The following is a 230686-nucleotide window of genomic DNA, read 5'->3' on the forward strand; positions in this document are numbered from 1 at the left end:
ATCAAGTGCGAGCTTTGCTTTCAGGCCCGCCACTGTATGGGCTCGCGCGACGGTGAGTCGTCAGTTTAGAAAAGTGAGCCAGGGAAATTCGCTAAAGCTCAAACGACGAGCTTGAACACACCTCTTAGGGGCAGATAGCACCGCTTCCGCTTACGGCCAGAAGCGGCCTATCGTTACCAGCTGAAATCGACCCTAAGCTGCCGCGTGTGTTCTGGCACCACACATTACGGAATTCCCCCACACTCACAGAAACCGTCGTCTATTGGGGCAATGTGGAACCAAGCAGCTGTAGCTTGCCTGGTGGCATAATCGCAGTTGGTTCATAACAGGTGTGCATTAATGGCCACTGAAAGCTACGACCAGCTCGCGATCTTTGCAGCCGTGGCGCAGGAGCGTAGTTTCACGCGCGCCGCTGCCAAGCTAGGTATGTCGCAGCCGGCCTTGAGTCGCGCCATGCGCCAGCTGGAAGAGCGCCTCGGCGTTAGGCTACTCGCGCGCACCACTCGCAGCGTTGCCCCCACGGAGGCAGGAGAACATCTGCTGCGGGTGGTCGCGCCCAGATTCGAAGAAATCGACAGCGAGCTGGGATTGCTCAGCGAGTTTCGTGACAAGCCGGCGGGCAAGCTGCGCCTCACCGCTGGCGAGCATGCGGCGATCACTATCCTGCAACCCGTACTGGCAACGCTGCTACCGGATAATCCGGATCTGAGCATCGAGGTCATCGTCGACTACGGTCTGACCGATATCGTGGCGGAAGGCTACGACGCCGGCGTACGGCTAGGTCAACAAGTGGCCAAGGACATGATTGCGATGCGCATCGGCCCAGATATGCGCATGGCTGTCGTCGGCTCCCCGGCGTATTTCGCTAGGCATCCGCAACCAGTAATTCCGCGTGACCTGATGCAGCACAATTGCATCAACATCCGCATGCCCACCTACGGCGGCATCTTCCCTTGGGAATTCGAGAAGAACGGAGAGGAACTCAAGGTACGAGTTGAGGGCCAACTGGTGTTCAACAACATCGCCATGCGCCTGGGGGCAGCCCTCCAGGGGTTAGGTTTGGCCTACATGGCCGAAGACCTAGTGCAGGCGCATGTAGCTGAAGGCCGGCTGATTCGCGTGCTTGAAGACTGGTGCGAGCCCTTCTCGGGCTACCACCTCTATTACCCGAGCCGGCGACAGAGTTCACCGGCTTTTACCTTGCTGCGCGATGCCCTGCGTTATCCGGGCTAAACCGAAAACATCACTGCGCTGGGGCTTCGACCCCGCTATAGGCGAGCACAGCCGGTGGTAGCCGTTCACCTTGGATGCTGATTTCAGCCAAGGCCGCATTGAGTTCCGCAAGCTCCTGATTGTTGAAGGTCACTTGTGCCGCTGCGTTGTTTTCGAGCATATGCGCCATCTGTGTCGTACCTGGAATGGGCACAATCCAGTTCTTTTGCACCATCAGCCAGGCCAATGCGAGCTGGGAGGGTGTCACGCTCTTGCGTTCGGCCCAGGCTTTCACCAGGCGCACAAGCTTCAGGTTATTAGTCCGACTCTCCGGCGCAAATCGGGCTTCGATCCCGCGAATATCACCCTCGGCAAAGCGCGTCTTTTCGTCGATTGCCCCGCTGAGAAAGCCGACCCCGAGCGGGCTCCAGGGGACGAAGCCGATACCCAGTTCCTCACATAGCGGAATCAGCTCCTGCTCGGGGCCTCGCCATAGCAGCGAATATTCGTTCTGCACCGCGCTAACGGGCAGCTCGGCATGCGCTCGGCGCAATGTCTTCAGCCCCATTTCGGACAAGCCCCAATGCAGCACCTTGCCTTCGGCCATCAAGTCTTTGACCGCCCCCGCCACGTCCTCAATTGGTATCTGCGGGTCGACGCGGTGCTGGTAAAGAAGATCGATGCGATCCGTACGCAGGCGTTTGAGCATGCCCTCAACGACTAACTTGATGTGCTCCGGGCGGCTATTGAGCCCTGGGCGGCGCTCACCGGTTTGCTGATCGATGTTCCAGCCGAACTTGGTAGCGATCACCACCTCATTGCGGAACGGGGCCACGCCTTCACCGAGAATTCGCTCCACCTCATGGGGGCCATACGCCTCGGCCGCATCATAGAAGGTGACGCCGTGCTCGAACGCGGTGCGAATGATGTTGTGCATCTCCACCCGATTAGGGATTGTCGTCTGGTAGGTGCGACTCATGATCTGCACGCCCAGGCCTACACTCGATACTTCCAGAGCGCCGAGTTTGCGCCGGCCGACCAGGGTAGTGGTTTTCGTTGGCTTTGCAGAGACTACTGAGTCACTGGCGTTCGCCGTCATTCCCGGGATCAGAGGGGCTTGGTATCACCTTACGTTCCCTACATTGACACTGCCAAATCGCCCGTCACCCCTACCTCTTGCGGCTATTTCGGTAATTGGCAATTGACCGTCAAACTCAAGTCCATTGATTGACACAAACTCGCGCCAATCAAGAGCAGGTTTGACGGGGGTATCAGAGCAAGCCAGCTCTAACAACGCCAATGTTTGACACCCACATTCGACGCATTAAGCCCGGAAGCAGCGTTAACGTGCGGTTTGTGAATCATTACGCAGGCGTACCAAAGCAGAAATCCTCTCGACATCGGGCTCACCTTGGACCGGTCAGAGCTTAGATCTTGGCATGTGAAAGGTGCCTGAAAATTAAATCGGATTCCTTGCTCGAAGGTCGTTGCTGGATCGATGGACACTCTGAGGGCAACAACAACCCACACTAACCCCGAGGTAAATCCATGATTGGATGCCCAGAATATAGTTTGACATAGAGGGCCGCAAAATCCGCAAGCTTCAGCGCTATGGCATGCCGCAACAACGGAAATATAGTTCGACACAGCCTAACGCGTCCGCCGGAAAAGCCCCACCGCAGCCAGGAATAAAGTCTGACACCGCCGCCCTGGCTCGGCTTATTTTGCCTACTCCGCCAACTTCCTGAGCGACACCGAGCATGGCGTGATCATGTAAGTGGAAACGACTCCGGTGCATCGTACTGCCGCAGTCGACTCGACCAGAACGATGGTCGAGTGTTTCGAAGCGCAGTTCGATCTAACGCCGGAACGCCTCATTGGCTATGCCGCCTATGCGGTGCAATCCGCCTAAAGAGGTGCGTTCACGGGCCGCGGTTTGAGCTTTAGGGAAAATCCCTCCTCGCTTTTCTCCACTATCAGCTCATCTCCCAGCGTCCAACCGAGTTTCGCAAGTAACTCAGATGGAAGCTCAACGATTACGTCTCCGCTGCCGTCTCCCGGATCTTGGCAGACAACTCGCCAGCTGTTAGGTGTGTCCATGACGCCACCCTCCTTACAGAAGCTAAAGTCAGAAGCATGGCGGAGACGCCTTACCATAGCGCACACCCATGTCGTAGATTCCCCCTATTTGGAGGCTAAACCATGACAGAGCCCAGCGACCACGAAATTGGCCATCCCGAGGGATTGATTCCTGCGCTCGCAGCCAGCGCCACGCATGCTGCTTACCTGCGTGCAGTTCAGGCAGGCCGTACGCTGATAATGGCGAGGGATGGATGGCTCGTTCGAATTGATCCGGACGGCTCAGAGACGCGGCTTCGCGCCTTACCCATGAAGCATAAGGTAACGGCGGGGAGCGTCTTTCATTTTAGCGCGCAATTGCGGAGCTAGGGCTGCCCAACGCGGATACGACTGCCTCACGAAAGTGGCGGGCGCAGGCAGTACCGCCAAGATCTTGAGGCGGTGAGTGCGGCAAGCTTAATCCGTACAATGCCGCTTCGTTTGCTCTGTGTAGCCCGATGAAGCACCCGATGGTGGCAATCACCGAGGCCACGCCAGGTCGCCTGGATCGAAGTAGCTGCTACAGGTAGCAGACGTGATCGACACGAAGCCTGATTTGCGTGGCTGTCCATTCGCATCGCTTGGCCTGCCGTCCGAGAATGGATTCCCGCGGCAGTTATTTGGAATCTGCGGTGCTGCTCGACCTGGCTTGTTAGCTGGCGTAAACCAAGATCCATCACGGCGACCAGATGAAGACCGGTGGAATTAGGAGGCGATGCGAATGCCGCACGCCGAGTACTTCTGGTTAAGCGCCAGATCGATTTCGGCAACGTACTTCACGTGCGCCATGCTGCACGGCACATCTATCAGGCGATGCAACGTCTTCTCTATTTTAGCCTGGGGCCTTTTGGTTGTTGACGATACCGTCGATGGGAATCGCGCCTGCACAGTCAGCAGCGACACCGTTTCGCCTCCAAGATCTATGGCTCCATTAGCGTCGCGAATGACTGATGGAGGATGCGAATCGGTGTCGGAGTCGATGCGATTACCCACCGGCCGGACGATCAGGGCGGATTCGAACAAATCGATGCTCGAATCCGCATCATTTAGCAAGCCGAACGGGCCAGGCCACGCTGTTTCACGAGCGTATAGATCGCCGGAATAACAACCAGCGTAAGAATCGTCGAAGAAACCATGCCGCCCACCATCGGCGCGGCGATGCGCCTCATCACCTCCGATCCGGTACCGGTGCCCCACATGATTGGCAACAGACCGGCCATGATGGCAACCACAGTCATTATCTTCGGCCGCACTCGATCCACCGCGCCAATTATCACTGCCTGGTAAAGGTCATCCACCGTCAGCTTTTCACCGGCAGCCTCCCGCTCTGCTCGACGCTCATCGAGCGCGTGGTCAAGGTAGATCAGCATGATCACGCCTGTCTCCGCGGCAACGCCAGCCAGAGCAATGAAACCCACCGCTACTGCAACGGAGAAGTTGTAGCCCAACGCCCACATCAGCCAAACGCCACCTACCAGCGAGAATGGCACTGAGAGCATGACGATCAGCGTCTCGGTAAGCCGCCGGAAGTTCAGATACAGCAGGAGGAAGATCACCACCAGCGTCAACGGCACTACGATTTTCAGCCGCTCGGCCGCTCTCTCCATGTACTCAAACTGGCCGCTCCAGGTGACATAATACCCAGGCGGGAAACTCACTTGCTCCTGTACAGCTTGCTGCGCCTCGCGCACGTAGCTACCGATATCCCTATCACGAATATCCACGTAGATATAGGCCGATAGCAATGCGTTCTCAGTGCGGATGCTCGGCGCGCCCTTAGTGATGCTGATGTCCGTAAGCTGGCCGAGTGGTATCTGTGCACCGCTCGGCGTCGGCACTAGCACTTCAGTGCCGATCCGTTGGGGATCGGAACGCAGCTCTCGCGGATAGCGCACATTGACGCCGAATCGCTCCCGCCCTTCGACAGTGGTGGTCACAAGCTCGCCGCCAAGGGCGGTGCTAATCACCGTTTGCACTTCCCCTACCGTCAAGCCGTAGCGGGCCAAGGCGTCATAGTCGGGCGAAATGTCGAGGTAGAAGCCGCCTGTAATACGTTCGGCAAACGCGCTGGTGGTGCCGGGCACTGCCTGCACAACCGCTTCAATCTGAGTTGCTAGCCGCTCGATCCCGGCGAGGTCCATGCCAAATACCTTGATGCCAATGGGCGTTCGAATGCCGGTGGAGAGCATGTCCAAGCGCCCTTGGATGGGCATAGTCCAGCTATTTGCCACGCCCGGAAATTTCAGCGCGTCGTTCATCTCGGCGATGAGCTTGTCCACCGTCATTCCTGGCCGCCACTCTTTCTCCGGTTTGAGGTTAACCACCGTCTCGAACATTTCCACCGGCGCCGGGTCGGTGGCCGTGGCCGCGCGGCCCGCCTTGCCAAACACCGAGGCCACCTCTGGGAAGCTCTTGATGATCCGGTCCTGCGTTTGCATGAGCTCAGCGGCCTTGGTAATAGACATACCAGGAAGCGAGGCTGGCATATACAGCAGCGTGCCCTCGTTGAGTCGCGGCATGAACTCGCTACCGAGCTGCCGCGCCGGCAAAATGCTAACGACCAAAACCACCAGCGCTACAACGATTGTCATCACCTTCCAACGCAGCACACCTTGGATGATCGGGCGGTAGACCCATATCAGAAAGCGGTTCACCGGGTTCTTGTGCTCGGGGATTATCCGCCCTCGCACGAACAGCAGCATCAGCACCGGCACCAGGGTCACTGATAGCAGCGCCGCAGCGCCCATAGCGAAGGTCTTGGTGAGCGCCAGCGGCGAGAACATCCTCCCCTCCTGCGACTCCAGCGTGAACACCGGTAGGAAGGAGACTGTGATGATCAGCAGCGAGAAGAACAGCGCAGGGCCTACCTCCCGACAGGCCTCGATTATAATATGTACACGCGGCTTCTCCGGCGGCGCTCGCTCCAGGTGCTTGTGGGCGTTCTCGATCATCACAATAGCTGCGTCCACCATCGCACCGATGGCGATCGCGATGCCGCCCAAACTCATGATGTTGGAGTTGAGCCCTAGCCAGCGCATGGCGATGAAGGACATTAGGATGCCAATCGGCAGCATGAGGATGGCCACCAGCGCACTGCGCACGTGCAGAAGAAACACAACGCACACCAGCGCAACGATGATCGACTCTTCAAGAAGCGTGAACTTGAGATTGTCGACAGCGCGCTGGATAAGATCCGAGCGGTCGTACACCGTCTCGATATTCACTCCTTCCGGCAGGCCGGGACGGATCTCCTCTATTTTGGCCTCAAGATTGTCGATCACGGACATAGCATTCTCGCCGTAGCGGGCAACGGCGATGCCGCCGACCACCTCACCCTCTCCATCGAGCTCAACGACGCCGCGACGCTCGTCCGGGCCGAGTTCGACGCGAGCTACATCACGCAGCAGAACCGGAATTCCGCGTGAAGCTTTCAGTACCAGTTTCTCGATGTCCTCTGCACCGCGCAGGTAGCCACGACCGCGCACCATGTACTCGGTCTCGCTCATCTCTACGATGCGGCCACCGACGTCGGCATTGCTGGTACGGATGACTTCAGATATCCGGCTCAACGGGATGTCATAGGCCTGAAGCTTCTGCGGGTCAACGGTGACCTGGTACTGCTGGACAAAGCCTCCGATGCTCGCAATCTCGGATATGCCTTCGGCCTTGGTGAGCTGATAGCGCACGAACCAGTCTTGCAGGGTGCGTAGCTCAGCAAGGGTATGACGTGTGCTGGTCAAGGCGTATTGGTAGACCCAGCCCACACCTGTGGCATCTGGCCCTAACGCGGGTGTCACCCCCGCTGGCAGGTTCTTCGAAGCGAAGTTGAGGTACTCCAGCACCCGCGAGCGGGCCCAATAGATGTCGGTACCGTCCTCGAAGATGACATAGACGAAGGAGGCACCGAAAAACGAGAAGCCTCGCACCACCTTGGAGTTGGGCACCGATAGCAGCGCCGTGGTAAGCGGATAGGTGACCTGATCCTCTACCACCTGCGGGGCCTGCCCAGGATATTCGGTGTACACAATCACCTGCACGTCGGATAGGTCCGGCAGTGCGTCCAGTGGGGTTTTCATTACCGCGTAGATGCCGGCGCCGATGATAATCAGCGTGGCGAGCAACACAAGGAAGACGTTGCGCACCGACCATTCAATGATTTTGGCAAGCATGCTTAATGCCCTCCATGGGAATGGCCGCCGTCCGGCATCACATGATCTGGGTGACTCCCAGACTCAGCGTCGCTACCGTGGCCCGCATCCACCTCACCCGCCGGCTTATGAAGCTCGTTGCTCTCGTAACTGCCGCTATCACTGTGATCGTCGTGTCCAGCATGACGATGAAGTGCATCGGCATTGCCTGGCGCGGCGGGACCGTCAGGCCCGACGGCGGCTCCATGGGCATGGGGATCCGCTTCTGCAGTCGAAGCCGACTTCCCACTCATGCCGCTTAGCGCTGCCTTTAGGTTGCTCTCGGCGTCTATCAGGAAGTTGGCGCGCGTGACTACTGACTCGCCCTCCCCCAGCCCTTCCAACACCTCAATGTAGCCGTCGGCACGCCTGCCTGTGCGCAGTTCGCGCGGCTCAAAGCGACCTTCGCCCAGGGCAACCAGCGCAATCCGGCGAGTACCGCTGTCGATTACCGCCGAGTCAGGCACTGCGAGCACCGGCGCCTGCTCACCTGCTGCGAGCTGAGCGGTGCCGAACATAGCCGGCTTAAGCAGGCCGTCGGGATTGGTTAGCTCGATGCGAACCCTGGCGGTGCGAGTCTCCGGCGACAGATCGGGATAAACGAAGGTTACCTCGCCCCTAAAGCGCCGGTCGGGATAGGCGCTTACCGTAAGCTGCGCCTTCTGCCCAAGCTGAACTAACGCCAGATCCTGCTCGAAAACCTCAGCGATAAGCCAGACGGTATCGAGATCCGCGATTCGGTAGAGGGCATCCCCTGGCTGAAAGCGCATACCTTCAACCGATGGCTTATCCAATACCACGCCATCCACGGGCGCGGCGATCGTCAAAGTGCGAGTTACCTTGCCAGTACGACGCAACCGTTCAAGCTGTGCTTCCCCGATATCCCAATTGCGTAGCCGCTCAAGGGCAGAATAGGAGAGGGAGGCGAGCCCCTTTTGCGCGGCCGCGCTGCCGCCGGCAAGACTTTGCTGCCCGGCATTGGCGATCAGGAACTCCTGCTGCGCCGACACCAGCTCGGGGCTGTAGACCTCCATAAGTGGCTGGCCTTTGCGAACCGGCTCACCGGTCGTGTTGACGTAGAGCTTTTCGATCCAACCCTCAAACTTGGGCGCCAAGGTGTATTGGCCGCGCTCGTCGACCTGCACCGTACCGACTGCACGCACTGTACGGGTGAGCACGCGGCGCTCAACTGGCGAAGACAGTACACCCAGCAACTGCACCTTCTCAGGGCTGATTACAACGGTGTTTCCCGATTCATCACCCTCATAAACGGGGATGTACTCCATACCCATGGAGTCCTTCTTCGGCACCGGGGAGGTGTCCGGCAGTCCCATGGGATTGCGGTAGTACAGGATCTTGCGCTCGCCCTGCGCGGCAGCAGGCCCCTTGTCGGCGTAGACCGGGATGTAGTCCATCCCCATCGGATCCTTCTTGGGCACTGGCGACGTGTCGGGCAGCCCCATGGGGTTGCGGTAGTACAGAACCTTGCGCTCTTGTGGGGCGGTGCTTCCAGCTACCTCCGAGGAGCCTGTCCTTTGCGCCACCATGTAGCCACCACCGAAGCCGGCGATTGCCGTCGCAAGGGCGAGCGCACCTGCGCCGAAAATCATGCTGCGATTCATAGTTCTGCTCCGACAAGACGTTCCAATTCCACCACTTGGACTCGTTGCTCCAGCGCCAGCGAGAGCAGCGACAGCCTCAGCTGGCGAATCTGTCGCTGGGCATCAAGCAAGGTCGCGAAATCGACGTTGCCGGTCTGATAGCTGGCGAGCGCCGATTGATAGGTGAGCTCCGCCTGCGGCAGGAGCGTTCTGTCAATCAGTTCGTGCTGTCGAAAGGCTGTCTCCAACGCCGACCACGCTTCACCTACGCTGCCCGCGAGACGGCTGTTGACCGCCTCGCGACGAGCCTCGGCGGCGTAGCGCAAGGAAACGGCCTCGCGCTGCTCTGCGCTGCGGCGTTTGCCCCACAGCGGGATATTCATCTCCAGCATCAACTCGAACTCTTCGGCCCGGTTACCCATCTGGACGACGGCAGTGCCGACGGTGATATCCGGAATCCAGTTTCGGCTGGCAAGCGCCTCAGCACGCTGGGCCTCTTGAATTCGTGCATTGAGCTCAGCCAGTTGAGGATTGCCACCGAAGATACGAGCCTGCAGCTCAGCCAAGGTCGGCACTGATGCAGGCAGAGCAGGCCAACCGGCGGGCTCCGCCAGCGGCGAGTTCGCAGGGCGCGCCAAGATGCCGTTCAACCGCGCCGCCGTGCCGCGTCGGTCGCGTTCCAGCGTCAGCAGCTCGCTCTGCAGACTGGTGTGCTCGGTCTGAGCCTTGATCACGTCCTGTTGCGGCGCAAGCCCCACTCTGTAGCGAGCTTGGGCAATACTCTCAAGCTCATCCACCAGCGCCCGCAGCTCCTCGGTGACCTGGATGGCTGCGTGGGCATACTGGTATTCGTTGAAGGCAAGCTTGACGAGACTCCTGAGCTCGACTCGGCTCAGGCGCTCGCGGGCCGCTGCCTGCTCGGCGCCCGCCTCTGCGATCTCGCGAGCAAGCCCCCGCTTGCCGCCAATAGGAAAAGTCTGACGGAACGCGTAACGTGTGCTGCCAACGCCGCTGGGCGATAGGCTCGGGTCGTCGCGGGCGATGCCCATTTCCTCAAAAGTGAGCATCGGGTCCGGGAGCGCACCGGCTACATCGGGACGCTCCCAGGCGGCCTGCCTCTCATGCCCGACAGCCCGGAGCTCTGGGCTCTGCCGTTCAAGCAGGTCTAGCAGCGGAGGCAACGTGGCGCCAAGCTCGGCTGACCCTGGCGAAGCCTGCGCGCCGCTGCTCAGAGCAAGGCCTAGGATGACGGGTGCTAGCAGCCCCCAACTGCGGACGGGCAGCGGCTGAACGATCCAGTTCATAGAATCTCCTTACTGCAGTGCCGGTCCCGTTGATTGCAGCAACGACAACTAGAATATTCGAGGACTTCGGCTTGCGCACCACGCCAGTCATGAGCGGAGAGCGGAAACGGGTGTGCCGACCAGGCGCGATATTTGATCAAGTCATTCATCATGTTTAACTCCGAAGCACGCAAATTTCGGCACAAGGGAAAGCTTGGACCCGTTTATGAGCGAGCTATTGTTTGGCTTTATTGCAGATCAGACCTGTCGTTCATATAACTTAAACTTTACATTTATGTCAGTTACCTAAACTAACATATTTTCAGCGTACTACTCGCAAAACACCTGCTATCTCCGCCGCCGCAAACCACAAATAACCTGCTACCTCCTCTTCAAAATCAATACAACTATTTCACCAACAAACGTGAAAATGTAATGCACAAGTAAGGTTTACGACAGCTTCTTCTCTGTAGGCTATTAGTAATAGCCTGATCTGTAAGGTAGTTTTTCCTACGCCCACAGCCAAAGTCAGAAAAAAAACCATTAGGAGGTTGTCATGAGACCGCACCGACGCACACCCCTCGCTCCAATTTGCTTCGTGGGAATACTCCTCGCTGGGACGACGCTCGCTGATGACGACATGCACAACAAGAACGCCATGCCTAGCCCAATTGGACAGCAGCCCACCAGCACGCCATCGGCGCACGCTACCGATCCGAAGTCCTCTGCTCCTCAGAATACGCTTGCAACGCCCGATGCCATGGCCACGCACATGGAGGAGATGGCAGCCATGATGCGCCAAAAGGGGCAAGCCATGGAGGCCATGGGCCGACAGATGCAGGAAGGCAGCATGCAGATGCATCAACAGGCCATGGCGATGAAGACTGGCGACGCCTCTGCGCATCAGGGCATGGACATGTCTGCCACGATGCAGCACATGCAGCAGATGAATGAGGACATGAAGCACTGCGAGATGCAGATGCAGAGGGTTGACGCCACCATGCAGAAGATGGATTCGAGCATGGGTGGCGGTATGGCTAAGAAGAAGATGGGCCACATGTAGCGGAGGCCGGCGCGGTGCTAACGGAAGACTTCGTACGGTGGAAGCGAGTCGCCGCTGCAGCCACGCTGGCGATGCTGCTAGCTCCCGGAACTGCTGGCGCTCAGTCGGCTGCTGATCTACACGCAGCTTATTTGCAAGGCAAGGTCGGCTACACCACGGCTGCGCAGCTGGTCGCTGCCGGCACGGCATCTGCCCAGGGCGGCGGCTCGATGGGTGGTGTGCCGATGGGCACCACGCCGGCGGCTGGCGTGCCGATGGGCGACGACGATCACGCCGCGCATCATCCGGACAAGGCCGGAAGCATGGCGGTACCGCAGCCGGCGCCAGCCGATGGCATGCCGGCGCAAAGCAGCAGCTCGATGAACGGCATGCCGATGAGCGCCACACCGCCGGCTGACGCATCGGCGGGCGATGACGATCACGCCGCGCATCACCCGGACGCGACTGCCAGCATGCCGGCTTCGAGTGGTGCATCGATGGCCGGTTCCATGGGCGGCATGATGGCCGGTTCCATGGGCGGCATGATGGACGACATGATGCGCGGCTGCCGCGGAGACGAGTGCGGTCGGGATCGGCGCCTCAACAAGCTGCTGTATCCGCAGCTGATGGCGCTACCGGATCTACCGCCGGAGCGGCGCGCGAGCGTTGAGCAGCTCGCCCACCACCGGATGCACGAAGGGATCCAGCTATTGGCGTCCCTGTCGTCGGAGGCGTCGCACGCGGTCCAGCGCAACGACTACGGCGGCCTGCAGGAAGCATCCGACCGCATGCGCGTGGCCTGGGGCGAATTCGACAGCGGCTTGTCGGCCTACCGCGCACTGGCCGAAGGACAGGCGCCGCGGGGGATCGCGCTGGCGTGGTTCCGGCGCGAGATGAACCTGACCGATCCCCTGACCACGGCCCCGGCGCACGGCGTCTTCGGCCTGTCGGGCTTCCACTACTTCACGATGGCGTTGCTGCTGGCCTTTGCGCTGCTGGCCGCCTGGATGTACGTGGCGCGAACCCGACGCACGAATGCGGTCCTCGCCACGTTGCGCACCGGGGCACCGGTGCCTCCGGCCCCCGCCGCTGCGCCTCGTTCCGGTGTGGCGCCGGTCCCCGCGGCGTCCGTGTCTCCGGGCGTGCCGGCCGAGGGCGAGCCGCAGGCACGCGCACCCGTGTCCACCATGGGCGGCTGGGTGGGCAAGTTGCGGGTCGCACGCGTCTTCCAGGAGACGCCCAAGGTCAAGACGTTTCGGCTGGCGCCAGTGGAGGGCGTGGGTGCGCTGCCGTTCGAGTTCGAGCCCGGCCAGTTCCTCACGCTTTCGGTGCATTCAGGCGGGAACCAGGTCAAGCGCTCGTATTCGATCGCTTCATCGCCATGCTGCCACGGCTGGTGCGACCTGACGGTCAAGCACGAAAGCGGCGGCATCGTCTCGGGTTACCTGCACGAGCAGGTGAAGGAAGGCGATCTCCTAGATGCGTCCGGCCCCTACGGCCGCTTCACCTTCCGCGGCGTCGAGTCCGACAGTGTCGTGTTCCTGGGCGGCGGCGTCGGCATCACGCCGCTGATGAGTTCCATCCGCTACCTGACCGACCAGAGCTGGAACGGCCGGATCGACCTGGTCTACGCCTGCAAGGACCTGGAAAGCGTGATCTTCCGCGACGAGCTGAACCAACTCGCCCGCCGGCATCCGAACCTGCATGTGTCCATCGTGCTGAGCGACGAGTCATCGGCGGCATGGACCGGCCCGCGTGGGTTCATCACCGCCGAACTGCTGGGGCAGATTCCGCAGATCCGTTCGCGCCGCATCCACTTGTGCGGTCCGTCGGTGATGATGGACGCGGTCCGCAACGAACTGGGCAAGCTGGGCATCGACCTGGCGTCGGTTCATTCCGAGCTGTTCCTGAGCCCCTCCAGGACAGTGCCTCCCGGCCTGGAGGTGTCGGCGGGCGACACGGCGACGGCCGTCACCTGCAGCTTCGAGCGGTCCGGAAAAAAGGCGCCGCTGGCGGCCGGCCAGACCGTTCTCGAGGCCGCCGAAGAGGTCGGCGTTCCGATCGAATATGCCTGCCGGCAGGGTTACTGCGGCCTCTGCAAGATCAAGCTGCTGTCGGGCGAGGTCACCATGGACGTGGACGACGGTCTGACGCCACTCGATCGTTCCTCGGGCGTGATCCTGGCCTGCCAGGCGAAAGCGTCGGCCGATATCTCGGTGGATGCGTAGATGCGCAACCAGGATCGCATCATCGCGACGATCATCTTCTTGATGCTGGTGGTCCTGTGGCTGGGTTTCCTGGTGCACCGCTCTTCCTTCTTCGCCGGAAGCCTCCTGGGTGGCGTGTTCGGCGTCGTAGGCGCGGCGTTCATGCTCGTCCCGCTCACCTACACCGTAATCAAGCGCAGCGCTACGCTGCGCCGCGCATTCACCAGGAAGCATGGCTTCGGCGCATTGCTGCAGGCGCACGTCTATTTCGGCTTGGTAGGCGCGCTGTTGGCCATCCTCCATAGCGGGCACAAGTTCCAGAGTGCGCTCGGCGTCGCGCTGACGGCATCGATGCTGCTGAGCGTGCTCACTGGGTTCATCGGCCAGCATTACCTGCGCTACGTCGCGGAGAACATCCGCGAGAAGAAGGCGCAGATCGACGGGCTGTGGCGCCTTCTGGATGGGCAGTACTGGGCCTACGCGCAAGGACCAACAGCGGGCGTTGCCGGTACGCCCAAGGCCAGCGCCGAACTGCTGCCACTGGCATCCGCCGCCGCCGATCTGCAGTACTCGATCCAGTTCCAGGAGCGGGTGCGCAGGCTGTTCAACGCCTGGCTGTCGGCACACATCGCGTTCTCGATCATCTTCTATCTTCTGCTGGCGTTGCATATCTGGGCTGGCATCTACTTCGGGTTGCGGTGGTTCAGATGAGTCGAAAGGGAAAGATCCTCGCCGCGCTGCTCGCGGTCCTGGCGCCGGTGTCGGCAGTCGCACTGTGGACATACCTTCCGCAAATGCAGCGCGCCGCGACGTGGCAGAACATGGCCTCTCCGGGCCCCCTGTCCAGCGCACATGCGTTTCTCAAAGAGGACTGTGCGGCGTGCCACACGCCGGTGAAGGGCGTGGAGGACGCGACTTGCGTGGCCTGCCATGCAAACGAGACCGTCCTGGTCCAGCGACAACCGACGGCATTCCATGCCGACATCGCCGGCTCGAACAACTGCGTGGCCTGCCACAAGGAACACGACGCCGGCCGCAGCCTGCGTGGTATGGACCATGCGGCTTTGACCGACATCATCGTGCGATGGCTCGATCGGGCCCCGGAGGGTCATGAGGGGGCGGTGCTGCTCGCGCACCTCAAGGCACACCGGCCCGAGGCGCTGCCGGGCAACCTCTCGCTTGCCAACGGCATGACTTACAAGGAGACGCTGCTGGACTGTGCGAGCTGCCACAAGACCACCGACCCGCACGTCCAGGTCTTCGGAAACGACTGCGCGACATGCCACGGCACGACCACATGGTCGATTGCCGAGTACCGGCATCCACCGCCGAGTTCCACCGAGTGCGGCCAGTGCCACCTCGCGCCGCTCAGCCACTACAAGGAGCACTTCGGAATGATGTCCAAGCCGATAGCGGGTGTCAGGAATGCGGAACCTGAGCAGTGCTATCTCTGCCACCAGACCACCTCATGGAACGATATTCGGGGAATAGGCATCTATGACCACCATTGACGGGTGTTTCTATGAACCTTGAGGCACCTCATGCAGCGATTGAGATCGCGGTGATCGGGTTCGAGATTGCAGGGGTGCTCGCTATAACTTTCGGAAGTTTCATAGCGCTCTATCGCTTTTTTTTCAATTACAAAGGGGCCGCATTGACGGATCGCTCCCGGTCATTACGGCAAGATATTGGCGGCGCGATTGTGCTAGGACTAGAATTCCTCGTTGCTGCCGATGTCATACGAACGGTTGTAATTGAGCCCTCGCTACGAAACGTTGCAGTACTTGGTTTGATAGTACTTGTCCGAACATTTCTCAGCTACACGCTCCATATGGAAAATAAAAGCCGCGAGTCGTAGGCACCCCTCGCGGCTATGTATGTACTACTAAGCACATCGCTCAGCTGGGCAGTTTCCCCAGACGGCCCCATGCCAGTACCCGCACCGATTCGCCATAAAAACGGCAAGGCTAGTAACGATTGTATTGCTGAAATGCTTATGACCACCGCCGCACCAGGAGCATGTCTCGGGCTGCGACTACCGCCTCGGACTCTTACGTTTATGCAGGCTTCGATGGGTCGATAGGTGGTGTCTTATCTCCGACAGTTCGTTCCGGCGACCCGATACTCAACAATCGCCAAATCACCCTTAGAGTCCTCATAGGTAATTTGGGCCGGCATCACATCGTTGCAGGTCATATCGGTTCGCGTGGTACGAATTACCTTGGCGATGTCCAACTTCATCCCATAACGATAATGGACAACTTCGGGAGGCTTCTTTCCGACAGAAGTAGCGTACTCCCGCATAGTATTTTCGTTCGCACGTATCATTTCGCCATACTCGCGATCTGAGCTACCCTCTGCCAAGGATAATGAGCTCACGCTCATAAAAAACACTGCTGCCGTAATCTTGAAAGCTTTCATAACCAGCTCCTAACTTAACGTGTGTGATGAAATTATAAGAGCGGCAAGCTGTTACTCATATGACGCGGTAATTACACTGGTGTTATGAATCAAATTACCCAAGGATTAAGTGGGGCCGGTAGCATTCGAGCAAGCATAGCCATCCCGATTAATTGGCTCAGTTACCTAGCGGCCACACCATATGAAAATCATTCAGCCGTTGAGCTGGGGGTCGCAGGCGCTCAAGTTTTAAATTTGAGAGGCCCATCCACGCAGCGCTTCTGGCTAGGACGGGCCGACGGGTGACAGGCGCCCCTCGGCTCTTGATGAAGGGGCATAGAACTGGCACTGCCGGAGCAGAGAACAGCATCGGCATCGACCAGGGGCGTATTCTCGATATGCGCCGCATCAGACTTTCCCGGCTCAAAGCTGGGATACTGACCGCTGCGATCTCAGACCAAAAGATGGGTCTCGTCGATCACATGCATCGCTTTGCGTGACGTCCGCGTTTGCAAGCTACCCGCGGCAATTATCGGTGCCTTTTGGAAGACATCACGAGGAAGACCACATACTGCTCGACAATGACAGACTCAACTTGGTAATAGCCTATGTAGGAGGCGATAGCGGCGCGGCCATAAGGGGCGGCATTCAGAATGGCAATGGAGCTTCAAAACGCTGCGTATCGTCACACTTTTGGTCAGGGCCTCATATTCGCGGCAGAGAACGCGATCGCGATCGGCGGCATATCAGAGCGGACTGGTGGTTTTCCACAGCGACTGTAGTGATTTCGTAGCAGCACCACTGGGTCCCCCACAGACATTCGCTCAACTGGTGAAGTAGACGCCAACTGAATGTAAAAATTGTATGTGCTGTGGAAAAATTAAATCACTCGCTCATGTTGCTTTGAGCTGAGCCGAGAAGGCCGACTCAGCCCATTGTTGCATGACACGCTGTCAGGATCCTCCTCCCGTGTAAGGAGACGTTATGATCCGGCTTACCCCTGTGGCAGCTACTCAGAAATAACTTTCTTGTCATTTATTACCATGTGAGCGGTTGTTTATTTTGGCTGGCATTCCGCGGAACTCTACCGCGTGAAGTCGCCCGTCTGGAGTACGAATTTTTATTTCATATGGCCTAACATTTCCCTTAAGTGTGTTATTTATAGCTTTATTATCCGAACGCTCTTTATTCATAGGGGCCACACTCACCACCTCGCCGCGCTTCAGCAGATCCAGCATTACTTGGTGACCATCCCCAACAGTGTGATCGTGCCGCATAGCACTTTCTTGTTCCGTGCCGGCGACGGCTGCGAAAGCTGCCGAAATTAGCGAAATCGTCACCAGTGCTTTACTAATTTGGTTCATCATTTATCCCTCTTCCCCGATTTGCGTTTAAAAAACTATTGCTCGCTTTCTGTCTCAAACATCCCAAGTATAAACTGCACGTCTAGGGTTCCCTTAGCAAAGGGAAGCCTAAGCATCGATGATTGTTGCAGGGTAAGTGCTGATACCTGCAACAACCATAATCGTATTAATATCGCGGAGGTGTCCGTTAAAGTGGTATCAGCCGTTTTTAACGCCTACTGGGGCACCGAGAAATTCGACCGAATGGACGACTCCGTCAGGGGTTTTAATTTTAATCTCATACGTTCTTACATCACTTCCGGACACTGGTGAATTACCCATTGGGGTCACGCTTAGCACTTGCCCGGTTTTTAGCAGATTGACCATCACTTCATGACCATCGCCAACAGTATGGTCGTGTCTCATGGGTTGATCGCCTTTATTTGCAGCGATGAGAAAAGGAGATGTAGCGGTTAGAACAAGGGCGATAACGAGCTTTTGCATGCTTTTCATTGTGCTTTCCTCAGTGTTGGGGCCTGATTTGAGTGTGGCGGGTGAATACTTACGGGATGCTGTCCCTAAAATTACATTGGCGTAACCTCAGTGACAGCCAACAAACGTTCAGCTCCTGCGCTTTGGAAACTGGAAACAGGTCTGAACGACCTGATCTTCCACAAATCGCAATTACTGGTTACCGCAAGGATCTCGATGTCGCTCCTTACCCCTTAAAGGCTTACCTCTTCTACATTCGACAGCGAATATCGAGGAGACATCCACAGTTCGACAGGTCGTACAGCGTCACCAGGCGCGCCGTGTTCCTCACCAAATCACGGAAGCGCGTCACGCAGCCAGACTGGCGCATGGTCACTTCTACTTGGAGCAGCGCTGCGCAAACCCGAGAGCGAGTAAACTCGGTGCAGATTACATTTTTGTAAGCTTTTTAAAAAAATCGAAACCTCACAGCCTCCCGGCTTGTCCGTTCTTAGGTAACACCGAGGGCTGATTATCAAATCTGAGCTCTCACAGTATTAGTAACGCAACTGCCCGGCATGATCGAAAAATACGCAGACTTTAGTCAATGCAATACTGTGGCAGCACATCACCATGAGGAGTTGATATGAAAATGTCTTATTGGCGTTTCGCTGCGATGGTGGCCACATCAACCGTCATCATGTACGGCGTTATGTATTTGAATACTTACGCTTTTGAGCATGTTCTATGGAGTGAGACCCGTGCTTGGATGGCGTTAGTAATGGGAGCTGTCATGGCGATAGTCATGCTCGCCTTCATGCTCAATATGTACAAGAAAAAGCCCATGAACATAGCGATATTCGCCGGCGGAGCAGCTTCCTTTGCTATTGCCCTGTGGCTTGTTCGTAGCCAGGCAACTGTCGACGATACGGACTATATGAAGGCCATGATTCCTCACCATTCCATAGCCATCATGACAAGTGAGCGCGCTCAGATTTCAGACCCGCGCGTTCGCAAGCTGGCAGATCAAATCATTGAGGCTCAGCGCCGAGAGATCTCTGAGATGAAGTTCCTGATCAATGATCTAGAGAGGGCTAACTGAAAAAACGTATCGAGCAACTTTCTCGCCCCGGCCCGTTTTTCCTTCAAGCGTCACGCGATCCCGACGAGGTCATTGCGCTTATTGAGTTCGCTGACCTGAGCGGCCAGCACACGAACTAACCCGCGATGACGGCGGTGTAGCAAGACGCTCGTCGCGGTAAAAGCTCAACTACTGCTTGACCACCAAACGTGCCCCGTTGCTTTTAGCTGTCATGTACGTGCTCTTTGCCATCCGCATGAGTGTGAGCGTTGGACGCCGGCTCGCCATGATGGTCGCTGGCGCTACTGCCTTTCGTGCTGGAGTTACTTCCACCATGGTGATCATCGCCGTTACTGCTCGAAGAATGGTGATCGGCCTCTGGAGCTGAGCCGCCGTGGTGGTCTGCAGCCGCTATACCGCGACGTCCAGACTCTCCTCCAGCGGCAGCATTGCCATGATGGTCAGAATTGCTGCCATCCAAGCTTTCATGATTGTGCGTCTGGCTCTCACCGCCACCATGCTGGTGACCGCCACTCGCAGCGACGAGCGCTTGGTATTGCGTAGCGTCGATCTTGGGCAACTGGCTGATGAAGGCAACCATGCCCCAGATATATTCGTCGCCCATACTCTTACCCCAGGCCGGCATGCCTGTTGCTTTGATTCCATGCTTAATGACCCAGAAGGCGGATGCAGGGCCTGCGTCAATGCCGATCTTGGCCAGGTTAGGCGGGGCTGGATACAGCGCCTGACTCAGCTCTGTTTGTTCGACACCGGGCGCCAGATGGCACCCAACGCACATGGCGTTGTAGTTCCCGGCCCCGCCACGAATGAGAGCCTCGTCATCTAGATTGGGAATCTCAATGTCCTTGGACCGCGCTTCGATAGAGCGATCACGCGCCATTGAAAGGAACGCATGCACGGCTGGGTAATGAGGATCGTCAGCACCAACGTTGATCAAGCCGGAATAGGCTCCGGCTAATATTGCTGCACTACCGACAGCGCCTGCTACCACCAGGGTTGTAATTGTTTTTTTCATATCAGGCTCTAAAACCACATTCGAATGCCGGCGACAAAGCGCGCCTCTTCAACATCTTCTCCTTCGTCGCGCAGCATGTCTGCGGTATTACCGTATGAGCGACTCCAAGAAATCCCGATGTAGGGCGCAAACTCGCGAACGATTTCGTAGCGCAGGCGCAAACCCAGTTCGGTATTCGCCAGGCCCGAGCCCACTCCTCTTTCAGAATCATTCTTACCGTAGAAATTGGCTTCCGCAGTTGGCTGGAGGATCAGCCGATTGGTAAGCAAGATGTCATAGTCGCCCTCAAGACGCGCCGCAGTCTGGCCGTTTTCGCCGACGAAGGCTGTGGCCTCGGCTTCAAAAGCGTAAAGCGCCATGCCTTGCACACCAAAGGCAGCCCAGGTCTGTGGAGACTCGGGTTTGAAGTCTTGGCGAACGCCAGCAACGACGTCCCACCAGGGGCCGACCGAGCGCCCATACAACAGCTGCAGCTCGGCATCCTCGGTTACGCCGTTAGTACGCTCTCCCTCGGAACGAAACCAGACCCGATTGATATCGCCTCCCACCCAGCCTGAGGCATCCCAGGCCAGGGTGCTGCCCTCATCAGCGTCCTGATATTCAAGCTGATCGAGCAGAAAGAAGCTGTTGATGCCGCTATCGTGCACTGTGTGTCCAGGCAGAGGCGCGAAGGCCGCTTGGCGATCAGCATCCGTGAGGACGGGGATCGGTGTACGACTGGTGGTTCTCGGGGTATCAGCGGAGCTATGGTTCATTTGGGAGTGATCCATGTTGCTGTGATCCATCCCTTTCATTTGCTCTTGCATGGCGCCGTGGCCCATCTTGCTATGGTCCATAGCCGCAGCTTTACTCTGATTTTGGCCATGGTTCATCTGGGAGTGATCCATACTGCCCATCTGGCCTTGCATGGCCTCATGATTCATCTTGCTGTGGTCCATAGCAGGAGTCCCATCCTGCGAATTCTGGCCCTCGGGCATCTGGCTATGATCCATGCCCCCCATCTGCACCTGAGCAGCCCCGTGGTTCATCTTGCTATGGTCCATCGGCATGGAGCCGTGGTCCATAGTCGAGTGATCCATCTCTTCTGCGGCAAAGGTAAAGCCGCTACTCAGTGCGCTCATTGACACCGCCAGCGCAATGAGCGATGGACGTGAAAGCTTAATGGTCATGGTTCGAATCTGCCTCGGCATGGTCGCTGCCATGCTCACCGGTCATTTTTTGGTGGTCCATGCCGTCATGGTCCATCGAGCCGTGATTCATCGAGCCGTGATCCATTTGCTGATTGGCGGGGCCCTGGCCTCGCACCTGAGGAGGCTGCTTCTCACTTGCAGCTTTGGAAGAGTCAACGGCGTGCCGTCCGTGATCGCTGTGATTTTCTTCGGCCAGCGACACTGGGATATACAGGGCAGCCAAAAGGCTCAACATTGCGGCACTGCAGAACAGGTGGTTTCGTTTCGGGGAATTGCTCATTAGATATCTCCTTTACTCATCCACACGAACTTCACGGAACATGCCCATTTCCATGTGGAGCAGCAGGTGGCAGTGATAGGCCCAGCGCCCTAGCGCATCTGCGGTTACGCGATAGCTGCGCTTCGAGCCTGGTGGTACATCAATGGTGTGTTTGCGAACTAGGAAGTTGCCGTTCTCATCCTCCAGATCGCTCCACATGCCATGAAGGTGGATGGGGTGGGTCATCATGGTGTCGTTGACTAAGGTGATACGAACACGCTCGCCATACTTCAATCGCAACGGTTCCGCATCAGAGAACTCAATGCCATCGAATGACCAAGAGAATTTCTCCATGTGACCTGTGAGGTGCAACTCGATGGTACGGCTCGGCTCGCGCCCATCCGGATCGAGGAAGGTGCTGTGCAGATCTGAGTAAGTCAGCACACGGCGACCGTTGTTGCGAAGCCCGATTCCCGGGTCATTCAGCTTGGGAGTTGGCGTCATGGTCTGCATGTCGACCAGAGGGTTATTGGTTTCGGAGGCCGGATGGGGCTGCATCGCTCCACCCATGCCTGCCATCGCTGAATGATCCATGCCAGCCATGCTGTCGTGGTCCATACCTGCCATCTTGCTATGATCCATGCCTGCCATGCCGCCCTGCATGGAGCCATGATCCATTCCCTCCATGCTGCCGTGATCCATTCCCATATCGCTCATGGAGATCAACGGGCGAGGATCAACTTCAGGAACAGGCGCGCTCAGCCCTTCGCGAACGGCCAGGGTGCCGCGTGAATAGCCAGTGCGGTCCATGGACTGCGCGAAGATGGTGTAGGCCTGCTCGCTATCGGGCTCGACTATTACATCGAAGGTTTCAGCCGCAGTAATACGGAACTCATCGACGCTAACAGGTTTGACGTACTGCCCATCGGCCGCCACCACCGTCATCTTTAGACCGGGGATGCGGACATCGAAATAGGTCATGGCCGATGCATTGATGAAGCGCAGACGGATTTTCTCACCCGGCTTGAAAATACCAGTCCAGTTGTTATCCGGCGCCTGGCCATTCATCAAGTAGGTGTAGGTATAGCCACTGACATCGGCAAGATCAGTCGGGCTCATTTTCATCTCGGCCCACATCTTCCGATCAGCGATCGCTGCGGACCACCCCATCTCGCTCACGTCATCGACGAAGTCGCCGACAGTACGTTTGTGGAAGTTGTAGTAATCCGATTGCTTTTTGAGCTTGGCCAGAACCCGTTCCGGATCTTCGTCAGTCCAGTCACTTAGTAGCACGACGTAGTCACGGTCGTAGCTGAACGGCTCCGGCTCTTTGGCATCGATCACCAGAGCACCATAGACGCCAGCCTGCTCCTGCAGTCCCGAGTGACTGTGGTACCAATAGGTGCCGTTCTGGTTAACCTTGAATTTGTACTCATACATGCCATCGGGGGCGATGCCGTGGAAACTCAGGCCAGGTACGCCATCCATGTTCGCCGGCAGGATGATGCCGTGCCAGTGAATCGAGGTATCTTCCTGCAGACGATTACGAACGCGCAGAGTCACGGTATCGCCTTCCCGCCACCGCAGGGTCGGCCCCGGAAGTGAGCCATTGATGGTCATCGCGGTACGAGCCGCGCCAGTAATATTTACCGGGGTTTCACCGATGAACAGATCAAAATCGGTACCGGCCAGCACGTTGGCCTGACCGGGACTGGTCACGGCCCAGACCGGCATACGCCACATGCCTAAGCCGCCGAGAATACTGGTGGCGGCTAGCCCCTTGATGAAAGTGCGCCTTGTGGTTTTGCTTTGCATCCCGTTATGTCCATTAATCAGATGAGCCGGTGGTGAGCAATCCGGTCTCGGGTTCGTTGACTGCCCCACTATCGAGATTCCACCTTCAACCTTTCCCACTGTTGTGTGAACTCGTTCCAGCGAGCAGCGCCTCTTCAGCAGTTGGTAAGCTCAGCTTATTTGGCGTCGCAATTTGCAACAGGCGCCTCGGCTTATGCTGCTTGGAGGCGACAGATTCTCAAACCGCCACTCAGGTGCCCCATATGCCAACTGACACATTCGCCCCTGCCAAGTCGGAGTACTCGGCAACGCATGAAAACAGGGGCATTGTTCGATCCCCCTCGAAATACCCGTTAATTCGGTTTCCGTTTGAACGGAGTGCTTTGTTCTTCAGGCACGACGCCAACTTAACCGCGGCATCCTGTCACAGGCCTTAGCGAAACATTACAGTTCTGTCAGGTTCTAGTTTTTCTGACTGTTAAGTTCCGGTGTGGCTGTTCAACAAATGGCTGACTTCAGCCGTCACGGATTTTGAAAGTGGAGCATCGGTAAAAACGATCAAGTCATCTGCCCACGTCTTAGCTTTCAGCCGCCGCAAGTACATGCTGCGGCGGGCTGCGATCTGCCAGCTGACGTCGACTTCCGGGAGCGACCAGGTTGCATGCTTTACATTCGGTCGTCGGCTTGACGCAGTCGTTCCAGAAAACTCTCGGCGTCGGTTTCACCAACCGTGCGAAGGTCCTGCCACTCATCACCACTGGGGGCAAACAATTGCAGTGCCGGCGGGCCAAACAGCTGGTAGCGATCAAGCAGCGCGCGTTGCTCGGCATCGCTACGCGTCATATCGAAGCGCACCAGCCGGTAATCAGCCAGCTGTTCGCGCACAGAGGACACTTCGAGTACTTCTCGTTCGATTACTTTGCAACTGATGCACCAGTCGGCGTACCAGTCCAGCAGCAAAGGTTGGCCGGCAGTTTTCGCTGACAACAGTGCCGCATCCAGGGCTGCTGGGGTGTCCAGGGTCTGCCAGCCGACGGTTGCGCCGATTTGAGGCAAGCCTTGGGCGTCCAGGCGACCCAGTGGGCGCAGCGGGTCGGTTTGACCTTGCAAAGCGCCCACCCAACTGCTGATGCCGTAAACCAGCAAGGCCACACCAAGCAACTGGGCAAGCTTCTGCTTGCCGGGCTTAGGAATAAATTCCAGGGCGCCCAGCCACAACGCAGTGCCAACCGCCAACAGGCCCCACAAGGCCAGCGTCACGGGAGCTGGTAACACACGCTCCAGCAGCCATACAGAGACACCCAGCAACATCAGACCGAAAACCTTGCGTACGCCGACCATCCAGGTCCCGGACTTGGGCAACAAGGCGGCGCCACCAGTGGCGAACAACACCAACGGCGCCCCCATGCCCAGACCCAGCGAAAACAGCTTCAGCCCGCCGCCCAGGGCATCGCCGGTGGCGCTGATGTACAGCAGCGCACCGACCAGTGGTGCTGTCACGCAGGGTGATACAAGCAGGCTTGACAGCACGCCTAGCGTTGCGGCCCCTATCATTGAACCCCCGCGGGTTCGGCTGGCCAGGCGATCCATTCGTTCGGTAATAAAGCGCGGCATACGCAACTCGAACACCCCGAACATGGCCAGGGCAAATACCGAAAAGAACAGCGCAAAGGGCACCAGTAGCCACGGTGACTGCAGGCGCGCCTGCAGGTTGAGGCCAGCTCCGAACATGCCCATCAGCGCTCCGAGCAGTGCGAAGCAGGCAGCCATGGGAAGTACGTAGGCAAGCGACAGGCGAAAACCTCGTAGCCCACCGAGTTGTCCACGCAGCACTACGCCGGAAAGGATGGGCAGCATCGGCAGCACGCAGGGAGTGAAAGTCAGCCCCAAACCGGCCAGAAAGAACAGTGCCAGACTTCCCCAGTCCAAGGTCGTTTCCGGTTGCGCAGGCGATACCGGGGGCGAGTTACCGATCTGAAAAGTGCGCATTTCAGGTGGGTAGCACAGTCCCAGATCGGCGCAGCCCTGGTAGCTCACCTGCAGGGTGAACGGCCTGTTCTGAGGGTTATCAATCGGTAGTTCTAAGTCCGTAATGCCGTAGAACACCTCGACATCGCCGAAATACTCATCGGTTTTCGGTTCGGCTGCAGGCCATTGCGGGGTGCCGATTGTTACTTGCGGATGGTCGCTGTTGAAGGCGAAACGATGTTTGTAGAGGTAATAGCCATCGGCATTTATGAACCGCAGGCGAATACTGTCGGTGTCGGCTTCTATCAGATCAAGGCCAAAGGCCAGATCCACCGGCAGGAAGTCCTGGCTGTTATTCTGGGGGGCGTTGAACAGGGCCGGCTGTGAGCGAGGCAGATCAAAAATCCCAGCACTGACCGGCAGTGGGATCAGTAAAAGCAGGCACAGCAAAAGGCGGAACATGGGTATCTCGCGGAACAAGAGTTAACGAAAGGCTCCGGACATAATTCCGCCTCGCAAGTCAGGAAACTGTCCTGAGCAAGCGAGCCGGACGGGGTGATCGCTGCGATCATCCAGTGATCACCCCCGCGTTCTCTTTGCTGCCACCCGCCTGGGAAAGCCGGTCAGCGGCACGGAGCCTGAATTTACGGGTACTTGGCGAGGACCTCATCCTGCCCTGAACGGGTAAGCCCGATTACCTCGTAGGCATGTTTGGCATCACCGTGCTCCATACCGGGCGATCCAGCCGGCATGCCGGGCACGGCAATACCTAGCAGGTCGGAACGCTTGCGCAATTCGAGTATCTGCGCCACCGGCACGTGGCCTTCAACGAACTTGCCGTTGATCACACCGGTGTGACAGGACGCCAGACGCGGCTCCACTCCTAGGTCTTGCTTCACCGAACGCATGTTGCGTTCAACATGGTCGCGGACCGCAAAGCCGTTGTCCTCCAGATAGGAGATCCAGTCCTTGCAGCAACCACAGTTGGCGTCTCGGTGTACATCGATGATCAAGGGTTCAGCGGCATGGATCGCCCCACTTACCAGCAGCGCCGCAAGGGCTGATATACGCAGTTTTCTAGACATATAAGAACCTTGTTTGCCTCTCGTTTTCAGTTGCAGCCGCAGCCACCGCTGCCACCGCAACCCGTCTTTTTCATGTTGTTCGTCCCGGCTGCCGGACTGGCCAGCTGCGCGGGATATCCCGCATCAGTCAGGGAAGCAATCAGCACTTGGCTGTCGCTCTGGCCGCTAACCCGCACCCTGGCGGCTTGCAAATCGACATCCACCTTGGTGACGCCCTCGACAGTGTTGAGCGCCTCGGTGACATGCTTGACGCACGAGCCGCAGCTCATGCCTTCGACGTTCAGTTCAATGGTGCTCATGAGAATCTCCTGGGAAGTCACCGTAATGGTTGAGCAGATGTTCAACCTTGCCAGAGCGGCAAGGTCAAGCGTTTCAATCGATCGATACCTTGCGCAGCCTCAACGCGTTAAACACCACTGAGGCCGAACTCAGGCTCATCGCCAGCGCGGCGATAATCGGCGACAGCAGCAGGCCGGTCAGCGGGTAGAGCAGGCCTGCGGCCAGCGGGATGCCCAGAGCGTTATAGAGAAAAGCAAAGGTCAGGTTCTGGTGCATATTGCGCACGGTGGCCACTGACAGGCTCCTTGCGCGCAAGATGCCCAGCAGGTCGCCCTTGACCAGCGTGACTTGAGCGCTGTTCATCGCCACGTCGGTGCCGGTGCCCATGGCAATGCCGATATCGGCGCGCGCCAGGGCTGGGGCGTCGTTGATGCCGTCGCCGGCCATGGCCACGCGGTGCCCTTCTTGTTGCAGGGCGGCGGCCAAGCGTTCCTTGTCCTGTGGTTTGACCTCGCCGTGCACCTCTTCGATGCCTAGCTCGCGGGCCACTGCGCGAGCAGTAGTCAGGCCATCACCGGTGGCCATGATCACCCGCACGCCGTCTGCCTGCAGGCGCTCTACCGCCAGTTTCGACGTCGGTTTGATCGGATCAGCCACTGCCAGCAGACCAGCCAGGACGCCGTCCACCGCCAGGAACATGATGCTCACGCCTTCGCCGCGCAACTGTTCGGCCCGCGCACTGAGGGAGCTGGCATCCACGCCGGCATCATTCATCAGCGCGGTGTTGCCCAGTTGCAGGTGGTGGTCATCAACCTGGCCACGTACGCCGATGCCGGAGGCTGATTCGAATGTCTCGGCCGTGCTCAGTGCCAGGCCGTGCGCGCGGGCATGGTCGACGATGGCGTGGGCCAGGGGATGTTCGCTGCCCTGATCGAGGCTCGCTGCCAGGCGCAGCACCTCATCCGGAGTGAAACCAGGCGCCGCCTCTACACTGTGAAAGGCCGGGCGACCTTCAGTCAGGGTGCCCGTCTTGTCGACGATCAGCGTGTCAATCTTGCGCAAATTTTCGATGGCGCCCGCATCGCGGAACAGTACGCCGCTGCCGGCCGCCTTGCCGGTTGCGACCATTACCGACATTGGCGTGGCCAGGCCCAGGGCGCACGGGCAGGCAATGATCAGCACCGCCACCGCGTTGATCAAACCGAAGACCCAGCTCGGCTCCGGACCCCAAAGCCCCCAGACAAGGAAGGTTAGTATGGCGATAGCGATCACCACCATCACAAAGTAACCAGCAATAACATCAGCCAGTCGCTGCATCGGTGCTTTGGAGCGCTGCGCCTGGGCAACCATCTGCACGATCTGCGCAAGCATGGTCGAGCTGCCGACCTTCTGCGCCTGCATCACCAGACTGCCGTGGGCGTTAAGGGTGGCACCGATGAGACTGTCACCGACGTGCTTCATGATCGGCACCGGCTCGCCTGTCAGCATTGACTCGTCCACCGCGCTTTCGCCTTCCAGCACCAGACCGTCGACTGGCACCTTCTCTCCAGGGCGTACGCGTAGCCTATCGCCCGCATGAACATGGGTGAGCGGAATGTCGTCCTCTGTACCGTCGGGATTGATGCGTCGCGCGGTCTTCGGCGCCAGGCCGAGTAGTGACTTGATCGCCGCCGAGGTCTGCGAGCGTGCCTTCAGCTCGAGGAGCTGGCCGAGCAGAGTCAGTGAGATGATCACCGCCGCCGCCTCGAAGTACACGCCGATGCGCCCGTCTTGTACAAAGTCGGCAGGAAACACGCCTGGCGCCAGAGTGGCAACGACGCTGTACAGGTAGGCGGCGGCGGTGCCGAGGCCGATCAGCGTCCACATGTTCGGACTGCGCAGCACGAACGAGCGTACGCAGCGCTCGAAGAATGGCCAGCCAGCCCAAAGCACTACCGGAGTGGTCAGTACGAGCTCGACCCAGTTCTGCGTGGTGCCGTGGAACAGGTTCAGGGAATGCCCACCCATGGCCAGCACGGTGACGATCACCGTCAACGGCAGGGTCCACCAGAAGCGCCGAGAGAAGTCCTTAAGCTCCGGGTTCTCTTCTTCGTCTAGTTCCGGAATGACAGGCTCCAATGCCATACCGCAGATTGGGCAGCTTCCTGGTCCTGCCTGGCGAATCTCCGGATGCATCGGACAGATGTATTCGGTGCTAGGTCCGGACGGCGCTTGAGCTACATCTTGATGCTGCTCATGCGGCCGGCCGCTTGCGAACCGCTGAGGGGCAGCCTGGAATTTCTCCTGACACCTTGCGCTGCAAAAGCGATAAGTCTTTCCTTCGAAGGTCTCGTGATGAGGACTATCTGGCTTGACCGCCATTCCACACACCGGGTCGTACTGTTTACCGTTTTGATCGTGCGAATGGTTAGCCTGATGCCGGTCGTGGTTGCTGGAAGAATTGTGCATGCCATTTACTTCCTATCTTTGTCCTTGGAGACACGGGTGGGATTGGAATGGCCACCATGGTTGTGACCAAACAAATGGAGCAACGGGCAAAGCAGCAAGATTATGTATGGCAGTCCCTGCAAGAGATGACCGTAATGCTCGCGTGCCAAGTAGAAAAAACCGATTATTGCCAGCATTAAGAGCGCTACGCCGGGTCTAGTCTTCCAAAAAGATATTTCATTATTCCGATGAAGATGGCGGTGATACACGGCAGTGACCTCCAGTGCTGGTATTTTTAGTACGTTGCGTCAGCATGAGCCGCTCGTCCCGATAGATATAGCATGCCAACTAAGGAGATTAACGGATCCTCACCTTGCCGACCCTCCTTGCTTGATAGCCGACTGATGGATGTCGCGCCCAATCTAAGCATTGAAAGAAACTCCGTGCAGAGGAATGAATTAATTCACTTAAAGTTCAGAGGTGCGCACACTTAAATTACTATCTGTAAGGCTCGCCCGCCTGATCAGATCACCAAAAAAAAGGCGCCGTTGAGGCGCCATTAGGCCAAGGGAGCAATGTGGAAGGCCTGGAAAAACCAGCTGCTAGCATTCTTAGAGTCACTGCTCATATTTTGCTCGAACATAGATTCCGACTTATGTGAAACACTATCACCTCCGCCTGTCAGCGAGCTGATTTGTACGTTACATTTTTGTAAGCTTCTAGATGGCGGCCTCGTTAACCTGCACACTGAGTCGAAACAAACTTTCGGAATCTGCCTGCATGAAATTACTGGTCGCTGAAGACGAACCCAAAACTGGTTCTTACCTGCAACAAGGACTTACCGAAGCTGGATTTACCGTCGACCGGGTCACGACTGGCACAGATGCGCTCCAATATGCGCTGAGTGAGGTTTATGACCTTTTAATCCTTGACGTGATGATGCCAGGGTTAGATGGATGGGAGGTGCTACGCATGGTCAGATCAGCAGGGCACGAAATACCCGTACTGTTCTTGACCGCACGTGATGGCGTGGAAGACCGCGTCAAAGGCCTGGAGCTGGGCGCGGACGACTACCTGATTAAGCCGTTCGCGTTCTCCGAACTTCTGGCAAGGGTCCGGACATTGCTTCGCAGGGGCAGCGGCTCCCCCACCCAAACCACCGTGAAAATTTCAGATCTCGAAGTGGACCTGCTAAAGCGCCGCGCCGTTCGTGCTGGGAAGCGAATTGATCTGACGGCGAAGGAATTTTCACTGCTGGAATTGTTGATGCGCCGACGCGGCGAGGTGCTTCCGAAGTCTCTGATTGCATCTCAGGTATGGGATATGAACTTCGACAGCGACACCAACGTTATCGAGGTCGCGGTACGCCGTCTGCGCGCAAAAGTCGACGACGACTTCGAGCACAAACTGATCCATACCGTGCGTGGCATGGGCTATATGATGGATGCACCGGAGTGAGACTGCGTCACCTTTCGCTGACCGCCCGAATGAGTGTCATGTTCATGTCTGTGGTGGTTGTAGTTCTCACCATAGCTGGGCTGAGCTTCAATTTGCTTAGCCAGCATCACTTCGAAGTGTTGGATCGGCAGGCCTTGGTGGAGAAGCTCGAATCGACCAAGAAAATTTTCAATAACGTACGCAGCAGCGCAAACCTTGCTGAGGAGCTACCGCAGTTGCGAGCTCTGCTAGGTGCCCATCATGATTTAGCGGCGACCATCTTGAGCGAAGATGGCAGAGTGCTCTTTTCTGATCCCAAGACAGTCGACGTCCCGGAAAGCTATAGGGACGCAGAACAGCAGAATATGTGGGAATGGAAATATGCCGGCCGCCTGTATAGAGGATTGACTGCCCGAATCTCGGTAGCAGACCAGCCCGAACCACTTACAGCACTGTTGATTCTTGATGTCACTAACCACGCGCATTTCTTTCAGACTTTGCAGCGTTGGTTCGGCGTTGGATTAAGCGTCAGCGCTCTAATTAGTGCTGCGCTTGGCTGGATGGTAGTTAGAAGCGGTCTCAGGCCTCTGAGGCAAGTTACCCATCTCGCCGCATCGATGTCAGCAAGGTCGTTGCAGGAACGAATGCCGCTTGAACCGATACCGCTTGAGTTACAGCAATTGGTTCTGTCCTTCAATGCGATGTTAGATCGCTTGGAAGATGCCTTTGTTCGGCTTTCCAATTTCTCGGCGGACATTGCTCATGAACTGCGAACCCCTGTTAGCAACCTCATGACCCACACCGAGGTGGTGCTGACCAAAAAGCGGAATATTGATGCTTATGAGGAGAATCTTTACTCCAATCTAGAGGAGTTGAAGCGTATGTCACGCATTATTGACGACATGCTCTTTTTGGCCAAATCCGACAACGGCTTGATTATTCCCGAACAAGCGTCTATCGAACTAGCTGATGTCGTTGCTAAACTGCTTGCGTATTACCACTTAGTGGCTGACGAACGCGATATCCGTCTCTCAGTCTCAGGCGCAGGAAATGTGCTGGGAGATAAATTAATGATTGATAGAGCGGTCTCCAATTTGTTATCCAACGCGCTGCGTTACACCCCGGTAGGGGAAACTATTTCTGTAACGATTCACGAGGCGGAAAGAACGGTAACCCTCAGCGTCGAGAATCCCGGAGGGACGATCGAGCCCGAGCACCTGGACAAGCTCTTTTATCGCTTCTATCGGGTCGATCCTGCCCGGCGCGAGGGTAGTCCAAGCAACGCTGGCCTCGGCTTGGCTATTACCAGATCTATTGTTGAGGCCCATAAAGGCAGAATCTGGTGCACCTCATTAGACGGCGTGACGGGCTTTCACATGGAATTTCCCCGCCAATAATAAAATATCGAATAAAGGTAAATATTTTAAAATCAGCCGCATAGCGATCATAAGGGACCTTACACGATTGTAATGTTAACCATTGGAACGGACGAACTCTGAATATGTCGGATTTATGAGCTGCTAGAGGATCACCTCAGGCCAGCTCAAGACTATACGCTAAAATACGAACTTTGGAGGAAGTCATGACTGAAACAATGTTCAATAGCTGCATTCAAGCTTGTTCTAACTGCGCTCTAGTTTGCGAAGCATGCGCATCTGCCTGTTTACTTGAAGACGACGTACAAACGATGGCCCGTTGCATTGAGCTCGACAGAGATTGTGCTGACATATGTGCTCTGGCAGCCAGACTCATGAGTCGCCAGAGCGAGTTGGCTAAAGAGTTCTGTGCATTGTGTGCAAAAATTTGCCGAGCCTGCGGTGAAGAGTGTGCCAAGCATCAGATGGATCACTGCCAAGAGTGCGCGAAAGCCTGTATGAAGTGCGCTGAGGAATGTGAACGTATGGCTGTATAACCAGCAAGCCGCTTTCCTGCCAAGATGGTATCTTATGGACTTGGTAGGAAAGCGCTTTTATTCAGTGGCAAGACACCTACGCTCTACCCACTGAAATGACGCCTTGGCTTCTATTGTTACTCTTGTGCAAAAAAAAGAATGCCATTTGAAAAATCAGTCATAAGCCAATCGTAACGATCATACAATTGGCTTATATCGTATTAATTCCCTTATAAATAATTAACCGTTATTGATGCCAACTGGCGCGCTACGGAACTCCACTGAGTGGACAACTCCATCAGGAGTACGAATTTTGATTTCGTATGGCTGCGCACGATAGCTTGGCCAGCCTAGAATACTATCTTCGCCCATTGGCGTCACACTTAGTACATCACCGCTTTCAAGAAGAACCTTTAAAGCCTGTCTACCCTCGACTGCAGCATAGTCATGCTGCATCGTTGAGTTTCTATCAACCTCAGCCATTGCGAAGGAGGAACTTACGGCTATGCCAACAGCAAGAACTGCCGCAAATTTTTTCATCGTTAACACCTCTTGGTCATTGATGTTGGATAGTTTAAAGGTGTCAACCTTACACAAAGCTGAGTCTTATATTACATTAATGCTAAGCGGAGCTTACGTGTGATGTGCTCTTAACCTCATCACTTGCACTGAAAAACAGCAGAAATTTTTGTTCGATGGCTGCTGCTCGTGGTCTTCAAATTCCGGCAGCAAGAAGCGGATACTCGAACAAGGCGTAGTTCCCCCAAGCGCAACAGAATCTCAAGACAACACTAGCATTTATGCCGTGAGCCAATTTATTCTAGGGATGGTCTGAAGTAGCCCTGTGTTTCCGGCCGACTTCTGCCCTTGCCAATTTTAGAAGCGGCGATTCGACCAAAATCGATCAAGTCATCCGCTCATTTCTGAGTTTTTAGCCGCCGCGAACACCTCTCAGCGGCCATTTCCCACATTACAGGCGCACCTCTCCTGCATTCGTCAGCAAATGCCGGCGCGCCATCCACAGGTTCGACAGGGCAAACAATGTCACCAGCTGCGCCGTGTTCTTCGCCAGGCCACGGAAGCGTGTCTTCACATAACCGAACTGGCGCTTGATCACCCGGAACGGGTGCTCGACCTTGGCGCGCACCTGGGCCTTGGCCTTCTCGATCTTGCGCTTGGCTTTGTACAGCGCGCTGCGCTTACTCAGCTTCTTGTACGTACTGCGGCGGGCCGCGATCTGCCAGATCACCTCCCGGCCTTCATGTTCCGGGCGCTTCTCGACGCCGGTGTAACCCGCGTCGGCACCCACCATGTTTTCCTCACCGTGCAGCAGCTTGTCGACCTGGGTAACGTCTGCAACGTTCGCTGCCGTCCCTACCACGCTGTGCACCAGGCCGGACTCGGCATGCGCCGATGTGGGCCTTCATGCCGAAGTAATACTGGTTTCCTTTCTTCGTCTGGTGCATTTCCGGGTCGCGCTTACCGTCCTGATTCTTGGTCGAACTCGGCGCATGGATCAGCGTGGCATCGACGATAGTGCCTTGGCGTAACGACAAACCGCGGTCGCCCAGATAACCATTGATCACCGCCAGAATCCCAGCCGCCAATTCGTGTTTCTCCAGCAAGCGACGGAAGTTGAGGATGGTGGTTTCGTCGGGAATGCGTTCCAGGCTCAGCCCGGCAAACTGGCGCAGGATCGTGGTCTCGTACAACGCTTCCTCCATCGCCGGATCGCTGTAGCCGAACCAGTTCTGCATCAGGTGTACGCGTAGCATCGCCATCAGCGGATACGCCGGACGGCCGCCTTCACCCTTGGGGTAGTGCGGCTCGATCAGGGCAACCAAACCCGTCCACGGCACCACCTGATCCATCTCGATCAGGAACAACTCCTTACGGGTCTGCTTGCGCTTACCGGCGTACTCGGCGTCGGCAAAGGTCATCTGCTTCATCGGGAAACTCCGGCAACGGGATCGGCGTATTTCACCAGAAACGGGAAGTCTTCTTCAGGATTTCCCTAAGCACCTGGCGAGCGCCGATCTCGGTATCGCAAAGGAATATCGGCATTTTCCCACCCAAGGCATCGTTAACTGTGGTCATCCATGAGATTGCAACGGCTTTGTCTTCGAAAATTTCTTCGGCTATGACTGCTACTTGGGAAAGACGGTCTTGCTTCGTCGCGCCAAGGGGATTCATCGAGTCGACAGATATCGGGTTTTCGGGCTTTTTGATCAGTCCTTTGAGTGCTGTGACGCTTTGATCCTCGGCCGGCTTATCCACAGATGCTATCTCCTTGGGCAGAAGGAAAAACTCACCACGAATAACCCACCCTCGCATACACGACCTACAGCACATAACCACTGCCTTTCAGCGAATGCCATGGCCGGCCAAGCAGTTCTGAGCACGCTGCCTGCGCGCCACCGAAGCAGAAATTCAAACTTCGAGTGAATGCTTGTGGTGATGCGTATCGCACCGACTCACCTTTCTCATTCCAGATATCGCCATTGACCGCCCGCAACAAAGCATGACCCGCAACCAGGTCATGGGGCGAAACGCTGTAGAGCGATACGGCAGCAACACCATCGCCTGCGGCAACACGCGCAAGGCGGTAAGCAATGCTTGGCATCGGGTGGAAAATAGCCGGGTGGCAAAGCAAAGCATTCTGCTTGGCTTTTTGGGTGCCCCCATAACTGACCATTACCGCTGTCCCCGGTGCCAAGATCGCAGATTGCAGGTCATTATTCACGGGACGACCATTACGCAGTAAAGCCGGTGCACCCTCAGCCCATGCTATGCAGTCAGGACCACTAGGCGTGACGGGGGCGTAAACCACGCCCAGCACTGGCGTTGCGTTATGCAGCAATCCGATAGAAATGGCAGAGCCCGGCCGACGATTGAGGAAGTCGCCTGTTCCATCATTGAATCGCCCCTGGTTTCGTAGACACCTCCAAGCCTCATAATGAGGCCCATCAGGAGGTGCCATGAGCAACCAGCGTTACCCCGAAGAATTCAAGATCGAAGCGGTCAAGCAAGTCACCGAGCGCGGTTTGCGCGTTGCCGATGTGGCGGAGCGTCTAGGCGTGTCCGCGCACAGCCTGTACGCCTGGGTAAAGCGCTACAGCAAGCCCCAAGCACAGCGGCAGCAGGTAGATGATCAACAGGCCGAGCTGCGTCGCTTGCGCGCGGAACTCAAGCGGGTGACCGAAGAGCGAGACATCCTAAAAAAGGCCGCCGCGTACTTTGCCAAGGAGTCCGGCTGAAGTACGCCGTCATCAGCAAGCTGTCGGTGGAGTACCCGGTACGGCGTCTCTGCCAGACCCTCCAGGTACATCCCAGCGGTTACTACGCCTGGCTGGCCGAGCCGAAATCCGCACGCGAGAAGGAAGATCAGCGCCTGCTCGGATTGATCAAGCATGCCTGGCTGGAAAGCGGCGGGGTCTACGGCTACCGTAAGATCCACGACGACCTGCGTGAGCTGGGCGAGTCCTGTGGCCGGCACCGCGTGGCTCGCCTAATGCGGGTGGAGGGGCTGCGTTCGCAGACCGGTTATCGTCGGCGCCCCGGCTATTACGGCGGTAAGCCGACGGTGGCTTCGCCCAACCGCCTGGAGCGGCAGTTCAAGGTCAGCGAGCCGAACAAGGTCTGGGTCACCGACATCACCTACATCCGCACCTATGAGGGCTGGTTGTACTTGGCGGTGGTGCTGGATCTGTTTTCGCGCCAGGTGATCGGCTGGTCGATGAAACCACGGATGTGCAGCGACCTGGCCATCGATGCGTTGTTGATGGCGGTCTGGCGGCGCAAGCCCAGGCAGGAGGTGATGATCCACTCCGACCAGGGCAGCCAGTTCAGCAGCTCGGACTGGCAGAGCTTCCTAAAGGCCGACAACCTAATCAGCAGCATGAGTCGACGCGGTAACTGTCACGACAACGCGGTCGCGGAAAGCTTTTTCCAGTTGCTGAAGCAGGAGCGCATCCGACGGAAAACCTACGGCACTCGCGAAGAAGCCCGCAGTGATGTGTTCGATTACATCGAGATGTTCTATAACCCCAAGCGCCGCACCGCCTCGATTCCAACCGTCGTGATGCGCCCTTGCAGTTGCTCGCGAACGATTAGCCGCACTGATCCGGCCATCAATTCGTCCCCCTGACGAGCGCTGCCATCGAGTGCCTCCTTTATCAACTGATCCAGGGGTTGCCCCTTTTCCGCTGCCAGGTCGATACCGTAGGAATTCCACACATCTTCAACCTTGGTGCTGCCCTTGAGCCGGAGTTCAAGGTTTGGCAGATCGGTTCTTGACGCTTCTACCGCCTGGGAAAAAACGCAGTCAACGAAAGGCTGATTGTTTGGCTTGAGGACGACAAACAGATGATCACCGGCTTCAAGCCTGGTCGACCCTCGAGGCGGTATGACGGCCGACCCTCGCGTGATCATCGCCACGACTACGCCTTCGGGCAACGCCATCTGCGAGAGCAAACGGCCGGCGGCTCTCGCATCGTTACCGAGCGTGTATTCGACGATTTCCGCGTCGACATCGTGCAGTGACGAGATTTCGAGAGTCGCGGCGGGCGTCGCTGGTGGCTTCTCCGTCAGCCCCAGCTTGCGCGCGACGAGCGGGAGCGTAGAGCCCTGCACCGTCGCCGATAGCAGAACTACGAAGAACACAACATTGAAGATCAGGGGCGCATTAGGCAGTCCGAAAAGCAACGGGAAGATTGCCAGGATGATCGGCACCGAACCACGTAGGCCTACCCAGGAAACGAGTGCCGTCTCCCTGAGATTGAAGCCAAAAAGCGCAAGCATTGGTGCGACGGCCAGCGGCCTGGCCAGCAACACCAGGACCAGTGCAATCACCAACCCCTCGACCCACACATCGAGCAGCGAAACCGGATCGACGAGCAGGCCGAGGACTACGAACATGGTGATCTGGCTAAGCCATGCCAGGCCATCCATGAACAGGAAGGTGCTGCGCTGGAAAACGAATTTCTGGTTTCCGATCATCACGCCAGCGACGAAGATCGCCAGAAATCCGCTGCCGCCCAGATTCGCGGATACTCCATAGGCGAGCAATCCGCCGGCCGCAACAAGCACCGGATACAAGCCGGTCGCGACCAGTTTTATCCTGCTCAGCAACCTGAGTATCGACCATCCGACACCAAGCCCGACCAGCGCACCTATCCCCATCTGCATCAAAAACATCTGAAGCAGACCCCAGCCAAGCGGCATGCTGTTAACCAGCACCTCCAACAAGCCCACCGTCAGAAAGATGGCCATGGGGTCGTTGGACGCGCTTTCAATCTCCAGCACCGACTTGAGCCGCTGATTGATGTGAATTCCGGCGTTTCGCAAGAGAGAAAATACGGCTGCAGCATCGGTCGAGCCGATGATCGCACCCAGCAACATGCCTTCCAGAACTGGAAGCTCAAGCATCCAGGCAGCTGCGAGCCCCGCGATTGCGGCCGTTGCGAGTACCCCAACTGTTGCCAGCAGAGACGCTGGCTTCCAAACCTTCCTTATGGACGAAACGGGCGTTTGCAGGCCGCCGTCAAAAAGGATAAGCGCCAAAGCCAGGGTGCCGAGGGCATGCGCGGCAACGGCATTATCAAAAACGATCCCGCCGATACCGTTCTCACCTGCAAGCATGCCGGTGATCAGGAACAACACGAGCACCGGCAGCCCCAGACGGGCCGACAGTTTGCTGGAGAGCACACCGAACAGGATCAGTACTGCTGCCAGCAGCAATAGCTTGTCAATTGCAAACACCGAAGGTCCTTAATTATCTATGCACCGCATTTCTCGCGAGCAGACGCAACGTCGTGATAAGCCGGCGAGCCGACCACACCGCCGGATCAGGTCAGTTGTAGCTCAGGAGTAAAAAGCGCTCATTTTGAGCGATGTTCGATACCTAGCGGTCGAATCGATTTCATGCCAGATGTTGCGAGGCCTTTCTCGCGCAATGCCAAATGGTCACCCTAGAGGTTCGACAATTGATCTTTGAGCAAGTCGTTTTATTGATTGCCACTGGTTTCGGGCTGGGGTCTTTACCCTGGGTGCCTGGAACCTTCGGATCACTGCTGGGGATACCACTGGCGTGGTGGCTCTGGGGGCAGGCGCTGACAAGGCAACTGCTGGTCATCACCGCGCTGCTGGCGGTCGGCGTTCCGCTGTGTCACTGGGCCTCGCGTTGGCTTGGAGGCGGTGATGCCGCGCAGATCGTTGCCGACGAGTACTTCGCCTTTCCACTGGTTTTTTTGGGAGTGGCCACAACCCATCGATGGTGGCTACTAGGTGCGGGATTCGCACTGTATAGGCTTTTCGATATCACCAAACCGCCCCCCATTGATTTCGTCGAAACCATTGGTGGTGGCTTGGGTATCGTTTTTGATGACGTGCTGGCCGCGCTATTGGCTTGGCTCGTTCTGCGTGGGACACAAGCAGTTTGGAGACGCCCGTAGCTCCAGCTCAAAGTCACCCCTACCGACAGTGATTCTAGGCCCAGTCACTCCGCTGCTGTCTGAAACGTTGCATAGGCCAAGATGCTCTCGGCTACAGGTCGACACCTCGTGTGCTGCTTTCTAGGACGACCCACTGGTCGGCTGTCATGAAACAGGTCCAACCTGCATCAGGTCAGTGTATACCGGTAGCGGCCGGTCGGGCCGCAGGCTCTCTGGAGATTTCGATGTCGAAAAAGGCACTGACCCCGCCCTCTGCGGCCTTGCATTTCAATCCATTACGCGTGCAACTCGAACGGCTACGTAACGAGATGACGAGCGACGCCTGCCTGGCATCGCTGAAAAATATCCAGGTTCATGAGTGCTACAGGCAAAGCGCCGAGAACCTGCTGCAGTACCTATGTCTTCGTCGCCATGACCTGCGCGAGTTACAAGCGCAGCTTGCCGAGATCGGTTTGTCGTCCTTGGGCCGCGCCGAGGCGGCAATACTCGCAGCTGTGACATCGGTGATGGGCGTGTTGCAGCGGCTCGAAGAGCCGAATACCCAAGAGCCCAAGGCCCCTGAGCGTGGTCTCCACGAGGGTGAGCGTCTATTGGCGGCTCACGCCGACGCGCTGTTTGGAAAGGCCCGTGGCACGCGCTCGATTCGAATCATGGTCACCCTCCCCTCTGAAGCGGCGCACAACCGCGACCTCATCGAAGCGTTGATCAAGGAAGGCATGGATTGCGCGCGCATCAACTGCGCACACGATGACCCAGACAGCTGGCGTGCGATGATCGAGCATGTTCGTGCAGCGGAGAAAGCGCTTGGGCGCGAATGCAAGGTAGCGCTCGATCTCGCTGGGCCCAAGTTACGCACAGGCCCTATCGCAACGGCGCCAGGTGTAAAAAAGGTACGGCCCACGCGTGATTGCTATGGGCAAGTCATCAGCCCCGCCCACGTTCGTATTACCTGGGCGACGGCAGCCATAAACGAGTCCGATACCGACCCATGCTTGATGGTTACAAGCGATAAAGCGCTGGCAGTCCGTGCTGGCGATACGCTTAGGTTACGCGATGCGCGCGGCTCGAAACGAAAGATGAAGGTCATCGCGTCTGATGAGGAGGGGTGCCTGGCGGAGCTGAAGAAAACGGCCTACTTCACAGACGGCAGGCAGATCAAACAGCGTCGGGCAGGCAAGACACTGGGACGAATGCGCGTTACTGGCTTGCCGCCGCGCGAGCAGCATTTGACCCTGCGGGTTGGCGACCTGTTGGCGCTGACCGCTGACGACCAACCTATCGATCCACCGAGCAACGACAATGCCGAGACCGCAAGGATAGGCTGCACACTACCGCACGTATTGGCGGCGGTCGCAGCGGGCGACCCTGTTTGGTTCGACGATGGCAAAATTGGGGCGCGGGTGGAGAAAGCGTCTGCCGATGCGCTGATCTTGCGCATTACCCAAATCGCACATGCAAGCGGCCGCGCCAAGCTGGCAAGTGACAAGGGCATCAACTTCCCAGACAACGCCCTCCCAGTCCGAGCACCGACCGAGGACGATATTGAAACACTGGCGTTTGCGGCGAAACACGCCGATATCGTTCAGATGTCGTTCGCAAACAGCGCCGAAGACGTGATTGAATTGATTGATCATTTGGAACGACTGGACGCGACGCACCTTGGAGTAGTGTTGAAAATCGAGACCCGTGCCGGATTCGAAAACCTGCCCAAGATGCTGCTCGCCGGCATGCGATTGCCACGATTTGGCGTCATGATCGCCCGGGGCGACCTGGCCGTAGAGACCGGTTTCGAACGTTTGGCCGAAATTCAGGAAGAGATGCTGTGCCTGTGTGAGGCAGCCCATGTACCAGTGATATGGGCAACCCAGGTTCTTGAAAGCCTGGCTAAGAAGGGAGCGCCGGCGCGCTCAGAAATTACCGATGCAGCCATGAGCGTTCGTGCTGAGTGCGTAATGCTCAACAAGGGGCCATACATTCTTAAGGCGGTGACAACCCTCAATGACGTGCTGCGCCGCATGCGGGAGCATCGCGCGAAGAAACGGGACTTACTTCGCTCGTTGCAAGTGGCTGGGCGGCAGGATGCAACCGGGGCGCTAAGCTGAAGGCTGCTGAAGGAAGGTGTCGCGGTCACTGGCAATGGTGTTCAGCAGTGCTTTTCTTCGAGTTATCACCCGTCTGCCACTCGTATCTGCAGGCCCCATCCCACCCATATGGACGGGATTTGACAGCACTTGGCTCGCCGATACTCGACAGCAACCTGCGGGCTCGTCCGGCTTTTTGGTTACGCCGCATGCGCGACCGGACCCGGTTCTCCCACCTGCGTTTTGGACTTCGCAGAGCGTGGAGACGCATCGAGCAAAAGTTGGAAGAGCGGCGTTCGAGGGTAGCCGACTGAGAGGTATGAGCGTGGCTGTGGAAGGAGCACCAGCCGGGCGAGCCGATTGACGCTGGCTTGCTTCGCTTCGAGCGTGCGGGCCCCGTCGCGACCCAGGAGACACTTATCTTTGACGCACTAAACCACAGCGCATCGCGACACTCGCTGGTTGTCGCCCCCCTGCTTTGTAGGCGCCCCCAAATCTCAAAGTAAAACCTTGTTGAATGTCCGGTTCTGGCCGGGAAGCTGCCTGTCGTCATTGGCTGCAATCGGCCAAAACCGGTCACCGATGTTAGGTTAGCCAGGCGCGCCCGAGGCTGGCTTCTTAAACTGAAGCATAAAAGCCATCGCTGTTGAGGCTGAAGAACTCGCGCAGATGCTCAATGAAGAAAGACACCTTCGCAGACAGGTTTAGGCGCTCAAGGTAAACGGCGTAAATATCTGCAGGCGGTGTTTCGTAGTCTGTCAGCACCTCCACCAAGCGGCCGTTGCTCAAGTAGTTGGCGAGGTTCCATTCGGCGCGCATCAGAATACCGTGTCCCTCCAACGCCCAGTTCAAGGCCACTTCCCCATCGTTTGTGCTGAGGTTGCCTCGAACCTTTATCGCTTCGCTCTGTTTCCCCCGACTGAGTCGCCACACGCCAAAAGCTGAATCATTCTGGCGCAGCACGATGCAGTTGTGCTGCATCAGATCTTTTGGGGTTAGAGGGCGACCATGGGTAGCTAGGTAAGACGGAGCAGCACACAGCTTGCGCCGGTTCGCCGCAATCTTTCGTGCGATTAGCCGGGAGTCAGGCAAGTCACCGAAGCGAATAGCGACGTCGATGGCGTCGTCCGGCAAGTTAATTGGCCGATCGCTCAAGTGGAGTTGCACCTCAACCTCCGGATAGCGCCGGACAAACGAAGAAATGGCTGGGCAGACATGCGTGCGCCCGAAACCTAGAGGTGCATTAACGCGCAGAAGGCCCTTGGGAAGGGCACGGCTGCTGGACACTTGGCGCTCCATTTCCTCGATCTCTCGAAGGATGCGCTGAGCGCTGTCCAGATACAGCTCGCCTTCAGCTGTGAGGCTAATGCTACGCGTGGTGCGATTCAGCAGCCGGACACCGAGGCGCTGCTCCAACTGTGCCAGTCGCTTTGATACCGCCGGGGGCGTCAGATTGAGCTCGCGCGCGGTTGCCGCAAGGCTGCCCAAACGGACGAGCTGTGAAAAGAAGGCGAGCTCGGATACAGGGTTCATAGTTAACTCTAAAGAAACAATGAAGTTAATTTCATTGTATTACACGCCTCAAAGAAAACCATTACTTTGTCCCCCACGCACCAGTGCTCAGCTCAATCGTTCTGCGAGCGAGGTGGGTCTCGACGTGCAGCAGGCAGTTATCGGTGCTGCCCCATTCTTGCTCAAAACAATAATTTTGGAGGAAGAGCATGGCCAGACGACTTCATGCAAATCATGCGTCCGCAGTTTCTGTGCGCGGACCGCAGATATGGAGCTTGTACGCCTTGTGAGGCCAGCCTCAACCGCGCTCCGGTGAGCTCGCCGAGCTTGCCTACTCCGAGCACGCGTTCATGGCTACGGCAAGAAGTCACACCGCGCCCCGTGCGGCGCACCACCCAGCCTTCGTGTCTAGTCCAGGCAATTCGCTTCGGATTTGTTTTGCCTAGCTACGCAACGATGCAAGCCCATTAGCCTTTGATGCAGATGAGGAAAACAAAAAATGGATAACGAATTAGCTGTCCAGTCGCTGACTGACGTGATGGCAAAGTTTACCGCTTACATTGGTAAGCGGCTGCCGACTGACGTTAAAGAAAAGACTGCCAAATTGCGTTCAGCGGAGACCAATTCGCTGGCCATCGAAATCTACGACTCGATGGCCGAGAACCAAGACTATGCGGACAAGCTAGACCGTCCCAGCTGTCAGGATACCGGGGTAATCCAATACTTCATCTCTGCCGGTGCGAAGTTCCCACTCCTTGGCGAGCTGGAGGACATCCTTCAGAACGCTACCCTGGAGGCGACGAAGAAAGGGCCGCTGCGTCACAACGCCGTAGAGACTTTCGACGAGAAGAACACCGGCACGAATACCGGCTCGAAGATTCCATGGCTGGATTGGGAAATCATCCCCGACGCCGATTACGCGCTGATTGACGTGTATATGGCAGGTGGCGGTTGCACTCTTCCAGGTTCAGCCAAGGTATTGATGCCCGGTCAGGGCTATGAGGGCGTGACCGAGTTTGTATTCGATGTAATTACCTCTCGCGGTATCAATGCTTGTCCTCCGCTGCTAGTGGGAGTCGGGGTGTCCACCTCGGTAGAGACAGCGGCTCGCCTGTCCAAGCGCGCAATTCTGCGCCCGGTTGATTCCAGCCACCCGAATGAAAATGCCGCAATGATGGAGAAGCTCCTTGAGGAAGGCCTCAATGAGATCGGCATTGGCCCGCAGGGGCTGAGTGGTAACAGCAGCGTGATGGGCGTCAACATCGAGTCCTCTGCGCGTCACCCCTCCACAATTGGCGTCGCTGTCTCAACCGGGTGCTGGGCGCATCGGCGCGGCAAGATCCGCATTAATGCCGACCTGTCTTACGACATCCTTTCTCATGAAGGAGTAGTTCTGTGAAAAAGATTCTTTCCACTCCGATCAAGGATGAAGACCTGGCGGCGCTCAACGTTGGCGACATCGTTTACCTGACAGGCCAGCTGGTAACTTGCCGCGATGTGGCGCATCGGCGACTGATCGAGCTCAAGCGCGAGCTGCCAGTCGATCTGCGTGGCGGAGCGATCTTTCACGCCGGGCCGATTGTGCGTAAGAAGGACGATGGCAGTTTTGAAATGGTATCCATCGGCCCTACCACCAGTATGCGCATGGAGAAGTTCGAGAAGGCCTTCATCGAACAGACCGGAGTCAAGCTGATTATTGGCAAAGGGGGTATGGGCCCGGAAACCACAACTGGTTGCCTGGAGAACAAGGCGGTTCATGCGGTTTTCCCTGGCGGCTGCGCGGTGCTAGCAGCAACCAAGGTGGAAGAGATTGAGCGTGCCGAATGGCAGGATCTCGGCATGCCAGAAACCCTGTGGGTAAATCGCGTGCGGGAGTTCGGCCCGCTGATCATCTCTATCGACACCAAGGGCAACAACCTGTTTGAACAGAACAAGGTGCGCTTCAACGAGCGCAAGAGTTCGGTGATCGAGAAGATCAACAGCCAGGTTCGATTCATCAAGTAAACCACCCTGGCAGGGGCTTTCACGGCTGTCAGGCCGTGAAACCCCTGGCGCCAGACCGCCGAACAGCGAATTTCATCTTCACTTATTCGTGGCATAGCCGACGGCGAACCGTTCCGGCTGCCCACACCCTTGGGCACAAGTCCTGAGGACAGTTGCCCAGCATTCGATCTGGGAAATATGACCATGAGCACCTCCAGTCACCACGAGCTGCGCAATGCGTTTCGCACGCTGCTTGCTACTCCAACATGTCATCACACTGCCTCGGTGTTCGATCCATTGTCGGCGCGTATCGCCGCTGATCTTGGTTTCGAGGTGGGAATTCTCGGTGGCTCGGTCGCGTCCCTTCAGGTTCTAGGCGCGCCTGACATCGCACTGATCAGCCTAAGCGAGTTCGCAGAGCAGGCGACGCGCATCGGCCGAGTCACACGCCTTCCAGTAATTGCCGATGCTGACCATGGCTACGGCAACGCCCTCAACACCATGCGCACGGTTGCAGAACTGGAGCGTGCGGGCGTGTCGGCGCTGACAATCGAAGACACGCTGCTACCTGCCCACTTCGGCCGCAAATCGTATGATCTGATTAGCGTTGAGGAAGGCATCGGCAAGTTGCGCGCAGCCCTGGCTGCGCGTGTGGATAGTGCTCTTGCGATAATCGGACGCACGAATGCCAATGCCCAGACGCAGGAAGAGGTAATTCATCGAACTCGCGCTTATCAAGACGCTGGCGTTGACGCCATATGCTTGGTGGGCGTGAAGGATTTCGATCAACTCGAAATGATCTCCGATGGCTTGCGTATACCTTTGATGCTGGTCACCTATGGCAATCCGGATCTACGAGACGACCGGCGCTTGGCCGAGCTAGGTGTACGTATCATCGTAAATGGCCACGCTGCATTTTTCTCGGCAGTAAAGGCGACCTATGACAGCCTTCGCGAACAACGCGGCATTGCTGTCGACAGCAACCTCACCGCTTCGCAGTTGGTGGCTCGATACACCAACCCAGATAACTACGTGACCTGGGCGCGCGAGTACCTCAACCTCAACGAATAGACTTGTGCCGGCATATACGGCCTTTGCATGCCGCGCAGTTGATCCACCAGCGCCGCACCTCGTGCGGCGCATCGTCGCCCATCTTTCAGCAAAGCCCCCGGTACAGGCCGTCTCGGTCATTGTTCTCCTGACGCTGGTTCTGCTCATCGCTGGATTCCAGCTGACTTTCCCTGCTCAACGGCATCGCCGCGCTGCTAGCCAATCCAGCGGCTGGATTCCGTCATTGCTCGCCAGATATTGATAACCTGGATTCACTAAAGTTGTGATTTTAAGGCGATCAATCTGTTTGTTTTCACTGCTTATACTCGGCTCGTCGCAGCATCGCGGTCATCCTCCTACATAAAAACAAGTGGAGCGCAGCATGAAGACCTACAACATCGCGGCCATCCCTGGCGATGGCATCGGCACCGAAGTAATTGCCGCAGGTTTGGAAATCCTCGAAAGCTTGGCCCAGCGCTTGGGCGGCTTCAGTTTTAATGTCACGCACTACCCTTGGGACTCCGAGTTCTATATCGAGCATGGCCACTACATCCCTGAAGGTGGGCTGGCCGAAATCCGGAAGGCTGATGCGATCTTCTTCGGCGCCGTCGGTAGCCTAAAGGTTGCTGATCATGTTTCGCTTTGGGGGCTCCGCCTGCCCATCTGCCAAGGCTTCGATCAGTACGCCAATGTGCGTCCGGCGCGCGTGCTACCGGGTGTAAAGAGCCCGCTTAGCAATGGCCAAGCTATTGATTGGGTTATCGTGCGGGAGAACTCGGAGGGCGAGTACTCCGGCAGTGGCGGCCGGGTTCACCAGGGCCTGCCAATAGAGGTTGCCACTGAGGTTTCCACCTTCACCCGCATAGGGGTAGAGCGCATCCATCGCTTTGCCTTTGAACTTGCGCGCAGTCGTCCTGCAAAGCATTTGACTCTCGTAACCAAGTCGAACGCCCAGCGCCACGGAATGGTGCTCTGGGACGAAGTATTCGCTGAAGTGGCGAAGGACTATCCGGATGTGCGTACCAACCGCGAACTAGTGGATGCGGTTACTACCACAATGGTACTGAAGCCTGAAAAGCTTGACGTCATCGTGGCGACAAACCTTCATGCCGATATCCTCTCGGATCTGGCCGCAGCCCTTTCTGGCAGCCTGGGGATAGCGCCGACGGCCAACCTCAATCCCGACCGAACCTTCCCGTCAATGTTCGAGCCCATTCACGGCTCTGCGTTCGATATCACTGGAAAGGGCATTGCCAACCCCATCGCGACTTTTTGGACTGCGGTGATGATGCTTGAGCATCTGGGTGAGAAGAAAGCCGGTGAGCACCTGATGCGAGCAATTGAGGAGGTCACGGCCAGTGGCTTGCATACCCCCGATCTGGGTGGAACCGCCACGACTCGACAGGTGACCGATGCTGTTCTGGCGGCACTTGCACGCTAGAAACCGAGCTTCGAAGCGTCGCGACCTCTTCCGCGCGCGTTAGTTTTCCGAAGTCACTCGCTGCTCTGCCTGGCGCTCAGATGCGCCAGGCATCCATTACAAAAATAACCATATGGAGCCTCCTGAACCAAGGAGGGAACCGAATGAGCCCTATCGAAATAACCCTGGCCCTACTGCTTTTCGCAACCATCATGTTCGTCTGGGAGCGGATACCGCTGGCGTTAACCGCCATCATTGTCTGCTTGGCGCTGGTGTTGACTGGCGTGCTTGATGCGAAATCAGCGTTCAACGGCTTCATCAACACTAATGTGATTCTATTCGTCGGCATGTTTATCGTCGGCGGCGCTTTGTTCGAAACCGGAATGGCGAACCGTATCGGAGGATTGGTCACACGTTTTGCCAAGACCGAGCGGCAGCTGATCGTTGCAATCATGGTCATTGTCGGCTTGCTCTCAGGAGTCCTCTCCAATACTGGCACGGCAGCCATACTGATCCCGGTTGTAATCGGCATCGCCGCAAAGTCCGGGTTTTCGCGCTCGCGGCTGTTGATGCCTCTAGTGTTCGCAGCGGCGATGGGGGGAAACCTCTCGCTGATCGGCGCACCAGGAAACCTGATTGCACAGAGCGCCTTGCAGAATGTTGGTCTCGAGTTCAGCTTCTTCGAGTACGCGAAGATTGGTTTGCCGCTCTTGGCTGGCGGCATCATTTACTTCGCCTTCTTTGGCCACCGCCTGTTACCGGCGGGATCATCAAAAGCAATCGCTGGCGAAACTGAAGTCACCCGGGATTTCAGCTCCGTACCTAAGTGGAAGCAGGTCATCTCACTCATGGTGATGGTTGCGACGATTCTCGGCATGGTATTCGAGAGCGCCATTGGCATACCGCTGCATATCACTGCCTGCGTTGGCGCGGCGTTTCTGGTTCTAGTAGGTGTTTTGACCGAAAAGCAAGCCTACCGGGCAATCGACACTCAGACGATCTTCATCTTCGGCGGCACCTTGGCCTTGGCAAGCGCACTAGAACAGACCGGTGCAGGGGCGACAGTGGCGTCGAACATCATGGCACTGCTCGGATCAGAACCCTCGCCAGTCCTGTTGCTCGTGGTGATCTTCTTCATCTCATGCGCACTTACCAACTTCATGTCCAACACGGCTACCACCGCACTGTTGGTGCCAATCGGTATGTCGATCGCTGCCAATCTCGGTGCTGACCCACGAGCTGTGCTGATGGCCATCGTGATTGGCGGTTCGTGCGCATACGCGACCCCGATTGGCATGCCTGCGAACCTAATGGTGCTGTCTGCCGGCGGTTACAAGTTCGCTGACTATATGAAGTGCGGCCTGCCACTGATCCTCGTAGCCGGAGTCATCGCAATTCCTTTGTTGCTGGTGTTCTTCCCATTCTTCCCGTCGTAAGCCTCGTTTGGCCACGCTCGTATTGACCAAGCGTCACTTGGAAGCCTAGGCAGCAAGGATGCTCGCTGATCGGAGATTGATATGAAAATCGTCATTGCCCCCGACTCGTTCAAAGATAGCCTGAGTGCAGCAGAGGTCGCTGATGTGATTCAGGCTGGCTTAGAGGAAGTGTTTCCCGAGGCCGAGCTGGTCAAGTGTCCGATGGCAGACGGCGGTGAAGGTACGCTGGATGCAATTCTGGCTTCTGTCGATGGTGAGCGGTGCAACAGCCTAGTCACTGGGCCGCTGGGCGATATAGTTGACGCAAGCTGGGCCTGGCTTCCGCAATCGCGCACCGCGATCATCGAAATGGCGGAGGCCAGCGGCCTTCAACTAGTCCCTGTCGCACAGCGAAATGCTTGCCTGAGCTCGAGTCGCGGCACCGGTGAGTTAATTCTCGAAGCCTTAGATATGGGTGCGCGATGTATTGTGCTTACCTTGGGCGGCAGTGCTACCAACGATGCCGGCACCGGCATGCTGGAGGCGCTTGGTGTACGTTTTCGGGATTCAGACCAGTCGCCATTGCCGCCTGGCGGGCAAGCATTGGCAAGACTGGAAAGAATCGACGTCAGCAACATGGATCCCCGCCTCGTTGAGGTGGATTTCGAAGTGATGGTCGACGTTGACAACCCGCTATGCGGCCCCACCGGAGCTTCGCATACTTACGGACCGCAGAAAGGCGCCACTCAAACGGAGTTAGCCGCACTGGACGCCGCTCTTGCTCACTTTGCTGATTGTTGCCAAGCGCTGTTCGGTAAGGACGAGCGTAATTATCCGGGCTCCGGCGCAGCAGGCGGTCTCGGCTTCGCGGCGCGCACGTTTCTCCAAGCTAGATTTCGTCCTGGTATCGAGATGGTGGCAGATCTGGTTCAACTAGCACGGCACATTGAGGATGCGGATTTAGTTATCACCGGAGAGGGCTGCTGTGACGCGCAGTCCCTGCGTGGGAAGACGCCCTTTGGGGTGGCGCGGATTGCGCGCCAATATCATGTTCCAGTTTTCGTTCTGGCCGGCACGCTGGGAGAGGGGTACGCCGATCTCTACTCACACGGTATTGATGCCGCTTTTTCAATTGCCTCCGGTCCTATGACCCTCGATGAAGCCTGTCAGCAAGCTCCGGTGCTTTTACAAGCGTTAGCGCGAGACATTGGCAGAGTGTTTCGGTTAACCATAGAACTGCACAAATAAAGCTTACGTTATTCAATGCTCGCTTCTGGCCGATTGCCGCCGGTGACGACTGGCAGCTACCGGGCCAGAGCGGCGTTTCGGTTCACGTGCTTCAGCACGGCGCCGGCTCTTCGAGCAGGCTCGCTGAGCACTCTTAAACCCCGCAGCGCTGCTTCACCAATGAATGCCCTCTCTCTGCCGCTCACGAATCAACGCACACACGAATTCCGCGTATGCGTTCTATGGGTACATTGATTGAATGGTATCGGATGGATCTCATCCAATCCAGAGCTCTGGGGTGCTTTGCTGTACGTACTGGCTGGCCAGTTTGAGCACGCTGGGGTTCTTGGGGACATCGTTGTAAGGTCTGACCAGGCGTCGGTCGCCCATGAGCTTGGCGGCAATCCAGACAGAGCTGTGGCAGCACCGCGTAACACTCTTCAGCGTCAGCTCCTCGATGGGCTGCGCTACCTGGTGAAGAACGAGCTCAAGTTGAATCAGCCAGACGCTTCCGATGGCTGGATCACGGCCGATGCGATCTGGCTGGTCAGCAAGACCGTTTCGGATCGGCTGCGTGCTCACCTCCTCAGCCAAGGGATTGAGGGTGTTCCGGACCGCAACTCCACTCTCTTCAATGTCTTTCAGGATAACGGCCTGATTGTTGCGAATCCTGCTGGCAAAGCTATTTGGGATGCCGAAATCCTGAGCCCTACGGGATGGAAGAACGCATTCACGTTCTTGAGAGTTTCACCTTCACTCATATGGGCAGCTGGCGAAGACCGCCCGGAGCCTTTTGGCGGCTCGGTGCAAGTCCTCAACGAAGAAGCAGCCCCTGCCGCAGCTTCCGAAGCGCAGGAGGAAAAGCCCAGCCTTACTGCCGGGGGCGGCGATGCCGTTGCGGCAGAGCCTCAAGGGGACGAACCCGCAAGTGACCATGGACCGCAACCCGATGAGGTAGATGATACGGACTACCTTCTGGATCTGATGGATATGCGTGACGCGCCGACCAATTCGGTACCCGCCCCGGCGATGCCGGCGGCGTCCGAGGTCGAAGCTCAGTCAGACACTGCCGCGACCGCTACCATCGCTGGCCCGATCGGCGACACGCTAGGTCACCTTTTCATGCACTGGCTAAAAGTGGGTGTAGGAACCCACAAGATCATTATCAATGATGCAAAAGCCAAGGTTCACACCGTCAACGGCACGGCTTTTCTGGTGACTCCTGAAATATTCAGAAGGTATGCCCAAGAGCATCCGACCCTCTTCTCAGCGAGGGCTGGCGAAGGACAGCCATGGCTGCAGGTCCAAAAGTCGTTCGAAAAGCTGAAGCTTCACGTTAAGAAGAGCAACGGACATAACATCTGGACGTGCGAAGTCTTTGGACCTCGTAAAACGAAAACACTGAAGGGTTATATGCTCAAAAAACCCGGCGACGTATTCACAACTGAGATGCTGGATAATCCCAATCTCAAACTTTGTGAGAGTCAGGATGATCACTAGCTATCATTGGATAGTTGCGCTGAGGTCTGGACTACCCTAATTATGGCGGATTGACTTTGTTGATGACCGCTTGTGACTGGGCAGCTAGGCCAGCCAAGTAAGCGCCTAGGTCCTGGAAATTGTTTTCCTTGAGAATCCTCGCAACCATGGCAGAGCGCTTCTCCTTTAGCGGTAAAAAAATTGCGCAACGCTGGTGGTTGTGCGGGCGGGGCAATGTCTTCCAATAATACGTTGCCTTGAAGCGAGCCATAGCTTCGTTGAACCCCAACCAAGCATCAGGCTCATGCGACAACACGAACATGCCGTATTCACGCCTGAGTTCTGTTATAGCCTGCTCACATAACCCGTAGATCTTATAGGTTCCGGTCAGCTCAACCGGCTGTTCAAGCCGCGCCGCGATGTACTTGGCAGCTGCGAAGTGATGCGAACCGCCGGAGTTCATCAGAAAGACGCGTCCGTCCCAAGCCCAAGTGGCGAAATAATCGTGATCGACGTGGCTGATGATCCGAATTTCATCCCAGGCCAGATTCTTCGCCAGCTTCGCCGGAGATATCTCGTCGATCATCTCGGGTGAGTTCCTTACCACCATGTCATCCATGGTGGCGAACTCCTTGAGTTCGGATTTCGACGCGGAGAAGCCATCTACCTGTTGGATATCGCACCGCCACCGTTGGATCTGCATCTCGCTGCCAACGCGCAATAGTGGGGCGCATTCGATGCTAGTCGAGCCATACCGACCATAGGTGCGGCAGTGGGTCCATCCATTCAGCTTGTCGCGATATATCCCGCGCTCATAAATAAGAGATCCGAAGTCGTGCCACCTAACAACCGCTCCTGCGCCAATACCTTTTGCTGTTTCCTGGATGGGCGAATTAAGTTTGACTGGGCTCTTAATCAGCTTCATGAGCGTTGCAGGATACCCACAGTCCTCACGCACTGAGTCCCATAGAAATGTTCCTGCTCTGCGCCAGAAAGGGAGGGGCTGATCTATCGACATGCATTCACCATCGTCGGAGGCAGGCGTTCAGTATAAGGATGTACTCAGTAAGCGGGGTGCCGCGAGAGATTGTCCTAATCATAGATCCCACTCGCCAAGGCGTTGCGGGCCGCAACACCGAGCAGCACAGTGACGAATGAGAGGTGTGTTATGTGCAGTCGTTACGAAGCCCCTACCCCAGAGCGTTTCCAAGAAGAGTTTGGTGTCGAGTTCGACGCTCAGGAGAAGCTCGAATTGTGGCCAGGTTATGCCGGGCCGTTCCTGCGCAAGCCTCGCAATGTCGACCCGTACGATGACGCCGTGTTGCCATTTGAAGCTGAGGTGGGAGTGTTTGGGCTCCTGCCCTTCTGGGCCGACAAAAAGCTGGCACGGTCCACCTACAACGCCCGTTCTGAGACGGCCTCGGTCAAGCGGTCATTCAGGGAGGCATGGAAGAAGGCACAGCACTGCATCATCCCTGCGGTGGCGATCTATGAGCCCGACTGGCGAACAGGCAAGGCTATTCCTACTCGAATTTCCCGTGCCGATGGGCGGCTGCTAGGGATAGCGGGCCTATGGGAGGTAGAACGGCAACCTTTTTTGGGTCTGATGAGCGGATTGACCAACTACACCATGGCTGACGAGCTTCGCGTAAAGCAGGCACTCGACATTGCTGTCGCGACCGGTGATCTGCTGGCGGTCGACAAGAACGGCAAAACAAGGCGTCGAAAAGGCACAAGCATCAAGTCGACAGATATCCTGATAGCGCCCCCGCAAAGACCCATCTTCTTCGTGCCACCTCTGAAGAAATCCAGTTCAGAAAACTGAGGGGCGGCATCGCTCTTCGGGTGGTCGGTTCGCCTCCAACGGTAGTGGTACTGGCATGATACAAGCAGTAGTTTTCGATGTGTTTGGCACGCTTCTCCAGATAGATGAGCGTCGCCATCCTTTCCGCCAACTGATGCAGCACCTGCGGCTTCAGGGCAGAACACCAAGGCCGGATGACGCACGGACTCTGATGACTCGAAATCTGGGTTTGGCTGGAGCTGCCGATTATTTCGGTGCGCAGTTGAGCAACTCTGAGTTAGCTAGCCTTGAAAGCGACCTTTTCACCGAGCTGGCCAGCGTTCGCCTTTTCGATGATGCGTTGGAGTCGCTAAATCAGCTAAAGAACGCCGGCCTGAAGCTCGCGTTGTGCTCCAATCTCGCAGCCCCATATGCGATTCCAGCCAAACTGTTACTGCCGTCGTTCGATGTTTACGGATGGAGCTTTGAGGTTGGGGCAATAAAGCCTGAGCCTGCAATCTATCGTCAGATGATCGAACAGCTTGGCTGCGAAGCCTCCGCCATCGCAATGATCGGTGACACGTTGCAAGCCGATATGCTTGGTCCAATTGGGCAAGGCATGCGGGGCTACCACCTACAGCGTGAAGGAAAAGCCGATCAGTGCGGCTTCGTCTCGCTGATGGACTTTGCAGCCCACGTTCTGCAATACCCACCATCCGTTAATGGCTAAAGCTGCGTCGCCAGTTCTAGCTGTCGCCGCTAGACCCGGATGGCTTACAGGCATGACGACACCCTTTTTCTGTAACGGGAGCTCCTTCAGCTCTTGAGCGCCAGAATACGCCGAGCGCCGTTGAGAACGATGAATCCCACAACAGTACCGATAATCAGGTCTGGGTAGTTGGATCCACTCCAAGCGACGAGCGCTCCGGCGACTATGACGCCCACGTTGATGACCACATCATTGGCGGAAAATATCCAGCTCGCTTTCATGTGGGCCCCGCCTTCCCTGTGTTTGGAAATCAGCAGCAAACAACCCATGTTGGCGAGCAATGCCAGGAATGCGACGGCCATCATTATCAGCGACTCGGGCTCGCTGCCGAATACAAAGCGTCTAAATACCTCTACGAGCACGCCGAGAGCCAAAATCAGCTGGAGCACACCAGCAAGGTGTGCAGCACGCACCTGCAGGCTGACGCTACGCCCCACCGCATAAAGGGCTAGGCCGTACACTGCCGCGTCAGCGAACATGTCGAGCGAGTCGGCAATCAGACCCGCGGACCTGGCGACCAGACCAGCAGTCATCTCTACCACGAACATGAAGGCGTTGATGCCTAACAGTAAACGTAGGGAGCGGGACTCCTGTGTAGATTCCGCCGAATTCTCGACGGCTTTAATCATCTCCGGGTCTGCAGTGACGGTTTTCTGAAGTGTGGCGCCTAGCCCTAACGCCGCCAGCTTTGTAGTTATGGGCTCAACGGCCCCGTCATGCATGACGTCTAATCGACGGTCCGATAAATCAAAAGTCAGTTTCCGAATTCCGTCCAAACTATTCAGCGCCAAGCGGATCATTCGCTCTTCTGATGGACAATCCATCTTGGGCACGGCGTAAACACTGACCCATTGCCCCGTCGTATCGGAATGATTTTGCACACCGGCATCGGCGGCTGGTGTCGCATCGCAGCCGCAGGGACCATCGGACTTGCTCATGATACGGCTCCACTTGAAATCGAAGATGGGGTCATTAAAAGCCCTATAGCTACTACAAGGTCAATAATGCAGAGCCGATAAGGATTCACACGATGCGCATTGGTCAATTAGCAAGGCTAATAGGGATTGATACACAGACGATCCGCTTCTATGAGCAGCAGGGCTTGCTGCCACCGCCTGATCGCCAGGCGAACGGCTATCGTGTCTACACCGAGAAGCATGGCGAGCGGCTAGCCTTCATCCGGAGCTGCCGAATCCTGAATCTGTCACTTCCAGAGATTCACGCACTCCAACGCTACCAGGATGACCCTCGCCAGCCTTGTACGGCCGTTAATGCCTTGCTCGATGAACACATTTCTCAAGTCAAGTCGCAGATAACCGCTCTGCAGTCACTCGAACGACAACTCGTATCACTGCGGGCTAATTGCAGTGATGGGCGGGAAGTTGAGGCTTGTGGAATTCTCGCTGGCATTAGCGAGGACGCGTGCATTAAATTAATGGCGTTGGGGCTTACTGGCCTGTTAGCCGTTGTTTATACCAACCGGGGCGCTCAAAAACTCAACCGTATGGATCTTCCCATCAGGGGTCTTAACCTTCATCTCGTACGTTTGAACTTTGCCGTTAGTTCTATAACTCTGAATCATTCCGGTCGTACCGGTCGTCCCTGCAGGTGCTATGCTCAGCACTTTACCTTCTTTAACAAGTATTTTAAGGGTGGGATTTGTTACTGACGCACTCTCAAGGCGCTGCATTGTTAGTTCCCCTCCGTCTTCAGCCATAGCGAGCGAAGAAGCAGCGGCCAGAAAGAACGGCAGGATTACTTTAGCAGGGCGGTTCATTTGTTACCCTCTTGGGTTAGTAGATACCTTTAGATTAAAGGGTTGACCCTTACCAGAAGATGTTCTTCGCATTACAAAGCAGTAATTAACCATCGCTTTCTGCCGATTCGGCTCTGTTTTAAAATCATCGTTTTTGTAGACCATCCCACGCTCGATTAGGCCATGCATGCATTACATGCATGCATTAAATGTATGGCGTTGGTCTGATGGGGAGTGGGTACCAAGCCGTATCACTTTGAATCAGGCGTGCCGAGGAAAGGTGAGTTCGAATGTGGTCCGACCGTCTTTGCTGGCGACGGCCACGTGGCCTTTGTGGAGGTTCATCACTGAACGGACAATAGCTAGCCCCAATCCTGCCCCACGAGGTTGTATGCCGTTAACGCGGTAAAAGCGGTCGAACAGGTGCGGGAGATGATCCGATTCGATAGTCGCGCCATGATTGGTGACAGCCAGCGAGACGATGTCTATGTCCTTCTCAAGTATCTTAATTTCGACCGTGCTGCCAGTATTCGAATGCCGCAACGCGTTGGATAGCAGGTTGGAAATGGCCCGTTGGACCATAAGCCGATTTCCTAGAACTATGGCATCGCCCGTTACCGTCGTTGCGACTCCGGCTTCTTCGGCGAGGACTTCGAGGTATTCACAGACGCGATTCGCCTCACTTCCCAGGGATAGTTGTTCGAGTTTCAGTGCTGGGCTGGCGTGGCTGGCCTGGGCGAGAAACAGCATGTCTGACACGATTCGATCCATGCGTTCGAGCTCTTCGACCGACGATTCGAGCACTTCCCTATATTGCTCCTTGCTTCGCTCACGCACCAATGTCACCTGCGCCTTGCCTATCAGGTTATTTAGGGGAGTCTTCAACTCATGGGCCACATCGTCCGAGAATTGTGACAGTTGCTGAACTCCGTCATCGAGTCGATGAAGCATTACGTTGAGGCTGTGCGCCAATTCCTGAAGCTCTAGTGGAAGCTGATCGCTGCGGATTCGGGGTGACAGATCCTGCGTCGATACCTTTGTCGCCAAGGCCCGAAACTTGCGAAGCGGTCGCAAACCGTTGTTAGCAACTAGCCATCCAGCCAACCCGATCAACATCAGCAGCATCGGCACAGTCACTAAGGCCGAGCGCAGGAATGCAGCCACTAGCAGTTGATCGGCACTGCGATCTTGCGTAAGTAAAAGCGTCATTGGAGCCAGTCCCGGGACCTGTATTTGCTTGCGCCCGGTTAGCATCTGCACGCCGTCTTCCGTGGTCCAGCCTAGGTATTCACCGTCTCTGTTCACAAGATCCATCTGCTGCGGCGCATGGGCGAACCGGCCGATACTAAAAATGGGGGATTTGGCTCTATCGCCGATGACGGTAATCGAAAGGTTGTCATGGCCGAGTACCGTATCGCTCAGTGCGTGTTGCCAGGAGCGGCCCATACGGGCTTTGGTGTCTTCTAGGAGTCCATGATCGATCTGCGAGAGCTTGGCCGTCACTTCCTCCTGGGCGCGCAGTTCCAGTTGGCGCACAAGTACCCAGTAGCTCAGTGCAATCAACAGCGCGACCAAGACGGCGCCGGTCAATGTGATTTGAAGCGCGAGACGCGATGCGAGGCTGAGTGGCTTCAAGGCCGCGCCTCCAGCACGTAGCCGACACCGCGAATGGTGTGTATCAGGCGATCGCCAAAGGGTTCGTCCACCTTCATCCGTAGGCGACGGATTGCAACATCCACCACATTGGTATCGCAGTCGAAGTTGATGTCCCACACCAGGGCGGTTATTTCGGTACGCGTGAGAACCTCGCCAGTCCGGCGCATGAGCAGATGCAGTAGCGCAAATTCTTTGCTGGTGAGATCAATACGCTGACCGCTCCTGTAGGCCCGATGCCGGCCCGGGTCGAGTTCGAGGTCGGCTACACGCAGATTGCTCGGGAGTGCGACCGCCTCGCCTCGCCGCAACAATGTTCGGATACGAGCGAGCAGCTCGGGGAACTGGAACGGCTTGACCATATAGTCGTCGGCGCCCGACTCCAGGCCGCGGACCTTTTGCTCTAAGCGGCCATTGGCCGTCAGCATGATGACGCGTGTCTGCTTACGTCGCCTGATGAGTTCGAGCACCTCCCACCCGTCCATGGTTGGCAGATTCACGTCTAGCAGCACGATGTCATAGTCGTTCTGCAGTGCCAGGTGGAATCCATCGAGCCCATCACTTACGCAATCGACCGTGTAACCACACTCGATGAGACCCTGCTGCAGGTATTCCGCAGCTTTAATCTCGTCTTCTACAACCAGAATGCGCATGTTTTCAGATGACTCAGCAATGAGGTGCGCGGTAAGCGGAACCAAAAAATTATTCATGTAGCAACTAGGCCAAGACTAACGCGGCTTGCCCAGCATGGAAGGCTGGCCGTAAAGATCAGCCTAGGGAAGCGGGAAGCACTTTAACGCGGTAAAAGTCCTGCGGGGCTGTCTTGCAAATTTGTAATCTACCTGTCATTTGGTTGGCCCGCAGCGCAAGGAGGTGCACTTAAGCAAAAAAAGGCGCCCTACGGGCGCCTGAAACACATCTTCAAACCAAGGGAGCACAAAAAGAAGATGTGGTGTTGCTCGTAGTGCTTCACAGGATCGAGAGCGGGTACTCGGCGATGAATCGAACCTCATTGTAGTCGGACTCGAAAGCAGTCGCCCGTGTTGTAGCCTGGCGCACCCGCAGAGAGAGGTCCTTGAACGAGCCTGTCTGTACAACGTAGCGTGCTTCGACGTCGCGTTCCCAGCGCTTCTGTCCGGACAGAGGCGCGCCGTTATCGTCTTGGCGCATATATACCTCATTTGCGTTGCTGTAATCGGCGCCCCAGCCGCGGGCGTAGCGAGTCATGAACGTAAGCCCAGGTATGCCGTAACCCGCCATGTTCAGGTCATAACGCAGCATCCAGGACTGCTCTTTAGGTGAGTTGAAATCACTGTACTGGATGGAGTTATTCAGGTAGATCGAGTCCGCTTGGCGCAAGTAGTCGAAGTCGTTGTTACCGTTGTTGCGTTGATAGGACGCCGTGACGGTGTGCGCGCCGAAGGCGACACCGAGGCTGGTACTCCAGATGTTGTTGTTAAACTCGCCAAGCAGCTCGCGACCTTCGTCGGTTGCCTTGTAGTAATTGAAGCTGGCCAGCAGCGCGACCAAATCGGAGAGCGGATAGGTGGCCGACGTACCGAAGTAATGCTGGTTCCAGGCATCTTTGAGCCGGCTGGTATACAGGCTAAGGCTGATATTTTCATTAACGCTGTAGTCGCCGCCTGCGTAGCCAAGCCAAGGCGCGTCGACACCCCCGCCGTAGAAGGTGACGAAGTCTTCGTTCATGTTGCTGGTGTTGGGCTGGCTCATCGCGTGCAGGCGCCCGCCCTGAAGAGTGAGGTCGTCTAGAGAGTTGTTCACGACGGTGAAGCCCTTGAAAGACTCCGGCAATAGTCGTGAATCCCCGAAATGCACGACGGGCGTGGTGGGAAATACGTCGCCTGCCTTAATCTCGGTATCGAGCAGCCGTGCTTTCACAGCGCCGCCCACCCGAGAGAAATCATCCTCGGCATCGCCAGCGCTGTTGTGGGGCACCAGGTCGATGCTGCCGCCCGCGCCGGAGCGCCCCGAACCAGTGTCGAGCTTGAGGCCAAGCATGGCAAAGGCGTCGACGCCGACCCCTACGGAGCCCTGAGTATATCCGGACTCGAAGAAGGCCATCAGTCCGTGGGCCCATTCCTCCGAGTAGCCATTGCCGTTGGCACTCTCACCGTCACGAAAATCCCGGTTGAAATAGAAGTTGCGATTTATCAGCGATAGCGTGCTGCCTTCGATGAAGCCCTCCGCTGTTTCCGATTGGGCAAAGACTGGGGCGCTGCCCAATGCCAGTGAAACGGCTGTCAATGAAAAAACGGCCATTTTGCTCATGATAATGCTCCTTATGTACGGCAGGTCAGTGCTCGAATGACGCCTTTCGCCTTTTTGTATTTTTAGCGCTTGGCCATGTTCTTCCCCTAAAGATGACGGCAGGATTAGCGGAAAATGACGATCTCGTAATCTTGAGCGGTGCAATCGCAGATATTCCTTGGATTACAAATTTGTAATGTCGTAGTCACCCGGCCGATATCCGCGCTTATCTAAAGTCACGCCGCTTAGCCATCAGCTATCTGGCCGGTTTAGTGCGGCTGAGGAAACGCTATCGACGAAGGGGGCACTGCACTGCAGTGTTGCGTATGTATCAAAAGAAACGCTTGTATCTGCTTGCTAGCGGGCTGCTTGGGCTCGGGCTGGCACTAATGTCGCTCGAGGTGGGCGCGCAAGACGGTCTGACACTGGAGCGGGCCGTGTCCCTTGCGTATGAACGCAACCCAGAATTTTCCGCTGCGCGGTCGGAGATCGGCATCGCAAGCGGTCTGCGCCGCCAAGCTGGGGTTATCCCGAACCCGGAATTAGGGTTCGAGGTGGAAGACACTCAGTCCGACCGCCAGACCCGCTCAATTACAATCACCCAGTCGATCGAGTTGGGCGGCAAGCGCGGCGCTCGAATCGGCGTGGCGGATGCTAATCGCTCGATGGTGGATGCCGATCTCGACCTTCGACGCCAAGGATTACGTGCAGATGTGATCCAGGCATTCTTCGCCGCCCTGCGCGCCCAAGAAGGCATGCGACTGGCCGAGGCCTCTCTGTCATTGGCCGAACGGGCTGCTAAGGTCGCCGATGCACAGGTCGATGCCGGAAAAGTTTCGCCAGTGGAGGCGACGCGCGCCGATATGCAACTGGCGACCGTACAACTGGACCTGCGGCGAGCACGCCAGGAATGGGACAACGCTCGACAGATGCTAGCGCGCCTGCTCGGGACCGACGCACCGGAGTTTGGCAGTTTGCTGGGCAGTTTCGAACACCTGCCAGATGTGCCTAGCGAATCTGCATTATTGGCGCGCGTGCGTGAGAGTGCCGATATGCGTAGGGCTCTGCGCCAAGTGGCCTTGAGTGAAGCCGAGCTGGGGCTTCAGCGAAGCCAGCGCTACCCGGACATAAGCGTCAGTATCGGTAGCCAGTACGACGAAATCGAGCGTGAGCGCGTCAACCTCGTCGGCCTCTCTGTTCCGCTGCCTTTATTCGATCGTAACCAAGGCAATGTTCTGGCGGCCGCACGGCGGGCGGAGCAGGCGCGTGATCTTCGTAATGCGGCAGAGCTGCGCGTTCGTGCGGAGATCCAGCAGGCCCTTCGCGACTGGCGTACCGCACGTGCAGACGTCGAGGAAATACGCAACCGGATACTGCCGGCAGGACAGCGAACCGTGGAAGCGGCCACACGTGGTTTCAGTCTTGGCCGCTTCGCGTTCCTCGACGTGCTCGACGCACAGCGTGCGCTGATAGATGCACGCACGCGCTATCTGCAGTCATTGCAAGCCGTGGTCGACGCCTGGGCGCGTATCGAGCGGCTGTACGGACCTACCACTACCTTCGAATGACCGAAACGCCGCCATTACGTATTGGCGGTGGGGGAGCTTGCATGAAAAAACAGACGGGAATCGCTCTGGCGGTCGCTTTGGTACTGCTGACCGGCGTTGGCGTAAAACAGGGCTTCGTTCTTGAGGCGCAGGCCAGCGATAACAAGGCTGAGCACGCCGAGGATGGCCACGCGCATGAGGATGGAGAAAGCGGTCACGAGGAATCTGAGAACGACCATGGGGACGAAGACGGTCATGACGCTGAAGGCGATGGCCACGGCCATGGTGACGAAAGCGGTCATGGCGGTGAGGAGGACGAGCACGGCAACGAAACGCATGCCGAAGGTGAGATTGAGCTTTCCGAAGAGCAGATACGTGCCGCAGGCATTCAGCTAAGCAAGGCCGGACCGGCTGAAATCGGCTCGTCTGTATCTTTGCCGGGCGAGCTGCGTTTCGACGAAGACCGTACCGCACATGTCGTGCCCCGTGTGGCCGGCGTTGTCGAATCGGTTTCGGTCAACCTGGGTGACCAAGTGAAGAAGGGCCAGTTGCTGGCGGTTATCGCCAGCGAGCAGCTGTCCGAGCAGCGTAGTGAGCTGGCTGCCGCCGAGCAGCGCCTCCGGCTGGCTCGCACCTTGTTCGAGCGTGAGCGCACCCTATGGCAGGAGCGTATCTCTGCAGAACAGGACTATTTGCAGGCCCAGCAGAGCCTGCGCGTAGCAGAAATCGACTTGCGTAATGCCCAAGAAAAAACACGGGCGCTGGGCGGCGGAAGTGGCGCAGGCGTAGGCAACCGCTACGAGCTGCGCGCACCTTTCGATGCAGTGGTCGTCGAGAAGCATATTGTGCTGGGCGAGCGTGTGGATGAAACGACCAGCGTCTTCACACTGACTGACTTGTCGCGGGTTTGGGCCACGTTCAGCGTACCTGCCCGTGATTTGATGCGCGTAACCGTCGGCCGAGAAGTCGAAGTTGTTGCCGGCGAGCTAGGCGTGCGAACAATGGGGAAGGTCGCCCATGTGGGCAGCCTGCTGGGCGAGCAGACGCGTGCCGCGACAGCCCGCGTGACCCTGGCCAACCCCGATGGGGCTTGGCGTCCCGGTCTTTTCGTGACGGTCCGAGTTAGCGCCGACGGACGTAGTGTTCCGGTCACGGTTCCAGTCGAGGCGGTCCAGACCGTCGAAAACGCGCCGACGGTTTTCGTTCGCACGCCGCACGGCTTCCAGGCGCACCCGGTTTCGCTGGGCCAGCGCGACGAAAATCGCGTGGAAATTCGTGACGGATTGCAGGCCGGCCAACAGATCGCGACCGCTGGCAGCTTCATCCTGAAATCCGAACTCGGCAAAGGCTCCGCCGAGCACGTTCACTGATCCTCCGGATACCTAACTCATGTTCGAACGTATTCTTCGCTTCGCCATCGAGCAGCGCTGGCTAGTGCTGCTGGCGGTCTTGGGCATGGCGGGCGTCGGGGTTTATAGCTATCAGCGCTTACCTATCGACGCTGTGCCCGACATCACCAATGTACAGGTTCAAATTAACGCCGCAGTCCCAGGCGCGTCGCCGCTTGAAACCGAGCAACGCGTTACCTTCCCCATCGAGACGGCGATGGCCGGCTTGCCCCACCTGCGCCAGACACGTTCATTATCGCGCTCCGGGTTCGCTCAGATCACCGTAATCTTTGATGATGGCACCGATCTCTATTTCGCCCGGCAATTGGTGAGTGAACGGCTGCAGGCCGCGAGCAACGAGCTTCCGCAGGGCGTGGAGGTCACTCTCGGTCCCATCTCCACCGGCCTGGGGGAAATCTTCCTCTGGACGGTCGAGGCCGAGCCCGAGGCGCGCCGTCCTGATGGTCAGCCCTACACGCCGACCGACCTGCGTGAAATCCAGGACTGGATCATCAAGCCGCAGCTGCGAAACGTTCGAGGCGTTGCCGAGATCAACACGATCGGTGGCTTCGCCAAAGAGTATCAGGTAGCGCCCGATCCGAAGCGCATGGCCGCGTACCGAATCACTCTGGAACAACTTGTAGTTGCGCTCGAACGTAACAACGCCAACGTCGGCGCCGGCTTCATCGAGCGTAATGGCGAACAATTGTCGATCCGCACACCCGGCCAGCTCGGCTCCCCCGAGGACATTGGCAATATCGTCCTGAGCAACGCAGGCGGTGCGCCCGTGCGGGTACGCGATATTGCCGAAGTGGGGATCGGTCGCGAGCTGCGCTCTGGCGCGGCCACCGACAATGGACGCGAGGTGGTCCTTGGGACCGCGTTCATGCTGGTAGGAGAAAATAGCCGTAGCGTGTCGCAGGCCGTCGCGCAGCGCTTGGAGATTATCAACCAGAACCTGCCAAAAGGCGTAAGCGCGATAACGGTCTATGACCGGACCGACCTCGTAGACAAGGCAATCGCCACGGTTCGCAAGAACCTGATCGAAGGCGCGATCCTGGTTATCGCCGTGCTGTTTCTCTTCCTCGGCAACCTGCGTGCAGCCCTGATCACAGCAATGGTCATCCCGTTGTCCATGCTGTTCACCTTCACCGGCATGGCCACCAACAAAGTCAGTGCCAACCTCATGAGCCTAGGGGCTCTCGACTTCGGCATCATCGTCGACGGTGCGGTGGTCATCGTCGAAAACGCCATCCGCCGGCTTGCCCACGCGCAGGAAAAACATGGCAGGATTCTGACCCGTAGCGAGCGTTTCCACGAAGTATTCGCGGCGGCCAAGGAGGCACGGCGTCCGCTCATCTACGGCCAGCTGATCATCATGGTGGTCTACCTGCCCATCTTTGCGCTCACTGGTGTCGAGGGGAAGATGTTCCACCCCATGGCATTCACCGTGGTAATCGCACTGTTGGGTGCCATGATTCTATCGGTCACCTTCGTGCCCGCTGCTGTTGCGCTTTTTGTCACCGGTAAGGTGCAAGAGAAGGACAACCGCCTGATGCGCGCGGCGCGCAATGGCTATGCGCCCGTGCTCGACTGGGTCATGCGTCATCGCACATTGGTATTCAGTGGCGCCGTCGCTAGCGTGCTGCTGTCTGCCCTGCTGGTGATGCGAATGGGTAGCGAGTTCATTCCGAGCCTTAGCGAGGGTGATTTTGCGCTTCAAGCTCTGCGCGTTCCAGGGACCAGCCTCTCCCAATCCGTGGATATGCAGCAGCGGCTGGAAAAGGCAATTGCCGAGCAGGTCCCGGAGGTCAAGCGTACATTTGCCCGAACCGGCACCGCCGAGATCGCGGCTGACCCGATGCCGCCGAATATTTCGGACAGCTATGTGATGCTCAAGCCCAAGGAAGAATGGCCAGATCCGGACAAATCCCGCGAGCAGCTCATTGAGGACATCCAAAAGGCGGCCGCATCTGTGCCGGGCAGCAACTATGAGATGTCTCAGCCGATCCAGTTACGCTTTAACGAGCTAATTTCCGGAGTTCGCAGCGATGTGGCCGTTAAGGTGTTCGGGGACGATATGGATGTTCTCAACAAAACAGCTGATGACATCGCGGCGATATTGCAAGACGTACCAGGCGCTTCCGAAGTTAAAGTGGAGCAGACGACGGGCCTCCCATTGCTGAGCGTCAATGTGGATCGTGACAAGGCGGCACGCTTCGGGCTCAACATCGGCGATGTGCAGGATACCGTCGCCGCCGCGATTGGCGGACGGGAAGCCGGAACCTTTTTTGAGGGTGACCGTCGTTTCGACATCGTTGTTCGTCTTTCCGATACGCTGCGTGCCGATCCGGATGTGCTGGCTCGCCTGCCGATTCCGGTGCCAGCGGTAGCGGGTGCTGCCAACGACCGAATCGACTTTATCCCGCTGGCTGAGGTTGCCACGCTGGAATTCGTGCTGGGCCCGAATCAGATCAGCCGTGAGGATGGCAAGCGTCTGGTGGTGGTAAGCGCCAACGTTCGAGGGCGTGACATTGGCAGTTTCGTCCAAGATGCGTCTGCAGCAATCGCTGAACGAAACCCGGTACCGCCCGGTTACTGGACGACGTGGGGTGGGCAGTTCGAGCAGCTGCAGGCTGCCGCCAAGCGCCTGCAGCTGGTCGTCCCAGTCGCCTTACTGCTGGTCTTCGTGCTGCTGTTCATGATGTTCAACACACTGCGCGATGGGCTGGTCGTCTTCACTGGCATTCCGTTCGCGCTTACTGGGGGAATTCTTGCACTCTGGCTCCGGGACATTCCCCTCTCAATTTCCGCTGGCGTCGGGTTCATCGCGTTGTCGGGTGTGGCAGTACTCAACGGACTGGTGATGATTGCTTTCATTAAAGGATTGCTAGAGGAAGGCCGGCCTTTATCCGAGGCTGTGCGTGAGGGCGCACTGGTGCGATTGCGCCCAGTCCTGATGACAGCGCTGGTGGCGTCGCTCGGCTTCGTCCCAATGGCGTTGGCCACAGGGACCGGCGCGGAAGTCCAACGGCCTCTGGCGACCGTGGTCATTGGCGGCATCCTGTCCTCGACAGCACTGACGCTGCTGGTATTGCCTGCGCTCTATTACACGGCTCTGCAGCGCCGCATGAAACGCAACGAAGAGGATGAGGACGCGAGCTGATATTGGTTTTCTCCCAACGTAGGCCAGGCTTGATGCCTGGCCTTTTTATGAATATCCAATCGAAGCTTCGAAGGGTTCACTGAAAGGATTTGTGGCCCCAATGCGCTGGTAACGACTGACGGGTACGTTATCGAGAAACAAAAAAAGCGCCTCGAAAGGCGCTTAAATACAGCTTTACCAACGGGATTCGGAAGCTATCGGAGGCGAAGATTGTTCGGGTGAAGCGGTTATTCAGTTTTGGATTCTTTCTTTATTTGCATATTGCTCTGATCCGGGCGCGGATTCTTAGCTTCTAGTCCGTCTATTTTTTCTTCACCAGACTCGGTTTCGTGAATCCGTTTTTGTTCTGCACGAAACTTTTCGTTAAATTTCATTGAACGATCGTAGCCGTCTCCTGCATAGGATAATGCGGAGCCGAAGATTACCGATCCAACAATAATAGCTTTCAACAGATTCATATGGGCAGTCCTCGCTAAATTCAAAGTGGCTTGTTGAGCTTTCCCGGTGAGCTCTACAGGTTCTAACGAATTTTGCGCGACTGAAGATAACGGCAGTGTGAGCCAAACATTACATTATTGAAATGTAATCTTCCGCTGTGCAGCTTGAACCACGAAAGATGATGTGAAGATTACAAATCTGTCATATTCAGATCATGACAAGGGTTAGCCAGTTATCGGCGTATTGAAGGCAATGGCGCACGAACTCGGGCGATGATGGTCGGATTTCTGTCAACGGTTTGGAGGCTGTCTCCGTGTCAGACGGTACAAAGGCACTAGTATATTTATTTGTTGCTATAGACGACCGTTTGGCTTCCTGTGCTTAGTCTTTTTTTAGATTTTTAAGGGTGGTTAAAAACCAATGGGCCACGAACATAACCATAACACCGAAGCTATAGGCGATAAGCGTCTAATTGCTGCTATAGGCGTTAACGCCGCATTAACACTGGCACAAATAGTCGGTGGAATACTCTCTGGTAGCTTATCACTCATTGCTGACGCGCTACATAATTTGAGCGATGCCGCATCACTGGTTATTGCGCTGATCGCACGTAAGATCGGTCGCAGACCGCCAGATGCATTTAAAACCTTTGGCTATCGACGCAGTGAAACCATAGCGGCTTTGATCAACTTGGTCACCCTGATCATCGTCGGTCTCTATCTTATTTACGAGGCCATAGGCCGGTTGTTTTCCCCGCAGCCCATTGAAGGTTGGACAGTGGTCGTGGTCGCGGGAATAGCCTTGGTTGTAGATATCGTCACGGCCTTTCTCACCTACACAATGTCCAAGAACAGCATGAATATAAAGGCGGCATTCTTGCACAATGTGTCGGATGCGCTGGCCTCCGTCGGCGTTGTTATCGCCGGGACATTGATACTTCTGTATGGGTGGTACTGGGCGGATACTGTACTGACACTGATGATTGCTGGCTACGTGCTCTGGCAAGGCTTTAGCATGCTGCCTAAAACCATCCATCTGTTAATGGAGGGCGCGCCAGAAGGCGTTTCCGTCGCTGATATAATCAATGTCATGGAACAAGTAAACGACGTCGAGGGCGTTCACCACGTGCATGTTTGGGAAATCGCTGAGCATACAATTGCACTGGAAGCACATGTTGTCATCAAGAAGGCGAGTCTGCCTGGGATCGAACGAGTGAAGACTGATTTGAAACGTGTACTCCATGAGCAATTCAAAATCAGCCACTCGACACTCGAGATGGAGCTAGACGGCAGTGTTTGTCTCGACACCAAGCAGACCGACAATCACTGCAGCGAAGCATAAGCTTACTATGCGCTACAATTAAAACAAGGTATTAACAGAGCGAATAGCCGAATATCACTTATTGGCGCTATGCCCTCGACCTGCGACATATTTCAGGTATATAGATAAGCAGCTCGTCACGATAAAATTCAGCTAACTCAAGTGCACCTGCCGCAGGCTGACGCGATAGCAAGTCTCCTAGCCACTACCACTGACAACGCTCAGATCCAGCGGCGGACGCGGGCGCGGTAGCGAACGAATGATTCGCCGAACAGCGCCTCTAGCGCCCACTCTTCGGGTGCGATCTGGAAACGGTTCATGTAGGGGTTTGGGGAGCAATGGAACCAAAAACCAACGTAAGCTCTGAATCCCACCGTAAAGGGGCTTTCCGATCTCCAGCTCACCCGCCAGGCATTACTCTCTGATCAGTGCCTCGATGATCGGGCAGATCGTTCCGCCGTCTCCCGCATCACATTGCTGCACCAGTTCGCCTAACAGTTGCTGCATGACGACCAAGTCGGCCATCTTCTGCTCGATCAACGCGAGCTTGCGTGCAGCCCGTGCTCGCGTTTCGGCACAGGCGCACGACTCATCCAGCGTCAGCAGTCCACCGACTTCCGAGAGCGTGAAACCCAGCGCCTGAGCCCGCTTGATGAAACGCAGTCGCTTCACCATGTCCACCGGATAGCGCCGATGGCCACCCAAGGGTTTGGCTGGTTCATCCAGCAGCCCGCGTCGCTGGTAGTAGCGGATCGTCTCGACGTTCACCCCGGCGGCGTCTGCCAGCTTGCCAATGGTCAGCTCTGTGGCCATCACTTTCTCCTTGATTCCGTACTTTGGTACGGAGTTTAGAATAGCACCTAGGCAATCAGGCTCAGGAGATGGGAATGGGGATGCAACTCACCGGGAAAGGCTCGCTGGTCGCGAGTTCGCTGACCGCCATCGGTGCGTCGGTGTGCTGTGTCGGGCCACTGGTGCTGTTGGCACTCGGTGTCGGCGGTACGTGGGTGGGCGCTCTGACCATGATGGAGCCACTACGCCCCCTCTTCATCGGGTTGACTCTACTGTTCCTGGGATTGGCATTCCGCAAGCTCTACCTGGTGCCACAGGTTTGTACGCCAGGTACACCCTGCGCCGATCCGCGCACGCTCGTGCGACAGCGACTCGTGTTCTGGATCGTCAGCGTGCTGCTGCTCGGCCTATTGGCCGTGCCGTGGCTCGCCCCGCTGTTCTACTGAAGGAGATTAACCATGCGCAAACTGCTGATCGCCGTGCTTTTCGCCTTGCCCTTCGTGGCGCTGGCGGCTCCCCCGAAAACCGTCACGCTCGACGTGCAGAACATGACGTGCGGACTCTGTCCGATCACGGTCAAGAAGTCGCTGGAGAAGGTGTCCGGCGTGAGTGACGTCCAGGTCAATTTCGACCAGAAGACGGCGACCGTCACCTACGATCCCGATAAGGCCCAGCCCGAGGCACTGACTGAGGCGACCGCGAACGCGGGATACCCCTCCACAGTGCAGAAGTGAGGTCACGATGAGCGCCATTGTCCTTGAGTCCGTGCTGACTTGCCCGCGCTGCGGCTTCGCCAAGCCGGAAACCATGCCCACGGACGCCTGCCAGTTCTATTACGAGTGCAGCAACTGCAAGGCGCTGCTGCGCCCCAACCCAGGGGATTGCTGCGTTTTCTGTTCGTTCGGCTCGGTGAAGTGCCCGCCGATCCAGCAGCAGCTTGGGTGTTGCTCATAGCGTTTAGGGGGATCACAGGTCGTCGTCTGGATTACGCAGTGGCCGCAGCTCGCCGCGCGCAACTTCTTCCGGTACCGCAAAGGAATACCGCCCGAGCATGTTGATGTGCTCGTAGATCAGCGGCGATAGCCGGGCCAAATCCTCTTCCAGCACTGGATAGCCGTGCTGCTTGAGCCGTTCCACGGCCGCCGTCATGTAGAGGGTGTTCCACAGCACGATGATGTTCACCACCAGGCCCAGAGCACCGAGCTGGTCTTCCTGGCCTTCGCGGTAGCGCTGGCGGAGCTCGCCGCGTTTGCCGTGGAACACGGCGCGGGCCAGGCTGTGCCGGCCTTCGCCTCGGTTCAACTGGGTCAGGGTGGCGCGGCGCTTGGACTCGTCGTCGATATAGGTCAACGTGTGCAGAGTCTTTTCGATCCGCCCGAATTCGGCCAGCGCCTGGGCCAGCCGGGTGGGTCTATCTCCCGTTTGCAGCGTGCGCATGATGCCAGTCGCCGGCACCCGGCCGAGTTTGAGCGAGCCGGCCAGGCGCAGCAGGTCGTCCCAGTGCTCGGCGATCAGGTCGAGTTTGACCGACTGGCGGGCCAGCCCGTTGAGCTTGCCGTAGTCCGCGTCCGGGCGCGTGCGCCAGAAGCGGGTACCGCCGACATCGGCCAGCCGCGGACTGAAGTGGTAGCCAAGTAGGCGGAAGAGCCCGAACACCACATCGCTGTAGGCCCCGGTGTCGGTCATGATTTGCGTCGGCTGCAACTCGGTCTGCTGTTCCAGCACGACCGCCAGCAACACCAGGCTGTCGCGCAGCGTGCCGGGCACGGTGATGGCGTTGAGGCCGGAGAATTGGTCGGAAATCAGGTTGTACCAGGTGACACCCCGGCCGGTGCCGAAATACTTCGGATTGGGGCCGGCATGCACGGTGCGCACCGGTACGACGAAGCGCATGCCATCGGCGGAGGCGACCTCGCCGCCACCCCAGACTTGGGCCAGTTCCAGTTGGCTTTGCGCTCCGACCAGGATGGCGTTAGCCGCTGACAGGGTGTCGTCGCGGATATAATTCTGGCTGACCCAGGACAGCCGGTCACGGCGCAGCGCCGGGTTGTCGGTGCGGATCAAGGGCTCCAGGCCGGTGTTGCAGGCCCCGCCCAACAGCACCGCGCAGAGGCTGGTGACCAGGTTGTCGGCGCGTGCATTGCGTTCGGAGACATGGGTGAAGGCCTCGGAAAAGCCAGTGCGGGCGGCGATTTCCAAGAGGATTTCCGGCAGATCGACACGCGGCATCAGGTCAGACACGGCCGCCCGCAGTTGCAGCAACGAGCAGGGCTCGTCCAGCTTGTCCAGCGCCCCGAGCGACAGTTCGGTCTTGCCCTCGGTGTTCTCGCTCAGTTGAATCGCCGGGTTGTCGGGCAGGCGCGCGGCTACTGCCAGCCAGGTTGCATCCAGCTCGACGGACAAGGCGTCCAGGGTGGTTTTGGCGTCGATGGTCAGGCCCAGTGACCGGCAGATGATCGGTCGCGCCGCCAGCCATTCGGCACCGTCGAGCAGGCCAAGGCGCGGGTCGGCATAGCGCCAACTGGGCGAGACGAAGACATCGCGGCGGCGCAGGGCCGTGCGCAGCGCATCGAGCGTGCAGAACACATAGGCACCCATGTCGAGGGAGCCATCTTCGCGGGTGATGTGCTTCTGCCAAGCCTTGGCCACGATCTCCTGCGGCGCGTCATCCTCTGGCTTCCGGCGCGGCAGGTTCAGTTGCAGCCACTCCAGACTAGCCGCCACGCCCTTGCCGGCCGGGCTGAAGCCGAAGCGGATGTGCTTGAGCAGGTCGGGCAGGAAGCGGCGCACGCTGCGGTAGCGCGCTTCCAATGCAAGAAAATAGACGTCATCTACCGGGCGGATCAGCGCGTTGACCTCTTCCAGGGCCTTTTCCAGGGTGGTCCTCGGCAGGTCGTTGAACAGCCGGGCGCGCACGTTGTCATCGCTGATCGAGCTGTCCAGCACGACCTTGCACGCGGCGGCGAGCGTCGCGGCCGACCGATCCAGGTCTTTCAGGCTGCGCATGCGGGCTTTCTTGTCGGCCTTCTCCGCGTTGCTGAACAGGTCGCGCAGCAAGGCCTCCAGGACTTCCAGTGCGTCGTCGTGCGCAGTCGCCTCCAGGCAGAGTGCGAAGGCCACCAGTGTCGCCATCCGCCGCGACGCCGGCAGCCGATTAATCGCGGTGACCTTGGCCGTGTTGGCGAAGCGGGCCAGGGCGGCGATACGGCTGGGAGGGATGTGCGCCGCCGCCGGCAAGGTGATGCCGATGCCGCGCACGTCATCGAGCCGGCGCAGTGCCCGAATCAACGCGGGGCCACTGACCATGACCGGGCCGGAGCGCAATTGATCCAGCCGGGAGCTGCGGTTGCCTTCGGCCACCGTCAGCAAGTCTTGCAGTTGCAATCGCTGTTCCTCAGTCACGCTGCGGCCCAGCGTAAACCAGAGGCGTTCTTCGACCCGACTGCGCAACTGGGCGATAAAGCGCTCTAGTTGAGACACACCAGGCAGGAGGACTTTCTGTGTGAACAGCCACGAGGTGGCTCGCTCAAACAGCACTCCCGGCCGGTCGGTGCCCGTCCAGCAGAGGGCATACAGCCAGCGGCTCAAGCGAAAGCCGATGCCCGGATCGGTGAAATGACGATAGCCAAAGCGGTTCTGAATATCGGTGGCATGTATCCAGCGGCGATGATCGCTATAGCGCTGGAGGCAGTCGGGGTCTGGAATCGCCAGTTGTCGGCAAAGCACCTGCAGGACTTCCACCGGCACGGCGGCGGGCTTGTCCGGCAGAACGCCAACGAAGCGGACGGTGGTCAGCAGAACGGCATAACCCAGACGGTTATGGTTACCCCGCAGCACCTGGATGGCTTCACGGTCTTCATCGCTCAGGTGGAAGTAACGTTCCAGCTCTTCACGGCTGGGCGAATCAACATAGCGGCCAAAACCGTCGCGTTGCTCTTGAGTCAGAAAACCGACCGGCATTGATCACAGCACCTCGACGCAGAACACGGCGGGCGTGACGATCCGCGTGCGTTCGATGTGCCCGCGTTGCAGCAGGCCGGCGCGGCGATCACCGGTTACCAGGTAGTCCGCATCGCCCGCCAAGGCCATGGCCAGCAAAAACGAGTCATCCGGATCATCGGCTTCGACCTCGATGGTCAGGCGCTCCAGTACCACAGCCCGTTGCAGGTTATTGATCATGGCGCCCACCTTGGCGGGCTGTAGGATGGCCTGAAGCTTGGGATAGCGGCTGGCTCGACGAATTTCATCGAGTTGCATCCGCGAGGTCACCACCTCGAAACGCGCCGCCCGCCAGGCACGGTAGATCGCATCGGGCGCGCCATGTGGCGAGATCAGGGCGCTGAACAGGATGTTGGTATCCAACACGACCCGCATCAGCGCTTACGTGCCCAGTCGAGCGCTTCGTCAACCGCGTTGGTCAATTCTGCCTCACTCAGATGGGCGTTAGCGGCCTTGGCCTGCTCAGCGCTCAGCTCCAGGATGTGTGCCCGTACCGCTTCTTCGATGAAGCGCGACAGGTCGCCCTTACGGCCGCCGCCCTGGCTGGCCAGAAACATCCGAAGCGACTGGTCGGTGTCGGCCGAGACGGCGACATTCCAGCGAATGGTATTCATAGCGTTCTCCGCTAATAGGTGTTTGTGTGTTTATACGCCAATCACAAAGGGCGATGCAATGGTTCGACAAAACGAACAGATACCTGAGCGTTGACGACGTAAAGGTGGAAACCGCTATCAAAACCAGAGCTAGATACAAACGCTCTATAGCCTAAGGAATTCATGATTGTCCGCTGAAATGACCACATCACCTCAGCCGTCAGCGACCTCAGTCCTACGATCCAAGTCTCGCTGATCATTAAGAGCCACGGCGTCCGCACGCATTCGAGCAGGCACTGTATCTCTCACCTTTGAAAAGTCAGCATCGCTTGCAGGCTTAACCTTAACCGCTTCTGCACGTCCAAATCTTTTATCGCCATAGCGGCTAATCGAATCGGTAGCCTGGTGCCCCATGACGTATGCCATTTCTATTGCGGACATGCCTGAGGCTTTCAGATTTGAGCCGAACTGGTGACGAAGTGTGTACATACTCGGCACCTTCCTCCTACCGAATAGCTCAGTAGCGACTTGGTGAAGCGCAACGCGTATTGAATCCATACTGCGCGGCTGACATTTAAAAGCAGCGAGAGCGTTTCTCAAGATATTGCAGACGTCTCCATCAGCCTCAAGCGTTCGGCTAGCGCCGCGTAAACCGTTGTGGCTAAGCTTTGCACCGGATATATGGATGCGCCGGCCATCGATAGAAATTCCGTTAAGCTCGCATGGTCGCGCTCCGGTAAGAGATATCACCATTAAAGCTCCCGCTTCGACAGGCATATCTCGTTCAGCCAGACACCGTAGCCACGCTTCGAAATCAGCGGTAGAAAGCTTCTGCGGACGTCGCTGCTTTTTCTTTCGCGGCAGATTTAACACAGTGACCGGATTGAGCGTACGATTGATTTCTTGGGCAGCCCAGAAATTTCCTCGATGCTTTTGATCAAACGCCAAAGCGTTACGTAGGCGCCGATAATAATCCGGGCGGTAATCAGGGGCCGCCCGTAGTAAAGCACCAATAATATTGAGCTCATCAAGCTCAACGCCCTGCATCCGAGTCGCATAAAAATTACTGGCCAAACTAATATAGGCGCTTTGAGTCTCTGCATTCATATTATTCTTCTAATTATTATTTGCGTGACACATGCCACACAATCAATTATTGCAAATACGAAAACAAAAAAACAACAACCAGAGCATTATTTTTTATATAACCCCAAAAGCCAAACATTGCAAAGGTGCAAAAATTCTATCCTTTCTATATCGCATTCCGGACTTTGGTTCGTTGGCCAAGAACGCACCATGTTACCTGACCCATCAAGACAACCCGCCGGGAGCAGCACATAGACCGACTGGATAGCGTCGGGTATCAGCAGGTGCTTCCACTCTTTCAGCCGATTCACATTTTAAAATGCGAGAACCAAGTAGAGTAATTTTAAATTGCGCTCACAGCCTGGGTCGGCGACGGACTGGCGCGATCGCTTACCGAGACACCACTGCCCACGGCATACTGCTTGTGCCACTTTTAAATTATGAGTTTTGGGTCGAACACTCTACTAGATAGCCAGCCGAACGGCCTCCGGGGCGTTAACCAGAGACTGCATAAAAATACAGTTAGCCTATTGCCTTTTTTAAGCAGAGCAACTTAGAATTATGAACAGAACAACAACCTGAGGAAAAATCATGTCTATCCTAATTCTTAACCGCGAGCGCGACGAAGTCGGCGGTCAATACCTAGTAGCAAGCATTCACGGTGTGGAACACTGCGTATCACTTGATGATGACTATCCGGAGAAAATCCCAGATTCAGATGATATAGTCCACCGCATTAATGCAGATGACTTCAATGAGCTTTCTGAGAAGGTACGCTCCTACGTGCGCAAGCACAGCATAGCCCCCATCCATTCACTCGATGACGTTAGGCTGCTGGCGATGCAGCTCGGCGATATGAAAGCAAAGACCTACGAAATCGACGAAGAAGGTCATGGCCTCACGCTCCGTGACTGTAGCGTAGATAAAGGTGTACGCATCCTAGCTCGTAAATTTCAGAGTACATATCAGGCGCATCGCTGGCTGACCGAGCAACTGGATATTTTGAGTTTCAATGCACCACGGTAAGCGTGCACGCGCTAATGTCCCGCCATTGCATTCCCAATCAAAAGCCGCATGCAACCGAGGCGCGCTATATATAAAGACGTTTAATCGACTAAATTGACTTCAATGTGACTCGGTTAGACGTTGGCTTTATTGTAGATCGCCTGATTAGCTTGAAGACTGCCCACTTCAAATCTTTACTGTCTCGGTAGCCTTTCATTTACTAATGCCCGGCAACCGACGCACGCTTATAGATTGCACCAACAAAAGCGCATGGCATGCTGAAAGAGCTGAAGGCACATCAGCCTCGCAATTGGCAGTACCTGATCCAACGCCATCTGTCTGAAGGGATCAAACAGGAAAGCGGTGCCCAGTACATGACCGTGTTCTTCATCCGCCCTGCTGGCAGCAACCCGATGGCCTATTGGTTTATCCATCTGGCGAACAACTACCGCGCCAACGATGTGATGAAGAAGATCCACTGGAAATACGGCAACAACTTTTCCCATATGCTGTCGCCTTCCAGCTTTTTCGGCTACGACGCCAATCGGGATATCGCCGTGACAGGCCAACACGATTTGCTGTTGGATGAGCATCACTTCGACGATGCCACCGATGACCGCGTCCGAGGAGAACTTTCAGAGCTCTTGCCCAAACAGGTCTACGAGGTAGAACGGCAACCTTTTTTGGGCCTGATGAGCGGATTGACCAACTACACCATGGCTGACGAGTTTCGCGTAAAGCAGGCGCTCGATATCGCTGTTGCGACCGGTGATTTGCTGGCGGTCGGTAAGGATGGCAAGACCAGGCGTCGCAAGGGCACTAGCATCAAATCCAGTGATATTCTGATAGCTCCCCCGCAGAGACCCATCTTCTTCGTGCCACAGCTGAAGAAATCCAGCTCGGAGAACTGAGGTTCGGCACCGCTCCTTGCTCGGTGGCTCGCCTTAACCGCATCGGTACCGGTAGCTTGGCCCATCGCGTGAAATGCCGAGCATTTCGCTCTAGGGGTCTGGCGCGTCGATCAAATAGCCCATCCCACGCGCGGTTTGTATGAGCTTAGGTTCGAACTCATCATCGATTTTTGCTCTCAGCCGTCGTACCGCCACCTCAATCACATTGGTATCGCTGTCGAAATTCATGTCCCATACTTGGGAGGCGATAAGGGACTTTGAGAGCACTTCCCCGCGACGCCGAAGTAATAGCTCAAGAAGTGCGAATTCCTTTGCAGTTAGGTCTATTCGTTTCCCCGATCGCGTAACTCGACGCCTGAGCAGATCGACCTCAAGGTCGAGGAGTTTGAGTATTGTTTGGTTGGGGACATTATTGCCGCGGCGAAGCAACGTACGGATCCTGGCTAGCAATTCGGAGAAGGCAAACGGCTTGATGAGATAATCATCAGCGCCCAACTCCAATCCCTTTACTCGATCCTGAACCCCGTCTCGGGCGGTGAGAAAGAGCACGGGAACCTCATTACCAGCAGCGCGGACTTTCTGTAAAACCTGCCACCCATCCAGGCCAGGCATCATCACGTCTAAGATGAGCAAGTCGTATGTGGTATGAAGCGCGTGCTGAGCAGCATCGGTCCCGTTTTCAACTCTATCGACTGTGAAGCCTGCCTCTGAAAGCCCTGCTGTAGGTAGGTGCCTGTTTTCGGCTCGTCTTCAGCAACAAGAAGCTTCATGAAAGTATTCCCTCCGGCATTTGGAGCAGTGTGCCGATTGTCAGGGCGTGCAGCCAGTACCTTACAGAAACGTAATGCTCGCATCATCTGTCTGACAGCTTGTAGCGTTAACGTCTACATCAGCAGTTGCTCCCACACTCTGCTTTTTGGCCTTTTCCATGCTCCTTTGGCCTATCGGCGCCTAGATGGCGCCCTTTTTTTGCCCGCTGGAAACAAGACCTATTTGCCTGAACGAAAAGGCACCATGCACGCTACCTGCGCTTTCGCTTGGGCTCACTGCCTTTATGCATTACTGACGAAACCGTAATGTCTAAATCAGGGTTCTGACAGGAACGCTCGGTTAGCTTAGACACAAGACCAAGCCAAAGCCAAAGCCTCTATTTATGGAGCTGCGCTGGGTCTCCCATGTCTTCGAACGAGGTAACAAGTAATGAAATTCTTCAGATCCGTTTCTGTACTGCTCGCCATCGCAGCAAGCTCTTCCTATGCAATGGCAGAAGGTGGTGGTGATCGTACCTTTGCTCGTATGGAGCAGGCTCGCCAAATAGCGATCGCTAGTTATCAGGCTGACCAGAAGGACCAAGCCCAGGAGGTAGCCTCAAAAGCAACTTCAGCGAAGCACGCCCACGCTAATTGCTGAAGCGAAACCTTACGCAACTGTGACCATGCACCTCTCGGAACTGTGGCAGCTTTCTCGGATGTTGTAGTTGCCACGGTGTTGGTAGTTGTAACATTCGTTGGAAGAACCGGCGATATCAGTATTAACAGCGCACATTATTTTAAGCGATTATTATCAAAGCTGCAGCCTAAATTAAACTATTAAGATGATCGGAATATAATAATGTGAAGGCAGCGGTTAGAGGCTGATGGTATTAGCCGTACATTGAGCAATCTTTGACTTCAATGAGTATCGTTGCAACCGGATCCTTGCACGGAAATCAAAAGCCATTGCGCAGCTTCCACCTGGAGATTGACATGCTCACAGGCGATTTTTTGGGCGATTTCTGAAGCGCTTTAAGCTTACAAAAATGTAATCCCGCGTCTTTCTTAGGCATGCCATATTTACGATTAAAGGCGAGTCGCTTGATAAGACAGACCGTGCGCGAGTTTCTAAGATCAATTAACGCTGGCAACACCAACCTTACGGCTGGTTTCGGCTTGGCTCCTTAGTTTGATTGGAACCTACACATGCAACGTAAAACCTCTAGGCGAACCTTTGTTAAAGGCTTGACTGCCGCAGGCATCCTTGGCGGTCTTGGCTTGTGGCGAGCTCCGGTCTGGGCAGTGACTAGCCCAGGCCAGCCCAGCGTACTAAGTGGCACGGAGTTCGATCTGCTGATTGGGGAGACGCCGGTCAATATCACCGGCGCGGCCCGGACAGCGATGACTATCAATGGGACCATCCCAGGGCCGCTTCTACGTTGGCGTGAAGGGGATACCGTCACGCTGCGAGTCAGAAATAAGTTGAGCGAAGATACATCGATTCACTGGCACGGCATGATCCTGCCGGCCAACATGGATGGCGTGCCTGGATTGAGCTTCCACGGCATCGCTCCCGATGGCATGTATGTCTACAAGTTTCAGGTTAAACAGAACGGTACCTATTGGTACCACAGTCATTCAGGCCTACAAGAGCAGCTTGGTGTCTATGGTCCCTTGGTCATCGATGCGAAGGATCCCGAACCGTTCAGCTATGACCGCGACTATGTGGTGATGTTGACTGATTGGTCCGATGAGGATCCCGCTCGAATCCTTTCTAAGCTCAAGAAGCAGTCCGATTATTACAACTTCCACAAGCGCACTGTCGGAGACTTCATTAACGACGTGAGCGAAGACGGCTGGGCCGCTACGATTGCGAATCGGAAAATGTGGGCTCAGATGAAAATGAGTCCCACCGACCTCGCCGACGTAAGCGGCTACACCTATACCTATCTAATGAACGGCCAAGCACCCGACGGGAACTGGACCGGCATCTTTAAGCCCGGCGAGAAGCTTCGTCTGCGGTTCATCAACGGCTCGGCCATGAGCTATTTCGATGTCCGCATTCCAGGGCTGAAGATGACTGTAGTCGCAGCCGATGGCCAATACGTCAACCCAGTTAGCGTCGACGAATTCCGCATTGCCGTGGCAGAAACCTACGATGTGATTGTCGAGCCTGCGACCGAGGAGGCTTACACGATCTTCGCCCAATCGATGGATCGCACAGGATACGCCCGTGGCACGCTAGCGGTTGCCGAAGGGCTGAGCGCTCCTGTTCCAGAAACCGATCCTCGACCACTAATCACCATGGACGACATGGGGATGGATCACGGCAGCATGGGCGGTATGGCGGGCATGGACCATGGCGGCGACATGGGCGCGATGGACCATAGCAACATGTCCGGCATGAACCACGGTGACATGCAAGGGATGGGCGACATGGGCGCAATGGCCGGCATGGATCACAGCAAAATGGGTGGGATGTCCGGGATGGACCACTCTGGAATGGCTGGGATGAGCGCAGGTATGCAATCGCACCCGCCCTCAGAGTCCAATAACCCACTGGTGGACATGCAGACCATGAGCCCAACTCATAGGCTGAACGATCCCGGTATTGGCTTACGAGACAACGGCCGCCGAGTCCTGACCTATGGCGACTTGAGAAGCACTTTCCCCGATCCGGACGGCCGTGAGCCCAGTCGGACGATCGAACTCCATCTCACCGGCCACATGGAGAAGTTCTCCTGGTCATTTGACGGCATAGAGTTCTCTGATTCGGAGCCCCTGCGGCTCAAATATGGCGAGCGGGTACGCATCACTTTGGTCAACGACACCATGATGACCCATCCGATTCATCTGCATGGTATGTGGAGCGATCTTGAGGATGAGAATGGAAAGTTCATGGTTCGCAAGCACACGATCGACATGCCTCCAGGTTCGAAGCGCAGCTACCGCGTGACAGCCGATGCACTCGGGCGTTGGGCTTATCACTGTCACCTACTGCTTCACATGGAAATGGGCATGTTTCGTGAAGTCCGAGTGGACGAGTAAGAGGAACTTTATATGGGAAATTTTATGAAGCGTAAAACTCTTATCGGCAGCGCGTTAATGTTCAGTCTGCTGGGCGTAATGAATATATCAGCTGCGTTTGCAGAGCAAACGCATGATCAGCACAAGCAACCATCGGCTTCGTCGCAAAATTCAGGCAACAAGCCGGCATCTCAGACACAAGGCTCCTCTAACTCAGAAATGGACCACGGCGACATGGGTCATGGCTCGATGGACCATGGTGAAATGGACCATGGCAAGATGGATCATGACCCGAAGGCTACTGGTACTGAGGTGGATTCGCACCATGACCACTAGATCTTCTCGCTTTGCTCTTATTGCGCTCGGAGTTTCGTTGAGCGCAGCGGCTGGACGGATAGCCAACGCCGCCGAGATGATGGATCACTCGATGCATCAAACCCCTCCTATTCCGGCAGCTCAAGCCCCTGCATCTTCTGCCAAGCCCGCGGCAATGAATCATGGCTCCGGTGGGCAAATGGACCATTCTGCAATGGGTCATGGTGCGATGGACCATAGCAAGATGAACCATGGCCAAATGAAGCATGACGATACGCTCGAAATGCCCGGCATGGTTCATCCCTCGTTCATTCCAGTATTGACCGATGCGGATAGAGAAGCGGCTTTCCCTGGTCTTCAAGGTCATACGGTCCATGACAAGTATCTGGCCTGGTTCCTTCTGCTAGATCAACTTGAGTACCAGGACGCAAATGAAGGTAGCACCCTCAGTTGGGAAGCTACTGCCTGGGTTGGTGGCGATATCAATCGGTTCTGGTTTCGCTCGGAAGGTGAGCGAACGAATGGCGTTACTGAAGACGCGGAAATTCAGGCGCTTTACGGGCGTGCAATCAGTCCCTGGTGGGATGTAGTAGCAGGTGTTCGCCAGGACTTTAAGCCCGAGTCGCCGCAGACGTGGGCGGCTTTAGGCGTCCAGGGGATGGCGCTGTATGGGTTTGAGGCGGAAGCCACCGCCTTCGTCGGTGAAGGTGGGCAGACAGCAGCACGTTTTGAAGGCGAGTACGACATTCTCCTAACTAACCGGCTCATCCTCCAACCAACTGCCGAGCTCAATTTCTATGGCAAGGACGATCCTGCACGCGGAGTGGGCGCTGGTCTAGCAAATACAGAGGTGGGGCTCCGCCTCCGATACGAAATCGTTCGTGAGTTCGCACCGTACATCGGCGTCACGTGGAGCCGGGCATACGGTAATACCGCTGATATGGCGAGAGATGAGGGCGAAGACCTAGATGAGGCGCGGTTCGTTGCTGGCGTCAGGCTTTGGTTTTAAGGACCTTCGATGAAAAGAATAATTATTAGCTTCGCTGCCTTCTGTGCTCTGGGCCTGTTGGTAGTGGCCGGAGTTGTTTTCTCAGGACTGATTAGCGTTGCCGCGGATGATCCTCATACGGGAGTCGTGCACGCATTCCTGGAAACTGCTCGCAATCGCTCGATTGAGGTTCGTTCCGAAGACATAGTCGTGCCATCTCTCGACGATGAAGACCAAATCCGCGCCGGGGCGGGGAACTACGACTCGATGTGTGTGGGTTGTCATTTGGCGCCAGGCATGGCTGAGACCGAGCTAAGCAATGGCCTTTATCCCGCACCACCCAGCCTGGCTGAAGCGGGGCTATACGGTGACCCAGCAAAAACATTTTGGGTCATCAAGCATGGCATCAAGGCCACTGGGATGCCTGCGTGGGGTAAAAGCATGGCTGACCCGTACATCTGGGGAATGGTGGCTTTTCTGCAGAAGCTTCCTGAGTTAGATGAAGGAGCGTATCGAGCACTCGTTGCGTCTAGCGGTGGTCACCAGCATGGTGGTGGGGAGACCCCAGCTGGGCACGGTCAACAACATGGTGAGGTGGCCTTGGACAACCACCATCAGGGCGACAGTGGCGACTCGGATCACCATGGCTCTAGCAGCTCAAGTGATGCAGCCGGCCAATCAAACTTTGGTCACCATGGTAATAATGAAAGCGATGACCATCATGCGTCAGAGGAGCCCCAGGCGGTTAAACACAGCAATGGCAATGGCGGTGACAACGCCGATGCGGAAGGCAAATCTCCTTCAAAAAACCATGTACACGCAGACGGGAAGCAACACGACCACTAACATCCGGTATGTCTGTACCTAAGCGGTTCTGACCAGGCTCTTAGAAAGACGCCTCGGCACAAGCAAAGGGGGTCGGTCTTAGGCCATCCTAATTCGACGCAACGGTACCGGAGGGCTTTTCACAACCATTAGGCCGCAGGTCTAGTGACTCTCATAGTTAAGGGCTTTCGCTCCGGCCGTTCCCCATTGGATGCTCCCAGTCGTGGCGACCGGGAGCTCCCCATACCCCACCGGTTATCTAGAACAGACTAGCGAAGCCGGCTAAGCCATCGGAAGTTTGGCTCATCGTCTCCAACTGTCACCGCATACATCATATTCGGTACCGTTGCGCACCTTACAGCATTGTAATGAAGTTGGTCGAAACGGGCTCGGTAGGAGCGTGTCGTAATTCAGTGCCTGCTAATACGCTTATGAGGTATTTGGCTAGTAGGCACCGACGACATACCACTATCGAACCCTGGAGAACGCAATGACAAACTCAATGTTCGCTTCCTGTATCCAAGCTTGTTCGAACTGTGCCCTAGTGTGCGAAACGTGCGCCTCTGCTTGCCTGCGTGAGGATGACGTAAAAATGATGGCTCGCTGCATCGAGTTGGACCGTGACTGCGCAGACATTTGTAGGTTGGCCGCCACACTGATGAGCCGTGAAAGTGAGTACGCCAAGGAGTTCTGTGCCCTTTGCGCCAAGATCTGCCGCGCATGCGGTGAGGAATGCGCGAAACATCAGATGGATCACTGCCAAGAGTGTGCCAAAGCGTGCATGAAGTGCGCTGAAGAATGCGAGCGCATGGCTGCGTAACAATCTCGACTTGCTGCTCTGGCAAAGCTCATATCTCGTTGCCAGAGCCGCTTCGCCGGATTGACCGTTATATCCCAGCATGTGCAGAAGCTCAGCCAGCTGACTTGCTAGCAGAAAAGCCTAGATATCCGCAATGTTCATTTGGCTCTGCGCCCCGTAAGGAACATCTGGGCTGTGCGAGACAGGCTCTCACCCGCTTTTAAACAACAGTGCCTCAATTCGATCGTGTTCTTCCCGTGTCGGTAGAGCGGTTGAATTTACCTTGTCATCACTATTCGGCTGGCGATTTTCCGGTGGGCCAATTTCAGGGTGGTAAGCGCCATCTGCGTCGAATGCAACCCAGCCGTACCATTCTCGGATGACTTTGGAAGGATGGCCATCCTCCATTGCGACATACCAGTCCGCCAATCGGAAACGCTTACCGGCAAGCTTAGAAGTAGCCATTTCGGCTCGAACCAGCGCCAGATATAGCGGGTGCGGCAGTTCCTCTACGGCGCTGGTTTCGTCGAGCAAGAACGTGAACGAGGCGTGCGACGGTTGCTCTGTAGAACCGGCTCGCTCCTCTTCCTCGCCTAAGGTAAACACAGGAGCAAAACCGCCCCCCTCTGTTCTGAAGTTGGTCGTCTGGCCTTGGTAGACCCTGGCAGCGTTCCACTGCACCTCGCCAGCATAAGCGTACGCGCGCAGGTCAAACTTCATCGGTCGTACCTGAGGGTCGGCGACGGTTCTACGCTCGCCAGGAGCTACAAGGGACTGGGCGACGTAGTTTCCGCCAACGATTTCTTCCCAAACGCGCTTGGTGAGCTTGTCTCCTCGGTATGCACCGCGACTACCAAACCCGCTGACGGGCTTGAAGAAGAGGCTACGGCGGTTTTGCCAGAGGTGCTCTGCGTTACCATGCCCGACAGGCACGGTAAGCGGGACGTATTGGGCCAATACGGCTCGGATTTGCTGACCAACGCCAATCTCTTCCAAAAAACGTCCGTTGGTTAGGTCAACCAACCGGCGTTTGTCGGCATAAAGGGCATAGGCCTGAGGGTGCGGCGTTACCGTCACGACATCAGCCAAATAAGCGCTGCGCAGCGCGCTGCAATTGTCACCTTCCAGATAGAAATCGGTGAGTCGGTTATAGACGAGATCCACAGGCTTTCCGTCGACCAAGAGGCACTCGTTGTGAAAGGCCAGATCGGCTGGGTCTGCGATTAGGCAGTCGATTCCTGCTGACTCGAATAACCGCTGAAAAAGAAGGAACTCCGGATACAGGTATTGGGCTTGTGGGCTTTCATCCAAGATCACCACGCGCGTGAGCGGACGTTGCTCGCCGCTCGCAGACCATTCTTGGGCGAACATATGCAGAATCGATTGTTCGAAGCCTCCGGGCCATTCCTGCCCCGGCGATAGTCCGACTACGCCGCTGCAACAACTGCGCTGCGCGCGGGCGAGCAATACGTTTAGCATCGCTCCGCCCGCATTTGTGTTTATTTCGATGAGCCCAAGCTTGTCCTCATCCAGATGAAAATCGTAGCCAAAGAAGACGCCCCGCGCGCGACGAGGGTTGTGTTGCGCAATAGGGGGGGCGGAATCCAGAGCATGCTCGCGCCAAGCGGGCAAACTCACGGTTCGCTCGATGGCTTGGATGACCTCACGCACCTGACGCAGTCGCGACGGCGAAACAAATACCGGTCGAGCAGCAAATACATGGGGGCAACGTGACTTCAATAGCTCTGACAACTCGGGATTTCCAAGCTGTTCGGACAATGCATTTGTGAGCGCAACCTGATCCAGGCTCACGCAGAAGCACGCTTCGTTGAGCGCTGCGGCCGTCGTACCGCATTTTCTCGATGAGGACGCTGTCACGGGAACCTCCAGGATCAAACATACAGGTTCGAAAGGCGTGACCTCTTTCGGTTCAGCCAGGCATTTCTCTAAAGCGTAGGTCAGGGTCGTTGTGGGCATCTGCCATTAACTAGACATAAGCCTTGGAAGCGTCATTGTAAAAGTCGTGCGTCCCTCCGCTGATTCACAAGCGATGCGCCCTTTGTGCGCTTCTACTATTGAACGAGTGATAGCCATGCCGAGGCCCGCGTTCAACGTAGTACCTTCGCGCCTTGCGGTGTCGACCCTGTAGAAACGGTCGAATATCCGGGTTTGAAGCTCGGCTGGAATAGTTATGCCGCGGTTGGAAATAGCCGTGGAAACCGAAGCGCCGCTCTCGCTTATTTCAACGCTTATGGTGCTGCGTTCCTCCGCATACCGAACTGCGTTAGAGACTATGTTTGAAATAGCCCGTCTTAGCATTGATTTGTCCCCATTCACCGATCCATCGCCTGAAAGAGCGATTTTTACATTTTTTTCCTCGGCTGCTAGCTCGTAATATTCGATAACGCTAGCGGCAATCTCAGCTATGCTGGCATCTTCGGCACTGGGCGTAATCTTTCCGTTGTCCGCCTTGGCTAGGAACAGCATGTCATCGACCATCTTTGACATGCGCCTAAGTTCTTCGAGGGCGGAATACAAAATGTTCTTGTAGTCGGTATTCTCGCGGTCGCGCAAGAGCGCGACCTCCATTTGGGTAAGCATGCTGTTCAGCGGCGTTCTTAGCTCATGCGCGATGTCCGCTGAGAAACCTGACAGCCGGAGGAAAGAATCATCCAAGCGCGAGAGCATTTCATTGAAGTTAGCAACGAGTTCATGAAGTTCGCCTGGTACTGACTCGGTCGGAATCCGCGTATCTAAGCAGTTGGCGGTTACGGTTGAAGATGTCTTGGATAGTTCGCCAATGGGCTTCAAGCCCTTTTTGATCAGAACAACACCTAGTGCCCCACTTAGAAGCGCACTGATCACGAGCGTATAAGCAAACCATTGCTGAATCATCTCGAAGAAGTGGACTCGATGCGTTACATCCAAAGCCAGATAGATGACTGCGTCTTGCCCTTCGACCCACTGATCTACTTTTCTGGTAATGCCACTGTACCGGTGCCCATCGAAATTTACTGCCCAGCGTTCCTCTTGATTATCCGTGACGAGAGGAAGCAAGCGCTCAGAAAAATTGTGGTGTGAGTAAACCGTTTTGCCGTCTATCACTACCGCAGTTGCAAACCCGAAAGAGTGCTCAATGACCGCATCGATCTTTGAGGTGGCCTCCTGTCCGAAAGCCGTACTGCTACGTAGCATATGCTCTACGGCAGCGGCTTTTTCACTCAGCACTTGCGCATCCTTGCGCTCGAAATGCAGCTGGCAGAAATAATAGAAGCTGATTGCGGCGACCATCAGCACAACCGTAACCACGAGCATGAAAGCCACCGCCATTCTGCTCGTCAGTGAAACTTTTTCCATCAGTACGGTCCTGGTTAGGCCAAGCACAAAAGCAGGCAGGGCGTCCGGAGGAGCCTTACCTGCTTCGATATGGTCGTTGCAGTATCGTTCGTATTCAAGACCTGGTCTGGACCTTCACCATTTTAGCGAGCTTCCGGCTTTGACGGTCTCCTTCATCCACCACATCCTTTCATCATTCCTCGCATGTCGCCTACCCTTGATATTAACTTTGACAGGTTAGCCGTTATTTACGCCAATCGGGGTGCTCAAAAACTCTACCGTATGAATTTTCCCGTCAGGTGTCTTTACCCTCATCTCGTAGGTTTGGACTTTGGCGTTAGTACGATAGTTTTGAATCATGTCAGTCTTGCCGTTCGCCCCTGCAGGTGCAATGTTAAGCACCTTACCTTCTTTAACCAACTCCTTAAGAGTGGACTTGGTTTCCGGATCATTCAAACGATGCAGCGTGCGTTCGCTTCCGCCTTCAGCTAACGCAAAAGATGAAGCAGCAGTTAGAATAAGCGGGAAAATCACTTTGTTCATACGGTTCATGGTTTTGACCCTTTGGTTAGTTGATACCGATATGTTATAAGTGCAAGACTTACAAGAAGCTGTTCTCAACGTTACAAAGCTGTAATTTCTCTCTTTTAATCGAGCTATGCCCGTCGCATATACGGCGAGCGGTTCTGCACTTACTGTTTTTCGATGCGGGTGACCGTGGAGTCCATTCCCTGCGAGGAGAAATCGAACTGGACCTTATCGCCTTCTTTTAGCTTTTGGAGCTGGTCAGGCTTTGCTTTGAATCCCATCGTCATTGCGGGCCAGCCCAAGGCCTTGACCGGGCCGTGGGCAATGGTGACGGTCCCGCTTTCGGTATTCACCTTCTTGATCGTGCCAGTAGCCGTAGCGGTCTGTGCGGCTGATTTATGGTCCATTTGCATGTTCATGCCTTTATGATCCATAGGCATGCCATCCATGGGCTTCTTGTCGGCAGCATAGGCGGCTGGGACCAAGAAAAGTGTGGCAAGGGTAATGGACATGATGTTCATGAATGTCTCTCCAGATCTGTAGGTTGCTGCGGTATGCAATTGCCGGCGGCGCAAGAGAAAAAATCTATCTATCCTTTGAGTGTGGTTTTTTGCGTTGCTTAACCGTTATTGAGTCCGAAGGGCAGTCCTCGGAATTCCACGATATGGGTCACGTCATCAGGCGTTCTGATTTTTATCTCAAACGTTTGGGGACGGCCATCATACTTGCTCCTTTGCATAACCCCACTTTTACCTGTGGCACCTGCAGGCCCTACACTTAGCACTTTGCCTTCCTCAAGTAGCGCCTTAAGTACTGGCTTGGCTTCTTTATGGCGCTGAATAACTTGATCAGAATTTTGTTCTGCCATTGCGAAAGAGGAGGCGGCAGCGAACATAGTAAAAAGGATGGTTTTGCTAATGGCTTTCATGACTAAACTCCTGATTGTTTGATGCCTATAGCTTAATGGCACAACACTTACAGTAAGCTGTTCTTCAAATTACAAAGCTGTAAGCGCAACCTTTTGTATTGCTGCGACCGCCGCGTATGTGACGGTCGCTTGCTCCTTTGCTTTTTATGTGAATCGAATAGTCGAAACCATGCCTTTTCAAGATGAACTCTACATTCAACCAGGCCCCGTCTTTTAAGGAGGGCTGAGGTGCTTGATTTTCACGGATGTTCACCAGTGGGTTTGGTTGCGTGCTGGGCCTGCAATTGCCGGCGGCGCATCAGCAGGTAGGCTGCCGGCAGAACGAACAGGGAGAGCAACGGCGCGGTGATCATCCCGCCCACCATGGGCGCGGCAATACGGCTCATGATTTCGCTGCCGGTCCCGCCGCCCCAAAGGATGGGCAGCAGGCCAGCGATGATCACGGCGACGGTCATGGCCTTGGGGCGCACTCGCTGGACAGCACCTTCACGAATGGCGTCGAGCAGGACGCCTTCGCCATGGGCTCCAGCGTTAACCCGATCCGTCCAGGCGTTCTTCAAATACAGCAGCATAATGACGCCGAACTCAGCAGAAACGCCTGCCAGTGCGATGAATCCGATTCCTGTCGCTACGGATAGGTTGTACCCGAGCAGATATAGGAACCAGACGCCCCCGGTCAGAGCGAATGGCAGCGTAGCCATGATGAGCAGCGCCTCGCCAAAGCGGGCAAACGTTAGGTAGAGCAATACAAAAATGATCAGCAAGGTAGCCGGAACGACGAGCTTCAGCTTCGCGTTAGCGCGCTCCATGAATTCGAATTGGCCGGAATAGCTGATGCTCATGCCGGATTCGAGCTGGACCCCTTTGCTGATCTTTTCCCTCAGATCGCCCACCACAGCCGCCATGTCGCGGCCACGAACATCGACGTAAACCCAGCCCGACAGCCTTGCGTTTTCGCTTTTAAGCATGGGCGGTCCGTCTGTCACCTGTACTTTGGCCACGGTCCCCAACGTGATCTGGCTGCCTTGCGGCGTGTAGATCGGTAGGTTGCGCAGATCGGATATCGAGCCGCGCCACTCGCGGCCATAGCGGATGTTGATCGGATACCTGGCGAGCCCTTCCACGGTTTCACCAATGGTTTGACCACCGATGGCACCGGCCACGATCGATTGCACGTCCGCGATATTCAGGCCGTAGCGTGCGGCGGCGACACGATCGATATCCACATCGATATACCTGCCGCCGGTCAGTCTCTCAGCAAGCGCCGAACTGACCCCAGGCACCGTTTTGGCGATTTTTTCCACTGCCTGGGTGGCTTTGTCGATCTGTGCCAAGTCAGTGCCATACACTTTCACCCCGATCGGGCTCTTGATACCCGTCGCCAGCATATCGATACGGTTTCGAATCGGCGGGATCCACAGATTGGCTAATCCAGGTACCTGTACGGTGCGATCCAACTCCTCAACCAGCTTGTCAGGCGTCATCCCAGGGCGCCATTGATCCTTCGGCTTGAACTGAATGGTCGTCTCGAACATTTCCAGCGGGGCGGGATCTGTAGCGGTGTCGGCTCGACCAGCCTTACCGAACACGTGTGCAACTTCTGGAACCGTTTTTATGAGCCGGTCCGTCTGCTGCAGTAGCTCAGAAGCCTTCTGAGCGGAGAGGCCTGGAAGCGCAGTGGGCATATAAAGGAGGTCACCTTCATCCAGCGGGGGCAAGAACTCCCCACCAAGGCGAGAGGCCGGCCACAAGCCTGTCAGGAAGACCAGAACAGCCACCAGCAGAGTCATCTTGGGCCAGCGCAGTACCGCGTCCAGGGCCGGCTTGTAGATCCAGATGAGGCCACGGTTGAGTGGATTACGGTGTTCGTCAGGGATTTTGCCCCTGATCCAATACCCCATGAGCACCGGAACCAGCGTGACAGACAGGCCCGCGGCGGCTGCCATTGCATAGGTTTTGGTGAACGCCAGTGGACCGAACAGCCGGCCTTCCTGCGCCTCCAGGGTGAACACTGGAATGAACGACAGCGTGATGATCAGCAGGCTGAAGAACAATGCCGGCCCCACTTCAACAGCCGCGTCAGTAATGACCTTCCAGTGCTCCTGGCCCTTCAAGGTGGAGTCAGGATGCCGCTTGTGCCAGGCCTCAATGTGCTTGTGGGCGTTTTCGATCATGACGATTGCTGCATCGACCATCGCTCCGATCGCGATCGCGATGCCACCCAACGACATGATGTTGGCGTTGATGCCTTGCCGCTGCATGATCACAAAAGCAATCAGGATGCCGATCGGCAACGACACGATGGCGACCAACGACGAGCGCAGATGCCACAGAAAAATCGCGCAAACCAACGCAACGACAATGAACTCCTCGATGAGCTTGTGCGTGAGGTTTTCAACGGCACTGTCGATCAGCTTGCTACGGTCGTACGTCGTGACGATTTCGACGCCTTGGGGCAGGCTCGCTTTCAGCTCATCCAGTTTGGTCTGAACGGCAGCGATGGTTTCCCGAGCGTTCTTGCCGCTCCGCAGGATCACCACGCCGCCGACTACCTCACCTTCACCGTCAAGCTCGCTGATGCCCCGGCGCATTTCCGGGCCGAGCTGGATATGCGCAACGTCCCCTAGCGTCACTGGCACGCCGCCGTCGAGACGCAAAGGAATGGCTCGAAAGTCTTTGAGTGTCTTGAGATACCCGGTCGCACGGACCATGAACTCGGTTTCTGCGAGTTCCAGAACACTCCCGCCGGTTTCACGGTTGGCTTCATCGATCGCCTTTGCAATCTGCTGCTGCGTCACGCCCCTGCTTGCCATGCGCACGGGATCCAGTACGACCTGATACTGCTTGACCATCCCGCCTATGGGCGCGACTTCCGCCACGTTGGGCAGTGTCTTGAGCTCATAGCGCAGGAACCAATCTTGCAAAGAGCGCAGCTGCGAGAGGTCATGTTTGCCCGTTCGGTCTACCAAAGCATATTGGTAGATCCAGCCGACACCTGTGGCGTCAGGGCCCAAAGCGGGTTTGGCGGCGGCGGGAAGCCGACTCTGCACCTGACTCAGGTACTCCAGCACCCGAGAACGGGCCCAATAGAGGTCGGTGCCGTCCTCAAACAGGACGTACACGTAGCTATCCCCGAAGAAGGAGTAGCCGCGGACCGTCTTTGCGCCGGGGACAGACAGCATGGTCGTCGTCAGTGGGTAGGTGACCTGATTCTCAACGATCTGGGGCGCCTGCCCGGGGTATGGCGTGCGGATGATGACCTGAACGTCGGAAAGGTCTGGCAATGCATCAACAGCGGTGTTTTTGACCGACCAGACACCCCAAGCCACCGCGAACACAGTAGCCAGCAGGATCAGAAAGCGGTTGGCCACTGACCAGCGAATTATGGCTGCGATCATGGCTGGCCCCCCAGCTTCTCGATGTGCTCAATGACCAGGCCTTCTTCGCTTTCACGCACGCCCACACGGACGCGGTCGTCGACTTGCAAGCCTGACAGCAGGGATTGATCCGCAACCGGAAAGGACATGGTCATCCCAGGCATGTTCAGCGTCTTGAACGGCCCATGCGACAGGCCAACCATGCCATCTTCCAGGCTGACGATCGTACCTTCAGCCTCGTGCAGCGCAGGTTCTGTAGAAGTTGCAGGCTCCTCCAAACCCTGAGCGGTCAGCCCGCGTAGGCTCGCCTCTGAATCCAGGAGAAACTGACCGGACGCCACGACCTTCTGACCGGCTTCCAGCCCTTCAAGCACCTCTGTCTGGTCATCGAATTCCCGGCCTGTGCGAACCTCAATCGGGCGGTAACGGCCTTGATCCTCGGCCAGCATCACCAATGCGCGCCGACCGGTGCGAATGACCGCCTCGGACGGGATGACCAAGACATCTTCGACGTTGCGACTCAACGTCACCTCGGCCGTCATGCCGGGACGAAGCCGTTGTTGCGGGTTAGGTAGCTCGACCCGGACACGCACAGTGCGGCTATCCAGGTTGGCTTGTGGTAGTACGGCCTGGATCGTCCCTTCCAGAACTTCACCTGCAAAGGCCGGGAGGCGCGCGTTGACCAGCTGCCCAGGCGCCACATTTGCAACCTGCGCCTCAGGCACCGCAACTTCTAACCATACCTTTTCCAGCCCATTAACACGTGCCAGAGACGCACCAGTGGATACGGTCATGCCCTCGCGAACGTCGAGGCTGTTCAGCACGCCGCCTATTGGACTCCTCACTGTCCAAACAGGGCGCGCTTTACCAGTTCGTTCTAGCTGCACTATGACTTCTGGCGGCATGCCAGCAAGGCGCAACCGCTGGCGAGCCGCTGCGAGCAGCTGGGGTTGGCCGACCCCTTTGAGCGCCAGGTACTCTTCCTGTGCGGCAGCCCATTCGGGAACCAAAAGATCGGCTAACGGCGCGCCTTTTTCGATGACATCCTCCGGTGCTCGGTCGTAAACGCGCTCGACAAAGCCACCGGCACGCGCCTGCACAACCGCCACGTCTCGCTCGTCAAACATCAACGCGCCTGTCGCTTCGAGCGACTGGCTGATCGATTCACGCGTTACGGTTGCCAAGCGCACGCCGAGATTCTGCGTCACGCTCGGGTCGATACTGATCGATGCCCCGTCGCTTCCCTCATCTGCATAGCGTGGAATCAATTCCATATCCATGAATGGCGACTTGCCCGGCTTATCGAACTTTTGCTGGGGGACCATAGGGTCATACCAATAGAGCACTTCCTTGTCTTCTTCTGCAGGCGATTGTCCGAAGGCTGCGGTAGGCAGACCGATTAGCGCTGCAGCGCTAATCATCAGAGGCAGACTGAAGGCGAGTACCAGCCGCTTGTGTTGGAATGTCATGGTCGGGTATCTCCAAAGGCGAAATGCAGGCGGGCATTGCTCAACGATCGATCGCGGGCGACGTCAATACGCCGTAGCCGGGTCTCCACAAGCTGTCGTCGCGCTTCGATCACAGCGGTCAGCTCACCGCTTCCGGAGCGGTAATCGGCCATGGCAAGGCGGACCTTCTCTTCAGCGAGGGGTAGTAAGGTTTTGTCGAGGCGGATGAGTGCGCGGTCCAGACGCTGATACTCAGCGAGGTCAGTACTCAGCTCTTGGTTGTACAGGCGCAAGGTCGCTTGGCGCTGAGCCTCGATCTGGGCAAGGCGAGCTCGTTCGGCCGCGATCTTCGGATCCTGCCGAGAGCTGGTAAACAGCGGCAGGTCGAAGCTGACGCTGAGGTTCACCATGTCGCCGTACTCACGGCCACGTCGCAGGTAGTCGATCCCCCAGCTCCAATCCGGTGTTTTCTCTGCGATGGCCTGGTGAACCTTTGCCTCCGCTTCACGAGTCATCGGGTCGAAGGCGAGTAACGCCGGGTGCCGGTTCAGGTTGTGCTGATAGTTATCAACGGCGGCAAGCCATTGCGGCCAGTCACCTGTAAGCGGCTGGCCTGCTAGCTCGCCTATCCAGCGCCGGAGGCCGGCCCGCGCAACAGCCTGGTTACGCAGCAGCTCATCCTCTTGTTCAGCCAGCAATGCTGCCTCTTGCCTCGGAAGTACGCTGTCTGCGGTTTGTCCGCTGCCGCCAGCAATGCGGGCCTGAACAGCCCGCGAAAGGAGCTGATTCTCGCTGTAAAGCTGCTTGAAAAGGCTTAGCTTCTGCTCGACCGCGAAGCTAGCGATCCATGCCTCGGCGGTTGCTTGGCGCACACCGAGACGTTCAACCGTTTGCTGGGCGTTTGCGAGCGCAACACTAGCCTGCGCGGCCTCGACACGAGCGCGCCTTTTCGCTCGGTTTGGCACATCTTGCATGACCCCAACCATTTGCATGGTCATGGCCTCTTGCTCCAACTGCCAGCGAGCGTCACCTTCGATGGGCACGCTTTGCAGTCCAAGCTTAAGTTTAGGGTCAGGAAGCTCGCCGGCAGGGATTGCAGCGCTGCGTGCGGCCACCAGGTTGGCGGCTTGCGCATGCAGCGAAGGCGCGTCTTGCTCGGCCACGCTCAGAGCTTGTTCTAAGGTCAAAGCGGACGCTAACCCTGGAAACGAGAGCGCGCCCATGATCAAGGCGGCCACGTACGGCGGCGCCCAATAAATACGGGGTTTCATTTGCGAAGGATTCCTGATCTTTCATGCGAGCCAAAGGCGCGCGGTAGCCGGCCCGAATGCTCACTCGGGCGGTTCCTATAATTTGATCGGAATTAGACGCGGGGTGGATGCCAGACGGCGTCTAAAAGGCTAGAGGGGATCAGGCCGTTATAGGGAGTGGTCACGGGTTTAGCAGCAGGCATCAGCTGGGCTTTTATTGAGACAAGCTGAAGGATACTTGCAGTTTTGCATTCTTGGCCCGTCTTGCAGACGGTCGCCGTTCCATGCTCATTCGCTTCACAGCACTCGTGTTCAGCACCGTCATCGGCGCCAACCATCGAAGCGTGGTCGGTCGTCATGGCGCCCACACCTTCCATATCGGACATCACGTGATGCCCGGACGATCCAACCGGCATGAGCATTTCCGCTATCCCATTGATCGGAAGCGCAAGCACTAGCAGCAGGATAAGGAAGGAGCGCATGTAGGACTTCATATTTCCAGCTTACGGGGCAATTCATGAGCAATCAATTAGGCAATCGGTCGCTTCGCAACCGAAGCCTAAGCCTAAGCCTAAGCCTAAGCCTAAGCCTAAGCCGACAGGCTTCAAACTACACGCGTTTGACGGAGCCGGAGTGCGTTGAACACAACCGATGCTGAGCTGAGGCTCATGGCCAGGGCAGCAATCATCGGAGACAGCAACAGTCCGAAGAACGGATAGAGCAGACCTGCGGCAATCGGGATGCTCAACCCGTTGTACATAAAGGCAAACAGAAGGTTCTGACGCATATTGCGAACCGTCGCCACCGAAAGCGTGCGCGCGCGCAGTATCCCCATCAGGTCACCTTTAACGAGCGTAACTTGGGCGCTGTTCATGGCGACGTCAGTGCCCGTGCCCATCGCTATGCCGACATCAGCCCTGGCGAGCGCCGGCGCATCATTTATTCCGTCGCCTGCCATGGCGACTACTTTACCTAGGGCTTGTAGCTTAACCACCAGCGCCTCCTTGTCCTGCGGCTTCACTTCGCCATGCACCTCATCGATCGATAGCTCACGAGCCACCGCGCGGGCAGTGGTAAGCCCGTCGCCGGTGGCCATGATGACTTGCACGCCCTCCGCTTGGAGCCGCGCTACAGCTTCCTTGGAAGTCGGTTTGATTGGGTCCGATACGGCCAGCAAGCCGGCAAGTGCCCCATCAACAGCCAGGTACACAATGCTGGTACCGCTCTCGCGCATTTTTTCTGCCTGATCTCTCAACGGCTCGACGCTCACACCCGCATCTTCCATAAGCGCGGTGTTGCCTAGTTGTAGCTGCTTGCCTTCCACCAGACCACGGACTCCGATACCTGACCCTGACTCGAAGGTCTCTGGCTTCGCCAGCTGGATACCTTCGCTTCTGGCATGGTCTACGATCGCGTGGGCTAGGGGATGCTCACTACCTTGATCCAAGCTGGCAGACAAACGGATGACTTCCTGCGAGTCAAACGGCGTGACGCCTATGGCCCGATCGAAGACAGGTCGGCCCTCGGTCAAGGTTCCTGTTTTATCGACAATCAGCGTGTCTACCTTACGGACGTTCTCGATGGCGCCTGCGTCTCTGAAAAGCACTCCGCTTCCAGCCGCTTTGCCTGTGGCAACCATGATCGACATAGGCGTTGCAAGGCCAAGTGCGCAAGGGCAAGCAATGATCAGAACCGCAACTGCATTGATCAGGCCGAATACCCAGCCCTGCTCGGGTCCAAACAGGCCCCATGCAAAGAATGTCAGCAAGGCGATACCAATGACCGTCAGCACGAAATAACCCGCAACCGTGTCCGCCATTCGCTGCATGGGTGCTTTGGAGCGTTGCGCATTCGCAACCATCTGGACGATTTGTGAAAGCATAGTCCCGGAGCCAACCCTGGTGGCTCGCATGACAAGCGAGCCGCTCGTGTTCATCGTCGCGCCGATAAGCGAATCGCCTGTCCGCTTCGTCACCGGAACCGGCTCGCCCGTTAGCATGGATTCGTCGACGGCGCTCTCGCCCTCTAACACCTCTCCATCAACGGGTACCTTTTCACCAGGACGAACGCGCAGATGGTCGCCCTCGTGAACATGTGTGAGCGGGATGTCCTCCTCGGAACCATCCTTGGCGATACGGCGAGCTGTTTTGGGTGATAAGCCAAGCAGGGACTTGATTGCGGAAGATGTCTGAGAGCGGGCCTTCAGTTCGAGCAGCTGACCTAAAAGCGTCAGTGAAATGATGACCGCTGCGGCTTCGTAGTAAACGCCTATCCGGCCGCCCACAGTGAATGACTCTGGAAATATGCTCGGTAAGACGGTTGCTACGATGCTGTAAATATACGCAGCCCCTGTGCCAAGCCCGATCAACGTCCACATGTTTGGGCTGCGATGCTTAATTGATGCGAAACCGCGCACGAAAAATGGCCAACCTGCCCACAAGACAACCGGGGTCGTAAGGGCTAGTTCAACCCAGTTCTGGCTAGCGCCGTGAAACAGCGGTATCGCATGTCCCGCCATTGCCAACAGGGTTACTGCTACGGTCAGGGGCAGAGACCACCAGAATCGCTTCGAGAAGTCCTTGAGTTCGGGATTCTCCTCCTCGTCGAGTTCAGGGATCAGAGGTTCCAATGACATCCCACAGATAGGTCAATCACCTGGACCCATTTGGCGGATCTCAGGGTGCATCGGGCAGGTGTACTCTGTCGTTGCATCACCGGCGGGTGGTTTCTGTGCGGGTGGGGTAGATGCCCGAGAGGAGGTCCCATGAGCCTGCGGTGCAGCGAGATATCGAGCAGGGTCGGAACGAAACTTGGTCTGGCAACCCTGGCTGCAGAAGCGGTAAGTGCTTCCCTGATAATGCTCTTGATGCTCGCTATCCTCTTCCACCTTCATCCCGCAGACGGGGTCTGTGAGTGCTGCAGTACCTTTCGTTTGGTCGGGCTGGTGATGGCACTGCTGAGAGGACATACGGGGCACCTTATGGATTGGTTAGCGACGAACTTGGCCTATTGCAGGGACATTCGCGGTTTTTCAATGCTTGCAGCGTCTGACAGCCAATATATGCAAAGCGTCCTGACCAAAGGCTGAAGTAACCATTACATTTCTGTCAGGTTCTCTGGTATGTCAGGTCGTATGTATGTCCTGGGCGCGGTCAATGACTATTTGAGATCAAGACATCTCCACGGACGATGCGAGGCTGATCCAACCGGCTCGGAGTCGTCTTTTTGAATTTTGAAATTTCGCACCGTTGGTAATCACCACAAGCGAGGCGCGTCTGTGACGCGGAAGGGTGCCGCGACTCCTCGCGACTGCTTAAAATACAAACGAAAGCGGATGATCTGAGTAATTTGTAGCGAGGGGAAGGTTCGAGAAAGTCTGCGTACGCTGAGATCTGCTCACTAACACCTAGCTACCTATCTAGTGCACGCACGAAGCGCGCCACGCGTCGAGCTGTACGGCGAGGCCACAAAATGATGGAAATTATGGCTCAGCAATAATTATGGCTGAGCCATAATTCCATATAACCGCAGCGTCACGGAAAAACCGCAATTGTTTACAGCCTGCAATTGACCATGACAGCTGCCCCTCCAATGAGGGGATAGACTAAGTGGGTTAGCTAACTCGGGGCTGTGGAGATGATCGAGGATCGCGCCAATGAGCTGTTCATCAGCGCCGCTAGCATCTGGGAAATCGGCCAAAACGCGATGGGCAAAGCAAGCTTTCAGTTCGATTCAGGAGTACTAAGAAGGTCTCTTCTGGACGGCGACTACAAGGAGCTGTCCGTGACCAGCCGACACGCCATTACGGCTGCGGCCTCGCCTCTCCTTCACAGCGCCCATTTGATCGGATGCTCATCGGACAAGCAGCTTCGGAAGGCTTCATCCTAGTAACCAATAATCATGCTACAGCGAAGTATTCGGGGCCAATCAAGCACGTCGGTTGAATGCGCCAGCCTTCATACCCTGTCGTAACGGGATGTCTAATGACCATACAAGCCGTCATTTTTGATGCTTTCGGGACACTGATAAAGATTCAAGATGGGTCGCATCCGTACCGACAGTTGATGAAGATCGGAAAGGCGCATGGGCGGCGCCCCCGCCCGGACGACGCGTCTTTCCTGATGAAATCTGCGATAACGTTGACGCAAGCCGCAGCGCATTTGGGGATCACTGCAAGCCCTGAACAATTGAGCACTCTGGAAACTGTCCTGGCAGAAGAGATCGCAGCCGTTGAGGCATATCCTGACGGGCTCGAAGCGGTGAAACTGCTCCAAGAGCAAGGCATTCGAATCGGTGTTTGCTCGAATTTGGCTTTCCCGTACCGGCAAGCCGTCCTGCGTTGCTACCCCATGCTAGACGCATATGCGTTTAGCTGTGATTTAGGCGTAATGAAGCCTGAACCCACCATCTACAGTTGGATTTGCGATCAGCTTGGGGCGTCCCCGACCGCATCGTGGATGATCGGTGACTCCCAACGTTGCGACCGAGATGGGCCAACGGCAGTAGGCATCCGAGGCTTTTTTGTTGACCGAAACAGCACCAACGGTGACTGCCCTGAATTGGTTACGTTCGCTCGTAAGGTATTGGCAACCGCGCGTTGAGCGAGCGATGTCAGCCCCATCCATTTTCGCACCTCGCGATTGAAACCTGGAATCACACCAGGCAATCCTGCTCCATGAACCTTGAACCGCAGTCAAAATAAGACCGTAAATTGAGTTGAGGTGATTATGATCGGGTGCCAACGGGAACACCTTAGAAACCCAAGGCGCCTCCCTAGATCATTGGTAACTTCAAACTCAGGAGCGTTTGGCTTCAACGCAGCCTAAACCCAACCGACTGCGGGCAGCTCTACTCGCCAACGCACGCAAAGCCACTCTCACAGATAGGTGAATGCGATGCTTGACAAGGCTCGAAAGGTTCATATACTCGCGCTCACTGTGAGCAATCCAACAAATCAAGGTTTCTTGCATAATGCGCTGAAGCCTTGATTTGGCCGGGATATTGAAGTTTGGGATTCAAATCCCCCCGGCTCCACCAAACACGAAGCCCCGAGAATCTTGCGATTCTCGGGGCTTTTTCTTTGCGGTGTCGAAAGATGGTCGAAGGTCTCAGCAAGCAGCCCTGCGCCTCGACACGCGCCTGAATCTCCACCGGCAATCTTGCGGGCAGGCTGGGCGACACTAACCACGTTCGCGCCGGCCCTCACAGCGCAGGCGTGGTCACTCCTCGGAAAAGTAGTCGCTGTCGATCTGCTTGACCTCATACACCTGCTTGATGCTCACGCCGAGGTTGTGTTCGACCATCAGGCGGGCGAGCTCGATGCCGTCGATCAATACGACCTTGATATCCAGACCGCGCGCCGCATCCTTCGCGCCAGTAGAAAAGTCCGAGGTGGTGATGAATACGCCCTTGCGCGCTCGCTTTCGCGTCAGTGCGCCGATGAACTTGTCGATCTCCGGGCGGTGCACGGTGTTGGCCCAGCGCTTAGCTTGCAGGTAGATCACATCCAGTCCGAGCTTGTCTTCCTTGATGATGCCGTCGATACCGTCGTCGTTGGTGAGCTGAGTCGCTTTGCCGGCCTCCTTTCGCGAACCACCGTAGCCCATGGCGATCATCAGATCGACGACTACCTGCTCGAAGAAGCTCGGCGTAGCAGCCCGAACCTGCGCCAGCAGTTCGTCGGCCAGGGATTGCTGCAACGCCTGATAGGCTTCGGCCAACTGCTCATCCGGTGTGGTTTCGGCTAGATCACCGTCTACAACGGCAGCGGCATCTGTCACCTGCGGTTTAGCCGTATGGAAATCGGCGAATTCCGGAAACTGCTTCAGCCAGCTCACGGTGATTCGCTCCGGTCCAGTTGCAAGCACCTCCCGCCCCCGGTCGGTTATTTGCACCATTCCTTTGTTCGGGATCTTCAGCAGGCCAGCCTTGTTCAGATAGGTTCTGGCCCAGCCCACCCGGTTGTTCATCACGGTCTGATTCCCCGAAGGCAGCCGTTCCTTGCGTTCTTCTTCCGTCAGCTGGAATACATCGGCGATGCGCACGCGCAGGGCGCTAAGCGGCAACGGCACGCCGTCGCCAACCGCCTGCAGCACCGGGCGCATCACACTTTGAAAATCCGGAATTGCCATCCTGAGCATTACTCCTGAGCGCTGTGTAGTTGAAACGAACTTCACAAGCCGGTCGACGAGCGATCCCCGCCAGCCAGCACCTTCAGCATCTTGTAGATCACCAACGCAAACGCCCGGCTCTTGGTCTCGTTATCCAACACTTCGAGCGAGAGCTTCTCGTGATCAGTCATAGCGTCCAGCACGGTATCGATTACCCGTTTTGGCAGCAGCCCGTGCATCACTTGATCTACCGAGTGGTTGTTCACCTGCGCCATCACATCTTCCTGCCGGCTGATGCGATTGGCGATGCCGGTGAGGAACTGCAGCTGGTCCTCATCACTCACCTCGGCGCCGAAGATATCGTTCAGCGCCTCGATGATTTCCGACAGCCGCTTCTTCTCCGGGTCATGGGGTTTGCCGCTGCCCAGTCCCGTGGCCGGATCGAGGCCGTAGTCGCCTTGCTCCTCGCTCAAGCGCAGCTGATGCTCGGCGCGCTTGGTCAGGCGGTAGTGGGTCAGTTGTAGTTCGCCCACGTCCACGTCTTCCTGATCGAGGCGATCCACACGCAGCAGCGGGTGCAGGTGCTTGGCATACACGCACAGTTGCTCCAGCTCGCGATCCTCATAGGGAATGATCTGCGAGAGGAACTCGTACAGGCGCACAAAGCTCTGCAGGTTCTTCTTGAACAGGTCGAGCTGATCCACCTGCTCGCCGGCTTCCTTGACGGCAGCCTCAGCCTTTTTCAGGCCTGCACTGTCGCCGTTCTGCTCGGCGGTACGCTTGAAGTCCAGCGCGTGCTGACGTGACTCCTGGGCCAGCTTGTAACGCTTGGCAAAGCGCTCCTTGGCTGGCGCGCAGTAGTAGCTGAGCTTGCTGGCAGCCGCCTTGGGGTCAAAGAAGGCCAGCGCGAACGCGGTCACCTCCTCCCAGTGGTAAATACCCTCGGCATCCAGCTTCTTCTGCAAGTCATAGATCAGCTGCGGGTCGGTCACGTCGGTCAGCTCGGCCTTGGTGTAGTACGGCAGAAAGGCGTCGAGAATGTCCTGGGCGTCGTTGAAGAAGTCGAGGATGAAGGTCGGCTTGCTGTCGCCAAAGGTGCGGTTCAGGCGCGACAGGGTTTGCACGCAGTCCACGCCCTGCAGCTTCTTGTCCACGTACATCGCGCACAGTTTGGGTTGATCGAAGCCGGTCTGGTACTTGTTGGCGGCGATCATCACGTTGAAGTCCTGGGTGTCGAAGGCTTCCGCCAGATCACGCCCGTTCAGGCCGGGGTTGAGCAGGCTGCTGCTTTCGGTCACCTCTTCGGGGATCACCCCGTCCGGCAGCACGCTGCCGGAAAAAGCCACCAGCGGATGCACATCGTTGTAGCCCATTTCCTTGACGTAGGCCTGCACCGCCAACTGATAACGCACCGCCTCCTGCCGGCTGCTGGTGACCACCATGGCCTTGGCCTGGCCGCCCAGCAGGTGGCGGATATTGGCGCGGAAGTGCTCGACGATCACCTCCACCTTCTGGCTGATGTTGTACGGATGCAGGCGCACCCAGCGCGCCAACTTCATGCGCGCCTTCTTCGAGTCCACTTCCTCGTCGTCGCCGTCCGGGTGGGCGATCTTCCAGGCGGTGCTGTAGGTGGTGTAGTTCTGCAGCACATCAAGGATGAAGCCTTCCTCGATGGCCTGGCGCATGGAATACAGGTGGAACGCCTCGGGCTTGTTGTCGGCGCTCACCGGTAGCGCCGGATTGGCCGGGCGGCCGAACAGCTCCAGGGTCTTGGCCTTGGGCGTGGCGGTAAAGGCGTAGTAGCTGATGCGCTCGTTGGGCGCGCGGGCGGCCACGGCGGCGTCCAGCAGCTCTTCGGCACTGATCTCTTCAGCATCCGCGGCATCGCTGCCGAGAATCTGCTTGAGCTTGCTGGCCGATGAGCCGGTCTGCGAGGAATGCGCCTCGTCGGCGATCACCGCATAGCGGCCGCTGGCCAGCTTGGGGTGCTTGTCCAGCGCATCGAACAGCGCCGGGAAGGTCTGGATGGTGACGATGATGATGCGCGTCTGCTCGGCCAGCGCCTCGGCCAGTTGTTCGGATTTGCTCTGGCTGCCGATGTCGCGGGTGATGCACCTGACCACGCCCTGGGCGTGCTCGAACTGGTAGATGGTGTCCTGCAGCTGCTTGTCCAGCACGGTGCGGTCGGTAATCACGATCACCGAATTGAACAGGCGCTGACCCTCGGCATCGTAGAGCGAGGCCAGCTGATGCGCCGTCCAGGCGATGGAGTTGGACTTGCCGGAGCCGGCGCTGTGCTGGATCAGGTAACGCTTGCCCGGCCCCTCAGCGCGGGTGGTCTCGATCAGCCTGTTGACCACTTCCCACTGGTGGTAGCGCGGGAAGATCAGGGTTTCTTTGGTGACGCGCTTGCCGTCGGCATCCTCTTTCACGCTCTTCTGCAGGTGCAGGAAGCGGCCCAGTACTTTGAGCCAGGCATCGGGCTGGAATAGACGCTGCCACAGGTAACCGGTGGCGTACTGGCTATCGTCCGGCGCAGGCGGGTTGCCGGCACCGCCGTCGAGGCTGCCCAGGTTAAACGGCAGGAAGAAGGTGTCCTTGCCGGCCAGCTGGGTAGTCATCGCCACTTCATCCTGGCTCACGGCAAAGTGCACCAGCGCGCCACGCTTGAAGCTCAAGAGCGGCTCGGGTTTGCGCGTCAGCGGGTCTTTTACCGGGCGGTCGTAGCGGTACTGACGCTTGGCATTTTCCACACTCTGCTTGAACTCGCTTTTCAGCTCCAAGGTGGCGGTAGGGATGCCGTTGACGAACAGCACGAGATCCAGACGCGGGTTGTACTCACCCTCCCGGTAGTGGGGCGAATAGGACACCTCGGGCACCACGCGCAGGCGGTTGCACTGGTAGCGCTTGAGGGTGTCCGGGTTCATGCCGTGGTCGGGCTTGAAGCTGCACGCTTCGATCTTCACCCCCGGCAGCTTGAAGCCATGGCGCAGCACATCGAGGGTGCCGTCCTGCTCCAGCTCGCGCACCAGCTTCTGCACCAGCACATCTTCCGGCTTGTTCGGGTTGGCCTTGGCGAACTTATCCCAACGCTCCGGCCAGGCCTCTTTGAAGTAGCCGAGAAAGTCCTCGGTATACAGCGCCGTGCGCCGGTCATAGCCGCTAGCCGGGCCGGTGAGCCAGCCCTGGGCGACCATGGCGGTGATGATGTCCTGCTGGAATTGAGCTTCCTTGCTGTCCGCCATTTAGTGGGCCTCTGCTACGGCTGATTCGGGGACTTGGGTGCTGTCCGATGGCTGCCAGCCGCGCACATCAATCTTGCCGGTGACGGCGGCGGAGATTAGGGCTGAGCGGCGCTCATTTAACAGCTGGTTGACCTTGAGGGCTTCGCCAACCATTTCATCAATCTCAGAAACCGCTTTATCTAAAAAGATGACTATATCTATCTGCTCTTTTCGTGCTGGCATAGCCAAGAACGAACAATAAAGATCATCATTTGACATGTTAGCTTGAACCGTACCCAACCCCCTCCCTTTCAACTGCCCTCTAAGCTGAGAAGACAGCAAGGTGTATTTTATAAATTGCGCCTCAACTCCAGGTAAAAATATTAGTTTGCCAACACGCTGATTCAGCAAATACGAAACATCCTTGCGACTATCTTTAATAGTCGCTGGAACGGCTAGAAAATCCAATGAGGGACTCATATCTGTCATTGCAATAACCACATCACCCTCACGCAAAGCATAAGCATCGTACTCACTCGAAAAATTATTAGGGAGATATTTTAAATTGTGGTCGAGGTCTATCGCTCCACCCTTCTTAATGTTCCCCATTCGCAATGAAACAACGTCAGAGTATTCAACGTAATCACTGCTTTTAAATGCCATGCCTTGGAAAACTCTCAAAGCCAGCTTGTATCTAATCACGTCCCAATGCGCCGGGACCTCGCCCAGCCACGCCACGCCGGAGTCTTTCATCGGCACCGTCGGGTCGAGGCCTTTGGTGACGGCTTGGGAGATCACGGCCTGGCGCTTTTCCTTGAGCAGTTCGATCAGGCGCTGCTGCTCTTCAATCAGCGCGTCTATGCGGGCGGTTTCGTGGTCGAGGAAGCGGGCGATAGACTCGGCCTCACTGTGATCAGGGACTGCCATCGTCACATTACCAAGTCGCTCCGAATTTAAGATTCGGAGAACATTGCCGGTGGCGCCAACATCAAAAGCCGGTTTCAACGCCTGCATTGCATAAAAGAAAAACCTCCCATTTCCTCTCGAAACAACCGCTGTGATCTGCTGATTGGTGCAAACATCAGAGTCAACAAAGCCAAGCTTCCCAATGGTTCCAATGCAGCAAATTAAGGTTGACCCTCCTTGTACCTTGCGACAGAACCTCCAACCTTGGTCAGTTAAAAATTTAGATGCACGAACAGGCTTGCCAGAGTCATTAAGGTCTTCGGGACGAACCCAAGGCCATCCTTCTTCAGCGTAAATATCCAAGTCATCACTAGGGGGAGTGATGCCTGTAATGAGATCAGCAAAAAATTTGATGCCTGATACTTTCCAGCCCTCCGGAACAGTCCCCAGCCACTCAACCCCGGAATCCTTGTAAGCCGGATACTTCGGAAAATTACTCGGGCTATCCATGCCCTCGCCCTGCGGGCCAACGGCTGAGCCGTCGTTCAAATTTGCTCCCGACAAATTTGTCATGCCGACAGCCCCTCGATCATCTGCTTGATGCGGTCGGTACAGGCTTTCAGATCGCGGTCGATCTCTGCCAGCGGGCGCGGTGGCTGGAATACATAGAAGTGGCGGTTGAAGGGAATCTCGAAGCCGACCACGCCGACTTCGCCGTCCTGCGCATCCGTCTTGCTCTCGTCGATCCAGGCATCCGGCACATGGGGTTTCACTTCGCGCTCGAAGTAGTCGTATACCGACTCACCCAGCGGCACGTTCTCGTTGTCGCGTAGGCCGGCATCGGCTTCCGGCTGGCCTTTGACCAGGCAGATATCCGCCTCGGGGTCGCGCTCGCTCAGGGCGTTGAGGATGGCTTTCAGCTCGGGTGTGCCCGGGAAGACGTTGTGGTCATTGAGCACCTTTTTCAGCAGTTTGCTGAACTGCTCGCGGTTGCGGTGCAGCACGCCGGCGTCCATGGATTGCAGGGCTTCGATCAGGCGCTGGCGGGCCGGCGCTTCCATCTTCTCGATGGCCTTTTCTTCCAGCACCTTGGCGATGCGCTCCGGGCTGGTCTGGAAGTTCAGGCGCAGCGGTCGCTCGACGGTTATGCGCCGGTAGCCGAAGGCTTCAACGGGGAAGATTTTGCTCTGCGCAGTTTCCTCGAAGCGGCCATACAGGCGCACCAGCTCGTCGATCTGCTCTTCAGTGAGGTACTGGCGCTTGCTGCCCAGCGATTTGCGCATCTTGGCAAAGTGCTGGCTGCCGTCGATCAACTGCACCTTGCCCTGGCGCACGGCGGCCTTGTGGTTGCTCAGCACCCACACATAGGTGGCGATGCCGGTGTTGTAGAACATATCGGTGGGCAGGGCGATGATGGCTTCGACCAGATCGTTCTGCAGCAGGTAGCGGCGAATCTCCGACTCGCCCGAACCGGCGCCGCCGGTGAACAGCGGCGAGCCGTTGAGGATGATGCCGATGCGCGAGCCACCTTCACGCGGGTCACGCATCTTGCTGACCAGGTGCAACAGGAACAGCAGCGAGCCATCGGACACACGCGGCAGGCCAGGTCCGAAGCGGCCGTTAAAGCCCTTGTCGGTGTGCTCGTCGGTGATCTGCTTCTGTACCTTCTTCCACTCCACGCCGAACGGCGGGTTGCTGAGCATGAAGTCGAAGCGGCTGTCGGCCAGTTGGTCGTCGGACAGGGTGTTGCCCAGCTTGATGCTGGTGACGTCCTGGCCCTTGATCAGCATGTCCGCCTTGCAAATGGCGTAGGACTCGGGGTTCAGCTCCTGGCCGTGCAGCGACACGGTAACTTGCTGGCTGATGGACTGGATGTACTCGTCGCCCTCGGAGAGGAAGCCGCCGGTGCCGGCCGTCGGGTCGTAGATGGTGACGATGCTGTTGGGCTTGAGCTTGTCGTCCTGCCCGGTGATCACCAGCGAGGTGGTCAGGTGCACGATGTCGCGCGGGGTGAAGTGTTCCCCGGCGGTTTCGTTGGAGCTTTCGGCGAACTTACGGATCAGCTCTTCGAAGATAATGCCCATGCCGAAGTTGCTGATGCGCTCGGGGCTGAGGTCGGTGGCGGCGAAGCGCTGCACCACCTGATACAGCAGGTTGGCGGCGGCGAGTTGCTGCACGAAGTCTTCGAAGTGGAAGTGCTCGAAAATCTCGCGGGCGTCCTTGCTGAAGGACTGCACATAGCTCATCAGGTCGGCAGCGGTCTGGGTGTCGGACAGCGTGCCCAGGGTCAGCTTGGAGGCATTGAAGAACTGCTGCCCGGCCGCGCGCAGCAATAGCCGCTCACGCACTAGATCAGGCCGGCCTTCCTGCGCATAGGACTCACGGATAACCGCTTCCTTGGTCGGCTCCAGCGCGCACTCCATGCGCCGCAGCAGGGTGAACGGCAGGATGATGCGGCCGTACTGCGACTGCTTGAAATCACCGCGCAGCAGGTCGGCAATCGACCAGAGGAAGGCGGCCGTCTGGGAATGGTTTTCCATGTTCACGCAACAGCTCCAAGGGGGATCGGCAAAAGCCGTTACTTTACCCCGACGGGCGTCACAAGGTGAGGGCGATGCAGGCCGGCATCGGGTTGCACGATAGGGCGACACGTTACAGCCGCCGGCCTCCTGAGGAGTGCTGTTTCAATGCCTCTCCACCCCGTCCATATGCAGTTCAATCAACGCCCGGCCTGGGCAGCTTCGATCAATGCTCTATGCTGGTTCATTCCAGCCGCCCCGTAGCAAGGAGTCCCCATGCCCAGCCTCGAATACCTGATTACCTGCCTGGTCGTCGTGCTGATACCTGGCGCGGGAGTGATCTACACGGTTTCGATCGCGCTGGTGCATGGGCGGCGCGCCGGTATCCTGGCCGCGCTGGCCTGTACGCTGGGGATCGTGCCGCATCTGTTGGCGACCATTCTCGGTGTCGCCGCGATCCTGCATTCCAGTGCGCTGGTTTTCGAGACGCTGCGCTACGCCGGTGCTGCGTACCTGCTCTATCTCGCTTACGCGACTTGGCGCGATCGTTCCGCGCTGGCGGTGGGTGGCGATGGTGCGACACTCGACATTCGTTCGCTGGTTGCCAAGGCGCTGCTGGTCAATCTGCTGAACCCGAAGCTGACCATCTTCTTCCTCGCCTTCCTGCCGCAGTTCGTCCGGCCGGGCGCCGGTGACGAGCTTGTGCAGTTGCTCGGGCTCAGTGCGACCTTCATGCTGCTGACCTTTGTCATCTTCGCCATCTACAGCCTGCTGGCGCATGCCTTTCGCAAGGCGGTCATCGAGTCGCAGCGGGTCCAGGCCTGGCTGCGTCGTGGGTTCGCCGCGTCCTTTGCCGGCCTCGGTGCCAATCTGGCGTTGGCCGACCGATAGACGACCAGGCGATAGAGGCCAGATGAGCAGAAACAGCCCAAAGGCTACGGCAACAGCTCGATGACGCCGGCCCACGCTTCTTGCAAGTGACCTGAGTTATGCTGCGGCACGCCCGGCGCCTCAAGCGCTGCGCCTGCATCAGGAACCCTTGCGTCGTGTCGATTCGCTCCCGTCTGGTTTGGCTGGTCATTGCCGTCATCGCCCCGGCACTGGCGTTTGCGCTGTATGGCACCTATGCGGTCTATCGTGCGCAATCGGCCCAGGTCGACCAAGGCATGAAAGAGGTCTCGCGTGCCGTCGCGCTAGCCGTCGATCGCGAGCTGAATCGGTATGCCACGATCGTTTCGACGCTCGCCGCCTCCCCGACCATCATCAGGGGCGACCTGCGCACCTTCCACGAGCGCCTGCAGCAGACCAAACATGCGGTGGGCAGCAGCGTGACGATCTTCGATCCGCAAGGCACGCCCCTGGCTGATACGGACTATGCCTTTGGCACGCCGTTGCCGCGCCTGCCTGATTTTCGCAGATGCAAGACCGCGGCTCAGATCGAGGTCAGCCCGTCGTTCCGCGATCCGGTGAGCGGCGTGCAGAGCATCGCGATCCGCCGCCCGGTGATGCGTGACGGCGAGGTGGTGTATTACCTGGCCATGGAGTTTCCGGTCGCCAACATCGGCGCGCTGTTGGCGCAACAAGCGCTGCCGGAGAAGTGGCTCGGCGTCATCCTGGATCAGGACCACACCGTCGTGGCACGCACACGTGAACCCGACAAGCACGTCGGCCGGCATGCCAGTGCCGATTTCGTCAGTCAGCTGCACGCCTCGTCAAGCATCGATGGGAAAGTGCAGTCCGTCACTCGCGACGCCGTGCCGGTGACGACCTTCTTCAGCCATGCACCAGCGTCCGGTTGGACGGCGTTGATCGCCATTCCGCGCGATGATTTGCTGGCCAGCGCGCTCGCGCCGCTGGGCACCGTCGTGCCGGGCATTCTGGTCGTTCTGGCGTTGGCGATCATACTGGCGATTGCCGTCGGTCGAACCATCACACGACCGCTGGCGCAGCTCGATGACGCCGCCAGCGCCCTGGCGCGAGGCGAGGTGTTCGATCCGCCCAACACCGGAATGAATGAAACCGACCGAACCGCGCAGGTGATGGCCCAGGCCAGCGTGACGATCCACCGCTCCAGCCAGGAGATGGCCCGCAGGGTCAAGGATGCGGTTGCACAGGCCGAGCGCTCGCATCAGGCGCTGCTGCAGGGACAGAAGCTCGAAGCACTGGGCAACCTGACGGCGGGCATCTCCCACGAGTTCAACAACCTGCTGCAAAGCATGACCATGGGCCTGCAGCTGGCCGAAATGCTGACCTCGCACCCGCGCGCCAAGCGTGCCATCGAGGGCTGCCAGCGCTCCGCGAACCGCGCTACGCGGCTGACACGACATCTGATGACCTTCAGCAGAAGCCGCACCGCCGACGCCGAGCAGGTCGACCTGCGCCTGTTGATCCTGGGCATGCACGAGCTGCTCACCGGTGCCCTTCCCAATCGCGTGACGCTGACGCTGGAGCTGCCAGAAGGGGCGTGGCCGGCGGTACTCGATCCGGTGCAATGCGAGCTGGCCATCCTCAACCTTGCGATCAACGCCCGTGATGCGATGCCGGAAGGTGGCCCGCTGGTCATTGCCCTGCATAAGCTCACCCTGGTGCAGGACAATCCGTTCGGCCTGGTGCCGGGGGCCTATCTGTGCGTGGATGTGGAGGATTCCGGCTGCGGCATGAGCCCGGACGTCCAGGCACACGTGTTCGAACCGTTCTTCACCACCAAGCCGGTCGGCGAAGGGACGGGGCTGGGTCTGGCCCAGGTCTATGGTTTCGTCCGCCAGTCCGGCGGGACGGTGTCGCTCCAGAGTGAGGTCGGCAAGGGAACCCGTGTCTCCCTGCTGCTGCCGCGCAGGGAACACGACGCCGCCGCCGCGCTAGAGGATCAGCAGGTGTCCGTGCGCGCCGGGCGCCCGGCGCGGGTACTGGTGGTCGATGATGACGCCGAGGTGCGCGAGGCGATGGTCGCGATGCTCGATGAACTGGGTTATCAGGTCGACGAAGCGCCCTCGGCAGATGAAGCACTGGCGAGGCTGGCCGACCGGCGTCAGCCGACCATCGACATCCTGCTGTCAGACGTGGTCATGCCTGGCCGGCTGGACGGTGTCGGTCTCGCCGAAGAAGTGCAGCGGCTGTATCCAACGATCCCTGTCGTCCTGGCGACCGGCTACACCACGCGGCTCACGGCTGCGTCAGCGTTTCGCGTACTGGCGAAACCGTTCAGCCACCAGGCCCTCGCCGAGACCCTGGCGGAAATCCTCGACTCGAACACGCCCGAGCCATAAGCGTCCGCCCAAGGTGCTGTGATTCCGCCGGTTCCTCTGCTTGCCGTCGGAATCACTCAGACGCACTCAGCCGTAGATCGCCGGCTCCCGATAGTGCCGAGTGCACGCCTCGCCGTTCTCGCGGAACAGGTGGCACTTGTCGGCCTTCAAGCCGGCGGCGAAGGTCTCGCCCTCGGTGACGCGCAGGTTGCCGTCGACGCAGAGGGTGATGACGTCCTGCAGGCGCTCGAGGGTGAGGTAGAGCAGGTTGTACTGGCCCAGGCGCTCGGCGACGGCGATCTGACCGTGGAAGGTGAAGTCGGCTTCTTCCGGCATGACGAAGTGCTCGGGGCGGATGCCGAGGGTGAGCGGGTCGCCTGGGCTGACGTCGCTGCCGTCCACCGGCAGGGTCAGTGGATAGCCGCTGGGCAGTTCGATGGTGACCGCCTCGGGGCTGGCGGAGATGGCGCTCACCTCGACGAAGTTCATCTGCGGCGAGCCGAGGAAGCCGGCGACGAAGCGGTTCTTCGGGTAGTGATAAAGGTGCAGCGGCTGGCCGACCTGGGCGATCTCGCCGGCGTTGAGCACGACGATCTTGTCGGCCAGGGTCATGGCTTCGACCTGGTCGTGGGTCACGTAGATCATGGTGGAGCGGATGCGCTGGTGCAGGCGGGCGATCTCGATGCGCATCTGCACGCGGAGGAAGGCATCGAGGTTCGACAACGGTTCGTCGAACAGGAAAACCTTCGGCTCGCGGACCATGGTGCGGCCGATGGCGACGCGCTGGCGCTGGCCACCGGAAAGATCCTTGGGCTTGCGTTCGAGCAGCTTGTCCAGCTGCAGGATCGCCGCGGCCGCCTCGACGCGGCGCGCGATCTCGCGCTTGTCGACGCTGGCGAGCTTGAGGCCGAAGGCCATGTTCTCCGCTACCGTCATGTGCGGGTAGAGCGCATAGGACTGGAACACCATGCCCACCGAACGATCCTTCGGCGGCAGGTCGTTGACGCGCTGGTCGCCGATCAGCAGATCGCCCGAAGTGATGTCCTCCAGCCCGGCGATCAATCGCAGCAGCGTGGACTTGCCGCAGCCGGACGGGCCGACGAAGACGACGAACTCACCGTCTTCGATATCCAGGTCGATATGCCGGGTGATCGGCGTACCGTCATAACTCTTGCAGATGTCGCGCAGCGTGACACTGGCCATCGTTGTTGTTCTCCGTTGCTGCGATGCACTCGTTTCGATGGCAGCGGCGGGTCATGCCCACCGCTGCCGGCACGCCGTCAATCCGCGAGCCGCACATAGCCGAAGCCATGCGCAGGCAGCCGCGCCCAATGACCGTCGTACTCGGCGAAGCTCGCCGGCACGTCCACCAGCGGCACCGCTTGCGCCGGCAACTCGTAGCTGCGCGGCAGGTCGCCGAGGTTGAACAGGCAGAGCCAGGCTTCCCCGCCCAGCCGGCGCTCGAACACCAGCAGGGCGTCGTCATGGTAGACCATGCGGATGTCGCCCTCGATCAGCAGGGGCTGTTCGCGCCGCCAGCCGAGGAAGCGCCGGTAGCAGTTGAGCATCGAATGCGGGTCGGCATCCTGCGCGGCCACCGACAGCGAGCGGTGCGAATCATCCACCGGCAACCACGGCTGGCTGCCGGTAAAGCCGGCGTGATGCGCCTCGCTCTCCCAGGGCATCGGCGTGCGGCAACCGTCGCGGCCCTTGAATTCCGGCCAGAAGGTGATGCCGTACGGATCGACCAGATCCTCGTAGCGCAGTTCCGCTTCCGGCAGCCCCAGCTCCTCGCCCTGATAGAGGCAGACGCTGCCGCGCAGGGACAGCAGCAGTGCCATCAGCAGCCGGCCGCGTTCTGGGTCGGGCCGACCATTGAGGGCCCAGCGGGTCATCACCCGCACGACGTCGTGGTTGCCCATGGACCAGCAGGACCAGCCATCGGCCAGCTCGCGCTCGATGCCCTCCACCGTGCGGCGGATGTAGGCCGGGCTGCACTGCTCGGTAAGCAGGTCGAAGGAATAGGCCATGTGCAGGGTGTCGCCGCCGCTGGTGTAGGCGGCCATGGTGCGCAGCGATTCGTCGCAGCCGATCTCGGCCACCGACGAAGCGCCGGGGTAACGCTGCAGCAAGGCGCGCAGGCGGCGCAGGAAGGCCAGATTTTCCGGACGGGTCTTGTCGTAGATGTGCCGCTGGTAAGCGTAGGGGTTGTCCACGCGCACGCCGATACTGCCCTCGCGGATCTCCAGGTTCGGCGGGTTGTCGCGCAACTCGAGGTCGTGGAAGTAGAAGTTCGCCGCGTCCAGGCGGAAACCGTCCACCCCGAGCTTGAGCCAGAACTCCATGTCGTCGAGCAGCTGTTCCTGTACGGCCGGGCAATGGAAATTCAGGTCCGGCTGGCTGGATAGGAAATTGTGCAGGTAGTACTGCCGGCGCCGGCTGTCCCAGCTCCACGCGGGGCCGCCGAAAACCGAGAGCCAGTTGTTCGGCACGGTGCCGTCCGGCTTGGGGTCGGCCCAGACGTACCAGTCGGCCTTGTCGTTGTCGCGGCTGGAGCGGCTCTCCACGAACCAGGGGTGCTGATCCGAGGAATGGTTGAGCACCTGGTCGATCAGCACGCGCATGCCACGCTCGTGGCAGGCTTCCACCAGCCGGACGAAATCATCCAGCGTGCCGAACAGCGGGTCGACGCCGCGGTAGTCGGCCACGTCGTAGCCGAAATCCTTCATCGGCGAGGTGAAGAAGGGCGACAGCCAGATGGCGTCGACGTTGAGGCTGGCGATGTAGTCCAGCTTGTGCAGCACGCCGGGCAGGTCGCCCACGCCATCGCCGTTGCTGTCGAAGAAGCTGCGCGGGTAGACCTGATAGATCACCCCGCCGCGCCACCAGTTCTGAAGTTGCTCGGACATACCACGTACCTTGAGTGAGCGTGAAGACGGGGCCACTCTAGGTGCGGCAAGCGGTCGCAACATCCTCCGGCGGCCGGAGGGCGCAGGCGTAACAGCCGGGCGTAGCTGGCCTGCCGAGCGAGGGCGTAGAGCGGCCCAGCGAGCCGGTCAGCGCACCCGCGCCGGGTTGCCGACCACGGTGGCGCCAGCCGGCACGTCGCGGGTGACCACGCTGCCGGCACCGATCACCGCATCGTCGCCCACCGTCACACCCGGGAGGATGATCGCCCCGCCACCGACCCAGACATTACGGCCGATATGGATCGGCCGGCCGAACTCCACACCCGAACGGCGCGCCTCTGGATCACGCGGATGGTCGGCGGTGTAGAGCTGCACCGCCGGGCCGATCTGCGTACCGGCTCCGATATGCACCTCGACCACATCGAGAATCACGCAGTTGAAGTTGAGGAAAGCACCCTCGCCCAGATGGATGTTGTAGCCGTAGTCGCAGTGGAACGGCGGCCGGATCACCGAACCGGCACCGACCGAGGCCAGCCGCTCGGCCAGCAACGCCCGGCGCTCGTCCGGCGAGGCTGCCAGCGCTGCGTTGTAGCGCACCATCCAGGCCTTGGCCGCGGCCTGGTCGGCGAGGATTTCCGGGTCGCCTGGGTGGTACAGCTCGCCCGCCAGCATCTTCTGTTTCTCACTCATCGCCATGGCAACGCCTCCTTCGCTGAAAGCCCGAGGGTGCCACAGCGCCCGCCGCGCCTTCCTCCTCCCTGACGGTAGCGAGCGGATGAGACGATCGACGGTTGCGCCTTCGCATTAACCGACCGGCTCGGCTAGGGTTGTTGCTCCCCTACCCCGTCCGGAGCACTGCCTGTGAAACTGATCGGTCGCTACATGTCGCCTTTCGTCCGCCGCGTCGGCATCAGCCTGCACCTGTTGGACATACCGTTCGCCAACGAGCCCCTCAGCGTTCTGACGGATAGTCTGAAGATCCGCGAGTACTCGCCGCTGGGTCGAGTGCCCGCCTTGGTGCTGGACGATGGCCGGGTGCTGATCGACAGCAACGCCATCCTCGACCATTTCGATCAGCAGGCGGGCGCCGAGCGAGCGCTACTGCCGCTGTCCGGCGCCGAGCGTAGCGAGGCGATGAGCCTGCTGGCCTTCGCCGTCGGTGCCTGCGAGAAAACCGTGGCGGCGTGCTACGAACGCGATCGTAGGCCGGAAGGGCTGGTGTGGGACGATTGGTACCGCCATTGCGAAGACCAGGCGCGTGGCGCGCTGGCCTTGCTGGACGCACGCCAGGCCGAGCGCGGCGAGCGGCCCTTGCTGGGCGAACGCATGAGCCAGGTGGATGTCAGCGCGGTGGTCGCCTATGACTTCGCCCGCCTTACCCTGCCCGACACGCTGGCGCCGGACGGCGCATTTCCCCACCTGGCCTCAGCGTCTCGGCGCGCCAACGCCCTGCCCGCCTTCGCTCAGACGCAGTGGAAGGGCTGAGCGTCAGTCCCCCTGAATCTTGCTCAGCAGGTCGCGCGCCAGCTGCACCGCCTCACTGCGATGGGTGATGTTGAGCTTCTGGTAGAGGCTGCGGATGTGCGTCTTGATGGTGGTCGGCGCGACGTTCAGGTGATCGGCGATCTGCTCGTTGGACTGCCCGGCGTGGATCAGGCTCAGCACCTGCCATTCGCGCCGGGTCAGCGGCGAACGGCGGATCAGCTCGGGCACGTCGGGGCGGTTGATGATGTCCTGGATCACCGCCTCGTCCAGCGTGATGCGAATGGCGCGGCTGAAATCGCGCTGCTGCTGCGCCAGCTGGATCAAGCGCGCGGCGCGCTGGGCCTCGGCTTCATCGAGGGTGCGCTCGTGCAGCAGGCACTTGAGCATGCCGATGATCGGCTTGCCGACGCGCAGGAAGCTGCCGATCGCGCCACTGCCGCTGGCCAGGGTCATGGCTCGCTGCAGGTGGTCCAGTGCCTGCTGGCGCTCCTCGCGCAACCAGTGCAGCTGCGCCAGGAGGATGTGGTTGCGGTTGCGATCCATCTCCAGGCCGTGGCGCTCGGCGTCGGTCAGCAGCTGGCGCAGGATCGGCAGCGCGCGCTCCAGCTGCCCGAGCGCCAGGTGGGCACGGGCGTGGTTGCGTGCATTGAGCTGGGCGAAGTGGTTGGCGCCGCCGCCCACCGGCGGGGCACTGAGCAGCCACTGGCGGATCGCCTCGCGATCCTGGCTGGAGTCCCAGTAGGCGAGCATGATCGCGTGGGCATTGGCCAGCCAGTCGATGTGGTAGCGGTCGTCGGCGAGCATCGTCTGCAGCTGAGCGATGTAGTCGGCGCAGGCGTGTTGCTGGCCGCGGGCGTAGGCGACGCCGGCCAGCAGCGCGTAGCTCTGCAGGCGCCAGCGTGGGTCGTCCAGTTCGTCGAGTATCTGGATACCCTGCAGCGCGCACTGCTCGGCGGCGTCCAGCTGGTGCCATTCCAGCAGCACCTGGCCGCGCACCCGGTAGATGAACTCGACGATGGGCGTGGCTTGCAGGTTCTGCTGCTCGATGTACTGGATGGCGCGCTCCTGCAGGGTATAGGCCTTCTGCAGATGCCCTTGGGCGATGGCGATTTCCGACAGCTGGCCGAGGCTCCAGACCACCAGGTGCGAGGCGTTGATCTCCCGCGCGCGGCGCTCGGCTTCCTCGTACTGCTTCTGCGCCTGCGGCAGTTCGCCCTGGACGAAATGCGCCTCGGCCAGGCCCGACATCGCCGCTACCCGTGAGGTGCGCATGATCAGCGGCTCGCGGGTCAGCGCCTCCTGGGCCAGGGCGACGGCGCGCTGCTCGTCGCCCTGGTTCATCGCGACCTGGGCGCGGACTGCATTGAACTCGCAGACGATGCGCGCCCAGTCCTGCTCGGAGCAGCTGCGCTGCAGCGCCAGCTCGCCGGCCTTGAACCAGCGCTCGACGTGATCGAACTGATAGGAGTTCTGCGACACCCACGCCTGCAGCAGGGTGAGCAGTGGCGAGCCGGCGATCACCGCTTCCGGCAGGGTTTCCAGGCACTGTTGCAGCAACCCGAGACGACCCTGGCGATAGAACGCCCGGCCGTGGCGCTGCAGGATCTCGTCGACCTGCTGCGGGTCGCCGGCCTGTACGGCATGGCGCGCAGCTTCCTCGGGCATGTTCTCGGCCAGCAGCGCGGAGGCTGCACGCAGGTGCAGCTGGTTGACCCGCTGCGGCTGGTGGGTGCGCAGCTCGCCCTGCAGGAACACGGCGAACAACGGGTGATAGCTGTACCAACGGCGCAGGCTGTCCAGCGGCTGGATGAACAGGCCGCCACGCTCGAGCCGTTCGAGCATCTCGCGGCCGTGACAGGCCTCGGTCAGACGATCGGCCAGGGCGGCGTCGAAGCGGTCGAGCAGGCAGGTCGCCTCGAGAAAACCGCGCAGGTCATCGGGCAGCCCCTCGATCACCTGTTCGCGCATGTAGTCGCGGATGTCCGGGTGGCCGAGCTGCAGGTTTTCCAGGAACAGGTCCATGCCGCGGCTGGTCTGCACTTCCTGCAAGGCCAGCTGCAGCGCGCAGGGCCAGCCACCGATGCGGCGGTTGAGACGCTCGACCTGCTCGCGATTGATGCTCACCGGCACGCCCAGCTCCAGCAGCGCCTGCACTTCATCATCCTCGAAGGCCAGCTGGCGCGCGTCGAGCAGCAGCAGCTGATGCTTGACCCTCAGCTCGGCCACGCCCAGTTCGGGCAGGCGTCGGCTGCACACCAGCAGGGTCATCCAGCTCGGCATATGCCGCAGGAAGAAGCGCAGGCCGGCGATCAACTCGGCGTCGTGCAGCACCTCGAACTCGTCGAGCACGATCAGGATCGCCTCGTGCTCGCCCGGCAGTTCGGCCAGCAACTGGGTGAACAACGCATCCAGCGATACCCGGCCCTGCTCGGCCAGCGCCACTGCCAGCGGACAGCCGGCGTCCAGCTGGCGGTCCAGCGCCTGGGTCAGGTAGCGACCGAACTGCAGCCCCAGGTTGTCGCTGGCATGCAGCTGGAACCAGGCGATACGCCCATCGAAGGCCCGCGCCCACTGCGCCGCCAGGGTGGTCTTGCCGAAACCGCTGGCGGCATGCAGCACCGCCAGGCGCACCTGCGGCAGGCGCTGCTGCCACTCGTCCAGGCGCGGCCGTTCGAGCAGGCCCGGCGGCAGCATGGGGATCGCCAGCTTGGTGGGTATCAATGGCAGTAGAGGTGGCATCGCGGCATTCATGGACGGTTCCCTGTTCTTGTTCTTGTCGTGGCCTGGCGCACCGGTTCGCACCGTTCCCGCTCCCCGGTTCCGCGCCTCGTTCAACTCAGGTGGTCAGCCCTTCACCCCGCCGGCGGTCAGGCCACCGACGATCCACTTCTGGCAGTAGAGGAACACGGCGGTGATGGGCAGACCGGAGAGTACCGCGGCGGCGGCGAAGTCGCCCCACAGGTAGTTCTGCGGGTAGAGGTACTGCTGCGCGCCGACGGAAAGGGTGAGCTTGTCCACGTCCATCAGCAGCACCGAGGCGATGGGGTATTCGGTGACGCTGGTGATGAAGGCGAGGATGAACACCACCGCCAGGATCGGCACGCTCATCGGCAGCAGGATATGGAAGAACGCCTGCCAAGTGGTCGCCCCATCGACGATGGCAGCCTCCTCCAGCGAGGCGTCGATGCTCTCGAAGTAGCCCTTGATGGTCCAGATGTGCAGCGCCATGCCGCCCAGCGAGGCGACGATCACCGCGCCGTGGCTGTTCACCCCGAGCCAGCTGACGTGCTGGCCGAGCTGGTCGAACAGGGCGTAGATCGCCACCAGCGAGAGCACCGGCGGGAACATCTGGAAGATCAGCATGCCTTTGAGGATCGGCGCCTTGCCGCCGAAGCGCATGCGCGCGAAGGCGTAGGCGCTGGTGGTCGACAGGAGCAGGATCAGCGCCGAACTGACCAGGGCGATCTTCACCGAGTTCCACAGCCACAGCAGCACCGGGAACGGCGGGTTCGTCACGCTGCCGTCCTCGTGGGTGTAGGGAATGCCGAGGGCCAGCGACCAGTGTTCCAGCGTCGGGTTCTCGGGAAACAGGCTGCCGGTGGCGAAGTTGCCTTCGCGAAAGGAGATCGACACCACCATCAGCAGCGGGAAGAGGATTGCCGCGACGAAGGCCAGCAGCGCCGCGTGGGTCGCCCAGAGCCGGTAACGCGCGGATTTCGGTTGCACCATGGCCATGACCGTCTCCTTATACCTTCACTTTCGAGAGTTTGAGATTCAGCAGCGCCATGGCACCGACGAGGATGAAGATCATCGTGGCGATGGCCGCAGCCAGGGCGAAGTCCTGCCCGGAATCCTGGAAGGCAATGCGGTAAGTGTAGCTGACCAAGAGATCCGTGGTGCCGGCCGGCGTGGTCGCGCCGATGATGTCCGGGCCACCGCGGGTCAGCAGGGTGATCAGCACGAAGTTGTTGAAGTTGAAGGCGAAGCAGGCGATCAACAGCGGCATCAGCGGCTTGATCAGCTGCGGCAGGGTAATGCGCAGCAGGTTGTCCAGCGGACTGGCGCCATCGATCGCCGAGGCCTCGTACTGATCCCGCGGGATAGCCTGCAAGAGGCCCATGCACAGCAGCAACATGTAGGGGTAGCCGAGCCAGGTGTTGACGATGAGGATCATCGTGCGTGCCAGGGTCGGGTCGCTGAACCAGTCCGGGCGGATGCCGAACAGCCCCTCGAGCAGCAGGTTGATCTCGCCGAAGTTCTGGTTGAACAGGCCGCGGAACACCAGGATGGAAATGAACCCCGGCACCGCGTACGGCAGGATCAGCATCAGCCGGTAAAAGGCCTTGCCGCGCACCAGCTCCCATTGCAGCAGGCTGGCCAGCACCAGCCCCACGGCGAGGGTGAAGACCACGGTGAGCCCGGCGAAGGCGAAGGTCCAGGCGAAGATCTGCACGAAGGGTTCACGGATGCTCGGCTCACTCAGCACCCGGGTGAAGTTGGCGAAGCCGGCGAACACGGTGAAGCCCGGCGGCACCGCTTTGCCCGTCTCGTCGACATAGAAGCCGCGCTCCATGTCGGCGGTCAGACGAGTACCGCTGCGGGTATCGACCAGCACGCCGGGGCCATCCTTACTGTAGACGGGTTCGACGGCGGCGACTTCACGCAATCCGTACAGCCGCAGCAGGCTGCCGTCCGGCACCTGCATGACCCATTGTTCCAGCGCCTTGCGCCGCTGAATCACCTCGCGCAGCGGCAGCGCCTCGCCCAGCCCTTCGACGTCCTCGGCCGGCTGCAGCGTCAGCGGTGCTTCCGCATCCGGCTCGCCGGTCAGCGGCGAGCTGACGAACACGCCCTGCTCGCCCTTGTCCACCCGCAGCCGCTCGCCATCGGGGCTCGGGTGCAGGGTGAAGCGAAAACGCTCGCCGGCCAGGTAAGTCTGGCTCAGGTGGTACTGCTCCACCTGGGCCAGGCTCAGCAGGTTGCTGCCACTGTAGTTGGTAAAGCCGATGCCCACCGTGTACAGCAGCGGAAAGATGACGAACACCAGCATCCCGGCCACCGACGGAAAGATGTAGCGCTGCGCGTACATCCTCCGGTTGATGAACAGGTAGCTGGCGATTCCGGTCACCACCAGCCCGAGCAGGGCGAAGGCCATCTGCCCCTGCACGTAGAGCGCGACCACCAGGTACAGCGCGAAGGCATTGAAGGTCAGCCACGCCAGCCAGCGCAGGCCGTTGGTCAGGGAGCGGGGCAAGCCCCGGGAGGTCGTACGGGTCATGGCTGGGCTGGGCAACTCGGCACGGGCATTCACGGGAGCGGAACCTTTGAGAACGGAGCATAGTCCGCCGGCGCGCCCGAGGCGGCGGCCGGCGACGGGTTCATCGGGTGATGCGCTTGGCGGCATCGTCCAGGGCGGCGTCGACATCCTGCCGGCCGGAGGTGATGTTGGTCAGCGCGGCGGCCATGGACGACCAGAACGCACCCATCTCCGGCACGTTGGGCATCGGCTGGCCCATCTGCGCGTTCTCGAAGGTCGCCTTGATGTGCGGATTGCTGGACAGCTCTTCCATGTAGGCGGTGTTAGCCACCGCACCCAGCGGCACGTCGGCGTTCACAGTCTTCAGGCCGTCGACCTCGAGCAGGTAGTTCTCGAGAAACTCCACGGCCAGGTCCTTGTTCGGGCTGGCGGCGTTGAGCAGCGCGGCGGCGACGCCGACGAAAGGCTTGCCCGCCTCGCCATCGATGGCGGGGATCGGCGCCACGCCGAAATCGATGCCGCTCTTCTCGATGTTCGACCAGGCCCATGGGCCGCTGATCATCATCGCCGAGTCACCCTTGTTGAAGGCTGCCTCGGCCACGCTGTAATCGGCACCCTTGGGCATCACGCCCTTGTCGATCAGCTCACGCAACACCTTGGCACCGGCCTTGGCGCCGGCGTTGTTGACCCCGGTGGACTTGACGTCGTAACCGCCGTCGGTCTGCTCGAACACGTAGCCGCCCTTGGCCGAGAGCAGCGGCCAGGTGAAGTAGGTGTTGTTGTAGTCCCAGAGGATGGCGCGCTTGCCCTGCGGGGCGAGCGTCTCGTTCAGCGCCAGGACGTCGTCGAAGCTCTTGGGCGGAGTATCGACCAGGGCCTTGTTGTAGATCAGGCCGATGGTTTCCACCGAGATCGGGTAGCCCCACAGTTTGTTGTCGTAGGTCACCGCCTGCCAGGAGAAGTCGGCGATACCGGACTTGGTCTCGGCGCTGGGTGTGACCGGGGTGAGCAGGCCGCTCTTGGCCCACTCGCCGATACGGTCGTGGGCCCAGATGAAGATGTCCGGGCCGTTGCCGGTGGCCGCCGCCTGCTGGAACTTGTCGGTGGCGCTGTCCGGGTGGGCCACTTCCACCGGAATACCGGTCTCGGCGGTGAACCGCTTGCCAACCTCTGCCAGGCCCTTGTAGCCCTTGTCGCCGTTGATCCAGACGACCAGCTTGCCTTCTTCGATCGCTGCCAGCGCCGGCAGCGGCAGGCTGAAGGTGGCCGCCAGGCCGACAGTGGCGATACACCAGAATTTCTTGTTCATGCTTCGCTTTCCTCGTGGCTTCTTATTAGTTGTTCCACCTGCTGCCGGCCTGAGGCTCTGACAGTCGCTCCATCCTCGGCGCGTCCCGTGCCATCTACATCCTCCCCCTCCAGGAGGCGGAGGGCGTAGATGTGGGGCGTAGGCAGTAGCCCGCAAGCGCACAAAATACGCCATCAGCCTAGCGCTTACGCCTATACCTGGCAGCCAACGCGCAGTCAAATGTGGCAAAAAAGCATAATGGAGCCACTTCGATGCGTGCCCACCGCCTACCCGCCCTGTCGCTGCTGCTCGGATTCACCCTAGCGCTGCCCGTACTGGCCGATCCCGAGCTGGCTGCCCGGCTGGATGGCCAGCCGCTGCCGTTGAACTGGAATACCCTGGCCAGCGACCGCTACGACATCGAGCTCAGCCTCGCGCCCGGCCAGTTGCAGTTGCGCATGCCCCAGGCCAGTGGCGAGGCCGTGGCCCTTGCGCCCTTTCGCCGTCAGCCGCTTGGCACAGACAGCATTTACCGCTACGAAGTGCCTGAAGCCGGACGCTATCGGCTGATCGTCGAGACCGGCGCCGCGCCGGCCCTGCGCCTGCTGCCGATCAAGGCCGCCGAGCCGCAGGCAGCCACCGCGGTCTGCAAGCCATGGGAGGGCGGCGCAGTGGAGGTGACCGTTGGCGAGGTGTTCCGCGACGGCGAGACCCTGCGCGACGCACTGTCCGGCGCCACGGCGGTGGTCCGCGACGGCCGGGTCAGGCTGCAGCCCGCCGCCGGCAGTGACGGTCTGCTGCTGCTCGAACGCGCCGAAGCGCCCGAGCAGCCGGTCGCACGCGACTGGCGCAACGCGATCGTCTACTTCGTGCTCACCGACCGCTTCGCCAATGGCGACCCAGGCAACGACCGCAGCTATGGCCGCGCACCGGATGGCGCCGAGGAGATCGGCACCTTCCACGGCGGCGACCTCAAGGGGCTGACCGAACGGCTCGACCATATCGCCAGCCTCGGCGTCGACGCGCTGTGGATCAGCGCACCCTACGAGCAGATCCACGGCTGGGTCGGCGGCGGTGATCGCGGCGACTTTCGCCACTACGGTTACCACGGCTACTACGCGCTCGACTTCACTCAGCTCGACGCCAACATGGGCAGCGAAGACGACCTGCGCGCGCTCATCAGCGCGGCCCATGCCCGCGGCATCCGCGTGCTGTTCGACGTGGTGCTCAACCATCCCGGCTACTCGACCCTGCAGGACATGCAGCAGCTCGGCTTCGGTGCCCTGCGCGACGGCATGGCCGAGTACCTGCCCGAGCAGTGGACAACCTGGCAGCCGGAAGCCCACGAGAATCTGCACGCCTACCACAACCTGGTGGACTACGAGCATCCGAGCTGGGCCGCCTGGTGGGGTCGCGACTGGGTGCGGGCGGGCATCGCCGACTACGACACGCCACCCAGCGCCACGGTCGATCCGCTCAAGGGCTCGCTCGCCTTCCTGCCAGATTTCCGCACCGAATCCGAGGCGGTCGTCGCGCTGCCGGAGTTTCTCGCGCACAAGGCGCAGACCCGAGCCGAGCCGCGCGAGGGCTACCGGGTGCGCGATTACCTGATCGAATGGCTGACCGGCTGGGTGCGCGAGTTCGGCGTCGACGGCTTCCGTGCCGACACCGTCAAGCATGTCGAACCCTCGACCTGGGCCGAGCTGCGCGTGGCGGCCGAGCGCGCCCGCGCTGACTGGGCCCGCGCCAACCCGGACGATCCCATGGCCGACGAACCGTTCTGGATGGTCGGCGAAGTGTTCGGTCACGGCCCCGAGGCCAGCGACTATCTCGACCAGGGTTTCGATGCGCTGATCAATTTCGACTTCCAGAAGCAGGCCGTAGCCGCCAGCGACTGCCTGGCTGCCGCCGAGCCCAGTTACGCCGACTATGCCAGGCGCCTGGCCGAAACGCCCGGGCACAACCTGCTGAGCTATGCCTCGTCGCATGACACCGCGCTGTTCAACCAGCTGGCCAAGGGCGACCTGGCGCGTCAGCGCGGGCTCGCCACCGCCCTGCTGCTGGCGCCCGGCGCGGTGCAGGTCTACTACGGCGACGAAAGCGCCCGCGCCTTCGGGCCCACAGGTTCGGACCCCTTCCAGGGCACGCGCAGCCCGATGAACTGGGACGAGCACGAGCGCCCGGAGATCGCCGGTCTGATCGATTACTGGCAGCGGGTCGGCCAGTTCCGCGCGCGCCATCCGGCGATCGGTGCGGGTACGCATCGACTGCTGTCGTCCGGCCAGCCCTATGCCTTCGCCCGCACGCTCGGCGACGACCGCATCGTCGTCGTGCAGGCCGGTGCATCGCTCACCCCCTGAATGTCCCGTCCCGGGCCGCAGCCCGGGACGCAGCCGCCCCCTGCCTGGAGCCCGCAATGAACGCAACCCTGAACCCGCGCCAGCAGGCGCAGCTGGCCTTTGTCGCCAGCGGAGCGGAACTGCAAGTCGGCCAGCCGCAGGACTGCCCGTTGCCGCTGGCCACGCTGGTCGCCACCGACGGCAGCGAATCCTATGTCAGTCGCACGCTGTCCGGCGGGCTCACCGCCCACGTCTACCGGATCGAAGCCGCAGGCCGTAGCTGGACGCTCAAGCGCGCCCGCGAGCGCTGCCTGGTGCAGAACGCCGATGGCCAGACCTCGTTTCTCAACGAGGTCCAGCGGCGCGCCGACCTGCGCGCGCTGAAGGCCCGGCCCGAGCTGGCCGAGCCGCTCGCCGGGATCGTCGACACCTGCTATGCGAGTTTTCGTCACGGCGTGCTGCTGTCGCCCTGGATCGACGGCGAGGTCGTCGGCGACTGGGATGAAACGCGCCTGGCAGACCTGTTCGACTGCGTCATCACGCTCGCCTCGGCCGGCCTGTTCGAGTGGGACCTGTGCCCCGGCAACGTACTCGACGACGGCCGCATCCGGCTGTTCGACTTCGGCTACCTGTACCGCTTCGATCCGCTGCGCGAGTTCAACAGCGATGGCCTCGCCTGCCCGGGCTTCCACCCGGTCGAGCGTTTCGAAACGAGGCAGTTCTTCGCCTGGCTGCTCGGCCAGGAGGCACTCGGCAGCGCCCGTGCGCTGGCGGCGTTCCGCCTGGAGAAGGCGATCGCCCTGGACCGCTACCGGCGCTGGCGGGCCGAACTGGCCGGCCGCGGCGCCAGTCCGGCCGTGCTCGAACGGCTGGACCGGCTGATCGACAGCTGGCGCACCGCCCTTGCCGGCTCGGCCGAGGCGCTCTACCTGCGCGAGGCCTGGCGCTCGCATCGCCTCGACCTGGCCGACGATCTCGACGGCCAGACCTGCACGCCGCAAACACTGCAGCGCCTGGCCTGGCTCAGGGAAACGGTTGGCGCACGCCACGCCGACCTGCTCGCCGCCGACGCCCTGGCCCATGACCGGGCCCCGCAACGCGCCGCCCTGCTCGACGAGCTGCGCCGCGCCGAAGCACAGGCCATCGGCTGGCAGGTGCCGCGCGCCTAGGCCAGACGGGGACAGCCGGACCGTAGCCGCCGCCCGGTCGCGCTCAGGTGCGGTAGCGCGCGCAGAGCGCCTGCTGCTCGGCGGACATGCGCGCCTGACGTTCGCTGCTGTCGCTGATCGCCACGACGCTGTCCATGTGCAGCTCGGCCGCGGCATCGATCGCATGCATGCCGCGCGACACCTCTTCGGCGGCGAGCCGTTGCTGGCCGGTGGCCGAATCGATTTCCCGCGACATGGTGGCGATGTGCTCGACCTGGCTGCGGATTTCCTGCATCAGCCGATCGGCCTGCCCGACCTGATCGAGGGTGCCCTGCATCTGCGCGCGACTGGCCTCCACCGAACGCACCGCCGAACCGATGCCCTGGGCCAGGCGTTCGATGCGCTGCTGGATCTCGCCGGTCGATTGCGCCGTGCGCCGGGCCAGGCCGCGCACCTCGTCGGCGACCACCGCGAAACCACGCCCCTGATCACCGGCGCGCGCCGCTTCGATCGCCGCATTGAGCGCCAGCAGGTTGGTCTGCTCGGCAATCGCACGGATCACATCGAGAATCTGCCCGATCTGCTCGCTCACCGCCTCCACGTTGGCGATCTCGGCCACGCTGGTTTCCAGCTGCTCGGCCAGGGCTTGCGTGCCGATGCGGGTCGCGGCCATCCGCTGGCTGCCCTGCAGGGTCAGTGCCTCGACACTGCCGACCCGCGTGGCCGTCTCGCCGGCATGCTGCGCCACCTCGCCAAAACTGTTCTCCAGCTCGGCCAGGCTGACGGCGAGCGCTCCTATGCTGCTGCGCTGCTTCTCCAGCCCGGCACGCGCCTGGCTGCAGGCCTGGGCATTGCGGCGGGCGATCTGGTCCTGTTCGTCGGCGTTGCGCCCGAGCTGGGCCAGTGCGTCGCGCAGGCTACCGGCGACCCGGTTGACCCAATCGCCGACACGCCCGAACTCGTCCGCGCGCTGGTACTCGCAGCCGCCGCGCAGATCGCCGTCGGCCAGGTGCTGCAGGCTGCCGCTGACGGCGGCCAGGGCCATGCGCATGGTGCGCCCCAGCCACAGGCCCATGGCCAGCGCCACCGCGATCGACAGCCCGGCCATCGCCAAGAGGCCGGCCACACCCTGACGATAGGTCTGCGCGGCCAGGCCCAGTTGCCTGTCGCTGGCCTGCTGGGCGCTGGCGATGAGCGTGCCGATGTCCTCGCGTGCCTGGCGCTGCAGGCGACCGAGCTGCAGTTTCTGCTCTCGGTTGGCCTGCTGGTCGGACAGCCAGGCGTAGTACTGCGCCACTGCACCATTGCCGGGCACAGCCAGTTGCTGCTCGATGGCGGCGAACGGCGCCTGGAAGCTGTGCGCGTAGTCGGTACGGCTGTCCTGGTGCGGTTCCAGATCGAGGAGAACGTTGTCCAGCTTCTTCCGCAGGGCCGGCAGCCGCTGCGCGATCTGCGCACCCGCTTCATCGAGTGCCTTGATCGAAGACACGCCGATTGCATCGAACAGCAGCGCCTCGACCTGCTCGAGCGGGATGATGAACTGCTTGATGGAATAGGCGACCAGCTCGTCGCCAGTAACGAACTGCGCCTGCAGCAGGTCCTGCTTGAGCCGCGAGAACTGCAGCTGCAGATCGCGCAGCGCGACGGCGTTGCGCCCCACGCGCGCGAGCAGGTCGCGCTGCGCATCGATCAGCGCCAGGCTGCGGCGGTCGAGCTCCGGCAACAGGGCCGCCAGGCGTTGCTTGGTCTCGGCATGTGCCGGCGTCACCCGCTCCAGCTGGGCGAACAGCTCGAGGGCCTGGTCCTGCAGCGTGCGATGCCGGCCGACATAGCCGTCGAGCTGGTCAGGCCGGTCCTCGGCCAGGGCGTCGGACAGGTTCTGCGTCAGGCTCTGCAACGTACCGAAGAAGCTCTCGCTGACCAGCAGACGCGACGCGGTCGACGAGATTTGCTCGGCATTGCCTTGCAGGCGGCCGATGGCAACCAGGCTGGTGCCGGCTACCAGCATCAGCAAGGCCACCAGTGCGGCGATCAGCAGGTACAGCCGGGCCAGGAAGCCAAGCCGGAAAGGGGTCGAGCGGGTCTGGGCCAACATGAACAGCTCCTGATACGACAGCGCAGCGCGAAGGCTTTTATGGTTGTCGTGCCAGCATCGGCGGCCCGGCCCGTCGCCGGCCTCCTCCCTGCCCACCCTGGGTCGGGAGAAGCCGCCCGGCGTAGGCGTAGCCGAGGCCGGGCGGGCATGTCGTCAGAACGATCCGCTGGTGCTCGCGCCGGCGGCGGCCTGGACCTGGTTGTTGCCGCCCGATTGCCACTGACGCACCAGCGTCGCGTCCGCCTCGTTGCGGATCAGGCACTTCCATTCCACGTTCTGGCCGGCCGGCAGCGAGATGCGGCCCTTCCAGGTCGGGTAACCGCTGGTGTCGGTCAGCCGCACCGCAGAGGCAGGGCTCCAGTTGCCGAGCTGGCTGACGTTGCCCACCGCGTAGACGCTGTCGCCCATCTGCGTCACGCCGTTGTCGCAGCGAAAGTTCACATTGACCAAGCCACCCTCGCCGCCGTCATTCCCGCCGCCATCGCCGCTACCGCTGCGCCAGACGCGCACCTGGCCGTTGCTGGCGTTGACCGCCTCGCTGAAGCTGCCGCTGGCAACCTGGCCGGGGTTGGCCAGATCGGAGTTGAGCGCCACCACCAGGGTCTGCTGGCTGCCGCTGACGGTGGCGACCAGACCGCTGTAGCCGCTGTGGAAGCTGATCGCCGAATCGGCGCGCACGCCGGCGGTGCGCCGCACCTGGATCAGCTGGCGGATGAAGTCGCCGTAGCCCCAGTCGTACATGTGCGACCAGTACACCACCGGCGTGCCCGGGCTGGTGAGGATGTAGGCGTAGGCCTGGCGGATCAGCCCGTCCTGCAGCGCCCAGTGGTGCTGGCCGCCGTTCTGCCCGGGCGAATAGCCGGTGTCGTGGTTGTCGACGAAGGTCACCGCCACCTCGCGCCAGCGCGGGTCGGGGTTGCCATTGAGGCCATGCTTCCAGTCGGCGACCGAGCCGTTCTGCATGCGCTCCTTGAGAGCGAAGTCGAACACCGGGCACTTGGCCCGGTCGGACCAGTCCTTGATGATCTGCTGCCAGCTCGCCGTGTTGCGCCAGTCCCAGCTCGGATATTCAGAAGGGCCTTTCCACAGCTCGCCAACGCAGAAGCTGCTGTCGGCGCTGTCGCTCATCCAGCTGTCGACCCGCTCGGGCGCATAGCCGCGAACGAAGTCGAAGCGGAAGCCGCCGGCGCCGTAGCCGCTGCGCAGGTTGGCAAGCTCGTCGCGAAACATGCCGTAAATCTGCGGATGGCCGGTGTTCAGGTCCGACTCGCCGCCGATAAAGCGGTCTCCGTCATCGCAGTCGTTGGGGTAGTTGCCCGGGTCGGCGCAGTCGTTGCGCCAGAAGCCCTGGCCGGCCGGCAGGTTGATCTCCTTGTCCGGGTAGCCGCGGTTCATGTGATTGGGCACCACATCGTAGAGCACCTTCACCCCGGCGCCACCGAGTGCGCCGGCGGCCTGGCGCAGCTGGGCGTCGCTGCCGTAGCGGCCGTTCTTGTTGAAGTCGTGCCAGAAGTAGCCTTCGCCGCCGCCGGACTTGCCGCCGTCGGTCCAGCTGGAGAAGTCACGCCAGGGCACCGGCATCCAGATTGCCGAGAAGCCGTCGGCGGCGATCGTCGAGGCCTGCTGGCGAAGGATGTTGTACCAGTCGTTGGGCGCTTCGCGGACGACGTTCCAGTGGAAGCCCTGGAGGATGATTTCGTCGCCGCCGTGGTAGCGCACCCCGGCCGGGCTCTTGCCGGCCTGGTCAGCGAGGGCGGGGAACGGCAGCAGGATCGCCGCCAATACGGCGGCACGTAGGGTCTGGCTCATCGCAATACTCCGGTTCTTGTGCTTGTTCGCGGGTATCCGGCAACGGACTGCCGAATGAGGATGAACGCCGGCCGCACCTTCGACCGACCTGGGCAGGCTGCTCCCGGGCCCGCTCGCGACCAACCTCCCTGCGCGCGTTCGAGGCGGCGTAGTGGCCAGGCGGAAGGCCCGTGGCAATCATCTGCGCCCCACCCGTAGCGACCCCGCCCCTGGGATTACGCCGCACTCATACCGATTACGCCCTCGAGCTGCGCCAGCGAAATCTCTGGCCGGGAGGATGGCGCTCCCGGCCCCATCCCCGACGCTTTGCGCCACCGATCGGCGTTGCCGCAGCAGGCAGCGCCGGCGTGATCGTTCGGCATTAACAAGAAAAACAAGGACCTCGTCATGAAGCACACCGCGCACCCCCTGTTCGTCCTAAAACCCGCCTGCCTGCTTGCCTCCCTGCTGGTCGGCGGCCCGGCCCTGGCGGTCGATTTCCACGGCTATCTGCGTTCGGGCGTCGGCGCCACGGCCGGCGGCGGCGACCAGGCCTGCTTCCAGGCTGCTGGCGCACCGGCGAAATATCGCCTGGGCAACGAATGCGAAACCTACGCCGAGATCGGCCTCGGCCAGGAGGTGTGGAGCGAAGGCAACCGCAGCTTCTACGTCGACAGCATGATCGCCTACCGCTCCGACCAGGGTAACGACTGGGAAGCCACCGGCACCGACACCAACGGCGGCGAGAACAACCCCTTCGACGAGGCCGGCACCACCTCCATCCGCCAGTTCAACGTGGTCGGCAAGAACCTCATCCCGAGCCTGCCGGGCGCGGCGATCTGGGCCGGCAAGCGCTACTACAAGCGCCACGACGTGCACATCAATGACTACTACTACTGGGACGTTTCCGGCCCCGGCGCCGGTATCGAAGACATCGACCTGGGCTTCGCCAAGGCCAGCGTCGCGTGGATTCGCAACACCGACGGCGACTGGGTCTACCAGGGCTCGGGCACCGGCACCAACCTGGCCAACGACACCCTCGACTTCCGCCTCGCCGAGATCGACGTCAACCCGGGCGGCAAGCTGGAGCTGGGCTACGACTACGGCAAGGCCAACCTCACCGACGAGCAGGAACGCGACCCCGGCTACCAGGACCAGAAGGGTCATCTGGTCACCCTCGAGCACACCCAGAGCAACTGGTTCGGCGGCTACAACAAGCTCGCCCTGCAGTACGGCACCGACGGCATCATCGGTAGCAGCGGGCGCAACAGCACCGGCAACAGCGACGGCAAGATGTTCCGCCTGGTCAACCAGGGCGTGGTCGGCCTGACCGACAACATCGAGATGATGTACGTACAGATCTACGAGGACCGCGACTTCGACAACGACTCCGGGCAGACCTGGGCCAGCTTCGGCGTGCGCCCGGTGTACAAGTGGAGCGACGTGATGAGTACCGCGCTGGAGTTCGGCTACGACCGCGTCGATCCGCAGGCCGACGGCGAACGCACCCGCGACCTGAAGAAGCTCACCCTGGCCCAGCAGTGGTCAGCCGGCAACAGCTTCTGGGCGCGCCCGCAGATCCGCGTGTTCGCCACCTACGCCCAGTGGGACGGCGGCCGCTACCAGGCCGCCAGCGAATCCATCGACGCCGGTGACGACGACGGCCTCACCTTCGGTATCCAGGCCGAGGCCTGGTGGTAAACCGCGCCGGCTGAACGCCGTTGCACGCAACGGCAGCCTTTCCGCTCCCACCGTCCAGACGGTGCCTTTTGCCCCGACTCTGGCAGGTCGGGGCATTTTTTATCCGGAGAACCGCCATGCATCCTCTATCCCTTCTCGCCGCCGGGCTGATCACCCTGGCGCTGGCCGGCTGCAGTAGCGAACCGCTGCGTCGGGTCGACGCCCTCGCCGCCAGCCCGGCGCCGCTGCAAGGCTCGGTCGAACAGGCCCGTGCCGCGCTGGCCGCCGCGCCGTCCTGCTGCAGCGGTCTCGACCAGCTGCCGTACCAGCCGCTGGAGCCGGGCTTCAGCGGCAATGTCGTGATCGACAGCCAGGCCCCGGCCTATGCCTTCGAAACCGGCAAGAGCTTCTTGCGCGCCTTCAAGCTGCCGGCCGGCGGCCCGTCGTTCGAGCTGCGCCTGTACAGCCAGGCCGGCAGCAGCGTGCTGGCGCCCAATGCCATGCTGCTGGACAGCCGCATGCGCCCGACCCGCCTGCTGGATGCCGACGATTTCGTCTACGTTCCGCCGACCGGGCTCAAGGGTGACAGCCTGGACGCGCGCCTGCGCATCGACCGCTCGCAGCCGGAGCACCCGGGCAACGAGCGCTATCTGATCCTCTACACCAGCGAGGCGCAGATGACCGGCCAGACCGTTCTGCAGCACCCGGCCAAGGCCTACGCCAAGGCGCTGGGCAACGAGCCGCCGAGCATTCCCGATCCGGTGGCGCAGCACTCCCCGGTCGGCGTGATCAAGCTGGTGATGATCCCCGACAGCACCGCCGGCTCGACCGCCAAGGGCTACGTGCCGGGCTACAGCATCGGCCAGGAGATGGGCAACGAACTGCCCGTCGCGCCGGCCCCGGCAGTGCTGCCGGAAACCTCGGCCTACTACCGCCAGGCGATCGATGCCGCGCTGGCCGAGAAGGACCTGGAACGCGCGCTGCGCCTGGCCGACGAGGCGGCGCGGGTGGGCGATACCACGGCCAAACGCCATTTGCTGGAGCGTATCCAGATCAAATGACCCGTACGGGGCGCCGTGAACGCCCCGATTTCATACGCAGGATGCAGCCATGAAAATAACAAGATCTGCCTTGAGCCTTCTGCTTCTGCTCAGCACGCCGGTACTGGCGCTCGAGCGTGATGCCCTGACGATCTGGATCAACCAGGACAAGGGCTACAAGGCCCTGGGCGAAATCGGCAAGGATTTCACCAGGGCCACCGGCATGCCGGTAACCGTCGACACCCCCGACGACCTGGCGGTCCAGTTCGACCGCCTCGCCACGACCAGCCGGGGCCCGGACATCGTCATCTTCGCCCACGATCGCTTCGGTTCCTGGATCAACAACGGGCTGCTCGAACCGGTGGAGCCCAGCGCGCAAGCCCTGGCGCGGGCGCCGGCGTTCGCCTGGGAGGCGGTGACCATCGGCGCGCGCTACTACGGTTATCCGCTGGCCACCGAGGCGGTCAGCCTGATCTATAACCTGGACCTGGTACCCGTGCCGCCACGCAGCCTGGCGGAAGTGGCGACGCTGGATCGCCGCCTGCGTGCCGAGGGCAAGCGCGCCATCGAATGGGACTACCGCAACCTCTATTTCTCCTGGCCGATCATTGCCGGCAGCGGCGGCTATAGCCTGAGGAAGAACAACGGCATCTATGACCTCACTGACATCGGCCTCAATACGCCGGGCGCCATCGAAGGCATGGAGTCGATCAAGCGCCTGCTCGACCACGGGCTACTCGATCCCGCCGCGACCTATCAGAGCATGATGGAAGGCTTCAAGGACGGGCGCACGGCCATGATCATCAATGGACCCTGGGCCTGGAACGAGGTCCGCCAGGCCGGTATCCGCTTCGCGGTCGGCGACATTCCCACCGCCGACCCGGCGCGCCAGGGCAAGCCTTTCGTTGGCGTGCTCGCCGCCGCGATCAACAGCAACAGCCCGAACAAGGCCGCAGCCCAGCGCTTCATCGAGGACTACCTGACCAACGCCGACGGCCTGGCGCGAATCAATGCAGAGAAACCCCTCGGCGCAGTGGCCAACCTGGCCTTGATGGAACGCCTGCGGCACGATCCGCTGATCGCCCACACCTATGCTTCGGCACAGGCGGGCGAAATCATGCCGGACATTCCGGAAATGAAGCGTCTCTGGGCGCTGATCACGCCCCGCATGGAGCCCATGCTGAGCGGCCGCAAGCCCATCGCGGATACCCTCGACTACATCGCCGAGCGCTTGGCCAAGGGCTCGCAGATGCAATCCTGGCGCCGCCGGCATTATCCGCTGAGCCCCAATCTGGCCGAGCAGCGATAACCGCAGTCACAGTGCTGACGAGAGCTGCCAAGCGCATCGGCTGGGCCTCAGCCCACCCGATGCAGAAAGACGCCAGTACCCACCCGCCAACGCGCGAACGAGGCGACTTGCACGCCTGGACACTGCGGTGGATGGGTGGAGCGTCACCCACCCCACGATCGCTGCTGTAAGCGTCGGGTGGCGCTTCAGTCCACCGGATGCGGGGCCCGGTGGCCGAACCGGCTCCTGGGCACAGCGGACCAATGCGCACCGCCTCAGGCGGTCAGCTTCAACCCCACCAGCCCGGCCAGCAGCAGCACCACGCTCAGCAACCGCGCCGGCGAGGCGCTTTCGCCAAAGATGACGATGCCCAGCGCCACGGTGCCCAGCGCACCGATACCGACCCATATCGCATAGGCGGTACCCACCGGCAGAACCTGCATGGCGCGGGCGAGGAGGAAGAAGCTGGCGGCCATGGCCACCAGGGTGAGCACGCTCGGCAGCGGGCGGGTGAAACCTTCGGAAGCCTTGAGGCCAATGGCCCAGCCCACTTCGAGCAGGCCGGCGATGATCAGCATGATCCAGGCCGAATGCATGACGATGACTCCAGCAACGGCAGGGCCGTCCCCGCATGATTCGACACGCCGACGGGTCGTCCCGCGGCGGATGCGACCCTAGCACAGCCGCGCACCGTTTTGGACCACTCGCAGCGTCCGTTGATCAATAGCGTTCCTAAGCGGGGATATACCGAACCATCGCAGATGCCAGCGGTGGATGGGTGAAGCGTCATCCACCTACGAGTCCCGCGTGGGGTGGAAAACTGCAAAGCATTTTCCACCTCGGATAGCGGACGGATGTCCCTGCCTCAGGCCACCTCATGCCCGCGGGCCGCTTCGCTCAGGTAGAACCAGGCGGGACGGTCCAGCTCCAGTTCGGCGCCCAGCAGCGCCTCCTCGATCCGTTCCCAGCGCAGGCTGCCGAGGATCGGCAACGGCCGGCCGGGCAGCTGCCGCAGCCAGGCCAGCGCCACCTGATTGGCCGTGGCGCCCCGGTCGGCGGCGACTTCATCGAGTGCGCTACATAGCCGATCGCCGAAGCGTCCACCGCCCATGGGCGACCAGGCCAGCACCTGCAAACCGGCAGCCTGCAATGCATGCAGGCTGCCATCCCATACCCAGTGCTGGGCCTGCAGTGACAGCTCGATCTGGTTGCAGCGCAGCGGCACGCACTGGGCCAGTGCCTGGCAATGCAGGATGCCGGCGTTGGACAGCCCCACCCAGCCGACCTTGCCGCTGGCGACCAGTCCGTTCAGCGTCTCGGCCACCTCGTCGACCTGCAGCAGCGGGTCCGGGCGATGCAGCAGGAAACCATCGAGTCGTTCCACGCCCAGTCGCGCCAGGCTGTCGTCCACCGCCCGGCGCAGGTAGCCGGCACTGGAGTCGTAGTGCTTGACCCGCCAGCGCGAGCAGTCCTGTCCCGCCGGCACGATATCGGCCTTGCCGATGATCTGCAGGTGCTGGCGCAGTCCCGGTGCCTGGCGCAGGGCCGCACCGAAGTGCGCCTCGCATTGCCCGCCGGCATAGATGTCGGCATGGTCGAAGCCGTTCAGCCCGCGCTCCACACAGCGTTCGATAAAGCCCAGCAACGCCTGGGGCTCACCCAGCTCGGGGTATTCCAGCAGGCGCATCATGCCCAGCAACAGCGGCTGGGCGAGCACGGGTGCGGCCATCGTGGCGCTCCGTCAGAAGATATAGTCGGTGGTCAGGAAGCTCGACTGGCGGTCACGAATGATCCGGTCGACCAGCTCCTTGTTGGCCTCGTTGAAGCGCGTCGCCACCAGGGTACGGATGGAGAACACGCGCAGGGCGTCATGTACCGACAGCGTGCCCTCGGCGGAATTCTTGCGACCGTTGAACGGATAGCTGTCCGGTCCGCGCTGGCACTGGGCGTTGATGTTGATGCGCCCGACCTGGTTGACGAAAGCATCCACCAGCCGGCCTACCTGCGCCGGGTCGTTGCCGAAGATCGACAGCTGCTGGCCGTAGTCGGAGGCGGTGACGTAGTCGATCACCTCCTGCAGGTCGCGGTACGGCACCACCGGCACCAGCGGGCCGAACTGCTCTTCGTGATAGACACGCATGGTCGAATCCACCGGGCTCAGCACTGCCGGCTGGAAAAAGGTCTGGTGCGACTCGCCGCCGCCGGCGTTGATCACCCGAGCGCCCTTGGCCACGGCGTCTTCCAGCACCGCATGCAGGTAATCGGTCTTGCCCGGCTCCGGCAGCGGTGTCAGCGCCACGCCCGGCTCCCAGGGCATGCCCGCCTTGAGCGCGTTGACCCGCGCAGCGAAGCGTTCGAGGAAGCCATCGAGCACCGCCTCATGCACGAAGAGGATCTTCAGTGCGGTGCAGCGCTGACCGTTGAACGACAGCGCGCCGGTCACCGCCTCCTCCACGGCATTGTCGAGATCGACCTGCGGCAGGACGATGCCAGGGTTCTTCGCATCCAGCCCCAGCGCGGCGCGCAGGCGGTGCGGACGCGGGTGCAGTTTCTTCAGGTCGGCGGCGCCCTTGTGCGTGCCGATAAAGGCGAACACGTCGATCTTACCGCTGGCCATCAGCGCGCTGACCGTCTCGCGACCGCGGCCGTAGATGACGTTGATGACCCCCGCCGGGAAGCTGTCGCGGAAGGCTTCGAGCAGCGGGCGGATCAGCAGTACGCCGAACTTGGCCGGTTTGAACACCACGGTGTTGCCCATGATCAGCGCCGGGATCAGCGTGGTGAAGGTTTCGTTCAGCGGGTAGTTGTACGGCCCCATGCACAGCGCCACGCCCATGGGCACGCGGCGGATCTGCCCGAGGGTGCCCTGCTCCAGCTCGAAGCGGCTGGAGCTGCGGTCCAGTTCCTTCAGCGCGTGGATGGTGTCGACGATGTAGTCGCAGGTGCGGTCGAATTCCTTCTCCGAATCCTTGAGGTTCTTGCCGATCTCCCACATCAGCAATTTGACCACCGCCTCGCGCTGCTCGCGCATACGCGCCAGGAAGGCCTCGACATGGGCGATACGCTCGGCCACACGCATGGTCGGCCAGGCTCCGCGGCCGTAGTCATAGGCGGCAACGGCGGCGTCCAGTGCACGCAGCGCGGCGTCGGCATCCAGCAGCGGCGTGCTGCCCAGCACCACCTGGCGCTCGCTGCCATCGGCCTCGCGCAGAAACACCGGGCTGCGAACTTCCGCCAGCGGGCCGTCCCAGTGCATCAACTCGCCATCGACCAGATAGTCGCGCTGCTCGACCGGAGCATCCGGCTGATAGGCAGCGGGAATCTCATCGAGACGGGGAAACAGCTCGGCAAGCGGGCGCGCGGTAGTCATGGAACCTCCAGGTAGCGAATCGGGATGATCGCGGCAGGCCCCACGCCCACCGCGACGGGGTCGGACGGATTACAGCTCGCGCTGTTCGGCGCGCTCGGCACGCAGATCGAAGTCGCGCGGCAGTTCGGCAGGCGGCGCTGCGTCCAGCGCCTGCAGGGCCTGGCGCGTGGCGCTTTCGATGGCGGCCCAGTCGCCGACACGCACGGCCTTGGCATCGACCATCCAGGTGCCGCCGACACACATCACGTTGGACTGCGCCAGATAGTCCCTGGCGTTGCGCGCGTTGATGCCACCGGTCGGGCAGAAACGGATATTGCCGAACGGCCCGCCCAGCGCCTTGAGCGCGGCGACGCCGCCACAGACTTCGGCCGGGAACAGCTTGAAGCGGCGATAACCGCGGGCGTAGCCGAGCATGATTTCCGAAGCGCTGGCCACGCCCGGCAGCAGTGGCAATGGACTTTGTAGAGCGGCATCCAGCAGCTCGGCGGTGCTGCCCGGAGAGACGATGAACTGCGCACCAGCGGCCTCGGCCTCGGCCAGCATGGCGGCATCCAGCACGGTGCCGGCACCGACGATCAGCTCGGGGCGCTGCTCGCGCAGCAGGCGGATGGCACTCAGGCCCAGCGCCGAGCGCAGGGTGATTTCCAGCACCTTGAGGCCACCGGCGGCCAGGGCGTCGGCCAGCGGCAGGATGTCCGCCTCTCGCCCGATGGTGATCACCGGGAGGATGCGCGCGGCACTGCACCACTGGTCGATCAGGGCGATCTTGTCGTTCATGGCGTCAGCGCTGGTTTGGGTAGATGTCATGGAAGATTCCTTGCGGCCTCAGGGGCACCAGTAGATTTCGAGGGGACGGGCGAGGAAGGCGCGGATCGGCATCGCTTCGTAGGATTCGCCGGCCAGGGCCTGGTTGAGCGTGGCCAGCTTGCCCGGGCCGTGCAGGGCGAGCAGGGTCAGCCGCGCGCTGGCCAGCAGCGCCAGGGACATGCTCAGGCGCTGGCGCGGTACGCTCGTCGCCTGCATCGGCAGGCAGCGCCGCGCACCACGCGGGTCGAGCGCTGCTTCCAGGTTCGGGCTGTCAGGGAACAGCGAGGCGGTGTGGCCGTCCTCGCCCATGCCCAGCACCAGCACGTCGATCGGCGGCAGTTCGGCCAATACGGCGTCGGCGCGTTCGGCGGCCTGCTCCAGGCTTGCCGCGCTCTGGTACAAGCCAACCAGGCGCGCCGCAGCGGCCGGGCCCTGCAACAGATGGCGGCGCAACAGGCCTTCGTTGCTGTCGGAATGGCTGACCGGCACCCAACGCTCGTCGGCGAGGCTGATGGTGACCTTGGCCCAATCCAGCTCCTGCTGCGCCAGGCGCTCGAAGAAGGCGATCGGGCTGCGGCCGCCGGACACTACCAGGGTCGCCGCACCGCGCTCGGCGATCGCACTGCGCAGGGCGTTGCTCACCGTCAGCGCCAGTTCGCCGGCCAGCTGGTCGGCGTTGCCGAGGCTGAAACCGAGGGTCTGCACCGGGAGATCGAGGTTAGAGATCGTCATACCAACTCCTGCCGTCACGGCTGATCAGGGCAATCGAGGCAGCCGGTCCCCAGCTGCCTGCTGCGTAGGGTTTGGGAGGCGCGCCGACGCGTTGCCAGCCGTCGATCAGCTGGTCGCACCACTTCCAGGCGTATTCGATTTCGTCCTTGCGCACGAAGAGGTTCTGGTTGCCCTTCATCACTTCCAGCAGCAGACGCTCGTAGGCGTCGGGGATGCGCGGGCTCTTGTAGGTTTCCGAGAAGTTCAGCTGCAGCGGGCCGCTGCGCAGCTGCATGCCCTTGTCCAGGCCCTGGTCCTTGGTCATCACCAGCAGCGAGATGCCCTCCTGCGGCTGCAGGCGGATGATCAGCTTGTTGCCGATCAGCTGGCGCTGCTCGGGGGCGAAGATGTAGTGCGGCGGCGCCTTGAAGTGGATGACGATCTGCGACAGCTTCTGCGGCATGCGCTTGCCGGTCCGCAGGTAGAACGGCACACCGGCCCAGCGCCAGTTGCAGATCTCCGCGCGCAGGGCAACGAAGGTCTCGGTGTCGCTCTGGGTGTTGGAGTTTTCTTCCTCCAGATAGCCCGGTACGTGGCGCCCGAGGATGCTGCCGGCGACGTACTGGCCGCGCACCAGCTGCTGACCGAGGTGCTCCGGCGCAATCGGCGCCAGCGCCTTGAGCACCTTGACCTTCTCGTCGCGGATGCTGTCGGCCGACAGGTCGCTGGGCGGGTCCATGGCGATCAGGCAGAGCAGCTGCAGCAGGTGGTTCTGGATCATGTCGCGCAGCTGGCCGGCCTGGTCGAAGTAGCCCCAGCGGCCCTCGATGCCGACGGTTTCGGCGACGGTGATCTCCACGTGGGAGATGTGGTTCTGGTTCCACTGCGTCTCGAACAGGCTGTTGGCGAAACGCAGGGCGATCAGGTTCTGCACCGTGTCCTTGCCCAGGTAGTGGTCGATGCGGTAGGTGCGGTCTTCCGGGAAGAAGCGCGCCACCGCGTCGTTCACCTCACGGGACGATTCCAGGTCATGGCCGATCGGCTTTTCCAGCACCACGCGGGTGCGCTCGGCCAGCCCCGCCTCCGCCAGCCCGGCGCAGATCGCGCCGTAGACGGAAGCCGGCGTGGCGAAGAAGGCGACGATACGTTCGGCCTGGCCGGCCTTGTCCGCCAGCGCGGCGTAATCCTCGCGGCGGCCGAACTCCATGCTCAGGTAGTCCAGACGGGCGAGGAAACGCTGCAGAACGCTTTCCTCGAGCTCGCGCTCGGCCACATGGCGGCGCAGGTGCTCGGCGATCAGCGCCAGATGCGAAGCCGGCTCGCCGCCGTCGCGGGCGAGGCCGAGAATGCGGGTGTCCGCCGGCAGCAGGCCGGCACGGTCGAGCTGATAGAGCGCGGGAAACAGCTTGCGCAAGGCCAGGTCACCGAGGGCGCCGAACAGCGCCAGGGTGCAGGGTTCGACAGATAATGGCGTCATGATATTTGTTCTTCTACTAACACTGCCCTATGAATACACGCGAAGCCGCGTTTATTCAAGGATGATGTAGTAATAAAAACAACATTTAGTCAGAAAAGGAGATTCCGGTGGTCGCTCCGCAGCCCGCTCAGTAGCATAGAGCACCTCTGACCAGCCGCATCAGGATCGTCATGGACCGCGTACACAACCTGCTCGAGCAGATCCAGCGTCGCATCGAAGACCTCAACAAGGCCGAGCGCAAGGTGGCCGAAGTCATCCTGCGCAACCCTCAGCAGGCCACCCGTTTCAGCATCGCCACGTTGGCGCAGGCCGCACAGGTCAGCGAGCCGACGGTGAATCGCTTCTGCCGCTCGTTCGGCGTCAGCGGCTATCCGGAACTGAAGATGCAGCTGGCGCAGAGCCTGGCCAGCGGCGCCGCCTATGTCAGCCAGGCGGTAGAGCCCGACGACGGCCCGGCGGAATACACACGCAAGATCTTCGGCTCGGCCATCGCCTCGCTGGACAGCGCCTGCCAGAGCCTCGACCCGCAGCTGGTCAGCCGCGCCGTGGACCTGATGATCCAGGCCCGCCAGATCCACTTCTTCGGCCTCGGCGCCTCGGCCTCGGTGGCGCTGGATGCGCAGCACAAGTTCTTCCGCTTCAACCTGGCGGTGACCGCGCATTCGGACGTGCTGATGCAGCGCATGCTGGCCTCGGTGGCGCATACCGGCGAGCTGTTCGTGATCATTTCCTACACCGGACGCACCCGCGAACTGGTGGAAGTGGCGCGCATCGCCCGGCAGAACGGCGCCTCGGTACTCGGCCTGACCGCCGCCGGCTCGCCGCTGGCCCAGGCCAGCACGCTGAGCCTGAACATTCCACTGCCCGAGGACACCGACATCTACATGCCGATGACCTCGCGTATCATCCAGCTCACCGTGCTCGACGTGCTCGCCACCGGCATGACCCTGCGCCGCGGCGTGGATTTCCAGCCGCACCTGCGCAAGGTGAAGGAAAGCCTGAACGCCAGCCGCTACCCGGCGGATGAAGAGCCGAGCTGACGAAACCAGTACGAACGCAGGATGTTGCTATAACAACATCCCGCCATCACACACCCGAACCACCAGATCAGCGCACCAGCGCCTGCTCCAACGCCACACCGGCACCCTCCAGCCCCGGATAGTCCGCGGTAACCAGCCACACCGGCACATCGGCGAGATAGCCGCTCATGCAGCCCTTGCTGGTAAAGCCGCGGGCGAAACCACTGGCCGCGAAGAAATCAGCGAAACGCGGCACCACACCACCGACGATATACACCCCACCGCGCGCACCGAGCGTGAGCACGTTGTTGCCGGCAACCCGCCCGAGCCACACGCAGAACTGCTCCAGGGTCGCCACCGCCACATGATCGCCCGCGAGCGCGGCCGCGGTGACCTCGGCCGGCGACGCCAGTCGCGGCGTCAAACCGGCCAGGGCGCAGACCGCACGGTAGAGCAGCAACAGGCCACCGCCACTGAGCACATCCTCGGCACGCACATGGCCAAGCTGCGCAAACAGCATCTGCCACAGCGCCACCTCGTGCGCATCCGCCACGGGCAGGTCGACGTGCCCGCCCTCCCCCGGCAATGCACGCCAGTTGCCACTGCCCAAGGGCATCAACGCGGCGACGCCAAGCCCGGTGCCCGGCCCGATCACCAGCGCCGGCGCATCCGGCTCTGCCTCGCCCGCACAGATCACGCGCCGCCCCGCTTCACCTACTCGCGTCATGCCTAGCGCCATCGCGGCGAAGTCGTTGATCAGCAGCAGCTCATCCAGCTGCAGAGCGCCGCAGAAGTCGCTTCGCGTCAGCCGCCAGTGATTGTTGGTGAAGGTGAACTGCTCGCCCTTGACCGGCCCGGCACAGGCCAGGCAGGCCGCACCGACGCTGCCCGGCGCAAGACCGAGCGACGCCAGGTAGTACTCGACCGCCAGCTCGGGCGTGGCGAAATCCGCCGTCGCCAGTACCCGCACCGACTCCAGCCGCGAGTCGCGCCACAGCGCGAAGCGCGCGTTGGTGCCACCGATGTCACCGACCAGCGCCAGCCTCATCGCAGCACCTCCAGCCCGGCGGTGAACACACTGGCGCCCTGTTCGGCGGAGCTGAACGCCGCCCGCATGAAGCCGAACAGCTCGCGGCCACAACCTTGTACGCCCGCCGCCGGCGCCGCTACCGGCAAGCGATCGGCCAGCTCGGCGGCATCCACCAGCACCTCGAGCACGCCGCCCTGACCGTCGACGCGCAACAGATCGCCATCGCGCAGCCGCGCCAGCGGCCCGCCATCGATCGCTTCCGGGCAGACATGGATCGCCGCCGGCACCTTGCCCGACGCACCGGACATGCGCCCGTCGGTGACCAGCGCGACCTTGAAGCCGCGATCCTGCAGCACGCCGAGATAGGGCGTCAGCTTGTGCAGTTCGGGCATGCCATTGGCGCGCGGCCCCTGGAAACGCACCACAGCGACGAAATCACGCTCCAGCTCGCCGGCCTTGAACGCCTCCACCAGCTCCAGCTGATCGGAGAAGATCCGCGCCGGCGCCTCGACCACGCGATGCTCCGGCGCTACGGCGGAGACCTTCATCACCCCGCGCCCGAGGTTGCCACTCATCAGCCGCAATCCGCCCTCAGCGGAGAACGGCCGCGCTACGGGGCGCAGGATGCTGTCGTCAAGGCTTTGCGCAGCCCCTTCACGCCAGGTCAGCCGACCATCCTCGAGGAAGGGCTCCTGGGTATAGCGATGCAGGCCTCGTCCCATCACGGTATGCACATCCTCGTGCAGCAGGCCGGCGTCGAGCAGTTCGCGCACCAGCAGCGCGACACCGCCAGCGGCATGAAAGTGATTGATGTCCGCCGAGCCATTGGGATAGACGCGCGCCAGCGTCGGCACCACCTCGGAGAGGTCGGCCATGTCCTGCCAGGTCAGCTGAATGCCCGCCGCCTGAGCGATGGCCGGCATGTGCAGGGTGTGGTTGGTCGAGCCGCCGGTGGCATGCAGCGCGACCACGGCGTTGACCAGCACGCGCTCGTCGACCAGCTCGCCGAGGGGCGTATGGCAGCCTCCCTGAGGCGTCAGCCGGGTGACCTGGTGCGCCGCCTCGATGGTCAGCGCATCGCGCAGCGGCGTACCCGGATTGACGAAGGACGAGCCCGGCAGGTGCAGGCCCATCACCTCCATCAGCATCTGATTGGTGTTGGCGGTGCCGTAGAAGGTGCAGGTACCGGGGCTGTGATAGGCCTGCATCTCGGCAGCGAGCAGCTCGTCGCGGCCAGCCTTGCCTTCGGCGTAACGCTGGCGCACCGCGGCCTTGTCCTTGTTGGCCAGGCCGGAGGGCATCGGCCCGGCCGGCACAAAGACGGCGGGCAGATGACCGAAGCGCAGCGCACCGATCAGCAGGCCAGGAACGATCTTGTCGCAGATGCCGAGCAGCAGCGCGGCGTCGAACAGGTTGTGCGACAGCGCCACCGCCGTGCTCATGGCGATCACCTCGCGGCTGGCGATGGCCAGCTCCATGCCCGGCTCGCCCTGAGTCACGCCATCACACATCGCCGGCACGCCGCCGGCCACCTGACCCACCGAGCCGATCTCGCGCAGCGCCTGGCGCAGGCGCTCCGGGTAGTCCTCGTAGGGTTGGTGCGCCGAGAGCATGTCGTTATAGGCGGTGACGATGGCGACGTTGGCAGCATCAGGCAGGCGCAGGCGCTGCTTGTCCTGGGCGCCACAACCAGCGACACCATGGGCGAAGTTTGCGCACTGCGCCGCGTTGCGGGCCGGCCCGGCGCTCGCGGCGGCACGAATCATGGCGAGATAGGCCTCGCGCGTCGGACGGCTGCGCTCGATCAGGCGCTCGGTGACTTCGACGACCCGGGGATGCATGGAACCTCCAAGATTGTAGTTTTTATAACAAACACGAGCGCATAATAGCCGCACACACCAGCTATTCGAAGCAATATATTGGTACAAACAACAAATTCATCGCCGCAGCAGCTCGATCTGCCGACACAGCTGGGCGACGTGGGCCTTTTCCGCGCGCAACCCCGATGCCAGCTCGGCCTTGTCCTTCTCCAGCCGCACGATCACCTGCCCTAGGCCGTCGAGCAGTTCACGCAACACCGTCAGCTCGCAGCGCTGGCTCTTGCGTTCCAGCCACAGCAGCCATAGCAGAACCAGCAGCACCATTACGCTGCACAGCGATCCTCCGATCAGCAGCCAGGCCAGGCTCATCCCGTTCATTCCTTCGTTCCTTCCATAACGGCAGAATGCCAGTCCAGAGCTGCAACGATATGTAGCCTTATACGACAGGTCGATAATGTTTACTTGAACAGGTAAACAAATGCAGCGGGTTCGCGGTGGCGCAATGGCCATCGCGATCAAGCCCGCGCTGGACGCGTGATGAGAAAGCCGAGCGACATGACCTGAAACCTTACATATCAGCGCAAACAGGCGGACCTATTCGCCCACGTCAACCGCGCGCCGCGAGTCATCGTCGTGGCAGGGGTCGCGGGGCTCCAGCTGCAGGAACAGCGCGGCCGCGAGCATGGCCATGGCACCCACGCAGAGGAAGGTCAGCTGGAAGGCGTGCAGCACCTCGCTGCCCGCCGCACCCTCCACGGTGAAGCCGCCGAGCAGCGCGCCGGCGGTGGCGACGCCAAGGCTCATCGACAGCTGCACCACCACCGACAGCAGGCTGTTGCCGCTGCTGGCATCGGCATGGCTGAGGCCGATCAGGGTGACGGTGTTCATCGCGGTGAACTGCATGGAGTTGACCATGCCGATCAGCCCGAGATGCACCAGCAGCAGCCAGGTCGGCGTCTGCGTGCCGATGGTCGCCAGGCTGGCGATCAGGCAGCCGAGCAGCAAGGTGTTGCCGATCAGCAGGCGGCGATAGCCGAGGCGGTCGATGATCGGCTTGGCCAGGGATTTCACCGCCATCGCGCCGAGCGCCAGCGGGATCATGCTCATGCCCGCCTGCGCCGGCGAATAGCCCAACGCCACCTGTAGCAGCAGCGGTACCAGGAATGGCAGGGCGCCGCCGCCCAGGCGCGCGAACAGGTTGCCGAAGATGCCGACCGCGAAGCTGCGGGTATGGAACAGCTTGGGGCTGAACAGTGGCGCCTCGATGCGCCCGGCACGCAGCCAGTAGGCAGCCATGCAGGCGGCACCGCCGAACAGCAGCAACGTTACCCGCGCATGCGGCATGTGCATCTCGCCGAGCCCTTCCAGGGCAATGGTGATCAGCACCATCGCGGCACCGAACAGCACGAAACCCAGGGTATCGAAACGCACCCGCTCCGGCCCCTTGAGGTCCGGCATGAAGCGCAACGCGGCGATACAACCGATCACACCCACCGGCAGATTGATCAGGAAGATCCAGTGCCAGGAGGCGTACTCCACCAGCCAGCCGCCCAGGGTCGGCCCGAGCAGTGGCCCCACCAGCCCCGGCAATGCGATGAAGGCCATGATCCGCACGAATTCGCTGCGCGGAAAGGCGCGCAGCACCACCAACCGCCCGACCGGCAGCATCAGCGCGCCGCCCAACGCCTGCAGCACGCGGGATGCGACGAGCTGGTTGAAGCTGGTGGACAACGCGCAAAGCAGCGAACCCAGGGAGAACAGCACGATGGCTGCGACAAAGATCCGCCGACTGCCAAAGCGATCGGCAATCCAGCCCGATGCCGGAATCAACAAGGCGACCGTAAGCATGTAGGCGATCACCACGCCCTGCATGCGCAAAGGGTTCTCGGCCAGGTCGCGGGCCATGGCCGGCAGCGCGGTATTGAGAATGGTGCCGTCCAGCGTCTGCATGAAGAAGGCGATGGCCACCAGCCACGGCAGGATTCGCGCGGTGCGGGCATCGAGAGCTACGGGCGGTTGCATGAAATCCCCGGAAACGAAAGGTGCCCCATCTTAGAGGATTCCCCCGGCGACGGTTCGCGCCGCCAGGGCTTCGACACGGCAGGGACCAGTGCTAAGACGCCCCTGTGACGACCGGTCGCAGCAGTCCGCCGACGCCCACGGAGAGCGGCCTGGAACTGCATACGGGCTTGCGTACGACTACCGGTAACAAAATATTTCTTGGGAAATTGACGCGAATCATTATCATTCGGAAGCGCAGATGCAATCTTCACTCCGTCCTTTTCTGCTTTTCCGGAGGCTTCCCCAATGCGCATCCCCGCCACGCTCGCCATCACGTCCCTGCTGCTCACCCCGCTCGCCCAGGCGAAGGAATACCCCATCGGCGAACCGCAGCAGTGCGGTGGCATGGAGGTCGGCGCAGTGTACCTGCAGCCGGTCGAAATGGACCCGCCGGGCATGATGCGCGCCGCCGCCGAGTCCGACGTGCATCTCGAGGCCGACATCAGCGCCACCGAGGACAACCGCAACGGCTGGCAGGAAGGCAGCTTCGTGCCCTACCTGAGCATCCACTACACGCTGCGCAAGAAGGGTTCCGACGAAGTCGTCGAAGGCGAGTTCCACCCGATGGTCGCCAACGACGGGCCGCATTATGGAGACAACGTCAAGCTGCTCGGCCCCGGCAAGTACCAGCTGACCTACAAGATCCTGCCGCCAGGCTCGGGGCACGCCATGTTCGGTCGCCACACCGACAAGGAAACCGGCGTCGCGCCCTGGTTCGAAGGCTGCGAGCTGAACTACGAGTTCACCTACGCCGGCATCGGCAAGAAAGGGGGCTACTGATGGACCGCGCCGGGCGCTCGCTGCTCGGCGCGCTGCCCCTGCTGGCCGGGCTCGCGGGCCCGGTGCAGGCCGCGCTGCCGACCTACGAGCTGACCATCCGTGACGGCCACTTCGAGCCGGCGACCCTGGAGGTGCCGGCTCGTCAGCGTTTCAAGATCATCGTGCACAACGCCGGCAGCGGGCCGACCGAGTTCGAGAGCACGCCGCTGCGCGTCGAGAAGGTGCTGTCACCGGGCGTGACCTCCTTCGTCGTGATCCACCCGTTGAAGCCGGGCCGCTATCCGTTCTTCGACGAATTCCATATGGATCTTCCCGAGGGCGAGATCGTCGCCAAGTAGTTAAGGAGCACATCCATGGGCCAATCCATGTTCATCGTCTGGCGCGAAAGCGTCGAGGCCCTGCTGGTCATCGGCATCCTGCATGCGTGGCTGCGTCAGCAACCGGGTGCCGGCAACGCCCTGCGCATGCTCTGGGCCGGCGTCGCCGCCGGGCTCGGCCTGGCCGGCGCGCTGGGCTGGGGCGTGCTGCAGGCCGGCGACTGGCTGGCCGGCAGCGGTGGCGAATGGTTCCAGTGCGCGATGCTGCTGGTAGCCAGCCTGCTGATCCTGCACATGGTCGGCTGGATGCACCAGCACGGCCGGACCCTGAAGACCAGCCTGCAGAACAGCGCGGCGGACAAGCTCAGCCAGGGCAGCGGCTTCGGCCTGCTGGTGCTGGCCATGCTCGCCGTCGGGCGCGAAGGCAGCGAGACGGTGGTGTTCCTCTATGGCATCGGCAACCAGCAGCAGGGCCAGGACCTCACCGGCTTCGTCATCGGCGGAGTTCTGGGCTTTGTCCTCGCCCTGCTCAGCTATGCCGCGCTGCAGGCTGGCAGCCGTTACTTCAGCTGGCGGCGTTTCTTCCAGGTCAGCGAGGTGATGTTGCTGCTGCTCGGTGGCGCCCTGCTGATGGCCGCGCTGGATCGCTTCAGCGGCCAGCTGATGGGCATGGATGTGCCGGAAGTGTTCTATACGGTGTTCGGCGATCCGCTCTGGGACACCTCCGCCCTGCTGGATGACGGTAGCGCCCTCGGTGGCACCCTGGCCGGCCTCACCGGCTACCGCGCCATGCCGTCACTGGCCGCGGTTGTGACACTCGCCCTGTACTGGCTCGCCGCATGGGCCTGGCTCAAACCCCGGGCCCAGGTGCAGCTCGCTGCGAGGCCAGCATGATCAGCCAGGCGCCGTGGCTGGCGCGACTCGGTGATCTGCTGCGCCAGCATGCCAAGGCCATTCGCACGCTGCAGTGGCTGGTGGTGGGGTTCTACCTGACGCTGCTGGTGATTCCCGCCTTTCTCGATCTGCCGCCGGCCCAGGCCGGCATGCTCGACAACCTGACGGTACTGGCGCAGTTCATCTTCTGGGGCCTGTGGTGGCCCTTCGTGCTGCTGTCGATGATCTTCTTCGGCCGCCTGTGGTGCGGTGTGCTCTGCCCGGAAGGCTCGCTCAGCGAGTGGATCAGCTGGCGTGGGCTGAACAAGCGCACGCCGCGCTGGGTGCGCTGGAGCGGCTGGCCGACCATTGCCTTCATCCTCACCACCGTCTATGGCCAGCTGATCAGCGTCTACGACTACGCCCAGGCGGCGCTGCTGATTCTCGGAGGCTCCACCGTCGCGGCGATGCTGGTGGGCTTTCTCTACGGCCGCGGCAAGCGCGTCTGGTGCCGCCATCTGTGCCCGGTCAGCGGCGTGTTCGCCCTGCTCGCCCGGCTGGCGCCGGTGCACTACAAGGTCGATGAGCAGCGCTGGCTGGAAAACCGCGAACCGCACCTGCCGACGCCCAACTGTGCGCCGTTGATCGACATTCGCCGCATGCAGGGCAACGCCGACTGCCATGCCTGCGGCCGCTGCAGCGGACAGCGCGGCGCAGTGCAGCTGAGCGCCCGCTCACCAAACGCGGAAATCCTCATCGTCGGCGGCCAGCGGCAAGGCGAGCACTGGGACAGCACCCTGCTGCTGTTCGGCATGATCGGCCTGGCTATGGGCGCGTTCCAGTGGACGGTCAGCCCCTGGTTCATCGCCCTCAAGCAGGCCGCGGCGGAATGGCTGGTGGATCGCGATATCTTCTGGCCGCTGGAAGCCAACGCGCCCTGGTGGCTGCTGACCCACTATCCGCAGGCCAACGATGCCTTCACCTGGCTCGATGGCGCGGCGATCCTCACCTATATCTTCGGCGCCTCGCTGTTGATTGGCGGCGCACTCTGGCTATTGCTACGTACAGCCGTGCGCGTCATGCGCCGCGGCGACAATGTGTTCCAGCACCTGGCGCTGGCGCTGGTGCCGCTGGGCGGCGCCGGGCTGTTTCTCGGCCTCTCGGCGACCACGGTCAAGCTGCTGCGCTACGAGGGTTTCCTGCTGGCCTGGGCACAACCGGCTCGCGCCGCGCTGCTGATCGGCGCCATCGCATGGAGCCTGTATCTGGCCTGGAACGTCATCAGCCGGCACGGCGGCAATGGCCTGCGCCGGCTACTGGCATTCGCCTGCGTGAACGCCGGCTGCGCGCTGGTTGGCTACGGCTGGTGGCTGCAGTTCTGGGGCTGGTGAGTCGCCTGTTCTAGGTGGGCTGAAGCCCTCCCTACAGAGCGTGGAAGACCATCACGGTAGGGGGCTGCGCTCCCTTCCCCGCAACGCATACACGACTAGGGGTGCAGGGAAAGCCTGCGACTAACCGCGCAACACGAAGGACGGGAACAGTCGATCCAGGCGTTCCCACAGCCGCTGCTGGTCGTAAGGTGCGCGGCTCTCGGCAAGGTTGTCGTCGAGCATGCGCGCGGTGCGCACGCATTGCACGGCGAAGCGTTCGACACCCAGACGGCGCAGACGCTGCGCCATGTCCCACAGGCTATCGGCATCGAACAGCTGCCAGTGCACAGTGGTCCGGCATTCATGCTCGACACCGCTTTCCAGCAGGTGCTCGAGGCTCCTCCAGTTGGCCTTGCCGCTGCCGTCCACGCCGGTGATCGCCGTGCTCTGCTCGGGCAGCGCCTTGACGTCGAAACCGACCCAGTCCACCAGCGGCAGAATACCGGCGAACAGCTTCGGCTTGATGCCGGCGCTGTGCAGGCCGACCTTGTAGCCCAGCGCCCGCACCTGGGCGATGGCCTCGGGCAGCGCGGTCTGCAGGGTTGGCTCGCCGCCGCTGAACACCACCGCCTCGAGCAGGCCGACGCGTTGCTCGAGGAACGCCAGAATCTCCGACCACGGCCTTTCTTCGTTGCCACAGGCGGGAATCAGCTGCGGGTTGTGGCAGTAGCGACAGCGCCAGCCGCAGCCCTGGCAAAACAGCACGCAGGCCAGATGGTCGGGAAAATCCAGCGTGGTCAGGGGGACCAGCCCCCCGACGCGAAGTGCTGCGGTCACCGCGCCGCCGCTTCAGTGAAGTGTAGGCGCTCGCGATGCTCGGACTGCTTGCCCGGATTGAATGCGGCGACCGGGCGGTGATAGCCCATCACGCGGGTCCAGACTTCGCAACGCTGGCGCTGGTCCTGGGGCAGTTGGTTGGCTTGGGTCATGCTGATGCTCCTTTGCGGGGGGGTGAGTATGCGGCGCCGCACCTCATGGCGCGGCGTGACATGGGATCGCAGATCAGACGGCCAGGGCCGCTTCGGCCTGCTGCTTGTGCAGCAGCGCCTCGTCGCATTTCGGGCAGAACTCGTGCTCGCCGGCGAGATAGCCGTGCACCGGACAGATCGAGAAGGTCGGCGTCACCGTCAGGTAGGGCAGGCGGAAGCGCGACAGCGCATTGCGTACCAGCTTCTTGCAGGCTTCGGCCGAGGAAATCTGCTCGGCCATGTACAGGTGCAGCACGGTGCCGCCGGTGTACTTGCACTGCAGTTCGTCCTGCAATGCCAGCGCCTCGAAGGGATCGTCGGTGAAACCCACCGGCAGCTGCGACGAGTTGGTGTAGTACGGCGCCTCGGCCGTACCCGCCTGGAGGATGTCCGGGAAACGCTTGCGGTCTTCCTTGGCGAAGCGATAGGTAGTGCCCTCCGCCGGTGTCGCCTCGAGGTTGTAGAGGTGCCCGGTGTCTTCCTGAAACTGCACCAGCCGCGCCCGCACGTGGTCGAGCACCTCGAGGGCCAGCGCGCGACCGGCTTCGCTGTGCAACCCCTCGGCGTCATCGGTGAAGTTGCGCAGCATCTCGTGCAGGCCGTTCACGCCGATGGTGGAGAAGTGATTGCGCAGGGTGCCGAGGTAACGCTTGGTGTAGGGGTAGAGCCCGGCATCCATATGCTGCTGGATGACCTTGCGCTTGACCTCCAAACTCTGCCGAGCCATCTCCAGCAGGCGATCCAGCTGCTGGAGCAGGGCCGCCTTGTCGCCGCGGTAGAGGTAACCCAGCCGCGCGCAGTTGATCGTCACCACGCCCAGCGAACCGGTTTGCTCGGCCGAGCCGAACAACCCGCCGCCACGCTTGAGCAGCTCGCGCACGTCCAGTTGCAGGCGGCAGCACATGGAACGCACTTGGTTGGGCTGCATGTCCGAGTTGAGGAAGTTCTGGAAGTACGGCAGCCCGTAGCGCGCGGTCATCTCGAACAGGCGCTCGGCGTTGTCGCTGTCCCAGGGGAAGTCGTGGGTGATGTTGTAGGTCGGGATCGGGAAGGTGAACACCCGGCCGAGGCCGTCGCCGGCCTGCATGACTTCGATGTAGGCGCGGTTGATCAGCTCCATCTCGGCCTGCAGCTCGCCGTAGGCGAAGGGCATCTCCTCGCCGCCGATATAGGGGATCTGCTCGCGCAGGTCCTCGGGGCAGACCCAGTCGAAGGTCAGGTTGGTGAACGGCGTTTGCGTGCCCCAGCGCGACGGCACGTTGAGGTTGTAGATGAACTCCTGGATCGCCTGGCGCACCTCATCGAAACCCAGCCGGTCCTTGCGCACGAAGGGCGCGAGATAGGTATCGAAGCTGCTGAACGCCTGGGCGCCGGCCCACTCGTTCTGCAGCGTGCCGAGGAAGTTGACCATCTGCCCCAGGGCGCTGGACAGGTGCTTCGGCGGGCCCGCCTCGACTCGCCCGGGAATGCCGTTGAAACCCTCGTTCAACAGCGTGCGCAGCGACCAGCCGGCGCAGTAGCCGGCGAGCATGTCCAGGTCGTGGATATGCAGATCGCCTTCGCGGTGCGCCGTGCCGATCTCCGGGCTGTAGACCTCGTCCAGCCAGTAGTTGGCGGTGACCTTGCCCGACACGTTGAGGATCAACCCACCCAGTGAATAGCCCTGGTTGGCGTTGGCCCGTACGCGCCAGTCTTCGCGCGAGAGGTATTCGTTCATCGAGGCCGCGACATCCACCACTGCCTTGCGATCGCGGCGCAGGCGCGCGTGGCGCTCGCGGTAGACGATGTAGGCGCGCGCCGTGTCGAAGTGGCCGGCAGCCATCAGCGTGCGCTCGACACCATCCTGTACCTGCTCCACCTCCACCGCCGTGCGATGGGCCAGCTGCAGGCAGACTGCCTCGGCCAGGGCATGAGCCTCCGACGCACCGAATTCGCCCGTGGCCGCGCCGGCGGCCGCGATTGCACGCTCGATCTTCGCCATGTCGAACGCCGCCAGGCGGCCGTCGCGCTTGCGCAGTGAAACCGGTTCTGTCACTTCTGCCTGCCTGGGCATCCACGCCTCCATACCATATGTAGTGTTGTTTCTGACTTAAAACACAATATGGTGCGACTTTAGAGGCGGAACCCTGTTACCGAATTGACCATCGTCAAGCCAGCTTAAGCGATTGCCGAGCGGTCGCATCGCCATAGCCGGCAGACTTGTCCAGCGTCAAGGAACTCTCCGCGTGCCGCCTCCTAGGATGCAGCCTGGTAAACCCGGTTCGTCCGGGGGAGGACACATGCTCACCGAACATTCGCTGATCGCCGAATTGCGCCGCCATCATCTGTTCAGCCGGCTGCCGGATGCCGCGCTGCAGGAAGTCTGCGCCTCGGCCAACCTGAAGCGCCTGCCGACCGGTGCCTCGCTGTTTCATCAGGGCGACAAGGCTGACCGCTTCTATTTCCTCTTCAGCGGCCAGATCAAGCTGCATCGAGTGGTCTGCGACGGCCAGGAGAAGCTGGTTGAAGTGATGCGCGCCGGTGAGTCCTTCGCCGAAGCGCTGCTGTTCAAGGGCACGCCCAGCTATCCGGTCAGCGCCACGGCGCTCAAGGCCAGCCTGGTGGCAAGCCTGAACGGGCCGCACTACCGGCGCATTCTCGAGCAGCAGCCGGATATCTGCCTCGACATCCTCGCCACCTTGAGCATTCGCCTGCACCAGCGCATGACCGAGATCGACACCCTCACCCTGGCCAACGCCAGTCATCGGGTGGTGCGCTTTCTCGCCCAGTCGCAGCAGGACGACAGCGGCGTGGTGATGCTCGACGTGCCGAAGCGGTTGATCGCTTCGAAGCTGGGCATCCAGCCGGAAACCTTTTCGCGCATCCTGCATCGCCTGATCGACGCCGGGACCATCTCCGTCCAGCGCCGACGCATCGAGATCCTCGACCACCGCAAGCTGGCGGCCTATGACGAATGACCTGCGACAGAGCGCCTCAGCGTTCTTGACTACTGTCAAAGCCAGCCAGGCATTCGGCTTGGAAAATGGCCAGCGTCAAGACGCTGCCGGGAACATGCCATGACTGTCACCACGCCCCTGCCGCTGGTCTACTCCTGCTCGGGATGCTCGAACGTCGCCCAGCTGGCCAACACCCTGGCGGTGCGACTCGATCGCGCCGGACTCGCGGAAATGTCCTGCATAGCCGGCGTCGGTGGTCGTGTCGCGGCGCTGGTGAAAAAGGCCAATTCCGGCCGGCCGATCCTGGCCATCGACGGCTGTCCGATGCATTGCGCGCGTGCCTGCCTAGCGCAGCACGGCGTGACGCCCGACGTGCACATCACCCTTAGCAGCTACGGCCTGCGCAAGCGCTACCGGGAAGACTGCAGCGAGGATGAGATCATGGCGCTGTTGGAAGACATGAAGGCGATCATCGCCAGCGACCGCATGCAGCTGCGCGCGGGGTGAGATTCCGCAGGGTTGGCCTGCTACGCGAAGCGACGCCAATAGCGCACCGGGATAGTCACCGGCGCGCTCAGCGCTCCACGATCAGGCGTTGGCGGCCTGCGCCCGATTGGCCGCGGCCACCTCCTCTCCCGCGCCCTGCAGCAGCTTCCACAGCCAGCTCGGCAGAGTGTCGGGGTCGAGGCTGTCGATCAGGTTCTTGATCGCCAGGCCCAGTTCGGTATCACCTTCGATGACCAACCGGCGGCGGAAGAACAGGGTATCCGGGTCTTCCTGACGGCTGGCCAGCAAGAGGAACTCGCGCCAGTTGCCGCGGATGGTCACCTCAACCGGCGCTTGTGCGGCGATGCGCAGCTTGCCGCGCTCGCAGGTCAGGCACCAGGCGAGTCCGAGGTCGGCGACCTCAAGCTTCATCCAGTGGCCATCGAGCACGTCGAACGCACCATCATCCAGGGCTTCGGCGAATACCTGATTGAGACTGCGCTCCAGCGCCAGGCGCTGGAGCAGGAATGGCGTCTTCGCCGCCAGTGGCAACAGGCGGCCGCCAAGATTCACCAGATGGGCACGCGGATTCAGCATAAACCGGCCTCCTCGGCACGCAGCATGCCCGGCTGGCCATGCCAATAACCATTGCAACCGTCCACCGCCAGCGGCGGCAGCGCGCCCTTGCGCACCGCATCGAAGGCGCCGATCACCTCTTCCATGCCGGCGGCCCGCGGGCTCAGGCGCAGCAGGTCGGCACCGCTGTCCACCAGCCCCTGGTAGTCGGCGAGCAGGTTGCTGACCGAAGCGGACATGGTCTGGATACCGTTGATGGTGAACAGCGCCTCGCCCTCCTGGCTGAGCAGCGGAATGCCCTCGGGATAGTTCTGGCAGCAGAACTGGCAGTCGTCCTTGGGCCGGTTCTCTGCACGCGCGGTGAAGCAGCGCGCCGAATAGGCCAGTGGCAGATGGCCGTAGGCGAAGATTTCGATTTCCGGCAGCGCCACGCCCAGCTCCTGCAGTTGCGCGCGGGCGCTCTTGATCAGCTTGCCGGAGGCTTCCACTGGCGGCACCCAGCGGCTCATGCCGCTGGCCACCAGCTCGGCCAGGGCGTGGCCGTTGTAGAGGTTGAGCGCCGGGCCGCCGACGAAGGGCAGCTTGCGCTCGGACATCAGTTGCACCGCGCCCATGTCGTTGGCTTCGACCAGCAGCTCGCCGTTGTCGCACAGGCGGCGCAGGCTGGACAGCTCTGAAGCCGCCTCGACCAGTGTCAGGCCGGACAGGACCAATTGCGCCGAGGAGGCCTCGGCCAGGTCGCGGGCCAGCCCCAGCCAGTCGTCGAGCATCATGGCGCGGCGCTTGGAGCAAACCGTTTCGCCGAGATAGATCACGTCCAGCGGCTGCTCCGCCATGTTTGCGTAGAAATCCAGCGTCTGCTGGCGATCCCAGTAGAACAGCACCGGGCCGAGAGAGAGTTTCATGCGTGGCTCCTCGTTCATTGCCAGGCGCGGTGGTAGGCACCCAGGGTGGTCTGCGAGCCTTCGGAAAGGCCATCCAGCACCTGCCGCCAGCCGGGTTCGACCGCATAGCGCTGCGGCGCCTTGAGGTAGCTGTCCAGCGCGGCGCGCCAGACCCGGGTGACCTGCTCAACATAGGCTGGGCTGCGCTGACGACCCTCGATCTTCATCGCGGTGACGCCGATGGCGGAGAGTTCCGGGATCAGGTCCAGGGTGTTCAGGCTGGTCGGTTCCTCCAGCGCATGGAAGCGCTGGCCGTTGACCATGAAGCGCCCTTTGCACAGCGTCGGGTAACCGGCCGATTCGCCTTCGGCGTAGCGGTCGATCAGCACGTTGTTCAGGCGCGAGGTCAGCCCTTCCGGCTCCTCGCTCCAGCGCACCGCCTTGGCCGGCGAGCAGACGCCACAGAGGTTCGGCGACTCGCCGGTGAGGTACGAAGACAGGTGGCAACGCCCCTCGGCCATGATGCACAGACTGCCGAAGGCGAACACCTCGATGGGCACCGGGCTGCTCGCCGCGACCTGCTTGACCTGCTTGAGCGAAAGCACCCGCGGCAGCACCGCACGGCTGATGCCGTAGCGCTGCTGATAGAAGCCCAGCGCCGCGGCATTGGTCGCCGAGCCCTGTACCGACAGGTGCAGCTTGAGCTTGGGATGGCGCTTGCTGGCATAGCCGAGCACGCCGGGGTCGGCGGCGATCAGCGCATCGACGCCCATGTCGGCGGCCTGGTCGACGGCGCGCTGCCAGCGACTCCAGCCGTCCGGCTGGGCATAGGTGTTGACGGCAATGTATAGCTGCCGGCCCTTTTCACGGATCAGCTGCAGGCCCTTGTCGAGCTGCTTTTCATCGAGATTGAGGCCGGCGAAATGGCGGGCGTTGGTGTCGTCGCGAAAACCGACATAAATGGCATCGGCGCCCTGCTGGACGGCGGCCTTGAGCGCGGGCAGGCTTCCTGCCGGGCAGACCAGGTGCATGACAACTCCTAGACATTCGGGTACATGCGCGCCACGCACAGGCGGCGCGGCGGTCGTTCGGCTGAACGGAAAACAGCCGGCAGTCTAGGCAGCTGACCAGTGGCCAGCATTGATAGGGGTCAAGATTGCTCGGACGTGGCCAATGCGACGAAATGCAGCGGATCGACCTGCATCGCGGTGGGTGCCAAGCGCAGGCAGTCGCTGTCAGATGCCCTCGTCACCCTCGAATTCCTCGGTCGCCCGCGCCACCATCTGCCGCCAGGCGCCAGATTCCTCGCCGAGCAGGCGCATGGCCTTGAGACTGGCAGCGAACGCGTCGCGGTAATGCAGCGGATTGTTCTCGCTGGCGGCGCGCTCGGCAAAGGCTTGCGCCTCGTTCAGCAGCGCTTCGAATTCGTTCTGGTTCAGGGCCATTGGCATCTCCTCGAGGTTGTGCTGTGAGGTTAGACCATGGCGCGCCGGCGACGACTCTGGCTGCCCGACAGGCGCTACTTGAGCTTCAGCCGCCGCGCCAGTTTGTGCAGGTTGCTCGGGTCGACATCCAGCAGTCGCGCCGCCTGCGCCCAGTTTTCGGCGGAGGCTTCCAGGGCGTAGACGATGGCCCGGCGCTGCGCTGCATCCACCGTCTGGCGCAGCGACAGTATCTCGTCGACCGCCACCGGCTGCTCGGCCAACGCCGGCGCTTCCGTGCCCGCGGCGTGGCTGTCCAGATCCAGCAAGTCGGGCTCCAGGGTGAGGATTTCGCTGCGCGAGGCGCCGCGGCTGAGCAGGCGCAGGGCGGCGCGACTGACCACATGCTCCAGTTCGCGCACGTTGCCCGGCCAGGAATACGCCAGCAGCGCCCGCTCGGCCGCTGGCGACAGCCGCATGCTGCGTAGTCCCAGGCGCGCCCGGTTGAGTTCAAGGAAGTGCCCGGCGAGGATCAGCACGTCGTTACCACGCTCGCGCAAGGGCGGGATCGGCGCCGGATAGACCGACAGGCGGTGATAGAGATCGGCACGGAAATGCCCGTCACGCACGCTGTCGCGCAGGTTGCGGTTGGTCGCGGCGATGATACGCACGTCCACCTGGCGCGGCTTGTCTGCACCGAGGCGCTGGATCTCGCCGTTCTGCAGGGTACGCAGCAGCTTGGCCTGCACCGTCAGCGGCAGCTCGCCGACCTCGTCGAGCAGCAGCGTGCCGCCGTTGGCTGCATCGAAACGACCCGGACGATCGGTAGTGGCGCCCGAGAAGGCGCCTTTGACGTGGCCGAACAACTCGCTTTCGGCCAGTGATTCCGGCAGCGCCGCACAATTCACATGCACCAGCGGCTTGTTGCGTCGCCGCGAATGGCGATGCAGCCAGCGCGCGAACAGCTCCTTGCCGACCCCGGTTTCGCCCAGCAGCAGCACCGGCAGCTCGGAATCGGCGACTACCTGCAACTCGCGCAACAGCTCGCGAATCGCGTCGCTCTGACCGAGAATTTCGCCTTCGCCGTGATCCTGCGACGACTCCAGCACATCACTGCGGGCCAGACGCAGGCCGCGGTTCTCGTGCTCCAGTCGGGTGACCCGCACGGCGGCCTCGATGATCAGCGTATAGCGCTGCAGGTCGCAGCGGGCGTCGTCGCCGAAGGTGCCGGCATGCAGCGCATCGAGGGTCAGCGCGCCCCAGAGCTTGCCTTCGACGTAAAGGCTGACGCCCATGCAGTCGTGCACCGGCAAGGGCTCGCCGACGTGCGCGTCGAGCAACCCGTCGTAAGGGTCGGGCAGGCGGCTGTCCGGCTCGAACCAGGTCGGCTCGCGCTGGGAGAGGATCGCGGCCAACCGCGGATGCTGGGCGACGACGAAGCGCCGGCCGAGCGCTTCCTGCACCAGCCCGACCGCGGCCAGCGGACGCAGGCTGTCCTCGTCCAGGCGCAACAGCACCACCGCGCCGCAATTGAAATGCTGCTGCAAGGTATGCACGAGGCGCTGCAAGCGCACGGCGTTGGGCAGCTCGGTGGTCAGGTCGGCAAGCAGTGCGTCAGCCATCATGGTTCCAATTACCCTCCGGGTTTTGGACACCATAACCACTCCGGGTAGATTTCACCAGCAGTCGCGCCAAAGCGCCGGCTGGTGCCGGCTCGATTTCTGGCACGCCTGTTGCGATGGCCCGTGCATGTTTATCAGGACGCATCAGGATCGCTGCCATGACCGACCTACTCGACCAGACCCTCGGCAATCTCGCCTGTTCAGTGCCGGGCGCCACCCGCGTGTTCCGCCAGTACCGCCTGGATTTCTGCTGCGGCGGTGATCTGTCGCTGCGCGAGGCTGCGCGGCGCATCGAAGCCGATCCGCAACATATCGCCGATGCGTTGCTCGCCCTGGAACCCGACGCCGAAGACAGGGACTGGCGCAGCATGCCCGCCGGGCAGCTGATCGAATACATTCTCGCGCGTTTCCACGAGCGCCACCGCGACCAGCTGCCCGAGCTGATCCGCCTGGCCAGCCGCGTCGAGCAGGTCCACGGCAGCAAGCCGGGCTGCCCCAACGGCCTGGCCGAGCACCTGTGGAACATGCAACAGGAACTGGAAAGCCACATGCTCAAGGAAGAACAGATCCTCTTCCCGATGCTGCAGCGCGGCATGGGCTTTCCACAGGCCCAGGGGCCGATTTCGGTGATGCGCTACGAGCATCAGGAACACGGCAACGCGCTGCAACGACTGGCGCTGCTGACCAACGACATCACCCCACCGGCCAACGCCTGCAACACCTGGCGAGCGCTTTATCGTGGGCTGGAGGAGCTGCGTGACGATCTGATGCAGCACATCCACCTCGAAAACAACGTGCTGTTCCGCAACGCCGAAGCGCCGCTCGCCGCCAGCGCGGACGAGGCTCAACGCATCGGGGTGACACAGCCATGAAACAGTACCTGCAACCGCTCGCCTGGGGTGTGGCCATGGCCTCCATGGTCGCCATGGCCAGCGGCTTCGCCCTCAGCATGGTGGCCGGCACCGCCCAGGCGGCAATGGCCCACGATCATGGCCAGCATGACCAAGCGGCAGTGATCGAGCCCCGGCCGGGTGTCCGCTGGAGCACTGACGAGGCCCTGCGCGAGGGTATGACGCGCATTCACCAAGCGGTCCAGCGCAGCCTGCCGGATGCCCCGGGCCAGCCGATCGGTGACCAGGCGGCCGCCGAGCTGCAGCGCGACATCGAGGCGGCGACCAGCTACCTCGTCGCCAACTGCAAGCTGCCGGAAGCCGCGGATGCCGCGCTGCACGGCTTGCTGATCGATCTGCTCCGCGGCGCCGAGGCGCTGTCCGAAGCCGACCAGCGCGAGCAGGGCCTGCAGCGCCTGGTCGACGCACTGGAGCGCTACCCGCAGCTGTTCGCCGCGCCGCTCTGGCGTGACGGTTTCGTCGCCCGCCTGTATTGATCGCACCGGGCGGCGGCGCTCACTCGCACGCCGAACCTTGACGTTGGTCAACGTCCGACATGCGCCACCGACACCACATGCGGTAGGCTGAGGCCAACGTTGTAGTAATCGTTCCACTGAAACAGGACGCCTTGCATGGTGCTTCACCGCGTACACCACCAGATTCTCCGCAGCCATCACCTGTTCGAACCGCTCAACGAAGAGCAGATGGAAGAACTGCTCAACTCCAGCCAGCTGCTTAACCTGGACAAAGGCGATAACCTGTTCCACCAGGGCGAGCCGGCGCACAACTTCTATTTCGTCATCTCCGGCGCAGTGAAGGTCTACCGCCTGACGCCGGACGGCCAGGAGAAGGTCTTCGAGGTCATCGGCAACCGCCAGACCTTCGCCGAAGCCATGATGCTGATGGACACCCCCAACTACGTGGCCTCGGCCCAGGCGGTCTGCCCGTCGCAGGTCTACCGCTTCTCCAACGCGGCCTACATGCGTCTGCTGGAGGCCAACCAGCGGCTGACCTTCGCCCTGCTCGGCAAGCTCTGTGTGCGCCTGCACCAGCGCATCAACGAGATCGAGACCCTGTCGCTGAAGAACGCCACGCACCGCGTGGTGCGCTATCTGCTGACGCAACTGGCACGGGTCAAGGACGACAGCAACAGCTTCGAACTGCCGATGGCCAAGCAGCTGGTGGCCGGGCACCTGTCGATCCAGCCGGAGACCTTTTCGCGAATCATCCGGCGCCTGATCGACGAGGGCATCATCACCCAGGAAGGTCGGCAGATCGCCATCCTCGATCGCCAGCGGCTCGAGCAGTTCGAGTGAGTTGATCGCCATCAAAGTCGGCGGCGCGGGCCGCGTGTCAGGCTTTGCTGGCGAGGAGGAGCACCATATGCCCAAGTGCCTGTACTGCCAGCAAGACAATCCGCCGGGGGACGCCGAATGCAGCAACTGCGGCATGCCCCTGCCGGAACACGCCGATGGCGCCCCGGAACGCCGCCAACGGCGTTTCCTCTGGTTCTGCATCGCCCTCAGCGTCTTCTGCGCGGTGATGATCGTCTGGCTGCCGCGCTATCTGTTCTGATTGCCTGCCAGCAGCCTGGGGTGAATTTCGCTTCACCGTCCATGGGCTGGCGATCCACGAGCGATGTGCACGGTGGATGTAAAAAGCGACATCCACCCTTCATGCCGCGCTGACCGCTCGCCCAACGAATCCCCTGTCGTGGGGTCACGCTTCAGCGATCCACCGGGTGGCCATCCACCGCACGCTGTGCACGGTGGATGTGAAAAGCGACATGCACCCTACCATCGAGCAGTGCAGCACCGCGGCGGTTGTAGCGAACCGCCCTCGTCTGCATTTCCCGCCTACGACTGGGTCAGCTGCTTGTACAGCTGCGGCAGGCGGAACGGCAGCTGCTGCGGCTCCTTGATCAGGGTGTAGCCGTTGGCGCCGAACATGTACGGCAGGTAATCGCCGGCCTCGCGGTCGATGGTGATGCAGAACGGCAGCAGGCCCTGCTTGCGCGCCTCCATCACCGCCTGGCGGGTGTCCTCGACACCGTAGCGGCCTTCGTACAGATCCAGATCGTTCGGTTTGCCGTCGGTCACCAGCAGCAACAGCTTACGCCGCTGCTTGCAGGCGCCGAGCAGTTCGGTGGCCTGGCGAATGGCCGCGCCCATGCGGGTGTAATAGCCGGGCTTGAGCGCCTGGATACGGCCGCGGGTCTCGTCGCCGTAGGGCTGGCGGAAGCTCTTCAGCTCCTGCATGCGCACCTGCTGGCGGCGCAGCGAGGAGAAGCCGTACAGCGCAAAGGGATCGCCCACCGCCGACAGCGCCTCGCCGAACAGCAGCAGGCTGTCGGTGACCACATCGATCACCCGGTGCTCGTTGTCCAGGTGCGCATCGGTGGACATCGACAGGTCGGCCAGCAGCAGGCAGGCCAGGTCGCGGCGATTCTGCCGCTGCTCCATGAACAGGCCGCGCTCGGCGCACTGACCGTTCTGCCGCTCGACGTGAAAGTCGAGCCAGGCCTGCATGTCCAGCTCGGAACCCTGCGGTTGCTGGCGCAGCCACTGGCGGTCGTTGCGCAGGTGCTCGAACTGCCGGCGCAGGCGCCGCGCCAACGGCGACAGGTGCAGCGGCAACGGCTTGGCTTCCGAGCCGCGCGGCAGCATCAGCTGCAGGTTGACGAAATCCTTCTGCAGACGCTGCTTGCGATAATCCCACTCGGGCAGCTTGATGCCCTCACCCAGCGGCACATCGTCGAAGTCCGCAGCCGGCAGGTCCAGGTCCAGCTTCAGGCCGCCGCCCTGACGCATGCGCTGACGCGACAGAGCCAGTTCATCGAGATCCTCGGCGACACGGGCCGCGTCCAGATCCTCGGTATCGTCGCCGCAGCGGTCCAGTTCGATGTGTTCGGACCAACTGAACAGGTTTTCCAGACGGAACAGCAGCAGGCCGCCCTTGCTCGAGCTTTCCTCGACCCGCCGGGCGCGCTTGCGCTGGCGCGACTCGCCGCCGGGCGGGGTTTCCAGATTGCCCTCGCCTTCCTCGGCGCGCTGGGCGGCCTGGGGCTCGCCAAGGTTGTCCGCCGGATACAGCCACAGCGGCAGCGGCCAGGGCGCGCGCTCGCTGCGCGGGAACTGGCTGACGCTGCCCGGCTCGCGCAGTGCCTGGCACAGCGCGCTTTCCAGTGCAGCCTCGGCCTTGGGCAGCTGGCTGGGGTCCGGGCGCAGCTGCAGATGGGCTTCGACCAGACGCCGGTAACGCGCACGCATGGCCGGGAACTGCTCGAGGATGGCCTGCGTCCAGCGCTGGTTGTCCCGCGCCCAGTGGCGCATCGGCCCAGCCTGCGCGGCGAGCAGCGCCAGCCAGCGATACAGATCCTGATTCAGCGAGACTTCCGGGTAGACCGCCAGGCTCTGCGGCAGCCGCAGATTGCTGGCGTCGCACCAGGCCACCGGCAGTTGCTTGCAGGTCCCGGCGACCTGTTGCAGCAGGTTGCGCCGGAGCAGCAGATCACGCGCGCTGGCGGCTTCGACGCCGACCCCGCTGGCGCCGCCCATGGCGCGGAACAGCAGCGACAGCGGGCGCTGCATGCTCTCGAGATCGACCCGCGCCTCGGGGAAGTCCGGGCTGGCGCGACGGGTGATGAAGCGGTGCCAGACACTGCCGACCCACTCTTCCACTTCGATGGTAAAGGCCATGGCGGGTTACTCCGTGCTGGCAGTTGAAACGCAAAACGGCCCGCTAATACCAGCCGGGCCGTCGATGCTCATTGCGAACCGTCTCAGGCCGCGGCGGCTGCCGCTGCTGCGGCCGGTACCCGACCGCGCTGGCGGAAGCTGTACAGGTAGCAGACCAGACCGATCAGGAAGATCACCCCGGCCACCAGACGCAGCCAGAAGAAGATGGCCAGCTGGTCGGCAGTCGCCATGAAGGACATGGCGGCGCCATCGGCAGGGATGCGTTGCAGCCAGACCTGCACCACGCCGGCAGCAGTCAGGAACAGGGTGATGGCGACCATGGACAGGGTCATCAGCCAGAAGCCCCAGACCTCGACGCGCTGTGCCCGTGCATCCGGTGCCTCACCCAGGCCACGCAGACGCGGCATGGCATAGCTGATCATGGTCATCACGATCATCGCGTAGGCGCCGTAGAAGGCCAGGTGGCCATGCGCAGCGGTCAGCTGCGAACCGTGGGTGTAGTAGTTCACCGGGGCCAGGGTGTGCAGGAAGCCCCATACACCGGCGCCGAGGAAGGCGGTCACGGTGGTGCCGATGGCCCACAGCGAGGCGGCCTTGTTCGGGTGTTCGCGGCGACGACGGTTCACCATGTTCAGGGCGAACAGCACCATGGCGAAGAACGGCAGCGGCTCAAGGGCGGAGAAGATCGAGCCCAGCCACAGCCACACGGTCGGTGCGCCGATCCAGAAGAAGTGGTGGCCGGTGCCGATGATGCCGGTGATCAGCGCCATGGCGATGATCACGTAGAGCCACTTCTCGACCACTTCGCGGTCCACGCCGGTGATCTTGATCAGGACGAAGGCCAGCATCGAACCCATGATCAGCTCCCACACGCCTTCCACCCACAGGTGCACGACGAACCACCAGTAGTACTTGTCGCGCGCCAGGTTCTCCGGGTTGTAGAAGGAGAACAGGAAGAACACCGCGAGGCCGATCAGACCGGTCATCATCACCGTGCTGACCACGGTCTTGCGACCCTTGAGCATGGTCATGCCGATGTTGTAGAGGAAGCCCAGCGCCACGATCACGATGCCGATCTTGGTGATCGTCGGCTGCTCCAGGAACTCGCGCCCCATGGTCGGCAGCAGCTCGTTCTTGGTCATTTCCGCCAGGCCCGCATAGGGCACGAACAGGTAACCGAGAATGGTCAGCACGCCGGCGGCGGCGAACACCCAGAACAGGATGATGGCCAGTTTCGGGCTGTGCAGTTCACGGTCCGCTTCCTCGGGGATGAGGTAGTAGGCCGCGCCCATGAAGCCGAACAGCAACCAGACGATCAGCAGGTTGGTGTGCACCATCCGCGCCACGTTGAACGGCAGCAGCGGGAACAGGAAGTCGCCCACCACGTACTGCAGCCCCATGATCAGACCGAACAGGATCTGACCGACGAACAGGATCAGTGCAAACACGAAGTAGGGTTTGGCGACCGCCTGCGATTGGAATTTGAGATGCGGGTTGAGAATGCTCATCTCGTGGCCCCTCCAGTGAATTCGGAAACAAAGACGTTCATCACTCAACCTTCCTTGTTTGGCGGCCAGTTGTTGGTGTCGATCTTCGAAGTCCACTTGAGGAACTCCGCCATATCGTCAACTTGCTGCTCGGTCAGATTGAATTGCGGCATCGCCCGGCGTCCGGGGGCGCCGAGTGGCTGAGCCTTCATCCAGGCGTGCAGGAAGGGCTTGAAGGCCTCCTCCCCCCCCCGGCGGACGAACACGTTGCCCAGCTCCGGCGCGAAGTAGGCGCCTTCACCCAGCAGGCTGTGGCAGCCGATGCAGTTGTTGTTTTCCCAGACCGCCTTGCCGCGAACCACCGCCTCGGTCATCTCCGATGCATTGGTTCGTTCGGGGAAAGTCTGCTCTGTGTGGTAAGTGAGGCCGAGGAATACCAGGAAGAAGAACACGCTTCCTCCGAAGTAAATATTCCTGGCCATCCCTTTGGTGAAGGTCTCGGACATGGTCGCCTCCTCATGGCTTGGCGTGGCCAGTTTAAGAAGGGGGCTATCGAAACCTGCTTGATGGCAATCAAGAAAAACCCGAACGCAACAGTCAGGCTTTCCAGCGAGATCGAAGGGAGGCCGCAAGCCCTTGCCGGGCAGGGGCTCCAGCGCTTTTCAGGCGCGCCCGCCGGGCATCGGGCCGCTGTGCAACGGGCTTGTGCACCCGCTGGCCGGCGCTGCCGACGAGGGCGAACGGCAGCGCCGACGGAGGCTCAGGCGCGGCGCTGAGCGGCCAGGCGCAGGCCGGTCTTCTTCAGAATGCGACTGGACACCAGCATCTCGTTCGCGCGACAGGCAGTGCCGAGCAACGCGCGGATCTGGTTGCGGTAGGCCTCGATGTCGCTGGCATCGCGCCCGTGCACCATGGCGAACAGGTTGTAAGGCCAACCCTCGCGGCGTGGCCGTCGATAGCAGTGGCTGACGAAGGGCTGAGCACCGATCAGCGCGCCCAGACGGTCGATCTCGGCATCGTCGACATCCCACACGGTCATGCCGTTGTGCCGGTAACCCAGGCGGTAGTGGTTGGGCACCGCGGCGATCCGCCGAATCGCCCCTTCGGCCTGCAGGCGCTGCAGCAGCGCCAGGGTGTCGTCCACCTCGAGCCCCAGCTCGCCGGCGAGCCAGGCCCAGGGGTCGGCCACCAGCGGCAGACCGGCCTCGGTGAGTTCGACCAACCGACGCACCAGCGCTTCGTCAGACGGGGAAGTGCAAACCGACATGATAGGTTTTCTCCTTCGGCAGGTTGAGCACCGTCAGGCCGGTCTGCGCCTCGATGCGGGCGATGGTTTCGGCGATGCCCGCGGGCGTCTCGCAACCGAGCACGAACCACATGTTCCACTGGTGCTCACGGCGGTAGTTGTGGGCGACCTCGGGCATCGCTTCGAGCTGCGTGGCGACCTCGTCGAAGCGCGCCTCCGGTACCGCCAGCGCGGCCAGGGTGAAGGCGCCGCCGAGGCGCTCGACATCGAACATCGGCCCGAAGCGGGTCAGGGTGCCATCGTCGAGCAACGCCTGGACCCGCTGCCGCAGAGTCTCGGAGCTGCTGCCCAACTCCGTGGCCAGCGCTTCCCATGGCTGGCGGACCAGCGGCAGGCCGTGTTGCAGGCGATTGATCAACAGTCGATCGAAGTCATCCATTGGCGACGTCCGGCAATGGCGGCGCGAAACGTCCGCCACACTGTTTGAAGGCCCGCGTGCTGAACAGCAATTGGTGCGGCACATCGCTCAGACCGTGCTCGGCCAGCAGCCGCTCGATCAGTCCGCAGACCTGTTCACGTTCGCGACCGTGAACCATGCAGAACAGGTTGTAGGGCCACTGTGGCAGGCGCCGTGGCCGCTGGTAACAGAGATTGACCCCGGCGGCCTGGCCCAGGCGGCGGCCGATCGCGTCGACCTGCTCGTCGGGAATATCCATCACCAGCATGGCATTGGCGCGAAACCCCAGCGCCCGGTGTTTGAGCACCAGCCCGACGCGGCGGAACAGCCCGGCCTCCTGCCACTGCTCGACCTGTTCGAGCACCTGGCGCTCGCTGCAGCCGATCTGCTCGGCAAGGCGCTGGTAGGGCCTTGCCGCCAGTGGCAGGCCGGCCTCGAGCAGGCGGCGCAGCTGCATCGCCTGCAAATCGTTGAGGCAGTCGTTCATGACGGTTCTCCCAAGGGAAAGCCCAGATCGATGCGAAACGCGTTGAGCATCGGCAGGTCCAGGGGCACCAGCCCGGTGTCGGCTTCGATCTCGGCGAGCACTCGGTCGATGTGCGCACGGTCCGGCCCGGTCAGCACGAACCAGAGGTTGTAGCGATGCTCGCGCAGATAGTTGTGATTGACCTCGGGGAAGGCACTGATGCGGGCCGCCACCTGCTCCAGCCGCGCTTCGGGCACGGCCAGTGCCACCAGGGTGCTCGCACCGGCTCGGCTGTGTTCGAACACCGGGCCGACGCGCGAAAGCCCGCCGGCGGCCTGCAGCTGTTCGAGGCGGTCCAGCACCTCGTCCTCGCTGCAGCCGAGTTCCTCGGCCATGGCGCGGTAGGGTTCGGCACACAGCGGCATGCCGTGCTGAAAACGGTCGATCAGGCGGCGACTGAGAGCGTCGATGTGCATGTCACAACCCCGTCTCGTGAGCGCGGCTGCTGAAGAAGATGCCGCTCGGGCTCTGTGCCGGCAGGCGCTTGATCAGCTTCAGGCTGTAGGGGTCCCACACCTGGACCTCGTTGCCGTCGCGCACCGACAGCCAGAGCTGGTCGCCACGGGCGGTGAATTCCATATGCAGCACGGCCGGGCCGGGCTCCAGGGTGGCGATGATCTCGTGGGTTTCGCTGTCGATGACCTGCACCTTGCCGTTGTCCGGGTGCGCGAAGTTGACCCAGATCTGCCGCGCATCCGGCCGCGCCATGACGAACACCGGCTGGCCGGCGACGTCGATGGCGTCGGTCTGCTTCCAGCTCTTCGAGTCCATCACCAGCACCCGATGCTGGCCAATGGCGGGGACGAAGGTCTGGTCGCCGGCCACCGTCCAGCCCTCCAGGTGGGGCATCTTGTAGACCGGCAGTTTCTCCTGACCGCGGCCGTAACCGTCGATGATCCGCTCGACACCGCGGACGGTGTGCCAGAGGTCGATCTTGGCCATACCGTCCTCGCCGAACAGGCCGGCAATGTAGTAGCGGCCATCAGGGGTCAGCAGCGCATCGTAGGGCTGCTTGCCGACGTTCTCGAACCGCGTGACGGTCGGTGTATCGCCCTGGCTGAAATCCAGCAGCCAGGTCTCGTTGGTGTCGAACAGGCTGTAGATGAAGCGTCGGCCAGGGGCGTCGAGCACGCCGACCACCCGCGAATTGCGGCTGCCATCGGCCAGCGGCGTGGCCGGGATGTCGGCGACCAGCTCAAGGGTCTCGGCATCGAATACCTTGACGCCGCCCGGCTCGTAGTTGCCCACCGCGATCAGCCGGCCATCCTGGCTGATCGCCCCGCCGATGCTGTTGCCTCCCTGAACCACACGGCGGTCGATGCGCTGGCGCAACAGGTCGACCTTGGTCAGCCCACCGTCGCGCCCGAACACATAGGCGTAACGCTGATCACGGGAGAAGACCACCGAGGCATGGGACAGATCGCCCAGCCCTTCGACGCGCGCCAGCTGGCTCTGGTTGCTGCTCTCGATGATCTGCAGGCTGCCGGTGGCGCGCTCGACCACCACGCCGAGGTCACCGGTACCGCGCAGGGGTTGTTGCGCACAGGCACTGAGCATGGCGGCAGCCGCGAACAGCAGGATCGGGCGAATCATGGCTTTGGATATCCTTGCAGGAGTTGGTCGACCAGCCAGGCGATGTCCTGCTCGTCGAGCAGCGCCTTCCAGCCGGGCATGGCGGTGCCGGGCCGCCCGTGGGTGACGGTGGCGATCAGGCTTTCACGGGGTTTGTCGGCCAGTGCCGCGCGCGTCAGTGGCGGGCCGAGCCCACCGGTCATGCGCAGGCCATGGCAGGAGCCGCAATCCTGCAGGAGCAGGTTGTCGAGCTGGGCCTGGCGTTCTGCCGAAGGAGCAGCGGCCAGCGCGACGGGAATCAGGAGGAAGGACGCCAGGGTCAGCCCCAGACGTGTTACGGCGTGTCGGGCAACTGTCATGGCGTCCTCCGGTGCAGCTTACTTCTGACTAAGAATCCACTCGGCGAGGATCTTGGCTTCTTCTTCGGTTACCGGGTTTGGCGGCATCGGGATCGGACCCCATACGCCCTGGCTGCCGTTCTTGATGTGGCCGGCCAGCAGATCGGCAGCGCCGTCCTGCCCTGCGTACTTGGCGGCGACTTCCTTGAACGCCGGGCCTACCAGCTTGGCGTCGATGCTATGGCACGCGGCGCAAGGCTTGCTCTTGAACAGCGCTTCGCCGTCTTGCGCCAGCGCCGGCTGCAGGGCCAGCGCGCCGCCGAGGGCGAGCAATGGGAGCAGGATTTTTTTCATGAGTACTTCCTCAAGGCTAATCGGGGGCGGATCTTGAGGCCCGCCCCCAGGTGGACTCAGTAAACGTCGTACTGAGTGTTGTGGACGTTAAATTTACCGGTTGGGGTAATCAACCTTTTGTCCTTGATCACTGTTTTGAGTTCTAGCGTCTTGTCATCCACGACAACGATAGCCGACTCCTCCTCCTGGCCATTCCAGACCGAGAACCAGACCTCGTCTCCCGCCTCGTTGTACTCAGGCTGCACCACGCGCTTGGCACCTTCCTTCAGGCCGGCCCACTCGCCGATCGGCAGCACCTTGTAGCCGGCCGCCAGGTTGTTGATGTCGAACACAGCAGCCGACTGGCTGATCTTGGCATCCGGGTGGAAGGTGGTGTCCAGGTAAAGGTGCTTGGACTTCGGATGGGTCTTGATGAACAGCGAGCCGCCGCCCTGCCCTTTCAGGGTATCGACCACTTTCCAGGCGTTTTCAGGATGCTTCTGCGGATCGGTGCCAATCAGCGAGATGGTCTCGTCGCCCAGGTGGCTGGTTGCCCATACCGGTCCGAATTTCGGATGCACGAAGTTGGCGCCACGGCCTGGGTGCGGAATCTTGCCGACATCGACCAGCGCGGCCATCTTGCGCTCTTTCGAGTCGATCACCGCAACTTTGTTGGAGTTGTTCGCTGCCGTCATGAAGTAGCGGTGGCTCACGTCCCAGCCGCCGTCATGCAGGAACGGCGCGGTGCCGATCATGGTGGTGGTCAGGTTATTGATGTCTTCGTAGTTGACCAGCATGACTTTGCCGGTCTCCTTGACGTTGACGATGAACTCAGGATGTTCGTGGGAGGCGATGATCGCCGCGACGCGCGGTTCCGGGTGGTATTCCTGGGTACCGACGGTCATGCCGCGGGTGGAGACGATCTGCAGCGGCTCGAGGGTCTCGCCATCCATGATGGTGAACTGTGGCGGCCAGTAGTCGCCGGCGATCACGTACTTGTCCTCGTAGCCCTTGTACTTCGAAGTTTCAACCGAGCGGGCCTCGATGCCGACCTTGATTTCAGCGACCTTGACCGGCTCCTTGCCCCACAGGTCGATCATGTCGATTTTGGCATCGCGACCGATGACCAGCAGGTAACGACCCGAAGCGGACATGCGCGAGATATGCACTGCATAACCGGTGTCGATGGTCTTGACGATCTTCTTGCTGTCACCGTCGACGAGGGCGATCTTGCCGTCGTCACGCAGGGTGACGGAGAACAGGTTCGGCAAGTTCAGCTTGTTCATCTGCTTTTTCGGCCGATCTTCCGGCTTGACCAGCACATTCCAGGAATTCTTCATCTCCTTCATCCCCCACTCGGGCGGGGTCGGCGGAGTGTGCTGGATGTACTTGGCCATCAGCGTGATCTGGTCCTTGGTCAGCGCGTTGGACGTCCCCCAGTTCGGCATACCGGCAGGCGAACCATAGGTGATCAGCGCTTCCAGATAGGCCTGGCCACGCTCCTGGGTGATGTCAGGCGTCAGCGGCTTGCCGGTCGCGCCCTTGCGCAGCACACCGTGACAGCCGGCGCAGCGCTGGAAGTAGATTTCCTTGGCCTGCTCGAACTCGGCGGAGGTGAGGTCCGGTGCGCCCGGTGAATGCACGACCTGTGCACTGGCCGGATCGACTGCCGACGCTTGCCCCTTATAGGCAGCCTCGGCTTTGTCTTCCGGATTGTTCTGTGCCTGAGCAATGCCCAGAGCGAGTAACGAGAAGCCGGCGACGAATCCAGCCAGTAGTGGTTTTTTCATGCTGTTTCTCCTCTGGAAACGCGGGATGCGCTTCCTGCTCAGGTGACGGCGGTACGGCAGATCCAGTTGTTGTTGGTGCACTGGCATCCTATGAGAGCGGCTTTGCGGGTCCGCTTGACGACAATCAAGAGATCCCTCCTCACCCCCTGAGCGTGACGCCTTGTCGCGGGCAAACCTTGCGCTGGGTCTCGCTCCGCCACGCATCCGCAGCGGGCTTGATCGCAATCAAGCTTTGCCGGCAGGCTGCTTGAGCGGCCGGACCCGGATCGGTAGCGTGGCGATCGAGATAACCAACCGCTGCCGTGAGGTATTGCCTGTGAATGCGCTCGAGATCCCAACCGCCGCCGGCACACCGGATGCCCCGTTCTATCAACCACTGGGCAACGAGGAGCAGCTGTTCCAGCAGGCCTGGCAGCACGGCATGCCGGTGCTGATCAAGGGCCCGACCGGCTGCGGCAAGACGCGCTTCGTGCAGCACATGGCGCACCGGCTGAACCTGCCGCTGTACACCGTGGCCTGTCATGACGACCTCTCCGCCGCCGACCTGGTCGGCCGCCATCTGATCGGTGCCCAGGGCACCTGGTGGCAGGACGGACCGCTGACCCGCGCGGTGCGCGAAGGCGGCATCTGCTACCTGGACGAAGTGGTCGAGGCGCGCCAGGACACCGCCGTGGTGCTGCATCCGCTGGCCGACGATCGCCGCGAGCTGTTCATCGAGCGCACCGGCGAGGCGCTGAAGGCGCCGCCGGGCTTCATGCTGGTGGTGTCCTACAACCCCGGTTACCAGAACCTACTCAAGGGTATGAAGCCGAGCACCCGCCAGCGCTTCGTGGCGATGCGCTTCGACTATCCGCCAGCCGCCGAGGAAGAGCGCATCGTCGCCAACGAGGCGCAGGTGGATGCCGCGCTCGCCGCCCAGGTGGTCAAGCTTGGCCAGGCACTGCGTCGGCTGGAGCAGCACGATCTGGAGGAAGTCGCCTCGACCCGCCTGCTGATCTTCACCGCACGCATGATCCGCTCCGGCATGACGCCGCGGCAGGCCTGCCTGGCCTGTCTCGCCGAGCCGCTGTCGGATGATCCGCAGACCGTTGCCGCGCTGATGGATGTGGTCGATGTCCACTTCGGCTGAACGCGTCGCCCAGCCGTCCCGGCGCCTGCCGGGTGACCTGGCGATGTGGTTCTTCATCCTCGCCGAGCTGACGGTGTTCGCCATCCTGATCCTGGCGTTCGCGGTCACGCAGATGTTCAACCCGCAGCTGTTCGGCGAAAGCCGCGCGGCACTGGACAGCTCCATCGGCCTGGCGCTGACGCTGAGCCTGTTGACCTCCGGCCTGCTCGCCGCGCTGGCGGTGGAACAGGTCCGTCAGGCGCGGCAGGGTCGTGCGGCGTTGCTGCTGCTCGCGGCGCTGGCCTCGGCGTGCATCTATGTGGTGCTCAAGCTCAACGAGTATGGCCACCTGGCCGGGCTCGGCCTGGGGATGGAGCACAACACCTTCTTCACCCTGTACTGGATTCTCACCGGCTTTCATTTCCTCCACGTACTGCTGGGCATGGTGATTCTCGGCTGGCTGGCCGAGCGTTGCCGGCGCGGTGCCTACCGCACGGACGCGCACAGCGGCCTGGAATCCGGGGTGCTCTACTGGCACATGGTGGATCTGGTCTGGGTGCTGCTGTTCCCGCTGGTCTACGTGCTGAACTGACGAGGTCGTCATGTCCGCTTCCAAGTTACTGGTCGCCTGCTGGCTCGGTCTGGCCGCGCTTTCCGTCTCCACCGTCGTGCTCGGCAGTGCGGGCGCCACCCTGGCACTGACGGCAGGCGTTCTGCTGGCCGCATTCGGCAAGGCCTGGCTGATCACCGACGGTTTCATGGAACTGCGCCATGCCCCGCCAGCCTGGCGCCTGCTGCTGCTCGGCTGGCCGTTGCTGATGGCCATCGGCGTGCTGCTGACGCTGCTCTGACCAGCGGTACGGCCTGCCCGCCCGGCACCAATAGCCCTGCAACTTTTATTGTTTCTGATCAAGGTCAGCCCTATCTCGCTCGGTGATCCTGCCACTCAAGAGTTGGACGCGCGAGACGGCGCGCCCGGTGTCACACGCTGCCGAAGCGGAGCCGACCATGTTGAGAATCAGCCATTACCTGCGCGCCCTGGCCCGGCCGGCCACTCCGGTGCTCGGTGCCCGCAGCGTCAGCGGCAAGCGCCCACCCGTGGTGATCTGGAACCTGCTGCGCCGCTGCAACCTGACCTGCAAGCACTGCTACGCGACCTCCGCCGACAGCGAGTTCCGCGACGAACTGGATACCGTCGAGGCGCTGAAGGTGATCGACGATCTGCACGAGGCCGGTGTGCGCGTGCTGATCCTCTCCGGTGGCGAACCGCTGCTGCGGGCCGACATCTTCCAGCTGGCCGATTACGCCCGTGACAAGGGTTTCTTCGTTGCGCTGTCTACCAACGGCACGCTGATCGACGAGAGCAACATCGAGCGTATCGCCGCGGCGCAGTTCGACTACGTCGGCATCAGCATCGACGGTCTCGAGGCGGTGCACGACGAGTGGCGCCAGCTCAAGGGCAGCTTCGCCGCGTCCATGCATGCCATCGACCTGTGCCGCCAGCGCGACATCCGCGTCGGCCTGCGCACCACCCTGACGCAGAACAACTACCCGCAGCTGCCGGCCCTGCTGGCACTGATGCGCGAACACGATGTGCAGAAGTTCTACCTCTCGCACCTCAACTACAGCGGCCGCGGCAAGCGCAGCCGCAAGGCCGACGCTCATCACCAGATGACCCGCGACGCCATGCGCCAGCTCTTTGAGCAGGCCTGGGACGACGTCCAGCACGGCCGCGAGACCGATTTCGTCAGCGGCAACAACGACGCCGACGCGGTCCTGCTGCTGCAATGGGTCGAGCAGCACCTGCCGGAACATCGCGAGCGCCTGGAGGGCATGCTGCGCGCCTGGGGCGGCAACGCCTCGGGCAGCGGCATCGCCAACATCGACAACATCGGCGACGTGCACCCGGACACCTACTGGTGGCAGCACACCGTCGGCAACGTGCGCCGCCAGCGCTTCAGCGACATCTGGCTGAACGAGCCGGCGCCGCTGTTGCAGGAGCTGCGCCAGCATCCGCGCGCGGTCCACGGTCGCTGTGCCGACTGCCGCTGGCTGGCTATCTGCAACGGCAACACCCGTACCCGCGCCTGGGCGCAGGGCGATCTGTGGGCCGAAGACCCGGGCTGCTACCTCTCCGACGAGGAGATCGGCCTGCCCGCCGCCGAGCGCATTCCCAGCATCGCCATCTGACCGATCAAGCGGCCGACCAAGCGCCGCAGCAACGCACTCCGTAAGCCCGATGAGAATTCAGGAGCACCGCATGGACCAGCCACTCACACTTCCCGCCTCGCTGAGCGCGGCGTTCGCCCCGGGCGAAGTCGCTCTGGTCGGCGCCGGGCCGGGCGACCCCGGCCTGCTCACACTGCGTGCCTGGAGCCTGTTGCAACAGGCCGACGCGGTGGTCTACGACCGCCTGGTCAGCGACGGGTTGATGGCGTTGCTGCCGGCCGACTGCAGCCGCCATTACGTCGGCAAGACCAGTGGCTACCACAGCCTGCCGCAACCGGAAATCAATCAGCTGCTGGCCGATCTGGCGCTGCAGAACAAGCGTGTGGTGCGGCTCAAGGGCGGCGATCCGTTCATCTTTGGTCGCGGTGCCGAGGAGCTCGAATTCCTTCTGCAACGCGGCATCGACTGTCAGGTGGTGCCAGGCATCACCGCCGCGGCCGGTTGCAGCGCCTATGCCGGCATCCCGCTGACCCATCGCGACCTGGCGCATTCCTGCCAGTTCATCACCGGCCACCTGCAGAGCAACGGCGAACTGCACCTGCCGTGGGAAGCTCTGGCACAGGGCGGCCAGACCCTGGTGTTCTACATGGGCCTGGCCAGCCTCGGCGAGATCTCGCGCAACCTGATCGCCGCTGGGCTGCCGGTCGACACGCCCGCCGCGCTGATCGGCAACGGCACCCGCGAGAACCAGCAGGTGGTGCGCTGCACGCTGCGCCAGCTGCCAAGCATGGCCGACCAGCAGCATCTCACCCCGCCGACCCTGACCGTGATCGGTCGGGTGGTGGGCCTGTTCGCAGATCGTCAGGTTCAGCACCCGGCACATCTGCAAGGTGATCCGATCAAGATTGCGGAGGCCTCATGCAACTGATTCCTGCCCTGCTGCTGGCGGCGGCGTTGCCGGCCGCCACCTTCGTCGCCCTCGACATGGCCGTCGCGGCACCCTTGCCGACGGACGCCCAGGCGCTTTACCAAACGCATTGCCAGAGCTGTCACGGCGTCAACCGCCTCGGCGGCGCCGGGCCGGCGCTGCTTCCGGAGAGCCTCAGCCGCATCAAGCCGGCCGAAGCCCACGCGGTGATCCGTGACGGCCGCCCGGCAAGCCAGATGGCCGCCTATTCGCAGGTGCTGAACGAAGCGCAGATCGCCGGCCTGGTCGATTACCTCTATCAGCCGTCGGCCGTGCCGCCGACCTGGAACGACGCCGACATCCGCGCCAGCCACCGCATTCTCAAGGACCTCGCCACGCTGCCAACGACCCCGCAGCACGGCGCCGACCCGCTCAACCTGTTCGTCGTGGTGGAAGCCGGCAATCACCACGTCCGCGTGCTGGACGGCGATCGTTTCGAGGAATTGGCGAACTTCCAGTCGCACTTCGCCCTGCACGGCGGGCCGAAGTTCTCGCCGGATGGCCGCTTCGTCTACTTTGCCTCCCGCGACGGCTGGGTCAGCGTCTACGACTTGCACAACCTGAGCATGATCGCCGAGGTCCGCGCCGGGCTGAACACGCGCAACCTGGCGGTGAGCAACGACGGCCGGTGGGTGCTGGTGGGCAACTACCTGCCGGGCAATCTGGTGCTGCTCGATGCGCGCGACCTGTCGCTGGTCAAGCACATCCCCGCGGTCGGCCAGGATGGCACGCCGTCGCGGGTCAGCGCCGTGTACACCGCACCACCGCGCGACAGCTTCGTGGTCGCGCTGAAAGACGTGAAAGAGGCCTGGGAGCTCTCCTACGCCGGCGAGCCGACCTTCGAACCGCGGCGCATCGAGGCCGCCGACTTCCTCGACGACTTCTCCTTCACCCCCGACTACCGCCACCTGCTGGCCACCTCGCGCAAGGCCCACGGCGGCCAGGTGATCGACCTGGATACCGGTAAGGCGGTCACCGACATCCCGCTGCCGGGCATGCCGCACCTGGGCTCGGGCATCTATTGGAAACGCGACGGCAAGTGGGTGTTCGCCACGCCCAACGTCAGCAAGGGGCTGATCTCGGTGCTCGATCTGCAAACCTGGAAGCTGATCAAGGAGATTCCCACCGAAGGCCCGGGCTTCTTCATGCGCAGCCAGGCCAACTCGCCCTACGCCTGGACCGACGTATTCTTCGGCCCGAACAACGACGCCGTGCACCTGATCGACAAACAGACCCTGGAAGTCGCCCACACCCTGCGCCCGATGCCGGGCAAGAACGCCGCCCACGTCGAATTCACCAACGACGGCCGCTACGCCCTGCTCAGCGTCTGGGACACCGACGGCGCCCTCCTCGTCTACGACGCCAACACGCTGGAGGAGGTCAAACGCATCCCGATGAACAAGCCCTCCGGCAAGTACAACGTCGGCAACAAGATCGAATTCGCCGAAGGCACTTCGCACTGATCGTGAGCGGATCGCCCACCGATTCAAGGTGGGCGCCCCCACGACGGTCACAACCCCCTACAATCATCGGTTCCGTCACGTTCACTGCATTTAAGGTCGACCATGGATATTGATCTCGCCCGCACCTTTCTCGAGATCATTCGCAGCGGCAGCTTCATCGCCACGGCCGAGCGCCTGCACATCACCCAGACGGCCGTCACCGCGCGCATACAGAACCTGGAAAACCAGCTGAGCTGCCGGCTGTTCGTGCGCAATCGCGCCGGGGCGCGGCTGACGGCCGATGGCGAGCGCTTTGCCGCCTATGCCCGCCAGCTGGTGCAGACCTGGGAGGCCGCGCGGCGCGACCTGCCGCTGCCACGGGGTTATGGCGAACTGCTCACGCTCGGCGCCGAGGTGAGCCTGTGCAACCCGCTGATGCTGGCCTGGGTCCAGCGGCTGCGGCAAGCGCTGCCGGGCCACGCCGTGCGACTGGAAGTGGGCAGCGGCGAAGAGCTGCAGAAGAAGCTCGACCTCGGCGTGCTCGACGCCGCGCTGGTACACCAGCCGGAGTACCTGCCCGGTCTGCAGGTCGAACAGCTGCTGGAGGAAAAGCTGATCCAGGTGGTGCAGGCGCAGAATCCAACGCCGTATCTGTACGTGGATTGGGGGCCGGCATTTCGCAAGCAGCATAACCAGGCGCTGCCCGAATACACCCGCGCCGCGCTGTCATTCAGCCTCGGGCCGCTGGCCTTGCAGTATCTGGTGCAATGCGGCGGCCGCGGCTACTTTCGCACCCGCGTGGTCCAGCGCTATCTGGAAGAAGGGCTTCTCAAGCGAGTGGAGCAGGCGCCGGAGTTCAGCTATCCGGTCTACCTGGTGCATGCACGCGCCAGCGAATCGCCCGCGTTGCTCAAGGCCATCGAACTGCTGCGCGAAGTAGCCCTCGACGATTACGACTGGTCCCGCTGGTACTACGATATCTGAGCGTCGCGCCGGACTCGTGGCCGCTCAGTCCGGCAGCTGCTTGAGCCAGTTGCGGTACAGCGCGGCGATCAGATCCGTCTGGGTAATCATGCCGACCAGGCGCTGTTGCGCATCGACCACCGGCAGGCAGTGCAGGCCGCGATCCGAGAGTAGATAAACCAGTTCGACCATGTGCGTATCGGCGGTCACCGAGACTACTGGCGAACTCATGATCGCGCGTAGCTTGGTGCCGCGCAGGAAGTTCAGCTGACCGAAACTGAGCCGCCCCGGCCGCGGGTGGAAGTGCTTGAGCAGGTCCACCTGGGTGACGATGCCGACCAGCCGATGGTCGTCGCCCTGCACCACCGGCAGCGAGCGCAGCCGGTGCAACTGCAGGGTCTGCCAGGCCTGCTCGATGAAGGTATCCGGCGTGTGCCAGTACAGATCGCGTGACATCACGTGCGCCGCGGTGATCTCGCCCATGCTGCGCCGCAGGGCGTGCTTCTCGGTCTGCTTGATCAGTCGTTCGAGGTCGTCACGGGTGACGTCGACATACTCGCCGAATTCCTGCAGCGCCCGGTCAACGTCGTCATGGGTGAAGCTCATGCGCTCGCCCGGCGGCAGGTCGCGGGTGTGATGACTGTTCTCGCGGCTCAGCCGCGGCTTCGGATAGGGATGCCCGGTCAGGTTGTTGTAGACCAGCGCGACCGTCACCAGGAGCGCCGAATAGAACAGCACTGGCCCGACCAGCGCGTAACCCAGCTGATGCAGCTCCGGGCTGCCCACCGCCGCCACCAGCGCCAGCGCGATGCTCGGCGGATGCAGGCAGCGCAGATAGAACAGACAGAGCAGCGACAGGCAAGCCGCCAGCGCCAGCGAGGCGATACTGGGCAAGCCGCTCATGCCCAGACTGATGCCGATCAGCGCCGCCAGCAGATTGCCAACCAGAACCGCCCATGGCTGGGCGAACGGGCTGGACGAGGCGACGAACACCAGCACCGCCGAGGCGCCGGCTGGCCCCATGATCTGCAGGGTCAACGAACTGCCGACCAGCATGTAGCCGCTGCAGAACACCAGCGGCATGACGATGGCGACGCCGAGGGCGGCGCGCAACCACTCCTTCGGCGAAGCATTCAGCGGGGCGGGAAGGAACGAGCGAATCCAGAGGGCGAAAGAGTCGTGCATTGGTCCTGCTTGTGTCGAAATCGGAGAGACCGCCCGGCGGGCGGTGGAGCGGTCCGTCCCTGGACCGGTTTTGAGCGAGATAGCTGCCCGGGCGTTCAGCTGGCCAGCAGCGGCGCTGCCTGCGGCACGCGCTCGTCGCGGCGGGTGCGCACGGTCAGCCAGGTGTTCAGCGCCATCAGCAGCATGCCGCAGGCGAAAATGCCGCCGCCGGTCATGCGCACGATGTAGCCGGGATGGCTGGCTTCCAGCGCCTCGATGAAGGAGTAGGTCAGCGTGCCGTCTTCGTTGACCGCGCGCCACATCAAGCCCTGGGTGATGCCGTTGACCCACATCGAGGCGATGTAGAGCACGGTGCCGATGGTCGCCAGCCAGAAGTGCGCGTTGATCAGGCCGATGCTGTGCATCTGCTCGCGCCCCCACAGCCGTGGAATCAGGTGGTACAGCGAGCCGATGGAGATCATCGCCACCCAGCCCAGCGCCCCGGCGTGTACGTGGCCGATGGTCCAGTCGGTGTAGTGCGACAGCGCGTTGACCGTCTTGATCGCCATCATCGGGCCTTCGAAGGTCGACATGCCGTAGAACGCCAGGGAGACCACCAGAAAGCGCAGGATCGGATCAGTGCGCAACTTATGCCAGGCACCGGAGAGGGTCATCATGCCGTTGATCATGCCGCCCCAGCTCGGCGCCAGCAGGATGATCGACATCACCATGCCCAGGCTCTGCGCCCAGTCCGGCAGCGCGGTGTAGTGCAGGTGGTGCGGGCCGGCCCAGATGTAGATCGAGATGATCGCCCAGAAGTGCACGATGGACAGGCGGTACGAGTAGATCGGCCGCCCGGCCTGCTTGGGCACGAAGTAGTACATCATGCCGAGAAAGCCGACCGAGAGAATGAAGCCCACCACGCTGTGCCCGTACCACCATTGCACCATCGCATCGGTGGCCCCCGAGTACATCGAATAGGACTTGAGCAGGCTCACCGGGATCAGGGCATGGTTGATGATGTGCACCATGCCGGTAACGATGATAAAGGCGCCAAAGAACCAGTTGCCGACGTAGATGTGGCGGATGCGCCGGCGGGCGATGGTGCCGAAGAACAGATAGGCGTAGAGCACCCAGATCAGCGTCACCCAGAGCGCGATCGGCCACTCCATCTCGGCGTATTCCTTGGACGTGGTGTAGCCCAGCGCGTAGCTGATCGGCATTGCCACGCAGGCTGCCTGCCAGCCCCAGAACACCACGGCGGCCAGCCGATCGGAAATCAGTCGGGCATGGCTGGTGCGCTGGACGATGTAGAAGGACGAGGCGAATAGCGCGCCGCCACCGAAGGCGAAGATCACCAGATTGGTGTGGATCGGTCGCAGCCGGCCGAAGCTGGTCCAGGGCAGATCGAAGTTCAGCTGCGGCCAGACCAGCTGAGCGGCGATGAAGACGCCGAGGCCCATGCCGAGCACACCCCAGACCAGCGTCATCAGGGTGAACTGGCGCACCACGTGGTAGTTGTAGGCAATCGGTTCGGGACTGTTGTGCAGTTCGCTCATGCTCGCCAGGCGGCCGACGCGGGCGCCCAGGAAACGAACATCGAGATCTGCCAGCGCAGCGCTGGCAATGGTCGACGGACCGGCACGCCGCATCCGCTCGCCGCTCCTCCTGGGATCGGTTCATATCGAGCGCGGCGGATTGCCGCGCAGACGGAATGCGTGCGCATTGTCTGCGGCGGGTTAAATGTTATCTAACGAATAGTATTGCTCGATAAGCGCAATATTTTTGTACTAACAGCAGTTCATGCGCGAAGCGCGCAGGTACTTGAAGCATCAAGCCGCGCGGCTCGTCCCTTGCTCGAACTGATCGACCACCGCGGTGACGATGCGCATCACCTCCAGGTTGGCATCCTCCATCTGGCCGAGGTGACGCAGCGCGGTTTCCAGAGCGTTCTCGGCGAATGCATTCAGCGCAGCCTGCCCCTGAGCATGCACTGCCGTGTGCGGCCGCTCGATCTGGCGGAAGCAGTCCAGCGCCTGGATATCGCGGTTGCCCTCGCCGTAGTACCAGCGACCGAAACGACAGTCGCGCTCGCTCGGCAGCTGCGGAATCGGCTGTGTCTGGTCGCTCAGCAGGTGGTTGTAGACCACGAACTTCAGCGACAGCTCGTCGAGATTGGCCAGCTCGATGCCGGCCCGGAAGGAAGACGCGGCGCTGCTCGCACGCATCGCCCCGGCCAGCTGGTAGAGCGTACGCATCGCCTCGACCGCGACCTCGGTGGTTCGGCTGAAGCCCTTGGCGTGGCTGCCCTGCAGCTGGATGTAGTCATGCACGTTGCGGATTTCGGCCTGCACTTCGCCAATCTTGCGCACGATGTCATCGGTCGCCAGCGCGGTCTTTTCCGCCAGGCTGCGAATCTCCCCGGCGACCACCGCAAACCCGCGCCCGGCTTCGCCGGCTCGTGCCGCCTCGATCGCCGCATTCAGCGCCAGCAGGTTGGTCTGGCTGGCGATGCCGCTGATGAGATCGACGATGCCGTTGATCTCCTGCGAGCGCTCGGCAAGGGTATCGACCTTGCGCGAAGCCAGGCCGAGGCCCTCCTCCATCTCGGCTGCCTTGCCCTGCAGCTCGCTGAAATGCTTCTGGTTGCTCAGCGCCGCGCTGGCGACCTCGTCGGCGCGGGCCTTGTTGTCGCCCAGCTGCCCGGTGAGAAACTCGAACGACTCGCCGAGATGGGCCACCGAGGTGCTGAAGCGAATCAGCTTTTCCGACACGCCGCGGTAATAGTCGAGCTGTCGCTGGCGTTGCTGGCTGGCGGCTTCGGCCACCTGCAGCTGCTGTTCCAGCGCTGCGACGCGCGCCGACTGCTCGGCGTGACTGGCCTGCAACGCGCGCAGCTCCTGCTCCAGGCGTACCGCGCTGCGCTTCCACTTGAACCACATGCGGGTATCCCTCAGCTGATGGTGTAGCCGTTATCCACCACCCAGTCCTGACCGAACACGCCGCGCGCGCCTTGCGAGAGCTGGAACAGGATGACGTTGGCGACCGCCGCGGACTCGAGGAAATGCCCCGGCAGCAGGCGCTTGGTAACGCCATCGGCAACGCCTTCGAGCTGGTCGTCGGTCAGTCCCAGCGTGCCCCAGATCGCGGTAGCGGTCGGCCCTGGCGAGACCATGTTGATGCGTACATCCAGCGGCGCGAACTCCACCGCCAGCGTACGAGCCTGCGCCGCCAACGCCGCCTTGCTGGCGATGTAGGCGGCCAGTCCGGGGAAGGTCGAACGGATCAGAAAGGTGCCGACGAACACCACCGAAGCCGGCTTGGCCAGCTCGTTACGCATGACCGCGAGGGTATTCAGCGCACCGGCGCCATTGACTGCCCACTGCCGGTCGAAGGCCGCCATGTCGAGGCCATCGGCCAGTTCGGCGATGCCCGCATTGGGCACCAGGTAATGCACGGGGCCGAGCTGGGCCGCGCGCCGGCCCAGCTCGGCCAGGTCTTCGGCCGAAGTGACATCGCCACGCAGCCATTGCAGCTGCTCCGGATGCGTGGCCAACAGCGCCTCGAGACCGCCCAGGCTGCGCGACATCGCCAGCACTTGGGCCCCCCGCTGCAACAGGGCAGCACACAGTGCCAGGCCGATTCCGGAGCTGGCACCGGTCACGACCGCAAGACGATCCTGAAACTCGCTTTTCATTCATCATCTCCGAGCTCGACACGTGTCGAGTCACAGGCCGCCTCGCCAGAGGCAGCGGTTTTCAAGCTGGTTAGGTGTGGCAGGTGCGGCGGCACCTGCCGATTGCGACTTGCGCTGTTAGCCCGGGTGTCCATCCACACGGGGCGCGACCAGCATCGGCGCGTAGCGCCAGACGTAGAGTGCGAAGGCCAGTGCCCAGCAGGCCGCTGCCAGCCACAGCCCGGCGACCGGCCAGATGACCGAGAGGAATACCCGCGCAGCCGTACCGAGGTTGAACAGCACGAAGGCCCCGACGATGCCCGCCGGTAACTGCAGCGGCCGACCGGTGTGGCCGAGGGTCACCCGAGCGATCATGGCCAGGATCAAGCCACTCATCGAGCCGACGCTCAGCGCATGCAGCGACGGGCTGGACTGCGCCAGCAGACCGAAATGCCAGAGCGCCAGGCCGAACGCCGCGACCACCAGCCAGAGCATCGCCAGGTGCAACGACCAGAGCAGGCCGACCTTCCAGATGCCCTTGTCATACCAGCGCGCCAGACGCAGCAGATGGCCGGCGCCGATAGCCGCGAACAACAGGCCCAGTACAGGGTGTGGCTGCATGGCGATGCCAACTGCATGCAACAGGGCGATCACACCGGTGCCCACCAGCAGGGCGACATCCAGCCATACCCAGGGCTTGAGCGCCTCGACCTTGCCCAGCCCGCGCTGGGTGAAGAACGGAATCACCCGCCCGCCGATCAGCGCCATCAATGCGGCCACCAGCCAGAGGCCGGCCAGCACGCCCTGGCGCTGCAGGGCATCGCTGCCTTGCAGCAGGCCGCTCAGCACCAGCAGGTCGGCACCGAACATCAGGCCCAGCACCACTACGATCGGGTAGTTGCGCTTCTGCCGCACCGCCCAGAGCATCTGCGCCATCATCCAGGCCAGGGCCAGCAGGAACAGCAGGTCCAGCGGCGCCAGCCACTCGGCTGGCAGGCCGAACAACCAGCCCAGGCGTGCCGCCAGCCAGAGCAGCGCCAGCCCCATCAGACGGTTGCCGGAGGGCGCGGTCTGCCCGGTCCAGGTCTGTACCGCGGTCAGCAGGAAGCCGGCGACGATCGCCATGGCGAAGCCGAACAGCATTTCGTGACGGTGCCAGGCGAGCCAGCCGCCGGTGGGCTGAAAGCCCGGCCAGAGCCCGGTCCAGGCGGCGACCCAGAGCGGAATCGCCAGCAGCGCATAGACGCTGCCGACGAGAAAGAAGGGGCGAAACGCGAGCCGCCAGATAGGCGGGATACTCAGGGCTTTTCGCCGGTCGATAACTTGCACGGAAGGCCTCCAGTATTGCCATGTCCCGTAGCGCATAGTCATGGGCGCAACGGGCAGATGAGCGCTCCAGAAAGCGGGAGCCAGGGTTACTTTCTACAGGGTAGGAGCCCTCGGCAGACTTGATTGCAATCAGCTTTTTTCCGAGGCGGCGGGAAAGTGACGTGCGGCGCCGAAGACCCGCTCGAAGATGCACCGTTGCGGTGCAAGGCGGCCATGCGGCCGTGCGGGGATACGAAGCTGACCTGCAAGCGCGGACAGGCGCCGGCAGGCCTCGGAGCGGCGACCGGCACGTGAACCGGCGCCGCAGGAGGCAGACGCGCCTACTTGAGTTCCTGCTTCACCGTCTCACTGCTCGCGGTCGTTTCACCGTCGCTCACCGACTTGCGAAAACCGCTGATCGCGCTGCCCAGGTCGGAGCCCAGGCCACGCAGGCGCTTGGTGCCGAACAGCATGACGACGATCAGAAGAATGATCAGAAGTTGCCAGACGCTGATACCCATCATTGTGCTTACCTCGAATGTGTCGGAAGAGTGGTTGCGGCCACTGAGTACGCCTCAGTGCCCCTGGTGTGCGTTGTGTGCATCGCTGGGCATGTGCTCGTGCATGCCGCCGTGCTGCATGCTCGCCGCTTCCTGCAGCAGCGCCTGATCGATCTGATCGAAACGCAGCACGCGGCCACCGTGTTCCTCGGCCAGACGCATGGCGGCCTGCTCTTCGGCGAAGGTCGCCAGCGACGCACCCATGGCGCCCTTGAGCGACGTGCCGACCACATAGTAGGCGCGGGTTGCGTCGATCAAATGACTGTCATCCGGTTTTTCCCAAACGCTACGGCCCATGTCGTGCACGTACAGCTTGGCGTCGAGCAGGCGGTTTTCCGGCTGCAACCACCAGCCGAGCATCTCGGCAGTGGAGCAGAACTTCTTTACCCCACCCTTCTCCACCGCCTGCCCCTTGGGCCCGGGGAAGTCGCTGATGATCATGCCGCAGACATGGCATTCGTCGCTGTCGTGGAAGGCCACCGGGTCCAGCGCCTGCTCGACCTCTTCCTTCTCGCCGCAGCCGGCCAGGCCGACAGCAAGCAGCAGAGCGAGGAAGGTTCCGGCGCCGATGCGATGCAGTGCGTTCATAGAGGATTTCCTTTTTGATTCATGAATTCAGGCCAGCCGACGGCGGAAGATGCCGTAGGCCAGCAACAGCGAAACGCCAACCCAGGCCAGCAAACAGAGCCAGAGCACCGCGCCCGGCACCGGCAGGTCGGCACCGAGCGAGAGCACGCCCATGGCGCTGCCGCTGCCCTCGAAGCCGGACAGGTTGATCAGCCGGTAGATGTCGGTGGGGTTGAGCAACAGCAGCCAGGGCAGCAGTTCGGGATTGAACTTGCCCTCGCTGAGCACCAGCAGCGCGAGCAGCACCAGGTCGAACACCAGCACGAAAAGAAACCACACGCCGAGCGCCAGCCCGGCGGCACTGGACTTCTCGTTGACCTTGCCGCTGAGCACGTAGGCCAAGGCGAGGAATACCCAGCCGAGCAGCGTCGAGGAGATCATGAAGCGGCCGAACGCCCAGAACAGCATGCCGAGTTCGACACCCTCGACCAGCACCCCGATGGCCAGCGCCGCGCAGCCGAAGCCGATCAGCACCGCCAGGGCGAGGATCAGCCCGTGGCCGACGAACTTGCCGAGCAGGATCTGCCCGCGCCCCAACGGATAGGTCAGCAGCAGCATCAGCGTGCCGCCCTCGTCCTCGCCGACGATGGCGTCATAGGCCAGCAGCAGCGCGATCAGCGGCATTAGAAAGGTGGCGAGGCTGGCCAGGCTGGCGATGGTCGCCGGAATCGAGGTGAAGCCAAGCTGGCCGGAGGCCGCGGCGCCCAGCCAGGCGATACCCACCGCGAGCACCGCGAAGAGCAGACTGATGGCAAGCAGCCAGCGGTTGCGCAGGCCGTCGCTGAGTTCCTTGCGGGCGATGTTCCAGACCTGGTTCATACGCGACCCTCCTGGGCGCGCACATCACCGGCGCGCTCCATGTAATAGCGATAGAGGTCTTCCAGCGACGGCTGGTGGATCTCAATGTCCTCCGGCTCGCTCTCGCCCAGCAGCTGGCGCAGCAGCACCAGCTTGTGGCCGTTGACCGCAACCACTTCCAGGCTCGATTCGCTGAGACCACGGGCGCTGTGCCCGGCATCGGTCCAACGCTGCAGCCAGCTGTCGCGCTCGCTGACGCCACTGGCACGGATGCGCACCGGCAGCCCGGCCTCGGCACGCAGTTGCGACAGGCTACCTACGGCCTGCAGGCGACCCTTGGCGAGGATCGCCGCGCGGTTGATGTGCGCCTCGACGCCCGGCAGCACGTGGGAACAGAGAATGATGCTGGTGCCGCGCTGACGCAGGCGGTCGATCAGCAGGTAGAGGTCCTGGGTGGCGATCGGATCGAGGCCCACCGTCGGCTCGTCGAGCAGCAGCAGGCGCGGTTCGCCGAGCAGTGCCTGGGCCAGGCCGAGACGCTGGCGCATGCCCTTGGAATAGGTCTTCACCCGGCGATCGGCGGCATGCGCCAGGCCGACCTGCTCGAGCAGCTCGTCCACCTGGCTCTGCGCCGCGCCCTTCAGGCGAGCGAAATGGCGCAGGGTTTCGCGGCCGCTCAACTGCGGGTAGAAGGTCACGTTCTCCGGCAGATAGCCGAGCTGACGGCGCACCTGCGGATCGTTCGGCGCGCGGCCGAGGACTTTCACCTGGCCCTCGCTCGGCGCGAGCAGGCCGAGAATCAGCTTCATGCTGGTGGTCTTGCCGGCGCCGTTATGGCCGAACAGCCCCAGCACCTCGCCCTCACCGAGGTTCAGGTTCAGATCGTGCAGCACGGTCATGCTGCCGTAACGCTGGCTTACGCCCTGGATCTCGACGGCGTTCATGACGTTGGTTCCTGCTTTTCGGTTAGGAGTTCTTCAGTGGGCAGCTTCATCAGCGGATGGCTGTCCTGCACGCCCGGCGACTTGACCACCGGGAAGGCACGTTGCACCCAGCGCAGCACCTCGATGCTCGGGCTGTTCATCAGCAGGCGCACCTGCGGGTAGAGCCAGAGCAGCCGGTCGACGTTGTCGTTGGGTTCGTAGGCGACATCGCCCAGCCCGTCGTCATTGCGGTCCCAGCCCAGGTAATCGCTCCAGTAGTTGCCACGGCCGTCCACCGACCATTCCTGGGTGCGGGTCGCCACGTACTTGACCTGCTGCTGGTTGCCGACGAAGGCGTTGCCGGAAATGCGGTTGTCTTCGGAGCCGGCGGTCAGGTGGATGCCCAGCGAGCTCTTCTCGAAGTGGTTTTTCTCGATGGTGTTGAACAGCGAGTTGTAGATGAACAGCGCCTTGCCCTCACCGCCGCTGATCATGCTGTCGCCACCGGTATCGCCACGCTGCACGTCGCTGACGAAGTTGCCGGTGATGGTCGAGTAGGTGATGTAGTTCATCAGGATGCCGTAGTTCTGATCCTGCTCGGAGCGGTTGCCCGTGACGATCAGCTTGCGGCTCTGCATCAGTGCGTAGCCGGTACGGGTACGGCGGGTGACGTTGTCGATCACGCTGTTGTCGTTGGCGAACATGTAATGCACGCCATAGCGCAGATCCTCGAGGACGTTGGCCTCCAGGTGGTTGCCGTTGGAGGTGTCGATGTAGATGCCATCGCGGACGTCACGCACCCGATTGCCGACGATGCGTGCACCGTTCACCGCGAACAGGTGAATGCCGTTGCCGCGATCCTGCGAGCGAATGTCCACCTCGCCGACGATCTCGTTGCCGATCACCTGTACGTCGGCGGCGCCATCGACGAAAACGCCGAAGCCCGGCCCCTGCATGCGGTTGTTCCGAATCAGCGCTCGAGGCGCGGCCGGCAGGACGAACACCGCCGAGTCCATGGCGGTGAGATCGGAGCCCCAGTCGCGCAGCGTGCAGCCTTCGACGGCGACGTCGGGCGCGCTGATGAGCAGGCTGCTGCCCTGGCCTTGGGACCGGATGACGGCGCCCGGCTCGCAGCGCAGCTGCATCGACTGCGCGATGCTGAACTGGCCCTGATATTCACCGGCAGGCAGGCGCCAGCGGTTCTCGCCGTCGGGCTGCAGCGGCAGCGTCGTGATGGATTGCGGTGCCGCCTGGGCCGCACCACTCAAAAAAAGCAGCAACATGATGGCTGCGGGGTATCGCGAGAAATAACCAGCCTGAGCTTTGAACACTGCGTTTTGACCTTCTTCAGCTTCCAGGCAGACGGTGGCTGCCGGAAGGGCCGCGGCAGCGTGCCGAAGCCCTTCGCGACATCACGACGCCATCGCCCGACCGCAAACGGGCGATGACTGGAGCAGCTTAAGCGGGCTCGACCATCATGCGGCCGACCATTTCCATGTGCAGCGCGTGGCAGAACCAGCTGCAGTAGTACCAGTGCAGCCCTGGCTTGTCTGCAATAAAGGTGATGGAAGAGGTCTGCTGCGGGCTGATCTCCATGCTCGCACCGTGATTGACCATGACGAAGCCGTGGGACACGTCTTCGATCTGGTCGATGTTGGTGATGGTCACGGTGACTTCGTCGCCCTGCTTGACGGTGAACTCCTGCACGCCGAACGCCGGCGCCATGGACGTCATGTAGACGCGCACCTTGTTGCCGTCGCGGATGACCTTGTTGTCGGTTTCCAGGTTGATGCCATCCTTCTTCGCCCTTTCCACGGTCGGCGCGAAGAACGGATCGTTGCGGTCCCAGAGCTTCTTCGGCTTGATCTGGTCGCGACGGGCCATGATGCAGTCGTGCGGCTCGGCATAGGTCGGGCCGTCATGTACCAGCTTCATTTCCTCGCCAGAGATGTCGATCAGCTGGTCGTTTTCCGGGTGCAGCGGGCCGGTCGGCAGGAAGCGGTCCTTGCCGAACTTGCACAGCGCGACCAGCCACTTGCCATCGGCTTCGCTGGTTTCGCAGAGCGAGGCATGGATGTGGCCCGGCTGGTAGTGCACGTCGAGCTTCTGCTTGATGTAGTTGACCTTCTCGCCCTTGTAGGCGCGAACCGCATCGGCCATGTTCCACTTGACCACTTGGCTGTCGATGAACACGGTGGTGTAGGCGTTGCCGCGACCGTCGAAGGTGGTGTGCAGCGGGCCGAGGCCCAGTTCCACTTCGGCGGCGATGGTGTCACGCGGATCGGCCAGTTTGTCGGCGAACAGGTCAGGCAGTTTGGCGATTTCGATCATCGACACGGTCGGCGAGAGCTTGCCGTTGGCGATGAAGTACTTGCCATCGGACGAGGTGTTCAGGCCGTGCGGGTTCTTCGGCACCGGGATATAGCGGGTGAACTGGCTGTCCTTCTCGGCCTTCTTGCGGCCGTCGAGCACCGGCACCTTGGAGTCGCCAAGGGTGATGAACTTGCCGGCCTTGACCGCCTTCTCCGCCGCCTCAATATCGAATACCACGACCCAGTCGCGCTCGTTGCGCATCATGCCGCCGAGGTCGTAGGCCTTTTCCGAGTTGTAGCAGGTGGCAGCGGTGAAGCGGCCGGTGTAGTCGGCGTCGGTGTTGTCGAGGTTGCCGTCGACGATGATCTGGAAGGCCATCTCCATCTTTTCGGCGTCGATGACGTTGTACATGGTGTAGCTGTTTTCATCCTGCAGATCGAAGACCTTGCCGTCGTTCGGGTGCGGGATGACGAATTCGGCGTTGGCGAACACGTACTTGGTGTGCGGCACCTTCTGCAGACGCAGGCCGTGGATGGCCTGGCAGTTCGGCACGGTGATCATCTTGTCGCACTTCATGATATCCAGGCGGATACGAGCGACGCGGGTGTTGGCCTTGTCGTTGATGAACAGGTACTTGCCGTCGTACTTGCCGTCGGTCATGGAGATGTGCGGGTGGTGGCAGTCGCCGTTGAGGAACTTGGCGCTGTCGCCCATGATCGCGCGGCTTTCGTTGGTCAGGCCCCAGCCGGTGGCGGAGTCGACGTTGAACACCGGGATGCGCATCAGTTCGCGCATCGACGGGACGCCCATCACGCGCACTTCGCCCTGGTGGCCGCCGCTCCAGAAGCCGTAGTAGTCGTCCAGTTCGCCTGGCGCGACGTGGATGTTCTGCCGCGCTTCCTTGACCGCTGCGGCCCAGGACTCGCGGCTCATCACCGCGCCACCGAAGGCTGTGGCCGCAACGGCCGCGCCGGTAACCGCGCTGGCGCCGAGGAAGCCACGACGGCTCATGCCGCCCTTCTCCAGCACCTCAGGATTGTTCTTGCTCTTGTCACTCATGGGGTTTCGCTCCTTTGGGACATCTGCTTCAAACACATCGATCGAGCACCTCGCCTGCGGCGACGGCTCAGGGTTCCACCACTTGCACTACGGGAATCAGCGACGGGTCGGCCGGTGCCTTCTTGCCGCGCTTGGCGCGCTTGTTCTTCAGAATCAGCGGCGGGCACTTGTTTTCGTTGTGGTAGGTCATCTGGCAGTCCAGGCAGTAATGGCACTCGTTGTGGTTGATGTGCCCATCCGGGTGGATGGCCTGGATCTCGCATTCCTTGGCGCACAGCTGGCAGGGGCTGCCGCATTCGGGGCGCCGCTTGAGCCAGTCGAACAGGCGCACCTTGCTGCTGATCGACAGCGCCGCCCCCAGCGGGCAGACGTAGCGGCAGTACACCTTGCGGGTGAAGATGTTGATGACCAGCAGGAACACCGCGTAGGCGACGAACCACCACTGGCGGTCGAACTTGAGGGTGATGGCGGTCTTGAACGGCTCCACCTCGGCGGCCTTCTCGGCCATCATCATCGACTCGAGGGAGATGCCGAACAGCACCAGCAGGACGATGTACTTGATCGCCCAGAGCCGCTCGTGCACCGCGAAGGGCAGCTCGTACTGCGGAATCTTCAGCTTGCGTGCGGCTTCGTTGATCAGCTCCTGCAGCGCGCCGAAGGGGCACAGCCAGCCGCAGAACACGCCACGGCCCCAGAGCAGGATGCTGGCGGCGGTGAAGGTCCAGATGATGAAGATCACCGGATCGGAGAGGAACAGCTCCCAGCGGAAATCCTGGAACAGCGCGTGGACGAAGGTCAGCACGTTGACCACCGACAGCTGCCCCAGCGCGTACCAACCGATGAACACCACGGTGAACACCAGGTAGCCGCGACGCAGCCAGTGCAGGAACCGCGGCCGCTGAGTGAACTTGTCCTGCAGGAACAGGATGACCGTCAGCAGGCCCAGCGCCGCGAGGATCACGCCAATCTGGAATGACTTCTGGTACCAGATGTTGACCCACATCGGCCGGTTGGCCTCTTCGATGGCGGCCAGCTCCTCGGCGGTCGGCTGCGGACGCTCGATGTACTGCTCGGGCATCTGGTAGGGCAGCTCGAAGCTGGTGAACATGCCGCTGATCGGGCCGGTCTGGCGGCGCACCAGCAGCTCCAGCGTCCAGGGTGAACCGGGATCGAACGCCGCATGCTCGCGGACGATGAAGATCGCCATTTCCCTGAAGTCGGGCATGCCTTCGGCATAGACGTCGTCCAGCCGCTGGAAGTCCATGTCGCGGAAGCTGATGACATTGCCGAACTGGCGCAACTGGACCCGATCGAAAATGCCGCCGCGCACATAGCCCGAGCCCTTGAACGAGTACTCACCGCTGCCCATCACCGCGATGGCGTGCTCGCCTGGCTTGAGCTCGTCCATCAGCGTGCGGTAGTGCGCATCGCCGAGCAGCGCGCGGCCGATGGTCGGTGGGTTCAGATGCGTGGCGTAGAGGTCGATGAAGGTGTCCTGCACCTCATCTGCCGCCGCCTCGTCGATGCCTTCGCCCTCGGTGCCCTTGAACGCCTCGTCGATCTCGCCCTTGGTCAGGTGCAGCCGGCGGATCGCGCCGTTGCCGGTCAGGTCGTTCCAGGTCGCCTGTTCGTAGTAATCCGCGCGGACGGTGGCCGGCTTCTGCGCGACGCCGGCGTTGCTCTCCACCAGCCCCAGCGACACCGCGACGTCATGCGCCGCGCGCATGACGATCTCGTTGACCACCATCACCGTGACGGTGGCACCAGTGACCGCATCGATGGTGACCGCATTCTCGTCCCGCGAACGGCCGACAACCACGCGCTGGTCAACGTGGATACCCTGGTACTTGGCATTGAAGGCGTGCAGCTCTTCTTCGGGGATGCCGATCAGCAGGATCGGTTCATGGTGCTCGAGCACGTAGGCATCGACGATCACGCCCTGAGGGTCGAGCAGCACCTGCATGTTGATGGGTTTGCCGGAATAGGCGGGGATGTCCACCACGTTGATGGACTGGAAGGCATAGCCAAGGATCTCGTCGCCCTTGGTGATCGTGCGGACCTGGTAGTCGCCCTCGGCTGCAGAGACGCTTGCGCCGGGGAAGAACTTGTCGAGACGCTGCTGCTCGGCTTCGTATTCCCTGGCCTGTAGCGGCAACGCGCAGAGGCTCAGGATCAGCAGAATGAAAAAGCCCTTGACCCAGGTACTGAACGTACCGGCCAGCGACCAGATTTCACGGGAAGCCATCGAATTACCTGCTTGTACGGTTGGCGTAAGCGGATGGTAGGTGAGCGTCTACATCCCTCCCCTTGATTGCAATCAAGGACTCCCCCGGCGACTGTTTTCGTTGTCCCATGTCAAAGAACACCATGACCGTGAACAAAGACGTTGTTATGACTAGCCTAGGCCAGTAGGAGAGAGACGCAAGCTAGCGCGCCAGGACGGAGCATACACGAGAAGGGAGATAGGCCGCGCGCAGTGGCGTCGCGCGGCCAGCAGCAATCACGATCAGTGACGACCAGGCGGGGTGAGATAAGCCGCCGTGGCACCGCGGCTGGCTTCACTGGCCTTGATTTCCATCTTCGCAATGCTGCGCAGATGCACCTGATCCGGGCCGTCGGCAAAGCGCAGGGCGCGGCCACCGGTCCACATGTCGGCCAGCGGCGTGTCCGGCGTCAGGCCCATGGCGCCGTAGACCTGGATCGCGCGGTCGACCACGTTGATGTGCATGCGCGGCACCAGCGCCTTGATCATCGAGATTTCCTTGCGCGCCGCCTTGGCGCCGACCTCGTCGATCATCCAGGCAGTCTTGAGCACCAGCAGTCGCGCCTGCTCGATCTCGATACGCGACTCGGCGATCCAGTCGGCGACATTGGAATACTGCTGCAGGTACTTGCCGAACGCCTTGCGCTCCTGGCAGCGCTCGACCATCAGTTCCAGCGCCAGCTCGGCCATGCCGATCGAGCGCATGCAGTGGTGAATGCGCCCTGGCCCCAGGCGCGCCTGCGCCATCATGAAGCCGTCGCCCTCCCTACCCAACAGGTTGCTCGCCGGCACCCGCACATTGCGCAGCAGGAGTTCGCTGTGACCTTCCGGGGCGATGTGGTTCATCACCGGGATGTTACGCACCAGCTCGACACCGGGTGTGTCGAACGGCACCAGGATCATGCTCTGCTGCTGATGGGTCTCGGCGTTCGGGTCGGTCTTGCCCATCACGATCAGGAGCTTGCAGTTGGGATGCGAGGCATTGGTGATGAACCACTTGCGGCCGTTGATCACGTAGTCGTCGCCGTCGCGACGGATCAGCGTCTGGATGTTGGTAGCGTCGGAAGACGGCACGTCCGGTTCGGTCATGGCGAAGGCCGAGCGGATCTCGCCTTCGAGCAACGGCGTGAGCCAGCGCTGACGCTGCTCGGGCGTGGCGAACATGTGCAGCAGCTCCATGTTGCCGGTATCCGGCGCGTTGCAGTTGAACACCTCGGAGGCCCAGTGCACGCGCCCCATGATCTCCGCCAGCGGCGCGTACTCGAGATTGCTCAGGCCCATCCCCGGCTCATCCTCGCCGAGCGACGGCAGGAACAGGTTCCACAGCCCTTCCGTACGCGCCAGCGCCTTGAGATCGTCCATGAAGGAGACGGGATACTGTCCGGCCGCTACCTCGGCATGCCAGGCGCCTATTCGCGGCACGATGTACTGGTCCATGAAGGCGCGCAGTTGCTGACGCAGCGCCTCGACACGTGGGCTGTAGGCAAAATCCATGGGCAACCTCTGCTGATCGGGAAACGATGCAGCCACCTTAGTTCCCGCAGCCGCTAAAGCAACGAGGCTGCGATGACTGAATCAGGCCCGATAAACATGCAACGAAGCCTCAATAGAATTGACCGTGGTCATCACCGCAACCGACGAAACTGGGTATGCAGCGCAGCCTCACCAATGCACGTAGAACATGCCCTTGGCCAACAGCACGATGCCGATCATCTGCACAAAGATGGCCCAGTGGATCGCCCGATAGCGGGCCGGCGTCATGCGCCCCTTGCGCAGCAGGATGGCGACCAGGCCGAAGGTGAAGAACACGCCGATCGCCAGCACAATCTTCAGCATCAGCAAGGTGGCGAAGCTGCTGGCCAGCGGGTCGGCCAGCGCTTCGCGGTGATACCAGCCCAGGCCGATGCCCGCGCCGTAGACGAACAGCACGACCCAGTGCAGCACCACCCGCGAACGCGCACCGACGGCGCGCTCGACCAGCGGCATCGTCTGCTCGCCGATCTGCTCGCGGATACGGCCGAGAATCATCACTTCAAAGAACAGCGTACCGATGAAGAAGATCGCGGCCAGCAGGTGCACCACGTGCAGAACGGAATAACTCATCTGTGCCTCCTCTGGCGATGTCAGCCCCGATCATCCCGCAAACAGCGCGCCACGCACTACCCGCCGGCGATCATTCTGCCGAGGCGGTGATCCGACTGCCGTCGCGCTCGATATGCAGTCCGCGCAGGAAGCGGTCATCGGAGGTACGGATGCGGGCGACGCTGCCGTCCTCACGCCGGACCACATAGCGCGTTTGCTCCAGCCCCGCCGCCTGCTGTGCGCCCTGCCCCAGCAGGTAACCGACGCCGCCGCCAACCAGCGCACCGATCGGGCCGCCCGCCGCCGCCCCGAGCATGAAACCGCTGAGCCCACCGAAACCACCACCAACGGCACGGTCCTGATGCACTTCGAGAATCTCGTCCGCCCTGACCAGGCTGCTGCCCAGAACTACCACGGTCGCCACCACTACCATTACCTTTTTCATGTCACGCTCCTGTCGGATATAGGTTTTGCCACCCCATCTTCTCTACACGAAGCGTGCCGACATTTAATGCCTATAAAATCAAAGAGATAAAGCGTTTCGGGTATTTTTAACCCGAAAGATTTAGGTCCTAACAACCTACACAAGAGTTTTTTATACCCTGAGCAATCCGTATTTTTTACCTATGCTTGACGGATCAGGCTGCGGAGACCCTTCCCGATGATTCGCTGCAGACGCGTATATGAGCCAGCAAGCGAGACCGATGGCCAACGTGTGCTGGTCGACCGGCTTTGGCCCAGGGGCTGTCGCAAGGACAGCCTGGCGCTGGCGGCATGGCTGCCAGACGTCGCGCCTTCGACCGCGCTACGCCAGGCTTTCAAGGGCGGCACGCTCGACTATGCGGAGTTCCGTCGGCGTTACCAGAAGGAGCTGGCAGCCCGCCCCGAGCACTGGTGGCCGCTGCTGGAGATGGCCGAACGCGGCCCATTGACGCTGCTCTACGCCGCACGAGACGAACAGCAGAACAATGCCCAGGTGTTGGCCGAATGGCTGGAGGATGAAATGCAGCGGCTGGGGCGCCCCAGCTCGCCGGCCTGCCTGGCCGGGGAGCTGGGCGGAACGATCAACGACGACGGTTGACCGTCATGGCGGCGCGGATCAGGTCGGCACCGATATCCGCTTCGTAGGACTTCCACACCGGCAACATCTGCTCGCGCCAGGCCTGACGCTCGTCCGGCGTCAGGGTGATCAGCTGGCTGCTGCCGCTGGCAAGGATCCGGTCGCGATCACGGCGATTGACCGCAGCAGCCTCGCGGTTCACCGCCTGGGTCACCTCGAGAATGATCCCCTCCAGCTCCGAACGCACGGCGAACGGCATGCTCAGCCAGAACTCGTTGTTGGTGATCAGCATGTAGTCGAGCACGCCATGGTTGCTCTCGGTGATATAGGGCTGAACACTGTGCATGTTCTGGCTGAGGATGTTCGACCAGGGGTTCTCCGCGCCCTGCACGACACCGCCCTTGAGCGACTCATAGACTTTGGCGAAAGGCAGCACGACGGACTGGGCACCAACCGCGGCGAACTGCGCCTCCAGCACCGGCGACGGCTGAATACGAAACTTCAGCCCTGCGGCATCGCTCGGCTTGCGCAGAGGTACGGTAGCCGATAGCTGCTTCAAGCCGTTGTTCCAATAGGCAAGCCCGTACACCCCGTGCTCGGCCATCGAGTGCAGCAACTGGCGTGCGGCTTCACGCTTCTGGAAGCGCTGCAGTGCCTCGGCGTCATCGAACAGGAACGGCAGGTCGAACACCTGCAGTTTCTTGGTGTACGGCGCGAACTTGGACATCGACGGCGCCAGCAGCTGCACCTTGTTGTCGAACAGCGCTTGCATCTCTTCGGCGTCCCCGACCAGGGTCGAGTTCGGATAGACCTCGACCTTGATCTTGCCCGCCATGCGCTCCTCGACCAACTGCTTGAGCAGCAGCGCCCCTTTGCCCTTCGGCGTGTCGTCCGCTACCACGTGGGCGAACTTGATGACAATCGGACCCTCTTCGGCGGCCATCGCCGGCGCGGCCGTTAGGAACAACGCCGCACCCAGTGCAGCCAAGCAAGACCTGAACATGTAACCCCCAAATGCAAGTGCCCGGCCGGCGCCTCGTGAGCACCGCCGGGTCGTACCATGATGTGTTCGGGACACAAAGCGGTGCGCGTGCACCAGCCCCATCGAGCGGAGGGGCAGCTCATTCCGGGCGCTGTTCGCCGGCGGCTGCCTTTATTGGAATCGGCTGCATGGCAAACGCCCTCTGTCGCCTGCGGCAGCGATGCGAAGTGTTCGGCATCCGCCAGAGCGCTACAAGCACGACGCCATCATGCGAGGTCCTTTTGCCAACTGTTTCACGCTAGATCGCTACGGGAGGTCGTCGTTTCGCAGCCATATCGCACCGCACCACGCAAGCAACTGACACGATCGGCGCTGGTTTTGTCGGATCTGCCCTCACTGCATTTCAGCCGTTGCCGTGGCCGGCCATCGATTCCGGCGAACTTCACGACCTGGTTGCTCTTCATAACAGACATGTCCCAGACCTCGACGCCCTTTGCCATGACCAGCACACCCCCCGCGCCCACTGCCGTCGGCTACGACTGCCTGATCGTCGGCGGCGGCCCTGCCGGACTGACCGCCGCGCTGTACCTGGCGCGTTTTCGCCGCAGCTGCCTGGTGGTGGATGCCGGTTCGAGCCGGGCGTCCTGGATCCCACGCTCGCGCAACTATCCGGGCTTTCCGCCGGGTATCTCCGGCAACGACCTGCTGGCCAGACTGCGTGAACAGGCCAGCGGTTATGGTGCACGGCTCGAACATGGCCGCGTCGAACATATCGAACCCGGTGCCGAGGGTTTCAGTGTTCGCTTCGGCGCGACCACCTGCACGGCACGGCGCATCATTCTTGCCACCGGTATCGAAGACACCTTGCCGGACATGCCGGGCGCCGAAGACGCCATCGCCGATGGCAAGCTGAGGCTCTGTGCGATATGCGATGGCTACGAAGTGGATGGCGATAACGTCGCGGTCTACGGCGAAGCGGAGAATGCCATTTCCCATGCGGTCTTCCTGCGCACCTTCACCGACCGGGTCACCGTGGTCGTGCATGGCGAGCAGGATGCCTGTGACCAGGCCATCGCGCTCGCCGAGCACTACGCCATCCAGGTGATCGGCGACCGCGTCGAATCGCTGCATCCCTGCGAAACCGGTATCGAGCTGCTGACCTGCCGCGGCGAGCGACATCACTTCGACATCATCTATCCCAGCCTGGGCGCCCGCTTTCGCTCCGAGCTCGCCATCCAGCTCGGCATCGACTGCGACGAATGCGGCGCCCTGCAGGTAGACGCGCACCTGCAGACCTCGCTGCGCGGCCTCTACGCGATCGGCGACGTGACGCCGGGGCTGAAGCAGATCAGTGTCGCCATCGGCCAGGCTGCCCAGGCCGCGACCGCCGTGCACAACAGCCTGGAGGCCAACCCCTGGGGCGGCTCGCGGTGAGCGGCGCAACGGTCATCGCCAGCGGGCACAAACGCCTGCCGATGAGCAGCGAGCCAGACCGATCGCGATCAACCTTGTTGACCGCGGAACGGTCTAGGCTGATACAAGCCCTGCCTCGGAGCACCCCATGTCCCTCAGCGTCTTCGACCTGTTCAAGATCGGCATCGGCCCGTCCAGCTCGCACACCGTCGGCCCCATGCGCGCCGCATGGCGCTTCGCCGACGGGTTGCAGCGCGACGAACTGCTGGCCGCCACTGCCAGCCTCAGGGTCGAGCTGTACGGCTCGCTCGGCGCTACCGGCAAGGGCCACGGCAGTGACAGGGCCGTGCTGCTCGGACTGGAGGGCGAGCAGCCCGAATCGGTGGATACCGACAGCATCCCGGCCCGCCTCGCGACGATCCGCGAGCGTGGCGAACTGCAGCTGCTCGGCCGGCATCCTATTCCCTTCGACAGCAAGGCTCAGCTCGCCTTCATTCGCAGGCCGCTGCCGTTCCATCCCAACGGCATGGTGTTCCGCGCCTTCGACGCCGCCGGTCTGCAGCTGCGCAGCCGCGAGTACTACTCGGTGGGCGGCGGCTTCGTCGTCGACGAGCAGGCCGCCGGCAGCGACCGCATCGTCGAGGATGCCACCGCGCTGGCGTACCCCTTTCACAGCGCGGCTGAACTGCTCGATCACTGTGCCGCGCAAGACATGAGCATCAGCCAGCTGATGCTGGCCAACGAAGCCGCCTGGCGGCCGGAAGCAGAGACCCGCGACGGACTGCTGCGCATCTGGCAGGTCATGCAGGATTGCGTCGATGCCGGTTGCCGCACCGAAGGCGTGATGCCCGGCGGGCTCAAGGTGCGCCGCCGCGCTGCCGGGCTTTACCGCCAGCTCAGCGAGCATCCCGAGGCCAACCTGCGCGACGCGCTCAATGTCCTCGACTGGGTCGACCTCTATGCGCTGGCGGTCAACGAAGAGAATGCCAGCGGCGGCCGCGTGGTCACCGCGCCGACCAATGGCGCGGCAGGCATCATTCCGGCGCTGCTGCATTACTACATGCGCTTCGTCCCGGGCGCAGACGAGGACGGCGTGGTGCGCTTCCTGCTCACCGCCGCTGCGATCGGAATCCTCTACAAGGAGAACGCCTCGATTTCCGGGGCCGAAGTCGGCTGCCAGGGCGAGGTGGGCGTGGCCTGCTCCATGGGCGCCGGCGCGCTGTGCGAAGTGCTCGGCGGCACCCCGCAGCAGGTCGAGAACGCCGCCGAGATCGGCATGGAGCACAACCTCGGGCTGACCTGCGATCCGATCGGCGGGCTGGTCCAGGTGCCCTGCATCGAGCGCAACGCCATGGGCGCGGTGAAGGCGATCAACGCGGCGCGCATGGCCTTGCGTGGTGATGGTCGGCACTTCGTCTCGCTGGACAAGGTGATCCGCACCATGCGCCAGACCGGCGCCGATATGAAAAGCAAATACAAGGAAACCGCTCGCGGCGGATTGGCGGTAAACATCATCGAGTGCTGAACCGGAGCGCTCCTCCCGGCCTGCGCTCAGTTTTCCGTCTTGCCCACGCCATGCTCGCGCAGCTTGTTGGCGATGGTGGTATGCGACACGCCAAGGCGCTTGCCCAGCTGACGGCTGCTAGGAAACTGCTTGTACAGCCCTTCCAGCACGGCCTTCTCGAAGCGCCCGACGATGCTGGCCAGATCGCCCTCCAGCGAGAAATCACCCAATGGCTGCGCCGCACCGTAGCCCGGCAGACGGATGTGCTCGGACTTGATGATGCCGCCCTCGCACAGCGAAACCGCCTGGAACAGGGTGTTCTCCAGCTGTCGCACGTTGCCCGGCCAGTGATAACCGGCCAGGCGCTCCAGCGCCTGCGGCGAGAGCGCCGGCAGCGCACAGCCGATCTGCCGACTGGCCTGATCGATGAAGTGCAGCGCCAGCGGCTGCAGTCCGTCCAGACAATCGCGCAGCGGCGGAATGTGCAGCGACAACACGTTGAGCCGGTGATAGAGATCCTGGCGAAATTCACCCTTGGCGCAGAGTTCGGACAGATCGACCTGCGTCGCGCAGATCACCCGCACATCCAGATAGACCTCCTCATCGCTGCCGACCCGACGGAAGCCGCCGTCCTGCAGGAAGCGCAGCAGCTTGGCCTGCAGCCGCGGGCTCATCTCGCCGACGCCATCGAGAAACAGCGTGCCGCCGGCGGTCAGCTCCAGCAGGCCGAGCTTGCCTTCCGGCCGCGCGCCTTCGAAGGCGCCGGGGCCGTAACCGAACAGCTCGGTCTCGGCCATCGACTCCGGCAGGCCGGCGCAGTTGAGCGCCATGAAGGGTGACTGGCCACGCGGGCTCGACAGGTGACAGGCGCGCGCCAAGAGTTCCTTGCCGGTGCCGGTCTCGCCCTCGATCAGCAGCGGCGCATCCAGCGGTGCCATGCGCCGCGCCTCGCGCACCACCGCGGCCATCACTTTCGAGCTCTGGAAGATGCTGTCGAAGCCGCGCAGCTCCTGCTTGCGCACCTGGTAGATGCGCTCGCCGACCCGGTCGGCGCGGTGCAGGGTCAGCACCGCGCCGGCCAGTGCCTCGCTGTCGTCGTGTTCGGATTGCAGCGGGGCGATGTCGGCGAGGAACACATCGCCCTTGATCTTCACCCGCAGCCCGTTGATCCGCGCCTTGTTGGCGCGCACCAGTTCGGGCAGGTCGAAGTCCTCGGCGTAGCGCGACAGGCTCATGCCCGGGACCTCGTCGACGCGCACGCCGAGCAGCTGCGCAGCGGCACGATTGGCGGCAACGATGGCACCGCTCATGTCGATGGAGAGGACGGGGAATTCCAGCGCGCCGAGCAGTGCATTGAGTTCCAGGGAATGCCGCTCGCTGGGCATCAGGCTGACCTTGCGCAGCTCGAACACGCCGGGCAGCGCCTCGATCTTCGGCCGCAGCGCCTGCAACTGCAGGTTCATCAGGTTGGGGCAGTGCAGGTAGACGGCATTGCCCTGCTCGCCGCCCACCTCGCCGCGGGCCACGTTGATGCCGTAATCCACCAGCAGGTTGAGCATGTCGCGCAGAATGCCGACGCGGTTCTGGCAGAGAATCTTGATACGCATGGCGGAGCCCTGTTGTCTTGTTGTGGGGCCGGCGCTGCAGTGCAGCGCAAATTATCGTCAAGATTATTTGACAGTTTGCTCGATTGGCAACGCCGCCGATCCGGCTGCCGACCTACCTGTCATGGATTTCTTACAGCGCAACACCGTGCACATGCGACATTGCGCCACAGCGCCTCTCCCCCGCGGCACGCCTTCGCGTTCGAATGAGGGCAACAACAAGATGCCCAAGCGGCCCAGGAGAAGCGATGAAGACCACCCACTACGTAGCCCGCGAACCGGACGCGCAGGGGCATATTCATTACCCCGACGCCGAGCACGCGGTGTGGCAGACGCTGGTCGAGCGTCAGCTGAAACTGCTCGACGGGCGCGCCTGCGACGAGTACCTCGACGGCCTCGAGCAGCTCGCCCTGCCCCACGAGCGCATTCCGCAGCTCGGCGAGATCAACCGCGTGCTGGCCGCCACCACGGGATGGCAGGTGGAGCGCGTGCCGGCGCTGATCCCCTTCCAACGCTTTTTCGAACTGCTGGCGAGCAAGCGTTTTCCCGTCGCGACCTTTATCCGCACCCCGGAAGAGCTGGACTACCTGCAGGAGCCGGACATCTTCCACGAGATCTTCGGTCACTGCCCGCTGCTGACCAACCCCTGGTTCGCCGAATTCACCCACACCTACGGCCAGCTCGGCCTCGAGGCCAGCAAGGAGGAGCGGGTGTTCCTTGCCCGCCTGTACTGGATGACCGTCGAGTTCGGCCTGGTGGATACGCCCGCAGGCCGGCGCATCTATGGCGGCGGCATCCTTTCCTCGCCGAAGGAAACGCTCTACAGCCTGTCCGCCGAACCCGAGCACCAGCCGTTCGACCCGCTGGAGGCGATGCGCACGCCCTATCGCATCGACATCCTGCAGCCGCTGTACTTCGTCCTGCCGGACCTCAAGCAACTGTTCGACCTCGCCCAGCAGGACATCATGGCAATGGTGCGCGAGGCCATGCGCATGGGCCTGCACCAGCCGAAGTTTCCGCCGAAGGCGGCATGATTCGGCCCTGAGTGATGCTCGTGGTGGGCTAAAGCCCACCCTACGGGCGCCATCTGTTCTGTAGGGTGGGCTTCAGCCCACCACTTGCCTAAGCTTCAACCTTCGAACGACTTCAATCATCAAGAAAGGGACCTACACCATGACCGCCCTCGCCCAAGCCCAATGCGAAGCCTGCCGCGCCGATGCACCCAAGGTGTCCGATGAAGAACTGGCCGAGCTGATCCGCGAAATCCCCGACTGGAACATCGAAGTGCGCGGCGACCACATGGAGCTGGAACGTGTCTTCCTGTTCCGCAACTTCCGCCACGCCCTGGCCTTTACCAACGCAGTCGGCGCCATCGCCGAGGAAGTCGGCCACCATCCCGCCCTGCTCACCGAGTGGGGCAAGGTCACCGTCACCTGGTGGAGCCACGAGATGCGCGGCCTGCACCGCAACGACTTCATCATGGCCGCCCGCACCGACCAGCTCGCCGCCAGCGCGGAGGGCCGCAAGTAATGCGCTTCGGCCAGATTCCCCGCGTGCCCGGCGACCCGATCCTCGGCCTGATGGACCTGTATCGCGCCGACACCAACCCGGCCAAGCTCGACCTCGGCGTCGGCGTCTACAAGGACGCCCAGGGCCTGACGCCGATCCCGCGCGCGGTGAAGCTGGCCGAGCAGCGCCTGCTGGACAGTGAGCAGACCAAGAGCTACATCGGCGGCCACGGCGACGCCCAGTTCGGTGCCCTCTTGCTGCGTCAGGTGCTCGGCAGCCGCGCCATTGCCCTCGGCGAGCAACGTGCCGGCTGCACCCAGGCGCCGGGCGGCACCGGCGCGCTGCGTCTGGCCGGTGAGTTCATCGCCAAGTGCCTGCCAGGGCGCAGCATCTGGCTGAGCGATCCCACCTGGCCGATTCACGAAACCCTGTTCGCCGCCGCCGGCCTGCGCGTGCAGCACTACCCCTACGTCCGCGCCGACAACCACCTCGATGTCGACGGCATGCTCGCCACGCTGCAACAGGTGCCGCCTGGTGACGTGGTGCTGCTGCACGCCTGCTGCCACAACCCCACCGGCTTCGACCTGAATCACGACGACTGGCTGCGGGTGCTGGACGTGGTGCGTGCGCGCGAGCTGCTGCCACTGTTCGACTTCGCCTACCAGGGCTTCGGCGACGGACTGGAAGAGGACGCCTGGGCCGTACGGCTGTTCGCCGAGACGCTGCCGGAAATGCTCATCACTAGTTCCTGCTCGAAGAACTTCGGCCTCTACCGCGAGCGTACCGGCGCGCTGATCGCCGTCACCAGCGATGCCGAGCGCCTGCTCGACGTGCGCAGCCAGCTCGCGTCGCTGGCCCGCAACCTCTGGTCGACGCCACCGGCCCACGGCGCCGCGGTGGTGGCGACGATCCTGGCCGATGAGCCGCTGCGGCAGATCTGGCAGGACGAGGTGGAGAGCATGCGCAGACGCATCGCCAGCCTGCGGCAGGGGCTGGTCGAGGCGCTGACGCCCTATGGGCTGGCCGAGCGCTTCTCCCACATCGCTCATCAGCGGGGGATGTTCTCCTATACCGGCCTGACCGCCGAGCAAGTACGCCGGCTGCGCGCCGAAGATTCGGTGTATCTGGTGGAAAGTGGCCGCGCCAACGTCGCCGGGCTGGATGCCGAGCGCCTGGACGATCTGGCCAGGGCCATTGCACGGGTGGTGCAGGGCTGAACGATGTGAAGGTGCGCGCCGGTGACGCCGCTTCTGGCGACGCCGCCGGGTGCGCCGGAGCGAGAGAGCAGTGGCGCGGCTCGTGACCACGCGACTGGCTGCCGCAGCAGCGCCGGCACAGTATCGCCGCAAGCTTTCAACCGGCTTTCAACGGGCGTTCGCGCTGACTATGCTGAGCGAAAGTCATCCGCCAGCGCCGCTATGCCTGAATCCAGCGACCTTCAGCAACAGCTCGCCGCCCTGCATCAGCAGGGCTTCGTGCTGTTGCCTGCCGTACTCGATCCCGCGGGCATCGCGGCGCTGCGCGAAGCCATCGATGGCCTCGAACCCATCCACTGGGATTACCAGGGGCTGGTCGACGACCACTACAAGTGCGTCTTCAATCGCTCGCCGTTCTGGCTGCGCTTTCTCGATCTGCTCGGGGTGATCGAACTGGCCGAGGCGGTGCTCGGCACGGACTGCCACATCATCGGCCAGACCGCCTGGCGCAGCCGCCCGGGCTTTATCGGCGGCGAGCTGCATGCCGACTACCTGGCCATGGAGCTGCCGGAAAGCCTGCTCGCCGACCCCACCTTCGAGCTGCCGATGCAGGTCTGCACCGCACACCTGTATCTGGACGACATCGACGCCGACCTCTGCCCGACGCTGGTGATCCCCGGCAGCCACCGCGCCGGACGCAAACCGCAGCCGGGCGAAACCCAGTGGCACGGCCGCGCGGCCGTGCCGGTGCTGTGCAAGGCCGGCGACGTGCTGCTGTTTCGCAGCGACCTCTGGCACGCCGGCAGCCGCAACCGCAGCGCCGTGCGCAGCCGCTACCTGCTGCAGATCCACTATGGTCGGCGCATGGTGGCGCAGAAGTTCTCGCCCTACCTGCACTTCCGTTTCAATCCCGAGGTGCTGGCTGCCGCCACGCCGCGCCAGCGCCGCCTGCTCGGTGAGCACGAGGCGGCCGAATACGACTGAACCCCTGGCACCGAACCTGCATCGACCGAGGCCCGCCGCGCCCGCGCGGCCATTGACTCGCATTCGCCAGATGAGGATTCGCCATGATCAGCAGTCGTGAACAGGTCACCCAGATGATCGTCGCCGCCAAGGTACGCAAGGGCCTGAAATGGGTGCATGTCGCCGAAAGCATCGGCATGTCCAAGGAGTGGACCACTGCCGGTTGCCTCGGCCAGATGGCCTTCGACAAGGCTCAGGCCGAAACCCTGGGGCAGCTCTTCGAGCTCTCCGACGAAGCCGTCGCCTGGCTGCAGATCGCCCCCTACAAGGGCTCGCTGCCCACCGCGGTGCCGACCGACCCGCTGATCTACCGCTGGTACGAACTGGTCAACGTCTACGGCACCACCATCAAGGAGCTGATCCACGAGGAATTCGGTGACGGCATCATGAGCGCCATCGACTTCTCCATGGATATCCAGCGCCAGAGCGACCCCAAGGGCGACCGCGTCAATGTGGTGCTGTCCGGCAAGTTCCTGCCCTACAAGAGCTACTGAGGGATCAGCGGGTGCGGATCTCCCCGCGCGCCAGGCTTTCCACGCTGTTGCCCAGCGGGGCCGCCGCGTTCAGGTCCGCACCGCACGCGGTGGCCAGCAAGGGAGAGAATGTCGCCCCGCTTGTGCGAGCTTCGCGCCACGGCGCCATTCCGGTGCGCGCAGCCAGCTCGTTGCACCAGCAACGGCCAGCCTTGATGACAGCGTCATCGCGCCGCGCGCCGAGTTGGCCGATCGGTCAGCAATGGCATGGCATCTGCACCGCTGCCGCATCCACCTTGCGGAGCATCCAACATGAAACAGCCCGTCGATACCGACTACCCCCTCAGCGAAGTGCCCGCCGGCGCGCGCAAGGGGCTGTGGTCCACCTCCATCCTGCTGTTCGGCTTCACCTTCTTCACCGCCACCATGTTCGCCGGCGGCAAGATCGGCCTGGCCTTCGACTTCAAGACCATGCTCTGGGCCGCGGTCATCGGCAACCTGCTGCTCGGCGCCTACGCCGCCGCGCTCGGGCTGATCGCCTGCCGCAGCGGGCTGAACTCGGTGCTGATGGGGCGCTTCTGCTTCGGCGAGGTCGGCAGCCGGCTGTCCGATTTCCTGCTCGGCTTCACCCAGATCGGATGGTATGCCTGGGGCACGGCGACCATCGCCATCGTCCTGGTGCGCCTGCTGGCGTTGCCGGAAAGCTGGACGCTGCCGTTGATGGTGCTGTTCGGCTTCGGCTTCTGCCTGACCGCCTTCGTCGGCTACAAGGGCCTCGATCTGCTCTCGCGCATCGCGGTGCCGGCGATGCTGATCCTGTTGATCGCATCGCTTTGGACCGCCACCCGCGACATTGGCGGGCTGGACGGCCTGCTCGCGGTACAGCCGGGCGAAAGCCTGACCCTCGGCATGGCCATCACCATGATCTTTGGCACCTTCGTCAGCGGCGCGACCCAGGCCACCAACTGGACGCGCTTCGCCCGTAGCAGCAAGGTCGCGGTATGGGCCAGTCTGATCGGCTTCTTCCTCGGCAACGGCCTGATGATCGTCGCCGGCGCCTACGGAGCAATCGTCTACCAGCAGCCGGATATCGTCGAAGTCCTGGTGCTGCAGGGCCTGTCGATGGCCGCGGTGGTGATGCTTTTCCTCAACCTCTGGACCACGCAGGACAACACCATCTACAACTTCGCCGCTGCCGGCTGCAACCTGCTGCGCACCGAGCGCCGCCGCCTGGTGACGCTCGGCGGCGCCTTCGTCGGCACGCTGCTGGCGCTCGGCGGCATGTACGAGTTGCTGATCCCCTTTCTGATCCTGCTCGGCTCGATCATCCCGCCCATCGGCGGCGTGATCATGGCCGACTACTTCTACCGCCATCGCGGACAGTACCCGAAGCTGGCCGAAGCGCACCTGCCCAGGTACAACAGCCTGGGCCTGGCGGCGTATGTGCTGGGCGCCGCCTGCGCCTACTTCTCGCCGTGGGTGGCGCCCATCGTCGGCATACTGGTGGCCGCCGCAGCCTATATTGTGCTGTACGAGGGCCAGCGCCTGGCCCTGTCGCGCACGGTGCTGACGCAAACCGACGCACGCTGATCAAGGAGCCACCATGAACATCCTCAACGCCCGCCTGCGTGGCCGCAGCGGCCTGTACCGCATCGAACTGGACGGCGCGCGCATCGCCGCCATCAGCGCGCAGCAGGCGCCGGCCGAAGCCAGCGAGGGCGATATCGACGCCGCCAGCAACCTGGTGGTGCCGCCCTTCATCGAACCGCACATCCACCTGGACGCCACCCTTACCGCCGGCGAGCCGGCCTGGAACATGAGCGGCACGCTGTTCGAAGGCATCGAACGCTGGGGCGAGCGCAAGGCGCTGGTGACCCACGAAGACACCAAGGCGCGGGCGAAGAAAACCATCGACATGCTGGTCGACCACGGCATCCAGCATGTGCGCACCCATGTCGACGTTACCGATCCGACGCTGTCGGCGCTCAAATCCATGCTCGAAGTGCGCGAGGAAACCCGCCACCTGATCGACCTGCAGATCGTCGCCTTTCCGCAGGAGGGCATCGAGTCGTTCAAGGGCGGTCGCGAGCTGATGACCGAGGCGATCGCCATGGGCGCCGATGTGGTCGGCGGCATTCCGCACTTCGAAAACACCCGCGACCAGGGCGTCAGCTCGATCAAGTTCCTCATGGACCTGGCCGAGCGCAGTGGCTGCCTGGTGGACGTGCACTGCGACGAAACCGACGACCCGCAGTCGCGCTTTCTCGAAGTGCTCGCCGAAGAGGCGCGGGTGCGCGAGATGGGCGAACGCGTCACCGCCAGCCATACCACGGCGATGGGCTCCTACGACAACGCCTACTGCTCCAAGCTGTTCCGCCTGCTCAAGCTGTCGCAGATCAACTTCGTCTCCTGCCCGACCGAAAGCATCCACCTGCAGGGCCGCTTCGACACCTACCCCAAGCGCCGCGGCCTGACCCGCGTGGCCGAGATCGACCGCGCCGGGATGAACGTCTGCTTCGGCCAGGATTCCATCGTCGACCCCTGGTACCCGCTGGGCAACGGCAACATCCTGCGCATCCTCGAGGCGGGGCTGCATATCTGCCACATGCTCGGCTACGAGGACTTGCAGCGCGGCCTGGACCTGATCACCGACAACAGCGCACGCACCCTGAACCTGGGCGAGCGCTACGGACTGGAGGTGGGGCGACCGGCCAGCCTGCTGGTGCTGTCGGCGCCGGACGACTACGAGATGCTGCGCACCCAGGGCCATGCCCTGCTCTCGGTGCGCAACGGTGAGGTGCTGATGCGCCGCACGCCGGCGCAGATCCAGCGTTACTGAGCGGCGGCGGTGGTCTTGCGTAGACGGTTGATGTTGGCCATCTCCTCGGCCGGCGTCAGCTTCAGCTGCGACAGATAGGCCGCCAGCGCCTCCACGTCCGCCGCAGAAAGCTGCGCGGCGACGCCAATCATTACCGAGCCGGCGCGGCTCGGGTCGTTCTCGCGGAAACGCGTCAGCGCCTTGCGGATGTATTCGTCGGGCTGCCCGGCCAGGCGCGGCATGGTCTCCATGCCTTCGGCATGAGCACCGTGGCAACCGGTGCAGGTGGTCTGGAAGATCTTCTCACCGCTTCCGCGCAACGCAGCATTCACCGGGCCCTCGGGCGGATTGACCTTCTGCTGGCTGAAGAACACTGCGATGTTCACCCGCTCCTCCATGCTCAGGTTTTGCGCCAGCTTGGACATGACGAAGTCGGTCCGCTCGCCGCTGGCGAACTTCTCGAAGGCATAAAACAGGTACTGCGGATTCTGCCCAGCCAGATTGGGGATGTGCTTGCGCTTGCTGTTACCGGTTTCACCGTGGCAGTAGGCGCAGAATACCGCGCGCTCCTGGCCGGCCAGGCTGGCCTGCTCGCGCCGCTGCTCGTCGGCAATGATTTGGTTGAAGCGCTCGATGGCCTCCTCGCTGGCATGGGCGAGCGGAACGAAGCAGGCAAGCAGAGCGAGAACGAGCTTACGCATTGGGGGAGTATCCGTACTGAGCCGATGGGTATTTGCGGGCGCTTGACTATAGGCAACCCACCACCCGCCGACCCCGGCACAGGTCAACGAAAGCGGTCGTGACGACCGAGACCGTGAACTTTCGTGACACAAATCACAGCGCACCATAGGGCCATGATCCGATAGGACATGGACGCCGTAATGAGTGGTTTATCGGCCAAATGCGAGCAGTGCGCGCCTTTGCCGCATTGACGATAGAAAAAAACGATGAAGCGTTTTGCCAGATAGTCCAGACAGGAAGGAGGCATTCGACTAAAGTAGCAACCCTTCACCACCGAGGAGCCGTAACCCCCATGCTAGATGGACATGCAGAGCTGACCATGACCGTGCTGATGACGCCGGACAAAGCCAATTTTTCCGGCAACGTACATGGCGGCACGCTGCTCAAGTATCTCGACGAAGTCGCCTATGCCTGCGCCAGCCGCTATGCCGGGCAGTACGTCGTCACCCTCTCGGTGGACCAGGTGGTGTTCCGCCAGCCGGTGCATGTCGGGGAGCTGGTCACCTTCCTCGCCTCGGTCAACTACACCGGCACCACCTCGATGGAAATCGGCATCAAGGTCGTAACCGAAGACATCCGCTCGAAGACCGTGCGTCACACCAACAGCTGCTTCTTCACCATGGTCGCCCTCGGCGAGGACGGCAAGCCGGTGCCGGTGCCGCCGCTGAATCCGAAGACAGCGGAACAGCAACGCCGCTTCGCCCAGGCGTACCAGCGCCGCGAGATTCGTCGTGAGCTGGAACACCGCTACAGCGAACTGCGCGCAGGCAGCGAGCGCCTCGCCGCGGTGAATTAGACATCGCCCTCGACGGCACAGCGGGACTTCGGCGGCGCCGGAGTCCCGCTGCCCCCGATTTGTAACAAAACCTTATACAATGCACGGCTTTCCGCACCTCCACTGAAGGACCCGCCGTGAGCACGCTGCCTCCCTGCCCCAAATGCAATTCCGAATACACCTACGAAGACGGCCAGATGCTGGCCTGCCCTGAGTGCGGCCATGAGTGGTCCGCCACTGAAAGCGCAGCGGCCGCGGGCGAAGGCGACAAGGTGATCAAGGACTCGGTGGGCAACACCCTGCAGGACGGCGACACCGTCACGGTGATCAAGGACCTCAAGGTCAAGGGCTCGTCGCTGGTGGTCAAGGTCGGCACCAAGGTCAAGAACATCCGCCTGGTCGATGGCGACCACGACATCGACTGCAAGATCGATGGCATCGGCGCGATGAAGCTGAAGTCCGAGTTCGTCAGAAAAGTCTGAGCCGCGATGCTCGTCCGAAAGCCCGGCATTCCAGACCGTGTGAAAACGTAGCGAGCGATGGTCAGGCAAGGCTAAAACAGGCGAAAAAGCGCAGTTTACGAGTTGTAAATGAGCATTTTGACTGGGCTCGCAACCGAGCCTGTTTTTAACGCGGCCTGGCCGAGCGCAGTAGTTTTCACACAGTCTGATTCGTCGGGCTTTCGCGTTTCAGATCAAGCGCAACAACCAATCCAGCCGCTCGCGGGTAAAGCCGCTGCCGATGAACAGCAGATCGATCCAGAACGCCTGGTGCAGCACGACGATCAGCCAGAAGGTCAGCTGATAGCTCAGCTTGCGGGTCTTGTGGCGAAACACCTGCTGCGCCACGAGCGCACCCGGCCAGCCGCCGGCCAGCTCGAAGAAATGCAGCGTGGTTTCCGGCGTGCGCCAGCGATCCTTCAGCGCGCTGTGCTTGTCGCGCCAGTAGAGGAAGAAGGTCAGCAGGCTGGCGAGGGCGTAGATTGCCAACGGCAACATCGCCCCGAGGCGCAGGAGGCTGCCCGCCAGCGGCAGCAGGCAGAGCAGCGCGAACAGCACCAGCTTGAGCGGAAGCTGCTGGATATTGCCGGCAACCAGCTGCCGCGCAGGCTTGCCGGCGGCACGCGCCGTGGCGCGCGGGCGGTCCTGAGGATCGCTCTTCTGCCGCTGACTGCCCGGGCGCTGGCGAATCGCTGGCTGGTCCAGCGTCAGCGGCGCATCCAGCCGCAGATGCTCGGCACGTAGCCGGCCCTGGGGATCGCGCCCCAACACGTAGAGCACACGATCACCAACCAGCGGCCGACGCTCACCATGCACGGCCGAGATATGCGCGAAGACATCCTCACCGCCCTGCTCCGGGCGAATGAAGCCGAAGCCCTTCTGGTCGTTCCAGCTTTTCAGCGTGCCTCGCTGTTCCATGCACCGCAATCCATGTGATCAAAGCCGCGCATGCTAACCGAGTTCGGCAGGCGTTGGCAGCACGCCGCTATGGCCAGGGCACGGTGGTCGGCGTTATGGTCGGGCGATCTCCAGTCCAGGGAAGAAGCATGGCCAGCAAGCCCAACAGTTCGAACAAGCAGAAGCACCTCGCCGTGCTGATCGACGCCGACAACGCGCCCGCCGCCATCGTCGAAGGGCTGTTCGAGGAAATCGCCAAATACGGGGTCGCCAGCGTCAAGCGCATCTACGGCGACTGGACCAAACCCAACCTCGGCAGCTGGAAGAAGGTGCTGCTCGACTACTCGATCCAGCCGATCCAGCAGTTCGCCTACACCTCGGGCAAGAACGCCACCGACAGCTCGCTGATCATCGACGCCATGGACCTGCTCTACACCCGGCGCTTCGACGGCTTCTGCCTGGTCTCCAGCGACAGCGACTTCACCCGCCTGGCCGCGCGCATCCGCGAGGAAGGCCTGACGGTGTACGGCTTCGGCGAACAGAAGACGCCCTCGCCCTTCGTCTCCGCCTGCGACAAGTTCATCTACACCGAAATCCTGCGCGCCGACGCCGCCAAGGTCGCTGTCGAGCCGTCGCCGGAAAAGCTCGCCGCGGCCGCCGCACAGGTAGAAGAAAGCAGCAAGCCGCCGAAGACAGGCGACAAGGGCGACACCATCAAATGCCAGGCGGTGCCGGTGGACTTCATCGCCAAGATTCTCGACGACCTCACCGAGGAAGACGACTGGATCCAGCTCGGCACCCTCGGGCAGAACATCAGCAAGCTGCGCCCGGCCTTCGATCCGCGCCTGTACGGCTGCCGGAAGCTCAGTGACCTGATCGCCGGCCAGCCCAAACGCTTCGACCTGGAGTCACGCGGCAGCAGCGCCACCGGCGGCAAGGATCTCTACGTCCGCTTGCGCAAGGCCGGCAAGCACTGAACGGCGAAGCGGCCCGGCTACTCGTCCGACGCCAGCCAGCAGACGCGGTCACGACCGTCGTGCTTGGCGCGGTAGAGCGCAGCGTCCGCACGCCGTAGCAGGCTATCGGCAGTGTCCACCGGCCCTAGCTCGGCGACCCCGGCGCTGAGGGTCTGGCCGCGGCCGGTGCTGAACATGGATGCCCGTGACTGCTCACAGAGGCGCTCGGCGAACGCCAGCGCCTGCTGACCATTGGTTTCCGGACACAGCAGCAGGAACTCCTCGCCACCCCAGCGGCCCACGGCGTCACTGCCGCGCAGACCAGATACCAGCAGGTCGGCGAATTCCTTGAGAACGCGGTCCCCAGTCTGATGACCGAACTCGTCGTTGATGCTCTTGAAGTGATCGATATCCAGCATGACGATCGACAGCGGTCGGTTGTAACGCCGCGCCTGCTCCAGCGCCCTGGCGAAGCGTCGGTCGAGTTCGGCGCGGTTGGCCAAGCCGGTGAGAGCATCGGTCTGCGATTTGATCTGCAGCTGCTCGTTCAGCCTCCGTAGCCGCCCGATCCAGTACAGGCTGGTCAGCAGCATCACCGAGAAAACCACGACGATCTGCACGACCAGCCGGTAGTCGGTACCCGACTCGATGCGAATCGGCGCATGCCGGTTGGCGATCTGGTTCAGCTCCCACGGCGTAATGGTCGTGATCGCCTTGTCCAGAATGCCGCGCAGCAAAGGTTCGCTCTTCAGCACACCGATGCGAAACTGGTTATCGAGACTCGCCAGCTGTCCGGCGATTTTCAGATTGAACCAGCCCTCGCGGCGCATGGTGTAGGCAGCCACGGTCAGCGACCGTATGGTCAGATCGGCTTTGCGCTCGTTCACCAACGCCAGCGCCTCGGCGTCCGTGTCGGTGACGATGACGCGTAGCTGGGGGAAATCCCGCCGAACGCTTTCCTCGACGAACGTGCCCACCGGCAAAGCGACCGTCACATCTTCAAGGGCAGACAGGTCAGCCACATAGGGATGGTCTTCGCGTGCGATCACCACATTGGCGTCAGTGAACAACGGCTGGGTGAAGATCAGCCAGGCATCACGCGCAGGCGTCTGGTTGAGAAAGCTGAGCAGCTGACAGCGGCCGGCCTGGGAAAACGCCACCGATTGGCCCCAGTCGCTGGTCGCCACGATATCAAGTTGCAGACCCGCCCGTTGCGCCACGAGACGCAACAGGTCGGCGGCGATTCCTTCGTGCTCACCACGGGCGTTGAGCGTCTCGAACGGCAGCCAGTCCGGATCGACACAGATGCTGACCGAGCGGTTGTCGGCCAGCCAGTCGCGCTCGACAGCGCTCAGGTCGAGCGTCACATCGACCGAAGCCGACACCGTGCCTGACAGGGCGAACAACGCGATGCACAGAAACCTTGTCACTTGAGCCACCCTCGCAAGGACCGCACGCAACCTTGGCACGGCTGGAGTTCAACACGGCACAACCGGCGCGGCAATACAGATCATGGCTTTGAGCCATCATAAATCGTGCCAACCAATTTTTTGACGCCTTTAATCATTTGCAACCATTGCCTGACGCAGCGATCGAACCGACCCGTGGCACGCCCTTCTAAAGGGCTCCAGTCAGTGGAGGTTCCCATGAGCAAGCAGTCATTCCTCGCCGGCGGCCTGGCGCTCCTCGCCCCGCTGGTCTTCGCCCAAACGCCGCCGCCGGAAGTGGTCAGCCACCTCAACGGTCTCGATGTGGAGATCAGTCCGATGGGCGTGCCGGCCAAATCCGAAGGGGTCGAAGGTGAACTGCTCGGCGTACGCGCGGTGAAGGTCATGAACCGTACCGGCGGGCAGATTACCTGCGAGTTCCATGTACCGAATGACGCGCGCTCGGATACCTCGGCGTCGCCGGTTTTCACTGTCGCGCCAAATACCCAGCGCACCGAGCGGGTTCCAGGCGAATACTCACCGGATGAGCCCTATGCGGAAATCACCTGCCGCTCGAGCGAACTCGCCCCGACACAGTAACGCCAACCAGGTCAGCGATGCCCTGCGCGAGTTTTGCGAACCGTGTTTGACCGGCCACCGCTCGCCGTCGATCAGCACGCCACGAAAGCATCCCGCAGCACTTGGCGCGGTTGCTCGCGCCGTCCTGCCAGAACGCCGGGTTGCCCGCTCGGCCATTGGTGGTGAACTAACAGGCCAATGATGCGATCCCCTCTTAAGCACCGTCAGAGCGACCCGGGCAGCCAGACCATCGTGCTGGGCGGGTCCGATCCGAAGCGATGAGGAGAGCCTCGTGACCGTTATTACCCACCGCACCACCGAAACCACCCACAGCGTTTCCCGCCATGTGCCCGGCCCGCTGCATGCGACGCTGCTGGCCGGGACCGTCCCCCTGTTTCTTGGCGCGCTGCTGAGCGACATCGCCTACTTCCGCAGCTATGAGATCCAGTGGGCCAACTTCGCCTCGTGGCTGATCGCCGGCGCGCTGGTGTTCTGCGGGCTGTCGGTGCTGTTCGCCATCGCCAATCTGGTCAAGGCCAGGCATAGAACAGGCCGACCTTTGATTTATCTGTTGTTGCTCGCCGTGGCCTGGGTGCTTGGTTTCATCAACGCACTGCAGCACGCCAAGGATGCCTGGGCGGTCATGCCGACCGGCCTGGTGCTATCGGTGATCGTCACCCTGCTGGCCTGCGCCGCCGCATGGGTTGGCCTTTCCAATCTGCGCGACGGAGGTGAAGCATGAAGCACACCCATGCCCTCTCCGTACTGACCATCGCCGTGTTGCTGAGCGCCTGCGGTGGCAACGAACAGGACGCTGCCAGCCGCTACGGCGCCAACCCCAAACTGCCGGAGCCCGAGCGCGGGCTGCTGCCGAGCATGACAATCGCCGACCCGGCCCCCTGGGACGATGCGATGCCAACGGTACCGAACGGCTACAGCGTCAGCGCCATTGCCACTGACCTGCAGATTCCACGGCAGACGCTGGTGCTACCCAACGGTGACATCATCGTGGCGGAAGGCCGAGGCGGCAATGCGCCCAAGCTCAAGCCCAAGGACGTGATTGCCGGCTATATCAAGGCCAAAGGCGTCACCTCGGTGGAAAGCGGCAATCGCCTGACGCTCCTGCGCGACGCCGACCGCGACGGTACCTACGAGCTGCAAAAGGTGTTCGCCGAGGACCTCAACGCGCCTTACGGGCTGGCCTTCCACGACGGCAACCTGTACGTCGCCAACCAGGACGAACTGGTGCGCTTCGAATACGAAGAAGGCCAGACCGAAGCCAGCGGCCCGCCGACCAAGGTCGTCGACCTGCCCTCGGAGATCAATCACCACTGGACCAAGGCGATGACCATCAGCCCTGACGGCCAGTACCTCTATGTCGGCATCGGCTCGAACAGCAACATCACCGAGCGCGGCATGGAAGCGGAAGTCGACCGCGCCATGGTCTGGCAGATCAACACCGAAACCGGCGCCTACAAGCCCTACGCAACCGGCCTGCGCAACCCCACGGCACTGGCGATACTGCCCGGCACGGACCAGCTGTGGTCGGTGGTGAACGAGCGCGACGAACTGGGTGAAAACCTGGTGCCGGACTACCTGACCTCGGTGCAGGAAGGCGGCTTCTATGGCTGGCCCTACAGCTACTGGGGGCAGAACGTCGACGACCGCGTGCGTCCGCAGGACCCGGACAAGGTCAAGCAGGCGATCACGCCGGACTACGCACTGGGCGCCCACGTCGCCGCGCTGGGCCTGGATTTCTCCTCGGAAGTCATGGGTGAGCAATTCGCCGAAGGCGCGTTCGTCGGCGAGCACGGCAGCTGGAACCGGGAAGATCCGTCCGGCTACAAGGTGATCTTCGTGCCGTTCCGCGATGGCCGCCCGGCCGGCGAACCCATCGACTTCGTGACCGGCTTCCGCGAGGACGGCAAGACCCGCGGCCGCCCGGTCGGTGTGACCGTCGACCCCAGCGGTGCGCTGATCGTCGCGGATGATCTGGCCAACATCGTCTGGCGCGTGACACGCATCCAATGACCAGCAGCGCCCCAACCCTCCCGACAGCTTGACTACAGTCGCTGGGAGGGCTGTGGGCCGTTCTTCGCTCGACAGCCCCTAGAGGCGCGGAACAGGCGGGCGGCGGTGACTTCATGAAGAAAGGCCAGCGACGTCGCAGGCATAACGGGCGGGGCAAATGGCGCAGCAGCCGCCGCGACCCAACGTGAAACACCCATCAGGCAAGACGCAAAGCCTCGGGGGGCTATTCGTCGTACTCGCGGCATTGTGCTGGGGGCTGTCGGGCGGAATCGGCGGTGTTCTGACCGCCGAGGGCTGGAGCCCGATCGTGGTCTCGCTCTCCCGCGGCGCGATCGGGCTGCTAGTCGTGCTTCTCTGGCTTGCCTTGCGCCCGGCTGGCAGCGGTCTAATGAACGGGCGACTGTGGCTCTGGTCGGCAGTCGCCGGGGCGGCCGTGGCAGGCAATTTCTCGTTCTATTTTCTCAGCATCGCCGAGGGCAGCGTGGCCGTGGCGGCGACACTCATGTACTCCGCGCCGGTGTTCGTCTATCTCGTCTCGTTCGCGTTTCGGCTGGAGCGGCCCAGCGCATTCAAGTGGACGGCTATCGCGCTGGTGACGCTTGGCGTCATTCTGCTGACCGGCATCTACGACGTCGGAGCGGGCGACATCACACTGCTGGCGGTGGGTGCAGGACTGCTTTCCGGCGTGTCGTACGCCGTTTTCATCTTCGCCTTCAAGTATGCGGCCCCCCATGGCAGCCCTCAGGCGATTCTGGTGATCGCCTTCGCGGTGCTGGTGGTGATATTGCTCGGGCTGAGCGATGCGGAGCAGACTTTGGCCGTGCTGGGCACCTCGAGCTGGCCGCTGTTCGTCACATTAGGCGTACTCGGTGGCGGGCTGTCGTTCGTCTTGTACATCGTCGGGCTCAAGCATACCGCGCCCGCGGCAGCGTCCATCCTGGCCATGGTCGAACCGGTGACCGCCTCGCTCTTCAGCGTCGTGGTGCTAGATGAAAGCCTGGCCGCCATGCAGGTCCTGGGCATGGCGCTGATTCTGCTGACGGTCACGGCGCTGGGCGTCCATTCGAGAAATCCGAATTAACTTATCGCGCTTGCTCAAGCAGATTCTTGAGCCGCTGCAGGTCCGCCGCCACCGCCTGAGCGTCCATCGCAAATTGCTCATCGCTCATGTCCGGTTGGCGGAACAGCGTGAAAAACGAACTCAGACCCGCCGCTACACGGCATGACCCGCATGGGGTTGCGAACTATCGAACCCGACTCCAGTTCGACTTCGTGGTCCATCACCCCGAGCGCATTCGGCGGTGCGAAGCGAATCCTCACTTTTCCAAAAGGCGCGTCCCATGCATCGCCCTGCTGCGTGACCTCGGAACGCGCCAGCCCCGCCGCCCACTGCGGAAGATTGCGCGGGTCGGCGGCGAACGCATACACCTGTCCCGGATCACGGGCGATGAAGATGCTGATATGGCGGACGTGGTGCATGGATCAGGCCCCCGATGATAATGTCCCGTCAGCAGTTGTACCCGACACACAGCCCGACCACGAGCCCTGATCGAGCATGCTCAAGACCTTTCCTATCGCGTTCGTTCTGCTCCTGCTCGGCGCGAGCATTTACAACTTCGTGCGTGAACAGGCCTTCGTCGAAGGCTTCGTCGAGGCGCAGGGGAAGATCGTCGCCATTCGCAGCGAACGCATCAGTCGAGGCGATGGGCGCCAGTATTCAAGCAATATCCATGCAGTGGTCGAGTACTACTTGAACGGCGAGCACTTCCGATTCGAAAGCCAGTTCTTCGGCGTGCCGGCGTGGCGCGAGGGGCAGTCGGTGACAGCGCTGGTTTCGCAAACGTCGCCAAACATCGGCCGAATCAAGCGAGTCGACGATATCTATCCTCGCAGCGCCGGCTTAGGCGTCTTGGCCGCACTTGCTCTCTTGGCCATGGCGACGGGCCGTTTCCTGCGACAGCATAGACACCGCTCGGCAGTCGCCTGACCGTTTCAAAGAGGCAGACAAACCGCTGTCCTTTGCCTTCAAGCACCGCCGCAAAACCGACTTGCTATCCAACCATCTCACAGGTCCGCCGATGCTCCGCTCCATCCACCACGCCGCGATCATCTGCTCCGACTATGCCGTCTCGAAGCGCTTCTATACCGAGACGCTGGGCCTTGCGGTGATCGCCGAGCACTACCGGGAGTCGCGACAGTCCTACAAGCTCGACCTGGCCTTGCCGGACGGTGGGCAACTCGAGCTGTTCTCGTTTCCCGACGCCCCGCCGCGCCCCTCGCGCCCGGAAGCGCAAGGATTGCGGCATCTGGCCTTTGCGGTGGATGACGTCGCGCAGTGCAAGACGTGGTTGGAGCGTCAGGGCGTTGCGGTGGAGGCAATTCGGACAGACGAATACACCGGCCGCCGGTTCACCTTCTTCGCGGACCCGGACGGCTTGCCGCTGGAACTGTACGAGGCCGCCCCTTCCGACGATTGATGCGACGCGCTTCGTGCGCCTCGGAACGATCAGGCCCTGCGGTCACCGGGAGGACACCTGCGGAGCGGCAGGCCCGCTCCGCATTGCCGCTCAGCTCTCGCGGGCGCGCTTGATGCGATGATCCCAGCGGCGCTTGGCGAAGCGGCGCATGTTCGGGATATCGTCCGTTTCATCCATGATCGGCTGGCCGATGATGGTTTCCATGATGTCTTCCAGCGTCACCAGGCCGCGCCAGCTACCGAATTCGTCATAGACCAGGCACATGTGCTGGCGCTCATGCAGCAGCTGGGTCATGAGATTCTCGACACTGGTCATTTCCGGTGCGACTTTCATCGATTTCATGATCGTCGACACCGGCGCTTCGTCGTCGCTCGCTGCCAGGGCGTCATAGCGGAACACCACACCCAGCGGGCTCTCGTTCTCGCCGATCACCGGGTAGCGCGAGAACTGGCTGTCGGCGACCTGCGCCTTGAATGCACCGATGCTGGTCTCCGGCGACGTGTAGTCGCATACCGTGCGTGGTGTCATCACGTCACGGACCTTGATCTCGTGCAGGTCGAGGATGTTCCTGATAACGCGCTGCTCGTCCTCGTCGAGGCTCTTGTTCTCGCAGCCAAGCACCGTCAACGCCTTGATCTCCTGACGGATGTCGTGCTCCGGCTCCTTGCCGCCGACCGCCCGCATGATCAGGTCGGACAGGTAGATGAACGGTTTGAGCATCAGGATCATGCCGTTCAGCAACGGCGGCAGGTACGGCGCGAGCGTGCGCCAGTAACGGGCTCCGATGGTCTTGGGCAGGATTTCCGAGAGCACCAGGATCAGCACCGTCATCACCGCCGAGGCGATACCGACGTAGCCGTTGCCAAAGACCACGGTGACCTGGGCGCCGACTCCGGTGGCGCCGACAGTGTGGGCGACCGTGTTCAGCGTGAGGATCGCCGCAAGCGGCTGGTCGACCTTGTCTTTCAGTTCTTTCAGGCGCTCGTACAGCTTCGGACGGGTCGTCTTCTGGTGCGCGATGAAGCTCGGCGTCAGCGAGAGCAGTGCAGCTTCGAGGATCGAACAGATGAATGAAACGAGGATGGATAAGACAGCGAACGCTATCAGGAGGGTCATGTAAGGGTGGTTACGTTGCCAAAGGCAGGCCAATTTACCGCAAAGCCGCCCGACCAGTATGAAGGCGCATGCAACATTTCATTTCCCCGTGATCTGCCGATTACATCGATTTGACTGCTGCTACCGCCGGAGTTCAGGTCGCGCCCGGGGTGACTTTCGCCCATCGGCTTGTTCCGCAGTTTGACCTCGGCTAGGGTGCGGCGCTCGAATAAGCGGACCTCAGGAGTACTGCAAGTGATCAGAACAGGGATGTTGGCGCTGGGATTGTCGCTGGCGCTTCCGGCTCAGGCGGCCGAGCGGCAGGTCTACCTGGTGGCGACGATGCAACTGGACGGCTCCAGCCTGGCACAGAGCATCTTTCTCCACGAACCGGATATCACTGAGTTGCAGGGCTGCCTCGACGCGGTGCGCGACGGCCAGAGCAAGCGTGACTGGCAGCAATACCATCACATCTTCCGCCGCGACCGGATCAAGGGCTTCTCCGGGCATATGCGCTATCACTGCATCTACAGCGAGCAGCGCTTCAGCAGCTGGCACGACGGCCCACGCTACAACAAGCCGTACCTGATCCAGGTGAACGACGACGCCAAGCTCCGTGTGGTGCGCACGCCCAGCCAGGCGCAATGCATGTCCCAGCTGCGCGCGCTGCCGATGGCACGGCGGGCGCAGAGCTTCTGCGCCATGGGTAATCAGGAACTGCAACCCTGAAGCGGAACCACCCGGCCAACAGGCCAGGCGGTTACGCTTGGCTCAACCGGGCTGATAGCTGCCCGGCACCGGCGCGAAAGACACGCCAAAGCGGTTCCAGGCGTTGATGGTGGCGATGGCCAGGGTCAGGTTGGCGAGCTGGGCTTCGGAAAAATACTCGCGCACCTCCTCGAACAGCTGTTGCGAAACGCCCTGGGGCAACAGGGTATTGGCCTCGGCCCAGGCCAGCGCGGCGCGTTCGCGGTCGGTAAAGAATGGGGTTTCGCGCCAGGCACTCAGGGCATAGATGCGCTGCTCGGTTTCGCCCAGGGCGCGGGCGTCCTTGGTGTGCATGTCGAGGCAGTAGGCGCACTGGTTGATCTGCGAAACACGGATCTTGACCAGCTCCATCAGCGGTTTGTCGACGCCATCCTCGCGGCGGCTCTGCCGCGCCAGGTAGGTTTCCAGCCCGATCATCGCGGTCATCACATCGGGGGCGGCGGCCTGGTAGTTCATGCGCATGGGGGTCACTCCTCGGTTTGAATGTGCAACCAAGGCTACGCAGCCGCCATGCTGCGCTATTGTAGATTTTCGACATCTTGCAAGCGGCCCGTCATGACCGAGTCCCTCCACGCCCGCCTGCCCTGTCTTCAGGGTTTCGTCACCCACCCGCCGAGCCCGACGCTGGCCGCGTACGTGCAGCGTTTCTGGTGGATAGAAGGCGACGGCTCGCAAGCCTACGACGAGCAGCTGCTGCACCCGGACGGCGGCAGCGGCGTGATCTTCAACTTCGCCGATCCGCTGAACTTCGATGGCACTCAGCGTGGCCGGCGGGCCCTGATCGCCGGGCCGCAGCTGGCCACCACGCGCCTGCAGCTGGTCGGCCGGGTCAGGATGATGGGCGTGCGTTTTCGGCCCGGCATGGGCGCCGCCATGTTCGGTATCGGCCTCGACGAGCTGACGGGATTCCACGACGCGGACTGGCCCAGGCTCGGACTCGCGCACCTGGTCGATCAGCTGGCCGAGCTGGAACGCGGCGCGCAGCAGGCATTGATCGAACGCGAACTGCTCCGCCGTCTCGAGGAAACCCAGGCACGCCGCAACCCGGTACAGCAGCTGCTCAACCGAATCGCCGCCAGCGAAGGCCGGGGCCGCCTGGCCGATCTGCTGCAGAGCGTGCCGCTCGGCCAGCGTCAGCTGGAGCGCCTGTTCCGCCACCAGGTAGGAATGACGCCCAACCAGTTCAGTCGCATCCAGCGGGTGGCGCTGGTGCGCAACCAACTGCGCACCGGTCAGCCGCTACTGGATACCGCCCTGAGCTGTGGTTACAGCGACCAGGCGCACCTCATTCATGACTTCAAGACGGTCGTCGGCATGACGCCGGGGCAGTATCGGTCGCGGGTCAAGAGCGACGCCTGAAGCGCAGGTAGCTATTCGGAGGCCATCTGCAGCAGCGATGCGGGTCGCGGATGACCAAGCCGTGGCATGCATTAGCAAGATCCGTGGGAACCTTGTCATTGCGACACGCGCGTACCGGCAGCAGACTGCAGCCATCCACCCTGAGAGCTGCATCATGGACGCCACCCGCACCGTCGCCTGCCTGATCTACCCGGAAGTGATGAGCCTGGACGTCACTGGCCCGATGCAGGTGTTCGCCTCGGCCAACGTCGAGCGCCAGCGCCAGGGTCTGCCCCGTCATTACGAGCTGGTGCTGCTGGGCGCCGCAGCCGGTCCGGTCGCCACCTCGGCGGGGCTGAAGCTGGTGGCGGATGCCAGCTGGGCCGAATGCGCTCCCGTCACGCTGGATACCCTGCTGATCCCCGGTGGCGTCGGCGTGGACGCGCAGAGGCGCGACCAAGCGCTGCTCGACTGGCTGCGGGCCGCCGAACCCAGGGTGCGGCGCCTGGGCTCGGTCTGTTCCGGCGCGCTGATCCTGGCCGAGGCCGGACTGTTCGACGGGCGCAAGGCGACTACGCACTGGGCGGACCTCGCGGCGCTGGGCGAGTACGCATCCATCGAGGTGCAGGGCGACCGGTTGCACACCTACGACCCGACCGATCCGCAGGCGTCGCACTTGTTCAGCTCCGCGGGCGTCACCGCCGGCATCGATCTGGCGCTGGCCCTGGTGGAAGCCGATCTCGGCCGCGCACTGGCGCTGGCAGTCGCCCAGCGGCTGGTGATGTTCCTGCGCCGGCCCGGCGGGCAGACCCAGTTCAGCCCCATGCTGGCGGCGCCGAGCGGCAACGTGGCGCGCCTCGCCGCGCTGCTGGAATGGATTCCAGGGCATCTGGGCGACGACCTGTCCATCGAGGCGCTGGCCGCCCAGGCGCATATGACCCCACGCACCCTGTGCCGCCTGTTCAGCCAGGAAACCGGCATGGGCCCGGGCCAGTACATCGAACGGGTGCGCCTGGAAGCCGCGCGCAATCTGCTGCTCGACGCCCAGGCCTCGATCGCGACGGTGGCGCGGCTGACCGGCTTCGGCCATCCGGAAAATCTCCGGCGCAGCTTCCAGAAGCACCTGTCGGTCAGCCCGCGGGACTTCTACCAGCGCTTCGGCTGACGCAACCGACCTCACTCACCGTTCCCAGCCCGCTCGGCATCTGGCCAGGCAGCGCTGTGCCCGCTCGCCACCCTCAAGGAGCCGCTCATGCATCTTTTGCTCAGCAATCCCCAGGTCCTGCGCCTGTTCATCGCCCAGGCGCTGTTCTGGTCCTGTTCGATGACCGGGATCATCTTCACCGCCATCGTCGGCCTGCGCCTGGCGCCAGCGGCGGGCCTCGCCACCTTGCCGCTGGCCCTGCTGATGCTCGGCGGCCTGCTCGCCCTGCAGCCACTGGCGGGCCTGATGCAACGCCGCGGAAGCCGCGCCGGCTTCCTCATCGGAGCGTTGGCCGGCGTGCTGGGCGGGCTGATCAGCGCGCTGTCGCTCTGGCTCGACAGCTTCACCCTGCTCTGTATCGGCGCTCTGCCCATTGGCGCCTATCAGGCCTCGGCTATGTATTACCGCTTCGCCGCGCTGGAAGCGGTGAGCGATGCCTTCAAGGGGCGCGCCACGGCCTGCGTGATCGGCGGTGGCGTGCTGGCGGCGCTGATAGCGCCCACGCTCGGCCATATGGCGCGTGATCTCGCCGGCGTGCCTTTCGCCGGCACCTATCTGTTGATCGCCAGTCTGGCGGCACTGGGATTCGTGGTCTTGGCCGGGTTGCCGGCGAACTCGGGCATGCCGGCAGCCCGGGCCGATTCGGCGACGATCAGCTGGCAGGCGCTGCTAGCGCGGCCGACCATTCGCGCCGCGGTGCTGACCACCGCTGCCGGCCACGGCCTGATGATCCTGGTGATGAACGCCACGCCCCTGGCGATGCACGGCGAAGGTCTGGATCTGCAGGCCAGCGGCCAGGTCATTCAGTGGCACATGCTCGGCATGTTCCTCCCGGCGTTCGTCGCCGGGCCGCTGGTGGATCGTTTCGGCTGCCGGCTGGTCGCCTGTGGGGGTGGAGGATTGCTGATCGCCAGCGCAGTGGTCGCCCTGCTCGGCATCAGCCACTGGCACTTTCTGCTCAGCAGCTGCCTGCTCGGCATCGGCTGGAACCTCATGCTGGTCGCCGGCACCACCCAGCTGGGCCAGGGCCACGTAGCGAGCGAACGCGCCCGGGCTCAGGGCCTGATGGAGCTGAGCAACGGCAGCGTCGCCGCAGCCATGTCGTTCGCCTCCGGCGCCTTGATCGCGCAGGCCGGCTGGGCGGCGGTGAACATCGGGCTGCTGCCCATCGTGACGCTGGTGGTACTGGTGCAGGTTGCGCAGGGCTATCGGCAAAAGCAGGCGGCGTAATGCTGCGCAGCCGGAGGCGCGTTCAGGACAGCTTCTGCTCGGAAATCAAATGAATGATATTGGCCGGGCTGGAGATCCAGAACGCGCGGAAGCCATCGGGCAGGGGTTCGATTTCATCTCGACGGGCGCAATGGCGCTGTTGCAGAAGGGCCGATGCAGCGTCCAGATCGTCCGTCACCACCTCCAGCCAGATCTCTGCCTGGCTGATGCCCGCCACGCGATCGAGCCAGAGCACCTTGTCGCCGAACTCGAAGCGCGGTGTCTGTTCGCCGTCGGCATCGCTAGGCGTCAGCTCCTTGAGCCTCAGCGTCTCGCGGTAGAAGGCAACGGTGCTCGCGTACTCATGGGCGGGCACCTTCATCGCCATGTTTCGACCAGGCTGGAAAGTCGGGTTCATGGGTCGCTCCACTGGCACGCCGACAAACCGGGCCGGCGCCGGTAGCGAGCCAGTACAGACGTGATCGGCCATGCATGCAAGTGCCCTGGCGGTACTGCACCGCGCACATCAGCGCCCTTCCTTCGACTGTTGCTCAACCTCACTCGATAAGCTCTCGCAACAGTAGATGTTATGTTATAACTATGCGGACGATGTTGCCGGACACCCGCCCATGACCGAAGCCGAACTACTCGCCCAGCCCGCCGAGGCATACATGAACGCCGACCAACAGGTCTTCTTCCGCGACCTGCTGCTGCGCCAGCGTGCCGAGCTGCAGGCGCGTATCGAGGAAGAATTCCAGGCGCTGCGCGAACAGGAACCGAGCAGCGACCCCGCCGACATCGGCAGCGCCGAAGAACAGCGCCACTGGCAGCTGCGCGTTCTGGAGCGGGAGAAAAAGCTGCTCGACAAGATCGACGCCGCGCTGGATGCCATCGCCCGCGGCGAGTACGGCTGGTGCGCCGAAACCGGCGAACCCATCGGCCTGCAGCGCCTGCTGCTGCGCCCCACCACGATGCTGTCCATCGAGGCGAAACAACGCCAGGAACAGCGCGAAAAACACCAACGATCCGCCTGAGAGACCGCCATGAACCGCCTCCCCGTAACCGTCCTGTCCGGCTTCCTCGGCGCCGGCAAGAGCACCCTGCTCAATCACATCCTGAAGAACCGCGACGGCCGCCGCGTGGCGGTGATCGTCAACGACATGAGCGAGATCAACATCGACGGCAACGAGGTGCAGCGCGGCGTCAGCCTCAATCGCGCCGAAGAGAAGCTGGTGGAGATGAGCAACGGCTGCATCTGCTGCACCCTGCGCGAAGACCTGCTCGAGGAAGTCGGCAAGCTCGCCCGCGAGGGCCGCTTCGACTACCTGTTGATCGAGTCCACCGGCATTTCCGAACCACTGCCGGTGGCCGAAACCTTCACCTTCCGTGACGAGCAGGGCCAGAGTCTGGCCGATCTGGCACGGCTGGACACCATGGTCACGGTGGTCGACGGGGTGAACTTCCTGCGCGACTTCCACGAGGCCGAGAGCCTGGCCAGCCGCGGCGAAACCCTTGGCGAGGACGACGAGCGCTCGGTCACAGAGCTGCTGATCGAGCAGGTGGAGTTTGCCGACGTCATCCTGATCAGCAAGATCGACCTGATCTCCGCGGCCGACCGCGAAGAGCTGACCGCCATCCTCGGCCGGCTCAACACCCACGCCGAGATTCAGCCGATGAGCATGGGTCAGGTGCCGCTCGACCGAATCCTCGACACCGGCCGTTTCGATTTCGAACGCGCCGCCCAGGCGCCCGGCTGGCTCAAGGAAATGCGCGGTGAGCATCTGCCGGAAACCGAGGAGTACGGCATCGCCTCCACCGCCTATCTGGCGCGCCGGCCGTTCCACCCACAACGCTTCTACAACTTCCTTAACCGCGAGTGGAGCAACGGCCGCCTGCTGCGCTCCAAGGGTTTCTTCTGGCTCGCTACCCGCCCCGATGAAGCCGGCAGCTGGTCGCAGGCCGGTGGGTTGATGCGCTACGACTACGCCGGGCGCTGGTGGCACTTCACGCCGGAGTCGGCCTGGCCGAGCGACCGCGAAAGCCGCACGGCGATCCTTGGCAATTCCCGCGGCGAGTTCGGCGATTGCCGCCAGGAACTGGTCTTCATCGGGCAGAACATCGACTTCAACCGGCTGCGCCGCGAGCTGGACGCCTGCCTGCTGAACGACAGCGAGTGGGCCTTGGGCATCGACGGCTGGCTGCGCCTGCCGGACCCGTTCGGCCCCTGGCACGAGCAGGTCGCCTGATGCTGGCGCTTGCGGCGACTCGCCCGCAGCCGCGGCAGCTGTTCGGCGATACCCCGGCGGTGCTCGCCGAAGCCCTGCAAGATGGGGTCAACCTCGCGGTGTGGCAGCGCCGACTACCCCTGCACATCACCGGCTTCGCCGAGACGCTGCTGGCGCTGGGCGAACCGCTGGCCGAGTCCCTGACGCTGGAACCGGGCGCCGAAGGTGAATTGCAGCTGCCGACCCTGGCCGCGAGCCATCGGGACCTCGCCGGACATGCCGGCTTCGTCGCGGATGTCGCCTGGCTGGCCCGCGCCTTCGCCTGTCTGGTCGACGCGCGACGCATCGGCCTGCGCCTGCGGCTGCTGAACAAGGCCATGTGCCCGCGCTTCCACGTCGATCATGTGCCGCTGCGGCTGATCACCACCTATGCCGGCGCGGGTAGCGAATGGCTTCGCGAGGACGGCATGCCACGTTGGCGTCTCGGTGATCCGGCAGCCGAACCGACAGACCCGGCCGCCATCGAGCAGCTCGGGGCTGGCGACGTGGCGTTGTTCAAGGGGGAGAAATGGCTGGGTAACGAAGGCGCCGGGATCATTCACCGCTCGCCGCAGGCAACCAGCACCGAGCGCCGCCTGATCCTGACGCTGGACTGGCTGGCCTGAAGCAGAAGGGCCGACAGCCGCAGCTGCAGCCCTCCAGATCGACGACCGATCAGGCCGCCATCTTTTCGCACTCTTCAGCGCACTTGCGACAGGCTTCGGCGCAGGCCTGGCAATGGTCGTGCTGGTGCTTGCCGCACTCCTCGGCACAGTCGCGGCAGACCTGCGCACAGAGCTTGCAGAAGGCTTTGGCATAGGCGCTGTCGCGGGTCATCAGCACCGCCGCGATCGCACACATGTCGGCGCAGTCACGATCGAGTTCGATGCAGCGCGCCATCATCTTCACGTCGTCCTCGCGCAGGCAGGAGGCCGCGCAGGTCTCGCAGACCAGGGCGCAATTGGAACAGGCCTGGATGCATGACTGGTAACTGGAGTTGAGCATGGTGTTTCCTCCTTTTCTCTAGCCGGTAGGAAGTGGCTCTGGTAGGTGCCACTGGCGTCAGGCGCGAGCCACGCCTTACTAACTAGGGGTCCGAGGCGGCAACATAAGTTCAGCCCGTTGGCCGGATGGTCATGGCCGCCCGGCCTTTGCGACGACTCCGACGCGGCTACAATGCTCGCCCCGTTGCGCTATCCGGAAGCCACATTTCTCATGCCCTTCACCCTGTCCGTGCCCTGCGAACTGCTGGAAGTCATCAGCAAGAGCCGTTTCCTGGCCAAGGCCGCACCGGTGCAAAGTCCGGAAGAAGCGCAGGCATTCATCCAGGCGGTCAGCGATCCGACCGCTACGCATAACTGCTGGGCGTGGAAGATCGGCAATCAATACCGCTTCAGCGATGACGGCGAGCCCGGCGGTACGGCGGGAAGACCAATGCTCACGGCCATAGAAGGGCAGGATTTCGATCGGGTTGCGGTGGTGGTGATCCGCTGGTTCGGCGGCATCAAGCTAGGCACCGGCGGCCTCGCCCGTGCCTACGGCGGCACCACCGCCAAATGTCTGCAGGCCGGTGAGCGCAGCGAGCTGGTTTCGCGCTCGCGCTGCCGCTGTCATTGCCGCTTCGCCGAACTGGCGCTGCTCAAGGCGCGCCTAGGCGATTTCGAAGCGCTGCTGGAAGCCGAGCATTTCGATGCCGAAGGCGTGACGCTGGAGATTGCCCTTCCCGCCGCTCAGCTGCAGCCGCTGGGCAGATTGCTTGCTGATATCACCCGCGGTCGTAGCCAGTTGGAAACGTCGGACTAGAGCCTGCGTTGCCCACAAATACTGTGGAAGCAATTGTGGATAACATTTGTATGGCGTGCTGCGAAGCGCCTGCCACGGGGGCTGCAGAAATCTGTACATTTTTTAACCAGAGCGCCTTGCAGGCCCACCACTATCACGTTAAACGCTTGAATTGCAGTGTTTTTTGACTGAGCGGTCGCGCGATGACGCAATGCCATCAATCGCGTTCTGCCAGCTGCCAGTTATGCCCGATTCGCGTGGAGAAGTGTGTGGATAACATTGGGAACAACCTTGCCAGGCCGCGCCGTGCTTGGCTCGCAGACCGCTGGTCAAATATTCGCCAAATGAAACGGAGGCTTCATCGCACTGTCATCGACGCCTGCTAGGCACGGCAAACAGCCGATGGCCATATCCGGATGCGACAACCCGTCGCTAGAATGCGCCCACACCCGCAAGACGAGAATTTCGCGATGCACGACTGGCTCAACAATCTGCCCAAGGCCGAACTCCACTTGCACCTGGAGGGCTCGCTGGAGCCTGAACTGATGTTCCGCCTGGCCGAGCGCAACAAGATCGCCCTGCCCTGGAACGACGTCGAGGCGCTGCGCAGCGCCTACAACTTCGGCAACCTGCAGGAATTCCTCGACCTCTACTATGCCGGCGCCGACGTGCTGCGCACCGAGCAGGACTTCTACGACCTGACCTGGGCCTACCTGCAGAAGTGCGAAGAGCAGAACGTGGTACATACCGAGCCCTTCTTCGACCCGCAGACCCACACCGACCGCGGCGTGCCGTTCGAGGCAGCGCTCAACGGCATCAGCGCGGCGCTGGCCGATGGCCGTGAGCTGCTGGGCATCAGCAGCGGGCTGATTCTCAGCTTCCTGCGCCATCTGCCGGAAGAAGAAGCCTTCAAGACGCTGGAACAGGCGCTGCCCTATCGCAACGCGTTCTTTGCCGTGGGCCTCGACAGCTCCGAAGTCGGCCACCCGCCAAGCAAGTTCCAGCGCGTGTTCGACAAGGCGCGTGCCGAAGGCTTGCTGACCGTTGCCCATGCCGGCGAAGAGGGCCCGCCGGAATACATCTGGCAGGCGCTCGATCTGCTCAAGGTCAGCCGCATCGACCATGGCGTGCGCGCCGCGGAAGACCCGAAGCTGATCGCACGGCTGATCGAGGAGCAGATTCCGCTCACGGTCTGCCCGCTGTCCAACACCAAGCTCAAGGTGTTCGCCGACATGCGCCAGCACAACATCCTCGACCTGCTGGAGCAGGGCGTGAAAGTCACGGTGAATTCCGACGACCCGGCCTACTTCGGCGGCTACGTGACGGAGAACTTCATCGCGCTGCACGAGAGCCTGGGCATGACCGAAGCGCAGGCTCGCCGCCTGGCGCAGAACAGTCTGGACGCACGGCTGGCCTATTGAGCCATTCGTCGGCGCAAGGCCGACCTGCGACACCATGGCTCGCCACGCGAGCCATGGCTGCGCCTAGACTGAGCGGCGCCAACTTGCGAGGAGATCGCCATGAACATTCTCGTCCGCCGCCTGACGCCCTATCCCGACAGCGCCTGGCAGGTCTGCCTGGACCGCCAGCGCGTCACCTTCCGCAGCGAGGCTGAGGCACGCGCCTTCGTCGAAACCCTGCAGCGACGCCTGCAGGCGCCGCATCGCCTGCCACTGAGCGCCTGATACTTCACTCCGTGCTGGCGCGCGCCGTGCCATAGGCGACGAGCGTCGCCAGCAGCCCGCACAGGCTCATGATGGCCGCCAGCGGCACCGCTGTACCGTTGTGCAAAGCGCCTATCGCCGAAGCGGCAATCGCCGCGATGGCAAACTGCAAACTGCCAAGCAGAGCCGAAGCACTGCCGGCATTGGCACGATGGTCGGCCATGGCGCAGGCGGTGGCGTTCGGCAACAGACAGCCCAGGCAGGACACGCAGCAGAACAGCGGGATCAGCAACGGCCAGAGCGATTCGGGCTGCGCGGCGGCGACCGCCAGCAGCGCCAGCGCACTGCCGAAGAAGAACCACACCCAGCGCCGCACCCAGAATTCCGGCCCGCGCCAGCGCACCAGCCGCACGTTCACCTGCGCCATCAGAATGAAGCCCGCGGCATTGATGCCGAACAGCCAGCCGAAATGCTCGGGCTTGACGCCATACAGCTCGATGAAGACGAACGGCGAACCGGTGATGTAGGCGAACATCCCCGCCATGCACAGCGCGCCGGTCAGCACGTGGCCCATGAAGAAGCGATCGCGGAACAGCCGCAGGTACTGTCCCAGCGCACCGGACATCGGCTGGCGCGGCAGCCCGGCCGGATAGGTTTCCGGTAGCGAGAGCGTGACCGCCACCAGGCAGATTGCGCTGAACAGCGTCAGCAGGATGAAGATCGATGGCCAACCGAAGGTCGCCAGCAACGCGCCGCCCGCCACTGGCGCAAGGATCGGCGCCAGGCCCATCACCAACATCAGCTGCGAGAACACCTTGGCGCTGGTCATCGGATCGCACAGGTCGCGCACCACGGCGCGCGCAACCACCATACCGGCGCAGCCACCCAGCGCCTGCACGAAGCGCACGCCGATCAGCCAGTCCATGGACGGCGCGAAGGCGCTGGCCAGAGAGGCCAGGGTAAACAGCGTCACGCCGACCAGCAGCGGCCCACGCCGCCCGTAGCGATCGGCCAGCGGGCCATAGACCAGCTGACCGATAGCCAGACCGATGAAATAGGCAGCCAGCGAAAGCTGTACGTGATCTACGCTGGTGCCGAACGACTCCGCCAGCAAGGGAAAGGCCGGCAGGTACATGTCGATGGCCAGGGGGCCGAACGCACTGAGCGCGCCCAGGATGAGGAGAATCCGCAGAGACATCAGAAGCTCGCAAGCAGGAAAGAGAAGGAGGCGCGAGGGCCACTCGGTGGACCGTTACCTCGTTCGAGGGTTTGCACCGGCGTGCAAGATGCTGTTACATACACCGCCGATTGTAAACATGCATCGCGACGAGATGCGCCGTTACACTGGCCGCCTCCAACGCTGCTGGACGCCCGAAGCAGCCGCTATCTGCCGAACCTGCCCCATGCGCCGAACCAAAGAAGAAGCCGAGAAGACCCGCATCGCCATCCTCGCCTCCGCCGAGCGGCTGTTTCTGGACAAGGGCGTGGCCCACACCAGCCTCGACCAGATCGCCCGTGACGCCGGTGTGACGCGCGGCGCGGTGTACTGGCACTTCCAGAACAAGGCGCACCTGTTCCATGAAATGCTCAACCAGATTCGACTGCCACCGGAGCAGATGACCGAACGCCTGTGCAGCTGCAATCAGCAGCAACCGCTGCAGGCACTGATCGCCCTGCGCAACCTGACGGTCGAGGCCATCAGCACCCTGGCCAGCAACGAGCAGAAGCGCCGGATCTTCACCATCCTGCTGCACAAGTGCGAGTTCACCGATGAATTGCGCGAAGCTGAAGAGCGTCACCACGCCTTCATCAACCAGTTCATCGATCTGTGCGAGAACCTGCTGCGCAACGCCTCGGCCTGCCTGCGCCCAGGCGTCACGCCGCGACTCGCCGCATTGTCGCTGCATGCCATGGTGGTCGGGCTGTTCACCGACTGGACGCGCGACACCGAGCTGTTCGCGCCGCAGGTCGATACCAAGGCGCTGATCGACCCACTGTTCCGCGGGCTGGTCCGCGACTGGCCGGACGATCCCGACCAGCCTGCCGCGTGAGCGATCAGCTCACCTGATAACCCTCTTCGCTGATCGCCTCGCGAATCGCCTGCTCGCCAGCGCTGCTCTGGACCTGCACGGTTCCGGCCGCCAGATCCACCTGCACCTGTGCCTGCGGGTCCAGCGCCTGGATGGCCTGGGTTACCGCACGCTCGCAGTGGCTGCAGGTCATTCCGCTCACGTTGAATACTTGCATCGTCTCTCTCCTCGACTGGTAGATGCGTGGATTCTCGACCTTGCCACCTGGGCAAGGTCAAGGCACCTGCTGTCGCAGATCATGGTGTTGACCTTGCCACAGGGTTAAGGTCGATCCTGCAGCCATCGCAATCCGAGGAGTCACTGCCATGTCCAGCGCCACCCATACGCTGCCGGTCAGCGGTATGACCTGCGCCAGCTGCGCCGGTCGCGTCGAGCGCGCCCTGCTCAAGGTGCCGGGCGTCACCACGGCCAACGTCAACCTGGCCAACGAACAGGTGCGTATCGAAGGCGATGACCTGGGCGTGGCAACGCTGATCGAGGCCGTGGAAAAGGCCGGCTACGGCGTGCCTGTGCAGAACATCGAGCTGAACATCGAAGGCATGACCTGCGCCAGCTGCGTCGGCCGGGTCGAACGCGCCCTGCTCAAGGTGCCCGGCGTGCGCAGCGCCGCGGTGAACCTGGCCAGCGAGCGCGCGCATGTCGAGGTGATCGGCACGCCGGACCCCGCCGTGCTGATCCAGGCGATCGAGGCCACCGGCTACAAGGCGAGCGCCGGCGACCAGCAGCGCCCCGAACAGGATGCCGCGCGACGCCTGCAGCGTGAACGCTGGGCGGTGATCGCGGCCCTGCTGCTGGCCGCACCGCTGGTGCTGCCGATGTTCGCCGAGCTGTTCGGCGGCCACTGGATGCTGCCGGCATGGATTCAGTTCCTGCTCGCCACGCCGGTGCAGTTCATCCTCGGCGCACGCTTCTACGTCGCCGGCTGGAAGGCGGTGCGCGCCGGTGCCGGCAACATGGACCTGCTGGTCGCCATCGGCACCAGCGCCGGTTACGGCCTGAGCCTTTATCAATGGTGGGCGACGCCGGCCGGGCAGATGCCGCACCTGTATTTCGAGGCCTCGGCGGTGGTCATCGCCCTGGTACTGCTGGGCAAGTACCTGGAGAGCCGCGCCAAGCGCCAGACCAGCGCGGCGATCCGGGCGCTGGAAGCCTTGCGTCCGGACCGCGCGACACGGGTAGTCGAAGGCCGCGAGGAAGATGTTGCCATCGCCGCGCTGCGCCTCGGCGATCTGGTACTGGTCCGCCCCGGTGAGCGTTTCCCGGTGGATGGCGAAGTGGTCGAGGGCGAAAGCCAGGCCGACGAAGCGCTGATCAGCGGCGAGAGCCTGCCAGTGAACAAGGCGCCGGGCGACCGCATCACCGGTGGCGCGATCAATGGCGAGGGTCGGCTGCTGGTGCGCACCACCGCGCTCGGTGGCGAGACCGTGCTGGCGCGGATCATCCGCTTGGTGGAAGACGCCCAGGCGGCCAAGGCGCCGATCCAGAAGCTGGTGGACAAGGTCAGCCAGGTGTTCGTCCCGGCGGTGCTGGTGATCGCCGTGTTCACCCTGATCGGCTGGCTGCTCACTGGCGCGCCGGTCGAGGTCGCGCTGATCAACGCCGTGGCCGTGCTGGTCATCGCCTGCCCCTGCGCCCTCGGCCTGGCGACGCCGGCGGCGATCA

General features: G+C 61.6%; 208 protein-coding genes and 6 pseudogenes (1 of these 214 running past the window's edge). 98 read left to right on the plus strand and 116 right to left on the minus strand.

Annotated features, from left to right (window positions below):
- The first annotated feature begins 339 nt into the window (after window positions 1-339).
- Window positions 340-1233, plus strand: a complete 894-nt coding sequence (locus tag NAO55_RS07420) for a LysR family transcriptional regulator (RefSeq protein ID WP_020307717.1) — start codon at window positions 340-342, stop codon at window positions 1231-1233.
- 10 nt (window positions 1234-1243) lie between these two features.
- Here the strand turns inward: NAO55_RS07420 and NAO55_RS07425 are convergent, their stop codons facing one another.
- Entirely contained in the window at window positions 1244-2191 is a 948-nt protein-coding gene (locus NAO55_RS07425; RefSeq protein ID WP_037004948.1) for an aldo/keto reductase, read from the minus strand.
- Window positions 2192-2923: 732 nt separating this feature from the next.
- Between NAO55_RS07425 and NAO55_RS07430 the strand changes: the two are divergent.
- Window positions 2924-3106: pseudogene (locus NAO55_RS07430) on the plus strand (IS5/IS1182 family transposase); the annotation flags it as partial.
- A gap of 14 nt (window positions 3107-3120) precedes the next feature.
- On the opposite strand, the gene NAO55_RS07435 reads toward NAO55_RS07430, so the two are convergent.
- From NAO55_RS07435 to NAO55_RS07455, 5 genes are all read right to left on the minus strand, one after another.
- Window positions 3121-3312 carry a periplasmic substrate-binding domain-containing protein gene (locus tag NAO55_RS07435; RefSeq protein ID WP_020307714.1) on the minus strand — a complete coding sequence of 64 codons (192 nt, stop codon included), beginning with the start codon at window positions 3310-3312 and terminating at the stop codon, window positions 3121-3123.
- Window positions 3313-4035: 723 nt separating this feature from the next.
- Window positions 4036-4353 carry a hypothetical protein gene (locus tag NAO55_RS07440; protein WP_020307713.1) on the minus strand — a complete coding sequence of 106 codons (318 nt, stop codon included), beginning with the start codon at window positions 4351-4353 and terminating at the stop codon, window positions 4036-4038.
- Window positions 4354-4376: 23 nt separating this feature from the next.
- Window positions 4377-7499 carry an efflux RND transporter permease subunit gene (locus tag NAO55_RS07445; protein ID WP_011914418.1) on the minus strand — a complete coding sequence of 1041 codons (3123 nt, stop codon included), beginning with the start codon at window positions 7497-7499 and terminating at the stop codon, window positions 4377-4379.
- Window positions 7500-7501: 2 nt separating this feature from the next.
- Window positions 7502-9139: an efflux RND transporter periplasmic adaptor subunit gene (locus tag NAO55_RS07450; RefSeq protein WP_011914419.1), complete on the minus strand. Its 1638-nt coding sequence runs from the start codon at window positions 9137-9139 to the stop codon at window positions 7502-7504.
- Window positions 9136-10422: a TolC family protein gene (locus tag NAO55_RS07455; protein WP_003296208.1), complete on the minus strand. Its 1287-nt coding sequence runs from the start codon at window positions 10420-10422 to the stop codon at window positions 9136-9138. The genes NAO55_RS07450 and NAO55_RS07455 overlap by 4 nt, the downstream gene beginning before the upstream one ends.
- 619 nt (window positions 10423-11041) lie before the next feature.
- Between NAO55_RS07455 and NAO55_RS07460 the strand changes: the two genes are divergently transcribed.
- The 5 genes from NAO55_RS07460 to NAO55_RS07480 all read left to right on the plus strand — a co-directional run bounded on the left by NAO55_RS07460 (window position 11042) and on the right by NAO55_RS07480 (window position 15508).
- Window positions 11042-11464: a hypothetical protein gene (locus NAO55_RS07460; protein WP_169918116.1), complete on the plus strand. Its 423-nt coding sequence runs from the start codon at window positions 11042-11044 to the stop codon at window positions 11462-11464.
- Window positions 11465-11595: 131 nt separating this feature from the next.
- The gene (locus NAO55_RS07465; RefSeq protein WP_231098873.1) at window positions 11596-13671 is read left to right on the plus strand and encodes a 2Fe-2S iron-sulfur cluster-binding protein; all 2076 of its coding nucleotides are present in this window, start codon (window positions 11596-11598) and stop codon (window positions 13669-13671) included.
- Window positions 13672-14361, plus strand: a complete 690-nt coding sequence (locus NAO55_RS07470; protein WP_014597608.1) for a hypothetical protein — start codon at window positions 13672-13674, stop codon at window positions 14359-14361.
- Window positions 14358-15161, plus strand: coding sequence for a multiheme c-type cytochrome (locus NAO55_RS07475; protein WP_003298494.1), 804 nt, complete (start codon window positions 14358-14360; stop codon window positions 15159-15161). Before NAO55_RS07470 ends, NAO55_RS07475 begins: the two co-directional genes overlap by 4 nt.
- A gap of 11 nt (window positions 15162-15172) precedes the next feature.
- On the plus strand, window positions 15173-15508 hold the full coding sequence (locus tag NAO55_RS07480; protein ID WP_003298493.1) for a DUF1622 domain-containing protein: 336 nt from the start codon (window positions 15173-15175) through the stop codon (window positions 15506-15508).
- 233 nt (window positions 15509-15741) lie between these two features.
- Here the strand turns inward: NAO55_RS07480 and NAO55_RS07485 are convergent, their stop codons facing one another.
- The 3 genes from NAO55_RS07485 to NAO55_RS07495 all read right to left on the minus strand — a co-directional run bounded on the left by NAO55_RS07485 (window position 15742) and on the right by NAO55_RS07495 (window position 17906).
- Entirely contained in the window at window positions 15742-16071 is a 330-nt protein-coding gene (locus NAO55_RS07485) for a DUF2790 domain-containing protein (protein ID WP_003292133.1), read from the minus strand.
- Between the two features lie 1010 nt (window positions 16072-17081).
- Window positions 17082-17417, minus strand: coding sequence for a hypothetical protein (locus NAO55_RS07490; RefSeq protein WP_011914422.1), 336 nt, complete (start codon window positions 17415-17417; stop codon window positions 17082-17084).
- 195 nt (window positions 17418-17612) lie between these two features.
- Window positions 17613-17906: a hypothetical protein gene (locus NAO55_RS07495; protein ID WP_011914423.1), complete on the minus strand. Its 294-nt coding sequence runs from the start codon at window positions 17904-17906 to the stop codon at window positions 17613-17615.
- 604 nt (window positions 17907-18510) lie between these two features.
- On the opposite strand from NAO55_RS07495, the gene NAO55_RS07500 reads away from it, so the two are divergent.
- Window positions 18511-18966: a DUF305 domain-containing protein gene (locus NAO55_RS07500; RefSeq protein WP_003292136.1), complete on the plus strand. Its 456-nt coding sequence runs from the start codon at window positions 18511-18513 to the stop codon at window positions 18964-18966.
- Between the two features lie 202 nt (window positions 18967-19168).
- Here the strand turns inward: NAO55_RS07500 and NAO55_RS07505 are convergent, their stop codons facing one another.
- The 9 genes from NAO55_RS07505 to NAO55_RS07545 form a co-directional block, all read right to left on the minus strand.
- Window positions 19169-19981, minus strand: a complete 813-nt coding sequence (locus tag NAO55_RS07505) for a c-type cytochrome (protein WP_014597611.1) — start codon at window positions 19979-19981, stop codon at window positions 19169-19171.
- A gap of 8 nt (window positions 19982-19989) precedes the next feature.
- On the minus strand, window positions 19990-21150 hold the full coding sequence (locus tag NAO55_RS07510) for a copper resistance protein B (RefSeq protein WP_003292138.1): 1161 nt from the start codon (window positions 21148-21150) through the stop codon (window positions 19990-19992).
- Window positions 21140-21451, minus strand: a complete 312-nt coding sequence (locus NAO55_RS07515; RefSeq protein ID WP_003298487.1) for a hypothetical protein — start codon at window positions 21449-21451, stop codon at window positions 21140-21142. Before NAO55_RS07515 ends, NAO55_RS07510 begins: the two co-directional genes overlap by 11 nt.
- Window positions 21452-21463: 12 nt before the next feature.
- Window positions 21464-23245, minus strand: a complete 1782-nt coding sequence (locus NAO55_RS07520) for a copper resistance system multicopper oxidase (protein WP_014597614.1) — start codon at window positions 23243-23245, stop codon at window positions 21464-21466.
- Between the two features lie 645 nt (window positions 23246-23890).
- Window positions 23891-25654: a protein-disulfide reductase DsbD gene (locus tag NAO55_RS07525; protein ID WP_102838569.1), complete on the minus strand. Its 1764-nt coding sequence runs from the start codon at window positions 25652-25654 to the stop codon at window positions 23891-23893.
- 182 nt (window positions 25655-25836) lie between these two features.
- Entirely contained in the window at window positions 25837-26277 is a 441-nt protein-coding gene (locus tag NAO55_RS07530; RefSeq protein WP_014597615.1) for a DUF411 domain-containing protein, read from the minus strand.
- A gap of 26 nt (window positions 26278-26303) precedes the next feature.
- Window positions 26304-26576, minus strand: coding sequence for a heavy-metal-associated domain-containing protein (locus NAO55_RS07535; protein WP_003292143.1), 273 nt, complete (start codon window positions 26574-26576; stop codon window positions 26304-26306).
- Window positions 26577-26649: 73 nt separating this feature from the next.
- Window positions 26650-29004 (minus strand): heavy metal translocating P-type ATPase, encoded by a 2355-nt coding sequence (locus NAO55_RS07540; protein ID WP_011914430.1) that lies wholly within the window; start codon window positions 29002-29004, stop codon window positions 26650-26652.
- Window positions 29005-29009: 5 nt separating this feature from the next.
- On the minus strand, window positions 29010-29180 hold the full coding sequence (locus NAO55_RS07545; protein WP_080505060.1) for a DUF2933 domain-containing protein: 171 nt from the start codon (window positions 29178-29180) through the stop codon (window positions 29010-29012).
- Between the two features lie 583 nt (window positions 29181-29763).
- On the opposite strand from NAO55_RS07545, the gene NAO55_RS07550 reads away from it, so the two are divergent.
- From NAO55_RS07550 to NAO55_RS07560, 3 genes are all read left to right on the plus strand, one after another.
- Entirely contained in the window at window positions 29764-30441 is a 678-nt protein-coding gene (locus NAO55_RS07550) for a heavy metal response regulator transcription factor (RefSeq protein ID WP_003292145.1), read from the plus strand.
- Window positions 30438-31817 (plus strand): heavy metal sensor histidine kinase, encoded by a 1380-nt coding sequence (locus tag NAO55_RS07555; RefSeq protein WP_031323825.1) that lies wholly within the window; start codon window positions 30438-30440, stop codon window positions 31815-31817. Before NAO55_RS07550 ends, NAO55_RS07555 begins: the two co-directional genes overlap by 4 nt.
- 185 nt (window positions 31818-32002) lie before the next feature.
- A complete protein-coding gene (locus NAO55_RS07560; RefSeq protein ID WP_024162553.1) occupies window positions 32003-32332 on the plus strand; it encodes a four-helix bundle copper-binding protein in 330 nt (109 codons plus the stop codon).
- A gap of 219 nt (window positions 32333-32551) precedes the next feature.
- Here the strand turns inward: NAO55_RS07560 and NAO55_RS07565 are convergent, their stop codons facing one another.
- From NAO55_RS07565 to NAO55_RS07580, 4 genes and pseudogenes are all read right to left on the minus strand, one after another.
- Entirely contained in the window at window positions 32552-32851 is a 300-nt protein-coding gene (locus NAO55_RS07565; protein WP_085987739.1) for a hypothetical protein, read from the minus strand.
- A gap of 430 nt (window positions 32852-33281) precedes the next feature.
- A pseudogene (locus NAO55_RS07570) lies at window positions 33282-34260 on the minus strand (IS5 family transposase).
- Window positions 34261-34291: 31 nt separating this feature from the next.
- Complete coding sequence (locus NAO55_RS07575; RefSeq protein WP_041755728.1) at window positions 34292-34588, minus strand: MbcA/ParS/Xre antitoxin family protein; 297 nt, start codon at window positions 34586-34588, stop codon at window positions 34292-34294.
- A gap of 64 nt (window positions 34589-34652) precedes the next feature.
- Window positions 34653-35291, minus strand: a complete 639-nt coding sequence (locus NAO55_RS07580; protein WP_011914442.1) for an inositol monophosphatase family protein — start codon at window positions 35289-35291, stop codon at window positions 34653-34655.
- On the opposite strand from NAO55_RS07580, the gene NAO55_RS07585 reads away from it, so the two are divergent.
- A protein-coding gene (locus NAO55_RS07585; protein WP_230387492.1) for an IS3 family transposase occupies window positions 35290-36458 on the plus strand; the annotation gives its coding sequence in 2 pieces (ribosomal slippage) (window positions 35290-35527 and window positions 35527-36458; 1170 coding nt in all). The two genes, NAO55_RS07580 and NAO55_RS07585, sit on opposite strands and share 2 nt — an antisense overlap.
- Here NAO55_RS07585 and NAO55_RS07590 read toward each other — a convergent pair.
- Window positions 36350-38071: a potassium/proton antiporter gene (locus tag NAO55_RS07590; RefSeq protein WP_020307703.1), complete on the minus strand. Its 1722-nt coding sequence runs from the start codon at window positions 38069-38071 to the stop codon at window positions 36350-36352. The genes NAO55_RS07585 and NAO55_RS07590 overlap by 109 nt on opposite strands.
- 200 nt (window positions 38072-38271) lie before the next feature.
- On the opposite strand from NAO55_RS07590, the gene NAO55_RS07595 reads away from it, so the two are divergent.
- Together NAO55_RS07595 and NAO55_RS07600 are read left to right on the plus strand one after the other, a co-directional pair.
- Complete coding sequence (locus NAO55_RS07595) at window positions 38272-38763, plus strand: phosphatidylglycerophosphatase A family protein (protein WP_011914444.1); 492 nt, start codon at window positions 38272-38274, stop codon at window positions 38761-38763.
- A 224-nt stretch (window positions 38764-38987) separates the two neighbouring features.
- Window positions 38988-40865 carry a pyruvate kinase gene (locus NAO55_RS07600; protein ID WP_011914445.1) on the plus strand — a complete coding sequence of 626 codons (1878 nt, stop codon included), beginning with the start codon at window positions 38988-38990 and terminating at the stop codon, window positions 40863-40865.
- A gap of 597 nt (window positions 40866-41462) precedes the next feature.
- On the opposite strand, the gene NAO55_RS07605 is transcribed toward NAO55_RS07600, so the two are convergent.
- Window positions 41463-42377 (minus strand): LysR family transcriptional regulator, encoded by a 915-nt coding sequence (locus NAO55_RS07605; RefSeq protein WP_102838570.1) that lies wholly within the window; start codon window positions 42375-42377, stop codon window positions 41463-41465.
- Window positions 42378-42855: 478 nt separating this feature from the next.
- Between NAO55_RS07605 and ttdA the strand changes: the two genes are divergently transcribed.
- The 7 genes from ttdA (at window position 42856) to NAO55_RS07640 (ending at window position 50951) form a co-directional block, all read left to right on the plus strand.
- Window positions 42856-43755 carry a L(+)-tartrate dehydratase subunit alpha gene (ttdA, locus tag NAO55_RS07610; protein ID WP_014852411.1) on the plus strand — a complete coding sequence of 300 codons (900 nt, stop codon included), beginning with the start codon at window positions 42856-42858 and terminating at the stop codon, window positions 43753-43755.
- Window positions 43752-44360 (plus strand): L(+)-tartrate dehydratase subunit beta, encoded by a 609-nt coding sequence (ttdB, locus tag NAO55_RS07615; RefSeq protein ID WP_084899591.1) that lies wholly within the window; start codon window positions 43752-43754, stop codon window positions 44358-44360. The genes ttdA and ttdB overlap by 4 nt, the downstream gene beginning before the upstream one ends.
- 183 nt (window positions 44361-44543) lie before the next feature.
- The gene (locus NAO55_RS07620; RefSeq protein WP_102838571.1) at window positions 44544-45410 is read left to right on the plus strand and encodes an isocitrate lyase/PEP mutase family protein; all 867 of its coding nucleotides are present in this window, start codon (window positions 44544-44546) and stop codon (window positions 45408-45410) included.
- A gap of 361 nt (window positions 45411-45771) precedes the next feature.
- Window positions 45772-46830, plus strand: coding sequence for a tartrate dehydrogenase (locus NAO55_RS07625; RefSeq protein ID WP_102838572.1), 1059 nt, complete (start codon window positions 45772-45774; stop codon window positions 46828-46830).
- A gap of 143 nt (window positions 46831-46973) precedes the next feature.
- Window positions 46974-48245 carry an SLC13 family permease gene (locus tag NAO55_RS07630; protein ID WP_102838573.1) on the plus strand — a complete coding sequence of 424 codons (1272 nt, stop codon included), beginning with the start codon at window positions 46974-46976 and terminating at the stop codon, window positions 48243-48245.
- A gap of 81 nt (window positions 48246-48326) precedes the next feature.
- The gene (locus NAO55_RS07635; protein WP_102838574.1) at window positions 48327-49472 is read left to right on the plus strand and encodes a glycerate kinase; all 1146 of its coding nucleotides are present in this window, start codon (window positions 48327-48329) and stop codon (window positions 49470-49472) included.
- A gap of 234 nt (window positions 49473-49706) precedes the next feature.
- The gene (locus NAO55_RS07640; protein WP_079328581.1) at window positions 49707-50951 is read left to right on the plus strand and encodes a helicase/relaxase domain-containing protein; all 1245 of its coding nucleotides are present in this window, start codon (window positions 49707-49709) and stop codon (window positions 50949-50951) included.
- Between the two features lie 40 nt (window positions 50952-50991).
- Here NAO55_RS07640 and NAO55_RS07645 read toward each other — a convergent pair whose 3' ends face one another.
- Window positions 50992-51855, minus strand: coding sequence for a DUF6685 family protein (locus NAO55_RS07645; RefSeq protein WP_020307701.1), 864 nt, complete (start codon window positions 51853-51855; stop codon window positions 50992-50994).
- Between the two features lie 243 nt (window positions 51856-52098).
- Between NAO55_RS07645 and NAO55_RS07650 the strand changes: the two genes are divergently transcribed.
- Both NAO55_RS07650 and NAO55_RS07655 read left to right on the plus strand, forming a co-directional pair.
- The gene (locus tag NAO55_RS07650; RefSeq protein WP_102838575.1) at window positions 52099-52755 is read left to right on the plus strand and encodes an SOS response-associated peptidase family protein; all 657 of its coding nucleotides are present in this window, start codon (window positions 52099-52101) and stop codon (window positions 52753-52755) included.
- 55 nt (window positions 52756-52810) lie between these two features.
- Window positions 52811-53443: an HAD family hydrolase gene (locus NAO55_RS07655; RefSeq protein WP_011914453.1), complete on the plus strand. Its 633-nt coding sequence runs from the start codon at window positions 52811-52813 to the stop codon at window positions 53441-53443.
- 86 nt (window positions 53444-53529) lie between these two features.
- Here NAO55_RS07655 and NAO55_RS07660 read toward each other — a convergent pair whose 3' ends face one another.
- The gene (locus NAO55_RS07660) at window positions 53530-54420 is read right to left on the minus strand and encodes a cation efflux transmembrane domain-containing protein (protein ID WP_011914454.1); all 891 of its coding nucleotides are present in this window, start codon (window positions 54418-54420) and stop codon (window positions 53530-53532) included.
- A gap of 92 nt (window positions 54421-54512) precedes the next feature.
- On the opposite strand from NAO55_RS07660, the pseudogene cadR reads away from it, so the two are divergent.
- Window positions 54513-54899 (plus strand): annotated as a pseudogene (gene cadR, locus NAO55_RS07665) (Cd(II)/Pb(II)-responsive transcriptional regulator); the annotation flags it as partial.
- A 42-nt stretch (window positions 54900-54941) separates the two neighbouring features.
- On the opposite strand, the gene NAO55_RS07670 reads toward cadR, so the two are convergent.
- The 4 genes from NAO55_RS07670 to NAO55_RS07685 form a co-directional block, all read right to left on the minus strand.
- Window positions 54942-55259, minus strand: a complete 318-nt coding sequence (locus tag NAO55_RS07670; protein ID WP_019405735.1) for a co-regulatory protein PtrA N-terminal domain-containing protein — start codon at window positions 55257-55259, stop codon at window positions 54942-54944.
- 240 nt (window positions 55260-55499) lie between these two features.
- Window positions 55500-56873, minus strand: a complete 1374-nt coding sequence (locus NAO55_RS07675) for a heavy metal sensor histidine kinase (protein ID WP_014597623.1) — start codon at window positions 56871-56873, stop codon at window positions 55500-55502.
- On the minus strand, window positions 56870-57544 hold the full coding sequence (locus tag NAO55_RS07680; RefSeq protein ID WP_013982153.1) for a heavy metal response regulator transcription factor: 675 nt from the start codon (window positions 57542-57544) through the stop codon (window positions 56870-56872). The genes NAO55_RS07675 and NAO55_RS07680 overlap by 4 nt, the downstream gene beginning before the upstream one ends.
- Window positions 57545-57860: 316 nt before the next feature.
- Window positions 57861-59180, minus strand: coding sequence for an OprD family porin (locus NAO55_RS07685; protein WP_068506210.1), 1320 nt, complete (start codon window positions 59178-59180; stop codon window positions 57861-57863).
- Window positions 59181-59485: 305 nt separating this feature from the next.
- On the opposite strand from NAO55_RS07685, the gene NAO55_RS07690 reads away from it, so the two are divergent.
- The 3 genes from NAO55_RS07690 to NAO55_RS07700 are packed head-to-tail and all read left to right on the plus strand — an operon-like array spanning window position 59486 to window position 65260.
- Complete coding sequence (locus NAO55_RS07690; protein WP_068506209.1) at window positions 59486-60727, plus strand: TolC family protein; 1242 nt, start codon at window positions 59486-59488, stop codon at window positions 60725-60727.
- Between the two features lie 41 nt (window positions 60728-60768).
- On the plus strand, window positions 60769-62076 hold the full coding sequence (locus tag NAO55_RS07695; RefSeq protein ID WP_013982155.1) for an efflux RND transporter periplasmic adaptor subunit: 1308 nt from the start codon (window positions 60769-60771) through the stop codon (window positions 62074-62076).
- A gap of 19 nt (window positions 62077-62095) precedes the next feature.
- On the plus strand, window positions 62096-65260 hold the full coding sequence (locus tag NAO55_RS07700) for a CusA/CzcA family heavy metal efflux RND transporter (protein ID WP_019405741.1): 3165 nt from the start codon (window positions 62096-62098) through the stop codon (window positions 65258-65260).
- A gap of 227 nt (window positions 65261-65487) precedes the next feature.
- Here the strand turns inward: NAO55_RS07700 and NAO55_RS07705 are convergent, their stop codons facing one another.
- Window positions 65488-65718, minus strand: coding sequence for a hypothetical protein (locus tag NAO55_RS07705; protein ID WP_003282470.1), 231 nt, complete (start codon window positions 65716-65718; stop codon window positions 65488-65490).
- Window positions 65719-66118: 400 nt separating this feature from the next.
- Between NAO55_RS07705 and NAO55_RS07710 the strand changes: the two genes are divergently transcribed.
- Window positions 66119-67039, plus strand: a complete 921-nt coding sequence (locus NAO55_RS07710; RefSeq protein ID WP_011914465.1) for a cation diffusion facilitator family transporter — start codon at window positions 66119-66121, stop codon at window positions 67037-67039.
- A 393-nt stretch (window positions 67040-67432) separates the two neighbouring features.
- Here the strand turns inward: NAO55_RS07710 and merR are convergent, their stop codons facing one another.
- Entirely contained in the window at window positions 67433-67831 is a 399-nt protein-coding gene (gene merR, locus NAO55_RS07720; RefSeq protein ID WP_003089120.1) for a mercury resistance transcriptional regulator MerR, read from the minus strand.
- 74 nt (window positions 67832-67905) lie between these two features.
- On the opposite strand from merR, the gene NAO55_RS07725 reads away from it, so the two are divergent.
- From NAO55_RS07725 to NAO55_RS07735, 3 genes are read left to right on the plus strand one after another with little or no spacing between them, the layout of a single operon-like run.
- Entirely contained in the window at window positions 67906-68256 is a 351-nt protein-coding gene (locus NAO55_RS07725) for a mercuric transporter MerT family protein (RefSeq protein WP_003089115.1), read from the plus strand.
- Window positions 68257-68268: 12 nt separating this feature from the next.
- A complete protein-coding gene (gene merP, locus NAO55_RS07730; protein ID WP_003150552.1) occupies window positions 68269-68544 on the plus strand; it encodes a mercury resistance system periplasmic binding protein MerP in 276 nt (91 codons plus the stop codon).
- Window positions 68545-68551: 7 nt separating this feature from the next.
- Window positions 68552-68764: a GDCCVxC domain-containing (seleno)protein gene (locus NAO55_RS07735; protein ID WP_003089113.1), complete on the plus strand. Its 213-nt coding sequence runs from the start codon at window positions 68552-68554 to the stop codon at window positions 68762-68764.
- Between the two features lie 12 nt (window positions 68765-68776).
- Here the strand turns inward: NAO55_RS07735 and NAO55_RS07740 are convergent, their stop codons facing one another.
- The 4 genes from NAO55_RS07740 to NAO55_RS07755 all read right to left on the minus strand — a co-directional run bounded on the left by NAO55_RS07740 (window position 68777) and on the right by NAO55_RS07755 (window position 73509).
- Entirely contained in the window at window positions 68777-71770 is a 2994-nt protein-coding gene (locus NAO55_RS07740) for a Tn3 family transposase (RefSeq protein ID WP_003299771.1), read from the minus strand.
- 3 nt (window positions 71771-71773) lie between these two features.
- Window positions 71774-72184 (minus strand): putative toxin-antitoxin system toxin component, PIN family, encoded by a 411-nt coding sequence (locus NAO55_RS07745; protein ID WP_003150546.1) that lies wholly within the window; start codon window positions 72182-72184, stop codon window positions 71774-71776.
- A complete protein-coding gene (locus tag NAO55_RS07750) occupies window positions 72184-72423 on the minus strand; it encodes a ribbon-helix-helix domain-containing protein (RefSeq protein WP_003089107.1) in 240 nt (79 codons plus the stop codon). The genes NAO55_RS07745 and NAO55_RS07750 overlap by 1 nt, the downstream gene beginning before the upstream one ends.
- A gap of 192 nt (window positions 72424-72615) precedes the next feature.
- Window positions 72616-73509 carry a site-specific integrase gene (locus tag NAO55_RS07755; protein WP_003291594.1) on the minus strand — a complete coding sequence of 298 codons (894 nt, stop codon included), beginning with the start codon at window positions 73507-73509 and terminating at the stop codon, window positions 72616-72618.
- A 570-nt stretch (window positions 73510-74079) separates the two neighbouring features.
- Here NAO55_RS07755 and NAO55_RS07760 point away from each other — a divergent pair.
- Together NAO55_RS07760 and tcmP are read left to right on the plus strand one after the other, a co-directional pair.
- Window positions 74080-74514 carry a hypothetical protein gene (locus NAO55_RS07760; RefSeq protein ID WP_102838576.1) on the plus strand — a complete coding sequence of 145 codons (435 nt, stop codon included), beginning with the start codon at window positions 74080-74082 and terminating at the stop codon, window positions 74512-74514.
- A gap of 257 nt (window positions 74515-74771) precedes the next feature.
- Window positions 74772-75404: pseudogene (tcmP, locus tag NAO55_RS07765) on the plus strand (three-Cys-motif partner protein TcmP); the annotation flags it as partial.
- A 90-nt stretch (window positions 75405-75494) separates the two neighbouring features.
- On the opposite strand, the pseudogene NAO55_RS07770 reads toward tcmP, so the two are convergent.
- A pseudogene (locus tag NAO55_RS07770) lies at window positions 75495-76174 on the minus strand (heavy metal response regulator transcription factor).
- Between the two features lie 430 nt (window positions 76175-76604).
- On the opposite strand from NAO55_RS07770, the gene NAO55_RS07775 reads away from it, so the two are divergent.
- The 6 genes from NAO55_RS07775 (at window position 76605) to NAO55_RS07800 (ending at window position 82131) form a co-directional block, all read left to right on the plus strand.
- The gene (locus NAO55_RS07775) at window positions 76605-76814 is read left to right on the plus strand and encodes a co-regulatory protein PtrA N-terminal domain-containing protein (protein ID WP_015275566.1); all 210 of its coding nucleotides are present in this window, start codon (window positions 76605-76607) and stop codon (window positions 76812-76814) included.
- Window positions 76815-77362: 548 nt separating this feature from the next.
- Window positions 77363-79204, plus strand: coding sequence for a copper resistance system multicopper oxidase (locus tag NAO55_RS07780; protein WP_019407031.1), 1842 nt, complete (start codon window positions 77363-77365; stop codon window positions 79202-79204).
- A 12-nt stretch (window positions 79205-79216) separates the two neighbouring features.
- The gene (locus NAO55_RS07785; protein WP_014822233.1) at window positions 79217-79519 is read left to right on the plus strand and encodes a hypothetical protein; all 303 of its coding nucleotides are present in this window, start codon (window positions 79217-79219) and stop codon (window positions 79517-79519) included.
- A complete protein-coding gene (locus NAO55_RS07790; protein WP_037002812.1) occupies window positions 79509-80507 on the plus strand; it encodes a copper resistance protein B in 999 nt (332 codons plus the stop codon). Before NAO55_RS07785 ends, NAO55_RS07790 begins: the two co-directional genes overlap by 11 nt.
- A gap of 9 nt (window positions 80508-80516) precedes the next feature.
- Window positions 80517-81332: a c-type cytochrome gene (locus NAO55_RS07795; RefSeq protein WP_019407033.1), complete on the plus strand. Its 816-nt coding sequence runs from the start codon at window positions 80517-80519 to the stop codon at window positions 81330-81332.
- A gap of 469 nt (window positions 81333-81801) precedes the next feature.
- Window positions 81802-82131: a four-helix bundle copper-binding protein gene (locus NAO55_RS07800; protein ID WP_017245518.1), complete on the plus strand. Its 330-nt coding sequence runs from the start codon at window positions 81802-81804 to the stop codon at window positions 82129-82131.
- Window positions 82132-82320: 189 nt separating this feature from the next.
- On the opposite strand, the gene NAO55_RS07805 is transcribed toward NAO55_RS07800, so the two are convergent.
- The 10 genes and pseudogenes from NAO55_RS07805 to NAO55_RS07850 all read right to left on the minus strand — a co-directional run bounded on the left by NAO55_RS07805 (window position 82321) and on the right by NAO55_RS07850 (window position 95945).
- Window positions 82321-84087 (minus strand): hypothetical protein, encoded by a 1767-nt coding sequence (locus tag NAO55_RS07805; protein WP_230357661.1) that lies wholly within the window; start codon window positions 84085-84087, stop codon window positions 82321-82323.
- Window positions 84088-84093: 6 nt separating this feature from the next.
- Complete coding sequence (locus tag NAO55_RS07810; RefSeq protein WP_019407034.1) at window positions 84094-85467, minus strand: heavy metal sensor histidine kinase; 1374 nt, start codon at window positions 85465-85467, stop codon at window positions 84094-84096.
- 216 nt (window positions 85468-85683) lie between these two features.
- Window positions 85684-85998 (minus strand): co-regulatory protein PtrA N-terminal domain-containing protein, encoded by a 315-nt coding sequence (locus NAO55_RS07815; RefSeq protein WP_041016062.1) that lies wholly within the window; start codon window positions 85996-85998, stop codon window positions 85684-85686.
- A gap of 140 nt (window positions 85999-86138) precedes the next feature.
- Window positions 86139-86495, minus strand: a complete 357-nt coding sequence (locus NAO55_RS07820; protein ID WP_017245526.1) for a copper-binding protein — start codon at window positions 86493-86495, stop codon at window positions 86139-86141.
- A 98-nt stretch (window positions 86496-86593) separates the two neighbouring features.
- Window positions 86594-86902: a hypothetical protein gene (locus tag NAO55_RS07825; protein WP_017245527.1), complete on the minus strand. Its 309-nt coding sequence runs from the start codon at window positions 86900-86902 to the stop codon at window positions 86594-86596.
- Window positions 86903-87141: 239 nt separating this feature from the next.
- Window positions 87142-90300, minus strand: a complete 3159-nt coding sequence (locus NAO55_RS07830) for an efflux RND transporter permease subunit (RefSeq protein ID WP_102838577.1) — start codon at window positions 90298-90300, stop codon at window positions 87142-87144.
- Window positions 90297-91748 (minus strand): efflux RND transporter periplasmic adaptor subunit, encoded by a 1452-nt coding sequence (locus tag NAO55_RS07835; protein WP_019407035.1) that lies wholly within the window; start codon window positions 91746-91748, stop codon window positions 90297-90299. Before NAO55_RS07835 ends, NAO55_RS07830 begins: the two co-directional genes overlap by 4 nt.
- Window positions 91745-92998 (minus strand): TolC family protein, encoded by a 1254-nt coding sequence (locus NAO55_RS07840; protein WP_003292652.1) that lies wholly within the window; start codon window positions 92996-92998, stop codon window positions 91745-91747. Before NAO55_RS07840 ends, NAO55_RS07835 begins: the two co-directional genes overlap by 4 nt.
- 92 nt (window positions 92999-93090) lie before the next feature.
- Window positions 93091-93471 carry a hypothetical protein gene (locus NAO55_RS07845; RefSeq protein WP_014822249.1) on the minus strand — a complete coding sequence of 127 codons (381 nt, stop codon included), beginning with the start codon at window positions 93469-93471 and terminating at the stop codon, window positions 93091-93093.
- A 110-nt stretch (window positions 93472-93581) separates the two neighbouring features.
- Window positions 93582-95945, minus strand: a pseudogene (locus NAO55_RS07850) (heavy metal translocating P-type ATPase).
- Between the two features lie 668 nt (window positions 95946-96613).
- On the opposite strand from NAO55_RS07850, the gene NAO55_RS07855 reads away from it, so the two are divergent.
- The gene (locus tag NAO55_RS07855) at window positions 96614-96865 is read left to right on the plus strand and encodes a PIN domain-containing protein (protein WP_026006656.1); all 252 of its coding nucleotides are present in this window, start codon (window positions 96614-96616) and stop codon (window positions 96863-96865) included.
- Between the two features lie 95 nt (window positions 96866-96960).
- Window positions 96961-97578, plus strand: a complete 618-nt coding sequence (locus NAO55_RS07860; RefSeq protein ID WP_019407037.1) for an HAD family hydrolase — start codon at window positions 96961-96963, stop codon at window positions 97576-97578.
- A 618-nt stretch (window positions 97579-98196) separates the two neighbouring features.
- On the opposite strand, the gene NAO55_RS07865 is transcribed toward NAO55_RS07860, so the two are convergent.
- The 4 genes from NAO55_RS07865 to NAO55_RS07880 are packed head-to-tail and all read right to left on the minus strand — an operon-like array spanning window position 98197 to window position 105763.
- Window positions 98197-99108, minus strand: a complete 912-nt coding sequence (locus tag NAO55_RS07865) for a restriction endonuclease (RefSeq protein ID WP_102838578.1) — start codon at window positions 99106-99108, stop codon at window positions 98197-98199.
- Window positions 99109-99149: 41 nt separating this feature from the next.
- Complete coding sequence (locus tag NAO55_RS07870; RefSeq protein ID WP_102838579.1) at window positions 99150-102332, minus strand: type I restriction endonuclease subunit R; 3183 nt, start codon at window positions 102330-102332, stop codon at window positions 99150-99152.
- The gene (locus NAO55_RS07875) at window positions 102333-103790 is read right to left on the minus strand and encodes a restriction endonuclease subunit S (protein WP_102838580.1); all 1458 of its coding nucleotides are present in this window, start codon (window positions 103788-103790) and stop codon (window positions 102333-102335) included.
- Window positions 103787-105763, minus strand: a complete 1977-nt coding sequence (locus tag NAO55_RS07880) for a type I restriction-modification system subunit M (protein ID WP_102838581.1) — start codon at window positions 105761-105763, stop codon at window positions 103787-103789. Before NAO55_RS07880 ends, NAO55_RS07875 begins: the two co-directional genes overlap by 4 nt.
- Window positions 105764-106012: 249 nt before the next feature.
- Between NAO55_RS07880 and NAO55_RS07885 the strand changes: the two genes are divergently transcribed.
- The gene (locus tag NAO55_RS07885) at window positions 106013-106627 is read left to right on the plus strand and encodes a LysE family translocator (protein ID WP_102838582.1); all 615 of its coding nucleotides are present in this window, start codon (window positions 106013-106015) and stop codon (window positions 106625-106627) included.
- A 155-nt stretch (window positions 106628-106782) separates the two neighbouring features.
- Window positions 106783-109002 carry a hybrid sensor histidine kinase/response regulator gene (locus NAO55_RS07890; RefSeq protein WP_102838583.1) on the plus strand — a complete coding sequence of 740 codons (2220 nt, stop codon included), beginning with the start codon at window positions 106783-106785 and terminating at the stop codon, window positions 109000-109002.
- Window positions 109003-109068: 66 nt separating this feature from the next.
- Here NAO55_RS07890 and malK read toward each other — a convergent pair whose 3' ends face one another.
- From malK to NAO55_RS07905, 3 genes are all read right to left on the minus strand, one after another.
- Complete coding sequence (gene malK / locus NAO55_RS07895; protein ID WP_102838584.1) at window positions 109069-110184, minus strand: maltose/maltodextrin ABC transporter ATP-binding protein MalK; 1116 nt, start codon at window positions 110182-110184, stop codon at window positions 109069-109071.
- Between the two features lie 77 nt (window positions 110185-110261).
- Window positions 110262-111890 carry an alpha-glucosidase gene (locus tag NAO55_RS07900; RefSeq protein ID WP_102838585.1) on the minus strand — a complete coding sequence of 543 codons (1629 nt, stop codon included), beginning with the start codon at window positions 111888-111890 and terminating at the stop codon, window positions 110262-110264.
- Between the two features lie 147 nt (window positions 111891-112037).
- A complete protein-coding gene (locus NAO55_RS07905; protein ID WP_102838586.1) occupies window positions 112038-112586 on the minus strand; it encodes a sugar O-acetyltransferase in 549 nt (182 codons plus the stop codon).
- 165 nt (window positions 112587-112751) lie between these two features.
- On the opposite strand from NAO55_RS07905, the gene NAO55_RS07910 reads away from it, so the two are divergent.
- The gene (locus NAO55_RS07910; protein WP_102838587.1) at window positions 112752-113375 is read left to right on the plus strand and encodes a glutathione S-transferase family protein; all 624 of its coding nucleotides are present in this window, start codon (window positions 112752-112754) and stop codon (window positions 113373-113375) included.
- Between the two features lie 3 nt (window positions 113376-113378).
- Here the strand turns inward: NAO55_RS07910 and malT are convergent, their stop codons facing one another.
- From malT to malE (NAO55_RS07930), 4 genes are all read right to left on the minus strand, one after another.
- Window positions 113379-116126, minus strand: a complete 2748-nt coding sequence (gene malT, locus NAO55_RS07915) for an HTH-type transcriptional regulator MalT (protein ID WP_102838588.1) — start codon at window positions 116124-116126, stop codon at window positions 113379-113381.
- Between the two features lie 93 nt (window positions 116127-116219).
- A complete protein-coding gene (gene malG / locus NAO55_RS07920; protein WP_003283570.1) occupies window positions 116220-117110 on the minus strand; it encodes a maltose ABC transporter permease MalG in 891 nt (296 codons plus the stop codon).
- A 10-nt stretch (window positions 117111-117120) separates the two neighbouring features.
- Window positions 117121-118686, minus strand: a complete 1566-nt coding sequence (gene malF / locus NAO55_RS07925) for a maltose ABC transporter permease MalF (protein ID WP_180981602.1) — start codon at window positions 118684-118686, stop codon at window positions 117121-117123.
- A 67-nt stretch (window positions 118687-118753) separates the two neighbouring features.
- On the minus strand, window positions 118754-119941 hold the full coding sequence (malE, locus tag NAO55_RS07930) for a maltose/maltodextrin ABC transporter substrate-binding protein MalE (RefSeq protein WP_048329814.1): 1188 nt from the start codon (window positions 119939-119941) through the stop codon (window positions 118754-118756).
- Between the two features lie 251 nt (window positions 119942-120192).
- Here malE (NAO55_RS07930) and NAO55_RS07935 point away from each other — a divergent pair, with 251 nt between their 5' ends.
- On the plus strand, window positions 120193-122280 hold the full coding sequence (locus NAO55_RS07935; RefSeq protein WP_102838590.1) for an alpha-amylase: 2088 nt from the start codon (window positions 120193-120195) through the stop codon (window positions 122278-122280).
- A 56-nt stretch (window positions 122281-122336) separates the two neighbouring features.
- Window positions 122337-123428: a protein kinase family protein gene (locus NAO55_RS07940; protein WP_102838591.1), complete on the plus strand. Its 1092-nt coding sequence runs from the start codon at window positions 122337-122339 to the stop codon at window positions 123426-123428.
- A gap of 43 nt (window positions 123429-123471) precedes the next feature.
- Here the strand turns inward: NAO55_RS07940 and NAO55_RS07945 are convergent, their stop codons facing one another.
- Window positions 123472-125502, minus strand: a complete 2031-nt coding sequence (locus tag NAO55_RS07945; RefSeq protein WP_102838592.1) for a methyl-accepting chemotaxis protein — start codon at window positions 125500-125502, stop codon at window positions 123472-123474.
- Between the two features lie 153 nt (window positions 125503-125655).
- Window positions 125656-127311, minus strand: a complete 1656-nt coding sequence (mta, locus tag NAO55_RS07950) for a glucan 1,4-alpha-maltotetraohydrolase (protein ID WP_102838593.1) — start codon at window positions 127309-127311, stop codon at window positions 125656-125658.
- Between the two features lie 387 nt (window positions 127312-127698).
- Here mta and NAO55_RS07955 point away from each other — a divergent pair, with 387 nt between their 5' ends.
- The 3 genes from NAO55_RS07955 (at window position 127699) to malE (NAO55_RS07965) (ending at window position 131319) form a co-directional block, all read left to right on the plus strand.
- Entirely contained in the window at window positions 127699-128991 is a 1293-nt protein-coding gene (locus NAO55_RS07955; RefSeq protein ID WP_102838594.1) for a maltoporin, read from the plus strand.
- 116 nt (window positions 128992-129107) lie between these two features.
- The gene (locus NAO55_RS07960; RefSeq protein WP_102838595.1) at window positions 129108-130031 is read left to right on the plus strand and encodes a MalM family protein; all 924 of its coding nucleotides are present in this window, start codon (window positions 129108-129110) and stop codon (window positions 130029-130031) included.
- Between the two features lie 49 nt (window positions 130032-130080).
- On the plus strand, window positions 130081-131319 hold the full coding sequence (malE, locus tag NAO55_RS07965) for a maltose/maltodextrin ABC transporter substrate-binding protein MalE (RefSeq protein ID WP_102838596.1): 1239 nt from the start codon (window positions 130081-130083) through the stop codon (window positions 131317-131319).
- 254 nt (window positions 131320-131573) lie between these two features.
- Here the strand turns inward: malE (NAO55_RS07965) and sugE are convergent, their stop codons facing one another.
- The 6 genes from sugE to zwf form a co-directional block, all read right to left on the minus strand.
- Window positions 131574-131894, minus strand: coding sequence for a quaternary ammonium compound efflux SMR transporter SugE (sugE, locus tag NAO55_RS07970; protein ID WP_045633470.1), 321 nt, complete (start codon window positions 131892-131894; stop codon window positions 131574-131576).
- 269 nt (window positions 131895-132163) lie between these two features.
- Window positions 132164-133027, minus strand: a complete 864-nt coding sequence (locus NAO55_RS07975) for an aldo/keto reductase (RefSeq protein WP_102838597.1) — start codon at window positions 133025-133027, stop codon at window positions 132164-132166.
- Between the two features lie 12 nt (window positions 133028-133039).
- Window positions 133040-134668, minus strand: a complete 1629-nt coding sequence (locus NAO55_RS07980) for an NADP-dependent glyceraldehyde-3-phosphate dehydrogenase (protein ID WP_102838598.1) — start codon at window positions 134666-134668, stop codon at window positions 133040-133042.
- A gap of 69 nt (window positions 134669-134737) precedes the next feature.
- Window positions 134738-135475 carry a bifunctional 4-hydroxy-2-oxoglutarate aldolase/2-dehydro-3-deoxy-phosphogluconate aldolase gene (locus tag NAO55_RS07985; RefSeq protein ID WP_102838599.1) on the minus strand — a complete coding sequence of 246 codons (738 nt, stop codon included), beginning with the start codon at window positions 135473-135475 and terminating at the stop codon, window positions 134738-134740.
- Window positions 135476-135493: 18 nt separating this feature from the next.
- The gene (gene pgl, locus NAO55_RS07990) at window positions 135494-136207 is read right to left on the minus strand and encodes a 6-phosphogluconolactonase (RefSeq protein ID WP_102838600.1); all 714 of its coding nucleotides are present in this window, start codon (window positions 136205-136207) and stop codon (window positions 135494-135496) included.
- A complete protein-coding gene (gene zwf, locus NAO55_RS07995; RefSeq protein WP_102838601.1) occupies window positions 136194-137663 on the minus strand; it encodes a glucose-6-phosphate dehydrogenase in 1470 nt (489 codons plus the stop codon). Before zwf ends, pgl begins: the two co-directional genes overlap by 14 nt.
- A 170-nt stretch (window positions 137664-137833) precedes the next feature.
- Between zwf and NAO55_RS08000 the strand changes: the two genes are divergently transcribed.
- Window positions 137834-138703: a MurR/RpiR family transcriptional regulator gene (locus NAO55_RS08000; RefSeq protein ID WP_102838602.1), complete on the plus strand. Its 870-nt coding sequence runs from the start codon at window positions 137834-137836 to the stop codon at window positions 138701-138703.
- Between the two features lie 67 nt (window positions 138704-138770).
- On the opposite strand, the gene NAO55_RS08005 is transcribed toward NAO55_RS08000, so the two are convergent.
- The 4 genes from NAO55_RS08005 to mdtD form a co-directional block, all read right to left on the minus strand.
- On the minus strand, window positions 138771-139730 hold the full coding sequence (locus NAO55_RS08005) for a glucokinase (protein WP_102838603.1): 960 nt from the start codon (window positions 139728-139730) through the stop codon (window positions 138771-138773).
- A complete protein-coding gene (edd, locus tag NAO55_RS08010; protein WP_102838604.1) occupies window positions 139727-141553 on the minus strand; it encodes a phosphogluconate dehydratase in 1827 nt (608 codons plus the stop codon). The genes NAO55_RS08005 and edd overlap by 4 nt, the downstream gene beginning before the upstream one ends.
- Before the next feature lie 96 nt (window positions 141554-141649).
- Window positions 141650-141910 (minus strand): hypothetical protein, encoded by a 261-nt coding sequence (locus NAO55_RS08015; RefSeq protein WP_172883704.1) that lies wholly within the window; start codon window positions 141908-141910, stop codon window positions 141650-141652.
- 216 nt (window positions 141911-142126) lie between these two features.
- Complete coding sequence (mdtD, locus tag NAO55_RS08020) at window positions 142127-143554, minus strand: multidrug transporter subunit MdtD (protein WP_102838605.1); 1428 nt, start codon at window positions 143552-143554, stop codon at window positions 142127-142129.
- A gap of 285 nt (window positions 143555-143839) precedes the next feature.
- Between mdtD and NAO55_RS08025 the strand changes: the two genes are divergently transcribed.
- Genes NAO55_RS08025 through NAO55_RS08040 form a run of 4 tightly spaced genes read left to right on the plus strand, consistent with a single transcriptional unit; the run spans window position 143840 to window position 146954 of the window.
- Window positions 143840-144373: an iron transporter gene (locus tag NAO55_RS08025; protein ID WP_102838606.1), complete on the plus strand. Its 534-nt coding sequence runs from the start codon at window positions 143840-143842 to the stop codon at window positions 144371-144373.
- Window positions 144373-144711, plus strand: a complete 339-nt coding sequence (locus NAO55_RS08030; RefSeq protein WP_063542121.1) for a cupredoxin domain-containing protein — start codon at window positions 144373-144375, stop codon at window positions 144709-144711. The genes NAO55_RS08025 and NAO55_RS08030 overlap by 1 nt, the downstream gene beginning before the upstream one ends.
- Window positions 144712-144726: 15 nt before the next feature.
- Window positions 144727-145584: an FTR1 family iron permease gene (locus NAO55_RS08035; protein ID WP_049340522.1), complete on the plus strand. Its 858-nt coding sequence runs from the start codon at window positions 144727-144729 to the stop codon at window positions 145582-145584.
- Window positions 145581-146954: a 4Fe-4S binding protein gene (locus NAO55_RS08040; protein WP_102838607.1), complete on the plus strand. Its 1374-nt coding sequence runs from the start codon at window positions 145581-145583 to the stop codon at window positions 146952-146954. The genes NAO55_RS08035 and NAO55_RS08040 overlap by 4 nt, the downstream gene beginning before the upstream one ends.
- A gap of 120 nt (window positions 146955-147074) precedes the next feature.
- On the opposite strand, the gene NAO55_RS08045 is transcribed toward NAO55_RS08040, so the two are convergent.
- The 3 genes from NAO55_RS08045 to NAO55_RS08055 all read right to left on the minus strand — a co-directional run bounded on the left by NAO55_RS08045 (window position 147075) and on the right by NAO55_RS08055 (window position 150014).
- Window positions 147075-147770 carry an anaerobic ribonucleoside-triphosphate reductase activating protein gene (locus tag NAO55_RS08045; RefSeq protein WP_013983965.1) on the minus strand — a complete coding sequence of 232 codons (696 nt, stop codon included), beginning with the start codon at window positions 147768-147770 and terminating at the stop codon, window positions 147075-147077.
- Window positions 147767-147922, minus strand: a complete 156-nt coding sequence (gene nrdD, locus NAO55_RS08050) for an anaerobic ribonucleoside-triphosphate reductase (protein ID WP_011914531.1) — start codon at window positions 147920-147922, stop codon at window positions 147767-147769. Before nrdD ends, NAO55_RS08045 begins: the two co-directional genes overlap by 4 nt.
- Before the next feature lie 73 nt (window positions 147923-147995).
- On the minus strand, window positions 147996-150014 hold the full coding sequence (locus NAO55_RS08055; RefSeq protein ID WP_102838608.1) for a ribonucleoside triphosphate reductase: 2019 nt from the start codon (window positions 150012-150014) through the stop codon (window positions 147996-147998).
- A gap of 226 nt (window positions 150015-150240) precedes the next feature.
- On the opposite strand from NAO55_RS08055, the gene NAO55_RS08060 reads away from it, so the two are divergent.
- Together NAO55_RS08060 and NAO55_RS08065 are read left to right on the plus strand one after the other, a co-directional pair.
- Complete coding sequence (locus NAO55_RS08060; protein WP_102838609.1) at window positions 150241-150918, plus strand: Crp/Fnr family transcriptional regulator; 678 nt, start codon at window positions 150241-150243, stop codon at window positions 150916-150918.
- Between the two features lie 99 nt (window positions 150919-151017).
- Entirely contained in the window at window positions 151018-151404 is a 387-nt protein-coding gene (locus NAO55_RS08065) for a putative zinc-binding protein (protein WP_102838610.1), read from the plus strand.
- 81 nt (window positions 151405-151485) lie between these two features.
- Here the strand turns inward: NAO55_RS08065 and ubiT are convergent, their stop codons facing one another.
- The 5 genes from ubiT to norR all read right to left on the minus strand — a co-directional run bounded on the left by ubiT (window position 151486) and on the right by norR (window position 155889).
- The gene (gene ubiT / locus NAO55_RS08070) at window positions 151486-151980 is read right to left on the minus strand and encodes a ubiquinone anaerobic biosynthesis accessory factor UbiT (protein ID WP_063542108.1); all 495 of its coding nucleotides are present in this window, start codon (window positions 151978-151980) and stop codon (window positions 151486-151488) included.
- On the minus strand, window positions 151974-152864 hold the full coding sequence (locus NAO55_RS08075; RefSeq protein WP_011914535.1) for a U32 family peptidase: 891 nt from the start codon (window positions 152862-152864) through the stop codon (window positions 151974-151976). The genes ubiT and NAO55_RS08075 overlap by 7 nt, the downstream gene beginning before the upstream one ends.
- Window positions 152865-152878: 14 nt before the next feature.
- On the minus strand, window positions 152879-153874 hold the full coding sequence (gene ubiU, locus NAO55_RS08080; RefSeq protein ID WP_102838611.1) for a ubiquinone anaerobic biosynthesis protein UbiU: 996 nt from the start codon (window positions 153872-153874) through the stop codon (window positions 152879-152881).
- A gap of 204 nt (window positions 153875-154078) precedes the next feature.
- Window positions 154079-154288 (minus strand): hypothetical protein, encoded by a 210-nt coding sequence (locus NAO55_RS08085; RefSeq protein ID WP_045633848.1) that lies wholly within the window; start codon window positions 154286-154288, stop codon window positions 154079-154081.
- A 74-nt stretch (window positions 154289-154362) separates the two neighbouring features.
- Window positions 154363-155889: a nitric oxide reductase transcriptional regulator NorR gene (gene norR, locus NAO55_RS08090; protein ID WP_102838612.1), complete on the minus strand. Its 1527-nt coding sequence runs from the start codon at window positions 155887-155889 to the stop codon at window positions 154363-154365.
- Window positions 155890-156044: 155 nt separating this feature from the next.
- Here norR and ytfE point away from each other — a divergent pair, with 155 nt between their 5' ends.
- The 4 genes from ytfE to NAO55_RS08110 all read left to right on the plus strand — a co-directional run bounded on the left by ytfE (window position 156045) and on the right by NAO55_RS08110 (window position 158351).
- Window positions 156045-156758 carry an iron-sulfur cluster repair protein YtfE gene (ytfE, locus tag NAO55_RS08095; protein ID WP_014597671.1) on the plus strand — a complete coding sequence of 238 codons (714 nt, stop codon included), beginning with the start codon at window positions 156045-156047 and terminating at the stop codon, window positions 156756-156758.
- Window positions 156755-157273 (plus strand): DnrO protein, encoded by a 519-nt coding sequence (locus NAO55_RS08100; RefSeq protein ID WP_102838613.1) that lies wholly within the window; start codon window positions 156755-156757, stop codon window positions 157271-157273. Before ytfE ends, NAO55_RS08100 begins: the two co-directional genes overlap by 4 nt.
- A 135-nt stretch (window positions 157274-157408) precedes the next feature.
- Window positions 157409-158092, plus strand: a complete 684-nt coding sequence (locus tag NAO55_RS08105; protein WP_045633844.1) for a Crp/Fnr family transcriptional regulator — start codon at window positions 157409-157411, stop codon at window positions 158090-158092.
- A gap of 67 nt (window positions 158093-158159) precedes the next feature.
- Window positions 158160-158351 (plus strand): hypothetical protein, encoded by a 192-nt coding sequence (locus NAO55_RS08110; RefSeq protein WP_014597673.1) that lies wholly within the window; start codon window positions 158160-158162, stop codon window positions 158349-158351.
- A 281-nt stretch (window positions 158352-158632) separates the two neighbouring features.
- Here the strand turns inward: NAO55_RS08110 and NAO55_RS08115 are convergent, their stop codons facing one another.
- From NAO55_RS08115 to NAO55_RS08165, 11 genes are all read right to left on the minus strand, one after another.
- Window positions 158633-160474, minus strand: a complete 1842-nt coding sequence (locus tag NAO55_RS08115) for a nitric oxide reductase activation protein NorD (protein WP_102838614.1) — start codon at window positions 160472-160474, stop codon at window positions 158633-158635.
- 83 nt (window positions 160475-160557) lie between these two features.
- Window positions 160558-161982: a cbb3-type cytochrome c oxidase subunit I gene (locus NAO55_RS08120; RefSeq protein WP_102838615.1), complete on the minus strand. Its 1425-nt coding sequence runs from the start codon at window positions 161980-161982 to the stop codon at window positions 160558-160560.
- A gap of 44 nt (window positions 161983-162026) precedes the next feature.
- Window positions 162027-162467: a c-type cytochrome gene (locus tag NAO55_RS08125; protein WP_011914545.1), complete on the minus strand. Its 441-nt coding sequence runs from the start codon at window positions 162465-162467 to the stop codon at window positions 162027-162029.
- Window positions 162468-162721: 254 nt separating this feature from the next.
- Window positions 162722-163228, minus strand: a complete 507-nt coding sequence (ahbB, locus tag NAO55_RS08130; RefSeq protein ID WP_013983975.1) for a siroheme decarboxylase subunit beta — start codon at window positions 163226-163228, stop codon at window positions 162722-162724.
- Complete coding sequence (locus NAO55_RS08135) at window positions 163203-163646, minus strand: Lrp/AsnC family transcriptional regulator (RefSeq protein WP_013983976.1); 444 nt, start codon at window positions 163644-163646, stop codon at window positions 163203-163205. Before NAO55_RS08135 ends, ahbB (NAO55_RS08130) begins: the two co-directional genes overlap by 26 nt.
- Window positions 163639-164151: a siroheme decarboxylase subunit beta gene (gene ahbB, locus NAO55_RS08140; protein ID WP_102838616.1), complete on the minus strand. Its 513-nt coding sequence runs from the start codon at window positions 164149-164151 to the stop codon at window positions 163639-163641. The genes NAO55_RS08135 and ahbB (NAO55_RS08140) overlap by 8 nt, the downstream gene beginning before the upstream one ends.
- Window positions 164148-164606, minus strand: coding sequence for an AsnC family transcriptional regulator (locus NAO55_RS08145; RefSeq protein ID WP_095460762.1), 459 nt, complete (start codon window positions 164604-164606; stop codon window positions 164148-164150). Before NAO55_RS08145 ends, ahbB (NAO55_RS08140) begins: the two co-directional genes overlap by 4 nt.
- 1 nt (window position 164607) lies before the next feature.
- A complete protein-coding gene (locus NAO55_RS08150; protein ID WP_102838617.1) occupies window positions 164608-165783 on the minus strand; it encodes a cytochrome D1 domain-containing protein in 1176 nt (391 codons plus the stop codon).
- Window positions 165780-166121, minus strand: coding sequence for a c-type cytochrome (locus tag NAO55_RS08155; RefSeq protein WP_102838618.1), 342 nt, complete (start codon window positions 166119-166121; stop codon window positions 165780-165782). The genes NAO55_RS08150 and NAO55_RS08155 overlap by 4 nt, the downstream gene beginning before the upstream one ends.
- An 18-nt stretch (window positions 166122-166139) precedes the next feature.
- Complete coding sequence (locus NAO55_RS08160) at window positions 166140-166454, minus strand: c-type cytochrome (protein WP_095460764.1); 315 nt, start codon at window positions 166452-166454, stop codon at window positions 166140-166142.
- A gap of 56 nt (window positions 166455-166510) precedes the next feature.
- Window positions 166511-168223 (minus strand): nitrite reductase, encoded by a 1713-nt coding sequence (locus NAO55_RS08165; RefSeq protein ID WP_095460765.1) that lies wholly within the window; start codon window positions 168221-168223, stop codon window positions 166511-166513.
- Between the two features lie 316 nt (window positions 168224-168539).
- Between NAO55_RS08165 and NAO55_RS08170 the strand changes: the two genes are divergently transcribed.
- The 7 genes from NAO55_RS08170 (at window position 168540) to NAO55_RS08200 (ending at window position 174893) form a co-directional block, all read left to right on the plus strand.
- Window positions 168540-169352 (plus strand): CbbQ/NirQ/NorQ/GpvN family protein, encoded by an 813-nt coding sequence (locus tag NAO55_RS08170; RefSeq protein WP_041771999.1) that lies wholly within the window; start codon window positions 168540-168542, stop codon window positions 169350-169352.
- Window positions 169336-169923: a cytochrome c oxidase subunit 3 gene (locus tag NAO55_RS08175; RefSeq protein ID WP_102838619.1), complete on the plus strand. Its 588-nt coding sequence runs from the start codon at window positions 169336-169338 to the stop codon at window positions 169921-169923. The genes NAO55_RS08170 and NAO55_RS08175 overlap by 17 nt, the downstream gene beginning before the upstream one ends.
- A gap of 10 nt (window positions 169924-169933) precedes the next feature.
- On the plus strand, window positions 169934-170182 hold the full coding sequence (locus NAO55_RS08180; protein WP_013983984.1) for a cytochrome C oxidase subunit IV family protein: 249 nt from the start codon (window positions 169934-169936) through the stop codon (window positions 170180-170182).
- Window positions 170183-170339: 157 nt separating this feature from the next.
- Window positions 170340-171521 carry a heme d1 biosynthesis radical SAM protein NirJ gene (gene nirJ, locus NAO55_RS08185; RefSeq protein WP_102838620.1) on the plus strand — a complete coding sequence of 394 codons (1182 nt, stop codon included), beginning with the start codon at window positions 170340-170342 and terminating at the stop codon, window positions 171519-171521.
- A gap of 70 nt (window positions 171522-171591) precedes the next feature.
- A complete protein-coding gene (gene cobA, locus NAO55_RS08190) occupies window positions 171592-172428 on the plus strand; it encodes a uroporphyrinogen-III C-methyltransferase (protein WP_102838621.1) in 837 nt (278 codons plus the stop codon).
- Window positions 172419-173930 (plus strand): nitrite reductase, encoded by a 1512-nt coding sequence (locus NAO55_RS08195; protein ID WP_102838622.1) that lies wholly within the window; start codon window positions 172419-172421, stop codon window positions 173928-173930. The genes cobA and NAO55_RS08195 overlap by 10 nt, the downstream gene beginning before the upstream one ends.
- A 102-nt stretch (window positions 173931-174032) precedes the next feature.
- Window positions 174033-174893 carry a LysR family transcriptional regulator gene (locus tag NAO55_RS08200; RefSeq protein WP_013983988.1) on the plus strand — a complete coding sequence of 287 codons (861 nt, stop codon included), beginning with the start codon at window positions 174033-174035 and terminating at the stop codon, window positions 174891-174893.
- 24 nt (window positions 174894-174917) lie between these two features.
- Here NAO55_RS08200 and NAO55_RS08205 read toward each other — a convergent pair whose 3' ends face one another.
- The 15 genes from NAO55_RS08205 to NAO55_RS08275 all read right to left on the minus strand — a co-directional run bounded on the left by NAO55_RS08205 (window position 174918) and on the right by NAO55_RS08275 (window position 192090).
- Entirely contained in the window at window positions 174918-176057 is a 1140-nt protein-coding gene (locus NAO55_RS08205; protein WP_102838623.1) for an HPP family protein, read from the minus strand.
- Between the two features lie 95 nt (window positions 176058-176152).
- Window positions 176153-177595, minus strand: a complete 1443-nt coding sequence (gene ccoN, locus NAO55_RS08210) for a cytochrome-c oxidase, cbb3-type subunit I (protein WP_102839648.1) — start codon at window positions 177593-177595, stop codon at window positions 176153-176155.
- Between the two features lie 273 nt (window positions 177596-177868).
- Window positions 177869-178978: a methyl-accepting chemotaxis protein gene (locus NAO55_RS08215; protein WP_102838624.1), complete on the minus strand. Its 1110-nt coding sequence runs from the start codon at window positions 178976-178978 to the stop codon at window positions 177869-177871.
- Window positions 178979-178989: 11 nt separating this feature from the next.
- Entirely contained in the window at window positions 178990-179733 is a 744-nt protein-coding gene (locus tag NAO55_RS08220; protein WP_013983992.1) for an SDR family NAD(P)-dependent oxidoreductase, read from the minus strand.
- A gap of 117 nt (window positions 179734-179850) precedes the next feature.
- Window positions 179851-181041, minus strand: coding sequence for an NnrS family protein (locus NAO55_RS08225; RefSeq protein WP_102838625.1), 1191 nt, complete (start codon window positions 181039-181041; stop codon window positions 179851-179853).
- Between the two features lie 320 nt (window positions 181042-181361).
- Window positions 181362-181544 (minus strand): twin-arginine translocase TatA/TatE family subunit, encoded by a 183-nt coding sequence (tatA, locus tag NAO55_RS08230; protein ID WP_014597691.1) that lies wholly within the window; start codon window positions 181542-181544, stop codon window positions 181362-181364.
- Between the two features lie 51 nt (window positions 181545-181595).
- On the minus strand, window positions 181596-182168 hold the full coding sequence (locus NAO55_RS08235) for a nitrous oxide reductase accessory protein NosL (RefSeq protein WP_102838626.1): 573 nt from the start codon (window positions 182166-182168) through the stop codon (window positions 181596-181598).
- Between the two features lie 27 nt (window positions 182169-182195).
- Entirely contained in the window at window positions 182196-183026 is an 831-nt protein-coding gene (locus tag NAO55_RS08240) for an ABC transporter permease (RefSeq protein WP_102838627.1), read from the minus strand.
- Window positions 183023-183949 carry an ABC transporter ATP-binding protein gene (locus NAO55_RS08245; RefSeq protein WP_102838628.1) on the minus strand — a complete coding sequence of 309 codons (927 nt, stop codon included), beginning with the start codon at window positions 183947-183949 and terminating at the stop codon, window positions 183023-183025. Before NAO55_RS08245 ends, NAO55_RS08240 begins: the two co-directional genes overlap by 4 nt.
- A complete protein-coding gene (locus NAO55_RS08250) occupies window positions 183946-185259 on the minus strand; it encodes a nitrous oxide reductase family maturation protein NosD (protein WP_102838629.1) in 1314 nt (437 codons plus the stop codon). The genes NAO55_RS08245 and NAO55_RS08250 overlap by 4 nt, the downstream gene beginning before the upstream one ends.
- Before the next feature lie 127 nt (window positions 185260-185386).
- The gene (nosZ, locus tag NAO55_RS08255) at window positions 185387-187300 is read right to left on the minus strand and encodes a TAT-dependent nitrous-oxide reductase (RefSeq protein WP_041016029.1); all 1914 of its coding nucleotides are present in this window, start codon (window positions 187298-187300) and stop codon (window positions 185387-185389) included.
- 67 nt (window positions 187301-187367) lie between these two features.
- On the minus strand, window positions 187368-189545 hold the full coding sequence (nosR, locus tag NAO55_RS08260; RefSeq protein WP_102838630.1) for a transcriptional regulator NosR: 2178 nt from the start codon (window positions 189543-189545) through the stop codon (window positions 187368-187370).
- 261 nt (window positions 189546-189806) lie between these two features.
- Window positions 189807-191057: an acyl-CoA dehydrogenase family protein gene (locus NAO55_RS08265; protein WP_102838631.1), complete on the minus strand. Its 1251-nt coding sequence runs from the start codon at window positions 191055-191057 to the stop codon at window positions 189807-189809.
- Between the two features lie 168 nt (window positions 191058-191225).
- Window positions 191226-191666, minus strand: a complete 441-nt coding sequence (locus tag NAO55_RS08270) for a CopD family copper resistance protein (protein WP_063542029.1) — start codon at window positions 191664-191666, stop codon at window positions 191226-191228.
- Between the two features lie 70 nt (window positions 191667-191736).
- Complete coding sequence (locus NAO55_RS08275; RefSeq protein WP_102838632.1) at window positions 191737-192090, minus strand: hypothetical protein; 354 nt, start codon at window positions 192088-192090, stop codon at window positions 191737-191739.
- A 216-nt stretch (window positions 192091-192306) separates the two neighbouring features.
- On the opposite strand from NAO55_RS08275, the gene NAO55_RS08280 reads away from it, so the two are divergent.
- The gene (locus NAO55_RS08280) at window positions 192307-192726 is read left to right on the plus strand and encodes a DUF488 domain-containing protein (RefSeq protein ID WP_102838633.1); all 420 of its coding nucleotides are present in this window, start codon (window positions 192307-192309) and stop codon (window positions 192724-192726) included.
- Here the strand turns inward: NAO55_RS08280 and NAO55_RS08285 are convergent.
- Window positions 192710-193708 (minus strand): TRAP transporter substrate-binding protein, encoded by a 999-nt coding sequence (locus tag NAO55_RS08285; protein WP_197932486.1) that lies wholly within the window; start codon window positions 193706-193708, stop codon window positions 192710-192712. The two genes, NAO55_RS08280 and NAO55_RS08285, sit on opposite strands and share 17 nt — an antisense overlap.
- A 477-nt stretch (window positions 193709-194185) precedes the next feature.
- On the opposite strand from NAO55_RS08285, the gene NAO55_RS08290 reads away from it, so the two are divergent.
- Window positions 194186-195121, plus strand: coding sequence for an NAD(P)/FAD-dependent oxidoreductase (locus NAO55_RS08290; RefSeq protein ID WP_102839649.1), 936 nt, complete (start codon window positions 194186-194188; stop codon window positions 195119-195121).
- A gap of 127 nt (window positions 195122-195248) precedes the next feature.
- Window positions 195249-196625 (plus strand): L-serine ammonia-lyase, encoded by a 1377-nt coding sequence (locus NAO55_RS08295; protein WP_102838635.1) that lies wholly within the window; start codon window positions 195249-195251, stop codon window positions 196623-196625.
- Between the two features lie 26 nt (window positions 196626-196651).
- Here NAO55_RS08295 and NAO55_RS08300 read toward each other — a convergent pair whose 3' ends face one another.
- Window positions 196652-198211: a sigma-54-dependent transcriptional regulator gene (locus tag NAO55_RS08300; RefSeq protein ID WP_102838636.1), complete on the minus strand. Its 1560-nt coding sequence runs from the start codon at window positions 198209-198211 to the stop codon at window positions 196652-196654.
- Window positions 198212-198456: 245 nt separating this feature from the next.
- Here NAO55_RS08300 and phhA point away from each other — a divergent pair, with 245 nt between their 5' ends.
- The 7 genes from phhA to codA all read left to right on the plus strand — a co-directional run bounded on the left by phhA (window position 198457) and on the right by codA (window position 205248).
- Entirely contained in the window at window positions 198457-199242 is a 786-nt protein-coding gene (gene phhA, locus NAO55_RS08305) for a phenylalanine 4-monooxygenase (protein WP_063542015.1), read from the plus strand.
- A 139-nt stretch (window positions 199243-199381) separates the two neighbouring features.
- Window positions 199382-199738 (plus strand): 4a-hydroxytetrahydrobiopterin dehydratase, encoded by a 357-nt coding sequence (locus tag NAO55_RS08310; RefSeq protein WP_011914586.1) that lies wholly within the window; start codon window positions 199382-199384, stop codon window positions 199736-199738.
- A complete protein-coding gene (locus NAO55_RS08315; RefSeq protein ID WP_102838637.1) occupies window positions 199738-200934 on the plus strand; it encodes an amino acid aminotransferase in 1197 nt (398 codons plus the stop codon). The genes NAO55_RS08310 and NAO55_RS08315 overlap by 1 nt, the downstream gene beginning before the upstream one ends.
- A 201-nt stretch (window positions 200935-201135) precedes the next feature.
- On the plus strand, window positions 201136-201897 hold the full coding sequence (locus NAO55_RS08320) for a phytanoyl-CoA dioxygenase family protein (protein ID WP_102838638.1): 762 nt from the start codon (window positions 201136-201138) through the stop codon (window positions 201895-201897).
- Window positions 201898-201980: 83 nt separating this feature from the next.
- Window positions 201981-202430, plus strand: coding sequence for a cyanase (cynS, locus tag NAO55_RS08325; RefSeq protein ID WP_102838639.1), 450 nt, complete (start codon window positions 201981-201983; stop codon window positions 202428-202430).
- A gap of 291 nt (window positions 202431-202721) precedes the next feature.
- Entirely contained in the window at window positions 202722-203999 is a 1278-nt protein-coding gene (codB, locus tag NAO55_RS08330; RefSeq protein ID WP_102838640.1) for a cytosine permease, read from the plus strand.
- A 13-nt stretch (window positions 204000-204012) separates the two neighbouring features.
- Window positions 204013-205248, plus strand: coding sequence for a cytosine deaminase (gene codA / locus NAO55_RS08335; RefSeq protein ID WP_063542007.1), 1236 nt, complete (start codon window positions 204013-204015; stop codon window positions 205246-205248).
- On the opposite strand, the gene NAO55_RS08340 is transcribed toward codA, so the two are convergent.
- Window positions 205242-205928, minus strand: a complete 687-nt coding sequence (locus NAO55_RS08340) for a c-type cytochrome (RefSeq protein WP_102838641.1) — start codon at window positions 205926-205928, stop codon at window positions 205242-205244. The genes codA and NAO55_RS08340 overlap by 7 nt on opposite strands.
- A 332-nt stretch (window positions 205929-206260) precedes the next feature.
- Here NAO55_RS08340 and NAO55_RS08345 point away from each other — a divergent pair, with 332 nt between their 5' ends.
- The gene (locus tag NAO55_RS08345; RefSeq protein WP_049325923.1) at window positions 206261-206764 is read left to right on the plus strand and encodes an acyl-CoA thioesterase; all 504 of its coding nucleotides are present in this window, start codon (window positions 206261-206263) and stop codon (window positions 206762-206764) included.
- A 116-nt stretch (window positions 206765-206880) separates the two neighbouring features.
- Window positions 206881-207225, plus strand: a complete 345-nt coding sequence (locus tag NAO55_RS08350; protein WP_102838642.1) for a zinc ribbon domain-containing protein YjdM — start codon at window positions 206881-206883, stop codon at window positions 207223-207225.
- Between the two features lie 207 nt (window positions 207226-207432).
- Here the strand turns inward: NAO55_RS08350 and NAO55_RS08355 are convergent, their stop codons facing one another.
- Window positions 207433-208161 carry a DUF1294 domain-containing protein gene (locus tag NAO55_RS08355; protein WP_102838643.1) on the minus strand — a complete coding sequence of 243 codons (729 nt, stop codon included), beginning with the start codon at window positions 208159-208161 and terminating at the stop codon, window positions 207433-207435.
- Between the two features lie 128 nt (window positions 208162-208289).
- Between NAO55_RS08355 and NAO55_RS08360 the strand changes: the two genes are divergently transcribed.
- The gene (locus NAO55_RS08360) at window positions 208290-209117 is read left to right on the plus strand and encodes an NYN domain-containing protein (RefSeq protein ID WP_102838644.1); all 828 of its coding nucleotides are present in this window, start codon (window positions 208290-208292) and stop codon (window positions 209115-209117) included.
- Between the two features lie 17 nt (window positions 209118-209134).
- Here the strand turns inward: NAO55_RS08360 and NAO55_RS08365 are convergent, their stop codons facing one another.
- A complete protein-coding gene (locus NAO55_RS08365) occupies window positions 209135-210526 on the minus strand; it encodes a diguanylate cyclase (protein WP_063541997.1) in 1392 nt (463 codons plus the stop codon).
- 216 nt (window positions 210527-210742) lie between these two features.
- Here NAO55_RS08365 and NAO55_RS08370 point away from each other — a divergent pair, with 216 nt between their 5' ends.
- The 4 genes from NAO55_RS08370 to NAO55_RS08385 all read left to right on the plus strand — a co-directional run bounded on the left by NAO55_RS08370 (window position 210743) and on the right by NAO55_RS08385 (window position 214214).
- Window positions 210743-211123, plus strand: coding sequence for a hypothetical protein (locus NAO55_RS08370; RefSeq protein ID WP_102838645.1), 381 nt, complete (start codon window positions 210743-210745; stop codon window positions 211121-211123).
- A gap of 271 nt (window positions 211124-211394) precedes the next feature.
- Window positions 211395-211844 (plus strand): DUF2231 domain-containing protein, encoded by a 450-nt coding sequence (locus NAO55_RS08375; protein ID WP_102838646.1) that lies wholly within the window; start codon window positions 211395-211397, stop codon window positions 211842-211844.
- Window positions 211841-213133, plus strand: coding sequence for a PQQ-dependent sugar dehydrogenase (locus tag NAO55_RS08380; protein WP_102838647.1), 1293 nt, complete (start codon window positions 211841-211843; stop codon window positions 213131-213133). Before NAO55_RS08375 ends, NAO55_RS08380 begins: the two co-directional genes overlap by 4 nt.
- Window positions 213134-213290: 157 nt before the next feature.
- Window positions 213291-214214, plus strand: coding sequence for a DMT family transporter (locus NAO55_RS08385; protein WP_102838648.1), 924 nt, complete (start codon window positions 213291-213293; stop codon window positions 214212-214214).
- Between the two features lie 77 nt (window positions 214215-214291).
- On the opposite strand, the gene NAO55_RS08390 is transcribed toward NAO55_RS08385, so the two are convergent.
- Entirely contained in the window at window positions 214292-214612 is a 321-nt protein-coding gene (locus NAO55_RS08390; protein WP_232244571.1) for an SRPBCC family protein, read from the minus strand.
- Window positions 214613-214688: 76 nt separating this feature from the next.
- On the opposite strand from NAO55_RS08390, the gene NAO55_RS08395 reads away from it, so the two are divergent.
- Both NAO55_RS08395 and gloA2 read left to right on the plus strand, forming a co-directional pair.
- Window positions 214689-215120 (plus strand): DUF3592 domain-containing protein, encoded by a 432-nt coding sequence (locus NAO55_RS08395; protein ID WP_102838649.1) that lies wholly within the window; start codon window positions 214689-214691, stop codon window positions 215118-215120.
- 91 nt (window positions 215121-215211) lie between these two features.
- Window positions 215212-215610, plus strand: coding sequence for an SMU1112c/YaeR family gloxylase I-like metalloprotein (gloA2, locus tag NAO55_RS08400; RefSeq protein WP_102838650.1), 399 nt, complete (start codon window positions 215212-215214; stop codon window positions 215608-215610).
- Between the two features lie 90 nt (window positions 215611-215700).
- Here the strand turns inward: gloA2 and NAO55_RS08405 are convergent, their stop codons facing one another.
- Window positions 215701-216726 (minus strand): CNNM domain-containing protein, encoded by a 1026-nt coding sequence (locus NAO55_RS08405; protein ID WP_102838651.1) that lies wholly within the window; start codon window positions 216724-216726, stop codon window positions 215701-215703.
- A 249-nt stretch (window positions 216727-216975) separates the two neighbouring features.
- On the opposite strand from NAO55_RS08405, the gene NAO55_RS08410 reads away from it, so the two are divergent.
- Window positions 216976-217434 carry a hypothetical protein gene (locus NAO55_RS08410; protein ID WP_102838652.1) on the plus strand — a complete coding sequence of 153 codons (459 nt, stop codon included), beginning with the start codon at window positions 216976-216978 and terminating at the stop codon, window positions 217432-217434.
- Window positions 217435-217476: 42 nt separating this feature from the next.
- Here the strand turns inward: NAO55_RS08410 and NAO55_RS08415 are convergent, their stop codons facing one another.
- Entirely contained in the window at window positions 217477-217935 is a 459-nt protein-coding gene (locus NAO55_RS08415) for a carboxymuconolactone decarboxylase family protein (protein WP_102838653.1), read from the minus strand.
- A 93-nt stretch (window positions 217936-218028) separates the two neighbouring features.
- On the opposite strand from NAO55_RS08415, the gene NAO55_RS08420 reads away from it, so the two are divergent.
- The 3 genes from NAO55_RS08420 to NAO55_RS08430 all read left to right on the plus strand — a co-directional run bounded on the left by NAO55_RS08420 (window position 218029) and on the right by NAO55_RS08430 (window position 221245).
- Entirely contained in the window at window positions 218029-218832 is an 804-nt protein-coding gene (locus NAO55_RS08420; protein WP_102838654.1) for a helix-turn-helix transcriptional regulator, read from the plus strand.
- A 154-nt stretch (window positions 218833-218986) separates the two neighbouring features.
- Window positions 218987-219976: a GlxA family transcriptional regulator gene (locus NAO55_RS08425; RefSeq protein WP_102838655.1), complete on the plus strand. Its 990-nt coding sequence runs from the start codon at window positions 218987-218989 to the stop codon at window positions 219974-219976.
- 87 nt (window positions 219977-220063) lie between these two features.
- Window positions 220064-221245: an MFS transporter gene (locus tag NAO55_RS08430; RefSeq protein ID WP_102838656.1), complete on the plus strand. Its 1182-nt coding sequence runs from the start codon at window positions 220064-220066 to the stop codon at window positions 221243-221245.
- 22 nt (window positions 221246-221267) lie between these two features.
- On the opposite strand, the gene NAO55_RS08435 is transcribed toward NAO55_RS08430, so the two are convergent.
- Complete coding sequence (locus NAO55_RS08435; protein WP_102838657.1) at window positions 221268-221642, minus strand: VOC family protein; 375 nt, start codon at window positions 221640-221642, stop codon at window positions 221268-221270.
- Between the two features lie 211 nt (window positions 221643-221853).
- Between NAO55_RS08435 and dksA the strand changes: the two genes are divergently transcribed.
- Genes dksA through NAO55_RS08450 form a run of 3 tightly spaced genes read left to right on the plus strand, consistent with a single transcriptional unit; the run spans window position 221854 to window position 224114 of the window.
- Window positions 221854-222258, plus strand: a complete 405-nt coding sequence (gene dksA / locus NAO55_RS08440) for an RNA polymerase-binding protein DksA (RefSeq protein WP_102838658.1) — start codon at window positions 221854-221856, stop codon at window positions 222256-222258.
- A 9-nt stretch (window positions 222259-222267) separates the two neighbouring features.
- A complete protein-coding gene (zigA, locus tag NAO55_RS08445; protein ID WP_102838659.1) occupies window positions 222268-223470 on the plus strand; it encodes a zinc metallochaperone GTPase ZigA in 1203 nt (400 codons plus the stop codon).
- Entirely contained in the window at window positions 223470-224114 is a 645-nt protein-coding gene (locus NAO55_RS08450) for a DUF1826 domain-containing protein (RefSeq protein WP_102838660.1), read from the plus strand. Before zigA ends, NAO55_RS08450 begins: the two co-directional genes overlap by 1 nt.
- Before the next feature lie 49 nt (window positions 224115-224163).
- On the opposite strand, the gene NAO55_RS08455 is transcribed toward NAO55_RS08450, so the two are convergent.
- Window positions 224164-224493: a four-helix bundle copper-binding protein gene (locus tag NAO55_RS08455; RefSeq protein ID WP_014597733.1), complete on the minus strand. Its 330-nt coding sequence runs from the start codon at window positions 224491-224493 to the stop codon at window positions 224164-224166.
- Window positions 224494-224703: 210 nt separating this feature from the next.
- Between NAO55_RS08455 and NAO55_RS08460 the strand changes: the two genes are divergently transcribed.
- The 3 genes from NAO55_RS08460 to NAO55_RS08470 all read left to right on the plus strand — a co-directional run bounded on the left by NAO55_RS08460 (window position 224704) and on the right by NAO55_RS08470 (window position 226955).
- On the plus strand, window positions 224704-225291 hold the full coding sequence (locus tag NAO55_RS08460; RefSeq protein ID WP_102839650.1) for an IMPACT family protein: 588 nt from the start codon (window positions 224704-224706) through the stop codon (window positions 225289-225291).
- A 449-nt stretch (window positions 225292-225740) separates the two neighbouring features.
- Window positions 225741-226691, plus strand: a complete 951-nt coding sequence (locus tag NAO55_RS08465; protein ID WP_102838661.1) for an adenosine deaminase — start codon at window positions 225741-225743, stop codon at window positions 226689-226691.
- Between the two features lie 99 nt (window positions 226692-226790).
- Entirely contained in the window at window positions 226791-226955 is a 165-nt protein-coding gene (locus NAO55_RS08470) for a hypothetical protein (protein WP_166082458.1), read from the plus strand.
- Between the two features lie 4 nt (window positions 226956-226959).
- Here NAO55_RS08470 and NAO55_RS08475 read toward each other — a convergent pair whose 3' ends face one another.
- Window positions 226960-228132: a Bcr/CflA family multidrug efflux MFS transporter gene (locus tag NAO55_RS08475; RefSeq protein ID WP_102838662.1), complete on the minus strand. Its 1173-nt coding sequence runs from the start codon at window positions 228130-228132 to the stop codon at window positions 226960-226962.
- 205 nt (window positions 228133-228337) lie between these two features.
- Between NAO55_RS08475 and NAO55_RS08480 the strand changes: the two genes are divergently transcribed.
- Entirely contained in the window at window positions 228338-228985 is a 648-nt protein-coding gene (locus tag NAO55_RS08480) for a TetR family transcriptional regulator (protein WP_102838663.1), read from the plus strand.
- A gap of 4 nt (window positions 228986-228989) precedes the next feature.
- On the opposite strand, the gene NAO55_RS08485 is transcribed toward NAO55_RS08480, so the two are convergent.
- Window positions 228990-229181 (minus strand): heavy-metal-associated domain-containing protein, encoded by a 192-nt coding sequence (locus tag NAO55_RS08485; protein ID WP_102838664.1) that lies wholly within the window; start codon window positions 229179-229181, stop codon window positions 228990-228992.
- A 148-nt stretch (window positions 229182-229329) separates the two neighbouring features.
- On the opposite strand from NAO55_RS08485, the gene NAO55_RS08490 reads away from it, so the two are divergent.
- On the plus strand, window positions 229330-230686 hold the 5' portion of the coding sequence (locus tag NAO55_RS08490) for a heavy metal translocating P-type ATPase (RefSeq protein ID WP_102838665.1). 1022 nt of this gene lie beyond the right edge of the window; only the first 1357 of its 2379 coding nucleotides appear in the window; its start codon is at window positions 229330-229332; the stop codon falls past the right edge of the window.

The organism is Stutzerimonas frequens, from assembly GCF_024448335.1.
GTDB classification, from domain to species: Bacteria; Pseudomonadota; Gammaproteobacteria; order Pseudomonadales; family Pseudomonadaceae; genus Stutzerimonas; species Stutzerimonas frequens.

Coding starts and splice junctions, on each gene's coding strand:
- NAO55_RS07420 (WP_020307717.1), top strand. CDS start 340: ATGGCCACTGAAAGCTACGACCAGCTCGCGATCTTTGCAGCCGTGGCG.
- NAO55_RS07425 (WP_037004948.1), bottom strand. CDS start 2,191: ATGAGTCGCACCTACCAGACGACAATCCCTAATCGGGTGGAGATGCAC.
- NAO55_RS07435 (WP_020307714.1), bottom strand. CDS start 3,312: ATGGACACACCTAACAGCTGGCGAGTTGTCTGCCAAGATCCGGGAGAC.
- NAO55_RS07445 (WP_011914418.1), bottom strand. CDS start 7,499: ATGCTTGCCAAAATCATTGAATGGTCGGTGCGCAACGTCTTCCTTGTG.
- NAO55_RS07450 (WP_011914419.1), bottom strand. CDS start 9,139: ATGAATCGCAGCATGATTTTCGGCGCAGGTGCGCTCGCCCTTGCGACG.
- NAO55_RS07455 (WP_003296208.1), bottom strand. CDS start 10,422: ATGAACTGGATCGTTCAGCCGCTGCCCGTCCGCAGTTGGGGGCTGCTA.
- NAO55_RS07460 (WP_169918116.1), top strand. CDS start 11,042: ATGCACAACAAGAACGCCATGCCTAGCCCAATTGGACAGCAGCCCACC.
- NAO55_RS07470 (WP_014597608.1), top strand. CDS start 13,672: ATGCGCAACCAGGATCGCATCATCGCGACGATCATCTTCTTGATGCTG.
- NAO55_RS07475 (WP_003298494.1), top strand. CDS start 14,358: ATGAGTCGAAAGGGAAAGATCCTCGCCGCGCTGCTCGCGGTCCTGGCG.
- NAO55_RS07480 (WP_003298493.1), top strand. CDS start 15,173: ATGAACCTTGAGGCACCTCATGCAGCGATTGAGATCGCGGTGATCGGG.
- NAO55_RS07485 (WP_003292133.1), bottom strand. CDS start 16,071: ATGAAAGCTTTCAAGATTACGGCAGCAGTGTTTTTTATGAGCGTGAGC.
- NAO55_RS07490 (WP_011914422.1), bottom strand. CDS start 17,417: ATGATGAACCAAATTAGTAAAGCACTGGTGACGATTTCGCTAATTTCG.
- NAO55_RS07495 (WP_011914423.1), bottom strand. CDS start 17,906: ATGAAAAGCATGCAAAAGCTCGTTATCGCCCTTGTTCTAACCGCTACA.
- NAO55_RS07500 (WP_003292136.1), top strand. CDS start 18,511: ATGAAAATGTCTTATTGGCGTTTCGCTGCGATGGTGGCCACATCAACC.
- NAO55_RS07505 (WP_014597611.1), bottom strand. CDS start 19,981: ATGAAAAAAACAATTACAACCCTGGTGGTAGCAGGCGCTGTCGGTAGT.
- NAO55_RS07510 (WP_003292138.1), bottom strand. CDS start 21,150: ATGACCATTAAGCTTTCACGTCCATCGCTCATTGCGCTGGCGGTGTCA.
- NAO55_RS07515 (WP_003298487.1), bottom strand. CDS start 21,451: ATGAGCAATTCCCCGAAACGAAACCACCTGTTCTGCAGTGCCGCAATG.
- NAO55_RS07520 (WP_014597614.1), bottom strand. CDS start 23,245: ATGCAAAGCAAAACCACAAGGCGCACTTTCATCAAGGGGCTAGCCGCC.
- NAO55_RS07525 (WP_102838569.1), bottom strand. CDS start 25,654: ATGTTCCGCCTTTTGCTGTGCCTGCTTTTACTGATCCCACTGCCGGTC.
- NAO55_RS07530 (WP_014597615.1), bottom strand. CDS start 26,277: ATGTCTAGAAAACTGCGTATATCAGCCCTTGCGGCGCTGCTGGTAAGT.
- NAO55_RS07535 (WP_003292143.1), bottom strand. CDS start 26,576: ATGAGCACCATTGAACTGAACGTCGAAGGCATGAGCTGCGGCTCGTGC.
- NAO55_RS07540 (WP_011914430.1), bottom strand. CDS start 29,004: ATGCACAATTCTTCCAGCAACCACGACCGGCATCAGGCTAACCATTCG.
- NAO55_RS07545 (WP_080505060.1), bottom strand. CDS start 29,180: ATGCTGGCAATAATCGGTTTTTTCTACTTGGCACGCGAGCATTACGGT.
- NAO55_RS07550 (WP_003292145.1), top strand. CDS start 29,764: ATGAAATTACTGGTCGCTGAAGACGAACCCAAAACTGGTTCTTACCTG.
- NAO55_RS07560 (WP_024162553.1), top strand. CDS start 32,003: ATGACTGAAACAATGTTCAATAGCTGCATTCAAGCTTGTTCTAACTGC.
- NAO55_RS07565 (WP_085987739.1), bottom strand. CDS start 32,851: ATGAAAAAATTTGCGGCAGTTCTTGCTGTTGGCATAGCCGTAAGTTCC.
- NAO55_RS07580 (WP_011914442.1), bottom strand. CDS start 35,291: ATGGCACCTCCTGATGGGCCTCATTATGAGGCTTGGAGGTGTCTACGA.
- NAO55_RS07595 (WP_011914444.1), top strand. CDS start 38,272: ATGGTCACCCTAGAGGTTCGACAATTGATCTTTGAGCAAGTCGTTTTA.
- NAO55_RS07600 (WP_011914445.1), top strand. CDS start 38,988: ATGTCGAAAAAGGCACTGACCCCGCCCTCTGCGGCCTTGCATTTCAAT.
- NAO55_RS07605 (WP_102838570.1), bottom strand. CDS start 42,377: ATGAACCCTGTATCCGAGCTCGCCTTCTTTTCACAGCTCGTCCGTTTG.
- ttdA (WP_014852411.1), top strand. CDS start 42,856: ATGGATAACGAATTAGCTGTCCAGTCGCTGACTGACGTGATGGCAAAG.
- NAO55_RS07620 (WP_102838571.1), top strand. CDS start 44,544: ATGAGCACCTCCAGTCACCACGAGCTGCGCAATGCGTTTCGCACGCTG.
- NAO55_RS07625 (WP_102838572.1), top strand. CDS start 45,772: ATGAAGACCTACAACATCGCGGCCATCCCTGGCGATGGCATCGGCACC.
- NAO55_RS07630 (WP_102838573.1), top strand. CDS start 46,974: ATGAGCCCTATCGAAATAACCCTGGCCCTACTGCTTTTCGCAACCATC.
- NAO55_RS07635 (WP_102838574.1), top strand. CDS start 48,327: ATGAAAATCGTCATTGCCCCCGACTCGTTCAAAGATAGCCTGAGTGCA.
- NAO55_RS07645 (WP_020307701.1), bottom strand. CDS start 51,855: ATGAAGCTGATTAAGAGCCCAGTCAAACTTAATTCGCCCATCCAGGAA.
- NAO55_RS07650 (WP_102838575.1), top strand. CDS start 52,099: ATGTGCAGTCGTTACGAAGCCCCTACCCCAGAGCGTTTCCAAGAAGAG.
- NAO55_RS07655 (WP_011914453.1), top strand. CDS start 52,811: ATGATACAAGCAGTAGTTTTCGATGTGTTTGGCACGCTTCTCCAGATA.
- NAO55_RS07660 (WP_011914454.1), bottom strand. CDS start 54,420: ATGAGCAAGTCCGATGGTCCCTGCGGCTGCGATGCGACACCAGCCGCC.
- NAO55_RS07670 (WP_019405735.1), bottom strand. CDS start 55,259: ATGAACCGCCCTGCTAAAGTAATCCTGCCGTTCTTTCTGGCCGCTGCT.
- NAO55_RS07680 (WP_013982153.1), bottom strand. CDS start 57,544: ATGCGCATTCTGGTTGTAGAAGACGAGATTAAAGCTGCGGAATACCTG.
- NAO55_RS07685 (WP_068506210.1), bottom strand. CDS start 59,180: ATGAGCAAAATGGCCGTTTTTTCATTGACAGCCGTTTCACTGGCATTG.
- NAO55_RS07690 (WP_068506209.1), top strand. CDS start 59,486: ATGTATCAAAAGAAACGCTTGTATCTGCTTGCTAGCGGGCTGCTTGGG.
- NAO55_RS07695 (WP_013982155.1), top strand. CDS start 60,769: ATGAAAAAACAGACGGGAATCGCTCTGGCGGTCGCTTTGGTACTGCTG.
- NAO55_RS07700 (WP_019405741.1), top strand. CDS start 62,096: ATGTTCGAACGTATTCTTCGCTTCGCCATCGAGCAGCGCTGGCTAGTG.
- NAO55_RS07705 (WP_003282470.1), bottom strand. CDS start 65,718: ATGAATCTGTTGAAAGCTATTATTGTTGGATCGGTAATCTTCGGCTCC.
- NAO55_RS07710 (WP_011914465.1), top strand. CDS start 66,119: ATGGGCCACGAACATAACCATAACACCGAAGCTATAGGCGATAAGCGT.
- merR (WP_003089120.1), bottom strand. CDS start 67,831: ATGGCCACAGAGCTGACCATTGGCAAGCTGGCAGACGCCGCCGGGGTG.
- NAO55_RS07725 (WP_003089115.1), top strand. CDS start 67,906: ATGGGGATGCAACTCACCGGGAAAGGCTCGCTGGTCGCGAGTTCGCTG.
- merP (WP_003150552.1), top strand. CDS start 68,269: ATGCGCAAACTGCTGATCGCCGTGCTTTTCGCCTTGCCCTTCGTGGCG.
- NAO55_RS07735 (WP_003089113.1), top strand. CDS start 68,552: ATGAGCGCCATTGTCCTTGAGTCCGTGCTGACTTGCCCGCGCTGCGGC.
- NAO55_RS07740 (WP_003299771.1), bottom strand. CDS start 71,770: ATGCCGGTCGGTTTTCTGACTCAAGAGCAACGCGACGGTTTTGGCCGC.
- NAO55_RS07745 (WP_003150546.1), bottom strand. CDS start 72,184: ATGCGGGTCGTGTTGGATACCAACATCCTGTTCAGCGCCCTGATCTCG.
- NAO55_RS07750 (WP_003089107.1), bottom strand. CDS start 72,423: ATGAATACCATTCGCTGGAATGTCGCCGTCTCGGCCGACACCGACCAG.
- NAO55_RS07755 (WP_003291594.1), bottom strand. CDS start 73,509: ATGAATGCAGAGACTCAAAGCGCCTATATTAGTTTGGCCAGTAATTTT.
- NAO55_RS07760 (WP_102838576.1), top strand. CDS start 74,080: ATGTCTATCCTAATTCTTAACCGCGAGCGCGACGAAGTCGGCGGTCAA.
- NAO55_RS07775 (WP_015275566.1), top strand. CDS start 76,605: ATGAAATTCTTCAGATCCGTTTCTGTACTGCTCGCCATCGCAGCAAGC.
- NAO55_RS07780 (WP_019407031.1), top strand. CDS start 77,363: ATGCAACGTAAAACCTCTAGGCGAACCTTTGTTAAAGGCTTGACTGCC.
- NAO55_RS07785 (WP_014822233.1), top strand. CDS start 79,217: ATGGGAAATTTTATGAAGCGTAAAACTCTTATCGGCAGCGCGTTAATG.
- NAO55_RS07790 (WP_037002812.1), top strand. CDS start 79,509: ATGACCACTAGATCTTCTCGCTTTGCTCTTATTGCGCTCGGAGTTTCG.
- NAO55_RS07795 (WP_019407033.1), top strand. CDS start 80,517: ATGAAAAGAATAATTATTAGCTTCGCTGCCTTCTGTGCTCTGGGCCTG.
- NAO55_RS07800 (WP_017245518.1), top strand. CDS start 81,802: ATGACAAACTCAATGTTCGCTTCCTGTATCCAAGCTTGTTCGAACTGT.
- NAO55_RS07805 (WP_230357661.1), bottom strand. CDS start 84,087: ATGCCCACAACGACCCTGACCTACGCTTTAGAGAAATGCCTGGCTGAA.
- NAO55_RS07810 (WP_019407034.1), bottom strand. CDS start 85,467: ATGGAAAAAGTTTCACTGACGAGCAGAATGGCGGTGGCTTTCATGCTC.
- NAO55_RS07815 (WP_041016062.1), bottom strand. CDS start 85,998: ATGAACCGTATGAACAAAGTGATTTTCCCGCTTATTCTAACTGCTGCT.
- NAO55_RS07820 (WP_017245526.1), bottom strand. CDS start 86,495: ATGAACATCATGTCCATTACCCTTGCCACACTTTTCTTGGTCCCAGCC.
- NAO55_RS07825 (WP_017245527.1), bottom strand. CDS start 86,902: ATGAAAGCCATTAGCAAAACCATCCTTTTTACTATGTTCGCTGCCGCC.
- NAO55_RS07830 (WP_102838577.1), bottom strand. CDS start 90,300: ATGATCGCAGCCATAATTCGCTGGTCAGTGGCCAACCGCTTTCTGATC.
- NAO55_RS07835 (WP_019407035.1), bottom strand. CDS start 91,748: ATGACATTCCAACACAAGCGGCTGGTACTCGCCTTCAGTCTGCCTCTG.
- NAO55_RS07840 (WP_003292652.1), bottom strand. CDS start 92,998: ATGAAACCCCGTATTTATTGGGCGCCGCCGTACGTGGCCGCCTTGATC.
- NAO55_RS07845 (WP_014822249.1), bottom strand. CDS start 93,471: ATGAAGTCCTACATGCGCTCCTTCCTTATCCTGCTGCTAGTGCTTGCG.
- NAO55_RS07855 (WP_026006656.1), top strand. CDS start 96,614: ATGATCGAGGATCGCGCCAATGAGCTGTTCATCAGCGCCGCTAGCATC.
- NAO55_RS07860 (WP_019407037.1), top strand. CDS start 96,961: ATGACCATACAAGCCGTCATTTTTGATGCTTTCGGGACACTGATAAAG.
- NAO55_RS07865 (WP_102838578.1), bottom strand. CDS start 99,108: ATGGCAATTCCGGATTTTCAAAGTGTGATGCGCCCGGTGCTGCAGGCG.
- NAO55_RS07870 (WP_102838579.1), bottom strand. CDS start 102,332: ATGGCGGACAGCAAGGAAGCTCAATTCCAGCAGGACATCATCACCGCC.
- NAO55_RS07875 (WP_102838580.1), bottom strand. CDS start 103,790: ATGACAAATTTGTCGGGAGCAAATTTGAACGACGGCTCAGCCGTTGGC.
- NAO55_RS07885 (WP_102838582.1), top strand. CDS start 106,013: ATGCCCAGCCTCGAATACCTGATTACCTGCCTGGTCGTCGTGCTGATA.
- malK (WP_102838584.1), bottom strand. CDS start 110,184: ATGGCCAGTGTCACGCTGCGCGACATCTGCAAGAGTTATGACGGTACG.
- NAO55_RS07900 (WP_102838585.1), bottom strand. CDS start 111,890: ATGTCCGAGCAACTTCAGAACTGGTGGCGCGGCGGGGTGATCTATCAG.
- NAO55_RS07905 (WP_102838586.1), bottom strand. CDS start 112,586: ATGGCGATGAGTGAGAAACAGAAGATGCTGGCGGGCGAGCTGTACCAC.
- malT (WP_102838588.1), bottom strand. CDS start 116,126: ATGAATGCCGCGATGCCACCTCTACTGCCATTGATACCCACCAAGCTG.
- malG (WP_003283570.1), bottom strand. CDS start 117,110: ATGGCCATGGTGCAACCGAAATCCGCGCGTTACCGGCTCTGGGCGACC.
- malE (WP_048329814.1), bottom strand. CDS start 119,941: ATGAACAAGAAATTCTGGTGTATCGCCACTGTCGGCCTGGCGGCCACC.
- NAO55_RS07935 (WP_102838590.1), top strand. CDS start 120,193: ATGCGTGCCCACCGCCTACCCGCCCTGTCGCTGCTGCTCGGATTCACC.
- NAO55_RS07940 (WP_102838591.1), top strand. CDS start 122,337: ATGAACGCAACCCTGAACCCGCGCCAGCAGGCGCAGCTGGCCTTTGTC.
- NAO55_RS07945 (WP_102838592.1), bottom strand. CDS start 125,502: ATGTTGGCCCAGACCCGCTCGACCCCTTTCCGGCTTGGCTTCCTGGCC.
- mta (WP_102838593.1), bottom strand. CDS start 127,311: ATGAGCCAGACCCTACGTGCCGCCGTATTGGCGGCGATCCTGCTGCCG.
- NAO55_RS07955 (WP_102838594.1), top strand. CDS start 127,699: ATGAAGCACACCGCGCACCCCCTGTTCGTCCTAAAACCCGCCTGCCTG.
- NAO55_RS07960 (WP_102838595.1), top strand. CDS start 129,108: ATGCATCCTCTATCCCTTCTCGCCGCCGGGCTGATCACCCTGGCGCTG.
- malE (WP_102838596.1), top strand. CDS start 130,081: ATGAAAATAACAAGATCTGCCTTGAGCCTTCTGCTTCTGCTCAGCACG.
- sugE (WP_045633470.1), bottom strand. CDS start 131,894: ATGCATTCGGCCTGGATCATGCTGATCATCGCCGGCCTGCTCGAAGTG.
- NAO55_RS07975 (WP_102838597.1), bottom strand. CDS start 133,027: ATGGCCGCACCCGTGCTCGCCCAGCCGCTGTTGCTGGGCATGATGCGC.
- NAO55_RS07980 (WP_102838598.1), bottom strand. CDS start 134,668: ATGACTACCGCGCGCCCGCTTGCCGAGCTGTTTCCCCGTCTCGATGAG.
- NAO55_RS07985 (WP_102838599.1), bottom strand. CDS start 135,475: ATGACATCTACCCAAACCAGCGCTGACGCCATGAACGACAAGATCGCC.
- pgl (WP_102838600.1), bottom strand. CDS start 136,207: ATGACGATCTCTAACCTCGATCTCCCGGTGCAGACCCTCGGTTTCAGC.
- zwf (WP_102838601.1), bottom strand. CDS start 137,663: ATGACGCCATTATCTGTCGAACCCTGCACCCTGGCGCTGTTCGGCGCC.
- NAO55_RS08000 (WP_102838602.1), top strand. CDS start 137,834: ATGGACCGCGTACACAACCTGCTCGAGCAGATCCAGCGTCGCATCGAA.
- NAO55_RS08005 (WP_102838603.1), bottom strand. CDS start 139,730: ATGAGGCTGGCGCTGGTCGGTGACATCGGTGGCACCAACGCGCGCTTC.
- edd (WP_102838604.1), bottom strand. CDS start 141,553: ATGCATCCCCGGGTCGTCGAAGTCACCGAGCGCCTGATCGAGCGCAGC.
- NAO55_RS08015 (WP_172883704.1), bottom strand. CDS start 141,910: ATGAACGGGATGAGCCTGGCCTGGCTGCTGATCGGAGGATCGCTGTGC.
- mdtD (WP_102838605.1), bottom strand. CDS start 143,554: ATGCAACCGCCCGTAGCTCTCGATGCCCGCACCGCGCGAATCCTGCCG.
- NAO55_RS08025 (WP_102838606.1), top strand. CDS start 143,840: ATGCGCATCCCCGCCACGCTCGCCATCACGTCCCTGCTGCTCACCCCG.
- NAO55_RS08030 (WP_063542121.1), top strand. CDS start 144,373: ATGGACCGCGCCGGGCGCTCGCTGCTCGGCGCGCTGCCCCTGCTGGCC.
- NAO55_RS08035 (WP_049340522.1), top strand. CDS start 144,727: ATGGGCCAATCCATGTTCATCGTCTGGCGCGAAAGCGTCGAGGCCCTG.
- NAO55_RS08040 (WP_102838607.1), top strand. CDS start 145,581: ATGATCAGCCAGGCGCCGTGGCTGGCGCGACTCGGTGATCTGCTGCGC.
- nrdD (WP_011914531.1), bottom strand. CDS start 147,922: ATGACCCAAGCCAACCAACTGCCCCAGGACCAGCGCCAGCGTTGCGAA.
- NAO55_RS08055 (WP_102838608.1), bottom strand. CDS start 150,014: ATGCCCAGGCAGGCAGAAGTGACAGAACCGGTTTCACTGCGCAAGCGC.
- NAO55_RS08060 (WP_102838609.1), top strand. CDS start 150,241: ATGCTCACCGAACATTCGCTGATCGCCGAATTGCGCCGCCATCATCTG.
- NAO55_RS08065 (WP_102838610.1), top strand. CDS start 151,018: ATGACTGTCACCACGCCCCTGCCGCTGGTCTACTCCTGCTCGGGATGC.
- ubiT (WP_063542108.1), bottom strand. CDS start 151,980: ATGCTGAATCCGCGTGCCCATCTGGTGAATCTTGGCGGCCGCCTGTTG.
- NAO55_RS08075 (WP_011914535.1), bottom strand. CDS start 152,864: ATGAAACTCTCTCTCGGCCCGGTGCTGTTCTACTGGGATCGCCAGCAG.
- ubiU (WP_102838611.1), bottom strand. CDS start 153,874: ATGCACCTGGTCTGCCCGGCAGGAAGCCTGCCCGCGCTCAAGGCCGCC.
- NAO55_RS08085 (WP_045633848.1), bottom strand. CDS start 154,288: ATGGCCCTGAACCAGAACGAATTCGAAGCGCTGCTGAACGAGGCGCAA.
- norR (WP_102838612.1), bottom strand. CDS start 155,889: ATGATGGCTGACGCACTGCTTGCCGACCTGACCACCGAGCTGCCCAAC.
- ytfE (WP_014597671.1), top strand. CDS start 156,045: ATGACCGACCTACTCGACCAGACCCTCGGCAATCTCGCCTGTTCAGTG.
- NAO55_RS08100 (WP_102838613.1), top strand. CDS start 156,755: ATGAAACAGTACCTGCAACCGCTCGCCTGGGGTGTGGCCATGGCCTCC.
- NAO55_RS08105 (WP_045633844.1), top strand. CDS start 157,409: ATGGTGCTTCACCGCGTACACCACCAGATTCTCCGCAGCCATCACCTG.
- NAO55_RS08110 (WP_014597673.1), top strand. CDS start 158,160: ATGCCCAAGTGCCTGTACTGCCAGCAAGACAATCCGCCGGGGGACGCC.
- NAO55_RS08115 (WP_102838614.1), bottom strand. CDS start 160,474: ATGGCCTTTACCATCGAAGTGGAAGAGTGGGTCGGCAGTGTCTGGCAC.
- NAO55_RS08120 (WP_102838615.1), bottom strand. CDS start 161,982: ATGAGCATTCTCAACCCGCATCTCAAATTCCAATCGCAGGCGGTCGCC.
- NAO55_RS08125 (WP_011914545.1), bottom strand. CDS start 162,467: ATGTCCGAGACCTTCACCAAAGGGATGGCCAGGAATATTTACTTCGGA.
- ahbB (WP_013983975.1), bottom strand. CDS start 163,228: ATGTCGGTTTGCACTTCCCCGTCTGACGAAGCGCTGGTGCGTCGGTTG.
- NAO55_RS08135 (WP_013983976.1), bottom strand. CDS start 163,646: ATGGATGACTTCGATCGACTGTTGATCAATCGCCTGCAACACGGCCTG.
- ahbB (WP_102838616.1), bottom strand. CDS start 164,151: ATGAACGACTGCCTCAACGATTTGCAGGCGATGCAGCTGCGCCGCCTG.
- NAO55_RS08145 (WP_095460762.1), bottom strand. CDS start 164,606: ATGCACATCGACGCTCTCAGTCGCCGCCTGATCGACCGTTTTCAGCAC.
- NAO55_RS08150 (WP_102838617.1), bottom strand. CDS start 165,783: ATGATTCGCCCGATCCTGCTGTTCGCGGCTGCCGCCATGCTCAGTGCC.
- NAO55_RS08155 (WP_102838618.1), bottom strand. CDS start 166,121: ATGACAGTTGCCCGACACGCCGTAACACGTCTGGGGCTGACCCTGGCG.
- NAO55_RS08160 (WP_095460764.1), bottom strand. CDS start 166,454: ATGAAAAAAATCCTGCTCCCATTGCTCGCCCTCGGCGGCGCGCTGGCC.
- NAO55_RS08165 (WP_095460765.1), bottom strand. CDS start 168,223: ATGAAAAAACCACTACTGGCTGGATTCGTCGCCGGCTTCTCGTTACTC.
- NAO55_RS08175 (WP_102838619.1), top strand. CDS start 169,336: ATGTCCACTTCGGCTGAACGCGTCGCCCAGCCGTCCCGGCGCCTGCCG.
- NAO55_RS08180 (WP_013983984.1), top strand. CDS start 169,934: ATGTCCGCTTCCAAGTTACTGGTCGCCTGCTGGCTCGGTCTGGCCGCG.
- nirJ (WP_102838620.1), top strand. CDS start 170,340: ATGTTGAGAATCAGCCATTACCTGCGCGCCCTGGCCCGGCCGGCCACT.
- cobA (WP_102838621.1), top strand. CDS start 171,592: ATGGACCAGCCACTCACACTTCCCGCCTCGCTGAGCGCGGCGTTCGCC.
- NAO55_RS08195 (WP_102838622.1), top strand. CDS start 172,419: ATGCAACTGATTCCTGCCCTGCTGCTGGCGGCGGCGTTGCCGGCCGCC.
- NAO55_RS08200 (WP_013983988.1), top strand. CDS start 174,033: ATGGATATTGATCTCGCCCGCACCTTTCTCGAGATCATTCGCAGCGGC.
- NAO55_RS08205 (WP_102838623.1), bottom strand. CDS start 176,057: ATGCACGACTCTTTCGCCCTCTGGATTCGCTCGTTCCTTCCCGCCCCG.
- ccoN (WP_102839648.1), bottom strand. CDS start 177,595: ATGAGCGAACTGCACAACAGTCCCGAACCGATTGCCTACAACTACCAC.
- NAO55_RS08215 (WP_102838624.1), bottom strand. CDS start 178,978: ATGTGGTTCAAGTGGAAGCGCAGCGCGGTACGCCTGGAGCAGGAGCTG.
- NAO55_RS08220 (WP_013983992.1), bottom strand. CDS start 179,733: ATGAAAAGCGAGTTTCAGGATCGTCTTGCGGTCGTGACCGGTGCCAGC.
- tatA (WP_014597691.1), bottom strand. CDS start 181,544: ATGATGGGTATCAGCGTCTGGCAACTTCTGATCATTCTTCTGATCGTC.
- NAO55_RS08235 (WP_102838626.1), bottom strand. CDS start 182,168: ATGAACGCACTGCATCGCATCGGCGCCGGAACCTTCCTCGCTCTGCTG.
- NAO55_RS08240 (WP_102838627.1), bottom strand. CDS start 183,026: ATGAACCAGGTCTGGAACATCGCCCGCAAGGAACTCAGCGACGGCCTG.
- NAO55_RS08245 (WP_102838628.1), bottom strand. CDS start 183,949: ATGAACGCCGTCGAGATCCAGGGCGTAAGCCAGCGTTACGGCAGCATG.
- nosZ (WP_041016029.1), bottom strand. CDS start 187,300: ATGAGTGACAAGAGCAAGAACAATCCTGAGGTGCTGGAGAAGGGCGGC.
- nosR (WP_102838630.1), bottom strand. CDS start 189,545: ATGGCTTCCCGTGAAATCTGGTCGCTGGCCGGTACGTTCAGTACCTGG.
- NAO55_RS08265 (WP_102838631.1), bottom strand. CDS start 191,057: ATGGATTTTGCCTACAGCCCACGTGTCGAGGCGCTGCGTCAGCAACTG.
- NAO55_RS08270 (WP_063542029.1), bottom strand. CDS start 191,666: ATGAGTTATTCCGTTCTGCACGTGGTGCACCTGCTGGCCGCGATCTTC.
- NAO55_RS08275 (WP_102838632.1), bottom strand. CDS start 192,090: ATGAAAAAGGTAATGGTAGTGGTGGCGACCGTGGTAGTTCTGGGCAGC.
- NAO55_RS08280 (WP_102838633.1), top strand. CDS start 192,307: ATGATTCGCTGCAGACGCGTATATGAGCCAGCAAGCGAGACCGATGGC.
- NAO55_RS08285 (WP_197932486.1), bottom strand. CDS start 193,708: ATGTTCAGGTCTTGCTTGGCTGCACTGGGTGCGGCGTTGTTCCTAACG.
- NAO55_RS08290 (WP_102839649.1), top strand. CDS start 194,186: ATGACCAGCACACCCCCCGCGCCCACTGCCGTCGGCTACGACTGCCTG.
- NAO55_RS08295 (WP_102838635.1), top strand. CDS start 195,249: ATGTCCCTCAGCGTCTTCGACCTGTTCAAGATCGGCATCGGCCCGTCC.
- NAO55_RS08300 (WP_102838636.1), bottom strand. CDS start 198,211: ATGCGTATCAAGATTCTCTGCCAGAACCGCGTCGGCATTCTGCGCGAC.
- phhA (WP_063542015.1), top strand. CDS start 198,457: ATGAAGACCACCCACTACGTAGCCCGCGAACCGGACGCGCAGGGGCAT.
- NAO55_RS08310 (WP_011914586.1), top strand. CDS start 199,382: ATGACCGCCCTCGCCCAAGCCCAATGCGAAGCCTGCCGCGCCGATGCA.
- NAO55_RS08315 (WP_102838637.1), top strand. CDS start 199,738: ATGCGCTTCGGCCAGATTCCCCGCGTGCCCGGCGACCCGATCCTCGGC.
- NAO55_RS08320 (WP_102838638.1), top strand. CDS start 201,136: ATGCCTGAATCCAGCGACCTTCAGCAACAGCTCGCCGCCCTGCATCAG.
- cynS (WP_102838639.1), top strand. CDS start 201,981: ATGATCAGCAGTCGTGAACAGGTCACCCAGATGATCGTCGCCGCCAAG.
- codB (WP_102838640.1), top strand. CDS start 202,722: ATGAAACAGCCCGTCGATACCGACTACCCCCTCAGCGAAGTGCCCGCC.
- codA (WP_063542007.1), top strand. CDS start 204,013: ATGAACATCCTCAACGCCCGCCTGCGTGGCCGCAGCGGCCTGTACCGC.
- NAO55_RS08340 (WP_102838641.1), bottom strand. CDS start 205,928: ATGCGTAAGCTCGTTCTCGCTCTGCTTGCCTGCTTCGTTCCGCTCGCC.
- NAO55_RS08345 (WP_049325923.1), top strand. CDS start 206,261: ATGCTAGATGGACATGCAGAGCTGACCATGACCGTGCTGATGACGCCG.
- NAO55_RS08355 (WP_102838643.1), bottom strand. CDS start 208,161: ATGGAACAGCGAGGCACGCTGAAAAGCTGGAACGACCAGAAGGGCTTC.
- NAO55_RS08360 (WP_102838644.1), top strand. CDS start 208,290: ATGGCCAGCAAGCCCAACAGTTCGAACAAGCAGAAGCACCTCGCCGTG.
- NAO55_RS08370 (WP_102838645.1), top strand. CDS start 210,743: ATGAGCAAGCAGTCATTCCTCGCCGGCGGCCTGGCGCTCCTCGCCCCG.
- NAO55_RS08380 (WP_102838647.1), top strand. CDS start 211,841: ATGAAGCACACCCATGCCCTCTCCGTACTGACCATCGCCGTGTTGCTG.
- NAO55_RS08385 (WP_102838648.1), top strand. CDS start 213,291: ATGGCGCAGCAGCCGCCGCGACCCAACGTGAAACACCCATCAGGCAAG.
- NAO55_RS08390 (WP_232244571.1), bottom strand. CDS start 214,612: ATGCACCACGTCCGCCATATCAGCATCTTCATCGCCCGTGATCCGGGA.
- NAO55_RS08395 (WP_102838649.1), top strand. CDS start 214,689: ATGCTCAAGACCTTTCCTATCGCGTTCGTTCTGCTCCTGCTCGGCGCG.
- gloA2 (WP_102838650.1), top strand. CDS start 215,212: ATGCTCCGCTCCATCCACCACGCCGCGATCATCTGCTCCGACTATGCC.
- NAO55_RS08405 (WP_102838651.1), bottom strand. CDS start 216,726: ATGACCCTCCTGATAGCGTTCGCTGTCTTATCCATCCTCGTTTCATTC.
- NAO55_RS08410 (WP_102838652.1), top strand. CDS start 216,976: ATGTTGGCGCTGGGATTGTCGCTGGCGCTTCCGGCTCAGGCGGCCGAG.
- NAO55_RS08415 (WP_102838653.1), bottom strand. CDS start 217,935: ATGCGCATGAACTACCAGGCCGCCGCCCCCGATGTGATGACCGCGATG.
- NAO55_RS08420 (WP_102838654.1), top strand. CDS start 218,029: ATGACCGAGTCCCTCCACGCCCGCCTGCCCTGTCTTCAGGGTTTCGTC.
- NAO55_RS08425 (WP_102838655.1), top strand. CDS start 218,987: ATGGACGCCACCCGCACCGTCGCCTGCCTGATCTACCCGGAAGTGATG.
- NAO55_RS08430 (WP_102838656.1), top strand. CDS start 220,064: ATGCATCTTTTGCTCAGCAATCCCCAGGTCCTGCGCCTGTTCATCGCC.
- NAO55_RS08435 (WP_102838657.1), bottom strand. CDS start 221,642: ATGAACCCGACTTTCCAGCCTGGTCGAAACATGGCGATGAAGGTGCCC.
- dksA (WP_102838658.1), top strand. CDS start 221,854: ATGACCGAAGCCGAACTACTCGCCCAGCCCGCCGAGGCATACATGAAC.
- zigA (WP_102838659.1), top strand. CDS start 222,268: ATGAACCGCCTCCCCGTAACCGTCCTGTCCGGCTTCCTCGGCGCCGGC.
- NAO55_RS08450 (WP_102838660.1), top strand. CDS start 223,470: ATGCTGGCGCTTGCGGCGACTCGCCCGCAGCCGCGGCAGCTGTTCGGC.
- NAO55_RS08455 (WP_014597733.1), bottom strand. CDS start 224,493: ATGCTCAACTCCAGTTACCAGTCATGCATCCAGGCCTGTTCCAATTGC.
- NAO55_RS08460 (WP_102839650.1), top strand. CDS start 224,704: ATGCCCTTCACCCTGTCCGTGCCCTGCGAACTGCTGGAAGTCATCAGC.
- NAO55_RS08465 (WP_102838661.1), top strand. CDS start 225,741: ATGCACGACTGGCTCAACAATCTGCCCAAGGCCGAACTCCACTTGCAC.
- NAO55_RS08470 (WP_166082458.1), top strand. CDS start 226,791: ATGAACATTCTCGTCCGCCGCCTGACGCCCTATCCCGACAGCGCCTGG.
- NAO55_RS08475 (WP_102838662.1), bottom strand. CDS start 228,132: ATGTCTCTGCGGATTCTCCTCATCCTGGGCGCGCTCAGTGCGTTCGGC.
- NAO55_RS08480 (WP_102838663.1), top strand. CDS start 228,338: ATGCGCCGAACCAAAGAAGAAGCCGAGAAGACCCGCATCGCCATCCTC.
- NAO55_RS08485 (WP_102838664.1), bottom strand. CDS start 229,181: ATGCAAGTATTCAACGTGAGCGGAATGACCTGCAGCCACTGCGAGCGT.